The organism is Neptunomonas sp. ABH4_499, from assembly GCF_056160565.1.
Map to the genome: position 1 here is coordinate 1 of NZ_JBSWXK010000005.1, position 228,692 is coordinate 228,692.

Below are 228,692 nucleotides of genomic sequence, written 5' to 3' on the forward strand. Positions count from 1 at the left end.
CGACCGAGCCTGAACGACTCGGTCAGCGTGGCACAGCGGTAAAAGGCAATATAACGGATAACGACAGCGCCAAAATGAAAACGGCCAAAGGTGTAATCCAAGGCTACAATGGAGTCTTATGGTGTTAAATGTCTAATCCGACAGTCTCGTTAGTTTGCTAAAGGCTAGAGGTTAACTAGCCTAAACTTGCTCTCACATCTGCAATGGTGATGAAAAGTTTGTTTTCGGCATCTTGAAATGCTTGAAAACCGTAGCGTTCATAGAAATATTTTGCTCCACCTTTGGCATCAACGATAACAACTGGAAATGCAACGCTATCACTAGCGGCTAATAGCTTTCTGAGTGCGTCGATCAGTAGCCACTCACCAAAGCCTTTCCCTTTGTATCGGTCATCAACAGCAAGACGGGCAATCAGACCACCGGAGGTGGATGATTGGTGCTTTTTTTGTAACTTATCTGGCAATGCCTTTAAGTCAATTGGTGTCATTGTTAGTGTGTAAAAGCCGATGACATGTGAGTTGTCGCTATCATCTTCCAAAACAAACGTTCTGGTATTGTCTTTCTTTGCTTGCTGACTCGCCATTACTTTTAAGTAATTATTGAGAGCTTCGATGCTACAGTTGAATCGGCTTCTATCGTGTTTAGCTTTATCTAGAAGTACCGTATTCATCACTGAGTTTTGCTTTCGTATCGATCAGCAGCTGCTTTTAGTTTTGAGTTCTGTGTCGCAGGACGGTCTAAAGCTTCCATAAGCAACATCGCATCAGCTTGGCTCAGTTTTAAAGCCTGTTCACGTTCGATAACTTGTTTAGCTTTTTCGATTGCAGCGCTTAGAACAAACGAGTTGATGCTAGACATGCCGGCGATCGCGGCAGCCTTGGTAAGTAAGTCTTGTGTATCGACATCAACTCTAGCGGTGATGCGAGGCAAAGTGGTAGCCATAATGTTATCTCCTTTTGTGTCAAAGTGTCACACAGATATTATGGTCTTAAATTGTGCAATAAGCAATCTTTGTGTCACTTTGGCACGTAAGCTAACAATGTCTCGCAGAACCAGAATCTCAAACCGACTTCCACTGCATTGCCCGTTTTGTACTTTCCCGCTACGCTCGCACAACACAATCAACTTCGCTCCGGTAGCTTTGCTGGGCGCTAAAATCACAACATAAATGATATTGCTGAATACATCGCACTTGAAAATATTGTAGATGTAAGGTGACATTAAGCGGCTATGGCAGAAATCGAAGAGATCGAACATCGTTGGATTGAGAGCAATAGGTTAATCTCTCTTTTAGCTCTTCTCGAGTACGAATATCCTGAAGTAATGGATAGAATTCAACCGACTCATATTAGCAACGATAGTGTTGCCGAGATGCTTTCTTTTGCGCTTGATTTTGATTCAAGACATTGGGCTGAGAAGGCTGTGACATGGATTGAAGATGGTTTTCCGATTGATGCATCTGTCTGTGATAAGCTACTTAAAATCTCAGTATCTAAGACAGATAGCCAAAACTTAAGGCATAGATCACTGAAACAAGCGAATAGGTGGCAACGTGCAATCGCTACTTAGCATGGCGCTGAAATTCGTTATGGCTAAAAAGACTGGCTTTACAAGTATTAGCTTCGTTCGCCACCTATGTGCGTTATCAATTTCGAAGGATTGAAGATGAGTAATAAATACCAAAGATCACTTGTTTTACGGGTTCTAGGCTCGCTGTCTGCCTTTTGTCTGATGCTTGCTTTGTTGTACGTAGTTTTCGCTGGTATCAGCCTTTACTCATCACTGATTATTGTTGCGGCTATTGGCGTATTAGGCGGTCAAGCATTGGCTGTCGCTGAATCAGCTTTAGAATGTGGAGTAGCATTCTTTGAAATTTTGTTAGAAGGGGTTATGACACTATTTGAGATAATTGGCTCAATATTCAATTTGTAGATTCTTTATGACCAAAATAATTGATAAGGTAATACCCCAAAAAGCCCACCCCGCATAGTGCAACGGACGGCACGCTTCAGACACCAAGGTAATGAACGGGCCCGATGATCTCACTGTGGTTTGCGGACCACATCCGAAAATCTCATAAGATCAAAGAGGGATCGTTTCATGAGTCATCTACAGCGAAGGAACGAAGTAGACATCATCAGAATGGCTGCACTGATCGGTATCTGTGTGGTCAATGTGCCTTTCATGGCGTTGCCACCCGAATATGTGTTTATCCCGCCCGAGGGCGCTTATGATAAAGCGGCCGCGTTTTTCGTCGAATGCTTTCTGCAGCTAAAGTTCTTTATCTTATTCTCCTTCATATTTGGTTGGGGGATGGCCATACAGGCAAGGTCGACTGCGTCGCGTGGTCAGTCTTTTAAAAAACGCTATTTTCGAAGAATGGCTGGCTTGGCTATGCTTGGTGTTGCTCACGCAATACTGGTTTTCAGTGGCGATATTTTAGTCTTGTACGCGTTGCTTGGGATGCTTCTGTGGCTTATTAAAGATCGATCACCCAAGCTGCTAATGACGTTTGCGGCTTGGATGCTGCCATTAAGCATGGTTTTCCTTGGGGTTATTGCGGTTTTGCTGGATGCCATTCAATCCGATGAGTCGTTGTCTTTGGCGATGCTGGGTGGTGCAAATCTTGGCGGTAGCTTTATCGAGGCAACAAGCGTAAGGCTAACGGATTGGCCCGTCACGCTCGGTTTTTTGGTGCTCCTGCAAGGGCCTTTGGCTCTGGGGGCTTTTGCTTGTGGTTTAGCGGCCGCTAAAACGGACTTTTTTGCAGAACACAGTGCGGGATTAAGGCTGATTAAACAGCGCCTTCCGCTTCTTATTTTGATCAGTGTGCCAACCAACATCCTTTACGCAGCGGTGGTTGGTGGCATTGTGCCAGAGACGAACGAAATCTTATCGCTACTGGGATTAATGCTCATCGCTTTGGGTGCGCCAGCGTTGTCTGCGATCTATCTGTACGGTTTTATTACTCTATCTAGACGGGTTAACGTTCCTCATGTTTTGGTGTTGGCTGGTCAAAACTCCTTGTCATCCTATGTGACGCAAGGGGTATTGGCGGGCTGCGTGTTTGGTGCTTATGGCTTAGGGCTGTTTGATTCGCTCGGCCAAGCCGTGTTGATGCCAATTTCTCTAGGCATTGCCCTCACTGCTATGGTTTTAGTCGGGCTTTACTCTAAGCTCTTTGGGCGAGGGCCATTGGAGCCTATTTTGCGTAAAATTACAGGCAGTTAACGCTACGGGGGCAATGAATGCTTAACCATTCTTGGGGGCGCGCTTGGCAAGGTATCGAAGCCAAAGGTGACAATGATGTGCTAAGGGATGAGTTAATAGCAGCGTACAAGGAGCCTCAGCGACATTATCATTCCCTGCAGCATCTTGCCGAATGCCTTAAACACTTGGAAAAGTACAAAAATTTGGCAGAGCACCACGCAGAAGTTGAAATCGCGTTGTGGTTTCATGATGCCATTTATGATGTAAAAGCATCGAATAACGAGCAAGCCAGTGCGGATTGGGCAGTAACCGCTTTATCAATGGCATCAGTCCCTTCCACTCGGATTGAGCGTGTGAAAGGTCTTATTTTGGCGACATGCCACAATGCATTACCTATAGGGGCTGATCAGTCCTTATTAGTCGATATTGACCTTCTGATTTTGGCTTCTGACAGCCATAGGTTTCTGCAATATGAAGATCAGGTACGCCAAGAGTATTCATTTATCCCTAAGGATGTTTACCTCGTTAAACGGGCCGAGGTGCTTTCAACCTTTCTGCAAAGAGAAGCCATCTACAGTACGCCGGTAATCCGACAAGAATATGAAGCCAAGGCCCGCGCTAACCTAGAGCAATCGATAGAAGCGTTAAAGCATGCAAGTAAATTAAAGATGTAAGCAAAAGGGTTACCAAAGACGATTGAAGTTATCATTCGATCACTGTTTAATATGTTATATTATAACATCTGTGGCGAAAGGATAGATCAATGGAAGCGTTTTGCATACATAATCTGGTAGAAGGGCTTAGCTTTAACTTACCAACGAACAGTGCGTTCGGCGCTGATGCCAACACTCTCACTCGGATCTATGAGGAACAGATCAACATTGCAGTGTTTCAGCGAACACCCTCCGATGCCGTCTTAAGCTATGCCAAGCAGTTAATCCATGAGCGCCCAGCGTTTCGGTTCCGAACCATCATCGAACACCAAAGCGCTAAGGAGTCTATTGCTTCGCTGCTGCCAGATATTCCAGGAAAAGACGATTTTGTTGAGGATCTTTACCTTCTAACCGATATGTACGCATGCCTTTTCGACCTGAAGGAGGTCGGTATCCGGTTAGAAGCCGCCGATAAGGCATCCTGCCCTCGTTTTCATACCGATAAATTAGGCTGCCGCTTGATATCCACCTACTTAGGTGAAGGCACCGAGTGGCTGGCTAACGCCCATGTCGATCGCTCCAAACTTGGTCGTGGTAGTGGCGGCTTAAAGGATAGCGAGTCCGGTTTATTAAAACCCGAACATCAGATTCAGCAGGTGAATGCAGGTGATGTGGTATTACTAAAAGGCAAGGGTTGGATCAATAACGAGGAACATGGCATAGTGCATCGCTCGCCAACCGTTTCACAAGGACAAAGGCGGTTAGTGGTGACGATGGATTTTGCTTGATATCTTCAATCACTCAGCGGAGGAGTGATCATTGATGACAGTCTTATATCCCGATAAGAAGATCATTCTGTTCGATGGCGTGTGTAAACTGTGCTCGGCATGGGCGGCTTTTTTGATCAAATACGATAAGCATCGAGTTTTCACCTTAGCGACTGTTCAGTCGGAAGAGGGGCAAGCAATTCTAAAACATTATGGCTACCCGACCGATCATTTCGATACGATGATTTTGCTGGATCAAGGGCAGTTATATGATCAATCGACGGCTTTTTTAAAGGTGATGAAGCAACTGCCGTTCCCTTGGCCGCTTCTGTATGCCTTTCACTTTATTCCCAATCGGTTACGCAACTGGATGTACGATCGCGTAGCACTTAATCGTTATCGTTTATTTGGTCAGCACGAGAGCTGCGTTTTACCAGACCCTGAACATCAATCCAGGTTTTTGGGCGGGAAGCCCTAGAGTAAGTGGCTTTCCATCTTGTGGTATATTTGCCGGCTCTTTATTCATTTTTGCAGTACAAGGAACGTAACACATGTCGTTTTGGCACTCCCTGAAACAATGGTTGGGTTTAGCACCCAAAGTCGAAGATTTTGATTGGCCACCCCATTGGAGTGAATTGTTAGCTGAGCATGTGAGCTTTTATAAAGCGCTTAATGCGCAAGATCGTCTAACGTTTGAGCAATGCTGTACTGGCTTCTTGCTGACCACACCCGTTGAAGGCGGTGTGGAAGTGGAGGTGGATGATCTGGATCGGTTACTGGTAGCGTCAAGCGCGGTGATTCCGGTATGGGGCTTCCCCGATTGGCCGTTTTTGAATGTGAAAGCGGTTTTTCTATTGCCAGGCAGCTTTAATGATCGTTTTGAGTGTGGCCGTCCAGATTCGGCGATCAGTGGCATGGTAGGGCACGGCCCAATGTCTGGAAAAATGGCGCTAAGTAAGCCGCACTTACGCTTAGGTTTTGCAAACGATAAAGACAAAACCAATGTTGGAATTCACGAGTTTGTGCACATTCTCGATATGGCCGATGGCCAATGTGATGGCTTCCCCGAACGTATTCGTGAGTATCAATACTGCGCCCCCTGGTTTGAGTTTGTACGCCATAAAGTTGCCGAGGTCGAGAAGGGCAAGACCAACATTAACCGCTATGGTGCAACGAACCCGGCTGAGTTCTTTGCGGTCACATCGGAGTACTTTTTCGAGCGCCCAGCGATGCTGCAAAAAAAGCATCCTCATTTGTATCAGTATTTGAGCGACTTTTATCAGCAAAATTTGGCCGAAATCGCGCAACAAAACCAAAGCCACCGTAAAAGTGGAAAAGGACGTAATAAACGAGCGATCAAAATCGGTGATCCTTAAGCTAGGTTTTCGTTACATTGAGAACCGAGTTAATCTTCTGCAGGGAAAACCCCGGGAGGTGTGTGTTTATGAAAGGTTACTTTGAACATTTTGTAAGGTTTCCATCCCACAACCGACTAAAGAGGTAACATCGATAAAAAAGAGAAGCTCTATCATGAAAGAAAAAAGCCTTACTTGGATTTTAGCTCTTATCTTCCTAGCCTCTGGCGGCGCTAAACTAGCTAGCCTTGAGTTTGAACTGGTGGCGTTCGAGCGCTGGGGCTATCCGCTTTGGTTTATGTACCTTACTGGCGCACTCGAAGTGGCTGGCGCTATGGGTCTTATCGTGCGAAAAACTCAGGCGTTAGCCGCCCTGTGCTTAACCGGCCTGATGGGGGGCGCTGTGCTCACACACCTGATCCATAGTGAGTGGGCGATGCTGGTGTTGGCGGTGTTGATCATGCTCGCGTCCTTTGCGCGCGCTTGGTTGGGTTGCTCTAAAATCAGAGCATTTTTCGGCTGTTCTGAGTCGCTTTAACAAACTTTACTCGATTCTGATCATAAGACCTTATAAAATAGGCGGAAATTAATCGACCATAAGTTATTTGTTATGTCTTTACCTGCTTGTCCCAATTGTCAGTCCGAATACGTTTATCAAGATCAAGAGATGCTGATCTGCCCTGAGTGCGCGCACGAATGGAACCCAAACGACGTCGGTGAAGATGATTCTCTTAACATCAAAGATGCCAACGGCACTGTGTTGGAAGAGGGCGATAAAGTCACCGTCATCAAAGACTTAAAGGTGAAAGGCAGCTCGATTGTTATCAAGATTGGCACCAAAGCCTTGGTAAAACGCATTTTTGATAAAAAAGACCATGAGCTTGACTGTAAAGTTGATGGCGTAGGCGACATGATGGTTACTGCTAAGTTTGTGAAAAAAGCGTAAGGCGAGTTTTAAAGCCTTTCAAAAAAAGACCGTGTGTTGCAAGTTAATAACGCATGGTCTTTTTCAACTGATATCCCCATGATACGACATGCGTGTGTTCAAAATCGTCAACGTGTGACGATCATTCTTTATAACTCCCTGTGTACTGATTAACATTCGCTGTTTAATCTTCAGTTTAGGGACGTTCACAATGAGCCAAGCCACAGTCGAATTGCTGCAAGCCTATTATGCGGCGTTTAACGCGCAAGATATGAACACGTTTTTATCCCTTCTGACGGACGATGTGGTTCATGATATTAACCAAGGTGGTCGCGAAACGGGTAAAGAGGCGTTTACCGCGTTTATGGAGCGTATGAACGCGAACTACAAAGAGACCATTGTCGATATCGTCATTATGACCAATACGGCAGGTGATAGAGCAGCGGTGGAGTTCACGGTTCTTGGGGAATACCTTAAAACCGATGATGGCTTACCAGAAGCCAATGGCCAGACTTATCAATTGCCTGCAGGAGCCTTCTTTGAAATTCGTGATGCCAAAGTGGCTCGCATTACCAACTATTACAATTTGGAAGATTGGATAGCTCAGGTTGCAGGCTAATTGCGTATGCTGACCTTTAAAGCCTTATCTGGGCCTGATTTACATCAATACATACCCCAGCTTGCGCAATTGCGTATGCGTGTATTTCGCGAGTATCCCTATTTATACGAGGGGGATCTCGATTATGAAGCGCGTTATCTTAAAACCTACATCGACGCGCCTAACAGCGTTATTGTAGTGGCGTTTGATAAGGATCAAGTCGTAGGTGCCTCCACTGGGGTGCCACTGCGCTTCGAAACGGCCGAGGTTCAAGCGCCCTTCATTGAATCCGGTTTTGATCTGGGTGAGATCTTCTACTTTGGTGAATCGGTGTTACTACCCGATTACCGTGGCCAAGGGGCGGGCGTTGCGTTTTTTGATGAGCGCGAAGCTCATGCAAGATCGATAAAAGGGATTAAATCTCTCTGTTTTTGTGCGGTTCAGCGACCTGATAATCATCCTTTAAGGCCCTCGGATTATCAGCCATTAGATGCTTTTTGGACGCTCCGTGGTTTCGAAAAACAGCCTCAATTGGCCACCGAGTTCAGCTGGAAAGAGATCGGCGAAGCAAGTGAATCCCTCAAACCCATGATGTTTTGGATGAAACCCCTAGTATGAGTGCGTTTACCCTAGCTGCTGCCCAATACGATATTGGCTTTTTTGATCATTGGGATGCCTTTGCAAACAAGCTTGATCACTGGGTATCCCAAGCGCAACAGATGCATTCTGAGCTTTTGGTGTTTCCCGAATACGGCAGTATGGAGTTGGCCTCTCTGTTTGGTAAATCGGTTTACCGAGATTTGAATCGACAGCTGCACTCGCTACAGACATTGCTGCCACAATGGGATGCTTTGCACCAAGAATTAGCACGTCGCTACAACGTGATGATACTGGCGAGCACTTTTCCGGTTCAGTTAAGCGATGGCCGTTTTGTAAACCGTGCTCATCTTTATGGGCCGCAAGGGCTGATTGGCTATCAAGATAAGTTGATGATGACCCGCTTTGAAAACGAGCAGTGGCACATCCAGGCGGGTGATCAGATTCGTGTCATAGATACGGACCTAGGCCGGTTAGGTATTCACATCTGTTATGACTCTGAATTCCCCTTAATTGCACGTCAGCAGGTTGAGGCCGGGGCCGATCTTCTTTTAGTGCCCAGTTGCACCGACACCCAAGCTGGCTTTCACCGAGTGAGGATAGGCTGCCAAGCCAGAGCCTTGGAAAATCAATGCTATGTGGTTCAATCCCCGACGGTGGGTATCGCCCCTTGGTCGCCCGCGGTGGATGAAAACACCGGTGTGGCCAGCGTGTATACACCCGTCGACTATGGCTTTCCAGATAACGGTGTTTTAGTGGAAGGGAATAAAGGCGATGTAGGCTGGGTCTATGCGCATCTTGACCTATCCGACATTGCACGCATTCGCAAAGAGGGCCAAGTCTTTAATTACCGAGATTGGCCGTTACAGTATGAGCGAAAAGGGCCTCTAACGGATCACTAATAAGCGGTGTTGTCGCCCGTGAGCTCACTTTGGTCACAATTTTGCACTATAACTTTACTAGAGTGATTTCTTTCATGATAAGTGAGGTGCAGGATGGCAACACGTCGATCAACCGCAAAGCACTCAATCCCCAATCAAGCGTTCGACATTGCTTGGGCGACCCCTTTGGTCATGACACTTCGAATCTTTCAGATGGCGACCGCAGGTGCAGCGCCAAGTCCAAAAGATCGTAAAGAGTTTGATCGTATGTGGTCAGAAAAGTTGATGGCCTACAGTGAATCTTGGGCTGCAATGACCACCGAATGGATTCGATTGCAGCAAGAGTCTTTACCCATGTTGGCCTCATGCTGGCTTAATCCGTGGGCCGGATTTGCCTATGATTCATCCCACTGGAATATGCATCAGCCAGATCACTTAAGCCAAAGACTCTTATCAAAAGGATTAGCACCCATTCATAAACGCGTTACGGCAAACGCGAAACGATTGAGTAAAGGGAAGTGATTCTGGCGGCGAGAATCACTTTGCAAACGGCTCCAAATGAATCAAATAAGCGAACACTCTTCATCAGCAAGAACGCTGGTATGCCCATAAAACCCTAGAGAAGCTGCGAATAATTCATTTCCGTAAGCATTCGGCCAAAATATCTTATTGAAAGTAAAGGATTTAATTATTCGTGGTTGTTGAGTGGAGGATTTATTCGCAGCTTCCTTAATATTGAGGCAGAAATGCCTCTGTAACGGGTAAACACCTGAGTACTCGAAATGGATGCACGAAATTGAAAATATTCTTCCAATTCTTTGAGTGTGGTTTGGTGTATCGTCTGAAACATGTTCTTTTTGAGTCATTCACTCGGCGAGCCTACAAAAAGAGCCTCTCAAACACACAAGGAAAACAGTTATGAAAACCATAGGGTTAATCGGTGGGATGAGCTGGGAGTCGACCGCCAGTTACTATGCGGCGCTTAATCAAGGCGTAAAAGATGCGCTTGGCGGATTGCATTCAGCAAAGATCATCCTTAACAGTGTGGACTTTGCCGAGATAGAACAGCTGCAACACGAAGGTGACTGGAGTACATTGGGTAAAATGCTGGCCGATGCAGCACAGTCACTCAAGCGTGCCGGCGCTGAGTGCGTGATGATCTGCACGAATACCATGCACAAAGTCGTTCCGGCAATTGAAGCGGTGATTGCCATTCCCATTTTGCACATTGCAGATTCGACCGCCGAGCAGCTTAAGCGTCATGGTATCCAGAAAGCGGGGCTGTTAGGCACGCGTTTCACGATGGAGCAGGATTTTTACAAAGGGCGATTGAAGGAGCACTTTGGCATAGACCTGTTGATTCCTAACCAAGAGGATCGAGACACCGTCCACAACGTGATCTATCAGGAGCTCTGTAAAGGTATCATCAAGGATGAATCGAAACAGGCGTATCTTAGGGTAATCGAGCGACTTCAAAACGCAGGGGCTGAAGCCGTCATCCTCGGCTGTACGGAAATCGCTCTGTTGATTGGGCAAAAAGACACCCAAGTTAAACTGTTTGATACCACTCAAATTCACTCTGAAAAGGGTGTCGAATGGGCACTCAAAGGATAAACCAGCGCGCCCAAGCCATTGGCAAGGAGCGCTGGTACCGTTCATACAGTGTCGAAATTGTCGAAGTACTGCATCAATATCACAGTGACTGATCCGTTTTAGCGTGATTACCCACTTGTTGACCAAGCTTTTGATGGACAACGGCAATGGCCAATAAGCAAAGGCCTAAACCTAGGAACGAGGTAACGCGCAGTAAACCCGTCAGGCCCGACATATCAAATAGGAATATCTTCGCAACCACACCCATCAGGATGATCATACCGGCTCGGTAAATGGTGACTCGGTTGAGTTTAATCGCCGTCATTAATGTAACGATTGCCAATATCAGCCAGACGACGGAGTAGGTGTACAATTCGCCTTGCGATGCACCGTTAGATAACAGCATATGACTACCTTGCCAGATATGGCGGATTTCCATATTAACCCAGATGAAAAACGCCGCAGTGCTTGCGATCAGGGTTTGCTTTCGCAACTGGCTCGGCGCAAGGAGTGTTGCGATGCCGAGCAGTAACGCGGGTATGAGATAGATCAGCAATAATGGGTTTGCAATGGGTGTCTCGCCCAGCCAATCACCAGAATAATTAAGTGGGTTGAAGATAATTAAGGAGCCGCCCACATAGTTGATCCCCGCGCCGACCAACAGCGCACAAGCGGCTATTTGATATAACCAACCAATGGTGTTGGCAAAGCGCGTGCGGTACAGATAGACCAAGCCCAATGCCCCCCAAGTCAGCGTGTTAATGGCGGCTTCTTTTTGTGTGAAATCAAGAATAAATACATCACCATCGTACAACAGATAACGTGTTTCACTGATGACGGTTAACGCCAGCAAATGCAGGCTTGCTCCTTGCAGCCATAGACTTAAGCGTGCTTCGCGCTGAATCAGCATCCACCACGCAATCGCGCAACACACCAACGGGCCGCCAAAGACCCATAATGGCCAGTGTGGAGTCAGTGCGTATTTGGGTAAATAAGGGTTGAAGGTCAGTCTTGCAATGATGATGGCCACTAAGGCCTTCATGCACGGTGATAAGAGTGGCAAGTGGTAGTGCTTACTCAGGAATGCCAAGCTGATGGTTTGCGCGGCCAAGGCTAAGGTCAAGCGCGCTTCATCCAAGTAGATGACGGCCGCCAGCGAATACGCCAAATGAGCCGAGATAAACAAGGAGGCGATAGCACTGTCACTTAAGCGGATGCTTTGCATTTTCTTAGCGATTGCGCTGTATGCCAGTGCCAGAATGACTGCAATGATCGCCCACTGTTTGTCGCTGGCAAAATCCGAGACGGTTAAGTAAGCCTGTGCCAGAGTGACCACAGGTGCTAGCGAGCTAAATAAACCCCAGAAGCCGACATAGCGGGAGTGCTTCATATTCCAAAGACCACCTAAGGTAAAGATACTGCCAAGGCCAATGAGTATCTGCACCAAGGTGCTCTGCTCAAACCCTGGCATATCCCCCCAGTGTGCCAAGCTAATCAGCCCAATAAAGCCGATGGCCGAGACACTTGCGGCGATGGTCAATACCGGTCGGTTTACACAGAGCCATAAAAGAATAGCTGGGTAGGCCATTAAGGTGACTAAGCCTTGGAAACTCAACGTTTGGATCGTAAAACCGGTAAGCCACGCCAGTGTCAGTAAACCGATGACGCCCGCGCGATAGCGCTCATCCGCATCGAGAGAGCGAACCCGTTGCAGTAGGGCGGCCACAATGTGATCAGCCTCATCCAATGGGTAGCGCAGGTTCAGCATCCAATCCCCTTTATGGATGGCCAACACGGCGTACAGCATCATTATCAAGTAACCACTGAGCACGGCCCAATCGGCTTGGCCGATAAAGGCGATGGTCCACCAAGCGGTGGATGCGACAATGACACCGATCCATAACCATCGACGGAATATCCAGCGGAATAACACAAAGGCCGACAGGGTAATCAAAGCGGAGTAAATCAGCGCACCTTCAACGTTGTTGCTGCCAGTGTTCACGAGCAATGGCACGGCATACGCGCCCAAAATACCAATCGCGGCCAACAAGGGCCCATACTGGAACGCCGTTAACATGGTGAGTATCGATATCACCGCCAAAAGCGCAAAGACCACACCGGCTGGCAATAACTGGTACAGATGCCAGGCGGCCAAAAGCGCTGCGTACAAAGTAATGCTCGCACCGCCCGCTAATGCGGCGATCGCCTCGCTGTGTTCTTTAAAACGGGTACGAAGGTAAGCGGCCAATGCATGGAAACCCAAGCCCATCACAATGGCTAAAACAATACGTGCGGTTGGGCCCAGCAAGCCTTGATCAATCGAGTATTTCACCAAGAAGATGCCCGATAACCCAACGCAGGTGCCACCTAACCAGATCATCCATTTATCTTTGATGCTATTAACGAGGCGATCTGTCCAGCTTGGTTGTTTTGGTTCTGCAGTACGAGCTGGCTTTTTGGTGACGATCTCACGCGGAATCTCGGTGCGCTGATAGCGCTTCTCTGGCGGTGTCTCGCCCCACGCCTGATTGGCCGCGACATCCGGTACAGCTGGGTCAGTCGTGGTCGGCGACTCATCGATTGATGATTGAGATTGCGATGCCGTATCTGGCGCGGGTTCTAGTGGTGAAGCAGTAGATGTTTGAGCGGGGTCTTGCTTTTTCAATGTCGCTATTTGGCGTTGAGCATCCGAAAGCAAGGTTGTTAATTGCTCAACCTGAGCGGTTAAGCGGTAAATGGATTGCTCTAAGCGCTGTGACTTAAAAAAGCTGATCCAAGCAAATGCGATTGTCGCGATTAAAAACGCGATAAAGGCAAAGGCGACTAATCCCCAAACGTCCATGTAAAAGACCTAAATATGACTAAAAAGAAACATTGTAGAAGATTATGGCGTCACGGTCTTTAGGAATGATGGTTTTGCATTGGGCATAAAAAAGCCCCACACAGGGTGGGGCATGAAGCCATCTTGCCCACTAGAAGGGGTTAGTGGGCGTGTCCGTGGCTATCTACCGTTCCATGGCTGTGACCATGATCGCCCATCGGCTTAGCGATGTTATTGCCATTGGCATCGTAAACGGCCTCAGGTGCATGCTCGATGTAACCTAGGTTAATCATCTTCACCAAAAAAGGGTCCGCTTCGTTATCGCCAATGTCGGCAAAATCGGTGTTCATGTAGCTAAAGCGCTGATCAAACGCCGCTTGAATCTGCTGTGGCTCTGTCTGCAGCGAAGTCATCTTCCACGATTCTTGAAGTGTGTCAGAGTGCATCGACAAAGAAACCAGCAGTTCAATGTTTGGGTTCCACTTAACCGTATAGTCTCGACCGTGAACAGAACCTGTATAAGTAATGATCAGATCGCAACCTGTGCCTTCGGTTTTGGTTTGCGTCAGCTGTTGTAAGAACGAAGGTTCGATCATGTGATAGATCGAGCTCCAGCTTTTTTGTTTACCCACCAAGGTAAGGTCGGCTGATTCGTATTCGATCAGGCGCTTATCGTTATCAAAAAAGCGATCCAAACGCAGTTGCGTTGGGGTGACTTTGTGCCAAATATCGCCCAAACCGTTTGGGTAGCGGTGCATGACTAAGCCTTCTTGGCGCAGTAATTTCACTTCGGTTTGTTCCGTTTCGCCCGTGGCTACAAGTGTGCGCTGGGTTTGATAGTGCGCATCCAGTGCGGTTTGGGCTGGGCATTGCTCTTGCGCCATTACAGAGGTCGAGAGCAGTACAGTAAGGGTCGATAACAGTAACGGAGTCTTCATGGTGGTGTTCGTATCCTTGATCTTGGCAAAACAAAAAAGGCAGCCAGAGCTGCCTTTATAACGCATGGATGTTACAGATTGCCTTCAGCGCTCTCTAACAAGTTGCCAGCGTGGTTCATCACATGGAAAAGGTAGTTTTGCTCGTGTGTACCGGTGACCAGTTGTGCACCCGGGCCTCGAGCGAACACGCCTACGTCTTCACCAGCGTGTGTTTCGGACGACATAGGCACCAGCGCCTCTTGGTGGAAACCTGAAGAGGTCGTGTCTACGTTGGTCAGATCCGCACGACCAGACACCGGTGTCTCGTTGTAGATCGCATCGGCATCGGTGACGTCATCACCCAAGTCATGGAAGCCAGGACCGTTGGTGTAGGTCAAGGTGGTGTACGGCATATCGTCGGCCGCCAACGCCACCTCGGTTAAAGGTGCGCCGTTGCTGTCATTGGTGATGACCTTACCCAGAATCGGATTGCCGCGCGTAGGGTAGCCAGCAATGGTAAACACGTGGCTATGGTCGGCGGTGACGATGATCAGGGTGTCGTCAGCATCAGTGCTGTCAACGGCGGCTTGAACCGCATTTGCAAACTCAACCGCATCGGTCAGTGCGTTATACGCGCTGCCGGCGTGGTGACCGTGGTCGATACGGCCAGACTCTACCATCAGGAAGTAACCGTCATCGTTGTTATCCAACACATCGATCGCCTTAGCGGTCATCTCAGACAGAGATGGCTCGCCAGACACATCGTTAGCGCGGTCGGCTTCGTAACGCATGTGGGATTCGCTAAACAAACCTAGCACCTTAGTGGCCGATGACGGGATCGCATCAAACCCGGCTTGGTCGTACACATAAGTACCGTTGGTGTACTGGGTTTGCCATTCGGTGATCAGGTTACGGCTGTCAGTCCGATCCCCTTCAACGCTGCTGTCGGCATCCGGTGTATTGAATGCCGCATCTTTAGGCAGGAAGTGACGACGACCGCCACCCATCACCACGTCGATACCATCAATGACAGGGGAGTTCACACCGTTGTTGAAGCGTGTTTCCAAGCTGGATTCAAGACCGATCAACTGAGAGGCGATGTCCTCGCAACCGGCATCAATCGCTTCTTGAGTCATATCGGAGTTGTCTTCCCAGTTACGCTCTGGAGACTTAGCGTACGTCGCCGCAGGTGTTGCGTGCGTAATTCGAGCCGTCGAGACGATACCGGTGGATTTACCAGCCATCTCGGCCAATTCCAGCGCAGTGACTAAGCCTTGATCTTGCGATGATACGCAATCCGAACGGTTCGCCGCTTCGCTGACGCTGATGATGCCCGCTTTGGTTTTAACACCCGTCATCATAGCGGTCATCGTACCCGCCGAATCCGGTGTTTGCTGGTTGGTGTTGTAGGTCTTTGCCAAACCCGAGAACGGGAATTGATCATAGCTTAGCATATGATCTTCGCCGTCTTCGTTGTTCATCTGACCTTGCAAAATACGAGAAGCCGTCACGGTCGAGATGCCCATACCATCACCCACAAACAGGATGATGTTTTTAGCAGAGCCTTTGGCGTTATTGACCGCATCTGCGACGGACTTGGCTTCGGCGACTTCCGCTTGAGCGGCGGTGTACCACTCTTTAGAGGCGGTGTCTTTTGGCACGATGCTGACTTTATCATCGTCCTTGTCGCTTGAATTGCAACCGGCCAGCGCTGCGATCGCTGTGGCCAGCAGTGTCAGTTTAAACATCTTCATGGGAATATCCTTTTTATATCTGGCCTTAGATTTCGTCGTCGATCGACAGAGCATCTTTCATCACATGGAACAGTACGTTTTGTTCCACAACACCTTGCAGCAACTGAGCCGAAGGGCCACTGGCGTGTACCGCTACATCTTCACCCGCGTGGGTTTCGGAAGACATAGGCACCAGCGCTTCTTGGTGGAAACCAGAATCTTCTGTGTTAAAAGAGCTCAAGTCGGTGCGAACACCTGCAGCAATCGGGTAGCTGGTGGTGTCGTAACGTGCATCGGCATCGGTCTCGCCAGAGAGCAGGGCATAGCCCATGCCATTAGCGTAACCGACTGTGGTGTAAGGAAGGCCATCGGATGCCAGGGACTCGGTCGTCAGTGGCGCACCGCTGCCGTCATTGGTAATGACTTTGCCAAGAATAGGGTTACCGCGGGTTGGGTAGCCTGCAATGGTGAAAACGTGGCTGTGGTCGGCGGTGACGATGATCAAGGTTTCTTCATCGTTGGTCAGATCGATGGCGGCCTGAACGGCTTTGGATAATTCAACCGCATCCGTCAGTGCGTTGTAGGCGCTGCCTGCGTGGTGGCCGTGGTCGATACGACCGGATTCCACCATCAAAAAGTAACCATCGTTGTTGTTGCTAAGCACGTTGATCGCTTTCGATGTCATCTCCGATAGCGATGGCTCGCCACCGACATCGTTTGCGCGGTCGGCTTCGTAACGCATGTGGGATTCATTAAACAGCGCGAACACTTTTTCCGCAGTGTTAGGGATCGCATCAAACTCGGTTTGAGTATCGGCGTAGTAACCGTCTGGGTTGGCGGTTTTCCACTCTTCGACCAGATTGCGGCCATCGGTACGATCGCCTTCAACGCTGCTGGATGGCTCAACGGAGTTGGCCGCTGCATCGTTTGGCAAGAAGTGACGACGACCACCACCCATCGCAACGTCAACACCATCACCGTATGGGTAGTCGATCAGTTGGCTTGCGATGTCCGCGCAACCTGCATCAATCGCCTCTTGTGGCATATCGGAATTATCTTCCCAGTTACGCTCAGGTGATTTGGCATACGTTGCGGCAGGTGTCGCGTGTGTTAGGCGCGCCGTGGTCACGATGCCGGTGGCTTTGCCAACCATTTCGGCGGCATCCAGCAGTGAGACTAGCTTTTGATCGTCGCTAAAATCGCATGTTGCACGGGCGACCTCTGGTGATAGGCCAATTACACCGGCTTTGGTTTTAACACCGCTCATCATCGCGGTCATGGTGCCCGCCGAATCCGGTGTTTGTTGGTTGGTGTTGTAGGTTTTAGCCAGTGCTGAGTAGGGGAAGGTTTCAAACGAGAGTTGGTTTTCTTCGCCGGTATTGCCTGCTAATTGACCTTCTAGAATACGAGCCGCCGTCAGTGTAGAGATGCCCATGCCATCGCCAACAAATAAGATGACATTCTTAGCGGAAGTGTTTGAAGATAAAGCTGTTTTTGTTGTTATTTCTGACTCTGCATCCGTGAACCAATCGCTGGATGATTGGTAAGTCGGGAGAATATCAGCGCTCGCAGCATTTGCCATGGCAACCGCGATGGCCAAAGAAAGCGTGGTCGCTAAAGTTTTCATTCCGTGCTCCGTGGTGTGTTTATAGGTGTTTTAAACGCACCCAAACACTACGGCGGGAATGTTACTGATCGATGACCGCTCGGTGACAGAGGGATGTCAGCCCATCGTGTTAAGAGACGCGATGTGGCTCGTGAAAGACGCGTGTTATACGACGGCCCAGCATCTCGATCTCGCCATGGTAGCGCTCATCCCCCGTGGAGGAGAACTCAAACCCATAACGCCGGAACAGACGCATCTGGCCATCATCGTCGCGTTTGAAGCGCAGCTTTTGTAAGCCAACGCTCTGATCCAGCAGTTGCAGTCCCATTTTATCGCACGACTGGCGCGCGGTTTTTAACGCAAAATCACGGTGTTTCAGTGACGACCACCAAAAGGCGCAGCCAGCTAACACCAGTGATACTAACAGAAGGTCCGATAACTCGATGTACATGCGAATCCACATTCAAAAGGCATCCCCCAAAGATAAGGGCGATGCGGCCGAACTTCAATGCAGGTGCGGTGCTTAAACGCAACAAAGTGTACGGCTACTGAAAATACCTGATCAGTTTGCTAGGATATGCCTTTGTCATGTTGGATATTGGGGTTGTACCGTGCTTAAACCATTAGATCAGCTAACGTTTGATAACAGTTATGCCCGCTTCCCCGACCTTTTTTATCACCGTGTCGATCCCACGCCGTTAAAAGGCGCCCACCTGATCAGCTTCAACCCCGATGTTGCGCCCTTGATAGGGTTAGACCCATGCGCTGCCGACCCAGAGGCATTGGCCGGATTTTTTGGCGCAGGAGTGCTACTGCCGGGTGCTGAGCCGTTGGCGATGAAATACGCAGGTCACCAGTTTGGTTACTACAACCCCGATTTGGGCGATGGCCGTGGTGTGCTTTTAGGCGAGGTAATCAACCCCCAAGGCGAGCGCTGGGATCTGCATCTAAAAGGCGCAGGTAAAACCGCATTTTCCCGCATGGGCGATGGCAAAGCCGTATTGCGATCCAGCATTCGCGAATACCTGATCAGTGCTGCCATGACTGGCCTTAATATCCCAAGCACCCAAGCCTTGGCGCTGATTGGTAGCGATCAATACACCATGCGCGAAGGGATGGAGCCATGTGCGACCGTGCTTCGAGTAACTCAGTGCCATATCCGCTTTGGTCACTTTGAGCACTTTTACTACCGCAAAATGGAAACCGAGCTAAAGCAGTTAGCGGATTACTGCATTGATCGATTTTACCCAGAGTGTAAAGAGGCCAGTGACCCCTACCTTGCGTTTTTTATTGCCGTGCGGGATCGATCCCTTGCGCTGGTGGCAAAGTGGCAAGCGTATGGGTTTGTTCACGGTGTGTTGAACACCGATAACATGTCGATTTTAGGCGAGACGTTCGACTATGGCCCATACACCTTTATGGACCAATACGACCCAAATTTTGTAAGCAGTCATACCGACCATGAAGGTCGCTATGCCTTCAAAAATCAGCCCAACATTGTGGTGTGGAATCTGTCTTGCCTTGCGCAAGCGCTAGTACAACTGGCGGATCGAGATGGATTGATCAGTGCGCTGAACGAATCAGCAGCCTTGTTTACACAGGAGCTGGATACCTTGATGCGCCATCGCTTCGGCTGGATGACGGAACAGCCGGAGGATAGTGAATTAATCCAAGAATTCAATAAGTTAATGGCGACTCATAAAGTAGATCATAATCGCTTTTTGCGGGCCTTATCGGACCTTAATCCAGACGATGACGCGACGATTGGGCAGTGCTTAAGCTTCTTCTGTGATCCGACCGCGGCGTCCGATTGGTTAGCCAAATACAGCAACCGCACCGCGAAAGAAGCGGCCAGCGCACCGATTCGCCAGCAACAGATGCACTCGGTCAACCCTGTGTATCTGCTGCGCAACTACATGGCGGAGGAGGCGATCCGCGAAGCGCATCAAGGCAACTATCACTTGATCAATGAGTTACTTGCCGTTCTTCGCCACCCATATGAAGCGCAAGACAAATACCATCGCTATGCCGAACAACCGCCTGAGTGGGCCGGCGGTATCTGTTTAAGCTGCAGCTCTTAACCGGCGTAATCAAAAACAAAAGGGCGCTTTAAAGAAACCGTCACCTTGGCGAAACAGTTTGTTAACCGAATTGTCTGAATCCTCGCGTAGTTTTGGGTGTTTAGAACAGAACAACACCCAACCTCCCTATGTAAGGAAACACCCATGAAGGCTACACGGTTTCATCGTTCTCGCTTGACCCACTGCATCGCCGCCGCGCTGGCTATTTCGGCAACGGCCAGCAGTGCTTATGCTGACCCCTTTATCTCGGAATACATCGAGGGCAGCAGTAACAACAAAGCGATTGAACTGTATAATCCATCCGGCTCGGAGTTATCGTTAGACGGTTACGAGCTTGCGTTTTACTTTAATGGATCGTCTTCAGAGGGTGTGGTCATCGATCTTACCGGATACATCATCGCTGCCAGCCAGACCTTTGTCATCGCCCACGGTAGTGCGGTTTTTGCAAACCAGCCTTATGTAAACCTCACCAACAGCCAAGGCTGGTTTAACGGTGATGATGCGGTTGTACTTCGCAAAGGCGATCAAATCATCGACCGTATCGGTCAGATTGGCGTCGACCCAGGTTCTGAGTGGAACGACGGTGTTGCCTCGACCCAAAACAACACCTTGCGACGCGTAGTGGGTACGCAGCAAGGTGACAGCAACGCGTATGAGCCGTTTTACCCGTCCCAGCAGTGGGAAGAACACCCTCAAGACACCGACGATAACTTAGGCGTGTACGGTGATGGCTCTGTCGGTGATAACGCTGGGGACGATGGCAGCACGGGTGGTGATCTTTTAGCGTGTGGCACTGCGGCAACGGCGATCCACACCATTCAGGGGGCAGAAGCCGAGAGTGCAATGGCAGGCTCTGTTGTATCGATCGAAGCGATTGTGACCCAAATTACCCCAGACTTAGACGGCTTCTTTATCCAGATGGCTGATCATGAGGCCGACGATGATGATCGAACCTCCGAAGGTCTGTTCGTTTATACCGGTAATGCGAGTGACAGCGTCAATACCAGTGTCGCGGTGGGTGATCGAATCCGCTTACAAGGCACTGTATCTGAGTACTACAACAAAACTCAGGTTAATCAACTAACCGCACTTAGCACCTGCGCTGAAGGCCAAACGTTACCGACGCCTGCGCTGGTGGATCTACCGGTGGCTGACCTTGCCGATTGGGAGCAGTGGGAAGGGATGCAAGTCCAGTTTAACCACGACTTGGTGGTAAACGAGACCTACAATCTTGCGCGTTACGGCATGCTCACTTTAGGTAAAGAGCGTGCGTTTATCCCAACCCAAGTGGCGGAGCCAGGTACAAGTGCCAATGCCGTATCGGCAGCCAATGCGCTGGGTCGTATCTATTTGGATGATGCTTCCAACACGCAGAATCCGGCCACCGTGGTGTACCCAACACCGATGTTGAGTGCAAACAACACTGTGCGTGTCGGCGATACCATCACGAACTTAGTCGCGGTATTGGATTACACCTACAGCGATTGGAAACTGCTGCCATCGACCATTAACTTTGAGCCCACCAACGAGCGCGAAGCCTACCCAGCTCGTTTTTACCAAGGGGATGTGTCGGTCGCCTCGTTTAACGTCCTAAACTACTTTAATGGTGACGGACAAGGCGCGGGTTTCCCGACTTCGCGCGGTGCAGATTCCTTAGCCGAGTTTGAAAAGCAACAAGCGAAAATCGTAGCGGCCATCAGTCGTATGGACGCCGACGTGGTCGGTCTGATGGAGATCGAGAACGACGGCTACGCCGACACTTCTGCCATTGCTTCCTTGGTGAGCGCGCTTAATGCTGTAATGGGCGAGGGCACGTATGATTTTATCGTACCGAACGCGTCGATGTTGGGGGATGACGAGATCGCCGTTGGCCTGATCTACAAACCAGACCAGGTAACACCGGTTGGCAGTGCCAAAATCTTGGATGAGTCTAACTCCCCAGTGGATGACAGCGGTAACCCACTCTTTAACACCGGTAAAAACCGCCCCATGCTGACGCAACGTTTTGCTGACAGTGCCAACGGTGGCGAGTTTGTGGTGGCGGTGAACCACCTTAAATCCAAAGGCTCGGATTGCGAATCGCTGAATGACCCCGACACCGGCGATGGCCAAGGCAACTGCAACCTAACTCGCAACCAAGCTGCAGAAGCGATCGGTCAGTGGCTGAATACCCAATACGGTGAAGAGGTTCCAACTCTTGTCATGGGCGATCTTAACAGCTACGCGAAAGAAGACCCGATCCAAACCTTAGAAAGCTACGGTTATACCGACCTTGCGAAGACCTTACACCTGCCAGAGAGCGAATCTTACACCTATGTGTACGATGGCGAGTCGGGCCAGTTGGATCATGCGTTAGCCAATGCAGCTTTAAGCGAGTCGGCCGTCCAAATGTTGGTGTGGCACATCAACACGGACGAGCCTCGTGCGCTGGATTACAACGAAGAGTACAAAACCGATGATCAGATCATCGATTACTATTCAGCCGATCCGTATCGCTCATCCGATCACGACCCTGTGATCATCGAGTTTAATACGGCCCCTGCTAACCAAGCACCTACCGCCGAGATCGACTCAAAAATCCGCCCCAACGGTAAAGCTACGTTCGAGGCCATTGCCGAGGACATCGACGGCCAGATTACTGACTATCAATGGGACTTTGGCGATGGCACAACGGCCAACGGGCAGAAAGTCACGCACCGTTATACCCAAAACGGCACTTATTCAGTGACGTTAACCGTGGTGGACGACCAAGGCGCGAGCACTCAGGTTGTGAGCACCACCAAGATTAAGCTCAACAACGGCCATGCTCAATCGAGTAAAGGCTTCTTCCAAGTACTTGCGAAGCGCTGGACCAGCTGGTTAGACCGCGTATTCAGCGGCTGGAATGTGTAAGGGCCGTAAGGCGTTTGAGGAAAACCCCGCTTAGCGGGGTTTTTTTGTGAGGTTGTCACTTCAAAAGTAGAGTCAAGAGTCAGTTTATTTTCTGGCTTGGCTTTGGTTTTATTGAGGTCATTTTTGTATACTGGAAAGCCAGTATCATATTTCAACTAGCAATGTTCCTCATTTTTAATTACAGCTGTAAACTGCTTTGTAAGGCCCATTTTGATTTAAGTCGTAGAATTTTTTCACAAAGCATAAAGTTAAGTGATTTGTCTTTATAATATTTACGTACTCTTTTAGAATGCGTTTAACTACAGGTTTCATTGGGCCTCGATAAAGTCTACCGGCTGGACCTGTTACTAACCCAACAGTGAGGTCAGTCATAAGCTTGTTACAGAAAGTCGATTGTTGTAATGCTTGTAGAAAAATCTCCATTGTATAAGGAGACGGTTTTCTATTTTTAAATTCCGAAGTTTCAGGGTACATCAAGATTAAAATTTCTTGGAGTTCATCTCTATCTTCAATATCAAGTTCCATTTGTTTTTTCCTTGGCTTAGTCGATCAGTTTAAGTAGTTTTTCTTCGGAGATATTTCCAGTTATCTCAATTAAATTGCTATCTTCAAAGATTAAATAAGCGTTAACAAAGTCTGGTAACGTGTTGTTCTTATCGAGATAAAGTTGATGTTTTTCGTTTTTGAAGATTTGTTTGTAATTAAACATCCCTTCAAATAACTCACGTTCCGCTTTTGATGCGCTCTTGTTAGTTAGGAATTTGATAACAATTTGGTTGAATGGTTTTTCACTGCCATCAGGTAGGGTTAGCTTTTCGTCATCAGTGATGGGTTTAAGAGCCACATACCCTGTATTATTTCTGAGCACAATTCCAGAGCCTAATAGCTCTATCGTCTTCCACGTTTCAGCTAAGGGTAAACTAAAATTATTAATTTTAAGAGTATGGGGTGCAGAAAAAGCGAGTGAGCTTACAAAGATTGTAAGTATACCTAGCAGTTTTGAGAGCTTCATAGCAATCCTTTAGCATATGAAATTAAATAGTTTTAATCATAGTCTTTTTGGTCATCTATGTAAATAGGTATAATAATTTTCCATTGAACACGTGTTCGAAAATAACTGTGTTTTATGCGCTTTAAGTCTTAGGTCTCAACAAAAATTTTTAAAGTGTAACATTAACTATTCGTGCCAACTTCGACATGAAACCCTTGGTTGAGTTACTTTTTTGTTCTAAACGGCCCCTAAATATTCTCCGATAAAAACAGTTCAAAGGGTAGGCGGGTTGCCCCTTTATGAAACCGATCACCCTGTTCCAGGGCATCGATCATCAGATCCACTAACCGTTGCGCTAATAATTCCCTTGGGTGTGATATCACTAGGTCGATTACTCCTTCCATTAAGGCTGTACGGGTTTGATCTGTTAGCTCGTTGCATACGGTGATGATGTATCGGCTTTTATCACTTTCTTTTAACGCGTTGATTACCCCTTCGATACCGCCACCTGCAACATAGATTCCGATTAAATCGGGGGGTCGATTTAGCAAGTCTAACGTGGCTTCTTCTGCGACCTGCGGGTCTTCTAAACTCAGCATGTCATCGATCACTACAAAGTCTGGGTAATCCCCCCGAAAATAGGATCGGAAGCTCATTTCGCAGAGCTTTTGGCATTGGTAACGATGACCGCCCATCAAGAATACGACTTTTCCTGGACGGTTATTGAGTCTTGCGATGGTCCAAGCGGCGGTGCGACCGGCCATCCGGTTATCGATCCCAATAAAACCTGTTCTCTCCGATGCTGGCAAATCCGTTAACACGGTAAATACCGGAGTGCCATTAGCAACAACGGTGTTGATCGTCTCACGCACTAAAGGGTGATCGGCGGCGACTAAACCAATGGCGTCGGCTTTATGAGCCATGCGCTCTAAACATGACGATACGGCTTTGGGGGTGAGCTCGTCGATAAACTCCACAATAGGAGTACCCGATGTGCGGGTATTCGCTTTGGTGGATTCCGTTAATACCCGCGATAAGTGTCGATAAAAAGGGGCGTTACGCTTTTGGAGTATAAACCCCAATGTGTGATGTTTGCCGGTGTCCTCTACGTGTTGTCGAATGATGTGTGAAGCTCTAAAACCAATCGCCTCAGCCGCATCCAGCACCCGTTGTGCTGTTTTTGCACTCACCCGGGCGCGTTTATTCAGCACACGATCCACCGTCGCTATGCCTACGCCTGCTTGCAGGGCTACATCGCCCAGAGTTGGTCTTTTCATGGTTAACCCTTTGTTATTTTTATTTGAACTCAATTGACACGTAAGTAAATGTTTCGTGAGCTGATAAGCCAAATCGAGTGTAAATCTGGCCATAGTGAATGGCAGGAAAGCCAGTTTCAACAAAGTCTTTTTTTTGTAAACCGTTGCCACGAATAAATTTACCAATTTCTCCTAGTGGCAACCACTCCACCTCAACTCCATCTAGCAACCGCTCTAAGAAACTCACGTTACTCATACTCACCCCCTTGTAATTCCCGCTCCAACATTTCAATGCTCGGCAAATTTGTTTTCAGCTCTTCTGGTAGGGCATTTTGCAAACTGTACTCGGCAATACCCATGGGTTGGGTTTTATCGCCAAGGGCGTATTCGGCGACAACTTTGTCTTTGCTTTTGCACAGCAATAAGCCGATGGTGGTGCCGTCGTGCTCTGTCTTGACTTGCCTATCGACGCTCGTTATATAAAAACCAAGTTGGCCTAAGTGCTCTGGTTTGAATTTTCCGGTTTTAAGCTCAATAACCACGTAACAACGCAGCTTCAAGTGGTAAAACAAGAGGTCAATAAAAAACTCTTCTTCACCCACCTGTAACAACACTTGGCGCCCCACAAACGCAAAACCAGCGCCAAGCTCTAATAGAAACTGCGTGACATGCTGTACAAGTGCGCTTTCGATTTCCCGCTCTTGGGCTTGTTCGGTCAGGCCTAAAAAATCAAAGCAGTAAGGGTCTTTTATGGACTCTATGGCAAGGTCCGACTGCGGTTTCGGCAGGCTGGTTTCGAAGTTCGTCACAGCGTTACCTTGGCGCGCTAGCAGGTTGGATTCGATTTGCATCACCAGTACATTGCGTGACCAGTTATTTTCAAGTGTTTTGGTAGCGTACCACAGGCGCTCGTTGGTTGCTTTTAGCTTAGATAACAGCACAAGGTTATGCCCCCACGGCAATTGTCCAACAGCTTGTTGGACAATTTCAGCCTCTGGCCAAGCTTCGGCAAAAGCGCGCATGTACATGAGGTTAGCGCGCGAAAAGCCTTTCATATCGGGGAAGGCGGTGCGTAAATCCTGCGCGAGGCGCTCAATCACTTTAGCCCCCCAGCCTTGCGCGGCTTGGCGCGCTAAAATGTCGCGGCCAATCTGCCAATAGAGCTGTATTAATTCGCGGTTTACTGCAAGCGTGGCGCGTTGCTGGGCGCTGTGAATGCGGGTTTTTAGCTCTGCCAGCCAATCGGCGTAGCCTTCTGGCGCCTCGGTGAGTGAGGTGGGCTTCTTGCTCATGCTTGTATCTCATCTTCGCCGCTGTCACCCTCTATTTGCGCCACAATGGCGTCAATCTCTTTGCGCAGTTGATCAATCTTGATGACGGTAGTTTTTAATTCTGCATTGAGCTCTGCAATATTAATCACTTCGCGAGTGTCTTTGGCTTCGACATAGCTACTAACCGATAGGTTGTAATCATTAGCGACCACCTGCTCATAAGGTACCGATTTGGCGAAGTGATCAATATTTGCTTTGCTATCGAATACATCCATGATTTCTTTAACATGGTCGTCATTCAAAATATTGTTGTTGGTTTCCTTTTTAAACAAACCACTGGCATCAATAAATTGGGTGTCTGTATTGGTTTTGTTTTTTGCCAGCACCAAAATATTAACCGCGATAGTCGTACCAAAAAATAGGTTGGGTGCCAGCGAAATGACGGTTTCGACATAGTTGTTATCTATTAAATAGGTGCGGATTTTCTGCTCGGCGCCGCCGCGATAAAAAATACCGGGGAAGCACACAATAGCCGCACGGCCTTTGCTTGAAAGGTAGCTAAGGGCATGGAGTACAAACGCAAAATCCGCTTTGGATTTGGGTGCAAGTACGCCGGCCGGTGCAAAGCGGTCATCATTAATTAAGGTCGGGTCGTCGCTGCCAATCCACTTTACCGAATACGGTGGGTTGGAAACAATGGCATCAAAGGGCTTATCATCACCAAAGTGCGGGTCGGTTAACGTATTGCCTAGCTGAATATTGAATTTGTCGTAGTTTATGTTGTGCAAAAACATATTCATGCGGGCAAGGTTGTAAGTGGTGTGGTTAATCTCTTGCCCAAAAAAACCGTCTTCAATGATGTGCGCGTCAAAATGTTTCTTTGCTTGCAACAACAGTGATCCAGACCCTGCTGCAGGGTCATAAATTTTATTAACACTGGTTTGCTTATGCATGGCCAGTTGGGCAATAAGCTTGGATACATGCTGTGGGGTAAAAAATTCACCGCCCGATTTTCCGGCATTGGCCGCATAGTTCGAGATTAAAAATTCATAGGCATCGCCAAATAGGTCGATATGGGCTGCATCAAACTGGCCGAAATCCAATTCACTCACACGTTTAAGCACATGAGCGAGGCGCATGTTTTTGTCTTTAACGGTATTGCCTAATCGGTTGCTGGTGGTGTCAAAATCGGCAAACAGACCTTTGATGTCATGCTCCGATTGGAAGCCATTAGCGGAAGCTTCAATTTCGGCAAATATTTTGGCAAGGTCGGTATTTAGACTTTCATTCTTATTGGCGGTTTTAACGACGTTGCAGAATAACTGGCTGGGATATATAAAGTAGCCTTTGGTCTTGATCGCGTCCTCTTCAATTTCCGGCGTGATTACGCTATCAGGCAGTTCGGCGTAATTGACGCTATCATCACCGCCTTCAATATAAGCGGCAAAATTTTCGCTGATAAAGCGGTAAAACAGGGTGCCAAGTACATATTGTTTAAAATCCCAGCCGTCTACGGCGCCGCGCACATCGTTGGCAATGGCCCAAATCTGGCGTTGCAGGGCGGCACGTTGTTGTGAGCTTGTCATGGTTGTTCCTGTTTTATGTGTTCAAATCGTTAAAAGGGTGGCATTTGGCTGGCTAGCGGTTCTTCGTGCAGCTGTGCTGATTAAGCTTGCGTCAGCTCAAGCAGGTCGCCCACCTTGCAATCAAAGAGCAGGCACAGTTTTTCAACGGCTTCGAGATCCACTTTTTGAGCCGTTTCTTTGTAGAGCAATGTGACTGTCGCGCGGCTTAAACCTGTTTCTCTGGCAACGTCAGCAATACGCATCTTGTGTTCACCCATCATGCGGGCGAGATGGCAACGGATCATGGCTGTGCCTCTAAAAATTGGGTTCTCAAGTAACGCCGAAGCTTACCACATCTTTAATATTGGATTAGCATTTTGCGAGTTAAAATTAAATTATAGTTGCCTGTTTAGCAAGTTGGAGGCGGGAGCTTGGCATGTTACGCAAGAGAGATTGTATGTCATACCACAAAACATCTGTTAGAAAGCTTTTAGGCTCCCTAACGCACGGCATAAATGAATGATAACGAGGTCTTGATCAAACTAATAAGGCCCAACAGAAGGTTCCGCTCGTATAGGTGTTTACCTTAGCTTCCAATTATACACTGATTTTGGAAACATCTTCCCCTCAAGACAGAGATGGGTTAGAAGAACTAACTGTTTCTTGAACTCTTCTGCAGGTCCTAACTTGGAAAACTGAAGGACTATATTCAGGCCGGTTTTACTCGTTAGTGATAATTCAGGGTAAGCACAGATGGGATAGCTGAAGTCTTTAAATGTTCTGGGATTAAGAGCTTCAGGAGTATTATCAATTATGGTTGCATCTTTGGGGATAGGAGAATCTTCAATGAACATTCTATGGCCAAGGTGGGCTTGTAATGTTAGATAGCTTATTGTACCAATACCAGAACGATCATAGATCAAAATTTGATCTGGTAGGAAATAGAGCTTGGTAGACCCTAACTTCATAAAGAAGACTTTCTGATCAACTGAAATCCAAGGGGGTGTAAGGAAACCCGTAAAGATACTGTTTCGGAAAAGGATATTTTCAGCGCCTAAAAAAGATTGCTTATCTTCAATCTCAATACACGCATATACCTGCCAGATTTCCTTTGTTTTTTTTAGCTCATCTGCCGCCGCTAAAAAATTATCGTAGCACTGCTGGGCCTCGTCACTCAGTTGATACTCGATTTTTGTGTCTTTCTTACCTATGTCCCACATGTGGGCGATAAAAGAGAGAATGCAACCGACAATAGCCACGGATATTGCGATGATTGATTCATACTCTGAGCTAGCGGCCAGTATGGTTAGCCCTACACATAAGAAGAATACGAGTGGCGCTTTTTTGGTAATGGAATTTTTACTGTTAAGAAGGGCGTGAAGCTCTTTGATCGGGGGATCGAAAATCTTAACAGCGGGTTCACAAACGACGTATCCCTTTGCCATATGAGTCGTTTGCTCATTTAAGGTAGCGTAGTAGGATAGAGCGCTCCTGAAAATTCTTCCATCGCCAATGGATCTTTCGGGGTGGTGTTGTTTATCGATTTGTGTCAAATTCTGCCTCCTTGCAAAATTGTCTCTGTGTTGCTCAGTGATGTCTATGAGCTATCACCATTCTGCCACTACAAACATAGCCCTTAAATATTCTCCGATAAAAACAGTTCGAAGGGTAGGCGGGTTGCCCCTTTATGAAACCGATCACCCTGTTCCAGGGCATCGATCATCAGATCCACTAACCGTTGCGCTAATAATTCCCTTGGGTGTGATATCACTAGGTCGATTACTCCTTCCATTAAGGCTGTACGGGTTTGATCTGTTAGCTCGTTGCATACGGTGATGATGTCTCGGCTTTTATCACTTTCTTTTAACGCGTTGATTACCCCTTCGATACCGCCACCTGCAACATAGATTCCGATTAAATCGGGGTGTCGATTTAGCAAGTCTAACGTGGCTTCTTCAGCGACCTGCGGGTCTTCTAAACTCAGCATGTCATCGATCACTACAAAGTCTGGGTAATCCCCCCCGAAAATAGGATCGGAAGCTCATTTCGCAGAGCTTTTGGCATTGGTAACGATGACCGCCCATCAAGAATACGACTTTTCCGGGACGGCCATTGGTGCGATTCAAGCCCTTAAATCGTCCGGTCGTGATATGGATGCGGTTGTTGTTGCCGGCATTGATGCCACAGCCGATGCGTTATCTGCTATGCAAGCGGGTGATTTAGACGTAACCGTGTTTCAAAATGCCAAAGCACAAGGTAAGGGCGCAGTCGATGCTGCGATCAAACTGGCCAAAGGCGAAGAGGTTGATCAAAAAGCTTGGATTCCGTTCGGTAATCCCCCAGAAAATATGGATCAATATATCCAGCGAAATTAAGCTCTCTTATTTAAGTAACATTTAAGCCTCGTCTAGCGAGGTTTTTTCTTTTGTAAGTTTTGAATACGGCTCTCTAACTCACGCCTGCTTTATCATACGCGCCTCAACGAATCGTTGATTTAGGTCACTTATTTTCTGTCGTTCTAAGTGACGTAAAGTTCATGGCATAACGGCAACACGGAGTTTTAATGAGAGTTTCAAAGAAAATCATTGCGCTTGGGGCTATCGCGGTTATCGGGTTGTGGGCGGTAATCTCATCCGCTTTAAAACCAGACGGTAAAGACATTGCAGCCAGCAAAGAGGTGGATGTACTGCTGATTGGTGGCGGTATCATGAGCGCTACACTTGGCACCTATCTGCAAGAGCTGGAACCAGATTGGTCGATTACCATGGTCGAGCGTCTTGATGGCGTAGGTAAAGAAAGTTCTAACGGTTGGAACAACGCAGGTACCGGTCACTCTGCACTGATGGAGTTGAATTACACGCCGCAACTGGAAGACGGTTCGATCAATATCGACAAAGCGTTAAAGGTGAACGAAGCGTTCCAGATCAGCCGTCAGTTTTGGGCGTATCAAGTCAACGAGCAAAAGATGCATGACCCCGCTTCGTTTATCCGAAGTGTAGATCACATGAGTTTTGTGTGGGGTGATACCAACGTTAACTTCCTGCGTGCGCGTTACGCCGAGTTACAGAAAAACTCGCTGTTCCACAGTATGGATTACAGTGAAGATCACGACCAGATCAAAGCGTGGGCACCTTTGTTGATCGAAGGGCGTGACCCCAATCAAAAAGTTGCGGCAACGCGCTCTATCATTGGTACTGATGTTAACTACGGTGAGATTACCCGTCAGCTGACCGAAGGGTTAACACAACAGGATAACTTTACGCTGAGCACCCGCTCGGAAGTGCGTGCATTGACGCAAAATGACGATGGCAGCTGGCACGTACTGATTGCGGATTTAGTGAACAATGAAGCTCTATACACCGTCGATGCTAAATTTGTCTTTATTGGTGCAGGTGGTGCGTCACTGACCTTGTTGCAAGCATCCGGCATCCCGGAAGCGGAGCAATACGGTGGCTTCCCTGTGGGTGGCCAGTTCCTGTATACCGATAACCCAGAGATTGTGGCGAACCACAAGGTAAAAGCCTACGGCCAAGCCGAAGTAGGGGCGCCGCCTATGTCGGTTCCGCATTTGGATGCGCGTCGTATCGATGGTAAAGAGATTGTCCTATTTGGCCCGTTTGCGACCTTCTCGACCAAGTTTTTAAAACAAGGTTCGTTGTGGGATTTGCTGGGTGCGACAACCACTTCAAACGTGGTTCCGATGATGGAAGTTGGGTTGGATAACTTCAACTTGGTGACTTACTTGATCAGCCAAGTGCTGCTCAGCGATGAAGACCGCCTAGCAGAACTACGTAAGTACTATCCAAACGCGAAAGCGGAAGATTGGGAGCTGCTAACCGCCGGTCAACGTGTACAGATCATCAAGAAAGACCCTAAAACTGGTGGTCGTTTGCAGTTTGGTACCGAAGTTGTGGTGTCCGAAGACAAAACTCTGACGGCCTTGTTGGGCGCATCACCTGGTGCATCGACAGCTGCGCCGATCATGCTGAACCTGTTGGAAAAAACCTTTGCGGATAAAGTAAGCGGGGAGTGGAACGCGCAATTAAAAGCGATCATCCCATCTTACGGCACCAAGCTGAACGGCAACGTTGAAGCAACCATGAAAGAACTCAACGCTACCAGCGAAGCGCTTGGTTTACGTAAGCCCGTCGGTTACACAACAGAAGCACCCGAACCTGAAAGTGGTGTGCCTGTTGTGCCCAAGTCTGAACTGCCAGACATTGAGCTGTAACTTGAACTCATAAAACTCATAACAAAAGCCCCGCAACAGCGGGGCTTCTTCGTCTTAATTAAGACTTCTTCAGAAGTTTTTTCAGCTTCTTCAGTTTGCTTTCATGCTTAGCGATTTTAGCTTTACGCGCTTTGATCTCTTTCTTGACTGACTTAGCTTTTACTTTAGCCATGTTGCTCTCCTTATTGTGACATTCTGCTGGCATTGGCCAAGGTTATGTATCCTCTGGCCCGCCGCCATGCTGTTTAATGAAACGACGTATAAATTGTCGTATCTCTCTGGCTGCGCTGGTGTCTAACTCATCGCACAGCGAGACAAATTGATCCCGCTCCTCGTCATTAATTCGAATCACCAGTTGGCTATTCTTTTTGACTTTTTTCTTACCAGGCATATCGATTAATCCTCACATCCACTGGCAAGCGAGCTAACAACTTGCGCATATCTAAAAGATATACAATGTATATACATTTTTAGGTTATCACAGTTTCATTAGATGTCAAAGGTTTGTGCTTGGCGACAAGAGCTGCTCTAACCCCTCTACAATCTTGCTGCGCCATTGAAAGTAATCATGTCCAGAGGCGTACTCTTTGAATTGAACAGGGTAATGGGCGGCTTTAAGTACTTGGTAAAGGCGTTGATTGCTATCAATGATGCCAACATCGCCGCGTCCGGTTTCAAATGTGCCGGCGTTCAGATAGATGGCGATGTTGGGTTTTGGGTTCTGTTTGATCTCTTCCGTTAGCCATTGTGATTGCTCCCGATTTTTCGCCCACCAGAAAGACCCCGATTGGCTGAGCACCTTGCCAAATTGATCAGGGTATTGGTGCGCCACATACATCGAAGCTAAGCCGCCGTAGCTCGAACCTGAAAGCAGAGTGTGTTTCGCATCAAAGGTCAGATTAAGTTGCGCCTCAATCCACGGTTTCAGCTCGGTTGCCATCATCTTGGCAAAAGTTGGGTTAGGGGGGAGTTCAACACCACGACTTTGCCGGGATGCGTTATCAATGAATACGGCGATGGTCGGGGCAATGCGCTGTTCAACAATCAGCTTATCCAAAATGGCGGGTGTTGGGATTTTGTATTGGTACTCCAATCCATCAAAAAAGAGAGCAAGGTTCAGCGCTTGTGGGTCCTTCTGGAGGTTCACTCCTTTAGGGATGTAAATCCAAATGCGGCGCTGATTCTCCAATAGCGTGCTTCGAAAATCGAAACTTTTAAGTTCCCCTTGGGGTGATGCTTCTGACAATGACGGTCGGTCCAAGCCATCATGGGGGAGATCAATATAGGAGCTGTCCGTGTAGCGATCCGAAGGGGTCGTGTAGTTAAAGCGATTCGGGTTGTGCGGGTCGGCTTGCGCGGTGGCTAACAAGCTGATGCGGTGTTCTGGGTGATCTTTCGGTAAAAGTGGATAGTCAGGTACCAATTGATACGAGAGCTTGGTTGAGTTGGGCACACTGTAGCTTCGATACCAAATATCCGTATCCGCTAATCGATACATGGGGTCATGATCAGAAGAGGGCGCACCTAGAATTTTAACCCCAAAGCGAGCACCTCGATAAAGAAACGTTATGAGTGATTTATCACCTTCCAAGGGCTCCACCAGCGGCGTGCTTTGTTGGATTAACTGTGCCCACACCTCGTCACTGTTAACGCCATCTTGAAGAGTGTTAATGGCCTCTTTGATTACTACAGAGCTAACACCTTCCTTAGGTATGGCCGGTGTTGGTGGTGTTTGATACGCGTCTAGGATTGTCCACTCGATACTCGGTGCTTGATCGTTAGGGTACGGTGTATCGGATTCGTAGTTTAATGTATAGGTAGCATCTGTTTGGCTTACAAACCGAAACTCATCGCGGGAAGTTTGCGGTGTTAAAAAGATCTTAACCACATTTCCAGAGCCCACTTTAAGCGAGAGGGTGTAATCGTGTATCGATGAGCTTAACTTACCAAACAAGTAATCATCTTTTTTTAGTGTTACAGAATGGGTGAAGTGGCGGTCATCCACGCGGTTTAAATGAGCGGTATACGTGTGATCAGTTGCGAAGACGCTTAACGGCAAGGTGAGCAGTAAGTTTGGTAGAAAAGCACGAGCAAGTACGCGTGCAGTGTTCAGTCTGAGCATGAGCGCATCCATGGTTGTTTAAACTTCATCAATAAAGCGGGTAAAGGTTTACCCGCTTATCGTGAGAGCGATTAAAAGAAGTAATCCAAAGAAACCCCTACGGTTCTAGGTGCACCGACGTTGGCTTGTCCTTGAGAGGTAATCCGGTAGATGACTTGCTCATTCGTTAGGTTTTTAACGTATGCACCGAGTTTTAAGTCCGGTGTAATCCAATACTGAGAGTTGGCGCTCAGTGTGGTGTAGCCATCGAGCTTGGTCTCTTCGGAGTTGTTGGCATCGGAGTAATAATCGCTTACATGGTGGATATCCCCAGACACACTCCATTGATCACTGATTTGATACTCTGCGCCAAGGTGGGCTGTTACATCAGGGGCATAACCAAACTCGTTACCCTCAAGTTCCGTAAAGCCGGCTTCTGCATCACTGATTTTGGTTTTTAACAGTCCTAATGCGGCATTAACGCGCAGTTGCTCAGTGGCTTGGTAAATGGCTTCAAGCTCTACGCCGTAACTGTAAGCGGATGTTAAATTGGTGAAGCGTGGCATCACGTAGGCCAAGTAGCCATCGTAATCGTTATAAAATAGGCTGCCCGATAACATCAAACGCTCGTTCAGGAGCGTCGCGCGATGGTTTAACTCGTAGGTCGTTACGCGCTCTTCATCGTAGGTGTAAAACTCACTGGTGATCCAATCCAAAGCACCGCCGCCGGCGTTGTAGCCTTTGCGGATGGTAAAACTCGTGTTGGCGTTGTCAGAGTGGTAGTACGCAGCGCCTATCTTTGGAAGAAACAAGGTTTTTGCATGATCCAACTCAACAAGGCCTTCCCACGCTGTATCGGGCCAAGCAACGATGTCGCGTTTTTGATGCTCGCGTTCTAGACGCCCACCTGCGATTAACTCAAGATTAGGCGTGATGCGATACTGTGCTTCACCAAACACGGCCATGGTGCTGATCTCATCAGTGCCGTTAAACCCGCCGTCATAAATGAGGATATCCTCCTCTTTTTCATAACCATAAACCCCGAGCATCCCTGAAAAGTTTGAGTCCATCGGGCGGTAGTTAAGCCTTGCCTCTAAGGTTGTACTGTCTTCCTCGAGATCCATATAAAACGGAGTAGGGGATTGCACAAATTTGGATCGGTAGCGCTGATGACCCAGTAAGACGTGCGCGTTTAAAGCCTCGGAGAGTTGATAGCTGACGTTCAGGTTAACTGCGGTCTCGGAAGAGTCTTGCAAGCGGGTGTTGTTGTCATCCCCGGTGAACCGGAAATCTTTTGCGCCATCGTAATCGACGTAGTTAAGGTACTCACCATCGGCTTCTCGCTGGGAAACCGACAATTTTGCACTGAGCTCAGGCAGGTTGGCGGGCTCCCATAACAATTTGGCTCTTACCGATTGTTGTGTGGATTTGTCCGGGTCATCCGACCAAGCCCCCTCGTCTAGTTGGTAATCAATAAAACTGTGACCGCTGAGTCGCTCTGCAGCGATACGAAACGCCAGCTCATCTTCAAGAATAGGGCCAGACAGTACGGCGGCGGTCTGGTACTTTTCCTGCTCGTTTTCCCAACCAACGCGAATGCGGTTATCCCAATCAAACGTTGGGTCGTTCGTTGAGACTACAACGGCGCCGCCCATGGCGTTGCGTCCTTGGCTGGTGGATTGTGGGCCTCGGAGCACCTCTATTTGTTTCGCATCCCAAAGGCCTGTGTTGATGTAGCGCACGCCCGTCCAGGTTTCGGCAAGGCCATCTATAGTAGTACTAACGCGTGGGCGGCCACCAGAGATAAAACTGAACACACCTTGTGCGGCCCCAGCACCTTCTACACCACGAATATTAGGCGTGCCAAAAGGGTGTTCAATCACATTTGGGACGCTTTCTAAAGCTTTGCTAGCATCGGGATAGAGCACGCTGTTTAGCGTGTTTTGACCGATTACCGACACAGCCGAGTGGGTATCTTTTAGCGAACGCTCTAGTTTTTCACCGGTGACCAAAATGCTGTCCATGGACACCGTGCTGCTGTCCTGAAAACCGGGTAGCGGCTGATTTCGAATAATGGTGTAACTAAGATCATTGTTCTGGATCGCGCTTAATCCACTACCAGATAGGGCTTTATTAAGCGCATCAATGGATGAAAGATCACCCTTGATGGACGGTGCTGAGCGTCCCTTCAAAAGGGCGGCATCTACAGAGAGTAAGATCCCTGTGGTTTGGGTGATTGCACTGATTTGGTTTTCCAGCGATTGGGCGGGTAGGTTAAAGCTAAAGTGTGTGGTTTGCGCAGCATATACTTGGCTGCACAGCAATAAGCCTGCCGCTGTCCATTTGATCATTCGCATAAATAGAGATCCTTAACGATGGTTATAATGCATGTCATCTAACGTGTTCTCTCTATTAATCGAACTCATCCCTAAAAGGGGAACCCCAAGGTGATTTTAAACAGGCTGTATTGATACCCACCAAGGTGTAAGGGCATTTACTTTGATGGGTAAGCTTCTTTCGAGCATGGTTAAAGCCAGGTCGGTATTATCCGTTGGAAAGGCACCTGTGATACGCAGTGACTGAATATCCGGGTGGCAATGCACATGACCCTTTCGATAAAAGCTCAGGATATTGGCCCAGCGATGCAGCGGCATATTGGTGCTTTGCAGTCGGTTATCAAGCCAAGCAGTATCGGTTGGCGATGCTGCTTGGCGTTTTAATATCTTGCCGCGCTTATCCAAGGTCAGAGTTTCGTGAGGCTTAAGTGGCTGGTCGGCTAAGTGGGTCAGTTCAGCCGTCCCACTCAGAAGGGTGATACGTATATCTTGGTCTTCACTGCCGATGCTGTGTTCGGCACTGACGTGTGCATTTCCGATTAATCGTAAGCGGAGATCCTTTAAATGAAGCTCCGTAACTTGTGGGATTGACGACCCACCTTGCTGCAGAGAAATTTGTCCCTGAAGCAAGGTCAGTGAATGCCCAAGAGAGTTATCGCCCATCTTGATAGCGGCCTGGGTTCCCAACATAGCGTTCAGGTTGGATGACAGTTGAATCGGCTTTACGGCAGCGTGGCCGTTTTGAACATCCGCGTACAGTGCCAAAGGCCACCGTGTTTTCCAAGAAGCGCAAGCCATACCAGCACCACCGATCAGTAGGAGTGCGCTTTTAAGCAGGGTGCGCCTGTCGGTTGTGGCTTCCAGTTGGTAAGAGCGCTCTAGTACCTGTGCTGTGTTTTGCGGATTCTGATGATTCAGTCGCTGAAAGCGTTGCTCAACCTGTAATATCTTCTCCCAAGCGGCTTGGTTTAATGGGTCTTCCAGCCAGATGGAAAAGTCCAGTTGCATTGATGCAGATAAACCACCGTCTTTCGTTTCAGCGTACCAACGGGCGGCTGTGTCGAGGCGTTCAAATTCAATTTGGCTTTGACGTTTATTATCGATGGCATCGCGTGACTGATCCATCTTTTAAAATGCATCCATGTGAAGCGCACATCTGGCCATCGCACAGGCCATGTATTTTTTAATTGTCCGCTCTGAGATATCCAATTGCTCAGCAATCGCTTTATAAGTAAGACCATGAAGATGCGAAAGGAGCAAAGTCGTGCGCACAGGGGCGGGTAGGTCGTCCAACATGGCTTTAACCGCAACGAGCTCTTCGATGAATAAATGGGTGTCTTCGGGGGATGGGTGCAGCGCCTCTGGAGTGAGGGCTAATGTTTCTTCCCACGCTTGTTGAACGGCGGCTCGGCGCCAATGATCCACGCATAAACCATGTGCTACCTGTTTAAGGTAGGCTTTTGCTTTACCAAGCTGAGTAAACTCAACCGGAGTACTTAAGAGTCGTACAAAAGCGTCTTGAGCTAAGTCGGCTGCCGTTTCGGAGCAATGTAGCCGACGTGACAGCAAGGTCTTAAGCCAAGAATGTTCGCCCTGATAAAGAGCTTCAATGGTGATGGGGCGATGCTCAACAGCGGTCATCTAGAACCTAACTTACCGTTAATCTAAGTGATAATTATTATCATTATAAGATTGTTGATGGGCGTTTGTCAGTAGATGTTTTTATAAGCGTCAATGATGTGTTGAATGCTAGCGCTTTGTCCTTGTTGGATGCGTTGATAGTGATTGAGTAGTTTTTGCTGATACTCCCTAGAGTACTCATGCTCCCAGATTTTAGTGCCTACAGCTGAAATGGTGTTTTGATCAGTTTTATCCGTGGTCAGTAACAGAGCCTCATAAAACCGATGGTTTTCTTTAACTAACGCTTCATCGATAAGACCTAATCCAAGATGGATGGCCTTTTTCCTAAGCATAAACATGTGGTGCACGGGGCAAATCAGAAAGTCGATGTTTAATTCTGGATAGGCTGTGTAAAGGGTTTCGATAATCTCGGATGTTAAATCACCGCCAACGCCGGCAATGATGACTAAATGACGCTCGCCATAGGCTTTTAACGGAAGGTTGGATGCATCTAAGCAGTGCGTTTGCCAGTTGGTTGTCGAAAGAAACCGTTTTAGTTTGCTATCAAGCTCGCTCACTAACGCCGGTACGATATCAACAAAATGTATCGTGGACTCTGGGTGCGCCTCAGACAGGGATGCACCCAGCAGTCCATGATCACAACAGCAGTCCCATATATGAGGGTACTCTTTCGTAATCATGTTTTTTATGTACGCTAGCCGATGACTGAGTTTCACGTATGGCCTTGTAAGAAACTGATTGTTAAGGGTATGTTGTATTACGATAGGCGTATTTTGTACGCGGGAGTGTGTTCAGTCAATTTTCATGGTTTGGGGTGATAAGCGTTTTACCATTTCATACAACCGTCGAAATTAAGAAAAGGAATTCAAGATGTTAAGTGTTTTTCAGAAAGTGGCCATGCCTGCGCTGTTTCTCTTCACTGCGAATGCGGCCTTCGCGGAGTCGTTACCGGAAGCGCGCTCAAAATTTGAGACCAAAATCGTCCAGCAAGTAGAAGACGATGGTTTTCGTTTTCCTACGCCGCCAAGCAGCCTCTTTTCAATCGTCCAGTACGAATCTCAGGTCGGGGCTTTGTCGGCCATGCTCAGTAAGCCCGTTGATCCTAACAAAAAATACCCCGCAATCATCTGGCTTACCGGTGGTTTTCCGGTTGGGGGCATTGGTGAATCAGCGTGGACGCCAAAATCTAAAAGTAATGATCAATCCGCCAAGGCTTATCGAGAGGCGGGTATTATCATGATGTATCCTTCCTTGCGCGGCACGATGGGGAATCCGGGCCAGCAAGAAGGTTTTTATGGCGAGGTGGATGATGTAATCAGCGCATTACATTACCTGCAAAAGCAGCCGTATGTGGATGCAAGTCAGATCTATCTGGGCGGCCACAGTACTGGAGGCACTCTGGCTTTGCTGGTTGCAGAAAGCACGGATGAGTTTAAAGCGATCTTCTCATTTGGCCCTGTGGCTGGGAATCTGAATTATGGTACGGCTAATGCACTGCATGATCCTAACATTGAGCAGGAAAATATCTTGCGCTCACCTTACTATTTCCTCGATTCCATTCAGTCGCCAACGTACGTGATTGAAGGTGAGGAGGGGAATTACGATATGCTTCAGGTGTTGGATAACCACAACTCAAATACGAACGTGCATTTTCTACCTATAAAGGGCGCAAATCACTTCTCGACCTTGCAGCCGATCAACGAATTCTTGGCAGATCGCATTATCAGTAGCCACGACCAGCCGGTTGATGTCTCGGTCGAAGCTGTACAGTCCCATTACGGCGCAAGCCTTGCGCGTTAAGCTTGATCATCTTGGCGTATTGGATTTTATAAGCCTTAAGGCATCAAGTAGCATCACTTGGTGCTTTTTCTTAGACTCTTTTCGATGCGTTTCAGTGGTAAATGAAGCCCGTATTGGGATACATTTGTATAAATAGTGATCAGGGTGTTTCTTAAAGGAACACCAGTAAATCTTCTGTTAAGAATTAAATTATGCTGTTTATGCTGTCTAAAACAGAATAAATAGCTTGGTTTAAAGCTATCAAATTGGTGTAATCTACCAAATAGGTGTGGTTTTTAGTTAAATTCCACTTATTGGGTTTGGGAGCACAGATGTATTACCGTGATACTTGGGTTGAAATTGACCTCGATCGAATTGCTGCGAATGTCAGCGCCATAAAGCGTCATTCGGGCTACAACGATCTATTTGCCGTTGTTAAAGCAAATGCCTATGGTCACGGTGATGTACAGGTTGCTCAGACCGCACTAGATGCCGGTGCTACTTGTATTTCGGTTGCTTTGCTAGACGAGGCGATCAAACTACGTCGCTCCATTAAAGACGTCACTATCTTAGTCATGGGACCCGTTCGTGTAACGGATCTTCCCGTTGCGGCCGAACATAACATTGATGTAACGGCGTTTGATCTTGAGTGGATCGAACAGGCCGCATGCTACACCGGCAAGCCGGTGAACTGTCACCTTAAAATTGATTCGGGTATGCACCGAATCGGTATGAGTGACCCTCTGCAGTTTGCAAAAGCCTGCCAAATGGTGGATCAGGCCAAAGGCCTTAATCGCGTCGGCGTATTTACTCACTTTGCCACAGCCGATGGCGATACCACGTATTACAACCAGCAGGTCGAAAACGCGACAAAAATTCTGGAAGGTGTTGATTTAAGCAGCTTCCGCTATGTGCATGAATCAAACAGTGCGGCTTTGCTGCGTCACAGCCAGCAGCCAGGCACGAATGCGGGGCGTTTAGGCATTGCAATGTACGGCCTTGCACCAAGTGATGAGTTTGAGCTGCCGTTTGCCTTACAGCAAGCAATGTCCCTGCACAGCAAAATTACACAAATTAAGCGCATTAAAGCAGGCGAGTCGGTCGGCTATGGCGCCACCTTTACCGCTGAGGAAGATATGCTGGTGGGCACTATGTCCATTGGCTATGCCGATGGCTGGCTGCGTTACCACCAAAATCGCCCTGTAGAGATTAACGGAAAAGCATTTTCCATCGTTGGCCGTGTATGCATGGATCAATCCATGGTACGAGTAGACGAAACCGTTAACGTCGGTGATGTGGTACATCTTTTGAATGACCGTTTCACCATTGATATGGCGGCTAACGATTTAAAAACCATTAATTACGAAGTGGTGTGTTGCATATCCGACCGAGTGCCTCGCGTGTACAAAAAAGCGGGCAAGGTTGTTGATGAGCGCAACGACCGACTGAAATAAGGAGTTTGCGCGGTGAGTACAATTCAACAAATGACCCCATACGAGTTACGCCAAGCGATTCGCACAGGGGAGATTACGGGCAATACTTCTGGCATGGCGCAAGGTTTTGTGCAGTGCAATTTAGCCATGTTGCCAGCGGACTGGGCAAATGACTTCTTACAGTTTTGTCAGTTAAACCCTAAGCCTTGCCCACTGGTTGGCATGTCAGCCAAGCCTGGCGACATCGGCTTGGACATGCTGGGGCGTGATATTGATATCCGTACAGATGTGCCGAAATACCGTTTATTCAATAACGGTGAGTTTGTCGATGAAGTGACCGATATACGTGATCATTGGCGTGATGATATGGTCATCTTTGCGTTGGGTTGCTCCTTCTCGTTTGAGGAGGCCTTGATTGCCGATGGCCTTGATGTGCGTAACATCTCGGAAGGTGTGAACGTCCCAATGTATCGCACTAATATCGAGTGTGCTCCGGCAGGTCGTTACAGCGGTACGACCGTTGTCTCTATGCGTCCAATGAAGCCAGCAGATGCGATCCGCGCGATTCAAATTTGTAGCCGTTTTCCGTCGGTTCATGGCGCACCTATCCATTTTGGTGATCCTGCTCAAATCGGTATCAACGATATTAGCCGCCCAGATTACGGTGATGCAGTCACCATCAAAGAGGGTGAAGTGCCGGTTTTTTGGGCGTGCGGTGTCACACCGCAAGTGGCGCTAGAGCAGGCGAAGCCGCCGTTCTGCATCACGCACAGCCCAGGTCATATGTTGATCACTGATCTTCCGAACAGCCGTCTGGCGATTCTTTAAGTTATTCATCTGCCACATCAGGAGTAATCAATGTCTCTTAAGCTCAATTGCGATCTGGGTGAAAGCTACGGTTCCTGGTCCATGGGGATGGATGCGGCCGTAATGCCTTTTATTGATCAAGCTAACATTGCGTGTGGCTTCCATGCGGGCGATCCGTTAGTGATGTCTCGTACACTGGCCATGGCAAAAGAGCACAATGTAACGGTCGGTGCGCACCCAGCGTATCCAGATTTAGTTGGTTTTGGTCGTCGCTCGATGAACTGCCAGCCCGCGGAAATTGTGGCCTTTATGCAATACCAGATGGCGGCACTCGAAGGTATGGCGCGCTCACAAGGGCTTGAGCTTACCTATGTTAAACCACACGGTGCGCTCTATAACGACATGATGGCGAAAGAGTCTGTGCGTGCTGCGGTGATGCAGGCGATTTCTGAATACCATCGTCCCGTTGCTTTAATGCTACAAGCAACCCCTGAAAGCGCGACTCATCGCGCTGAAGCTGCGAAATTAGGGATTAATGTCCTGTTCGAAGCGTTTGCCGATCGTTGCTACGACGACGATGGCAAGTTGCTGGCCCGCACTAAGGCTGGTGCCGTACATACGCGCGAGAAAATGCTAGAGCAAGTAAAACAGCTTTGCACCGATGGCACGGTCACAACGGTTAGCGGCCATACTTTAAAAGTTGAAGCCGATACCTTGTGCGTGCATGGCGATAACGAAGAGGGCGTCAAAGCCATTGAAGAGATCCGCAAGGTGATTAGTCAATGAGGGTTGAAGTCGCCGGTGAAAACGCGCTGATTGTCTACGTTGGGGAGCACGGTGCTCCGGGCGTAGCCAGTCAGGTAGAGCAGCTTTCGCGATTGCTTCGTGAGGAGATGGGCGACCAATTGGTCGACCTGGTTCCATCGTACGCATCCGTTTTGATCATTTTTGATCTGTTCCGTTGCGATCATTTAGCGGTTCGAAACGCCATCCGTCGTGTCGCTCAGTCTTTATCGAGTGATGATTCTGCCGAAGGGCGTATTATCACCTTGCCTGTGTATTACGGTTTGGATGCCGGTGAAGACTTGGAAATGCTGGCGAAAAACGCAGGCCTCACCACGGATGAGGTGATCGAGATTCACCAAGCCGGTGAGTACCGCGTTTACGCCATTGGTTTTGCCCCAGGTTTTGCCTACTTAGGGGATGTGGATGAGCGCATCGCTGCACCAAGACTGTCTACCCCGCGTCAGAAAGTCCCGCGTGGTGCGGTGGCGATTGCGGATCGTCAAACGGCGATCTACCCAGCGGTATCACCAGGCGGGTGGAACTTGATTGGTCGTTGCCCAGAGCGGATGTTTAATCCAGAAGCCGATCCTACCATGCCAGTACAAGTGGGCGATCGCGTTAAGTTTAAAGCGATCACTAAAGAGGAGTTCTTCGCATTGGGGGGCACACTCGATGTCTGATCAACTGACACAAGGCCTGCTGGTTCGCCAGCCAGGCTTAATGACCCTGATTCAGGATGCGGGTCGATTTGGACAGCACGGTATCGGCTTAACAGTGGGTGGCCCGCTCGATGGTGATGCGTTTTATTGGGCTAACCGTTTATGCGGTAATTCAGGGTCCGAAGCCGCTTTAGAAGTCAGCTTTGGTGGTCTTGCTTTGGAAGCTCAGGTGTCGACGCTGATTGCGGTTACTGGCGCAGAGATGGTGTTAACCATCAACGGTGAAGAGCAGCCTCAGTGGCAAAGCCACGCGGTAAAACCCGGTGACGAGATTAAACTGGCGTATGCCACCTCAGGTTGTCGAGCGTATCTAGCCGTAAAAGGCGGTTTTGCGATTGCCCCAAGTTTTGGCAGTGCTGCCACAGTAGCGCGTGAAGGCATAGGCGGTCTTAATGGTGGAAAACTGGCCCAAGGGGATCTTCTGCCTTGTGCCGCTCATAAGGATGCCCCCGCTTATCAATTGCCTGAATCGCTGCGACCAACCTACGGGAAGTCCGTGACCTTGCGTGTAATGCTTGGCTATCAAAAAGAGACCTTCAGTCCCGTTGCGTTAGCGCGCTTTTTTACCAGCGAGTACACCACGACTGATCGCAGTGATCGCATGGGTTACCGATTGGAAGGCCCAGAGGTGATATCCTCCATCAATGGCATTTTATCCGAAGGCATCTGTCACGGCGCCATTCAGGTACCGGCTGATGGTCAACCGATTGTGCTATTGAATGATCGCCAAACCATCGGTGGCTATCCAAAGCTTGGCTCTGTGATCTCCTTAGATACAGCCAAGCTTGCGCAACTGACGCAGGGCGCCAAGGTGCACTTTGAAGAGATCACCATTGATGATGCTCACTCGTTGCACCTGCTGCATCGCCAAAAGCGTGAAAGCACAGAACTGATTTCTTGTTAATCGATTTGTTGAGACGTATATGACCCAAAATACAGCCCCAGAGCGCTCTTTGAGCGAAGCGGTTGCCGTAAGCCAAGCCATCGAGAATGCCTTGGTAGCGCGCAACTTGCGCGGTATGAAAACTGTGCAAGAGGTTTTGATGCCAGGCTACTGTTTGCGTGCCGCCATGGTGATGCAGCAGTGTACCGGTACGGTACTGATAGGTACGGGTTTTCCGGTGGCGGGTACGTTTGAGACCGACGGCCCGGTGGGTGCAATCTCGCTGTATCGCGCGTTTGAGGCGATGGGCGCGAAGCCTGTTATCGTCTGCGGCGATCCACTGGCAAGCGCTTTGGCCGATGATTACACGGTGCAAAAGTTGCCGGTAGGTGAGCTCACCAAAGCCGAGCGTACCGATGTAGCGAAGCGTATTTTGGATGATCTGACGCCGGAGCTTGTGATCTCGATCGAGCGTCCAGGTCAAGCCGAAGATGGCGGTTACTACAACATGCGTGGCGAGTCGATCACGATCAATTCTGCAAGCTTTGATGAAGTGATGCAGGAAGCGGGTTGCCCAACCATTGCGATTGGCGATGGCGGTAACGAGATCGGAATGGGCAATGTGCGTCCAGCGCTTCGCAGTTTAAACATTACCCCAGCTGTGACACGTTGTGGCGAACTGATCGTTGCCGATGTTTCTAACTGGGGTGGTCATGCTCTTGTGGCCATGATGGGCTGGTTGGTCGGTAAAGACCTACTGGCCGATTTTGATAACAACACTGTGCTGACGTACTTGTCAGAACACAACAGCGTTGACGGTGTAACCCGGGAAAACACCCTGACAGAAGACAGTCTTCCGTCGGCCGACGGTGAGGCTTTGATCAAAGAGCTGCGCCGTTTAACCGGTTTTGCATAACAGGGATCAAACCACGTTTGGTCTGACAGTAAAAGGAGAGGGCGGGTGTAGCATAGACCCTCTCCCACGTTTGGAGCGAGATATGAGTATTGTTTATTTGAACGGATCTTACATGCCAATGGCGGACGCGAAGATTTCGCCTATGGATCGCGGCTTTCTGTTCGGTGATGGTATTTATGAAGTGATCCCATCGTATGATGGCAAGCTGGTTGGTTTTGGCCCGCACATTGATCGAATGAACGAAGGCATGGGCCTGATCGAGATCAAACTGGGTCTTTCACACGACCAATGGCGTGAGATTTGCGAATCTCTGATCGAGAAAAACGGTGGCGGTAACCTAGGTATTTACCTGCACGTTTCCCGCGGTACTGACTCTAAGCGTTTCCACGCTTACCCAGACGATGTTGAGCCAACCGTATTCGCGTTTGTTTTCGAAATTCCTGCAGCACCTGTTGCGGACAAGGCTAAAGCGAAAGCTTACAAGGTATCCAGCACAGAAGACCTGCGTTGGAAGCGTTGCAACATCAAATCCACCGCGTTGCTGGGTAACGTCATGCACTTCCAGCAAGGTTACGCATCCGGTAACAACGAAATCATTCTGCACAACGCTAACGGCGAAATGACCGAAGGCAGTGCTTGTAATGCTTACATCGTTAAAGACGGTGTCGTGATTACCCCACCACTGGATCACCAAATTCTGCCGGGTATTACCCGTCTGATGTTGTTGGATATCCTGCGTAAAGATGGCTCCATCAAAGTGGAAGAGCGCATCGTTACTATGGACGAAGTGCGCAATGCAGACGAGATCTGGCTGACAAGTTCAAGTAAAGAGATCGCGCCAGTAATCGAGTTGGACGGCAAGCCAGTCGGCAACGGCGAAATCGGCGATGTATGGGAAAAAGCCCAAGCATTGTACAGCGCTGGTAAGTACAACTACTGAGCAATCGGTATTTAGAATGACATGACCAGTACATGGTCAGACAAAGACGGATTTTAGAGCACCTTCGGGTGCTCTTTTTTTGTCTCTTCCTCTTTGTTATCGCATAATGGCGCTACGTTAAAGAGGGAGTTTTGCAAGCATGGATCGCTTAAACAGTCCAAGGTCGCTGTACCTTTGGATGGCATTGTTCACGACCGCCTTTGTGGTCTATGGAAGCTTAGTCCCTTTTCAATTGCGTGGGCACTCATTGGCTGATGCGATCACTCTGTTCTCGGATATCCGTTATCTGCAGTTAGGTGCATCCTCCCGCGCCGACTTACTCGCAAACCTTTTAATCTACATCCCCGTTGGTTTTTTCTGGTCGGCGGTGATCTCCAAAGGTGGATCGCGACAAACCCCGCTCGCTAAATGGTTTTTTTTAGCTGCGCTATTAATGGGCTTGGCTTGGCTAGTTGAGTTTTTACAGCTGTTTGTTGCTCCTCGAACCGTTTCACGAAATGACCTTATTTCCGAGTCGTTAGGCATCGTTGCAGGGATTGTGCTTTGGCGCTGTATGGGCCATCGATGCGATCGCACTTTACGTGTTTTGCTGGAGCGCCAACGGGTCAAGGTGTCTACCTTGTGGTGGGGCTTTTTTTCCGCTTGGTTAGTCTACAGCTTGATGCCGTTCGACTTCTTTATTCGACTCAGCGAGCTTAAATGGGCCCTTGATATCAAAGGGTATCCTTTTGTGGGGCTGGGGTTGGAAGAGTGGCAAAGCTTTTCGATCCGCGAGGCGCTGGTCCTTATGTTAGAGGCGGGCGTGGCTTGGTTAGGTGGTGCTGTGTTTGCTGCCACGCCTTGGGGCGTACGCCGCGGTCGTCGAGGCAAGGGCGCTTGGGTCTTTTTGGCGGCGCTGATCTTCGCCGCTGTCGAGTTGCTTCAGTACTTTGAGTACTCTGGCAGCAGCTCGTTAACCTCGGTACTGGTTAAGACACTCGCTTTTGCCGTTGGGGTGCGCTCGTCATTTCTTACCAATAAGCACGCAATCGAGCGATGGATGATCCGTTGGAGTCGTTTGTTTAAGCTTGGGTGGCCACTCTTATTGGTGTTTGTGTTGTTCATAAAACACTGGACGCTATCCCCCTCGCAAGATCTGCAAGGGCGCGTCGACACCTTGTTGCAGTTATCTTGGGTGCCGTTTTACTACCACTATTTCACCACCGAAATGGCCGCACTGAAAAGTGTGATGCTGCAAATCGCCATCATCTCGCCAGTGGCGTTGTTTGTCTGGTGTCGTTATAAGCTCTCTAAAACAAAAGAGGCATACTCGTTATCATCGCACGCGATATGGGTAGCCGCTGGGGCTTTTATGCTCGAAACGGGGGGGCTGTTATGGAGTAACATTCGACCCGATTACACCAATGTATTGATCATGGCGGCGGTCTACCCGCTGATCTTCATCGCGTATGATGTGCTGTTTAACTCGCTTTTTCCTGATTCGGTAACCCCAACTTTACCTAATCGTCCTAAGCCTCTGGTGCCATCAACTGAGCCATCAACGAATCAGCGCGTTTACATCCCAAGGCCGGAAGAGGTCGGTACAAACACTCAAAGCTACGCAGAAGAAGTCCTACCCGAGACAGTCCTAGAGCAATGGGAGCAACACGCCCCGCAAGAGCCACTATGGCAGCCCATCTCTTTTATCTTTAGTGCATGTGCCGCACTGCTCATAGCGCTTGCAGCGATGTTTTACGTTGTCGATTACCCGAGTCATCCGGTTCTCTTTGCGGCCGTTGCACTGGTGGTGGTTTTTGCTCTGTATCGTTCCCCCATCCTTTTGCTTGTCTTGTTGCCTGCCTGCGTTCCTTGGGCAGACGGGTATGTTTTTACTGGCCGATTTATCCTAACGGAGCTGGATCTTTTGATCATGCTCGGTATTGTTGTTCATTATGTGAAGCAGCTCACGGTAAAGCCGACCCTCTTTTTACCCAAGCGGGCCTTTTTATTGATGTCGGGGCTGACGGGCCTGTATGTCGTCAGTGTGCTTTGGGCCTTGTACCGAATCGATGGTGGTGCAAACCCGCAGTCGTTTTTCTCGACTGATAACCTGTTCCGTGTAGCTAAACCTTGGCTCTGGCTGCTCTTATTATTGCCAGTGCTGGGTTATCACTTTTTAAATCAACCCAAACGAGCTACACAGTCGGTGGCCGTGGGTATGTGCCTTGGTTTGCTGGCCTTACTTGTTTCAGTTGTTTTAGAGCGATGGTTGTTTACCGGGCTTTGGGCCTCTGGTGAGGATGCGCTTCACCGGGTTCGAGGTAGCTTTGTTACGATGCACACAGGTGGTGGTCATATCGATGCGTACCTGGTTGCCGCAACCCCGTTTCTGTTATTGCCATGGTTGATGAAACTGAGCGTGTTTTGGCGTGTGTTGGCTACCTTGGGTGCGCTCGTGAGTTTTTACGCAATTTTTGTCACCTATTCACGTGGGCCTTATGCGGTTGCTGCGGTAAGTGTGGTGTTGTGTTATCTGTTTTGGCGGGTCGCACAGCGTGAAACGCAGGCGAAACGTACTTGGGTAGCGGTGTTAACCGGGGGCATCGCGCTGATCTGGTTAGCCTCTCCCTTTATGATCCCAAGCTTTTTAACCGAGCGTCTTTCCATAGTGGATCGGGATACCAATACCCGTATCCACCAATGGGAGCGGGTCACTGACTTGATGGGGCCATCTGCTTTTAGTTATCTGGTGGGTATGGGGCCGGGTATGCTGCCGCGCGCCATTATGATCGGGAATGCACAGTCCTCAGTGCCCAGTACCTATCATCGCTGGGTTGAAGACTCAGACGGCACGTACTTGAGCATCCAAAGTGGCCGCTCTTATTACACCAATCAATACGTTCACCCAGAACAAGGTGGAACCTATCATTATCGGGTTCAATATCGTGCTCCGGTCGGTGATGTGCGTCTCAATCTTTCGTTGTGTGAAAAGTGGATTGATGATTCGCATCGCTGCCAAACGGAACCGGTGACCTTGCCTAAAGCGGATGCTTGGCAAAACGTTGAGGGCGAGTTTACTGTCACGGCTTTTAATGAATCCGAGCATCGGTCCTTGGCGCGTGCGCTTCGACCGGTCACCTTGGCGTTTTTTACCCATCATAACCAGCCTGCTTTGGACTTAAACGCGCTGTCGATTCGTGATCAGAATAATGAGTCGCTGATCCAAAACGGAGACTTCTCGGATCAATTGGATCATTGGTACATCACATCGGATAACCACTTGGATTGGCACGCTAAAAATATTTGGGTGAATGTGTATTTTGACTTAGGGCTCTTAGGCGTTCTTTTTTACGGCGCACTGCTTTTGCTGATTTTAGCGGCTGGTTTTAAAGCCATTAAAGAGGGGGATCGATGGAGCATACCTTTTGTGGTGGGGCTGATCGCTTATTTCGGCGTCGGTATGGTTGCCAGTCTCTTTGATGTGCCGCAGCTGACCTTGATGATGTTACTGCTGAGCAGTGTGATCGGGCTTCGCCGCGTGGCTTCGTCGGTGGCCAGCGAAATAAATCATGTTCGTTAAGTGAGTTTTCATTGTGAATGGGTAAACATTCTCTACAATAGGTTTGTTTAATTTCACTTAAGTGGATGCCCGCCGGATATGTCATTAGTGGTTAGCTTTGTCGAAAACAACGTTATGAATTTATTAGCGTTGTTTTGGTTCTTTCTTTGTTTTCGGGGGTACTTGTACCTTGCGAAAAAGCTCAGTTACACAACCCCGTGTTTATCCAGTGTGCTGCACATGTACCGTCATGAGTGGATGGTCAAATTACACGAGCGCGAGAACCGCATAGCCGATACCTCGGCGGTGGCCAACCTTGAGCGCAGTGTCTCGTTTTTTGCTTCAACCACCATGCTGATTTTAGCGGGTTTGATGACGGTACTTGGCTCGACTGAAAAAGCGATCGATGTGATAGCCGATATCCCGTTTGCTGTACCGGCCACCCGTCAGGAGTGGGAGCTAAAAATCCTGATGATGATCGTCCTATTCGTATATGCCTTCTTTAAGTTTACGTGGAGTCTAAGGCAATACGGATTTGTGACCGTTATGATCGGTGGTGTACCACGCCCGGCCGATGGGGTCAGCGAGCAGGTGCGTCAGGCCAACGCCGCGCGCATCGCTAAAATGACCTCGCTGGCTGCCAACAACTTCAACAATGGCCTTCGTACCTACTATTTTAGCCAGGCGGTACTCGGGTGGTTTATCAACCCGATTCTGTTTATGGGGTTATCCACCTTGATTGTGTTCGTGTTGTACCGACGCGAGTTTAGATCCTCTACTTTGAAGACATTAATGATGTCGGTCGAACCCGATGTGAAAAACAGCTAAAAGCATAAAGCCTACAAAAATGTAGGCTTTTTTATTTTTAGGCCTTGAAAAATAAAGGGCCGACCCTATCTCTAGGTGACATCATTGTTTAGAACAATAGGGTACTGTATCTATGAGCACAGAAACGCAGAAAGAAACGCTTGGCTTCCAGACCGAGGTCAAACAGTTATTGAATCTGATGATCCACTCTTTGTATTCGAACAAAGAGATCTTTTTGCGAGAGCTGATCTCCAACGCATCGGATGCTTCCGAAAAACTCCGCTATGAAGCTTTATCAAACGCGGATCTTTACGAGAACGATGGTGATCTGAAAATTCGCGTAAGCTTCGATGAGGCCTCCAAAACGGTTACCATCGAAGACAACGGTATTGGTATGAGCCGTGACGATGTCATCGAGCACCTAGGTACCATTGCCAAGTCAGGCACGGCTAACTTCCTAAACCAGTTAACGGGTGATCAAGCCAAAGACAATCAGCTGATCGGTCAGTTTGGTGTTGGTTTTTACTCAGCGTTCATCGTTGCGAAAAAAGTAGACGTGTTCACGCGTCGTGCTGGTGTCGCGGCTGATCAAGGTGTGCACTGGTCATCAGAAGGTGAGGGTGAGTTCACCATCGCCACCATCGATAAAGCCACTCGTGGAACGCAAATCGTTCTGCACCTGAAAGAGGGTGAAGAAGAGTTTGCCGATGGTATGCGTCTGCGTAGTTTAGTGCGTAAATACTCTGACCACATCGCTTTGCCAGTTGTGATGCAAAAAGAAGCACCACTGGGTGAAGAGGGCGAGGAAGACACCAAAGACGTGACTCCAGAAGATGAGACCGTCAATAGCGCAACGGCGCTTTGGACACGCAGCAAAGGCGAAGTGTCCGACGAGGAGTACAACGAGTTTTACAAGCACATTTCCCACGATTTCAACACGCCGCTGACACACGCGCACAACCGTGTTGAAGGTAACTTGGAATACACCAGCTTGCTGTATGTACCTGAGCATGCGCCTTACGATCTTTGGAATCGTGAAGCGCCGCGTGGTCTGAAACTGTACGTGCAACGTGTGTTCATCATGGATCAGGCGGATCAGTTCTTGCCGCTTTACCTGCGTTTCATCAAAGGTGTGGTGGATACCAATAACCTGTCGCTGAACGTATCTCGTGAGATTCTACAAAAAGATCCGAACGTTGATAAGCTGCGTGCTGCGCTGACCAAGCGTGTGCTGGACATGCTGACCAAGCTTGCGAAGAACGATCCAGAAAAATACGCAACTTTCTGGGAACAGTTTGGTGGTGTACTGAAAGAAGGCCCAGCCGAGGACTACACTAACCGTGAGAAGATCCTTAAGCTACTGCGCTTTGCTTCCACTCATGTCGATGATGCGACGCCAAGCGTTGCTCTGGATGATTACATCAGTCGCATGAAAGAAGGCCAAGAGAAGATTTACTACGTTGTAGCGGATAACTACAATACGGCTAAAAACAGCCCGCACTTGGAGATCTTCCGTAAGAAAGGCATCGAAGTGCTGCTGCTGACGGAGCGCATCGATGAGTGGATGATGAGCCACCTGTTCGATTACGATGGGAAATCTTTCCAAGATGTCACCAAAGGTGAGCTGGATCTTGGCGAAGCTGAAAACGAAGAAGAGAAAAAGGCCCAAGAAGAAGCCGCTAAGCAGCACGAAGGCTTAGTCGAGCGTCTGAAAGAGCGTTTGAGTGATAAAGTCTCTGATGTTCGTGTCACACACCGTCTAACCGAATCACCAGCGTGTTTGGTTCTGAACGCCTATGATATGGGTGCGCAGATGCGTAAAATCATGGAAGCAGCGGGCCAAGCGGTTCCGGATACTAAGCCAGTATTTGAAGTGAACCCAGAACACCCACTGATTGATCGTTTGGATCACGAGTCCGATGAAGATCGCTTTGGTGAGTTGGCGAACATCATCTTTGACCAAGCAGACCTTGCGGCGGGCGGTCAATTAGATGACCCTGCAGCGTACGTTGCTCGTTTGAACAAGTTGTTGCTTGAGCTTACCGCGTAACGGACGACGGACGACAGACGACATTAACGAGAAAAGCGGCCAATGGCCGCTTTTTTTATGCTTATTTAATCCAAACCGCGTTGAGATCGCTTTAATGTAACCTTTAAACGAATGTAACAGGCTTGGTTTAACTTACGGTCTAACCATTGCCATCGGACCGGATCCTGAGTTGAGTGAAACTCAGGAATGGCCCACGATTCATAGGCTTCGATCTTCTTAAGGACATAGTTTGGTGACATGATTGCACCTCCTGTGCAGGAACACCTAAACTGCGTTTTCCAATAATATTTACTGCTTAGTTAACGTTATAACTCAATAGTTCAGAAAACGCGAAAATCTGGCCTTATCTTTCGTACTTATGCCTTTGACAGCACATCCACAACGGCACGAGCAACGTGAGCTACGTTTTGCTGGTTAAGGCCTGCGATGCTCATTCGGCTAGAGCCTACGACATACACAGAGTGCTCTGTTTGCAACAGCTCTACTTGAGCCGGGTTTAAACCTAAGAACGAGAACATCCCTTTTTGTTGCTCAATGAAGCTGAAATCAAGCTCGGGGTTAATCTCGGTGATGGATCGCGCCAGTTGGCCACGCATCGCGTTAATTCGATGGCGCACTTCGTCAAGCTCCGTTCTCCACGTTTGGGTTAACGCAGCGTCCGACAAAATGGTTTCAACAATGGCGGCACCGTGTGCAGGTGGCATAGAATAGTTGATACGCACCACGCTGTTTAAATTGCTTTGCGTTACGGCCGCTTCTTCGCTGTTGCGGGTGATCATCAAGGCAGCGCCTGTACGTTCACGGTACAAACCAAAGTTCTTGGAGCAGGAACTTGCAATGATCATCTCTGGCTGAGTATCGGCCAATAAGCGAAGACCGTATCCGTCTTCTTCAAGACCATCTCCTAGCCCTTGGTAAGCGATATCAATAAAAGGCACTAAGCCTTTACTCAGCAACACGCTGCTGATGGTATCCCATTGTTCGTTTGTAAGGTCCGCACCACTTGGGTTGTGGCAGCAGCCGTGCAACAGAACGATGTCACCTGCGCTGGCTTGGTTGAGCGTATCCAGCATGGCTTCAAAACGGATGCTCTTGCTGGCAAAGTCGTAGTACGGGTAGGTTTTAACGGTTAAACCTGCTGCCGTAAACGTTGGAATGTGATTCGCCCATGTTGGGTCGCTTACCCAAATGGTCGCATTAGGGTTTGCTTTGTACGCCAATTCAGCTGCAACACGCAGTGCACCTGTGCCGCCTGGGGTTTGAACCGACACCAGGCGCCCATCGCGAATGGCAGGGTGGTCTTTACCCAAAAGCAGGGCGCGAATCTCTTGGTTGAAGAGTTCGGAACCAGCTGGGCCAATGTAGGTTTTGGTCGTTTGTTGGTCGATCATGCGCTGCTCGGCTTCCCGAATAGCCTTCATAATTGGAGTGTGTCCCTGTTCATCTTTATAAACACCGACTCCTAAATCCACTTTATTCGGATTAGGGTCATTTTTGCACTTCACAATCAGATTCAGAATCGGATCGGCTGGAAGAGGCGAGAGTGCTTGGAACATTTAAGAAGATCTCCTGATCGTTACCATAAAACGGCTAAATAAATAAGTCGTTATTGTTACTGATGCTTGAAGGAATGAAAACCTTTTTCAGCATAGGATTGTTAAATTGAACTCAATAGGTCGCATGCTTTAATATTTGTGCCCGGTTGGCCGATAAAAGCTGTATGAATAGACCGATGGATTGTTATGTTTCAACACGCTAAAAAGACGTTCAAGACCCCAAGTGTTATGGCTGTGTTAGCCGTGATGGGCGTCTGTGTCTCTTTTCCGGTGGTGGCGCTTGAAGGTATCCGTAAAGTGGTAAAGCCTGACGGTACCATTGAGTACACCAATGTAGGACAAGGGAAGTCCTCTGCACCTGCAAAACGCTCGGCGAAAACCGATGCGATCTACAAATACCGTAAAGAAGACGGTGTGATCATGCTGACCAATGTCCGTCCTAAAAAGGGCATTGAGTATGAAACCTTCACGTACCGGTCCGAGTGCTATGCGTGTACACCGCGCTCCAAGGTAAATTGGTACAACACGCCGATCAATACAACCGCTTACCAAACGGCTGTGGCAAACGCGGCCATTGAATTTGGGGTGGACCCTGCTCTGATTCGAGCAGTCATCCATGCAGAGTCCGCGTTTAAAGTGAATGCAAAGTCGCATCAGGGAGCACAAGGGTTGATGCAATTGATGCCAGCGACTGCGCGATACTTAGGGGTGGCGGATGCGTATAATGCCGATCAAAACATCCGTGGTGGTGCGCAGTATTTAGCGGAGCTTTTAAGTCTGTATCAAGGCGATATTCGACGGGCAACCGCCGCTTACAATGCAGGCCCAGGCGCTGTGAATAAATACGGGGGTATCCCGCCCTATGCAGAAACACAAGCGTATGTGGAAAGGGTAGGTATTCTACACAAGCGGTATCTTAATGCGGCGCGTTAAGCGGCCAAGTCCATTAAGACAAGTGGCTTACTCGAACGGTAAGCCCAGCTGCTGCTCAGAGCTAAACAGCGTTTTAAAACCTTGATGACGCATCTCCTGATTGATGCTTTTTACACGCTCACGGGCGCGCTGGTAATCCTTTAACACGGTTTTTGTGTAGTTCTCTTTTTGCTGGCTGAGATACTTGCCTCGACACTCAGACACCACCCAATCTCCGACCAGATCCTGATACAGCCGGATGACGAGGTACTCCTGATGTTTACGCCAGTGAATTAACAAGGTATTACCGTTCAACGTTGGGACAGAGCAATTTATAATGGCGCGCCATTGAGCCTTAAAGCCACGCATTTGTAAAGACCGAAGAGCAAGAATTGAGTATGTCATTGAAAATAACCGCCGACGAGAATATGCCAGGGTTAGATGCCCTGTTTGGTGAGCATTCTTTAACGCGCGTGAACGGCCGAAAATTAAGCGCGGAACAGCTGATCGACACCGATGTATTGTTGGTGCGCTCCATCACACAGGTGAACGCATCCTTGCTCAAAAAGGCTAAGCATCTTAAGTGGGTTGGCACCGCAACTATAGGTACGGATCACCTTGATCAAGACTATCTAAAAGCGGCGGGGATTCCCTATTCCAATGCACCTGGCTGTAACGCCGAAGGGGTGGTTGATTACGTCCTTGCGGTGATCTTAGGTGTTATTCCAGAAACCGAATCGCTTAAGGACAAAACCGTTGGGGTGATTGGCGCCGGTAACGTGGGAGGACGTTTGGTAGGTCGTCTTACGGATCTGGGTTGCCAAGTGCTGGTGAACGATCCCCCAAGGGAAGCTGAAAGTGCGTCTCACGATCAATTCACACCCTTGGATGATCTTCTTAAGCGTGCTGATATCATCTGTTGTCACACGCCATTGACCAAAACCGGTGATCATCCAACCTATCACCTTTTGGATGAATCGCGCTTATTGCTGCTAAAAACAGGCGCTTTGCTGATCAACGCAGGTCGCGGCCCGGTGATTAAAGAGACTGCCTTGATGGCGGTAATGGATAGCCGACCGGATCTGTGTGTCTGTTTGGATGTCTGGGAGCATGAGCCACAGGTTAATAAGACACTGGCGGATAAAGTCTTATTTGCAACACCCCATATTGCAGGGTACAGCTTTGAGGGCAAGGTGCGCGGTTCTTATATGCTACGTGAGGCCTTAGGTGAGGTGTTTGATTTGCCGGAGCTTGCGCCTTTGCATCAATATTTGCCAAAACCTGCGCTCAGTGAAATTATCATTAGCGATCAGTGTTCTTTGGCAAGTGCGGTGCACCAAGCCTATAACCCTGCGGCCGATGATCGTCGTTTTCGTCTTAGCCTTAATAGCAAAGAACAACCGAAAGCGTTTGATCTATTGCGTAAGGAGTATCCTGTGCGGCGTGAGTTTTCGAGCCTTGTGGTGAACGTATCCCAGCTTTCTGATCCAGAGCCGATGGCAACAGCCCTGTCAGCACTGCGTTTTCAAGTCAAACAGGCCTAGAGTCCTAAGGTATTTAGATGAAGTCGTTGTTGCCTGTTCGTCAGTCGGAAAGATCCCTTATTGAATTGAACCCCACCATTGGTGAGTCGGTTCAAATTGTCTTTGAGTCGACACGGCGTAAATACAAAGTGAAGCTGGTGGGCGTGTTGGCTCAAGAGGGGGTGATTGTGACATCGCCTTCACTTAGGACACTACAAGGCGCCTCTCTTGAAGGGCAAAGCGCGGTGCTGAGTTTGATGTGTAATAACCGCTTATGCACCTTCAAAGCGCGCCTGATGAAAACCGCGTTACCCATTTCAGGGTGGTTATTCAGCTACCCAGAGCAAGTTCAATATCATCGCGTCCGCAGTCACACGCGGATTCCGGTGCAATGTGTCGCCAGTGTCGATCACTGTGACGAGGCGCGATCCATCGCATTGAACTTACCGAAAATCGTATACACCAAGGACATATCTCTGGAGGGGATGGGCGTCGAGGCGACCGCACCTTTGGGGTATGTGGACGAGCAGTTGCTTGTCACATTTCGTTTTCAGATGGCAGGGGCCGACCAAGTTGCGTTGATCCCTGTGGTACTGAAAAACATCACTGAAGAGGAACCAGGGGTGTTCGTGCATGGTTTGCTGTTTCACGACATGGAAGAGGAAACGCGCCACTTGCTGTCTGGTTTTGTCTATCAACAATATCTCATGGAACTAGGATATCTGGATGATGAATGATCAAACACGTGCCTTTCGATTAGGCTTAATCGTTAACCCGGTTGCCGGTTTAGGCGGCTCTGTCGCCTTGAAAGGCTCCGATGGTAAAGGCACCGCTAAAATCGCTACCCGCCTTGGTGCCGAGCCAAAAGCGCAGGAGCGCACATTAACGGCACTGAGTGAGCTAAAAGGCCTGCCCGTTAAAGTGATTACCTATGCTGGTGATATGGGTGAAAACGTGGCCCGCCTTGCTGGCTTTGAGCCCGAAGTGATTGGTGCGCAAAGTGATGAAGACAGCTCGCCAAACGACACGGAAGCCGCAGCAGAGGCTTTACTGAATGCGGGTGTGGATTTAATCGCCTTTGTCGGTGGCGATGGTACGGCGCGTAACGTGTGTCGTATTGTACCCGAAACAACACCAGTACTTGGCATTCCGGCGGGTGTAAAAATCCACTCAGGTGTGTATGCGGTTAACCCAACGGCGGCCGGTCGTGTGATTGCGATGCTGGTAAAAGGGGAGTTGGTCTCCTTTACGGAGCGGGAAGTACGCGACATCGATGAAGATCAATTCCGTGAAGGGCGTGTCAGTGCGCGATACTACGGCGTGCTCTCGGTCCCTGAAGAGCACCGCTATGTCCAAAGCGTAAAAAACGGCGGCAAAGAATCCGAAGAGTTGGTGCTGGATGACATCGTGGCCGATGTCGTTGAACGTATGGAGCCGGATGCCCGCTACATCATGGGGTCTGGTACGACGGTTAAAGCGATCATGGAGCACTTGGGGCTTGATAACACCTTGCTAGGCGTTGATCTTGTTGAGAATGAGTCTGTAGTCGCCTCCGACTGCAAAGCGAACCAGTTGCTGCAGCTATGCCAACAGGATGATGGTAAAGAGACCAAGCTGATCATTACCTTGATTGGTGGTCAGGGCCACATTTTTGGCCGCGGTAATCAGCAGATCTCACCCGAGCTGATTCGATATCTGGGGAAAGAAAACATCTGGATTGTGGCAACCAAATCCAAGCTCAATGCACTGGATGGCCGTCCACTGCGTGTTGATACGGGCGATGCTGAGTTAGACCTAGCGCTTGAAGGCGTGTGGCCTGTGATCACGGGCTACCGAGATCAGGTACTGTATCGCGTTGAAGCGTAACGCTGAGTGATAAAAAAACCGGGGCATCCCGGTTTTTTTATGTCTAGACCAGAGTGGGCTATACGGCCACGACGCAATTTCGTCCTTGGTCTTTGGCCATGTAGAGTGCTTGGTCCGTTCGATCAATAAAGCCTTGGCTGTCCTCGTCGGGCATTAAGCTGGTAATGCCGAAAGAGGCGGTAATCGAGCTGATAACCTTGCCGCTTTTCTTTTGCTTGATGCGAATCGCTTCAATCTTTTGACGAATGGATTCAGCAATGCCCATGCTTTGTTCAAGCGTCTGGCCGGTCATTAGCACTGCAAACTCCTCACCACCAAAGCGTACCGGTAGCATGGGCTCTTTGCACTCATCTTTTAGCAATTTGCCAACGTATTGCAGCACTTTGTCACCCATCAAATGACCGTACTCATCGTTAAATTTCTTGAAGTGGTCTACATCCACCATCATCAAGACAGTTTCGTTTTCTGGGTTGACTTTAATGCGCTGGGTAAGCTCGGTGTCGAAAATTCGACGGTTAAAGAGGCCGGTCAGTGGATCAACACTGGCATCTTGGCGGGATTTTTGAAGCTCCTCTTTAAGCTTTTCAATTTCCGCTTGTGAGGCCTGGAGTTCCTTTTGGAACTGTTCAGTCTGGCGGCTGATGTGGGTTGTATGCGTGGCCAGTTTTTGAATGACATCATCCAAAGAGGCTTGTTGGCTTGGGTCGTTGATGGCAACCAAGCTCTCCTCAAGCACATCACTAAAGTCGGCTGTCTCCTTTGCCGCAGACTGGGTTCGCACGACCATTCCAGATGCCAGCTTGACCATTTCGGCTTGCATCTTTTCAGAGTGTTCAACTTCTTCGTTGATCACATGCTGGCGGAACAGTTGTTCGCTCATGATGGTAGGGCAGGTGCCATACGTCACCAAGGTTTGGTCCAGCTGCTTGTTCAATGCAGGCAGCTTTTCCGAGACATAGGTGTACCAGAGCGCGTAGTTCAAAGGATTAGGCGGGATACTGTACTGCACCATTAAAGGAATGGCTTTACGCAGATACTCGGCCGACTGTGACGGGTCCTCAAGGTATTTCATAGAGCCTCAATACGTAACTCACTCGTCAGGGATAGGAATACAGATTCACTATAGTCCATATCTTCAGAATGTGTGGGTGTAAAGTTAAGTAGGGTATCGACCCAAATGAGGCTTTCTGAAGCTCAAAATTAAAAAAATATTAGGGAATTAACTGATTTCGTTCCATACACGGAGTTTGGAAAACCAAGGAAAATCAACCAGCTGAGCGTTAAGGTCGGTTTTTAAGCGGTCCAAGTTCAAACTGGTGTTTGTATGAGAGAATTTCAGCTCAATTTCGATCTGCTCGTTCACATAATGAAGCGTCAGCAGGGCATGTTTCAGTTCAACCCCGTGTGCGGATAGCAACGGGGCAATCAAAGACTCAATCTCGTGTCTGAGCGGCAGTATTCGGCACAGGTGTTCCTCCTCATCGTCGTAGGTGTCGATGTGGAAAATCACATGGCCGATGTCATCGTACTCTTTTAAAAGAGATTCTACGGCTTTATCACCCACCCAGTGCCCCTCAGAGGCGCTCATGTAAGGCGCCACTTGAATGTGCATCTCCAATTGAATCTGACTGCCCATCAAGCGCGTTTTAAAATGATGCACGTTGATGATTTCAGGAATCTCAAGGACGGTCTTCTTAAACGCGTCTACGCGCTCTGCAGGAAGGGCCGTGTCTACCAATTGCTTGATGTTGTCGTAGGTAAGGTCCCAACCGATCTTACCGACAAACACGGCGACAACAATGGCCGCTAAAGCATCAAGCCATGGGTAGCCTGCTAACGCGCCGATAAGGCCAACCAGAACAACAATGGAGGAGATCGCATCCGTTCGACTGTGCCAAGCATTGGCGATCATCAAATCGGATTTTAAACGTTTGCCCCATTTGAGTGTGTAGCGATAAATCCACTCTTTGGAACAAATGGATAAAATAGAGACAACTAAAGCGGCCCAGCCTGGGATCTGAGACGTATTCTCTTCAAATAGGAGTCGTAGGCTCTCGAAGGCCATCGCACCTGCGACAGCCATTAAGATGCCGCCTAAAAGAACCGTACCAATGGTTTCGAATCGTTGATGTCCCCAAGGGTGGGTTTCATCGGGTGCCTTGTGTGAGACTTGAAAGATAAGAACAACGACAATGTCCGTGACTAGGTCAGAAAAAGAGTGAATGCCATCGGCGACCAAAGCGGCGGAGTTTGCAAAAAGTCCAACTAGGATTTTTGCAAGGCCTAAAAACGTATCTAAAACAGCACCGATCAACGTTACTTTTTGTGCAATGCGAGCTTTGTCTTGTTCGTTGTTCACCTGCGTGTTTCCTTCACTGAAGATCAGTCAATTACCTAACCAGATTTTTTACGAAAAACAAGCCTCTTTTAAAAAGTTTTTAACCGGTCAAGTGGTTGACATTGAAAAAGAGTTTTAAATCGTTGTTTTAGCATTGCTTAACAAAAAACAGCTAAATTATCTTTTTAAGCTATTGATTTAAAACGATAAAAACAAATGGTTAAAAAATGATCAGTTTGTATCAGAGCCACATATGACGGGCAATGTAAGACGTTTTTCTGACACTATTCACAGAGTTATCCACAGATGATGTGGGCATATGGCGCAAGCCCACACAGGGTGGGTGTTTGCGCGATTTGCTAAAGGGCTAAACATGAACTATGACAGGCGTATGACCAGTGGATGAAACTTCAGTCAATGCCCACAATTTTGTGCGTCTGCAAACTCATCTTCCACTTGGGGTGGCGCATGCAGTAATCGATCACGGCTTTGGTATGGTTTTTACCGGCACCTTCATCCATGGGTTGGAGATAAAAATGCTCAAACTCCATATCTGCAAAGCGCTCAGGCATGGCCGAAAGCTGCGGATAGACCAATTTCAACTCATGGCCTTGGGTGATGATAATGTCGGAGTCGGCTTTGGGGCTTACGCAGATCCAATCAATGGCCTCGGGTAGACGCTTGGTGCCGTTTGTTTCGATGGCAATTTCGATACCGCGTTGATGGACCGCATCAATCAGCGCTTTATCCAGCTGAAGCGCAGGCTCGCCGCCGGTAAACACGACAAAGGGTGTTCCTTCTGGTGCCGGCCAAAAGGATTGGATACGCGCGGCCAGCTCGTCAGCGGTTTTGAATTTGCCGCCGTTCTGACCATCAGTTCCGATAAAGTCGGTGTCACAGAACTGACACACGGCTTTGTAGCGGTCTTGCTCGCGGCCCGTCCAAAGGTTGCATCCGGTAAATCGGCAGAAAATCGCAGGACGGCCTGCGTGAGCTCCTTCACCTTGTAAGGTGAAGAACATCTCTTTAACAGTGTACATTCATACTCCAAGTGCCATTACGAGCGGGGCACTTCTCCGCCAAACGCGTTCATCAACAAGGGGAACAGTCGCTGACACTCAAGGGACAAACGAGACGTATCCGAATCCAAGCGAACCAATGGGTCTTCGCTGCTTTCTTCGTTCAGTGTTTGGCTCAGCTCTTCACTGAGTTTGATCTTCTTCACGCGAAGGTCAGACTGCAATGTAAATTGTAGGGTATCTTCCCATTCAAGCGCTAACTGGACGACCTCTTTACCCGCATCAAGGTGGGCAATGACTTCGTCGCTGTGAAGATCTTCGCCTTTAATACGAATGGTGCCGCCTTCCTCGCTTGGATCTTTCATTTCGCACTCATCAAGTGGAGTGAGTTCGACCACGCGGTTATTTTGACGAAGCCATTCAGACATCATAACGGCCGGGGAGTGGTGCACATCAGGGAGAGCTATCGGCAGGGTTTCTAAGCTGTTACGCAAAAGGTTCAGTAACTCTTCGGCCCGCTTGAAGTTAGCGCTGTCTACCGCGATGAGTCCCGCCCTTGGCATGATCAAGGCTCGGGTTTGCTGAAACTTGCTAAAAGCTCTTGGTAAGAGATCGATGATGATCTCATCTTTGATCTGCAGTTTTTCTTTGCGGTAAACCTTACGGGCCTGCTCTTTTTCGATGATGTCAACGCGCTCGTTCAATGCTTTCTTGATCACGTTGGATGGCAGCATCTTTTCCTCTTTTTGCGCGCACACTAAAAACGCACCATTAGAGGCAAAGACTAAAGCATCCATGTTCTGATCTGGGGATACCCATCCATAGCGGCTTAGCTCTTGGCTTTTGCACGGTGTAAAGGCGTGCTCTAGCAAGGCTGTTTCAAGGCCATCGGCGGTGTAATCGCTTGGTTGAGTGAATCGATAAAAGATCAGATTTTTGAACCACATACTGTTTCCGTTTGTCTGGTTATAGCGCGGGCGTAAGCTTAGTGTTTCTGGCGTCATTTTGACAGGGCGAAAGGGTGAGTTTCTCCTTTTTCGTTTTCAAAACACGTTAGGCTGGAAAAGCCGATCACAATCGAGCACCATGCACCGCACTTTGAATCAGTCACTGCAAGCAGGCTTTCTAAGCCAGTAACAGGAACACAGAATGACGCGTCACAAGATCACGAAACGCACATTTTCTCGATGGGCCAGCCGTTTGGCTGTTACCGCCTTTGCGTTTTCAGGGACAAGCTTTGCGGATGGCCCATCCACGCGAGAACAACACCTTGCGCCGATTTTGAAGGGCATTTATGCCTCAAATCAAAATGCAGCCATTATTTCTGCAAACGCTCAGGACCCGCTTATTTCGATTCATGAAGATAAGTTATTGCTTCCTGCTTCAACGTTAAAAGTACTAACCGCTTATTTGTCGATTCAAAAATGGGGTTTGACACATCGCTTTAAAACCGATTTTTACTTAAAAGACGACGTGCTCTACATCAAGGGATACGGTGATCCGTTTCTTGTCTCCGAAGAGTTGGACGCCATTAAAGCGCACTTGTTGCCGCTTTTAGGCACACGTGCTTTAGCGGCGGTTGTGCTGGATACCACCGCCTTCCCAGAGGTGGATTTAGGCCGTGGTGATAGCGATAACCCATACGATGCGGGTAATGCCTCCCTTGCGATTAACTTTAACAGCGTGAATCTGACGCGCTCCGAAGCCGGAGTCATCTCATCCGCTGAAGAGCAAACTCCATTAACGCCGTTAGCGATCTCTTTGGGTGAACAGTATGTAAACCCAGGGGAAACAAAGCGGATCTCTCTCCCAGGTGGGCAGGAGATGTCGGCTCAGTATTTTGGTGAGATCTTTAAAGACCAAGTACTCAAGCAAGCCACTTTGCCAATGCGCCTTGCCAAAACGCCGGATGATGCCGTGCTGATCTACCAACATCAAAACAGCCGGACTCTGGATCAAGTCCTGATCGGTATGTTGAAGTACTCCAACAACTTTATCGCTAACCAGTTGTACTTGATGTTGGGCATGGAAACCTTTGCCAAGGGCACAGAACCTGCCGATGCCAATGCGTTAAAAGCCGCGTCCAAAACGTATGTGATGGATCAGGCCAAAGCCGCGTTTAACTGGCAAAACTTTAACGTAGAGGATGGTGCAGGTTTATCACGGGACAATCGTATTTCTGCCGCACAAATGATGGTACTGCTTGAGCACTTTAAACCGTGGCGTTCCTTGTTACCGAGTCAGTCTAAAAACGCGAAGGTGCAAGCTAAGACCGGCACTTTAAACGGGGTTCGTACCTACGCAGGTTATACGCAAACCGGAGATGAGTGGTACCCCTTTGTGTTGATGTTGAATCGACCTTTGGAGTGGCGTTTTCGCTATCGCTTTGCCAGCGCGTTGACCGAGTAAATGGAATTAATTCTTATTCTTGATACACTTGGCGCCACACAATCCGAAGTCTGAAAGGGCTTCCTATATTACTGTGCAATTAAAGGATGAATATGCAGCTTTCTAAATGGATTGCCCCTGCGGTGATTACCGCATCTCTGGCTCTTGGTGGTTGTGCAACCACCCAAACACAATCTCAATCCCAATGGGTGAAAATGATACCGGTCGGGAGCTACCAACCCAAAGAGTCCGCCTTAGATAACGTACCGGCCGATACATATCAAAGCGCCATGGCGGGTAATGTTGACGACCAACTGATCCTATCGGACATGTTTGCTTTGGGGTATGGCGACATTCCACAAAATGACGATGCGGCAAATTACTGGTTGGCTAAGGCGCTTGAGTCAGGTGACGCTAAAGCCTATATGACCCTAGGCGTTCGTTTATGGAGCGGCATGGGGCTGCCAGAAGATAAAGCCAAAGCGATTGAAGTATCGACACTTGCCGCGGATAAAGGCAACCCACAGGCGATGCAAAACTTAGGTGTGATCTACCTAGATAGCTCTGAGCAATGGTTTGATGAGCAAAAGGGGATGGATTACCTATTAAAAGCGGCTGAGCTAGGTGATGTTAATGCGGCCAATCGACTGGGTAACTACTATCGCTTTGGTCTCCATGTTGAACAAGATGCGCAAAAAGCCAAGGAGTGGTACCAAAAAGCCGCCGATAAAGGGCAGGCTGAATCCCTGTTTTACTTAGGTGTTTCGTATCTGTACAGCCAAGGTTCTGAGCAAAACGTGTCCTTAGCCCATGATTACCTGACGAAAGCAGCAGAACAAAATTACCCGTTGGCGTTTGGTGTTTTATCGCAAATGTATCTGCAAGGTTATGGTGTTGAGCCTAACCCTGAGTACGGCATACGCTTGCTGGCCCGTGGCGCAGAATTGGGTGATGCGAAGGCACAATTTGTACTGGCGGTTCATTATGACGCTGGTCAAATCCTGCAGAAAGACCCGGAGCAGTCAGTCTACTGGCTGACTCAGTCGGCTGAACGCGGCAACTTAGATGCCATGGCATTTCTGGGGCAGAAATATCGTTTTGGAGAGGATGTACCCAAAGATTTAGCCAAAGCTAAAGACTTGCTGGAAAAATCGACGCTATCAAGAACGGGTATAGCTGCTCAGAACCTTGGGTGGATGTACGCCAATGGCGAAGGTGTCGAGCAAGATTATGCCAAAGCGTATGGTTATCTTTACATTGCGACGGCGTTGAATTCTGAAATGGAAGAGGATCTCAACGAGATCGCGCCTAAGCTGTCCGAATCAGAGCGTGCGCAAGCGAAAAGCCAAGCCGAGCAGTTTTTGCAAAACAGCCAAGCACAATAAGTTTTTGAATAACCCCGATGGCTCTCTCGCTATTGGGGTTTAACCATGTGATCTTAAAGGATGAGATTATGAGAACGATAGGGAATTTGATTTGGTTTTTACTGGGTGGCGTCATTATGGGCCTAGTGTGGTGGTTGTACGGCCTGATTGCCTTCATCACCATCGTGGGGATTCCATGGGGACGCGCCTGTTTTGTGATGGGTAAATTCTCCTTCTTTCCGTTTGGCAAAGAAGCGATCAGTCGTAAAGAACTCACTCAACAGGATGATATTGGTACCAGCGCCTTAGGCACCATTGGTAACATCATCTGGTTTATCTTTGCAGGCTTATGGTTGGCGATCGGTCACGTGTTCTCTGCCATCGCCTGTTTTATTACCATCATCGGGATTCCATTTGGACTTCAACACTTAAAATTGGCCGGTATAGCGATCTCGCCGATAGGGAAAACCGTTGTATCCAAAGAGGTTGCTCGCGCTGCTCTGGCAGGTAATGCGAAGGCAAGTGTTGAGAGTCTGAGAGGGTAAGGAAACATCGATCAGTTGGCGGGTTTGCGCCAACTGATCTTAAATCAAACCAAGCAGTACTATTCTTTAAACACAAACGTTGCCGTCACCGGTACATTAGTGGCAATAGCGCTAAGTGCAGCGACGCTTTGTAACTCTCCAATCCCTTTATCCAACCCAAAGTCTGCTGCATTTAACAGAATCGGGCTTTCGGTGCTTACCATAACGGCCCCCTCCAAAGCGGTAATGCGAAGCGATGCATCATACGTTAGGTTTTTGCCATTTAAGGTTAGACTTATAGGCAGTTGGACGACTTTAGATACACCTTCGGTCACATCGGCCATCACCTCATTAGGGATGTCGGCGGTGATTTCGGCCGTTGGGTTTTCTGTCACCTTAAAAAGCATGTCGCGCATCCGCTCGTTGCGGATCGGGATAGCGGTTTCAACGCTGCTTAAGTCAATATCGACCTTGGCGGTTCCAGCATCCGTATAGGCACCAGAAAGGGCGGTAAAGTGGTGATTTTCAGCAATCGCGTTATTTTTGATTGAAGTGAAGTACAGGCTAGATTGTTCCGTATCCAGTTGCATATCGGCTATGGCAGCGCTTGCGGACATGGCTAGAAGAGCAGCACAGAAGCTCCGTTTCAACATAGTGAGATCCTTATTTTATTTGTGGTTTTGCCAAACCTCGACTGCATGGCAGAACCTGTTTGACGCGATCTCTGCTAAAAAGCTCCGTAAAAAACCATATTCACGCCCAAAGTCTAATTTTTATAGCCATTACGACTTTGTTGCTAGGCGTGCTTTTGTTAGGTGCTTGGCCTCTGCACTCATTGGGTCATCTGGCCATGGGTGTTTTGGGTAGCGGCCCTTCATCTCTTTTTTGACTTCCGGATACGCGTGCTGCCAAAAGTGTGCAAGGTCCTGAGTGATCTGCAAAGGCCGTCCTGCTGGTGATAACAGGTGTAATTTGATCATAACCCGTTCTGCAATGACGGGCGTTTTGGCCTGACCAAACAAGGCTTGTAATTTGACCGACAACACCGGGGTGTCGTCTTGGTAATCGAGGGTGATCGATTGCCCGCTTGGGACTGTGAGGCGCTCTGGGGTTAGTTGATCCATCGCTTGCATCTGCGGCCAAGTTAAGCGCGACTGCAGCGCACTTAACAGGTCCACTCGTTCAAGGTCCGCTTTGGTTTTAACATTCGCCAAAAAGGGACCGAGCCAGTCATCGAGTTCCGCAAGCAGAGTTTGCTCAGAAAAATCAGGCCATTCAAGGCCTGTTTGTTTTAAGGCATTTAAAGGCTGATCTTGATGGAGTGTGCTGATTAACTGCGCGCGTTTAAGCCAAGTTTGTACCTTATCTGTTGGGCGTAAGGCCGATAGACCCGCTTCTTGAAGGTAGGAAACAACCGCTTGGGTGATGGTCTCTTTAGGCAGGTTTTGGACCTTCTGAGTTCCAAGAAGGTGCGCGCCAAAACGTGTTTGTTCCTCGGCGATCAGTTTGTGAGTACGTGTACACCAATGAATGTGGGTTGTGGTCTTGATCTGATCTTTAAAGAGTGAAACCACATCGGACTCATCAATGGGGCTTGCCATCATTACTTGATCAACGGCTTGGCCTTCGCGTTGGCGGCTTTCGGCAATGGCGATCCACTCGCACTTCGCAAGCGAATCGCTTAATGATACTTCGGCTTGGCGACCATTGGTTAGGCGAAAGAGTCCAGGTTTAATCTGCTTGGCGACGCGATCTGGCCACGCCAACGCGACTAACGCCCCAATGGTGTCAGTGATATGTATCGTGGGGGCATCAGGGCTTTTGGGCGCTAAGCGAGTTAGCCGATCGATGGATTGCTTAATTCGTGCACGTAAGGCTCTAGGCTCTTGCTGGCCCGCGAGCCAATCAAGTCGGGATTCAATGTGAAGACCAAGCTCGGGAGTTGGGTCTTTCTCTTGTAAAAGGGCGGCGAGCTGGCAACCCAGCTTTGTTTGGTTCAACGCCACGGCACTAAGAACCAAGTGGGCCAATCTTGGGTGTAAGGGCTGCTCAGCAAGCTTCTCGCCATGTTCGGTTAGCACTAACTGGTTGGTTTGTGGGTTCTGTTTTAGGGCGCCCAGTTGTTGGAGTAAGTCACACGCTTGCTGGAAGCGGCCAGGGTTTGGGGTGTCTAGCCAATCAAGCTCATCGAATGTGCTGCACCCCCAACGAAACAGCTGTATGGCCAGCGGGGTTAAGTCGGCTTGGGTAATCTCAGGTGGGGTGAAGGCGCCGCGGCTTTGATGGAAGGATTCATCCCATAAACGGTAGCACACACCGGCCTCTAAGCGGCCCGCACGGCCCGCTCGTTGTTTACACGCTGCGCGCGAGGCCTGTATGGTCACTAAGCGATTCATGCCCGTTACCGGGTCGTACAAGGCTTGGCGTTGAAGGCCTGCATCAATAACAACGCGTATCCCTTGTATGGTTAAGCTGGTTTCGGCAATGTTGGTGGCCAAGACCACCTTTCGATGCCCAGTCAGGGCGGGTTGTATCGCTTTTTGCTGATCCTCAAAGGGGAGGTCGCCATACAGGGGCGTAACTTCTACCGTATCGCCTAAGGCGGCTTTTTGAAGCGCCTCTTCAACACGGCGAATTTCACCTTGCCCAGGTAAAAATACCAAGATCGAACCTGCCTCATCACTCAGTGCTTGCTGAACGGTATCGGTGACTGCTTTTGTCAGTTCCGAAAACGTTGGGCGACGTGACGAGAAATAGGGCTTGTACCTTACCTCGACAGGGTAAGTACGCCCTTCGCAGAAGAGTGCTTTAGCATTGGGTAAAAAGCGGATGAGTTGATCATTATCGAGCGTCGCCGACATGACTAACACATGAAGTGGGTCATCTTCCTCACGAAAAAAGTCACGACTTTGCTGAACCAATGCAAGGCCAAGGTCAGCATCTAAACTGCGCTCATGAAATTCATCGAAAATCACCATGCCGGTCGACTCTAATGAAGGGTCACTTTGCAGCATTCGAAGTAACACGCCTTCGGTAACGACCGTAATTCGGGTGTCTTGGCTGGTTTTTGACTCAAAGCGCATCCGGTAGCCCACTGTTTTACCCACCGGTTCACCCAGAAGTTCAGCCATGCGAAGCGCGGCGGACTTTGCGGCTAGGCGTCTAGGTTCGAGCATCAGTATCGATTTTTTCGAAAAGGCCGGGTGCGCTAATAAAGCCAAAGGTACTTTGGTGGTTTTACCAGCACCAGGTTCTGCGTTAAGGATCAGCGTGTGATGGGTGGATATGGCTTCAAGAAGCTCTGGAAGCACCGCATCGATGGGCAATGATTGCGTCATGATATGTCAAAGATGAGATATACAGCAGGCCAAATGCGACCTGCTGTTAACGAGCCTGGTATGGCTTAAAGCCCTTCGTAGGCCAGTAAGGTAAATACAGGAATGCCGGCATCTTGAATGCGCGCCGAGCCCTGCAAGTCGGGAAGGTCGATCATCGCGGCGCTTTCAATCACTTCGGCACCGAGTTTTTTGATCAGGGTGCAGGCCGCTAAGATGGTGCCGCCTGTAGCAATCAGATCATCAAAGACCAGAACTTTGTCGCCAGCAGAGACGGCGTCTTTTTGCATCTCTACAACCGATGTGCCGTACTCTAAGGTGTATTCTTCGTGAATGGTTTCACCCGGCAGCTTGCCTTTTTTGCGGACCAATACCAAAGGAAGCTGCATCTCGTACGCCATGATCGAAGCCAGCAAAAAGCCGCGTGCATCGATGCAGGCAATGTGAGTGATTTCTGTTTCCATGTAGCGTTGGATAAACGCATTAGCAACCATCCGAAGTGCTTTAGGATCTTTAAAGATAGGCGTAATATCACGAAACATCACACCTGGCTCTGGCCAGTCTGGTAATGTACGGATTACAGATTTGACGTAAAACTCGTCATAAGACATGGATGGTTGACTCCTGAAATTACGTGGCAAATAGGCCACTTACAAACACAACCGCTAAGTATATCGGGTTCTTGCGAGTGCGCAAAATACGGTATGCATCATCCGACTGTCATTTGGTTTCGGTAACGTCTCAGTGTGGATCGCTAAGTCTCGAATAATAAGGAGCACAAAGACGATGAGCGCGTTTGAACAAGCGTTTTTAAAACACTACCTCACCTTTGGTTTAGGCTCGATGCCCAAGTCCGATGTGGATGCATTGGTCATGCACTTATTGGATAAGCACGGTTTGGATGGCTCGCCGCCGTTAGCGGTATACAGTCATCAGGCGGTCAGCGAAATGTTAAAAACCCCTGTGTCTAAAGTGAAAAAACTGCGTTATGACGCGGCGCTCAAATTTGGGGGAGATATCGAAGAGGAGGCGAAAGCGCGCCTGTTAGCCTCGTTGGATCGCGCGGTGTTTGAGCTTGAACAAGACCGTATTCTTTTAATCATCGAAGATATGCTGGCCAAACATTGGTTGCAGGGGCAGCTAAAAGCGCAGCAGCAGGTGTTTGATTTTTCGCTCAACTCCGAAATGATCAAGGTCTCGGCCGAGGGCTTATTTACTGTACTTGATGTCGTGTTTGATTCAGCGGAAGTGGCTGAGTTTAAAGAGGGTTACGAAAGCGCCAAGGAGATTCAGGATAGGGCGGAACGCCAAGCCTACTTTAAAGGCGTGTTGCGTCGTTTTGTTGAGTCGGCGGCCAAAGCGGCTGGTGCCGGTGTATTGGCTACCTTGGTTACTCTGTTAGGATCTTGAAATTACAGGTAAGTACTTATGTTGACGCAGCTCAATGTTTTTAAACCTGAATAGAGGTTTAATGGACTCGTTGGGTTACACAGAGATGGCTACTCTTTGTGCAACATTAGGCGCCGGGCACAGGGAACTGCCCGGCGTTTTTTATTGTGCCTAACACACATGCGAACTTGTGAAGATTGTGTTTTCGTTGATCAATAAAAAAGCCCTGATAACAATGCGTTATCAGGGCTTTTTTATGTTGGGTCTCGATTTACAGCGTGAGTGTTTGTGCTTGTTCCTCTTCTTCACCTACGCACTCGCCAGAGGCAATCATGAGCTCGTCCATATCCAGTAGGCGAATCTCTTTGCCATCGACTTCAAGGAGTCCGTTTTTCTGGAAACGCGTAAAGATTCGGCTTACCGTTTCGACCGCCAAACCTAGATAGTTACCGATCTCGTTACGAGACATAGACAGACGGAAATTGCTTTCAGAGTAACCACGGGCTTTAAAGCGTTGGGACAGCTTCAGTAAGAAGGTGGCGATGCGCTCCTCGGCGTTCTTTTTCGAGAGCAGCAGCATCATTTGCTGATCTTCACGGATCTCTTTACTCATGGTGCGCATCACTTGGCGACGTAACTCAGGCAACTGCCCACACAGGTTGTCCAAGTTATCGAATGGGATCTCGCACACGGTCGTGGTTTCTAAAATCTTAACCGAGATAGGGTACTCTTGGTGATCAAAGCCGCTCAAGCCAACCAGCTCGCCAGGGAAGTAAAAGCCAGTTATTTGCTCTTCACCTTCATTGGTAAGGGTATAGCTTTTCACGCTGCCTGCCCGAATGGCATACACAGATGTAAAACCCTCACCTTGATGGAACAGGTGCTCTCCTTTTTTCAACGGACGACTTTTATCGATGATGTCATCCAGTCGATCCATTTCTGTCATGTTGAGTGACACGGGTAAACAGAGAGAGCTCAGGCTGCAGTTGCTGCAATGAGCTTGGTGAATGCTGCGAAGTTTCCCTTCTTTGGCGGTATCAGTCATGACCCAATCCTGTAAATAGTGGTAAAGGTTTTCGATGGATTCATCAAAAACCCTACAGATTATGTACCAAATAATCGTTTGTTTGAATGGTATATTAGATAATTCTTGAAAAACTCTGCACCTTTTGAGCTTTCGGTATGTAGGCATCAAATGCCATACAGATGCGCCTGATTAACAAGCGCCCTGCCGGGGTAACGAACAGTTTTTCAGGGCTACGTGTGATCAGCTTATCGGCTTCAAAACGCGCTAGCTCTTCTTCGGCATCAAAGAAGTAGTCTTTAAAACACATCCCAAATTGCTGCTCAACATGTTGAATATCCAGCTTAAAGTGGCAGATCAATTCGGTGATCACGTGACGACGGATGTGATCGTCTTGATGTAAGGTCACACCACGGCGTATGGCGTGCCCGCGTGTTTTGACCGCGTTTGCCCATGCATCTACTTCGTGTTCGTTTTGGTAGTACACATCGCCAATTTGGCTGATGGCCGAAACGCCCATCGCTACCAGATCACATTGTGCGTGTGTCGTATAGCCTTGAAAGTTACGATGCAGGTGGCCTTCGCGCTGCGCTTTAGCAAGCTCGTCATCCGGCTTGGCAAAGTGATCCATCCCGATGTACACATAACCGGCTGCCAGCAGTGTGTTTATGGTGGATTGCAGAATTCGCAGTTTTTCCGATGGAGAGGGCAGAGCTTCTGCATCAATCCGACGTTGTGGGCGAAAGCGCTCTGGCATATGGGCGTAGTTAAACACCGATAACCGATCTGGACTCATCTTAATCACCGTCGAGAGCGTTTTATTAAAGCGCTCAAGGTCTTGATGGGGTAGGCCGTAGATCAGATCCATATTGATGGATCGAAAACCCAGTCGGCGCGCTTCATCAAGAATGGCTTGTACCGATTCGATGCTTTGTTCGCGATTAACGGCTTTTTGCACCACAGGGTCTACATCTTGGATACCCAAGCTTATGCGGTTAAAGCCGATCTTTCGAAGGCGAGCTAAGGTGTCGAAGGTGACCTCGCGCGGGTCAATTTCGATGGAGTAGTCACCCTCGTCGTCATCGCGTAATCGAAACGCCTGACGAAGCTTGTTCATTAAGGCTTCCATTTGATCATCACTGATGAAGGTGGGGGTGCCGCCGCCCCAATGAAGCTGGTCAACCAAACGGTTTTCACCGTATAGGGCTGCCATCTGATCGATCTCTTTGAATAAGGTTTCTAGGTAGGGCTCAGCGCGATCTCGATTACGAGTAATCACCTTATTGCAGGCGCAGTAGTAACACACGTGCGCACAAAACGGGATATGCACGTAAAGCGAGAGAGGTGCGCTTTTGTCCGCCGTTGTTTGACCGGTTGTGATCAAGGATTGAGGGGTTAACTCTTGATCAAACTGTAACGCTGTGGGGTACGATGTATAACGAGGACCCGCTAGGTCGTATCGGTTAATAAGGTCTAGATTCCAAGCGATGGCGGAAGGTGATGACACGGGAAGCCCCCTTACTGCAGTAGAGTGGCTCTATTCTAGAGAAGCTCTGACACCAAAACCTTGATACGGATCAATGTTCGCTGGGCAGGGTGTTAATTTTCGATTAAGCTAAGCCAGCCTTGCCATGGGAAAGAAGCCAAGCCCATCAGTATCACCAAAAGCCCAGAAACACGTGGCATCCAGGATGTTTGCATCAACTGCTTGATGTTGTGCGCGATGAGGCCCGTGGTCAGCATGGCCGGCAAAGTACCTAAGCCAAAGCACAGCATCAACGTTGCGCTACTGACGGGGTCGCTAGCGCCAGCGCTCCAGACCAAAGTGCTGTAAATAAGACCGCAAGGCAGCCAGCCCCAAAAAAAGCCCAGTAACATGGCCTGTGGCAAGCTTTTTACCGGCAGCAAGCGGCTCGCAGCTGGTTGAATCAGAGACCAAAGCCCTTGGCCTGCTTTTTCGAGATAGGTGAGTGCTCTCCACCACTGGCCGATATAAAGTCCCATCAAAATCAGCATGAGCGCGGCCAGTGTACGAAGCACCAAGGCTGAAGTCATTGATTGACTGAATAACCCTAACGAGCCCACCAGTAAACCGGCGAGTGTGTAACTGAAAATGCGGCCAGCGTTATAGCCCAATAGAAAGCGAAAGTGGTTACCTGAGAGTGCCATTGAAGCAGCTATACCGCCACACATCCCCAAACAATGGGTGCTGCCAAGAAAACCTAACAGAAGTGCCGATACAACCGTAAGGTCAAAACTCATGAAGTCGCGTCCGGCCCCTGCGCGTTCGAACTCTCTTTAGGTGAGTTTGTGGCGGCTTTATCCTTAGGGATCAGGTGTTCATCGTTTTCAAACAAAATGCTGTGCGCAGGCGATTCCAGATCATCAAACTGCCCTGTATTTACGCTCCAAAAAAATGCCCAAACGGCGATGCCTGCCAGTACGATGGCTAATGGAATCAAAAAAAATAAAATCTCCATAGGGGCCTCTTTGGTGAGAATGCTTGTTAGCGCGTTTGCTCAATCAACGGCGCCACCGAGCGCGGTTGCGTATTATGTACAAGTTTGGTTTTCGATAATCGTAATGCGTTGCCCACTACCACTAGAGAGCTAGCAGACATCCCAATTGCAGCCATATAGGGGGCGATGAACCCGGTCGCGGCAAGCGGGAGTACCAACACATTATATCCCAGTGCCCACGCAATGTTTTGACGAATGATCGCGCGTGTTTTTCGGGCAAGCCGAATACCTTCGACCAGTCGGGTTAGATCGCTACTGATCAAAACTGCATCGGCATTGGTTTTGGCTAAATCGGTGGCACCGCCCATCGCAATCGATGTCTGCGCGCCGGCCAAAACCGGTATGTCGTTAATACCATCGCCCACCATGATGACATTCGCCCCCTCGGATTGGCGTTGTTGCACTATATCTAGCTTCTCTTTCGGGGAGACGTTTCGATGGATGTGTTGAATGCCAAGCGTTTGCGCGACTGATTCAACGGTAGGGGAGTGATCACCTGTGAGCAGTTCAACTGTTAATCCTAACGAGTGCAGGGTTTGGATGGTGCTTGCCGCTTCGCTACGAATCCGATCACTCAATCCAAACCAAGCCATAGGGCCTTCTTCGCTACAAAGGAGCAGCCACTGACTTGATCTGTCCGGCGCGCTATCAAGTTCAAGGGTGCCTCCGCACAGCTGCGATGCGAACACAGGCTTACCGATGCGGTAGCGCTTCCCTTGGATAACGCCCTCAACGCCTTCTCCGACGGTTGTCTCAATCTGTGTGGCGGACTCTTTTGCAAACGGCTTAAACGCTTTCGCGATGGGGTGCTCGGATTGCGCTTCGAGTGCCCCTGCGATGGACAGAGCAAACTCAGAGGTGATACTTTCGATTGGCTGTGTATGGGAAAGCGATAAATTGCCCTCAGTCAGTGTGCCTGTTTTATCAAAGATGATGTGAGTTGCTTGCGATAAACTTTCAAGCACGTGACCGCGAGTGATCAGTAAGCCTTGTTGGCGCAGTGTGCCAGTGGCGGTGGTTAAGGCGGTGGGTGTGGCCAGTGATAACGCGCAAGGGCAGGTGACAACCAAAACGGATAGGGTAATCCAAAACGCATTGGCTGGCTCAATTTGCCACCATATGGTGCTCACAAGTGCTGCAGTGATCAACACGGCTGCGACAAAGCGACTGGCAACGGCATCGGCAATCTGAGCAACTTTGGGTTTTTGTTGCTGTGCACGGTCCAGAAGGCGAACGATCGCGGAGAGGCGAGTATCCGCACCTACTTCGGTGATTCGCACTTTAATGGGGTTCTCGACATTAATCGTACCACCCACGACGGTATCGCCTGTTTGTTTGCGGGTGGGTAAGTATTCGCCGGTCAGCGCTGATTCATCAATGGAGGAGTGGCCTTCGGTTAAAACACCGTCGGCTGGGATGGTATGGCCTGGTTTAACCAGCACAAGATCCCCAGGTGTCAGCTCAGTCGAGGGGATCAGGGTTTCGCACTCGCCGTTCAGTCGGGTCGCACTGGTGGGTATGAGGTTCAGTAAGGCATTACCGGCGCGGCCTGTTCTGTGACGGGCTTGCATCTCCAGATAACGGCCAATCAACAAGAAGAAGGTAAACATGGTGACGGAGTCATAATAGACCTCGCCGGTTTGAAACACTGTTGCCCAAACACTGGCCACATAAGCGGCGCCAATCGCAAGGGACACCGGAATATCCATGCTCAGGTGGCGCGTTTTTAGGTCGCGAAGAGCGGCAATAAAGAACGGCCTTGCTGAATAGAGCACAACAGGGGTTGCAATGATTAAGCTGGTCCAGCGTAAGAAGGCTTCGTATACCGGCTCGATCCCCTCCAGGGCGCCCGCATACAGCGCCATCGCCATCATCATGGATTGCATCATGCCAAGGCCTGCAACGCCTAAACGACGGATGGCTTTCTTCTTCTCGGTTTCGAGGATCTGCTCCTCTTTGTCCGGATGATAAGGGTGTCCTTGATAGCCGATCTGATAGATGGCTTTCATCAGCTGACTGAGCGTTGTTTTATCATCATCCCATCGCACCCGCGCACGATGGTTGGTTAAGTTCACACTGGCCGATTCAACACCGGCTTGCGCTTTTAAATGATGCTCCAATAACCAGACACATGCCGCGCAGGTGATCCCTTCGATCACCAACATAGCTTCCTTGATAGAGGGCTGTTCTGGGTCGGGGTAGGTGACAAAGCCTGTTTGCACCGATGAACTGTCGTACAGGGCAAGTTCGTCCGTAAGCTCAGAAGGGAGCGCTTTGCCGCTGATTTCTGGGCGGATGTTCAGATTGGATTGGCGGTGTTTGTAAAAGCCGTCTAAACCGCTTTCAGCGATCATCTCGGCGACGGCTTGGCACCCCAGGCAGCACATTTCACGCGGCTGACCTTGGATTATCGCGGTAAAATCACTGCCTTTGGGGATGGCTTGTCCGCAGTGAAAACATGAATTACTCATTCAAACACCTAACCCTAAGCCTTTTGGAGTCATAGATACCTTAAGGCGACTACTGGACGGCCGTTGGGGTCATAAGTACTTCTTTGCCAGCGTAAGGTGGCTGAATCTCTTGTCGAAGGTGCCAGGCTTGATCTTCAGGGAAGAGGAACAGAAAGCGCTTACCCTTTAGCTCAGATGTCAAAAAACCGCTGTAAATGGGCTGGCCGGGTAGGGCTTTTAATGTGATCGCTTGGTCATATTGCTGGTGGGTTGGGTGAACAACATCCAGCGTTAAAGTTGCAGGCCACTGCTCAAAGTCACCGTTCATCACGACTTGAACATCACCTGTTACATCATCCATGCGCACTTCGGCCGTTAGGTTGTGCTCGATGGCGTTCTGGTTTTTTTCGGAGTTGACCTCGTAGCCTCGGGCGATGCGGTAGTAATCATCCTTTACCACGCCATCCATCGTCACAATCGATAAATACAAAAAGACAAAGCCGTAGATAAACACGGCGATGAGTGGGATCAATAAAAACCATAACCAAGGCTGTTTGTACCAAGGTTTTATGGCGTCTTGTGCGTCTGTCATACATCTAACCTTATCAAAGGCGGCTAATGCGCCACCTGCTAAAACACTATCGGCTTTGCAGCGGCCCGATAAACCGGTTTTCTTTGGTAATCTCAATGCCGCTGCCATCAATGGCTTGGGCGGAGATTTTTAAATCAAAACTGCCTTTGGCGAGTTGATCCTTATCAACGGAGCAGCGAATTAAAACTTCGGCCAGCTCCCCTGGTGCCACTTTAATCGTTTTGGGCGCGAAGAGCTCGATATCAACGCCCGCGGGGCCAACCGCCGAAAGGGCATACTCGTGAGCCGCTTGCTCTTTATTGGCCAGTTTTAGCGTGTAAATGTTTTCGATCCGATTATTAGTGGCCTCAACGTACAACTGGCCCCGGTCTCGGATCAGTTCCAGTTCGACCGGTACGCGTGTACCTAATGTATAGGCAAACGCACCACACATCACTATAAGGACCGCAAAATAACCAATCAGGCGCGGGCGGAAAATGTGGGTTTTCTTGCCTTCAAGCTCATGTTCGGTGGTGTAGCGCACTAAGCCGCGCTCGTAACCCATTCTGTCCATGATGTCGTTGCAGGCATCCACGCAAGCGCCGCAGGCGATGCACTCATATTGCAGGCCATCACGAATGTCGATACCTACAGGGCATACGTGAACGCAATTATCACAATCGATACAAGCGCCAAGCTCTAGCGTGCTTGGATCAGCACTTTTTTTGCGTTTGCCGCGTGGCTCACCGCGTTTCTCATCGTAAGAGATGACCAAGGTGTCTTCATCAAACATCACGCTTTGAAAACGGGCATAAGGGCACATGTAGATGCATACTTGCTCGCGTAGCCAGCCGGCATTGGCATAGGTGGCAACGGCGATAAAGCCGATCCACCACGTTTCCCAAGGGCCTAAGTTCCAAGAAAGCAGGTTAGGGACCAGTTCACGAATAGGGGAGAAGTAGCCTACAAATGCAACGGCCGATGCCAGTGCGATAATGAGCCATAAAACGTGTTTTAGGGTTTTCTTTTGCGCTTTGGAGAGTGAAAAAGGCGCTTTGTCCAACTTCATGCGGTGGTTGCGATCCCCTTCGGTGATGCGCTCCGCCCAGATGAATAACCAGGTCCACACAAACTGTGGGCAAGAGTAGCCGCACCACAAGCGCCCAGCAAAGACCGTCACGAAAAAGAGAACAAATGCGAGAATAATCAGCAGCCACGACAGCAGCATAAAATCTTGTGGCCAAAAGGTCAGGCCAAAAACATGAAATTGACGATTAGGGAGGTCGAACAGTACAGCCTGGCGGCCATCCCATTGAATCCAGGAGAAACCGAAGAACATCACCAGCATGAAGGCGCCAGAGATGATGCGAAGGTTTTTGAATAAACCCTTATAGAATTTGACGTAGATGTGTTCGCGCTTAGCGTACAGATCGTAGCTGTCGTCTTTGGGTTTCTTTGGGTCTGTTACATCTTTTACGGGTATCTGGTTCATGCCTGTGCTCGCAAGCTGAAACGTGGATCGTTTAAAAACGATATTTATTAGATATTTTTAATGTTAGCACGCTCCTAATTGAAAAAGGCGATAAGAGATATCTTATCGCCTTTTGTCTTGATGGTTGTCAATTACTGCTTAGACAAGCTGTAAACATACGCCGAGATCAGTTTGATCTTATCTTCACTCAGAAGGTCTTGGTGCGCTGGCATTACGCCGGCACGACCTGCACGAATCGAGTGGGAGATATCTTCAAAACTGCCGCCGTACAACCAAGTATCGTCCGTTAGGTTAGGCGCGCCTAGCATCTGCATACCGGTACCATCAGGTGCGTGGCAGGCGGTACAGAACATATCGAACTGTGTTTTACCGCGAGCGGCCATTTCGGCATCCGCTTCAAGACCGCTTAAGCTGCGAACATAGCTTGCCACATCACGTACGCCTTCTTCTTGTAGGACTTCGCCCCACGCAGGCATCGCACCTTGGCGACCGTGAGTGATGGTTTGCACAATCGTGGCTGGGTCGCCACCGTACAGCCAATCGCTGTCAGTCAGGTTAGGGAAGCCATACGCACCGGTAGCCGCTACGCCGTGGCACACAGAGCAGTTGTTCGCAAACATACGTGCACCCATGCGCAAGCCTTCGGCGTTGTTTGGATCTTGCAGTTCCTCAATGGACAGAGCCGCATAGCGGGCAAAGGTCGGGCGGTACACCTCTTCGGCGTGCGCCATCTCTTCTTCCCACTGGCCAGCCGAGGTCCAACCCAGTAAGCCTTTAAAGTTACCAAGGCCTGGGTAAAGCACTAAGTAGACCAAACCAAAGATCACAGTGCCCATAAAGAGCATAAACCACCAGCGCGGTAACGGGTTGTCGTATTCGGCAATGCCGTCAAACTCGTGACCTAAGGTCTCTTCGGTTTCCTCTTTATAGGTTTCGCTTTTACGCGTCTGAATGAGCAGCCAAGCGCATCCTAAAATGACTGCTAGGGTAATGACGCTTACCCACATGCTCCAAAAAAAGCTCATTTTTCGATTCTCCTGTCACTGGCGATCTCTCGTTCGGTGTCTTGCTCCTCTTTGTCATCTGCAAAGGGCAGTTGAGAGGCCTCATCAAAACGCTTCTTGTTACCGGGCAGTAGCACCCAGATAAACAATCCCACGAATGTGATGAGCATGATCACCGGAATGAAAGGGCCGTAAACATCGTAACTCACAAGTCTTTACCGCTTATTGTTGTAGACAGAATGGGTTTTACCCAACGCTTGCAGATACGCCACCAGAGCGTCGATCTCATATTTGCCTGAGACCTCCTCTTGTGCGGTTTCCATCTGCTCGGCGGTGTACGGTACGCCCAGCTTTTTCAAAGCGGCCATCTTTTTAGCGGTTTCCGCGCCCGTTAGCTGGTTATCAAACAGCCAAGGGTAAGAGGGCATTTTGGACTCAGGTACGACGTCACGCGGGTTATACAAGTGGGCACGATGCCAGTCGTCGGAGTAACGTCCACCAACACGCGCAAGGTCAGGACCGGTACGCTTAGAACCCCAAAGGAAAGGGTGCTCCCAAACGTGCTCGTTCGCGGTAGAGAAGTGACCGTAGCGTTCGGTCTCGGCGCGAAATGGACGAATCATCTGGGTGTGGCAAACGTGGCAGCCTTCTTTGATGTAGATATCGCGACCTTCCAGCTCAAGTGCAGAGTAGGTACGCAAACCATCAATCGGCTTAGTGGTTTGGGCTTGGAAAAACAGAGGGACAATCTCTGCCAAGCCGCCACCGCTGATCACTAAGATGATCAGAAGGATCATTAATCCAATGTTCTTTTCGATCGTTTCGTGTTTGATCATGATTTTAGCTCCTTACCACTTATGCCGCTTGCGCCGCTGCATCAGCAGTCGGTGCGTTGCTGTTCTTGCGAACGGTTTGCCAAGTGTTAAAGGCCATCAACAACATACCCGTTACCCAGAACATGCCGCCAATCCAGCGCACCAGGTAACCGTAGTGAGAGGCTTCTAGGGCTTCAACGAAGCTGAACATCAGTGTGCCGTCTTCGTTAACAGCACGCCACATCAGACCTTGCAGAATACCGTTAACCCACATCGCACAGATGTACAGAACCGTACCGACGGTCGCTAACCAGAAGTGCGTATGGATTAAGTTGACGCTCCACATCTGAGCCTTACCAAATAGGCGAGGGATCATATGGTAGGTCGCACCGATGGAGATCATCGCAACCCAACCAAGAGCGCCGGCGTGAACGTGGCCGATGGTCCAGTCCGTGTTGTGAGAAAGCGCGTTAACGGTTTTGATCGACATCATCGGACCTTCGAAGGTCGACATACCGTAGAAAGACAGGGATACAACCAAGAAGCGCAATACAGGATCCGTACGCAATTTATGCCATGCGCCAGATAAGGTCATCATACCGTTGATCATACCGCCCCAAGAAGGCGCCAGAAGGATCAAGGACATAACCATCGCAACGGACTGAGTCCAGTCAGGCAGAGCCGAGTAATGAAGGTGGTGACCACCGGCCCACATGTACGTGGCGATCAACGCCCAGAAGTGGACGATGGATAAACGGTAAGAGTAGATAGGACGTTCAGCTTGTTTTGGTACGAAGTAGTACATCATCCCGAGGAACCCAGCGGTCAGGAAGAAGCCTACAGCGTTGTGCCCATACCACCACTGAACCATGGCATCCACAGCGCCAGGGTAAACAGAGTAGGATTTCCACATGCTCACAGGCATTTCCATGCTGTTAACCACGTGAAGCACGGCAACCGTAATAATGAACGCCATGTAGAACCAGTTACCGACATAAATATGGGAGGTCTTTCGGTTCTTGACAGTGCCTAAGAACACAATGGCATAGCTGACCCACACCACTGTAATCAGAAGGTCGATTGGCCATTCCAGCTCGGCATATTCTTTAGCGGACGTAATGCCCATCGGCAGCGTAATGGCTGCGAGCACAATGACCGCTTGCCAGCCCCAGAAGGTAAACGATGCCAGCGCATCGGAGAACAACCGGGTTTGGCAGGTGCGCTGTACAACGTAGTAAGACGTTGCAAATAACGCAGAACCACCGAATGCGAAGATAACCGCATTGGTGTGAAGCGGACGGATCCGTCCGTAAGTTAGCCAAGGAGTGTCAAAGTTCAGTGCGGGCCATACCAGTTGGGCTGCTATCAGCACCCCCACGGACATGCCGACGATGCCCCATACCACCGTCATAATGGCAAACTGGCGCACAACTTTGTAATTATAAGTTGGGTGTTCAGTCACAGTGCTCATGTTAGGTTCTCATCAAAGCTCAGTTTTACAAATAGAGTTCCAAAATCATTATCTGGAAATAAATATGCTCGTTCAACGCAGCCAAAAACAGGTTTTATGAGTGATTAATTGGAACCCAAATAGCCATGCTTAGACTGTTTTATTGTCGTGTTTCGTTGAATTGACTATTTTTAACTTGCTGATATGTAAGGAATATTCTGTTTATTGGAATCCTTATTCAATTTTAACACAGAAGCTAAAAACATCATTTTGACCTTTAGTTCTGCGACTTTAGAACCAAGGAACTAGTCTATAATGCGTGGTTTGCTTGATCTGCATCAACGGGTTTTAAGGGGCGAGGAAAGTGTCAGTTAATGAAAACATGACGTATATCAAAAACGGTTTGCCAGTAAAAGCGAGGATTGTGCTGCTTCACGGTGCAGGGGCACCAATGGACAGCGACTTTATGGAGCAGGTTGCCTCGCTTTTAGCCAGTGAATCGATCGAAGTGGTACGTTTTGAGTTTGCTTATATGGCAAAAAGACGCATCGATGGTAAAAAGCGACCTCCGGCCAAAGCGACAACATTAATCCCTGAATTACAAGAACATCTTCAAGTACTTAACGACGATACACCTATGTACTTGGTGGGCAAGTCGATGGGCGGGCGCTTATCCACCTTAGTGTTGGATGAGAGTCCGGCAAGGTGTGCGTTTGTCTTAGGCTATCCATTTCATCCATTAGGTAAGCCCGATAATTTGCGCATCAATCACTTTGTGGGTGCTCAAAAGCTTGTGAAGATCTATCAAGGCACGGAAGACCCGATGGGCAAACAGATTAAGGTCAGTGGCTTAACGTTAGGGGAGGTTGTACACCTTGAGTGGTTTGAAGCAGCCAATCATGATCTTAAACCGCCAAAGCGTTCTGGTTTTACTCAGGAGGCTTACTTAAGTCGTATTTGTGCCGATATTCTTGATCATATTCAAAAGGATGCCGGATAATTTCGGTCGGATTGATAGCATCGTTGCGTCTAATTTGAGACAATGCTGCACGATTTTTGAGGAGACGTATGACAGATCTACACGCCGACCGAACTTTGGATGCTACCGGCTTATATTGTCCAGAACCTGTGATGATGTTGCACAACAGTGTCCGTGAGATAGAATCGGGTCAGATTTTGCTTGTGATCGCTACGGATCCTTCAACAGAACGAGATATTCCTAAGTTTTGTACCTTTTTAGGTCATGAGCTGGTCGCAACCGGCCATGAAAACGACATATTTCGATATTATATTCGCAAAGGCGAAGATTAAGATGGGTCACTGAGCCCACTTTAATGGAGCATTGATTTACTAAGGACACCCGCATCAGTGATCAACGATGATACCTTGGCGGTTACCGAAACCGTTTTGCAAAGTACCCAAGCGTTAATCGATGAGTGTGAGGCAAGGCTCACACGCTTGGAGAATCACCTGCAGACTCCCAGTGAATCTAAAGCACCATCGGCTAAGGCCGAAACAAAGAATTTGAACGTTAACACCAATGATCGCGCGATCGAGAGAAAAGTTGTGAACGACGAAGCAACCCGTACAAACAAAACAAAAACGAAAAACCGAGCTGCCAACCAAGCAGCACTCAAACTGCTGATGGATACGTATCCTCAAACGTTTAATAAGGATGAGGTTAAGCCTCTAAAAATCGGTATTCAGGATGATCTGTTGGCGGATGAAAAAGTCGCTAAAAACAAGATCAAGCGCGCACTGGCTTCTTACGTTCGCTCGCCTAACTACTTCCGCGCCATGGTTGAAGGTGCCGATCGTGTCGATCTGGCTGGCGAGGCGGCGGGTAAAGTCACGGCTGAAGAAGCCGAACACGCCAAGCAGCAGCTCAAAGCGTTCCATCAACGCCGTAAAGAGCAGCAAAAAGAGCAAGAAAAGCAGCGTAAAGTTCAAGAGCGCGAAGAGCGTATCAGCAACAAGCTGGAACAGCTTGTGTCTATGAACAAGCGCTAAGCGAAATTCAGATGTTAAGAAGGGGCTAATAAGCCCCTTTTTGTCGTGGTGCGTTTTGGGTCACTGTTAACCGTCGTTCTCGTGGATGATAAAGGACAGTAATTTAATCGGCACCTCGATCAACTTCTCTGGTCCGTGCGATACCGCAGGGTCAAACGACAGCGAATCCCCAGGCTCCATATCGTAGAGTGAGTTTCCATGGCGGTAGACAATCTTGCCCTCAAGTAGATGAATAAACTCATGTCCTGGGTGAGTAAAGGTAGGGAAGACCTCGCTGGCATCATCCATCGTAATCAAAAAGGGTTCAAACACCTGATTGTCACTTTGGCTTAATAGCTGATAGGTGTGGCCTTTTTCGGTTCCACGGCGTACGACCTCCATCCCTTTACCGGCTTTGGTCAGTTGGGCTTTACTGTTGGGCTGATCGTAGCTTGAAAACAGCTGCGATATGGGCAAACCAATCGCGTCGCACAAACGGCTTAACGTATCCAAGCTGGTGGACACTTGTGCATTCTCAATCTTACTGACCATACCCTGACTGATGTTGGCGATCCGAGCGACATCGGCAATTTTCAAATCTTGCTCAATCCGCTTTTTTCTGACTTGCAGGGCGATGTGATTCTCCAGCTTTAGTTTAGGCGAATCACTGCGCGTATGACTGATCGTGCCCTCATTTAGGGCTTGGGCGTGTCGTGATGGTGCGTTTTTAGGCATTCGTTTTCAAACCTGTTTGCGCTTTCTTCTTCTGATTCAAACTAGCCGATCTTTTAACCCCTTGTAAATCAATAAATTATCTTTTTGGGAAAGTTTATTTCCTAACTGTAATTTGTTGGCAAGGGTCTTGCTTTCCTTGAAGTAATAAAAAATTCTTAACAAGAAAATAAAGGTCGGATCGTTATTTCGGTTCTTTATCTGATATCCAGTGTACTCGGTATCGGCCCGAAGCTGAAATGACATGTGTAACGTTTTGATTACCAACGACCTAATCGCCCAAGGTCACGAGGAGGAAGGTATGAAACCCGAAAGTGTCGAGCGCTTTATCGAAGAGAACGGCATCAAATATGTGCTGGCCCAGTTTGTAGACATCCATGGTGTGGCTAAAACCAAGTCAGTGCCGATCAAAAACTTGGTTGATGTTGTAGAGAAGGGCGCAGGGTTTGCGGGATTTGCGGTCAGTGGTTTAGCGATGGCACCTCATGGGCCTGACTTTATGGCGCGTGGTGATCTATCAACGCTCAGCATCGTCCCTTGGCAACCAGGTTACGCACGTGTCGCGTGTGATGGCTATGTGAATGATGAGCCTCATCCGTACTGCTCGCGTGTGGTGCTCAAAAAGCAATTGTCGCGATTGAAAGAGCGCGGTTGGACGCTGAACACCGGTTTAGAGCCTGAGTTTTATCTCTTTAAGAAAGATGAGCTGGGTAAGCTTCAAACGGTGGACAACACTGACACCCTAGCTAAGCCTTGTTACGACTATAAAGGCTTATCGCGCTCTCGTGAGTTTTTAGAGCGCTTAGTGGATGCGCTTCAAGCAGTCGATTTCGATGTGTATCAGATCGACCATGAGGATGCCAATGGCCAGTTTGAGATTAACTACACCTTCGGCGAAGCGTTGGAATCGGCCGACCGTTTCACCTTTGTCCGTATGGCCGCAGGTGAAATCGCCAATGACATGGGGATCATCTGCTCCTTTATGCCAAAGCCTGCACCGGATAAAACCGGTAACGGTATGCACTTTCATTTATCGATTTGCGATCAAGCCGGTAAAAACCTGTTTAACGATGACAGCGACCGAAATGGCATGGGCTTATCGAAAATGGCGTACCACTTTACGGCTGGCATCTTAGCGCATGCAAAAGCGATCTGTGCATTTGCTGCCCCAACGGTTAACTCTTACAAACGCTTAGTCGTGGGTGGTAATAGCTCTGGGGCAACCTGGGCGCCAGCGTATGAGTGCTATGGCGATAACAACCGCTCGGCACTGGTGCGCGTACCTTATGGTCGCTTGGAGTTCCGTCTGCCGGACTCTGGCTGTAACCCTTACCTTGTACATGCGGCTTTGATCGCCGCGGGCTTGGATGGGATTGATCGAGAGCTCGACCCAGGTGAGCCGATGAACATCAACCTGTATGACCTCTCGCTTGAAGAGATCATCGCCAAAAACATCTCCATCTTACCGCAAAACTTAGGCGACGCGTTAGATGCGCTTGAGAAGGATCAGACCTTTGTTGAGCTGATGGGCAAGGAGATTGTATCCGAATTTTTAACCGTCAAACGTGCTGAATGGACTGAGTACTCGCGTCAGGTTTCCGATTGGGAAGTCGCCAAATACGCCGAGTTTTTCTAAGCACCAAACGTTAATTGCTAGAGGCTTCTACTATGTGTGGAATTGTAGGACTGTACCTAAAAAACGATAAATACGAACAACAACTAGGGCAGCTATTTGAACCGATGCTGATCGCCATGACGGACCGCGGTCCGGACAGTGCAGGGTTTGCCATTTACGGTGATGAGGTATCAGAGGGCTGGGTAAAACTCACATTACGTCACCCAGATGAGACGTTTAATTGGGCTGAGCTAACCGATAAATGCGCGACGGCTTTAGGGGCTGAAGCTCAGTTTATGAACAACGCCAATGTGGCGGTGTTGAAGATTCAAGCCCAAGAGGAAGCGGTCAGAACCTGGCTCGAAACCCGCTACCCAGAGGTGCTAGTACTGAGTGCCGGCGCTTCCATCGAAATCTTAAAAGAGGTCGGCTTACCGGAGAACATCGCCAGCAAGTTTAATCTGAGTGCGATGAAAGGCAGTCACATCATCGGGCACACCCGCATGGCCACAGAGTCGGCCGTTACTATGGCAGGTAGCCATCCATTCTCGACCGGTTCCGATCTTTGCTTGGTGCACAACGGCTCGTTATCGAACCACAACCGTCTTCGCATCAACTTGCAGCGCGAAGGTATTCACTTTGAAACGGAGAACGATTCTGAGGTGGCAGCCGGTTACTTAACGTGGCGCTTGCAACAAGGCGATACCTTAAAAGAAGCGCTGGAAAGCGCCCTGAAAGACTTGGATGGGTTCTTCACCTTTACCATTGGTACGAAAGACGGTTTTGCCGTGATGCGCGACCCCATTGCCTGTAAGCCAGCCGTGTTGGCGGAAACGGAAGATTACGTTGCGATGGCATCGGAGTATCAAGCTTTGGCCGAATTACCAGACATCGAGAACGCTAAGGTCTGGGAGCCAGAGCCTGCCACTTTCTACATTTGGGAACGCGCATAGGATTGGATACGCATTATGAAAACATTTGATTTAACAACCCAAACTGTCCGTGAGTTAAACCAAGCGCTGCACGCACAAGCCGCAACTTTAAGTGAAAAAGAGTGGGTGGTTACCCAGCCCAAAGGCACGCATAACATCGCTGTGGGTTTGGACGCTGATGTCATGGTCGATATCCAAGGGCACGCTGGTTATTTCTGTGCGGGAATGAACAAAACTGCACACGTGACTGTGCACGGCAATGTCGGCCAAGGTGTGGCCGAAAACATGATGTCCGGTGTAGTCCGTGTGAAAGGCGATGCGTCTCAGGCGGCCGGTGCAACGGCACAAGGCGGCTTGTTGGTGATCGAGGGCAATGCCGGCGCACGCTGCGGTATCTCGATGAAAGGCGTTGATATCGTCGTTAAAGGCGATGTAGGACACATGAGCTGCTTTATGGGGCAATCAGGTACCTTAGTGGTGTGCGGCGATGCAGGCGAAGCACTTGGTGATTCCTTATACGAGGTGCACATCTATGTAAAAGGCACCGTGAAATCACTGGGGGCGGATTGCATCAAGAAAGAGATGCGCCAAGAGCACATCGAAGAGCTTACTGCACTGCTGCAACAAGCCGACGTGGATGAAGACCCTGCAGCCTTTAGCCGATACGGCTCGGCTCGTGAGCTTTACACCTTCAAAGTCGATAACGCATCTGCCTATTAAGTGAGAGGTACGCATCATGAGTAACGAATCCAATAACGACAACATCAGCTTGCGTGAATCAGCGACCTTTGACCGTGCCACCATGGCCGAGATTCGCCGCGCGGCCAATACCGGCATCTACGATATTCGTGGCTTTGGCGCCAAACGCAAACTGCCGCATTTTGATGATCTGCTGTTCTTAGGGGCGAGCATGTCTCGATACCCGCTTGAGGGTTACCGAGAAACCTGTAACACCTCGGTCACACTGGGCGATCGTTTTGCGAAAAAACCGATTGTGCTGGATATCCCTGTCACGATTGCCGGTATGAGTTTTGGTGCACTGTCGGCCAATGCCAAAGAAGCCCTAGGGCGAGGTGCCTCCATTGCAGGTACATCGACCACCACCGGTGATGGCGGTATGACCCCTGAAGAGCGTGGCCAGTCGAAAAAACTGGTGTATCAATACCTGCCTTCACGCTACGGCATGAACCCCGATGATTTGCGCAAAGCTGATGCCATTGAAGTGGTACTTGGGCAAGGTGCAAAACCCGGCGGTGGCGGTATGTTGTTAGGGCAAAAGATCACCGATCGTGTCGCTAAAATGCGTAATCTTCCAAAAGGGATCGATCAGCGCTCGGCCTGTCGCCACCCAGATTGGACTGGCCCTGATGACTTGGCCATCAAAATCCAAGAACTTCGCGAAATTACGGATTGGCAAGTGCCTATCTACATCAAAGTTGGTGCAACCCGTACTTACTACGATGTGAAGTTGGCGGTAAAAGCCGGTGCCGATGTGATTGTCGTCGACGGTATGCAAGGCGGTACAGCCGCCACGCAAGATGTGTTCATCGAACATGTGGGTATCCCAACCTTGGCGGCCATTCCGCAAGCGGTTCAAGCACTGCAAGAGATGGGCATGCACCGTAAAGTGCAGCTGATTGTATCGGGTGGTATCCGAAATGGAGCCGACGTGGCCAAGTGCATGGCGTTAGGTGCGGATGCGGTAGCCATTGGTACAGCCGCCTTGGTTGCACTTGGGTGTAACGATCCTAAGTGGGATGAAGATTACAAAAAGATCGGTACTGCAGCGGGCTTCTACGATGACTATCAAGAGGGTAAAGACCCTGCGGGTATCTCCACTCAAGACCCAGAACTTATGAAGCGTCTTGATCCGGTTGCGGCCGGTAACCGTCTTGCGAACTACCTGCGCGTACTGACGCTCGAAGCTCAAACGCTGGCGCGTGCGTGTGGCAAAAATGATCTTCGCAACCTAGAACCCGAGGATTTGGTGGCGCTTACCGTTGAGTCCGCGGCGATGGCACGTGTGCCATTGGCCGGGACCAACTGGGTACCGGGTCAGTCGTTTTAAGCCGAGTTCGACCCTCCGTTTTAGCCACGCTTATGCGTGGCTTTTTTTGGGCGCTTAACGCGTGAATGAGTCGTTTTGGTGCTTGTTTTTATGTAGAAAAATTCAGATATGAAAGTGCAGTTCATCACTGAAATTAAAAGGTTTAAATTTATTTAAAACAATGAATTACGAATACTTGGTATGAGAATTGTTTAACTCTTTTTAAGGATTAAATCTTAACCTTGATGTTTAACTTTGCTTGGAGATCTTAGCTTATGAGTAATGGGGTTTTGGAGCTCAGCTATGCGCTGGATACCTTCTATTTTTTGATGTGTACCGCGTTGGTCATGTGGATGGCCGCTGGCTTTGCGATGTTGGAAGCGGGTTTGGTGCGGGGTAAAAACACCGTCGAAATCCTCAACAAAAATGCGCTGCTTTATGGCATCGCGTGCTTTGTGTATTTAGTGGTCGGTTACAACGTGATGTATCCGGCTAATCCGGTCAGTGCTTACATCCCCGGTATCGATTTTTTGCTGGGTGATGACCACAGTGTCGATGCGGTGCTGGCGGGTGGTGGTGATGCGCCTTATTACTCATCTATGGCCGACTTTATCTTCCAAGCGGTGTTTGCCGCTGCGACCATGTCGATTGTGTCTGGGGCGGTTGCCGAGCGGATGCGCCTGTGGCCATTTTTGGTCTTTGCGATTGTGATGGTCTCGGTTATTTATCCGGTTGAAGGCTACTGGAAGTGGGGCGGTGGTTTCCTAGACCAACTGGGCTTCCAAGATTTCGCTGGCTCCGTTGTGGTGCATATGGCTGGGGCGTCTGCAGCGTTAGCGGCCGTGATCATGGTTGGCCCACGAAAAGGACGCTATGGCAGCAAGGGTGAAGTCCGTGCCATCCCTGGGGCGAACCTGCCGTTGGCCACCTTAGGTATGTTTATTCTTTGGATGGGCTGGTTTGGTTTTAACGGTGGCTCCGAGCTTAAAATCGCTAATGTCGATGAAGCCAACGCGGTGGCGAAAATCTTCGTGAACACCAACGCCGCGGCCGCGACAGGTATGATTGCGGCGGCCTTAATTGCACGTGTTTTGTTTGGCAAAACGGACCTTACGATGACCATCAACGGTGCTTTGGCAGGTTTAGTGGCTATTACCGCAGAACCGCTTGCGCCAAGCGCTGGTATGGCGTCATTCATTGGTGCGATTGGTGGTGTCGTTGTGGTCTTCTCGGTGCTTTTGTTGGATAAGCTCAAGCTCGATGATCCCGTTGGAGCAATCTCGGTGCATGGCTCGGCCGGTATTTGGGGGATTTTTGCAGTCTTAATCACCAATGAGGACGCCACCTTCTATGGTCAATTCATGGGCACAGTGTGCACCTTTGCTTGGATGTTTGTAGCAAGCCTAGTCGTGCTATTCGTGATTGATAAGGTGATGGGCTTAAGAGTTTCTGAAGAAGAGGAGCTTGAAGGGATGGATATGCACGAGTGCGGTATGCACGCGTATCCTGAGTTTGGGTCTGAATCTAAATCCTGAGTTTAACGAAGGTTTGGTGATTTGAAGTCATAAAAAAGCTCTGCACATGCAGAGCTTTTTCGTGTTTAGCGTTTATAAATATCGCTTTCATTCCATTGGGTGTAAACCTGTGCATCCTCAACGGCCCAGCTCAATTCGACTTGGCTACCTGTCTCAAGTGGCGTAAAGCCTTGGGAAGATTGTTTCGCCATAACGTCCATCCCGCTTTTGGTGCGTACCAGTGAGGTATAGCTCTCGCCTAAAAACACAGTCTCTTCGAGGGAGCCTAGCAGTCGGTTTATACCTGATGCTTTCTGTGCGGCCTGATTCGATCCGCGGTTAAGCGTTATGCCTTCTGGGCGAATCATCAGTAAGACCTCTTGGCCTTGGGTTAATTGAGCATCGGTGTCTACGTTCAGGGTATGTCCATCGCATTCCACTTGGGAGGCGTTGATCACGCGCGCTTTCAGAAAGTTGGAATTACCTAAAAACGAGGCAACAAACGCATTGGGGGGGCGGTTATACAGATCGATACCGCTGCCTAGCCCGACGATTTTGCCCTCTTTAAAGATGGCAATTCGCTCAGATAGGCGCATCGCTTCATCTTGGTCGTGTGTGACATAAATGATCGTAATGCCAAGGCGACGATGGATATGACGAAGCTCATCCTGAAGGTCTTCACGCAGTTTTTTATCAAGTGCGCCAAGGGGCTCATCCATCAATAAGATATCAGGTTCGTAAACGAGGGCCCTTGCAATGGCAACACGCTGCTTTTGCCCGCCAGATAGCATACTTGGGCGGCGATCAGCAAAGGACTCAAGCTGAACCAGCTTTAAAATCTCGTCCACTTTTTTATCTCGCTCAGGTTTGGGCGTTTTGCGGATATCGAGCGGAAAGCCGATGTTGTCCCTAACGCTCATGTGGGGGAATAACGAGTAGTGTTGAAACACCATGCCAATGCCGCGTTTATGAGATGGCACGCTGATAAGGGAGGTATCGTTTAGTAGGATCTCCCCCGAGGTTGGGGTTTCAAACCCTGCAATCATGGATAACGTGGTGCTTTTACCAGAGCCACTTGAGCCTAAAAAAGTTAAAAATTCGCCTTTTTGAATCTCAAGGTCGATATGGTCAACGGCGGCAAAGTGCCCGTAGCGTTTATTCAGTTGCTTTAGGCGAACCAATGGGGCGTGTTGTGTGTATGCGTTCATAAAAGGTCCTTGACTAAGATGAGGCTTGGCTGCGCTTTCGCAAAAGATGCGCGATGATCATGATCACAATGGACAGGCCAATTAATAGGCTGGAGGCCACCGCAATCACGGGCGTAAGGTCCTGACGCAGGGTCGACCACATCTTGACCGGTAGTGTTTGAAGCTCTGGGCTTGCCATCATGATGCTGATGACCACCTCATCCCAAGAGACTAAAAAGGCAAAGAGTGCGCCTGCAAAAATCCCGGGTTTAATGGAGGGAAAGGTGACTTTAAGGATGGCTTGTAAGCGCGTTGCCCCGCAGATAACCGCTGCATCCTCGATGGATTGATCAAACAATCGGAGCGAGTTAATGATAGATATCATCGCAAACGGCAGAGCCACAATCACATGACTGATCACAAAAGCCGTCCGTGTGCCCGTCAGTCCAAGCGATAAAAACAAGCTGTAGCAAGCCACAGCGATGATCACCACAGGGACAATCATGGGCAGGGTAAATAGGCTGTAAAGGTAATCACGCCCCGGAAAGCGGCCGCGCACTAAAGCAAAAGAGGCGGGCAGCGCAATGAGGCTTGCAATCACGGCGGTCAGTGTTGCTACCTGCACACTGGTTAAAGCCGCTTCCAGCCATTGCGGGTTATTAAAAAACTGTTCGTACCATTTGGTAGTCCAAGAAGGGGGTGGAAACACCAGCCACTGTGACGATCCAAAGGATAACGCCACAATAAAGAAAATGGGCAGTATCAAGAACGCGGCGATCGCGCCGGTAATGCAATAGAGCGCAGACTTAAGAGGCCAGCGCATGGAGTGAGGTGAGAGTAGCATGATTATCTCCCGCTGCTGGATGAGGTAGGCGACTCGGATAGCACTTTTAAGTACACATAAAAGAGTGCCAAAGTGATCACGATCAGTAGGGTGGCTGATGCACTGGCCATGCCCCAGTTCAGAAAGTTTTGAACCTGCTGCACAATAAATTCGGGCAACATCATATTACTGACACCCCCTAATAGCGCCGGCGTCACGTAATACCCAAGAGACATGACAAAGACCATCAAACCGCCCGAGAAAATGCCGGGTTTGCACAGTGGTAAAAAGACTTTGAAGAACACGACGCGGCTGGGCGCACCGCAAATGGACGCCGCCTGTGGAATCATCGGGTCGATGGCACTCATGCACGCTTGCAAAGGGAGCACGACAAACGGGATCATAATGTAGGTCATGCCGATAACGACGCCGGTTAAGTTATGCACCATCTCAAGTGGTTGGTCGATCAAGCCGATGCCCATCAGTATTTTGTTGATAACACCAGAGCCTTGTAGCAGCACCAACCAAGAGTAGGTGCGGGCTAGTAGGCTAGTCCACATCGAAAGCAACACGATGTTCAATAGCCATCGTCCCCAGCCGTTGGGCATTAACGTAATGCACCACGCCAGCGGGAAGCCCAATAACACCGCAAACACGGTCACAAGGCTGGCTACCACAAAGGTGTTCATCAACACCTGCGCATAGGTCGAGGTGGCCAAGAGTTGCTCGAAGTTGGATAAACCCAAACTGGGTTCGGTCACGGCCTTGAGTAATAAACCGATCAGTGGGACTAAAAAGAATAAGCTTAAAAAAAGCACAATAGGGATCAGCAACGAACCATCCTGCCAATCACGTTTGTAAAGCGATACGTTCATAAAGAGGGCGCCTTTACCGCGCTTGGGCGAAAACTCGCCCAAGCGGTACGAAGTGATGGGGGGTTATTTCAGTTGCCAGTCGTTCCAGCGTTGGGCTATCTCCTGACCGTGCTCGGCCCAATATTGGAAATTAAGCGAGACTTGCTGATCGGCGTATTGGGTCGGTAAATACTCGTTCAGTGCCGCATCCATAAGGGCTGGGCTATCAGTATTAATCGGCGAGTAGGCGGTTTTAGACGCAAAATTCGCTTGGCCTTGGGCGCTGGTGGAGTAGGCTAAAAACTTCATGGCCGCCTCTTTATTGGGTGCACCTTTTGGAACGACCAAAAAATCCGCCATAACCAAGTTATCTTTCCAACTCACACCCACCGGTAAACCATCCTTTTGCAGGGCGTAGACTCGGCCATTCCAGAACATACCAAGGCTTGCTTCACCCGAGGCTAACAGTTGCTGCGATTGGGCACCGCCGCCCCACCAAATGATCTCATCTTTGATGGTGTCTAACTTGGCAAAGGCGCGGTCTAAGTCCAACGGATACAAGGCATCAGGGGCGACACCATCGGCGATCAGTGCCATCTCTAACACGCCCGGGCTTGGCCATTTATAGAGGGCACGCTTACCGGGGAAGGTTTTTAGGTCGAACAGCTCTGCCCAATCGGTTGGGCCGTTTGCAAGCTTGCTCTGGTTGTAGGCCAAAATGAATGAGAAGTAGAACGACCCTACACCGTAATCCGACACGAAACGTGGATCAATCTTGCTGCGATCGATGACCGAAAAATCGAGTGGTTCAAGTAACCCCTCTTGAGCAGCGCGAAAGGCAAAATCGGCCTCCACATCGACGATGTCCCACTGCACGTTACCACTGTCGACCATGGCTTTAAGCTTGCCGTAGTCGGTTGGTCCATCCTGTAGAACTTTTACGCCAGACGATTCGGTGAAGGGCGCGGCCCATTCCGATGTTTGAGCGTCCTGGGTAGAGCCACCCCAGCTCACAAAATTAAGTGACTCGGCCGCATGTGCGGTCAAGGCAGGCAACACAGATGACACACTTAGAGCAACAGCTAACGCCGAGCGCTTGATTCTCTGGTTGAACATCGTACTTTTCCTTTTCGTTTCATAGGTCTTTTGTGTCTGTAATGCACTGATATGAGGAGTTTTTTTAGCCTAGAAACATGTCTAAAAAACATACAATGGACTTCCATAATATGGTATTCCATTTATGCGTCAAGCCTTAATCGTGTGTTTTATTGAAGTGTGGGGAAAGTTTTGATGGGTGAAATAACGAGAGGATGGGCAAAAAAACGCTACCCAAAACGTAGGCAGCGAAGCGTGTAAGAAACACAGCGAAAGGGTGAGGCAAAGATCAAACGCTGGGTGTTACGCTTGACCTTGAAGAATCAAAATGTGTGCGTTAGCGGAGGCTAAGCGCTTTTCACGTGCAGCTTGGTACTCGGGTGAGTGATAGCAATCGAGCGCTTGCTGATAGCTTTCAAATTCAAAAACCACGGCTCGATGAGGTGGCGCATCATCAAAGCCTTCTAGTGGGGTAAAGTGCTCACCGCGTGAAAGGATCTTTGCCCCGTATTTGGCTAAAGCCGCAGGGGCGAGGGCTAGGTAATCTTGATAGGCCTGTGGGTCGGTGAGTGTGACATGGGCAATCCAATAACCTTTCATCTTACTCTACCTTATCCAGCAGCCCTTGCTCGGTCAGGACGCCACGGGCGATACGGAAGCACTCAACCCCTTGGGGGACACCGCAGTAGATCGCAATGGCATGCAGAATAGAGCGAATCTCGTCGACTGAAACGCCGTTGGTGATCGCGCCTTTCAGGTGTAGTTCCCACTCTTCCATCTTGCCAAGGGCCGCAATCATCGTGAGGTTCATCATGGAGCGGGTTTTGGCATCAATGGTGTCATCCCCCCAACCAAAGCCCCAACACCAACGGGTCATCGCTTCTTGAAAAGGCTGATTAAACTCATCGGCTTTTTCTAGGTTTTTCTCGACGTACTCTTTACCCAATGTCGCTTTGCGGCGGGAGAGGCCAAGCTCAAACAGATCATCGTTCATGAATCGTTTCCTTTTTCGAGGTGGGTTGCGATTTCGTAGGCTTCTTTCAAATGACGTTCACAGATGTCGCAGGCTTTTTCGGCATCGTGCTCTTCGAGCGCTTTGACCATTTCGTAAAGGTCTTTAGGGCCTGCGGTTTTACGACCGGTTGAGCTCAGTGTTAATGCACGTAAACGCGAAATGCGCGAGTTAAGCTGTTCGACCAAGACCCACGCCACATGCTTTTCAGCGGTGTGGAAGATCAACTCGTAAAAATCCTTCGTCAGGCTCAACGCCGTTTTGATGTCATCTTTTTCCAGAAGCGCTGCTATCTGATCGTGCAACCGGTACAGCTCTTGAATGCCTTCAGGTGTGATGACTTTGCTGCACTCCTTTACGGCCGCGCACTCAAGGAGGGTGCGGATCTCGTAAATCTCTTTGACTTCGGCATCACTGATGGAGGCGACCGCAAATCCAGAGTTGGGAATGCCCACCACTAAATGTTCACTTTCTAGATGACGAATGCACTCTCGCACCACCGTACGGCTCACGCCCATGGTTTCGCATAAGTTGCGTTCGATTAATCGTGTCCCAGGTTTCAGCGTGTTGTTGGTAATCGCATCTCGCAGGGATTCCAGTGCGTTCTCTTTTAGGGTTTTCGGTCGTTCAACCTTCTGCATGCTTGTCGCTTCCTTTAGATCAAAATCAATTTTTGCATCTTATCACATGGATGGGTTGATTTAGATCAGATAGTGTGTTTATGTTTATATCATATGGTATACCATATTACAAATTGTTCAATGTGACCCTAATTAGGATAAGAAGATGAGTTTAGAGATACGCAAAATCGTAAGTTTTGAAGAAGAAACCCTGATCGAGGGCTTCAAAAAAGCCGAAACACCCTTGCGCATGTTCGCTGTGGCAGCGGTCGTTAAAAACCCGTGGGCAGGCCAATATGTTGAGGATCTTAAGCCGATCGTCCGTGAATACGGCCCTCAACTGGGTGAATTGCTGACCAACCGTATCTGTGAGCTGGCAGGTGGTGCAGACAAGATCGAAGCGTTCGGTAAAGCGGCGGTGGTCGGTCTTAACGGTGAGGTTGAGCACGCATCAGCGCTGATCCACACCTTGCACTTTGGTAACTTCTATCGTGAAGCGGTTCAAGCGAAATCCTTTTTATCCTTTACCAACACACGTGGTCCTGCGAACGCACCCATCAGCGTGCCTATGATGGACAAAAACGACGGCGGTAAGCGCTCCCACTACTTAACCTTGCAATTCAACATCGGTGATGCTCCCGCTGCAGACGAAATCGTTGTGGTGCTCGGTGGTTCAACGGGTGGGCGACCACACCACCGTATTGGCGATCGTTATCAGGAGCTTCAGGAGTTAGGGCATGACCTTGATAACCCTGCCGCGGTCTAAATCTCAATCGGGTTTGGCGTACGTCAAATCAGGCCAAGGGCCATCTCTTGTGTTGATTCACGGGGTGGGGCTTCGGCTTGAGGCGTGGATGCATCAAATTGAGACGTTATCGGATTATTTCACGGTCTACGCCGTGGATATGCCAGGTCACGGTGAAAGCGCATTGATGCCGCAGTGCCGAGATATCCCATCCTACACCGATACCATCGCCGATTGGATTCAAGACGAGGTGAAAACGCCGGTCTTGATCGCTGGCCATTCCATGGGCTCGATGATCGCGCTGAATTTTGCCATCCGTTTTCCGGAATTGTGTGTGGGCGTTGTCGCGCTTAACTCGGTGTATCGACGCTCCGATGATGCTAAGCGCGCAGTCATCGACCGAGTCCAACAGATTAAAGAAAGCATCACTCCCGACAACGTGACCGCACCGGTTAAGCGCTGGTTTGATTTCCCGTTAGTGGGGGATGACGCGCAGCATGCGCTTTGGTGTCAGGAGTGGCTAAGCCAAGCGTCACTGGATGGGTATCGTCAAGCTTACGAGGTGTTCTGCTTTAACGATGGCCCGTGTGATTCAGATTTAAGTCAACTTAACCTGCCCGCGTTATTCCTAACCGGCGAGGGCGACCCCAATTCGACACCTGCAATGTCGATGGCTATGGCAGAGCGCTGCCCCAACGGGAAAAGCTACGTGGTTAAACAGGCCCGACACATGGCGCCTTTAACCCACGCAACAGAGATAAACCCAATAATAAAAGAGTTCGGCCTAAGCGCTTTTGGCCAGCAAGAAGGAGGTTTCTTGTGAGTACGTTAGATCCAAGAGAGTTACGTAACGCATTCGGTTCGTTTATGACCGGTGTCACGGTGGTTACCGCCGTTAGTAAAACAGGCGAGAAAGTCGGCTTTACGGCCAATTCGTTTACTTCGGTATCCATGGACCCGCCTTTATTGCTTGTCTGTCCGGCCAATAAGTTATCCAGCTTTGAAGTGTTTGAGCAGTGCGAACACTTTGGCGTTAGCATTCTTGCTGAAGATCAACAACACGCTTCCAACACCTTTGCAGGTTCCAAAGGAGATCGCTTTGCCGAAATCGCTTGGAGTGAAGATGCCTTCGGCACGCCCATGATCGATGGTGCGGTTACGCAGTTTTCATGTTCGGCTTTTCAGAAAGTCCCAGCAGGGGATCACTTAATGCTGGTGGGTAAGGTTGAAGCCTTTTCCAGCAATGAAAAGCTCGGTTTAGGTTATGCCAAAGGCGGCTACTTTAGCTTAGGGATGGAACACAAAGCGGAAGAAGTTGCTCTGCACTCAGCGGGGCAAGTCGGTGCATTGATTGAGTGCAACGATAAGCTATTGGTTCAAAAAACGGACAAAGGCTACACCTTACCGGTGATCGATATGGCCAAAGGCCAAAGCTCTCATGAAACGTTAAGTGCTTTTGTCAGCAAAATCGAACCAGAATGCGAAGTCGGGCAGGTGTTCTCGGTGTATGAAAAAGCCAGCACCGGTAACTTTGTCGCGTTTTACCGGGTTGAAAGTGCCAAAGAAACCCAGCACGAGCAGTACGAATACGTACCCTTCACCGCCTTATCTGGCATGCAATTTGTTTCCCAAGATCTGCATTCAATGGTAAGTCGCTTAGTAAGTGAAAAGCAAAATGGCGCTTTCCGTTTGTATTTCGGTGATGAAGCCAAAGGAGATGTGCGATGAAATTCTCTCTGTTTGCTCATATGGAGCGTGTAAACGAGCAGCAAAAGCAGCAAGATCTGTACGATGAGTTTATCTCTTTGTGCAAAATCGCCGATGAAGGTGGCATGTGCACAGTGTGGACCGGTGAACACCACGGTATGGATTTCACCATCGCACCCAACCCGTTTTTAAACTTGATCGACTTGGCGCATCAAACCCAACACGTTCGCTTGGGGACAGGCACCGTGGTTGCACCTTATTGGCACCCCATCAAATTGGCTGGTGAAGCGGCGATGACCGACATCATCACCCAAGGGCGTTTGGAACTCGGTATCGCTCGTGGTGCGTATTCCTTCGAGTACGAGCGTATGGTTCAAGGTGGTATGGACGCTTGGGGCGCGGGTGAGTGTCTGCGTGAGATGATCCCAGCCATTAAAGGCCTATGGAAGGGGGATCACACCCAAGAAAGTAAACATTACAGCTTCCCGAAAACGACCTCATCGCCTAAACCGTTAACCGAAGATGGCCCGCCAATTTGGGTCGCCGCACGTGACATTAACAGCCATGAGTTTGCGATCAGTAATGGTTGCAACGTTCAGGTAACCCCGTTGTGGCAAGGCTTGGAAGAGGTCGAGACTCTGATCTCTAAGTACAACGAAGCCTGCTCTAAATACGATAAACGCACCAAAATCATGATCTTGCAGCACGCTTTTGTCTCTAATGATCAAGCTGAATTGGATATGGCGGCGCGTAAGTTGCACGAGTTTTACTGCTACTTTGGCGCGTGGTTTAAAAATGAGCGTCCTATCAGCCAAGGCTTGATCGAAACGCTGTCTCAAGATGAGATCGACAACCATCCGTTCTATAAGCGAGATGCCATTCAGAAAGATTTGATGATTGGTACCTCGAAACAGATCATCGACCGCTTAAAGCATTACGAAGATTTAGGCTACGACGAGTTTTCTTACTGGAGCGATTCAGGCATGACGCGCCAAGAGAAAGAAACCTCCCTACGTCGTTTTATTGATGAAGTTATGCCGGCGTTTAATTAAGAAACGGAGTCGTTATGTCTGATTCACAGTTACCGCATTATTCACTGTTTATCGATGGTGAATGGGTAGAAGGTGCGGCTCAAAAACGTTTATCAACGATTAACCCAGCCACGGGTGATGCGTGGGCTACCTTTGCTTGCGCCGAACCTCAAGATGTTGATCGTGCGGTTAAAAGCGCTCGCAAAGCGCTAAGCAATCCAGAGTGGGCAGGGTTGACTGCCACAGCGCGAGGTGCGCTGTTAAATACGCTGGCGGATCTGTTAGCCGAGCACTCAGAAGCCTTAGGTGCGGTTGAAACCACCGACAGTGGCAAGCTGGCGGCAGAGACGCAATCCCAAGCGAAATACGTAGCGAATTATTACCGTTACTATGCTGGCCTTGCCGATAAGATCGAAGGGCATACACTACCGATCGATAAGCCCGACATGCATGTGTTCACCAAACCTGAACCCATTGGTGTGGTTGCGGCCGTTGTGCCTTGGAATGCCCAGATGTTTTTAACGGCCACCAAGTTGGCACCGGCGCTTGCGGCCGGTTGCACGGTGGTGATTAAAGCCTCTGAGGTGGCACCGGTTGCTATTTTGGAGTTTGCCAAGCTGATCGAAAAAGCAGGCTTCCCTAAAGGGGTGGTCTCCGTGATCACAGGGGATGCCGAAGGGTGTGCGATTCCGTTGACATCCCACCCCGATATTGACCGCTTAGCGTTCACCGGTGGGCCAGAAACGGCCAAGCATGTGGTGCGTAATACGGCGAATAACTTTGCGGTCACATCGTTGGAACTCGGCGGTAAATCACCCATTTTGGTGTTTGATGATGCGGATCTTCAAAGTGCAACTAACGGTATCATCGCGGGAAACTTTGGGGCATCGGGGCAATCTTGTGTGGCCGGTTCCCGCGTGTATGTTCAGCGCAGCATTTATCCCAAATTGATCGAGCGCTTATTGGAAGCGACCTCCCGCATAGTGGTGGGTAACCCACTTGAGAAAGACTCGCACATTGGCCCTTTGTGTACCTTGACGCAGATCGAGGGTATTAAATCTGCCCTTAACAAAGCTAAGGCACAGGGTGCCAAGATTCTCGCAGGCGGTGAGCCGATTCCTGATTTAGGATCTGATTACTACTTTGCACCCACCATTGTTGAGTGTCCAACTCATGATATCGAAACCCTGAAAACAGAGCTGTTTGGCCCTGTGATGTCGATTGCTGTCTTCGATACCGAAGAGGAAGCCATCGCGCTTGCGAATGATTCGGAGTTTGGGTTGGGTTCTGGTGTGTTCACCGAAAACTTAGCCAAAGCGCTTCGTGTATCGCAGCAGATCCGATCCGGTATCTGTTGGGTTAACACCTATCGTGCGGTATCCCCAATGGCACCCTTTGGCGGGGTGAACCAATCCGGTTATGGACGAGAAGCCGGAATCCAAGCCATTCAGGATTACATCCGCGTGCGAACCACGTGGATCAGTACATCCAGTGAGCCTATGAGTAACCCATTTGTGATGCGCTAATGGGTTGCTGAACAATAAAAATAACATCTTCAGCGATGGCTGATGCTTAGGAGTTTTTTATGAAACCCAGCACTACTTCTGTCTTGAATACACCGAATGTCAGGCCAAGCATCTTTATGCGTTATGGCTCAATATTGATGGTGACCGCGTTTGTTCTGTTCACGGTGTTTAACGTGGACTTCTCGAATAAAGTATTCAGTGGTATCAACAACTGGATATTGACTAACTTGAGTTGGTACTACGTTGTTATCGTCAGTACCGTTCTTGGTTTTTCTGTATGGGTGGCGTTCAGTCGCTATGGCGATATCCGCTTGGGCAAAGATGATGAAAAGCCCGAGTTTGGTTTTACCGCTTGGTTCTCGATGCTGTTCAGTTGCGCCATCGGTACAGGTCTTTTGTTTTGGAGTATTGGCGAGCCCTTGATGCATTTTCAGGGGAATCCATTTTTAGATATGAATGCCATTGCGCCCAAAACGGAAGAGGCGGCACTAATGGCGATTCGTATCACCATGTTCCACTGGGGGTTACACGGTTGGGCGGTCTATATTCTGGTCGGCTTGTGTTTAGCGTACTTCTGCTACCGCCGGGGATTGCCGCTAACCGTCCGGTCTGGTCTCTATCCTTTGTTGGGTGAGCGCGTGAATGGCCCAATAGGCCATGCAGTCGATTTACTGGCGATTTTCAGCACCTTATTTGGTACAGCAACCACCTTAGGCTTAGGTGTTTCCCAAATGAACGCTGGGCTGAATTACTTATTTGGTATATCGGTGTCGACCACTACGCAAGTGATCTTGATTGCGATTGTGTCGGTGATTGCAACGGTATCGGCCATCTCAGGTGTTGGGCGCGGGATTAAAATCCTAAGTATCTGGAACATCCGCTTAAGCATGTTGGTGATTCTGTTTTTCGTCTTTGCAGGCCCAACCGTGTTCCTACTGGACATGACGGTCACCAGCTTAGGCGATTATGCGGCGTCTTTTATCCCGATGGGTTTTTGGGTGGATCTTAATCCAGAGCGTCAGTGGCAAGGTTGGTGGACCATCTTCTACTGGGGTTGGTGGCTGTCTTGGGGCCCGCTGGTGGGTATGTTTATTGCGCGTATCTCGCGTGGCCGTACCATCCGTCAGTTCATGTTAAGTGCGTTGGTTATCCCACCGTTAGGTGGCTTCTTATGGATCATCATCTTTGGTGGTACTGCGCTTCATATCGATTTGTTCCAGGGTGGGCAACTTACTCAAGTCGTTAACGACAATATTACCCAAGCCTTGTACAGCACCATTGAAGCACTGGGTGTGGATTCAATGACCCACGCGGTAGCGGCACTTTCCACTTTGTTGATTGTGACCTGGTTTGTGACGTCGGCAGACTCTGGCACCTTGGTCATCTGTACGATTGTTTCCCACGGAGACACCCATCCACCCAAACACCTACGTGTAATTTGGGGCTTAGGCTTGGGTGCGGTTGCAGCGTCTTTGCTGTTGGCAGGCGGTCTTGATGCCTTGAAAACCGCTGCGATCATTGCTGCGTTGCCGTTTTCGGTGGTATTGGCCTTCATGTGTTGGGCATTGGTGAAAGGGTTAAGGGATGAGCGCAATGGCATCGTCTATAACGATGCGGATTTGGCAAAACCGACACCTGTAGACACCACCCAAGAGATCAACATCGATCGAACGGTTGCGGCTAAGTAAAGTCACAACCAATACGTTTGAACGATTAAGCCTTAACACAGGAGCAGACAATGTCATTCGATATGCTTAACGATCCGTCGCTCGTTAAATCAGGCGGTTTCATCAACGGTGAATGGGTTACACGGCCTGAAGGCAAGAAGTTTGATGTCGAAAACCCAGCTTCAACTCAAACTCTGACCCAAGTAGCCGACCTAGGCGCTGCCGAGACAACCCGCGCGGTGGAAGCCGCGCACTCTGCCCAGCAAGCTTGGCAAGGCGTAACGGCCAAAGAGAAATCCACCATGTTGCGTCGCTGGTTCAATTTGGTGATGGAGCATCAAGATGATCTCGCCACACTCATGACGCTGGAGCAAGGTAAGGTCTATCAAGAGGCCAAAGGGGAGGTTGTATACGGCGCCGCGTACATTGAGTGGTTCGCCGAAGAGGCCAAGCGCATCTATGGCGATGTACTGCCAGCCACAACCTCGGATCGCCGCTCGTTGGTGATCAAACAGCCTGTTGGTGTGGTCGGGGCGATCACGCCTTGGAATTTTCCCATTGCGATGATCACCCGTAAAGTGGCCCCGGCCTTAGCCGCTGGGTGTGCCATCGTGCTAAAACCTGCGGCGGAAACGCCCCTTTGTGCATTGGCGTTGGCCGAGTTAGCGCAAAGGGCTGGCATTCCGGATGGTTTGTTCAACGTGATTCCGGGTACGGATGCGGCCAGTATTGGGGAGGTCTTAACCAGCCATCCTTTGGTGAAGAAGATTACCTTCACAGGCTCCACACGAGTTGGCAAAATCCTGATGGAACAATCGGCTAAGGGCGTAAAGCGCACCTCGATGGAGTTGGGCGGTAATGCGCCCATCGTCGTGTTTGATGATGCGGATCTTGATAAAGCCATCGAAGGAGTGCTCGCAGCCAAATACCGCAATGCCGGTCAAACCTGCATCTGTGCCAACCGAGTGTTAGTCCAAGAAGGGATTCTCGATGCTTTCCTCGACAAATTGACCGCACGGGTGGGTGAGTATGTGACCGGTGATGGCTTTGATCAGCAAACCACCACCGGCCCATTGATTACAGGGCAAGCAGTTAAAAACGTCGATGCTTTGGTACAGGATGCGCTGTCAAAAGGCGCTAAGGTGTGTATCGGTGGCGAGGCGCTAAGCGCTGACGGTCATTTTTACCCACCCACCGTCCTGAGTGGCTTAACGCAAGAGATGCGCTTAGCAAAAGAGGAGGTCTTTGGGCCGGTAGCGCCGGTGTTTGCGTTTAAGGATGAAGCGCACGCTGTTTCGATGGCCAATGATACGGAGTTTGGCTTGGCGGCGTACTTGTACACCAAGGACGCTTCCCGAGTCTGGCGCGTCAGTGAGCGGTTGGAATACGGAATGGTCGGCGTGAACGAGACGGCGATCAGCTCCGAGATGATTCCGTTTGGTGGCGTCAAAGAGTCGGGCCAAGGACGAGAAGGCTCCAAATACGGGTTAGAGGACTACCTAGAGATGAAATACATCTGTATGGGTGATATTTAATCTGACCTGTCCCATCAAGTGGCCCTAACCTGGGGCCACTTTCGAAATGGCATTTGCCGCTTCCAGAAGTCGTGCTTTGGCATCCTCAAATTGCTCTGGATTATTCATGATCTGATCTGCCCCCGATATGTTGATCGCCGCAATAGTGCGTCCCATATAGTTCTTGATCGGGTAGGCGATTGCGGTGGCGTTGTCCGAGCGGTTACTCGAATACCCTTGTTGCCACTCCCGTTTTAACAGGGTTTTTAGCTCCGGAAAGCTTTGTGGGTGAGGGCCTGGGAACATGTCCAGTTGCAGAGTTTGATACATGGCATTGAGCTCTATTTCGCTTAATTGTTGCAGCAATACGCGGCCCATGGCATTCGTGTGGCAAGGCAATCGAGTCCCCAGAGGGATATTGACGGATAAGCGTTGGGACGCCTGAGCGCGGTACACGTAAATCGTCTCGAGACCATCCCTTATGCCCAAATGGCACGAAATCGATGTTTCATCACGCAGCGCATTGATGTGTGGGGCCGCAATATCGATTAAATCCTTACCGGCTAAAAAGGCAAAGCCCCGCGATACCACTTGTGGCCCAAGTTCATAGGCGTTACGAGCCACTTTTTTTAGGTAGCCCATATCCAGCAAGGTTTGCACGATTCGATAGGTCGACGAGGTGCTGACCCCAAGGCTGTCTGCAAAGTCCTGTGTGCTTAACACCCGCTCTTTGGAATCGAACAATTCAAGAATTTGTAAGCCTCGTGCTAAGGCCGGCACCATGTAGTCGGTGGTTTTACTCATTTTTATCACCCAGAGTAAGAAATTTTTCACTGATGTAACAAATTCGCATTTTTGAACTTTGTTTACGCTCAGTTATTGCCAAATAAGTTTCCTGTAAATATATTTAATTTATCTTCAATAAACAAATGGAATCCTTGATCTTACCTTCAGGGGTGTAAAAAAAGTTCGTGGAGTAAACATGGCCGATTCAAAAGAGTTCGTTTTAAAAGCTGCTTGTGATGCGACAAGTGGCATCGTTGCAGCCGTAACCTCCTACCTTGCGGGGTTGGGTTGCTACATATCCGAAATGCATCAGTACGATGACGAAGATAACCAGCGCTTTTTTATGCGGGCGGTGTGCCGGATTGAGTCGCCAACCACCACGATTGAACAGATCCGAGCCGGTTTAGACAATGAAGTGACCCAATTCAATATGGAGTGGGAGATCTTTGATGCTGCTAAACCGATGCGCGTGCTCTTGATGGTCAGTAAGTTTGATCACTGCTTGGATGATCTTTTGTATCGTCATCGCAAAGGGGAGTTGCCAATGGAGATCACGGCCATTGTCTCGAACCATAAAGATTTACGCGCTATGGCGGAGCGCGAGGGGATTCGGTTTGTGCACCTGCCGGTAAACAAGGACAACAAACCGTCTCAGGAAGCGGCGTTACTCGAGATTGTTAACGAGACGAAGACTGACCTTGTTGTGCTAGCCCGTTACATGCAGATTTTATCGGATACCTTGTGCGAGTCTTTACACGGCCGTGCGATTAACATCCACCACTCTTTCTTGCCAGGATTTAAAGGCGCCAAGCCTTACCATCAAGCGCATGAGCGTGGGGTAAAACTGATCGGTGCGACAGCGCATTACGTGACCTCCGATTTGGATGAAGGCCCGATCATCGAGCAAGCCGTGCAGCCTGTAGATCACACCTATTCACCCGAAAAACTGGTCGCCGTCGGCCGAGATACCGAAACGGTCGCACTGGCAAAAGCGGTACGCATGCACCTTGAGCATCGTGTGTTTATGTACGGTAACAAGACCGTCGTTTTCCGATAACAGGTGAAGCATGACTCAGATTATAGATGGTCGCGCGATGGCGAATGCGCTGATCGATGATATCGCCAAAGAGGTTCTAACCCTAAAGCACCAGAACATCCAACCCTGTTTGGCGGTTGTTTTGGTTGGGGAAGACCCAGCCAGCGCTGTGTACGTTCGTAATAAAGTGAAGCGCGCTAAGGAAGCCGGCATCGTCTCTGTTGAGCGTTACCTAGATGCCGCGTGCAGCCAAGACGAACTAGAAGCGGTGGTGGATGCACTGAACAACGACAGTAGTGTTCATGGCATTTTAGTTCAGCTGCCTTTACCTAAGCAGCTCAATGAGGAGCGCATCATTCAGATGATTTGCCCCGACAAAGATGTGGATGGGTTCCACCCTGAAAATGTGGGCCGTCTCTCGCTTGGACAAACGGCGCTGACCCCATGTACACCCCAAGGCTGCATGATGATGCTTCGCGATGTGCTGGGGGATCTAAGCGGTAAACACGCCGTGGTGATCGGTCGCTCCAACATTGTCGGTAAACCAATGGCCAATTTGCTTTTGGGTGCCAACTGCACGGTAACGACCGTGCACTCCAAATCCCAATCACCCGCTCACTTAACCAAGCAAGCTGACATCGTGGTGGCGGCCGTTGGTGTTGCGCATTTGGTGGATGAGTCTTGGATTGCACCGAGTGCGGTGGTGATAGATGTTGGGATAAATGCAGTGGGGGATGGCGAGACTCGCCGCTTGGTCGGGGATGTGAATTTTGCGGCGGTGAAAGATCGGTGCTTAGCCATCACTCCAGTACCTGGCGGAGTCGGGCCGATGACCATCGCCTGTTTGATGAAAAACACCGTGATAGCGGCAAAACAGCAGAGCGCCTTGTAGGTTATTGCAGGAGAGTACGATGCCTTTTTCACTACTGAAATACGGTTTAACCAACGACTACCCGTTTGAAAAACACGCCGACTTACCCGCGCCGAGTCAATTAAAGCCGCATTACGATGTCGTTATCATCGGTGGTGGTGGTCACGGTGTCGCAACGGCTTACTACTTAGCCAAATATCACGGCATTACCAATGTGGCCATTTTGGAAAAAGGCTACCTAGGTGGAGGCAATACGGCTCGGAATACGGCGGTGATTCGCTCCAACTATTTAACGCCCGATGGGGTTAAGTTTTACGCTGAATCCGTCAAGCTGTTTCAAGGGCTATCCAATGAGTTTGATTTCAACATTATGTACTCATCGCGTGGGCAACTCACGTTGGCACATACCGATGCGACGGTTCGATCCTTCCGACAGCGTACCGAGGTTAATAAGCACTTTGGCGGCAAAACAGAGCTAATAGATCCTAAACAAATCAGTGAGTTAGTTCCGACTCTTAATATGAATCCTGCAGATATGCCGGTGCTTGCGGGTTTGTGGCACATCGATGGCGCAACCGCACGACACGATGCGGTGGCGTGGGGATACGCGAAAGGCGCAACCCAGCGCGGTGTTGAATTGCACCAGTTAACCGAGGTGACAGGCATTGATGTTCAACAAGGTAAGGTGGTCGGTGTGAACACCAACCGTGGCCGCGTCGGCTGCGGGTGTGTTGTACAAGCGGTTGCGGGACACAGCTCCATCGTAGCGGCCATGGCTGGCATTAAAATGCCCATCGTCACTTATCCATTACAAGCGATGGTGACCCAGCCAGTTAAGCCATTTTTAGACCCTCTGGTGAGCTCTTCGGCTTTGCATTGTTATGTGCAGCAAACGGGCCGTGGCGAGATCGTCTTTGGCGGTGGGTCGGACCCATATCCGCTTTATAACACCCGATCCACGCTGGATCTTAAAGAAAGTCTGCTGGCCCACGCGATTGAGATGTTCCCGTTTATGGCGAACTTAAAACTGATGCGTCAATGGGCGGGCATTACTGATATGACCTCCGATTACAGCCCAATCATGGGGCTGAGTCCTGTCGAGAATTATTACCTTGATGCAGGCTGGGGCACGTGGGGCTTCAAAGCAACGCCAATCTGCGGAAAAACGATGGCGGAGCTTGTGGCCTCTGGTGGGCAAATTCCGGATCTGATCGCGCCCTTTGGGATGGATCGATTTGATGAGTTTCGCCAAGTTAACGAAATGGGTGCCACAGCGGCCAGTCACTAAGGAGAGCTTTGATGAAGATGATGCAGTGCCCACTCAACGGGCTAAGAAACATCAGCGAGTTTGTCTACGGTGGCGAAGTGAAGGCGATGCCCGACCACGCCCAATGCAGCGATAAAGAGTGGGCCGACTACGTCTTTTATCACGACAACACCGTTCGCATCGTTCAAGAGTGGTGGTTTCACTCGGCTTCGGGTTATTGGTTTATTGCCGAGCGCCACACGGCAACGGATGAAATCCTGCGTACATACGACCCAAGTGACGCGTTTGATACACGTGTCGACTTTGAATCAACGGATCAAAAAGAGGAGCAACCAGCATGAAGGGTTTAGAACGTTTACCTGCGCCTTTGGGCTCGTTGATCAATCGCAACAAAACGTGTCGCTTTACCTTTGAAGGCCAGTCCTTTGAAGGGTATGAGGGTGACACACTGGCCAGTGCTCTGGTCGCAAACGGTCAGTGGTTGATGTCTCGATCCTTTAAGTACCATCGACCTCGTGGGCCATTAACAATGGCCGGGCAAGATGCCAACACCCTCATCCAGTTGCCCAGCGAGCCAAACGTACTGGCAGATCGGCATTTACTGACCGAGGGCCTGAGTGCAAGCGGGCAAAACTACAACGGCACCTTGGCGAAAGACAAAGATGCGAAACTTGGGTTAGCGGGGCGCTTCATGCCGGTGGGCTTTTATTACCGTGCCTTCTATAAACCGCAAGGTGTTTGGGATAAGTGGGAGCCTTTCATCCGCAAAAAGGCGGGCCTTGGTGTTGCTGATCTGAGCTTCGAACCTGAGTATCACGACAAGGCGTATCTGTTTTGTGACCTTGCCATCATTGGTGCAGGGCCTGCAGGTTTATCGGCCGCGATCCATGCCGCTGATGCCGGTGCCAATGTGGTGGTGATCGATGAAAATGCAGAGGTCGGCGGTGCGCTGACCTATCACCGATTTGATCAAGATGGCCAGCTTGCCGAGCACACGTTAACAGAGCTTAAAACCAAAGCGGCGAATCACCCTAAAATCCGCTTTTTGATGAGCGCTACCTGTAATGGATGGTTTACCGATAACTATTTACCGGTGATTCAAGGCAACCGCATGTATAAGGTGCGCGCCAAAGAGTGCGTGGTGGCTTCGGGGGCTTTTGAGCAGCATTTGGTGTTCCGTAATAACGATGTGCCGGGTGTGATGATGTCGAGCGCCGCCATGCGTTTAATGAAGCAGTATGCCATTAAACCGGGTCAACAAGCGGTCGTTGCAACCGGTAACGACGACGGCTATCTGGTCGCACTGGAGCTGCTCAGTAATGGCGTTAAAGTGCCGACTCTGGTGGACCTCCGGAGGGAGGGGGCAAACCCTGCCTTAGTTGATGCGCTTAAGCAACAAAACGTCACAGTCCTTACTAACGCAACAGTGTACGAAGCGGTTATGGACTCCACAAAGCAGCATCTGGCCTCAGTTAAAGTTCATGCGATTGCCTCTAAAGGGGTGGTGGGTGTGCAGATGGCTGAAGTGGAGTGTGATCTTCTGTGTATGTCCGCAGGGTATATGCCGACTTACCAGTTGTTATGCCAAGGTGGGGCGACACTGTCCTACGATGATGCATCCGCTCGCTTTACCCTCAATAACTTAGCGAAAAATGTACACATTGCAGGCTCTGTTAATGGGGTGCATACGCTCTCGTTGGTTTTAGAGGATGGCAAGCGCGCTGCGCAAGATGCCTTGATCTCGCTATCACTTGCAAGCAGCCCATTAGAGAAGGTCAGCTGCAGCGCTAAAACCAATGTGGATTGGCCGATCTTTAAACACCCAAAAGGCAAAGAGTTTGTCGATTTTGATGAAGATTTGCAGGTCAAAGACATCATCAACGCAACGCGTTTAGGCTATCGCGATGTTCAGTTGGTGAAACGCTTTTCAACCGTGGGTATGGGGCCTTCACAAGGGCGTCATTCAGCCTTGCCTACTGCGCGTTTAATTGCCGAAGCAACAGGACGCACCGTCACTGAAACGGGCGTCACCACAGCTCGCCCGCCGTTTGTCCCTGAAAAACTGGCCAGTGTGGCAGGCCGTATTTTTAGCCCCCACAAATACACCGCGATTCACCAGCGCCATGAATCGCTTGGGGCGCACTTTATTCCCGCGGGTATCTGGCGTCGTCCGGCTTTTTATGGTCCAAAAGCCAATCGCAATGAGTGCATCAAGCAAGAGGCACTTCACGTTCGCAACAAGGTCGGCATCATCGATGTAAGTACCCTAGGGGGCATTGAGTTACGAGGCCCAGATGCGGCGGAGTTTATGAACCGAATGTACACCTTTGCCTTTGCGAAACAACCGGTTGGTAAAACCCGATACGCGGTATTAACCAACGAACAGGGCGTTGTCGTGGATGACGGTGTGGCGTGTCGCCTAGCGGAAGATCACTTTTACGTAACGGCAACCACCAGTGGTGTGGATTCGGTGTATCGTGAGATGACCAAGTGGAATGCACAGTGGCGACTCAAGGTGGATATTGCCAACGTGACCTCAGCGTATTCGGCGTTTAATGTGGCAGGCCCGCTAGCGCGTAAAGTGTTGGAGCGGGTATGTGACGATGTTGACCTCTCCAACGAGGCCTTCCCTTATCTTGCCTACCGAGAAGGACACATCAATGGCGTGCCAGTACGCTTGATGCGCGTCGGCTTTGTTGGGGAGCTCGGTTACGAGATCCATATGCCAACCCTGTACGCGTTAGGTATCTGGGATATCTTGATGGAGCAGGGTGAGCCTCTAGGGTTGAAACCTTTTGGTGTTGAAACGCAGCGACTGTTAAGGCTTGAAAAAGGCCATATCATCGTCGGCCAAGACACGGATGGCATGTCCCATCCTGGTGAGTTATCTCTGGCTTGGGCGGTGAACCGTAAAAAGCCTTTCTTTGTTGGCTCGCGCTCGGTCGATATTGTGATGGCCAGAAAGCAAACGCGTAAACTGGTGGGCTTTCGCTTAGGCGCTGAGCATGCCAAACCTGAAGAGGGGCACTTGGTGCTCAACAAAGCCGGGCAAGGCAGCGACATCACCGGCAATGTGACCTCGTGCGAATATTCACCCACGTTGGATGCGTACATCGGTATGGCGTTTGTCGGTGTGGATCAACAAAGCGTGGGTCAGCAGATACCGATTCGCGTAAACGGCCTAGAAGTGTGGGCGGATGTGGTTGAACTCCCTTTTTATGATCAAGATGGCGCAAGACAGGAGGTGGCCTAATGACTCAAGCACTGGAAAAACAACGTGTAAGCTTCGTACCCAGTAAAAATGGTCTGGCCGCATCCCATCTTGAAGGCTCCCTTAAACTAACTGACATTACGGTGCAAACCCGTATGGGCGTTAGAGGCCGAAAAGCCCCCTTGTTTTTGGAGCAAGAGGGTGTCGCACTGCCGATTAAACCCAATACCTTAACCGTATTACCGCAAGGGGTGCTGGTGCTAAGGCTCAGTCAAACAGAGCATTGGTTGGTAGACATCAGCGGTACTGCAAGTGATGGGTTAGAGGCGCTGAATGTGGCAGCCCAACACCAAGCGGAGCTCTATCCCCTGTACTGCCAACACAGCCACAACGCCTTTACGTTAAAAGGCGCTCCATTGGCTGACTGTTTGGCCAAGATCTGTGGGGTCGATTTAAGCGAGTGTGTGTTCCCCATGGGGTCTGTTGCGCAAACCTCCGTCGCCCGTGTTAATGCCATCATTGCTAAGTATGAATGGCAAGGCGAGGTTGCGTTTTTGATCCTATCGGATGTGGCTTCCTCCCATTACTTATGGGATGCCATCATCGATGCCAAAGCGGAATTTGTTGACTGATTAAACACACCCACCAAGAGGGTTAAAAGGAGTAAACCCTCTTGGTGGATTTCGTTATTTTCGGGTGTTGAGTCCAATCAGTTTATACAAAGGGCAAAAGCCCACGATGCCTGTGATCAAAGGCACTAACCCAATCCATCCCCATGCTGTTTGTGGCCCAACAAACACGAGACTCAAAATTCCTAAGCCAATTAAGATGCGAATCACACGATCCATCAAACCTTCATTCATCATGCTGAACTCCATTGGTTATTTAATATTAGTTTTAACTAATATTGTGTTGGTCGCTATGATGTAGATCAACTTACAAGCGCCATCGTTTTGTCAAAGAGCTGTCACTCAACCAGATTAGGCTTCTCGGTACTTTCCTAATTGATAAAAGGATGTACCACATGATACGTAAGGCTTTACTGGCAACATGGATATTGAGCAGCTCTGTTATCGCGGCAGACAATGAAGGTACCGAGTACTCGGCAAGCTTAACTCAGCATGCGCAATTGGCGGCACAATCCTATGTGTTACCCCCTAAATCGGCACCTGCGTATTTTAATCAATCTGGACGCTTTACGGATCAAGGTAGCCAACGCCAAGAAGCCCCTTATGCCATTTACGATGAGGCGACAGGGTTAGCACGCCCGTTTCCTGGGCAACCGTTACAAGGCTTTTCGGGCATACGCGCACTGGGTGATGATCGCTTCCTAGTGCTCACGGATAACGGTTTTGGCACCAAAGCGAACTCAGCGGATGCGCTATTGATGTTTCATGAAGTCAAAGTCGATTGGGAAACGGGCCGAGTCATGGTCGAGAAAACCACCTTCCTGACCGACCCCAATAACCAAGTCCCCTTTGTGATCACAGATGAAACGGGCGACGAGCGCTTTCTAACCGGCGCCGATTTTGATCTTGAATCGATTCAGCCTGTAAGCGATGGTTACTGGATCGGTGATGAATTTGGCCCTTGGTTGATCAAGGTGGATAAAAACGGCGTCGTTAAAAAGGTACTTGCAACCCAAGTAGGCGAAATACTTTATCAATCCCCAGACAATCCTTTCTTAACCCTTCAAGACCCAGACAAGGAAGCACCTGCGGTAACCACTAAGCGTTCTGGTGGGTATGAGGGCATGGCGATCTCTAAGGATTCTAAAACTCTGTATCCGTTATTGGAAAAGCCCATCTTTGATGCTGAACAAGGCGCCTCCGAGACAGTGAATGGCACGCCTGTGCTGCGCATTCTTGCATTTGATATTGAAAACGAGCAATGGAAAGACGACGTACTCTTTTACCCACTCGCGGATGCAGCCCATGCGATTGGAGACTTCAATATGATTGATGAGCATCGCGCTTTAATCATCGAGCGTGACAGCGGGCAGGGTGACCCAGCAGAAGGTTGGTCCGATAAACCGGCTCACTTTAAACGCATTTACCTAGTGGATCTGACCGATAAAGATGAGCACAACGTGCTTCGTAAAATCGCCTACATCGATTTGATGAATATCCAAGATACGGATGGTGTCGCACCAAGAGGATCAAAAGACGGTCGTTTTACCTTCCCATTTGTCACGATTGAAGATGTGGATCGCATCGATGAAAACCGCATCGTGGTTGCCAATGATAACAACTTCCCCTTCTCGGTTGGGCGTGAGCAGGGGCGGGCCGATGACAACGAATTTATCATCCTGAATGTGGCGGATTTTCTTAAGGCCAAATAAGTCTTATTAGCTTGCCAAGCTGAACCAATCTCTGATGACAAAGTCGATCCTTAAACCGATCGGCTTTTTTATTGGAGTAGGGATGATCTATCGCAGTGCGTGGCTTGGATGTTTTTGTGCAGTATCAAACTGAAAAAACGCATGCGGGAATAGGGTGTTGTGGGAGCACCCCGCCTTTTAAAAGGGAGGTGCCTGTAAGATCAATTAAAGACGAACTTACCTTTCATCAGTGCCGAATGGCCAGGGAAGCTGCAGAAAAAGGTGTAGTCACCTTCTTTATTCCAATCGCTAACATCAAATGTAACGCTGGTTTCTTCACCGCCGCCAATCAGTTTGGTGGCCGCTAAAACGCCTTCGTTGTCTTTTGGTAGGTAATTGCTTTCAAGGCCTGAACTCATACCCGTATTGATCACGCTCGACATCTGTGATGTTTCAGTCACGACCCAGTTATGACCCATGGCGTTTACGGGCAGTTGGCCAGTGTGTTTTAACGTGACCGTAACCTCGATACACTCTTTGGAAACGCTGACCTCGTTTTTATCAAAACGCATCTGATCCGACCCGCTGATCTCTACAGAACAATCCGCTGCAAACACAGAAGACGACATAACCGCTGCGGCAACCATACCGGTAGAGATAAACCACTTTTTCAACATATTGAAGATCCTTATTAACGGTGTTTCCTATAAAATGATGAGCAATAATTGGCCAGTTAGTTCCTTCCGCACCGAACTCTTCGCCGAAGCAGGAATCTATATTTCTCATCATTTAAAATAAATGATAATCATTCTGTTAGGAAGATAATCCGTCTAAACCCTACTGACACTGGTTAAGGAGAACGCTGATGCGCGTCAAATATGGGGTAGTTTTCATTTTATGTTGGATCTCACAAGTCGTCTTTGCTGATCAATATCAATCGAATCTCATATCGGTTAACACTGAAGGGCAAGGCTCAGATGTTGTTTTGATCCATGGCTTTGCGTCTGCGCCGAGCGTTTGGAATAACGTATTGCCCGCATTAAAAGGGCACACAGTACACACGGTTACGATTAAAGGCTTAGCTGGAGCGCCTTCGCCCAATCAAATCCCTGCCAATTACCTTCCAGCCTTACGTGACGAGCTTCTGGCTTACCTGTCAAAAGCTGAAGTGAAGCAGCCGGTGGTGATAGGGCACTCAATGGGTGGATTGCTGGGCTTGCTTATGGCTTCTAAAAACAGCGATGCCTTGGGCCAGCTGATCGTGGTCGATTCACTGCCGTTTTACAGTATCTTGATGGACCCGAACGCCACCAAAGAGAGCGTTAAGCCGATGGCGTTTATGACGCAGATGGGGCTCTTGAATATGAATCAGGAGTTGTTTACGAATCAAGCCACGCGTTCCGCCAGCTTGTTTACTACACATCCGGATTTAAAAGCGACCTTGGTCAAGTGGTCCCAAAGCTCGAATCGCCAAGTGTATGCTCAGTTAATCTCCGAGTTGATGCAATACGATGCACGTCCAGAGCTAAGCCGAATCAAAACGCCGACCACGGTGATCTACTCGCACCGCAACACCATGCCATGGTCTTTAGCGCAAATTAACGCGTTATATAAAAGCCAGTACCAAGGCCTTAATGGCGTGAGCTTGTCCGTGATAGAAGACTCGCTTCACTTCATCATGTGGGATCAGCCCGAAAAGCTAAACGCTAAAATTTCTGGGCTTATCAACTAGATAAAAAAAGCCCAGCGTACGCCGGGCAACTCGAGTAAAACGGTTTTCTATTCGAAAACCATCTCGGGGACGTGATCCGGAACGATCATTTTTCCGGCCGTCTTTGACACAATCTCCTCAACAGAAACGCCTGGGGCGCGCTCTTTAAGGACGAAAGCTCCGTTTTCAATCTCGACGTAGGCAAGGTCGGTGACAACCTTCTTGATGCATCCAGACCCAGTCAGGGGAAGAGAGCAGGACGGAAGCAGTTTCGATTCGCCATGTTTCGAGGCGTGTGTCATGGTCACAATGATGTTTTCAGCACCGGCGACTAAATCCATCGCACCGCCCATGCCTTTGATCAATTTACCTGGGATCATCCAAGAGGCGATGTTTCCGTTTACATCGACCTCAAACGCGCCCAATACCGTTAAATCGACATGACCACCACGGATCATGGCAAAGGATTCAGCGGATGAGAAAATCGATGCGCCATCAATCGCGGTGACGGTTTGCTTACCCGCGTTAATCATGTCGGCATCAACGTTCTCGTCGGTTGGGAAGGGGCCCATACCCAGCAACCCATTCTCGGATTGAAGCATCACTTCCATGCCGCTCGGCACGTAGTTAGCCACCAAGGTTGGAATGCCGATCCCTAAGTTCACGTAGTATCCATCGCGCAGCTCTTGGGCTACACGTTGAGCAATCTGTTCTCGTGTGAGTGCCATCTGTCTATCTCCTTAGCCCTTATTTGCGTGTGGTACGTTGTTCGATGCGTTTTTCAAAGTTGCCTTTAATTAGGCGATCAACGTAGATACCGGGCGTATGAATGTGCGCAGGATCAAGCTCACCGGGCTCAACGATCTCTTCAACTTCAACCACGGTAATCTTGCCAGCGGTGGCTGCCATCGGGTTAAAGTTCTGAGCGGTATGACGGTAAACCACATTGCCATATCGGTCGGCCTTCCAGCCTTTGACGATGGCAAAATCCCCCGTGATGGACTCTTCAAGGATGTAACTGCGCCCGTTAAATTCACGGACCTCTTTACCTTCACCGACGGGCGTACCAAAACCGGTGGCTGTGTAAAACGCTGGAATACCCGCACCGCCCGCACGCATCTTCTCAGCTAGGGTGCCTTGTGGGGTCAGTTCGACCTCGAGCTCGCCTGCCAATAGTTGCTGTTCAAACAGTGCGTTCTCACCTACATAAGAGGAGATCATCTTTTTAACTTGTTTATCTTCAAGCAATACACCAAGGCCAAACCCATCGACACCGCAATTATTCGAAACGATGGTTAACTCTTTGGTGCCTTTCTTTTTGATCTCGGCGATTAAGTTTTCAGGAATGCCGCATAGCCCGAAGCCGCCTGCAATGATGGTCATGCCATCTTCTAGACCTGCCATCGCTTCTTCGTACGAATCTACCACTTTATTGAACCCGGACATTGATATCCTCCATGTCTAAGTGAGCTTGTCGGTGGGTGCCATAACAACGCATTGGTTAACACTTGTTTTAAAGTGTGTTCCATGCTTTCTTATTTATCCAATGCAATTATTCGAATAAATAATAAATTTTATTTATGAATATCACGGTCAAACAACTCAGGGCCTTTGTCGCGGTGGCCCGAACACACAGCTTCACTGAGGCTTGTGTTCAAGTGCATTTGTCTCAACCGGCGCTCAGCGTCGCGATCAAAAACCTAGAGGAAGCCCTCGGCGGCCCGCTGCTTTCCCGTACTACCCGTACTTTAGCTCTGACCCCAGAAGGGGAGGCTTTTCTCCCGACTGCGCAACGTTTATTGGCCGAATTGGACGAAGCATTGGAAGAGATGCACAACCGTTTCGCACTGTTTCGAGGCAAGGTCGCCATTGCTGCGATGCCTTTTGTGGCCTCTAGTTATCTGCCTGATGTGCTCAAAGCGTTCCGTAATCTACACCCAAAAATTAACCTCACCGTGCATGATGTGATCGCCGAGGAGGTGGTGGATATGGTGCGAAGAGGGCGGGTAGAGGTTGGTATCGCCTTTGACCCAGGCGAGAGCGATGATCTTAATTTCGACCCCTTGTATGTGGATCAATTTGTTGGCGTCGTACCGGCCGATTGTGAGTTAGCCAGTTCAGATCAAGTCATTGCAACGGCGTTACTTGAGCATGACTTTATTGTGCTGCAGCGCCCATCGAGCGTTCGTTTATTGGTAGAGGAAACTCTCGAATCCATTGGCATTACCGCACTGCCGCAGCTTGAAACTCACCAATTAACAACGATCGGGCGCATGGTCTCGCGGGGGCTTGGGGTCAGCATCATGCCCTCTTTATGTACTGAACAGATGCAAGAGTTAGGAGCCGTATGTAAGCCTTTGGTGTCGCCTGTGATCTCACATGCGGTTGGAGTGGTAACTCGAAGCCGCTATCCGTTATCGACAGCGGCGCGAGAGATGGTCAACATCATCAAAAACAGTGATTGGGGGGACCGTTAGCCTTGCGGCTGTGCTGCATCTTGAGCGTTAAGCTCATCCCACACGGGATTACCCCAGAGTGGAACAGTCGATAATGAGTGTTTATGACTACCGTTAACCTCTTTTGTGGAGTAGCTCACATACATAATGGTTTTGCTGGTGGCGTCATAGATACGGCGAATCTTAAGGGTTTTAAATAGAATACTTTTGGAGGTTTTGAAGACCACTTCGCCGCTGGTGGTTTTATCAATCGCATCGACCATCGCTTTGGTGATCGGGCCAGTCTGTCGACAGGAGATCGACATATCGGATGGGTCCGCGAAGTCCAAGTCCGCTTTAACATGAGCGATATGGCAGGTGACGCCCGTTACAATGGGGTCTTGGAGCTTTTCCAGTTTGATATCTTTCGTCGTAAAGACGCCTAGGCTCACATCGCCCACTTCGTTATCGGAACAGCCCACCAAAAAGCCAGCCAGTGCCATAACCAACACAACAGTGCGTTTCATCCGTGTATCCTTACTGAGTTCTCTTAATTGCGCGTAGACTAGCGTATCTGACCATTAAACAACAGTTGCAATATCGATGCACTTTTGCACGCCATAGAGGCATCCTAATCTCGCTTTTTCCAAAGTATAAACTGGGTTAAAGTAGCGCTTGGAAAACAGGTTGTGTGACTTAAGGTTAATTGCAGGTCCCAGCCAATCACGACTTAATTAAGGCGAACTATGCAAATCACTAAAGACGTTGTTGTTTCATTCAGCTATGACCTTAAAGATGAAGAGGGTCTGGTATTAGAGTCTACCGATGAAGGCCAACCGATGGCGTACCTTCACGGTCACAACAACATGATGACCGCTTTGGAAAAAGCGTTTGAAGGCAAGCAGGCGGGCGATCAGTTCTCGGCGACCTTGTCTCCTAAAGACGGCTATGGCGAACGTAACGAAGATGCGATCCAACGTATCCCCGTTAAACACCTGCAGCCGGTATCACCTAACTTTAAGCGTTGGGTCCCTGGCATGATCGCTGTGGTTGAAACGGACCAAGGTCGTCGTCAGGTACGTGTGGTTAAAGTGGGTAAATTTATGGTGACGGTGGATGCAAACCACCCACTGGCTGGCAAAACCATTACCTTTGATGTGACCGTTAAAGAAGTACGTGAAGCCAGCGCAGAAGAGCTGTCCCACGGCCACGCGCATGGGGTGGGTGGCCATCAGCACTAAGGCTGAACAGGACACGATAAGCACGGTTCGCCGTGCTTTTTTTTGCCTCAAGAACCTGAAGAATAAAAAAACAAGGAGAGCGTATGAGCGTTTTACATCATGAGTGGATTAAGACCCAATCAGGGCATACGATTTTATCGCTCACTCTTAATGCCGAGCGCTCTCTCAATGCGCTCAATCTCGCCATGATTGAGCAGACCCGGCCGCTTCTTAAGCAGGCCGAAGCCACTCCAGAGTGCGTTGCTGTATTTATCGACAGCGCCGGTGAAAAAGCCTTCTGCGCCGGTGGCGATGTGGTGAGTTTGCACGATGCGATTCAAAAAGGTGACATCGCCTTTTGCGAAACTTATTTCGAGCAGGAATATCGTCTTGATTACCAGCTGCACACGTTTCCAAAGCCCGTTATAACCTGGGGTTCAGGGATTGTAATGGGTGGCGGTATGGGGCTATTAACCAGCTCCAGCCACCCCGTTGTTACCGAAACATCCATGTTGGCCATGCCCGAAATCACCATTGCCTTGTACCCGGATGTTGGTGCGAGCTGGTTCCTTAACCGCTTGCCTGAACAGATCGGCTTATTCTTAGCGTTAACGGGCGCACGCTTAAATGCGATGGATGCCATAGGGCTTTGCTTGTCTAACTATGCACTGAACGCGTCCCAGAAAGAGGCCCTTATACAAGGGCTATCGTTGGCGGACTGGACAACGGACGATGCAAGCACTGTCGTTAATTCGGTTCTTAAAAATCTCAGAAAAGCCTGCGATGCATCGCTTTTTAAAGCGAGCGAGATACACACGCATTGGACCGAGATTCAAACACTGCTGACGCAGAATACTCGACTCGAGCAATTCTTAGCGTTAGCGCAATACCAAGGTGAAAGTGAATTTTTACAAAGGGCCAGTCGTACTTTTAAAGTCGGTAGCCCTTTGTCAGCTCATGTTATTGCAGAGCAGCTAGCGCGGTGCCGCACACTGTCCCTAAAAGAGGTGTTTGAACTGGAGTTGGCCTTATCAGTCCAATGTTGTGCAATCGGCGAGTTTGCCGAAGGGGTTAGGGCATTGTTGGTGGACAAAGACGGTCAACCTCATTGGAGAGATGCAGATTGGCCCGAGGTTGACGCATCTGCTATCGAGCGAATGCTAGCCACGCCATTTGACGTTAACCCTTTAAATGATCTTTGATTAAGTATTATTATGTTTATTTAAGTGATTGATATATGAATGATTTCGAAACGCGTCGTGTAGATTCTGCAAACAGCAATCCTGAGTATCACACTTTGACCACCGCGATATACGCTTTACAGGGGGCGGGGTACTTCTTTCCGATCACCATCTTGATTGCCATCATAATCAACTATGTAAAGAGGGAGGATGTCAAAGGCACTTTTTATGAGAGCCACTTCCGTTGGCAGATTCGTAGTTTTTGGTTTTTCGTATTTTGGTTTGTCATCGGCGTAGTGACCACCCCATTTTTGATCGGCTATCTCATTCTCTTTGCCAATTGGATTTGGGCTATTTTTCGAGTTGTTAAAGGCTGGCTCTTCCTGAATGATCGAAAAGAGATTTAAAGCAGTTATTGAAGAGTGTGAGGCTTAGTAGAGTGAATCAAAGTGGCCAATGTGTGGCCTAGTATGTTTATAAAAGAGATGTCATACCCAGTTAAGGCAGTCTACACTAAGCTCTGCTTTTGATAATATTTGTAAATCGGTATGGAAGAGGGATGGTTATGCAGATCGGTTTTCTGCGAGGCAGTATCAGTGCTCTGGTGCTTGTGACTGGTTTAAGCTCACTCGCGCACGCTGAAATTTACCGTTGGGTCGATGAGAACGGTGTTGTTAATTACAGCGATAAAGCGCCCAAAGGTGTTAAAGCTCAAGAGAAAAGCTACCACAACGTAGCGACACAATTTCGTGAGCCACCTAAAGATCTGTACCGTAAAGAAACACCCGAAGAACCCGTTGCAGCTATAGAGGCCCCGCCTGTCGATTCTGCACCACAGCAAGAGGGCGAGACGGCCTCAACCGATGATAAAAGTAATGAAGGCTCGCTCAGTCGTAAAGATGCAGTTAAGTACAATGATTCGGATAAACAAAGTCTCAGCGAGCGAAAGTCGTCCATCAATGAGGGTAACTCGGCCTCATCCAACGCGTCTTCGTCGTTAAGTAATACGAAAAAAGCGATCACCAGCGAATACAAAAAAGCCAAAGAAGCGTACAGAAACAGGAATGAAAACCTGTAACTTGTGCAACGCATCAATGTTCAGGTACATTGGCATCAATGAATCAGTAGAGGAGGTTGTTCGTTAACGTGTTTTGCGGATGCGTATAATCCGCTTACTGTTTGTCTACGTGCACACACCGCACCTATTCAGGAGGGCATGACTATGTATCAAGATGAATCGGCACTGCATCCAAAATTTGTTGAAGCGATGCGTAAACTAACTGCAATGTCAGAAGAGGACCGTCTGTCCGATGATAACAAGGAGTTGTTTGAACAAGCCATGAACTACGCCCCCTTGGACATCCAACCTCAGTTGATCGCGATCAAAAAGAAGTACGACGATCTTCACTAAGCAACGAACATCACTTTTTACGAAAGCCACTGTTGAGTGGCTTTTTTATGTTTGAAACAAATAGCCCTATAAAAATTAGAGTTTTCTCAAGTTAAATCCAAAATGGTCGACTAGACTTATGCAAAGACGTTAATGCGCCAAAGGCTTATGCACTTTGGCTTTGTATAGGAAAGTGATCATGGGTTGGTTTTCTAAAAGAAACGATTCTGATAAGCCTAAGCGCGGAAACACACAAGAAGCCCCTGTAAAAGTTGCGGTCTTCACCAGCCAAGGTATTAACGAAGAATCCCTCAAACAACTCGCATTTGATAAGTCGGAGTGTCGCTGGGCGGTAGCCTTCGTGTCACCCAACGTCGACTTTGAGTCGACGATGCAAAAAATACGAAGTTCAATGCCATTTGCTCCGACGGTGATCGGTGTCATGACGGCAGGAGAGTTGAGTTCTTGCGGAAACAACTTATATCACGAAGCGGATGGCAATTGGGACAGCATCGTTATACAGACCTACAGTTCGGATATTTTTGAAGAGGTTTGTATCAAAACGATTCCATTGCATTGTGAGGATATTCAGTCTGGCAATGTCTCGATCTCTCGAAGCGAGCGCGTAACGAAGTTTGCCGAAGAGTTTAAACGCCTTACGGTTCCGTTTAAGGTTAATTATCAAGATACACTGGCCATTACCTTCTTTGATGGCCTTACAGCCAGTGAAAATTTCTTCATGCAAGGTTTGTATGAAAGTGGGCTGTTCCCGTGCTTCTTCGTTGGCGGCTCGGCCGGCGGTAAGCTCGATTTCCAAAAGGCTCAGGTGTTTGATGGTCAGCGAGTGGCAAAAAACTGCGCAGTCGTTACCTTTGTGAAACTCAAATCCGATGTGCGTTATGGCCTCTTAATAACACACAATTTTGAGGAGACACACACCTCGTTTGTGGTCGTTGAATCGGACATCAACACCCGCCAAATTCATTCGGTTGTGCGCGAAGGCTCGAACGAGCTGATGAGCTTAGTCGATGCTCTGTGCCAACATTTCCGTTGCTCCAAAGCGGAGCTGGACGGTCGTCTAGCAGGGCATTCGTTTGCCGTTAAAATTGGTGGGGAGCTTTTCATACGCTCGGTTGCTGGTATTGATTCTGTTTCTGGCTCTGTTGGGTTTTTCTGCGACATGGCCTTTGGTGAAGAGCTCTTCTTGGTCAAAGCTAAAGATTTTGCTGGCACTACACGCCAGCACTACCAAGAGTTTATGCGCGGCAAACCCAGCAACCCCATTGCGATGATCGCTAACGACTGCATTTTACGCAGGCTAAACAATGGCGGGGCGCTGAATGGCGTGACTGACTTTAATTCGATGCCTGTCGCGGGCTTCTCGACGTTTGGTGAGCTTTTAGGCGTGCACATGAACCAAACACTGACCGCGATCTTCTTCTTTAAGGTCAAGGAAGGCGAGGCTTTCAGTGATGATTATGCTGATCGCTTCCCGATTCATTATAGCGATTTCCGAGAGTTCTTCTTGATGTCGCGCATGAAATCCTTGGAGCACATCAACACACTTCAATCAAAACTGGTTGAGTACATGGATGAGTACCGTCCATTGATGCGCTCTATGTTAAGCAGCTTCAACGAAGTCTCGGAATACGCGCAAAGCACGGGTAAAGTGGTGGATGACATCCAGCACCGTTTCTCTAAGTTTGCACGCGACATCGAATCGCAAAGCAGTGAGCGACACGCTCTGCACGATAAAGTCGAAAACCTACAGCGCAACTCAGAAGAAGTGCTGTCTATCTTGAGCGTTATTTCGGGGATTGCCGATCAGACCAATCTGTTGGCCCTGAACGCGGCTATCGAGGCCGCGCGTGCGGGTGAGGCGGGCCGTGGGTTTGCTGTCGTAGCGGATGAAGTGCGTCAGTTATCGCACAATACCCAAAAGAGTTTGGATCAAACCGGCGATACCGTTCATGCGGTGACCGCATCGATCGATTCCATTCGAAATACAATCTCGAATACGGAAGCGGCGATGTCGCGCATTGCTGAAAGCTCTGATGCACTGAGCAGTGAAATGAGCGAGTTGGTCGCGACCTCAAGCGATGCCAGTCACAAGATGAGCGAAAACCTTGGCTACATCTCGTCGGTGACCGATCGAATGGATCGAATCGATGAAGAGGTCGAGGCGGTTGAGCGTTTGAAGCAGCTCGATCAAGATCGATAAAGCGCGTTAATTTATCGCCAAACAGTTGGGCCGCTTCGATGCATCTGGTATCGTTGCGGCCCTCTTCGTATTATAGATCCAAACCCACAATTTCAGGCGAGCAGCATGACCCAAGTAGAGATCGGCCAATACAATACGTTAACCGTTATCCGTAAAGCGGATTTTGGGGTTTATCTGGACGGTGGCGAGTTTGGCGGTGTGCTGTTACCGCAACATGAATACAAAGGGGATCTCGAGCTAGGCGAGACGGTTCGAGTCTTCATCTACTTGGATTCTAACGACTTTATCGTTGCCACCACACGCGAGCCATTGGTCACAGTGGGTGGTTTTGCGTACTTGAAAGTTTCAGAAGTGAATCCGGTAGGTGCCTTTGTTGATTGGGGTTTGCCTAAACAGCTATTGTTACCGTATGGGGAGCAACGTGGCACCGTTGAAGAAGGCCAAAAAGTCTTTGTCCGTGTGTACTTGGATAACAGTGAGCGTATTGCGGCCACAGCAAAAATTGAGAAGTTCTTGGAAAAGCCAGACGACTTGAAGCCGTCTCAGCCGGTGAAATTAGATGTGTGGCGCCGTTCAGATCTGGGGTATCTCGTGGTGATCGATCAGCGCTATATGGGCCTTTTGCACCATAAAGACCTTTTCCGTACGGTCCGTGTGGGCCAAACGCTGGATGGTTTTATCAAGCAAGTGCTACCCGATGGTAAAGTCGATGTCATGCTTGAAAAGCCAGGTTACGGCAAAGTGGACCCGCTTGCAGAAAAGATCCTGAACGATTTGAAAGATAAAGACGGATTCAGCCCTTTAGGCGATAAGTCCGAGCCAGAGGCGATCTACCAAGCGTTTGGCATCAGTAAAAAAAGTTACAAGATGGCCATCGGCGGGCTGAAAAAACAAGGCCTGATCTCAATTGAGCCAGATGGCATTCGCTTAATCTGATCCTATAAAAGGCACCGGACATGAGCGGGTAATGGCTCATGCCGGATGCGCTGTTCGATACGACCCAGTAACCCCTGCCCGGTTGGACTCAGCGTTCTTTGCTTTCGCGTAATGATGCACATCTCCCGCGCCATGATAGGCTTCTCCAGCGGTATAAAATGGTAGGGCACAAACGCCTCTGTTGTTGCTGCCAAAGCTGGCATCACGGTAATGCCTAATCCGGCCTTTATCAACGCCGCCAACGAGGTGGGGGTCGTGGCTTCTATGAGGGTGTTTTTCGTTTTATTGGACCTTTGTTGATCTGTTCCATCAGATTCCGTTCTCAAGAGGAAATCATCGACTTCCAATCTTATACCGTTATCTTTAGTCAGAAGAACTTTTTTCGAATCGTGCCAAACTGACCAAGGTAAACAATCGGCTGTGCAATGCTCCGAACCCGCCGGAACCAATAAGCCATACCGGTCGGATAACAGCGGGCGGTACTCAAGTTCGGGGTGCTTCGAGTGGTTGCTGCCAATCCCAAAGTCCACAGTATTCTCAAGGACTTGGCCCTCAACGGCGCTTGCGCCTTCCTCCATTACGAGCATGGATACATTTGGAAACGCTTGGTGATACTCGGCTAATACCTCGGGCAATAGTGTAGTAATGACCGATGCCGAAGCGGCAAAGCTTACATGCCCTTGTTGCTGTAATGCCAAGGCCTTAAGGTCGCCCAGTGCGACATCAAAATCAGCTAACAGCTTTATGGCAACGTCTAAAAAGGGCTCACCGGCCTTGGTTAAAGTGACGCTTCGCGTTGTGCGATCGAGCAAAGCGAAGCCGACCTCCTGCTCCAATTGCTTGACGGTACTGGTCAGCGTGGATTGGGTTAGGTGTAAGTGCTCGGCCGCTTTTGTGAAGCTTGCGTGTTGAGCAACGCTGATAAACGCATGAAGGTGACGATAATTGATGGTGTGCATAATTAGGTATTGACAATATCGATTAATCTATAAGTATTTATCGTTTGAGTGAATGATCATAGGGCGGCATCATCGGCGTATCAAGATATCAAAGACAAAAAGACCTTATGATCCAACGACTCTCACACGAAGCGACGCTTAGCCGCGTTTATCAAACCCTATTAAACCGCCTCGAAACAGATGGGTTCGAGGGGGAGATCAACGCCGATTACGCCAATCGCATAACGCTCTCAACCGATAACAGCATTTATCAGGTGTTGCCGCAGGCCGTGGTTTACCCGAAAGGGCTTAATGATCTCGTGCGGATTGCAAAGTGTGTAGCCGAGCCTGAGTTTAAGGAGGTCACTCTGACGCCTCGAGGTGGCGGTACGGGAACCAACGGACAATCGTTAACAGACGGCTTAGTGGTCGATCTCTCTAAGCACATGAACAGCATTTTGGAGATTAACCCAGATGAGCGCTGGGTCAGGGTTCAAACGGGCGTGGTGAAAGATCAATTGAATGCCGCGCTAAAGCCCTATGGTTTGTTTTTTGCCCCAGAGCTTTCGACCAGTAACCGCGCCACGATTGGCGGGATGATCAACACAGACGCCAGCGGCCAAGGAAGCTGTCTTTACGGTAAAACACGGGATCACGTACTAGAGCTGACCAGCGTGCTGCTGGATGGCACGCTCTGGAACTCCAAGCCGATCACAGCCGATGAGTTGACCAGGTTAAAAGCGCGTGATGATAAAGTTGGGGAGATTCACCGCACGCTTGATCGTATCGCCAACGAGAAACAGGCTTTAATTGAAGCGAAATTTCCCAAACTCAATCGATGTTTAACCGGTTACGACTTGGCGCACATCTACGATGAGTCTGGTCAGTTTAATCTAAACTCGGTTTTGTGCGGAGCGGAAGGTTCATTGGGTTTTATCGCCGAAGCCAAGCTCAATGTGTTACCCATTCCAACCTACTCGGCGCTGATTAACATTAAATACGACAGCTTTGAGGCGAGCCTTCGGGATGCGAAAGATTTGATGACCTGGGGGCCGACCTCCATTGAAACGGTCGACTCCAAAGTCCTTAATCTGGCGATGGAGGACATCATTTGGGATACCGTGCGTGAGTACTTCCCGAGTAATGTGGGGGAGCCTACCGTCCAAGGGATCAACCTCGTTGAATACACCTCGGATGATGAGGCAGACCTTTTACGTAAAGTCGGTCGCTTAAAGGACCATCTGGATAAGGTGGCGGGGCAGTCGGGTAAAAGCTTTGGTTACACTGTTGCGTTAGGCATGGAAGAGATCAATAAAATTTGGGCGATGCGCAAAAAGTCCGTGGGGTTATTAGGTAATGCGCAAGGTGAAAAACGCCCCATCCCTTTTGTTGAGGATACGGCCGTCCCGCCCGAACACTTAGCGGACTTTATCATGGAGTTTCGGGCGGTGTTGGATAAGCACGGTCTGTCTTACGGTATGTTTGGGCATGTGGATGCGGGTGTGCTCCATGTACGTCCTGCCATTGATATGAAAGATGAGCAGCAAGCCCACTTAATTCGCGCTGTGACTCACGAGGTTGTGGCGCTGACCCAAAAGTATCACGGTCTTTTGTGGGGGGAGCACGGCAAAGGCGTACGCTCTGAATACGCCCCAGCATTTTTTGGAGAGCTTTACCCTGAGTTACAGCGCATTAAAGGTGTCTTTGACCCATACAACCAACTGAACCCCGGGAAAATAGCGACGCCCTTAGTGGGTGATGCAGAGCTCTTAAAGATAGACGCTGTAACCACCCGCGGGGAGATGGATCGACAGATCTTAGATGCGAATCGACTGCACTTTTCATCGGCCATGTACTGCAATGGCAATGGGGCGTGTTACAACTATGATCCTAACGATGCGATGTGTCCCTCTTGGAAAGGCACACGCGAGCGTCAACATTCACCGAAAGGGCGATCGTCCCTCATTCGGGAGTGGACGCGCCTTATGTCCCAGCAGGGTGTTGATCTATCAAGCACAAAAACAACATCAATAAAATCAAATAAAATCAGTCATCTATTTAATAAAGTTAAGAATCAATATAGAAAACACAGAGGGGAGTATGATTACTCCCACGAGGTGCATGCCTCCATGATGGGATGCCTTGCGTGTAAATCCTGCGTGGGGCAGTGCCCTATCAAGGTTAATGTCCCTGACTTTAGAGCAAAGTTTTTATCGCTCTATTACGATCGGTATTTTCGACCTGCGAAGGATTACATGATCGCGGGTTTGGAGTTCATGATCCCTTGGTTGGCAAAGTGGCCAGCGCCTTACAATTATCTAATGGGCTCTCAACCCATTCGTGCTTTTCTTCGGAAAACGGTAGGTATGGTTGATAGCCCGTTAATCTGTACCCACACTCTCGAAAAGGGGTTGAAAGCTCGTGGGGTTGCTTTGGCAACAGAGCCGGCACTCAGTGCGCTAATGCCTGATCAAAAAGAAAAATCGGTCATTCTGGTTCAAGATGCTTTTACGAGCTTTTTTGAAACACAGGTTGTGTTGGATGCGATCGATTTTCTAACGGAGCTTGGGTTTAAAGTCTGGGTTGCGCCTTTTACACCCAATGGTAAGCCACTGCATGTACATGGTTTCTTGGGGGCGTTTGAAAATACCGCACAAAAGAGTGCTCGTAAGCTCTCTCGGTTGGCCGAACAGGGTATTCCATTGATCGGTTTAGAGCCCTCAATGACGCTGACTTATCGGCAAGAGTACGCAAAGCTTAGCGAGAGCGCTCCCAAGATTTTACTGATGCAAGAGTGGTTGGCTGAGCAAGCCTTCTCGTTAGATCACTTAAGCGGCACACTCGCCAATAACGAATATCGTCTTCTGGCCCACTGCACCGAAAAAACAACGGCGGCTGCTTCGATTAAACTCTGGCAGCGTATCTTTGAGCAGTGTGGTCAGTCGCTCAAGATTCAGCCGGTTGGATGTTGTGGTATGGCAGGTACCTATGGTCATGAAACACAAAACCTTGAAACCTCTAAGAAGCTTTACCAATTAAGCTGGAGCGAGGTAGTGAACGACCCAAGCCTTAAGGGACGTTTGGTGGCAACGGGGTATTCGTGTCGCAGTCAGGTAAAACGGTTAGATCAGCACACCTTGCCGCATCCAGCTCAGGTGCTGTTAGCCCTAATCCGGGCGGCTAAGTCGACAAGGCAAGATACGACTGGTTAGCGACAGGTGAGTGGAAACAGATAAAAAAATGGCCCTTAGAAAAGGGCCAGTGTGAGGCGAAAAACCTCAGAGTGTACAAACGACATCACAATTCTTCGTTAGCCATCGAGATTAAAGATTCTAGATTGGCATCAAAAATCGACTGTTCTTCGCTGTTGGCTTCACGGTATCTTGCATCCTGGGATACCAATGAAGAGAGCAGCTCTTCACTGAACTCACGGATCTCCTGCATGAAGTTCAATTTTGGGTCCTGACCGAGCGCCGCAAACTGATCTGACAGGTGGCCTAGTCGCTTTCCAGGGGCCTCGTGTACGGCGTTGGTCTGGGTTTCTGTGTAGTTGGCGATGGAGCTGTACTGTTTCGTTTGCGCCAACTGCAAGTTCATTGAGCTTAGCTCAGTTTTATCCATTTGGAATTCACTGGCCATATCAAACGCTTTTTGGACATCGCCATCAAAGAACTCACCTGCAATTTCGTTGACGTCTTTGATCAAGTTTTGCAAAGCGTCGATCTCGTCTTCGTCTAGATCGCCCTCAACCGAGAATCGGTAGTTGCTTTCTTCGCTGCGGCTCACGTTATAAACGCTGCTACTGTTGCTCCCATCGGTCTCGTAGCCCATACTTTGTTCGGTTCGGGACTGATTGCTAAAGTTGATCGTGACCGTATCGCCATCTTGAGTCTTAACCTCCAAGGACATTGACTCAGCTTGGTCGTACCGTTGAGCGGCGGTTAAGCGCTCGATGGTGCTGCTTTTTGAGGCATTTTCGGCCGCTAGCGATGGGTCAAGCTCGGTTAAGCGGTCAAAGGTTTTTTCAAACGTCGTATCAATGTTGCTTTCGATAGTGTCCGAGAGCAGATTTAAGTTATCAAGAATCTCTTTGGCTTCAGCAAAGCCCTTTTCGACGCCTTTTACGGCTGCATCGTACATTTTCTGGACATCTTCTTCGGAGCGTCCGCTGCGTCGTGCGGCTTCTAAGCCTTGAGCAACAAAATCACCGATACGATTGGCGACTTTCTCAGGCGTGAAGTCATCTTGGTTCAGTTCTTTTAGATCACCAGCGGACATGCCGGGAATGTTGCTCGCAAGTCGGCTGATCAGGGCATCCTGAGAAGTCGCTTCTGGAGTACGCTCTTCGCTTTGTGCTTTGTAACTGCTCAATGTGGCGCTCATCTGCGAGCTGAATTGAGACTGCAACGTGATAGCCATGATCAACAACCTGTTTGTGTGTGTACTCCGTTATATCGACTCAGATTAGTCCATCTGTAGTGCTTTATCGGCCTGAGTGAATAATTTTCAGGCAAAAAAACCTAAAGTGGCTGCGCTTAGTTGCGTTAAACGCCTGTTTTTACAACATTGGTGGGTTCTTGCTTGGTCTATGGTTGTAATGCATTTCGCGGGTGCAAAAACTAGAATGGATCTCATCTACACCTTGATGCTCACGATGGTGGGCCACTTTTAAAGGAGATTCCCATGGAAGATCTACTACCCGAATTGTGTGATCAGTTTCCCGACCTTGTCCGTGTTATGGACCCTATGATGGCTAACTTTGGTGGCCGTGAGACCTTTGGCGGGGAGATCGTAACGATCAAAGCATTTGAAGATAACTCGCTGGTACGTGAGCAAGTCGCGCAGCCAGGTAAAGGTAAAGTACTGGTGATTGATGGCGGTGCGTCGATGCGTCGGGCCATGCTGGGGGATCTACTTGCGGCAAAAGCGGTTACCAATGGCTGGGAAGGGGTGATCATCAATGGTTGCTTACGCGATTGCAACGCGATCAGTCAGTTGGATTTGGGGGTTCAAGCTCTGGGCACTCATCCGATGAAAACCGATAAGCGTGGACTCGGTGATTTAAACGTTGATGTGACCTTTGGCGGTATCACCTTTGTCCCTGGTGAATACGTCTATGCGGATAACAACGGCGTTTTGGTATCGGAAAAGCCATTGTCTCTGGATGATGTTGAGTAACCAAAACGACTAAGCCCGTGTAACGCGGGCTTTATCCATTGGCTGCTTGCGGTACCGGGGCTTCGTGGAACAGGTCCGTTGCGATCAGCGTTTGGCGCATTTCGGGATGGTCCAGTAAGTCTGCAAGGGTGTAGCGCTCAAGAACAGACATAAAAGCTTGTTTGGCTTCCCACAGGATCGGGTGTAAAGAGCATTGTCCATCGAGTCGACAGTGTTGACTGGAACAATCGATCAGATTGCCCTGTTTTTCCGATTGGGCAATGATTTTACCGATGTTGATCTCGTCGGCGGGCTTGCCTAATGTAAAGCCACCGTGTTTGCCTCGATAGGTTTTAAGGTCGCCAGATTTGGACATGGCATGCACGACTTTACGAAGATGCTCGAGTGAAACATCAAAAAAATCAGCGACTTCAGCAAGTGTCGTTAATCGATCACTGTGTACCGCTGTGTAGAGCAAAACGCGCAAAGAATAATCGGTAAATCGGCTCAGTTGCATCCTATCATCCTACTAATGAGTCCCTTTGACGACACTTAGTCATTTGGTGCCTTAAAAGGTTCCTGACTCATTCATCGTCATTTGAAAAGCGGATGACCTCTTTTTTAACGGGTTTGGAAACCTGTTGTCCACTGTCTTTTGCAAAATGCGGCCATAATCGCTTAACAACAGGGCCAGAGCGGCTCCAGCTGTGACACGTATCCATGATGCCAGGGACAGACTGACCTTCGCCCCAATCTTGCGTTTTTTTGCGCTCTTGGTGGGTGGTTTGAAACGCGGTGGTTGCAATGGGGCCTAATAACTCAACAAGGTGGGTACACCCCTGAGTGCCGCCCAAAAGCGCTTTTACCTGTTTGGTAAAGCCGCCTTTAATCTGTAAGCCAATCAGTTTTATGTAGGCATTGGCTATCTCTGGGCAGGTCGAGAAAGGCGTGTGGTCCATAACGGCGACCGCATCATGAATCACAAGGTCCATATCCACGGTAATGCGCAGCCACATATCATGCAGTGGCTCATCCGCTTGGATGATAGAGCCATCTTGCTCTGGAGATGGCATATCATGAGGCTTGATGTCTGTCATGTGCCCCTCGATATCCCACAGGCCATCTGTGCGGTTATAGCCTTTGCAAGTGACTGTACGGGTATGAAAAAGTGTGCGATCTTCAGAGGGGGGTAGGGGCATACAACACCTGTTATGGTTTAACACCTGTGATGGTTTAAAGAGCAGAATCCAACAATGCATTTATACCATCGTATCCGGTTTTGCCCGACTCAATGCTATGTTGTGCATCTGCAATAATCTCTTTGGCGACGGTAACAGACGGTACACGGTTACTTTGGATAACCCCTTTGGCACCGTGCGCGTACCAGCCTACGGCATACACCTTAGCGGGGTGATTAATAAACTCGCATTCGCTGGCTTCCCCAAAACCTGCTACCTCTTTAGGGATAAATCCAATCGCGGACAAGAGTGTATCGATGATAATGGGTGAGCGGTCCACGGATGATACGTCGGCTCGGTTTACACGCAGGTGCAAGCGGTGTGTACCGTTATCGGATGTGATCTGGTCAGGTAACTCATTAAAGCGAAAATGAATATGTACCTTGGCGTTGGATGAGGGTGTTTCAGGTAGAGAGCGAAACAGCTCCAGGTTGCGCGCACGGACTCGAAGCTCGGCTTCGGGCACAGAGCTTGGCAGAGTGTCGGATAAATCCGCACCGCTTTGGGTAACGGTGACATCGGGTAGCTCAAGCAGCTCGGTCAGCATATCGGTTGTGCACTTGGCATCGTGCGCTTGGCCACGCCCGATCAGGTAAATCGTGCGTTGATCTCGCTGTTCGGTAAGTGCCTTAACAACCGCATCGTTAAGGCTGGCTTCCAGCAGTGCCGACGTGTCTTTGCTGAGTAAGCGTGCCAAATCAATCGCAACATTACCTTGGCCAAATAGGGCAATTGTATTACCCAGTTTGGGTGCCAAGTTTGGGTTGGCGCCGTTGTACCAGTGCGCCAGTTGACCCGCTGCGTAATAGGGCAAGGAGGTTGGCGGCGTTATCGAGACTAGGCGGTCCTCACTGGCACCAGCCGCGAGTACAATCACATCGTAATGCTCGTGCAGTTGCTCGGCCGTCAGTGTTTTGCCAATAGTAACGTTAGGGATAAATCGCACGTTGCTGCGATCCAGCACCTTTTGCAGTGGGATGGCTAGGCGCTTGGTGATGTGATGATCGGGGGCGACGCCGTAGCGCAATAAGCCGAAAGGCTCTGGGGATTGATCATACAAGTCGATTTGGCAATCAGGGGCTTTCTTTGCTAAGTAATCCGCACAATAGAGCCCACTTGGACCTGCTCCGATGACTGCGATCTGCATAAAAAATACCCCTTCCAGATTCCTCGAAAAGGGGTAGTCTATCATGCAATGTAAAAGGTACGGTCAGTCACTTTCGTTCAAGGCTTGCATCGCCTCTAACGTCCAGTTGAGCGCGTCCTTATACGCACTGTCGTACAGGTCGGCATCAAAATCCATGGGCAGTAAGTCCCAATCGCCGTTTTCGAAATGCATCACGTTATTGAGCACAGCGCCAATCTCGCCAGAACCTGTGGAAATAGCCTCTTTAATATCATCCCCAAGTGGGACATCGGCCAGAATTTGCTGCTTTTCCAAATCCAGCAGAGCATCAAGTCCCGACATCATACCGGCCATAAAATAGCCCGCGGTCTGTGGGATGGAGGTGTTTTCAGCAATCAACTCGGCCATACGACCGCGAATCAAGAGTTGACGCGATAACTCCTGAGGCTTCCCGGGGTTGGAGGTGCACGCGATTAAGGTGACCCATTTTTTCACCTGTGGAATACCCAGCAGAACGATCGCTTGCTTGATGGAATCCACCTGGCGCACTAATGCATTGGCGGCTGAGTTTACAATCCTAAGCAGTTTATAGGTCAGAATCGGGTCTTGAACGATTAAACGCTCTAACTCATCGGGCTTTACATTGGGCTGCTGCAACGCTTGCATCAGTTGCATCAAAGCCAACTGGCTGGTGCTTAACTTGCGACCTTTAATGACCTGCGGCTTGGATAAAAAGTGACCCTGAAACAGCTTGAACCCTTGGCCTAAACACTCTTCAAGCTTTTCGTAGGTTTCGATTTTCTCGGCCAATAAAGTCACTTTAAACGGCGTCACTTTTTTGATGATGTCATCTACGGCGGCCTTATCGTGTTCCATAACATCGATCTTAACGATGTGCGCTATCTTCAAAAGCGGGTCGTATTTTGGGTCGTAGGTAAAATCATCCAACGCAATTCGATAGCCCTCAAGCGCGAGTTGCGTGACCGCTTCGATGAATTTGTTGTCGACAGGGGCATCTTCCAGCAACTCCAGCACAACTTGTTTGCGTGGAAGGTCCGGAATCGTGCCATCAACGACAATATCGTAGGTCAGATTGATAAATGCAGGTACGCGTTTAAGCTCACCTTCATCCGCGATGGATGTATAGGCGTTCAGTAGGACTTCTGAGGTCGCGTTATTTCCTCGAAAGACGGCTTGTGCTGCGTTGCCTTCGCTTCTGTACAGTAATTCGTAAGCGACGACGCGCTGTTTTGCGTCAAAAATGGGTTGTCGAGCCATCAATACCTGAGAGTCAATAGAGGCGTTTGCCATGTAACAGGTTCCCTTATCAATACGTCTGATCAGTATAGACCTTATCGGCCAAAGAAAAGAAAAACTGAGCATTTCTGATGCGGGCTCAACCTTTGGTATAATCGCGGCTCACAATAGGAGAGATCAATGTCGATTAACTGGTTCCCGGGGCACATGCACAAAGCGAGAAAAGAGATCGCTAAAGTCATGGACGAAATAGATGCTGTGATTGAAGTGCTGGATTCACGGTTGCCAATGTCCAGTGAAAACCCGCTGGTGCAAAAGCTGCGAAAAGGTAAGCCTGTTCTTAAAATTTTGAACAAGTCCGATTTGGCCGACCCTAAAAAGACCCAAGCTTGGTTGGATTTCTTTAATGCCCAAGAGGGGATTAAAGCGATCGCTCTAAGTCAGGATCAGAAAAAGCTGGTGCAAAAAATCCCGGACATGTGCAAGCAGATGGTGCCAACCCGCGCGAATCATGATCGCCCAGTGCGCGCGATGATTATGGGGATTCCCAATGTGGGCAAATCGACACTGATCAATGCGTTGCTGGGTAAACGCATCGCCAAGGTGGGTAATGAGCCTGCGGTTACCAAAAACCAAAAACGGTACACGCTCAAAAATGGCATGGCGTTATCCGATACGCCAGGCTTTTTGTGGCCTAAAATTGAAGATGAAGATTCCGGTTACCGTTTGGCGGCCAGTGGTGCGATTCGTGATACCGCCATCGAATACGAGTTGGTCGCACTGTACGCTGCGCAATTCATGTTGAGTCAGTACCCGGATTTATTGACCGAGCGCTATAAACTCAAAGCCATACCAGAGGGGCCAGATGCACTTTTGGATGAGATCGGTCGTAAACGCGGCGGTCTTCGCCCTGGCGGTGTGATCGATCGACATAAAGCCTCCGAAGTCCTTTTGCACGATATGCGCTCGGGCAAGCTTGGCTTGATCAGCTTTGAAACGGTTGAAGAGTGGGAAGCCAAATGGGAAGAGGCCGAGCGTCTTCGCTTATTAGAAGAAGCCGAAGAGCGTGCCGCTGAAGAGGAAAAAGCCGCCCAGCAAGCCAAACGTGATCAGCACAATGAAGAGGTGCCACAAGCACCCACCGAACCAAGTGCATAAGCTGCGCTTAAGATAACGAATAGAGTAAGAACATATGTCCCGTGTAAAGAAAAAACGCAGTTTCGTAAGCCAATACATCCTTGAGCAAAAGCCTTCAAAAGCCGAAAAACTGGCTGATGACGATAGTTATGAAAGTCGTCGTAAGAAGAACAATGAGAAAAAGAAAAAGCACAAATCGGTGTATCAGCGTACTGTAGAGGCAGAAAAAGCCAATCAAGAAGCGGATAACCAGCAAGCTCCCAAACAAGGTGGTCGTTTAGCCGAGAAGATCCGCAAGCTGAACGAGCAAAAAGAAAAGCAAAGCGACGCTGACAAAGACTGATTGAGATTTAATCTACGTGAATTCTACGAATAACCCCGATGTTGTCATCATTGGCGCTGGTGCATCGGGTTTGATGTGTGCAGCCACCGCAGGCTACCGTGGCCGTAATGTATGGGTACTTGAGCATACCCATAAGATTGGCCGTAAAATTTTAATGTCTGGTGGCGGCCGCTGTAATTTTACCAATGTGCACAACGGCCCCGATAACTTCATCTCTGGCAATGCCCATTTTTGTAAATCTGCACTCAGTCGTTATCGCGTTCAGGATTTTATCGAGCTGGTGGAGCGTCACGGTGTTGAATACCACGAAAAGACTTTAGGTCAGCTGTTCTGTAACGAGAAAAGCACCGAAATCCTCCGTGTGCTGTTAACCGAAGCCGAATGGGCGGGTGTATCGATCAAAACCGAAGTGAAGGTTGAATCGATCACGGCAAAAAGCGAGGGCGGTTTTACGTTAAAAACGACCCTTGGTGAGATTCACCCCGAAACGGTTGTGATTGCAACAGGCGGTTTATCGATCCCCAATGGTGGCGCAACGCCGTTTGCTTACGAGGTTGCTAAACAGTTTGGCCTCACAGTAACGCCGACGACCGCCGCCTTAGTGCCGGTTACCCTGCAAAAAGAGCTATTGGATAAGCTAAATCCGCTCTCCGGTGTGTCTCACCCTGTGGTGGTGAGTTGTAACGGCACCTCGTTTAAAGAAAGCATGCTCTTTACCCATCGCGGCTTGAGTGGCCCAGCTATTTTGCAGATCTCATCTTATTGGACACCGGGCGATGCGATTACCATCGACTTTTTCCCAGAAGAATCCTTGCTGGATTACCTTAAAGCCCAGCGAGAAGAACGCCCAAAAGCGGACATTGTTACGGTACTCAGCTCAAAAATGAGCAAACGCATGGCGCAGATCTTTGCCGAGTTATACGCTATCTCTGGCAACATGGCTGACCAAAGTAACGCTAAGCTGGAACAGGTCGCCAATACCTTCCATGCTTGGTCGGTTAAACCCTCCGGCACCGAAGGCTACCGCACGGCAGAGGTGACTTTAGGCGGCATTGATACCAACGGCATCTCGCAAAAAACGATGGAAGCAAAAAACCAACAAAGCCTCTATTTTATTGGGGAGTGCTTAGATGTGACTGGGCACCTAGGCGGCCACAACTTCCAATGGGCCTGGGCATCGGGCTTTGCGGCGGGGCAAGTGGTTTAGGCCATCATCAAGAAAACACTTTCACCTTACAAGGATGTGCATGAACACCTCAAACTATAACGTTTCATTAGAAGACTCAGTACAGCAGGACGAAGTCGTAGATTTATATACGGCGAATGGCTGGTCATCCGCCGAAAAACCGGAGTTGTTAATCCCTGCATTGAACAACTCGCACTCATTAGTAACCGCAAGAGGCGCTACTGGCGTTTTGATCGGTGTCGGCAATGCCATATCCGATGGCTACCTAGTGGTTTATTACCCACACATGTTGGTTGATCCTACTTGGCAAGGAAAGGGCGTAGGTAAAGCAATGATGGATGCAATGCAAACTCGTTATGCGGGCTTTCATCAACAAATGCTCACAGCCGATGGCGACGCCATTGGGTTTTATAAAGCGTTAGGGTTTGAGCGCGCGGGTCAAACTGAACCCATGTGGATTTATGTGGGTAATGAGCACTGAATTAGGTGCTCTTCGCCCTTTTTAGAGCGAGCTTCATCAGGGTTTGGAATCTTTCGCAATCAAGTTGATTTTCCTCTGGGCAGTTAACCGCGTGCGTAAGCATGTTATGAATCGCGGTAAGCTCTTCAATTTTTTGCGCCAGCTGATCAGTTTTTTGCTGCATCAGTGCTCGATCTAAAAAGTGTGGTTCACTGATCAATGCTTTGGTTTCTTCTAAGCTAAAGCCTGCGTGTTTTGCCAACAAAATTAAGGAAAGTCGCTCAATAATGGTAGGGGAGTACTGCCTACGCAGTCCATTACGACCAATAGACGTGATCAGGCCTTTTTCTTCGTAATAGCGCAGCGTCGATGCGTTCAGGCCGGTTTGTTGAGAAACCTCGCCGATGTCCATCCTTTCCTCCTTGACTTAAAGTATGCTTTAAGTTGTAACCTATATGTCGATTGATTTCGAGGGTTAGCGGATATGGAACACGATTTTTGGCACAACAAGTGGGCTTCTGGGCAGATTGGTTTTCATCAGGCCGACTATAACGCCTTTTTAGTACGGCATTTTGAGTCACTAAAGCTCACCACAGGCGATACCGTATTTGTGCCATTGTGCGGCAAAACGAAGGACATTCACTGGTTGTTAAACCAAGGCCTTAAGGTGATCGGTTGTGAGCTGAATGAAGATGCGGTTATAGCGCTTTTTAACGATCTTAATTTAGAACCCGAAGTAACACGCATTGATGGCTTACAGCGGTATTGTGCAGGACCTCTGACTGTATGGGTAGGGGACTTTTTTCGATTAGAGGCGCACCATCTTCACCGCGTTGATGCCGTCTATGACCGTGCAGCACTAGTGGCTCTGCCACCAGACATGCGAGTGCGCTATACCGAACATCTTCTTAAGATGACCTGCAACGCCCCGCAGTTGTTAATTACCTATTGTTATGATCAAACAATCGTTTCTGGCCCACCATTTTCCGTGCCAGATATAGAGGTTGAACAACACTATTCAGGGTTTTTTACACTTCAAATACTTGAAAGTGAGAGTGAGCCTTTGGGTATGAAGGGCAAAGCGGATTGCACAGAGAGTTGTTGGATTTTGAAAATTTAGGGCTGGGTAGCCCTAAAAGATGCCTGATATTAAAGTGCCTTCATTGACTATTAAATTTGTATAGCTATAGAAAGCAACAAGCGCAAGAGATAAAAATACAAAAAGCGTTAATGTATTAATAATTAATGTTCTCGCAATACTTTTAATGAATAATCTTTTTGCGAACAATAAGATTAATACAATGTAAGAGAAAACTTTAAAATAGGTGCTAGATAGAAGTGAGAGAGCACAGATGCTTTCTTGGCAATAGTTTTCAGGCGCTATCTGAGAGAATTCTGCATACAGATAGTTTAAATTAATCATAGCAGCAATCGCAAAGATCGCTGCTATGAATATAATCGCATTTATCGTTTTGGTTAATTTTGTATTCATTTCTTATTAGGTAGTAGATAGATATTGCCGCGGGTTTTAGTGCTGTCTACTTGAAATTGACACTTTTGCTTGCGCTGTTCCTTGCGACATTTTCCATTCCTTGAAAAAAAATTCAGGGGGCAGTTAAACATTCCAAACTGAAAATGTAAAGGCGTCTATTTACGACCATGCCCAATTTTGTACTGCCCCTTGGAATAGCCGCGAAGGACATCATCGCTGCGTAGGGCCTTGTGTTTTGTGAAGCGGCCGCTGACGCGTGCACGCCAGAGTTTGAAACTTCTTGGTGTGAGTTCGCGTTGCATCAGCTTGATGACTTCGGGTTCTGTTAGGCCAAAATTGTGGTGAATCGCTTCAAATGGAGTGCGGTCTTCCCAGGCCATTTCGATGATGCGCGAGCGCTCGGCAAAGTCTATAGTGTTGATGTTCATGCTTATCGTGTACAAATGAAACCTGTACGCTTAAGCAACCACTATGGATGTCACCTTGCAGGAGGTATCAGTGAAGATTATAAAAAGCCGCGAGTTTAAACCTGAAAAAGCGTGGGATGCGCTCGATGTTGCATGAACGGGATAACAACGCGTCTTCATTGGACGGATCAACCCTACAAGTGGCACATCAATGATGGCGAAGAAGTCTTCGCTGTGCTTGATGGCAAAGTGGATATGCATTATCGAAAAGAAGGCCTTACCTATGTAGAACGTCTGCACGTTGGGGACATCTTCTACGCATCGGTAGCTATCGAGCATGTTGCCCACCCTGTGGGTGCAGCGCGAATTTTAGTGATTGAAAAAGAAGGCAGTATCTAAAACCAAAAGAGGAAGGGAGTCATGCAAGGTCAATGTTTATGCGGAGCCATTAAAATAACCGTTGAGGATACCGACGAATTTGGTGTGTGCCATTGTGCTATGTGTCGTCAATGGGCGGGCCTTCAATGTGCATTCATACGGAAGGTAATGTGGAGATCGAAGGGGAAATTACTCTAGGTCGTTACTCTTCTTCTGAATGGGCAGAGCGTTGTTTTTGTAAGTCCTGCGGTTCCAATCTTTTCTACCACCTTAAAGGCACTAACCAATATTTTATATCGATTGGTCTTTTTGATGCCGATCACTCGTTTAAGATGGTTCATCAAGTCTTTATTGATAAGAAACCCGATTATTACGCGTTCACCAATGAAACGCCGACCATGACAGAACAGCAAGTTTTTGAGATGTTTGCTCCGCAATAAGACCTTTGCAATTCTGCAATACTCTGTCACCTAAGGCGGCTCTTTACGGGTCGCTTTAAACCTCTTATAACAGATAATTCTAATTTACCTACATGGATGAATAGAGATGAATTTCGTGGTTTGGGGTCTGGCGTTGGGCCAAGCCTTGTTGGTGACGGGTAACATTCTACTGGTGTCGGTTACTGCGCTGATTGGTCAAAAAATTGCTCCAAGCTTGGGTATGGCGACCTTACCAGTCGCGTTGCAGTTTTTAGGATTGATGATCAGCACCTTACCTGCGGCTTTATTTATGGGGCGGCTAGGGCGTAAGAAAGGATTTTTATTAGGCAATGTCATCGGTGTTATTGGGGCGTATTTAGCGTTTTATGCGGTTCAGCACGGCTTATTTGAACTTTTCTGCGTAGCCACCTTTTTGTTAGGTGTCGCAATTGGATTTGGTCAGCAGTACCGGTTTGCTGCAACCGAACACGCCCCTATTGAAAAAGCGGCGCAAGCGATCAGTTTGATTATGGGTGCGGGCGTCATTGCTGCGATTCTAGGGCCGAACATGGCGATCTGGTTTGAGCATCTCTTTGCTGATGTCCAGTATTTAGGGGCATTTTTTGTTCTAATTTTGTTGTACGTATTTACGACGGTCTTGATAGCTCTATTACCTTTAAGACCGCTGACTCAAGCGGAGAAAACCGGCACACCACGCCCTCATTATGAACTGATCTGCCAACCGAAATTGCTCAGTGCCATTGCGGCCGGGGCCATCGGCTATGGCGTGATGGTATTGATCATGACGGCAACACCTTTATCCATGCACGAACATGGTTTTGCTTTTGGTGATACAGCCATTGTGATCCAGTGGCATGTGTTGGGCATGTTTTTACCCTCCTTTTTTACGGGCAAGCTGATCGCCAAATACGGTACGTATCCCATCATTCAAATGGGTTGTGTATTGCTATTGGCCTGTGCAGGTTTAAACCAACTGGGGCATAGCTACGAAGTGTATATGGCCTCTCTGGTCTTATTAGGCATTGGTTGGAACTTTAATTTTATCGGCGCAACAACCTTGTTAACCCAATGCTATGCACCAGCAGATAAAGCGCGTGTTCAGGGGATGAACGACTTCTTGGTCTTTAGCTTTAGTGGGTTAGGCAGTGCGTTGGCCGGGTTCTGGCACAGCAGCATCGGATGGGAAATGATGAGTTTAATCGTGATCCCGTTAGTGGTGGTTGCGATGCTAGGGTTGTTCTTAGCTCGCAAAGCCGATGTAAAACAGTTAGCGATGAGCCGTTAAAGAATAGGGCGCGTATGAAGTACATTCTTACCACGCGAAAAATTGATTGTCATAATCACATTTTTGACCCGCACCAGTTTCCTTACACCCAAGGGACGCCATACAGCCCCGAAGGGCAAGAGATAACGACATACGATTATTTTGAGTCCGTCCTTAACAGTTATCAGGTGGATTACGTGCTGATTGTCGGCCCAAATTCAGCTTACGGTGAGGATCATAACGCAGCACTACTTGATGCCATTCGCCGCTCTAATGGGCGGTGCAAAGGGATGGCGGTTGTGTCGTCTGATATCACTGATCAAGCGCTGATTCAGCTTAAACAGCAGGGTATTGTTAGCATTGCGCATAACTTCGCTTATTACGGCCTAGGTCACTACCCGGACCTTGCGGATAAGCTTGAGCGACTGGCCGCGTTAGGCCTCATTGCTCAAGTGCAGTTTACCGGCGATCAAGTCGTGGCGTTAAAGCAGACCTTAATGACGACAAAGTGCACTGTCGTGATCGATCATTGCGGCCGCCCGGATGTGACGGCAGGGTTGGACTCAAAGGCCTTTAAAGCGCTTTTATCGCTTTCAGATAACGCGAATATAGCCATTAAACTATCGGGCTTTGCTAAGTTTTCGAAAGAAGCGTATCCGTTTAATGATGTGAAACCAATGGTGGATGCCATCGTATCGGCGTTTGGTGAAGACCGTATTTTGTGGGGCTCCGACTGGCCATTTCTGATGGCGCCGTACCGGATGGATTATGGCACTTTACTGAGTCTGGCTGAGGCCTGGTTTCCCGAGCCTGAAATTAGGGATAAGTATTTGTTTGTAAACGCGGCGAGGGTCTTTGGGTTTGAGCAATAGGGAATCTTACTTAGCTTAAAAAACCTAAGAATGATTCCAGTATGTGCGAAGCCCTAACGCCCGATCGGGTAACAACGGCCAGCTCATTTTCGTGAAACAGCGTATCTTCTAATAAGACTTTCATTTTGTGTTGCTGGACCCATGTCGCGGCAAAATGTGAAGGTAAAAAGCCGATGTAACTCCCCGTTAGGATCAAAAATGCGATCCCTTCCTGGTCGGATGCGCTGGCCGTGCAGTTGAGCAGTTGATGCTGCCCGATCGCTTTTGCGCTCATGCGATAACTGGGTATCACGGCATCGTAATGGAACAGATCCTCAGTTTTTAACGTGTCGTTGTTGTTAAACAATACATGCTCGTGGCTGCAATAGAGTTGAAAGCGCTCACCGTATAAATACTGGTAATTCAGGCCGGAGAGCGGGGCGTTCATCGGAATGACGCCCACATGCAAGCGACCATCCACCAAGCCGCGCTCAATCTCGGCAGGCGTACTCATGCTGATGTTAATGCGCACGCCACTGCCTAGGGCTTTTAGCTTTTTGAGGGCGGTGGTGATGCGCATCTCGGGCTGGGTGACCAAGTTGTTTACGATACCGATGTTGAGATCGCCCCTAAGCTCCTTGTTGATTTGGTTAACCTCGGTACGAAACTCCTCAACCGCTGCAAGCAGAACTTCGATGGCCCTGAGCACTTCGCTCCCTTCGTTGGTCAGTGAAAACCCGCCGCGTCCTCGGTGGCATAAACGCATACCTAAGCGTTTTTCGAGGTCGCTCATTTGTATGGAAATTGCGGATTTAGATATGCCCAATAAACCTTCGGCGGCCGTAAAACTGCCCGCATCGACCACGGTTTTAAAAAGACGAAGTAGTTTTAAATCGTAATCGGCGATTTGATTCAGTATGTGTTTTTTCATAGTTAAGTAAAACCAAAACTAATATTTAGTAATTTTGTATTTATTTAAACAAATACTCTTGTGCAGAATGAAATTCAACCTTATTTGAGGATGGAACTCATGAACTCACCTTTCACCACGGATTTTGATGTGCACTCGGACCTCAAATTGAGTGCCCACTGGATGCCGTATTCGGCTAATCGACAATTTAAAAAAGACCCAAGAATCATCGTGGGTGCAAAGGATGGATATCTGTTTGATCAACAGGGCCGAAAAATCTACGACAGTCTTTCAGGCCTTTGGACATGCGGTGCAGGTCACAGTAAAGAGGCCATTCAAAAAGCGGTCGCCGAACAATTAGGGCGTTTGGATTACGCACCGGCGTTCCAATTTGGGCATCCATATTCGTTCAAGCTTGCTGAAAAAATCACCGAACTGACCCCAGAAGGGTTGGATCATGTGTTCTTCACAGGTTCCGGTTCTGAAAGTGCGGATACCTCTTTAAAGATGGCGCGTGCCTACTGGCGTGCTAAAGGGCAGCCGACCAAAACGAAGATCATCGGCCGTGCCCGTGGTTATCACGGTGTGAACATGGGCGGCACCAGCATGGGCGGTATCGGCGCTAACCGCAAAATGTTTGGCCCACTGGTGGATGTTGATCATATCCCTCATACCCTGCAAACGGATTTGGCCTTTACCAAAGGGATGGCCGAAACCGGCGGCGAAGCGTTAGCGAACGAGCTCTTAAAAAGAATCGAATTGCACGATGCCTCTAATATTGCGGCCGTGATTGTTGAACCTATGTCGGGTTCGGCGGGTGTGATCGTCCCACCACAGGGCTACTTGAAGCGTCTTCGCGAGATTTGCGATCAACATAACATTCTGCTGATCTTTGATGAGGTGATCACCGCGTTTGGTCGGATGGGCAAATGGACGGGAGCTGAGTATTTCGGTGTTACGCCCGACATTATGAACGTGGCTAAGCAGGTTACCAACGGTGCGATCCCGCTTGGCGCAGTCATCGCATCCTCTGAAATCTACAACACCATGATGGATCAACCGTTGCCAGAGCATGGCATTGAATTCGGTCATGGTTATACCTATTCGGCCCACCCAGTTGCGTGTGCAGCAGGGCTTGCGGCACTGGAACTGCTGAAATCCGAACAGCTGGTTGAGCAATCAGCGGCACTAGCACCCATCTATGAAGAAAAGCTTCATGCACTCAAAGGCAGTGATCACATTTTGGATATCCGTAACTGTGGATTGGCCGGAGCCATTCAGATTCGTCCACGCGATGGGGACCCGACCCTTCGCCCGTTTGAAGCAAGTATGGAGTTGTACAAACAAGGTTTTTACGTGCGCTCAGGCGGCGACACCTTGCAATTTGGCCCGATGTTTAATGCACAACCACAAGAGTTAGATCGATTGTTTGACGCTGTCGGAAGCGTAATCAACCAACTGGATTAATCGTATTACTAAGGAGAATGCCCGATGGCTTTAATTACCCATTTGATCGATGGTCAACGTACCGCCGAATCATCACTGCGCACCGCTGATGTGTTTAACCCATCTACGGGGGATGCGATCCACAAAGTTGAGTTAGCGGACGATGCGTTTATGCAAAAAGCGATCGACTCAGCAACGGCCGCGTACCCAGCATGGCGTAAAACTCCACCGGCTAAACGTGCTCAGGTGATGTTCAACTTTAAAGTGTTGCTTGAAAAAAACAGTGACACCATTGCGCGAATGATCAGTGAGGAGCACGGTAAAACCATTGAAGATGCGTTAGGTGAATTAAAGCGGGGTATCGAAAACGTAGAGTACGCGTGTGGTGCGCCGGAGCTGTTAAAAGGTGAATATAACCGCTTTGCTGGCCCATCGATTAACTCATGGAGTGACTTTAAACCGATTGGCGTTGTGGCAGGGATCACTCCGTTTAACTTCCCGGCGATGGTTCCGCTTTGGATGTACCCTCTCGCGATTGTGTGCGGTAACTGCTTTATCTTAAAGCCGTCGGAGCGTGACCCAAGCTCGACCTTGTACATAGCTGACCTTTTACACGAAGCTGGGCTGCCAAAAGGCGTACTTAACGTGGTTAACGGCGGTAAAGAGTCCGTGGATGCACTGATTAAAGCACCGGAAGTTGGCGCGCTGAGCTTTGTAGGCTCGACCCCGATAGCCGAGTACATCTACTCAGAAGGTACCAAACACGGTAAGCGTGTTCAGGCATTAGGCGGTGCAAAGAACCACGCGATTTTGATGCCCGATGCGGATTTGGATAACGCAGTAAATGCTTTAATGGGTGCGGCCTATGGCTCTTGCGGTGAACGCTGCATGGCGATCTCGGTGGCGGTGTGTGTGGGTGATGAAGTCGCCGACGCATTGGTGGCGCAAATCAGCCCAGTGGTTAAAGCATTGAAAGTGGGCCCTGGTACCGAGTGTGGCTTGGATATGGGGCCACTGGTTACTAAAGCACATCAAGAGAAGGTAATCGGCTTTGTAAATGCTGGTGTCGAAAGTGGCGCATCCCTCGTGGTGGATGGACGCGGTTTGTCGGTATCGGGTAATGAGCAAGGGTATTTCTTAGGTGGCTGCTTGTTTGATCATGTAACGCCTGAGATGTCGATCTACCAAGAAGAGATCTTTGGTCCTGTGTTGTGCGTAGTGCGTGTGAACTCATTAGACGAGGGCATCGCACTGATCAACGAGCATGAATACGGCAACGGCACGTGCATCTTTACACGTGATGGCGAAGCCGCCGAGATCTTCTGTGATGAAGTTGAAGTCGGCATGGTAGGGGTGAATGTACCACTGCCAGTGCCTGTGGCCTATCACAGCTTTGGCGGTTGGAAGCGCTCATTGTTTGGCGATCTTCATGCTTACGGCCCAGACGGTGTGCGTTTCTATACGCGCCGCAAAACGATTACTCAACGCTGGCCTGCGGCGAAACAAAAAGAAACAGCTCAGTTTGCCTTCCCAAGCAATTGATCCACCCCTTACGTAACACGCGATCAGTCAAACCATTGATATCACCGGTGCCGATTACGTCCGATAGGTGGGATCAGCCATCAGACTTTTGCGCCCACGCTGGGCGCTTTTTTATTGGGCAATGCAAACGAGATCGACGCGGTAATCACAAGAAATAAGACCGAGACCCACAAGCAGGCGATTAAGCCATGTTCTTGATAGATCCAGCCGGATAATACCGTCCCAATCAAACGCCCCATGGCATTGGCCATGTAATAAAAGCCAACATCCAACGACACGCCGTCACGTCCTGCAAAGCTGACGATTAAGTAACTATGAAGGGACGAGTTGATCGCAAAAAGAGCGCCAAACACCATGAGCCCTGCAATGACGCTGATGGCCGGGTGCCAGTCAAACGTAAGCAGTAGAGCGATGGCTGCAGGTGACAACGCAAGTAAAGCTGCCCAACCCACCGCGTGACGACCATTCGGCACAGTGTCTTTACGCTTGCCAGTGATGGCAGGGGAAAAGCCTTGAACGATGCCATAAGCGATGACCCAGCACGCAAGAAAGCCGCCTACGTACCAGTGATCCCAATGTAGTGTGCTGGCCAGGTACACAGGTAAAGCCACCACAAACCACACATCACGAGCACCAAAGAGAAAGAGTCGCGCAGCCGAGAGCACATTGATCGATCGGCTTTTGGAAAAGAGATCCGTAAATTTAGGCTTCTGCTTTGCCTTGCCTAAATCCTGCTTGAGGCAAATAAGGCTAAACACCCAGATTACGGTGAGCATGATCGCCATACTGAGCACCGCCCCGAAAAAACCGAGTACGGTCAAAAGCGCACCGCCCAAAAAGAAGCCGACACCTTTGAGCGCATTTTTAGAGCCAGTGAGCAGGGCGACCCATTTATACAGCTGGCTTTCGGCCTCTTTAGGCACTAGCAGTTTAATCGAGCTTTTCGCGCTCATTTTATTGAGGTCTTTTGCCACCCCCGAGAGTGCTTGTGCGGCCATCACCCAAGGCACTGTGAGCGCGGCCACGGGGACCATCAACATCGATAGTGCGACAATTTGCAAAAACAGCCCAAGGTTCATGGTTTTGTTGAGCCCTAAACGCGCACCTAACCAACCGCCGACCAGATTAGTGATGACCCCAAACACCTCGTAAAAGATGAAGAGCATGGCGATCTCAAGTGGGCTAAACCCCAAACCATGAAAGTGCAGCACAACCAGCATCCGAAGCGCACCATCGGTTAAGGTAAACGCCCAATAATTACCCGTTACTAAGATGTATTGACGGATTTCAGGTGACAGCTGTGCTGCGCCTAACATGATTACGCGAGATCCTTTTGACCGACAAGTCGCATCAGTTCGGCGGTGCGATTCGCATAGCCCCATTCGTTGTCATACCACACGTACAGCTTCACTTGTGTACCGTTAACCACCATGGTCGACAAGGCATCGATGATGCTGGAGCGTGGGTCGGTTTTATAATCGATCGATACTAGCGGGCGCTCTTCAAAGCCTAAAATATCTTGAAGATACGTTTCAGAAGCGTCTTTAAGTAATTGATTTACTTCTGATTCGGTTGTTGGTCGGCTCACCTCAAAAACACAGTCAGTCAAGGATGCATTAGCCAAAGGCACACGAACGGCGTGCCCATTAAGTTTGCCTTTTAGCTCAGGGAATATGTGCGTGATGGCTGTTGCGGAGCCAGTGGTTGTTGGGATTAAACTCATACCGCAAGCACGCGCGCGACGCAAATCTTTGTGAGGCGCATCCAAAATCGTTTGGGTGTTGGTGATGTCGTGGATGGTGGTCATAGAGCCGTGCACGATACCCAAGTTTTCGTGAATCACTTTGACCACCGGCGCCAAACAGTTGGTGGTGCAAGAGGCGGCCGTAACGATGGGGTGATCGGCTGGGGAGTAAAGATCATCATTAACCCCCATCACCACATTCAGTACGCCATCCTCTTTGACCGGTGCCGTCACAACAACGCGCTTCACACCCTGATCCAGATACGCTTGTAAAAGGGCTTTTGTTTTCATAACGCCGCTGGCTTCTATGACGACATCACACCCTGACCAGTCCGTATCGCTAATCGCCTTGTTTTGCGAACAGCGAATGCGCTGCCCATTAATGGTGATCTCGTTCCCCTCAGCTTGTGCTTCGTGGTGCCAACGACCATGCACGGAATCAAAGGTTAGCAGGTGGGCAAGGGTAGCCGCGTCACCGGCAGGGTCGTTAATCTGAACAAACTCAACGTCAGCCCAATCGAAGGCTGCACGAAACGACAAACGGCCCATGCGGCCAAAACCATTAATACCTACTTTGATTGTCATATCGACCTCGTATGTAATTCTGTTAAACGCAGCACGATTGTGAGCGCTCTGGTCGCTCGCCCATGGCGTTAAGTTGTTGAGTATTGATCGCCAGAAAATCAGCACTGTGTGCCAGTGTTTCTTTCAGTACCGATTGGCACCAAGCGGGTAGCTCTGCACTTAGGCTGTAAAACACCCATTGCCCCTGGCGGCGATCCTTTAACAGCCCGCATTTTCTAAGTTGCGCTAAATGACGGGAGATTTTCGGCTGGCTTTCACCAACGGCTTCCATCAGCTCGCAGACACACAGTTCCTGCTCTTGAGTGATCAGCAAGAGGCATCGCAAACGGGTTTCGTCTGCAAGGCATTTGTAAAACTGTACCGGTGACATGGGTGAAGCAGCCTCCTAGATCGTCAGTCGACCCGCTTTTCAAAGCTAACCTTTAGCAATGACAAATCCGTGTCAAATATATGAAAAAAAGAATATACGAATAATCGTATATTTATTTAAGGCTTGTCAACTCAGCTTTCTGAGGAGAGGTGTTCGGCTAAAAAGTCGAGAAACACGCGAATTTTGGGGGCTAAATGCTCTTTATGGGTAAACAGTGCGTACACCGGTGTTTCTCGGGAGGTAAACGGCAATGCCTCCAATGCGCCGGATGTAAGCTCAGATTGGACAAACCATTTAGGCACGAATATCACGCCAAGCCCAGAGAGCGCAGCCTCTTTCAAGAAGGCCAAGCTGTTGGCTCGTAGGTTGCCGCTAACCGGCACTCGCGTTTCAACCCCACCAATACTTAGATGCCACTCCAGTTGATGAGAGTGCGGCCTAAAGGATAAGCAGTTGTGTTGGCTAAGTTGGTCTGGCGCGGTTGGTTTGGAGTGTTTTGCAAAGTAGTTGGGGCTTGCGCATACAACCGATGGGCTACTCATCAGTTTGCGGGCAATAATATTGGAGTCGGTTAGGCTGCCAACGCGTATGGCGATATCGATGGCGTGTTCGATAAGGTCAACATTGTGGCTGTCCATACTCAGGTGCAGCTTTATCTTAGGGTAGAGATTAAAAAAAGCAGGCAACAAGGGTTGGATAAAGGTCTGGGCAAAGTCTTTCTCCAGTGCCACATGCAATATGCCGCTTGGCTCATCACTTAACTGCTTTACCGCGACTAAGGCCGCTTCGGATTCGGCCTGAATTCTTTGACTGTATTGATAATAGATCGTCCCAGCTTCGGTCAGGCTTTGCTTTCGAGTGGTGCGATGAAAGAGGCGTACATCCAACTCTGACTCTAATTGGGATATCTGTTTCGATACAGCGGAAGGGGATAGGTCAAAAAAGCGGGCGGCGTTTGAAAAACTACCCGTCTCAACCACTTTGTTAAATAAGGTCAGGTTTGGAATGGATTTCATTTGTGATGTTTTGGCATAAGTGCTGTGAAAGTAGTCCTATTTTTTACTTTAAATCATGAGTGGATACTAGCCCCATCACTCATACAGAGATTTAAAGGAGAACATCATGTCTAAAGTGATTTTGATTACAGGCTCATCTTCCGGGTTCGGTTTACTGACGGTTAACGCCTTGCTTGCCAAGGGGCATAAGGTTTATGCAACGATGCGAAACACCCAATCCAAAAACAAAGCCATTGCAGAGCAACTCACTCACCAGGGCGCGCATGTGTTGGATCTCGATGTAACAGATGATGAGTCGGTAAGCTTCGCGATTAACCAGCTACTGACACGCGAATCGCGAATTGATGTGCTGATCAACAATGCAGGGCTTGCAGCGGCGGGCATCAGTGAAAGCTTTTCGATAGAGCAGGTACAAAGAATGTTTGACGTTAACGTGCATGGTGTTCTTCGAATGATCAATGCAACACTGCCTACGTTTCGTGCCCAAAAGGAAGGGTTGATCATCAACATCGGCTCGATTTTAGGCCGAGTGACGTTTCCTTTCTTTGGTTTATACGGCGCCTCTAAGCAAGCGATCGAAGCGATCTCAGATAGCTTTTACTATGAGCTCTCCCAGTTAGGGGTGGAGATTGCCTTGGTACAGCCAAGTGCTTTCCCAACGAATATGTACTCGAATGCTCTGGTTGGGGAGCACTCGGAACTAAACGCATCTTACGGACATGTGTCGGCCATTCCGGTTGCCATTAACGAAACCATTGTGGGGCTGTTTAACAGCGAATCGGCACCTAACCCGCAATCCGTTGCCGATACAATCACAGCCTTAATCGATCAACCTCAAGGACAGCGCCCGCGTCGTACCGTAGTGGGTCTTGGGTTTGGCGCGGATGATGCGAACGAGCAAATTAAACCGATCCAAGATGGGTTGATCCACTCGCTGGAACTGGATCAGCTAAACACCGTTAAAACGGTTTAACTGATCAGGTATCGGTTTGATACTTAAATAACTTTTCATCGGGTTCGTGCCGGAACGCTGTTAGGATGATCTTTTATATTCACCAGGATCATCTTCGGTGCACGAACTCAAAACCCTCTTGCTGTTTTCCCTCACCGCATTAGCGGAAATTATAGGTTGTTATTTACCGTATCTTTGGCTACGAGAAGGGAAGTCCATCTAGCTTTTGGTACCGGTCGCGTTCAGTTTGGCGCTTTTTGCTTGGTTGCTCACGTTTCATCCCACAGCATCCGATCGTGTTTACGCCGCTTATGGTGGTGTTTACATCGGTATGGCCGTTATTTGGCTTTGGAGTGTCGAAGGTATCCAGCCCACTCGTTGGGACCTAATCGGCTCTGGTGTCGCGCTTTTGGGAATGATGATCATCATGTTTGGGTCCAGAGGTGGGTAGTCTTAAGTCTGTTTCAGTTTATGGAACAAAATGTCCCTGAAACAACAGCAGGCGTTGGACGTCTGATGTGTGATAATGAGAATGATTCGTGATAAAGGATCGCCATTGTTCACGATATAGAGGAAACAGATATGACCCTTAAGAAAGCCATCGCCGCAGGTGTGATGCTTGTTGCCAGCCAAATGGCAGGCGCTGCTGAATATTCCAAAGTGGTTAGTTACGACTTCGGCAGTTTAGGAAAGCTGCGAATAAGTCCTCCACTCGACAACCACGAATAATTAAATCCTTTACTTTCAATAAGATATTTTGGCCGAATGCTTAAGGAAATGACTTATTCGCAGCTTCCCTAGGTGTGAAGGTCAGTTTAGAGGATAAGCTCTGAAGCCCTTTGTCTTCGTAACCGTTTAAGATCTTATCTTCGTTACGGTTGTATTGACGGCCATAAAGCTGAAGGCCGAGCTTATCTTTGATCAAGGGACCTGCTAGGTTGAAGGAGGTTTGGTTTGAGTCGCCTGAGTCATCGTTTTCTTGGAAAGTCACTTCCTGCTGTAAGCTGCCGTGCCATTCTGGCTGATTTTTTTGGTGATTACGTTAATCACACCACCAATGGCATCTGAGTCATATAATGTTGTCGTTAGCATAAAATTTCAACCAGTGGCTTTTTCACTCAGCGAAAGAAGCACTGTTTTACCCATTCGATATATGTAATAGCCCGACTCAAATACAGCTGTCACTATGTCTTGTCTATAGCGTTTATACTTCTTATACTTGTACGACATGGTTTTAACTGGTAAGGCAGTTGTGATGTTTCGGTCGATTTTTCCCCCATATAGAACTCTCGAAATTGCGACTTTTGTGGTTTTTTCAAGTTTTGCGTGTCAAAGCGATGCGGCGAACCCATTAAGCGTCAAGAACTCCTTGCAGTCGACAGAGCGCATGTCGCAAGAGAGCGCTTATTCAGCGACTTCCGGGAATGGTTGTCTGTTTCGTTTGCCTAGCGCAGACGGTCACGATATGAATGCGGTCTTAGCGCAAGCGGTCGAGCTAGCGAACGCAAAAACTGTTCCTTCGACCAAGGCCTTCATGGTTGATGTGTCACGCGAGTTAATCAGGCTAGGCGCGGCTGGGGCCGATTGCGCTACCGTGTCGCTTCGTTGGGATCAGCAAGATCCAGTTCTGCGGGCGATTGAAGGGTCCGGTGTGATTCTGACGCAGCGCGACATTGATGCATACGAAACGCTCGTCAGAATGGGGCGACCCTATTGGACCGATGTCCCTGCGGACACCCCCAAGCTGCAACTCCTAAACGCCTGGGACGCCAATGCGCAAGTTGGGTATGAACTCGATAATGTTTTTCTCAGCCGGATGAACGCTTGGACGGCTGGTGTCCGTTCCGCATGGGACGAGCTGTCGGACGAGGAGCGTCGCGAGGTGTCGAGAGTGGTTTTGGATGATGCGCTTCCCTCGGACACAGTGTTAAACAAGGTGCTGGGCCATCCGTACCTCGTGGACTGGGTGGGGGGAAATGCGTTGGACTTCGGTGAGGAAAAACTGAAGGACTATCCGGATTTGTTGGCAGCGGGTGTCGCTGGCCTTCTCGGCGGCCAGGCCTACCGGGAGCGCGCCGAAGCAATTGGAGCAGCGATTAGCACTGGCGGCTACATCGCGACTTCGCCCGCCATGATGGAATCACTTTTTATGCTTATGGACATGAATGCGGATTAGTGGGCCGTAGCGATCGATCAAACGTATCTAACAACGACAGAAGGTCGACATTGGGCCACGAACCACTTCGATACGTTCAATTGCATCTAACGGTGGGAACCAATCGGTCTCGTAGCCAGCGTTCCCGTTCGGGCGGCTTTCACGTGAGCCTACACGCTTATCATCAATCATCAAAAGAGTGTAGTTGGCTGGCATGCCACGCAAGCTGATGTCCACACCGTTATCGCCGGCGCCTCCGCCTGTGATGATCAAACCTGGGACATCACGCAGAGCATCCGTTAAATCGGTGTAGGAACCTTTTTCCAGCTGCTCGCTGTCAATAACACTGATCGACGCGGGGGCGCTTACGGCTTCTTGCTCATAACCAGACGCAGTGACCACAACAGGTGAAAGATTAATGTTGTCTTCCTCTGCTGCGTTCGCGATTGCTGAGTAACCAGTGATATGGCTTAATTCCGACCGAGGCCGGGTACCTGTTTTATAGGTACGCTTTAGACATTGTCAAAATGATGGATAACGGTAAGGCCGAACTGGATGAATTACACGATGAGGTCTCCGGCGAGTTATCGCTTTCGTGTCACGATGCGTTGATCCGATCCTGGTTTGCACCTTTGGTAAGTCGGTTTATTGAGGCGCATCCAGAGCTTCGTGTGAATCTGCGCTCTCAGCTGATTAATACGGATCAGATCGAGCTAGATGGCTTAAGCATTTGGGTAGGCCAAGAGCCTCAAACTATGATGCGCTCTGAATGTATCGGGACTCTGGAGCAAAAGTTGTATGCGCATCCGGATTACCTAGACCGCTATGGCAGACCGTCTAAACCCACAGATTTAGCCAGTCATAAATGGATTGATGTAACACAAACGGGCATCGACTCATTGACCTTTAGCCATCCGCTACACGGTGAGTAATCGGTAACCTTACCTAGCTCTCGTTTGATGGTAGATCGACTTGTGTTGCAAGGTGATGCGATCAGCCGAGGGGCTGGATTGGGCCTATTACCAACTTGGATTGCCGGTGCGCGGTTACGTCATCACCCCGATATTTATGAGATCTGTCTGCCGGAGTGGAAGGGGCCTGAGCTGGGTGTGTATATGGTTTATCCGCATGGCCAACAGTCGAGAAAGATGCGCCGCTTTATTCGCTACATTCGTGAGCCCATCCCGATGGAGTGGGTAGAGGCGTATGCGCCGTCACAACATGTGGCTTAGCAATTTTAGGATGTACTGTTCAGTTTTCCTGCACAAAAATGCGGTTTTTTCTCCCGCAACCTGTGTAAAGTATGTAAAAAAGTGTAAATAAACTTCCATCGTCCTCTGTAATCAAAAAGACTATTCATAGATTATATTTTATAGCGGAGAGCGGCTGTATGAAGGAGTTATTTTGCCTGTGAACGACTACACATTTTGTGTTGGGCACCGTCTTTACCCAAAAAAACGATGGGATAAACGGTTTCTATCCCTCGCTGTTACCTCGCTTATTTTAGCGGGGTGTGCGGCACCTTCTAAAATGACCATGCAAGCAGATGATTTCGCACCCAAACAATGGGTTTCACAACCGGAATCACTGCCTGAACAACAAGCCACTCCGCTTGAAAACTGGCTGGATCAATTAGAATCACCCGCCTTAAAGACGCTGATCGAGGAAGGGGTTAAGCACAGCCCCATGTTAAAAGCGGCTAAAGCGGAACTGGATCAATCCTACTACTCGTTAATTGGCGCACGGGCCGACCGCTTTCCGCTTGTGTCTTTATCGCTCAGTGGAGACCGTCCTGAATCATCGGATTCATCCGTGAGTTTAAGCACCAGCATTAGTTGGAATCCTGATATTTGGGGTGCTTTGAGTGCTGCCCAAAAGAAGGCTCAACTGGATTACGCCTCTGCAGAGGCGACTTATCGTTATGAGCGTTTAACACTGATCCAATCCATCGCAAATGCTTGGTTTGATCTTTCTGAAGCTCAAATGCTGCTGGACCTTTATCAAAAACAAGCATCCAATCTAGAGAGTGATCTTAAAACCATCGAAGAGGGTTATCGCTTAGGCTTGTACGAAGCGCTGGATCTGTATCTGGCCAAAAACGATGTGAATGCTCAGTTAGCGCAGGTTAAACAGTCCGAGCAATCTGTCTTAGAAGCCAAGCGTGAGCTTGAGCAACTCGTCGGCCGATACCCTGAAGGAGCGCTAGCGGGTGGAAGTGATCTGCCAGTCTTGCCTGCGCTTTCTATCAATACTCTGCCTGCTCAAGTGATCAGTGAGCGTCCAGACTTGAACGCCGCTTGGCTAAATGTATTAGCGGCCGACCAATCGTTGGCAGTGGCTTATCGAAACCGTTTTCCCAGCTTTCAATTAACCGGCCGATACGGCGGCAGTAGTGATTCGTTATCCAACGTTGTCGATTCGGGCGTGATGGCCTGGACGTTAGGCGCAAGCCTTGCCTATACGGTATTTGATGCGGGTAGCTTAAAAGCCCAGCAACAAAGCACTGAGTCCAACCTTGTCGCGCTTGAAAATATCTATCTCAACGATGTGTTTGGTGCCTTTAAAGAGGTCGAAAATGCATTGTCAGCCCAAGAGACTCTGAATCATCAATACGCTTTGTACGAGGCGGCCAAAGAGAACGCTCTTCAAGCGGAAGATCTCTCTTTTGAACAGTATCAGCGTGGCTTGGAAGAGTACACGACGGTACTAGAAGCACAGCGTCGCTCGATCAGCTCGCAAACAAATCTGATCAGCGTGAAAAAATCGCTTTTACAAAATCGGATCAACTTAGCCGTTGCCCTTGGTGCTACGCCAGAGCTGTTCGAAGAAGCGTATCCCGATATGAATTCATCCACCGTTGAAACCTCTCTACAAGAAGGAACCGAGCAACCATGATCAAACGCTTTTTGCCTTGGATTATTTTGATTGCGTTTGCCTTGGGCGCTTGGCTAATCCTGAAAAACCCACCGAGTGTTCAGCGCGGCGCACCGAGTGTCGATAATTCGATCTCAGTTGAAACGCAGGTACTTAATCCACAATCCTATCAAGTGATGATTGATAGTTACGGTAAAGTCAGCCCACGCATCGAAAGTGATTTAATCTCTCAGGTTTCCGGCACGGTGACCAAAGTAAGCCCCGATTTTCGAGCGGGTGGCTTTTTCGAAAAAGGGGATGAACTGCTGCGTCTGGATGACCGCGACTACCAAGCTGAATTGGCCGCGGCGCAATCTGAGTTGATGGCCGCACGACAAACCCTGAGCGAGGAGCAATCACGCTCGGATCAAGCCAAAGCAGACTGGAAGCGCTTGGGCAATGGCAATAAGGTGCCAGAACTCGTTGCTCGTTTACCCCAGTTAAATGCGGCCAAAGCCGCTGAATCGGCAGCGAAAGCGAATGTTGAGCAGGCCAAGCTGAATGTCGAGCGCACTCGAATCCGTGCGCCGTTTGCTGGACGCGTTCTGAGTAAATCAGTCGATATCGGTCAAGTTGTTTCCAGTGGTAATACGATGGCGACTGTTTTTGCGATCGACTATTTAGAGGTGCGCTTGCCGATCCAATCGAGAGATCTGCCCTTTATCGATCTACCTGAATACTATCGCCATGACGAGAACACCCTCAAAGACACACCCAAGGTGATGTTTGTATCTGACTTGATTGGCCGCGAAGAGTGGCAGGGCGAATTGCTCCAAACCGAAGGGGCCATCGATGACGAAAGCCGTCAGCTGTATGTCTTATCGAAGATCAATGACCCTTACGGTGATGCGGCCAAGGGTAAAGCGCCCTTAAAAATCGGCCAGTACGTGACCGCTAAAATAGAGGGTAAAACGCTCGAGAATGTGATCGTTATCCCCAACAGCGTGATCTACCAGAGTAGCTACGTTTACGCTTTGGAAGATGGCGCGCTATCGCGTAAAGAGATCAGCATCGCTTGGCAAAATGATGACGAGGCGGTGATCAGTGAGGGGCTAGCCGAAGGCGATGAGCTGGTTACCACCGTTCTAGGCCAAGTCACCTCCGGAACGCCGGCTAAACGAAAAGGCGATGAGCCAGCTCAACAAGAGGCCACGATGAAACTCGGCGAGCGTCAAACACAAGGAGCGGCGCAATGATCGCTTGGTTTGCGCGCAACCATGTGGCGGCCAACTTGTTGATGGCCACCATTGTCTTTCTGGGCTACATATCCCTAACCACCAAAATCCCATTGGAGATCTTCCCAAGTTTTGAAACGGATACGATCTCTGTACAAGTCAGTTTAAGTGGCGCAACCCCAGAGGATGCGGAGCTGAGCCTTGCCACACGGGTTGAGGATGCCATTTCCGACCTTGAAGGGATTAACGAGATCGTAAGTCGCTCAGTAGAGGGCGGTACCACGGTCAGCATTGAAGTGGATCAAGATTACGACCCTCGAGAGATCCTGGCGGACATTAAATCCCGAGTAGATGCGATCAACAGCTTCCCCGATGAGGCAGATCGTCCGGTCGTCTCCTTAGCCACTCGTACTCGCGATGTGATCAGCGTGGCTATTTCCGGTGATGTTACCGAACAGGATCTTAGAAACTACGCCGAAAAAGTGCGAAATGACTTGCTGCGTATACCGGGTGTGACCCAAATTGAGCTCGATGGGATTCGAGATTACGAAATTTCCATAGAGATTGCGCAAGATAAATTGCGTGAGTACGGCTTAACACTTAACGATATCGCAGAGCGTATCGGGAATAGCTCGTTGGATCTTTCGGCCGGTACCATCGACAGCGAAGGGGGCGACATTCTGATCCGCTCCAAAGGGCAGGCGTACAATCGCGAAGAGTTTGAGCAGATTGTGATCAAGGCCAATACCGATGGTAGCATCGTTCGACTTCGCGATATCGCAAGCGTTAATGATGGCTTTGAAGAGAGCGATCGTCGAACCCGATTTAACGGTGAATTGGCTGCAATGGTTGAGGTCTATCGTGTCGGGCGTCAGAGTGCGATCGAGGTGGCCGACAAGGTTAAAAACTACGTTCAAGAGCAGCAGGTCAGCTTACCGCGTGGTGTTCACCTTGCGTATTGGGACGATGATTCCGAGGTCGTAAAAAGCCGTTTAGAGACGCTGATCTCCAATGCCGTACAAGGCGGTATCTTAGTCCTATTAATGCTGACGCTGTTTTTGCGACCGTCCATCGCGTTTTGGGTGTTTTTGGGCATCCCGGTCAGCTTCATGGGCGCGTTTTGGGTCATGCCATTTTTCGATGTGACGTTAAATGTTATTTCTCTGTTTGGCTTTATTTTGGTTCTGGGTTTGGTTGTGGATGACGCCATCGTAACGGGCGAGAACGTCTACACCCATCTTCGAACCTCCGACTCGGGGCTTCAGGCGGCGATTAAGGGCACACAAGAGGTTTCGGTACCGGTGACTTTCGGTATCTTAACGACGATTGCGGCCTTCTTACCGATCGCTTTTATTGAAGGCGCGCGTGGTCCGCTGTTTTCACAATTGCCTTTTATTGTGATCCCCGTGCTGCTGTTTTCTTTAATCGAGTCTAAGTTCGTTTTACCTGCGCACTTAAAGCACATTCGTTTGCGCCGTGCGACCGAACAAAGCGGTTGGTTTACCCGATTCCAAGAGCGTTTTGCCGATGGTTTCGAGCAATCCATCATTCGTTATTACCGCCCGTTACTGAGCTTGGCATTAAAGCATCGATTGACCACCTTGTTCCTCTTTGTCGGTATTTTTGCGATCACCGTGGCGTTGATTTACAGCGGTTGGACACGCTTTGTGTTCTTCCCTCGTATTCAGAGTGACACGGCCCGTGCAACACTGACCATGCCCGCCGGTACCCCTTTTGAGGTAACGGACACACTGGTGCTTAACATGGTGAAAGAAGCCCGCATCATTCAGGAAAAGTATCGTGATGAAGATGGCGATAGCGTTATCATGAATATCTTCTCGACCAGTGATGCAGAAGAGGGGCAGGTACGTTTTGAGCTGGTGCCAGCCGAGCGCCGTGATATCTCATTAAGTACGTCTAGAATTGTCAATGAATGGCGCGATGCAATTGGGGATGTCGCGGGTTCTGAATCGTTAGTGTACCGCGCGGAAATCGGTCGAGGTGGCGACCCTGTGGATATTCGGATCAGCTCTGATACCACGGCCGACCTTGAAGCTATGGCCGAGAAGGTAAAAACTTACTTGGCTGGGTTCCCGACGCTGTTTGATATCGCTGATAACCTATCCGATGGTAAGGAAGAGCTACGTGTCGAGTTAAAGCCCCAAGCGTATGCGCTTGGCTTAACCCGCAGTGATGTGATCCGTCAGGTGCGTCAAAACTTCTTTGGTATCGAAGTGCAGCGTGTGCAACGTGGGCGTAACGAAGTCAGTGTTATGGTGCGTCTGCCAGAAGATGAGCGTATCTCCATTGATAACCTGCGCAGTATTTTGATCACAACCGATACTGGCCAAGTACCGCTGGATGAAGTCGCCAGCTTAACGCCTGCACAAGGGGCATCTGCGATCTACCGTATTGATCAGATGCGTACCGTCAGTGTCACGTCTGACATGGATAAGGTAAACACCAATTCGACGGTGCTCAACCGAAACCTACAGGAGTTTTTGGACCAATTGATGCTCCAATACCCAGGGGCGAATTACACCCTAGAAGGTGAAGCGCGCGAGCAACAAGAATCTTTCGATTCGTTAAAGCTCGGCTTGGCGTTTACCTTCTTTGCCATTTACGGTCTGTTGGCCATTCCGTTTCGATCTTACTCTCAGCCATTGATTGTGATGTCGGTCATTCCGTTTGGCGCGGTTGGGGCCTTGGCTGGGCACTGGTTGATGGGGATGGACCTCACCATCATGAGCTTATTAGGTTTATTGGCTTTAATTGGGGTCATCGTGAACGACTCGCTGGTATTGGTTGAGTACTGCAACCGAAAACAGCAAGCGATCACGATTGATCAAGACCGGCACGCCATGGTGATGGAAGCGGTGGAACAAGCAGGTGTAGCCCGTTTTAGGCCGGTACTGCTTACATCAATGACGACTTTCTTAGGCTTGATGCCATTGCTGTTCGAAAAAGCCGTCCAAGCGCAGTTTTTGATCCCCATGGCGGTATCACTGGGTTTTGGTATCTTGTTTGGTACGGTGATTACACTCCTGATGGTGCCTGTAAACATCATGCTGCTAGAAGATATTAAACGCTTCTTTAAGCGAATAGCCTAATCAATAGTCATTCCGAAGGCGGCCTCTGACCGCCTTTTAAACAAAGAGTACGGTTTATCCATTGAACTCATAAACCGTATCTTGTTCATAATCGTAATGGCTGTGATATCTCAACTCACTGAAGAGGAACTGCGCAATGGATAAGTCTTCGGCTACGCCACCTAATGATCAAGCATCAAAGGGTATTTACATCCCGCAAGTCGCGTTCGATTGGTACGATGAATACGCACATGGCGATATCGATCGTCGTACTTTTTTAAAGCGTTTAGGCTCTTTGGGTGTTGCAGGTTTGACCTTTGCGACCATGACAGCAGCGCTTACACCGGATTACGCCAAGGCTGAGCAAGTCTCGTTTAACGACCCCGATATCAAAGCGCAGTTTGTTGAGTTTGATTCGCCCAATGGTTATGGAAAAGGGCGGGGCTACTTGGTGGTTCCAACGGGAGTGACCGAGGACAACCCAGCACCTACAGTACTGGTTGCACACGAAAACCGTGGATTAAACCCTTACATTCAAGATGTAGCGCGCCGTTTAGCAAAAGCCGGTTTCGTCGCCTTTGCGCCTGACGCACTCTACCCTTTAGGTGGCTATCCCGGGAATGACGATGAAGGCCGCGCGTTACAAAAAAGTTTGGATCGCGCCAAGATAGAACAAGACTTTCTTGCCGCCGCGTTAATGCTCAAAGAACACCCGCTCTCTACAGGCAAGCTCGGCATGGTCGGGTTCTGTTTTGGTGGCTACCTAACCAATCAGATGGCGGCATTACTGCCAGGGTTACTGGATGCGGGCGTGCCTTTTTATGGAACCCCACCAACGGCCGAAATTTCAGCCATTACAACCCCCTTGATGATTCAATTCGCAAGTTTGGATGATCGAGTTAACGCCACATGGCCAGAATACGAAGCGGCTCTAAAAAAAGCAGAAGTGCCTTACACCGCTTATATGTATGAAGGGGTAAACCACGGTTTTCATAACGATTCGACCGCACGTTACGATCAAGCCAGTGCCGAACTGGCTTGGGAGCGCACGATCGCGTTTTTCAAAGAGCACCTAATGAGCTGAGGGTGTTTTGTATGCCCTTAGGAAGGTTTCAATGGCGATACTGATCCATTGATCTTTCTGAATTTCAGAGGGGCGCATGTCGGGGTGGGTTAAACACTCCATCTGCGCCTCGCTGCGGATCAAGCTTAAAAATACCTGCGCGGCGCGCTCGGCACCGATCTTCACAATGTCTATTTCACCGCGATGGGCGGCATTTTCCATAATGCGAGTAACGACTTGTCGCACAATCATTGGCCCTGATTGGAAAAAGTGATGTGCGATATCCGGAAAGCGGGGTGCATCGGCGATCACTACGCGATACAGGCCCATGGTTTCTGGAGTTAGGGAAGCTGCGAATAAATCCTCCAATCGACAACCACGAATAATTAAATCCTTTACTTTTAATAAGATATTTTGGCCGAATGCTTACGGAAATGACTTATTCGCAGCTTCCCTAGTACACAGATGGTTTTGTGCATTGGGGTGGCGAAACTCACCTAGCTGTAAAAACTGGACCACTTGATCCAGCACGTCCTCGTTCCTCATCATAAAGGTATGCGTGGTTGGCAGTGTTAAAAATGAGCACATCCCGGGCAACTTTGCGCTTTCGACCGAGACTTTTCCATCATCAGGGTTGGGTAAATAGGTCGAGAGAATAGGGTTAAAAGTGCTTGTTCCAGCAATGATGCCCGTCTCAGGGAGTGGAATGGTTTTATGCGACAGGTAGGTGGGGATGCTCGACTCATCCGTTCCTAGCTGCATACCGGCGGGACCATTCAATAACTCAAAACCGGGCGTATTTTTAAGATGATCCACCACCTCGCTTCCGTGATTAGGTGGCCCAAGCATAACAACGCGTTTTAAGGGGGATGCCTCTTGCTCGCTCAGGTAATAGCGGATCAAAATGCCGCCCAGCGAATGAGTCACGGCAAATATCTGATCGGCCCCTTTGGCTTGGCACTCTTCAAGTCCTTTGCTGACGGCACGCTCAGCTAACACATCAATGGTGTGTTCTCGTGAAGGGTAATCGACATTAGCCACTTGATAACCCGCGGATGCTAGATGCTCGGCCATGGGCTCCATCGCGTCGGCCGTCCTTGCAAGGCCGTGCAGTAAAACAACGCAATCGGTGGCGTTAGCCCAGCTAGAGATGAGACTTAAAGGAAGACTTAACAGTAGGGCAGAAGACACGCTCATTAGGCGTTTGATGCTAAAACGTTTGATAGGCTGATCCATTGCGCTGATTCAAAGTGAGACAATAAAGTATTGTCATCAAATACGGGCCTAAAATCAAAAAAACGAAGAAGAAATAAAGAGAGAAAAAAACTCAAGAGTCGCTAACATCAATGGCTGGCTACAAATACAAAGTTACAGTTGAAAAAGTTGAAGATCGTCACGGCAACGAAGTCGAGGGCGAGCAAATCTCCTTTCATTGTGAAAATCACGACGACATCCTCGCCATTGTCGAGCGTTTAAATGGGCATCCCTCACTCAGTTTTGAAGGGGATGAGCGGGTGGTGTTTGCCGTTGGTTTAAAACTGTTTGGCGAAACCTTGCTAAAACACCGTTCGGCCCCGGTATTTGAACCACTTAAAGATCATTTCAAGCCGTTTATGATGGGCCTAAAAGGCGGGCTCAAGATCAGTCGTTACGAGCCCTAACCCAAACGTTAAGCGCAGTTTGCCTTGGCTTGAAAAGGATTTGTGTCATCGTCTATGTCGCAATGGGCCCAATCCATGATGGATTCTAAAAACTCTTCCATCTGCTCAAGCTCATGTTCATTGAACACAGGGATGCCGTTGCGTTGCAGCTCGGCAGCGGCAACGCCGCTTTCTGGGACAAGCTTGCCTGTGAAGCTGCCATCATAAGACTCACGGTTACCGCAGGAGGGGCTTCGGCTTTTTAAAAGGGCGCAGCAAGCCCCAATGGATTTGGCCTTTTCCAAAGCCAGTTCGGCACCGTGAAGAAACTCGGGTGTTACATCGTCTCCACGGTCGGTGTGAATAAGAATAGGGTGACGAGACACGATTTCAGCAGGTGGGCGAGGTGTTGATAAACCACCAGCCACTTCAGGACAAAAAGGAATCAGTCGCTCTTCGTTTTTTAATTGTTGAATCAGTGGATGTTCCACTAGGCTGTTGCGTCCGTCATAACGAACGTTGAAGCCCAGAAGGCAGGAACTGACAAGTACTTTTGGCATGAAATGACACTCTGTTACGCGATTACCGGCCGCAGTTTATACAGTTGGATTATGATGATTCTATGACACTGCAACAGAAACTTGATCAGAATCAGGTTAAATCCGATTTTGTGTTGGGTCAGTAAACGTTTGTTATTTTTATTGTACGTCGTAACGCTGATTCAAGATCAGCGAAGAGGAAAGCATACCATGAACCACAATTTTTCAGACAAATTGTGGCACATTTGAGACTAATGGATAAGTTAGCTGGCGAGTTGAATGCTGTCGTCGCCTTCCAGCATCCAAGAGTAACGGACAAGGTCCGGCAAGCTGTTGGCTTTCATTTTGCTCATCACGCGCGAGCGATGCACTTCAACGGTTTTTGGGCTGATGCCCAGTTGTTCTGCAATTTCGCGGTTAGCAAAACCTTCGACGACCAAGGTCATGACTTGACGCTCGCGTCGGCTCAAGGCTTTGTAGTTATCGCGAACGTGAATCCCTTTTTGATATTGGGCAAAGCGTTCGGTACCCACTTGCAAACCGTATTTAGCGGCTGTTAGTAGTGCGTGTTCATCAGAGGGTTTTACCAAGTAATCAACCGCACCTTGGCGCATCGACAAAACCACATCGTTGATCTCGGCTGTTGTGCTCAGCATGATAACCGGAAGAGGGAGGCCCTGATTCGAGAAGTGCTCCAAGCAGGATGTCCCACTGACGCTGACTTGTTGGCTATCCAGCATTAAGCAGCCCATCTCTCCATCATAGTTTTGGAGAAAGGTGTGATAGTCCGAAAAGTATTCCGCAGGAAACTGGTGCTTCTCTAACAGCCACTGTACCGATAAACCGAAGTCAGGATCACTGTCAACGATGTAAACCCGGCCTGTTGCGTTGTAACTCATTAATTACCTCTAACGACATCAATGCTACTGCACAATTGCTAAACCGTTGGCTGTCCGTTTTGCCGATGTGTAAGTGTGCTGCGATCACATCCATAAACACACGCGATAAGTAATAGAGAACGCTCTGTTTTAACCCAAGAGTCAGGTTTATACCAAGCAGTTGTTCATCTAGGCCGTATAAGTTACCAGTTTAGCTAACATGTTGTCATCTAAAAGAGACACTTCGGTTAAGGAACGATTCACCTTGTTACCGTTTAAATACAATAAAGATGCATATTCTTGACCCTAATCTCACCCAAGGTCACCGATGTGTCTATCTAATGACAAAAACGTACATTTATTAAACCGCTAATAGTAGTGATTCTTATCCCTATTGGTAATCAGGGCATCTGCTTATCTTGTAACATTTTCTGACACAACTCGTTGAATTCAGTCACAGTTAAGGCTAGTGTGAAACGGGTAAATTGTTTAAAATACGATCCGGTTTAATTAATCCACTACACAGCAACTTGGACGCGTCTCGTAGGTAAGCAGTCATGGATGATGCCTCTAACGACTTTAACAACCAAATACTGACCTCACTTTGGGATGCCAAAGGGTCTTTGGTTAGCGCCAATTCTGTTTTTAAACGCTTTTATCACTCTCACGACCTTACCTTCGCCGACCTCTTTAAGCCAGGTGTCTCTCAATCCTTATTGAAAAAAGCGATTACCGAACGCGAATTCGAGATGGATCTTACCTGCCCGTCACCCATCGGCGATCAGCGCATGTATTGCCAATTTAGGATGAATCAATCCTCGGACGGTTTACGCATCTCGGTCAGGCAAAATGTATTGGAAGTTTCCGATACCGATACCGATAGCACAACACCGTCGTTTGATAACGTCAGCGATTGGCAGGCTCGGCAAAGCTTGATGCGTCAAGAGATACGAAACGCCCTTGGGAAAGGTCAGTTCGACCTTCGTCATCGCTATATTCGCGGTTTATCCGAGAACTGGCCCAAAGGGATCGAGATGAGCATGGTTTGGCATCACCCAAGCTTGGGTGAAGTCACGATGGATGAGTACATGGGCCTTGCTGAGGAGCTCGGTATATCAGAGCTGTTGGCCGTATTCGCGTTGGAGCAAGCGTGTTCTACGCTGACGATGTTTGATCGATCCAACCCTATTGATTCGGCCATCGTGCATCTAACGGCACACCAGTTATTATCATCCAGCTTCCTGCCTTCGCTGGAGTCGGTACTTAAGCGTAAAAAGATCAATCCTAACCGCTTGATCATCTTCATATCCGAACGTGAACTGCTTATGCAGCGCCTTACCTTGGACCATACTTTGATGGAGTTGCGCTTCATGGGCGTAAGGTTGTGTACTCAGTGCTCGCTCAAATCTTTATACCGCTTTGCTGATGACCCGGCGTTACCGATTTCGCACATTAAACTGCTGATAGGCTCCTTGATTGATCAAGAAGGGGCGGAGCTCAAACTCATGAAGATGATTAGCCGCTCTGTCACGGCGATGAATAAAAGTGGGGTGCAGTTGATCGTTGCCGATGTGCAGGACCCAGATTACCTCGCGCTCTTTTCAGAGCTGGGTGTGGGGTTGTACCAAACCAAATTTCTGTACTGATTCATCGTTTCTACTCACACGGTTTTAACCCGTATGGCGGGATGGTCAGGCAAGCAGATGACTGCTTACCTGTAGCGGTATTTACTCGCTTGCGGTGTCTTCTGTCGGTTTGCGGTCAACCATCAAGGTCGCATAGCCAGTCGCAACCACTTTCTCGCCCACCGTTACATCGGTTTTTAGCTTCACACGGCGGCGGCGCTCGTCAATTTCAGAGACGGTCAGTGTGGCTTTTGCGGTATCGCCAATGTAAACCGGTGCTTTAAATTTGATCTCTTGATCCACGTAGATCGCACCAGGGCCTGGTAGGCGAGTACCCGCCACAGTCGAAATCAGCGCAGCGCTGAACATCCCATGGACAATCCGGTCTTTAAACATGGTGGTAGCAGCGTATTCGGCGTTTACGTGGATGGGGTTGTTATCGCCCGAAATTCCGGCAAAGGTATAAACATCGGATTCAGAAATCGTTTTGGCATAGGATGCGCTCATCCCGATTTCGAGATCTTCCAGATAGTATCCGTGAAGTTCCTGCATGGTTAGCCTCATGTGTTCAGTAAGTATTGGCGTAGTGTATCGAAACCTGCGTTTGATTTCCTGTTTAATCAGCAAGGTTTACGCCGTTCATGGCCGCACAAAACTGTTAAAAAACCGTTAAATCAGGTAATGTACGCGCTGATTTTAGAAAGGAACTGGATGAGACATGATCATTACTCCAAAAATTCGTGGTTTTATCTGTACAACAACCCACCCAGTGGGCTGTGAGAACAATGTAAAAGAGCAGATTGAATACGTAAAAAGCAAAGGCAAAGTAGAAAATGGGCCTAAGCGTGTATTGGTGGTTGGTTCGTCCAGCGGCTACGGTTTGTCATCCCGTATTGCTGCGGCATTCGGTTCCGATGCGGCAACCATCGGCGTGTTTTTCGAAAAACCAGGTACCGAGAAAAAAACCGGTACGGCGGGTTGGTACAACGCTGCGGCATTCGACAAGTTAGCAAAAGAGGCTGGCTTGTATGCAAAAAGCATCAACGGCGATGCCTTCTCTCACGAAGCGAAGCAAAAAGCGATTGAGCTGATCAAAGAAGACCTCGGCCAGATCGATCTGGTGGTCTACTCCTTGGCCTCTCCTATTCGTAAAATGCCAGATACGGGCGAAGTCGTGCGTTCTGCGCTTAAGCCTATTGGTGAGCCATACCGTTCAACGGCGATCGATACCAATAAAGATGTGATCATCGAAGCTGAAGTTGAACCGGCTACCCAAGAAGAGATCGACAACACTGTTACCGTTATGGGCGGCGAAGATTGGGAACTGTGGCTAAATGCTTTGAATGAGTCGGGTGTCTTGGCAGAAGGCTGTAAGACCGTTGCCTACAGCTACATCGGTACAGAAATCACATGGCCGATCTACTGGCACGGTGCACTGGGTAAAGCCAAGCAGGATTTAGACCGCGCCGCTACAGAGCTTAACAACACCTTGTTCCAAAAGGGCGGTCAAGCCAACGTGGCTGTGCTTAAATCCGTTGTGACGCAAGCAAGCTCGGCTATCCCTGTCATGCCTTTGTACTTGTCCATGGTCTTCAAAGTCATGAAAGAGCAAGGTTTGCATGAGGGCTGCATGGAACAGGTGGATCGCTTATTCCGCACAGGTCTTTACGGCACAACCGGTCAAATCGACGAAGGTAACCGCTTCCGTATGGATGATTGGGAACTGCGCGATGATATCCAAGATGCGTGTAAGGCGATGTGGCCAGAGATCACAACAGAAAATCTGTTCGAAAAAACCGACTACGCTTACTACAAGACTGAGTTCTTGAAATTGTTCGGTTTTGGTGTTGATGGCGTCGATTACGATGCGGATGTTAGTCCTCTGGTTGAGTTCGATGTTGTCGAACTGAACTAAGCAGGCATGCCGAACAAGAGCCCGGCTAGATGTCGGGCTTTTTTGTAACTGAAGGTATTTCTGACTTTTTTACTCGGAATACCTGTTCCCAAAGACGGCTTTTTGGGAAAATAGATCAAATAGTAACCAATCTGGTGTATCACCCAACATGATCAAAACGGCTCCCGATCTTTTTTCATATAAACGCTATTGGGCGGAATGCTATGGAAATGCTCCGTTCTTACCCACATCGCGCGAAGAGATGGATGCTCTTGGTTGGGATTCTTGCGACATCATCATCGTTACGGGTGATGCGTATGTAGACCACCCAAGTTTTGGCATGGCTGTGATTGGTCGTGTGCTGGAAGCGCAGGGCTTCCGCGTTGGCATCATCGACCAACCCGATTGGCGTTCAACCGAACCGTTCAAAGAGCTGGGTCGTCCTAATCTGTTTTTCGGCGTCACCGCCGGTAACATGGATTCGATGATCAACCGCTACACGGCGGATCTTCGTGTACGTCACGATGATGCTTATACGCCCGATGGCGCGGAAGGTAAACGCCCAGACCGTGCGGTCATTGTTTACTCCCAGCGTATCCGTGAAGCGTTTAAAGATGTGCCTTTGGTGGTGGGCGGTATTGAAGCTAGCTTACGACGCATTGCGCAGTACGATTACTGGAGCAACAAAGTACGCCGCTCTGTTTTGATCGACTCTGGCGCTGACATTTTGCTCTACGGTAATGCGGAACGTGCCATTGTTGAAGTGGCCCATCGTTTAGCCGACGGCCAAAGCATCGAACAGATGATGGATATCCGCGGTACGGCGGTTATTCGCGAATACTTGCCTGAAAACTACACCGAGATTGACTCCACGCGCGTTGATTGGCCGGGTAATATCGACAAGTTTCAAAACCCGTACGAATACATCAAAGAGCCGAGCAAGTGCGCTTCCGAGAAAGGCAAGGACAAAGACGAAGTACAACCGCTTCGTATCATCCCTGAGCCATTGAAAGGTAAGCAGCGTCTGGATAAAGAAAACACCTACATTCGCTTACCTGCGTTTGAAAAGGTGGCTAAAGACCCTGTGTTGTATGCACACGCATCCCGAGTGTTGCACTTGGAATCGAATCCACACAACGCCAAAGCCTTATTACAAAAGGACGGTAACAAGCAGATCTGGATTAACCCACCGCCGATTCCTTTGGAAACCCCAGAAATGGATGCGGTGTTTGGTTTAACCTATCAGCGTATTCCGCACCCTAAATACGGTGAGCGTAAAATTCCGGCCTACGACATGATCCGTTTCTCGGTCAACATCATGCGTGGCTGTTTTGGTGGCTGTACCTTCTGTTCGATCACTGAACACGAAGGGCGTATTATTCAAAGCCGCTCGCAGGATTCGGTGATCAAAGAGATCGAAGAGATCCGCGATAAAGTCCCTGGCTTTACCGGTACCATCTCGGATTTGGGCGGGCCGACCTCTAACATGTACCACCTCAACTGTAACGACCCGGACATCCAAGCGTCGTGCCGTAAGTTGTCGTGCGTGTACCCTGTGATCTGTAAAAACCTGAAAACCGACCACAGTGAAACCACCCAGCTTTACCGTAAAGCCCGTAAGCTCGAAGGCGTTAAAACCGTTGCGATCGCATCCGGGCTTCGTTATGACTTAGCGGTAGAAGACCCAGAGTACGTTAAAGAGCTGGTGACCCACCACGTAGGTGGTTACCTGAAGATTGCCCCAGAGCACAGCGAAGAGGGCACGCTTAATAAGATGATGAAGCCTGGTATGGGCACATACGATAACTTTAAGCGCATGTTCGATAAGTTCTCTAAGGAAGCAGGTAAGAAGCAATACCTGATTCCGTATTTCATTGCCGCACACCCAGGCTGTGAAGATGAGGATATGCTGAACCTTGGTTTGTGGTTAAAAGAGCACAAATTCCGTGTGGATCAGGTTCAAACTTTCTACCCATCACCGATGGCACTGGCAACGGCGATGTATCACTCGGGTCGTAACCCGCTCAAGAAAGTGAACTACAAGAGTGAAAAGCTCTACATCCCGCGTGAGTTGGAGCAACGTCGTACCCAGAAAGCGTTTTTGCGTTACCACGATGAAAGCAACTGGCCGCGTTTGCGTCAACAGCTTAAAGACATGGGGCGTGAAGATCTGATCGGGGATGGCACTGGTTGCCTTGTACCGGCGGAAGAGGTCGAGACGCGTAAGTCTGGCGCTCGCCCGCAAGCTAAATCCAGCACGCAAAAGCCAAGTAATACAGCAGCCGCGTCGAAAGGTGGCAAAAAGCCAGTCGCCGCGACCGCTAAGGTGGACCTTTCTAAGCGTCCTACCGCGCTGGCCCGCCAAAAGGCGGCATCCAAAGCGGCTAAGAAGAAGGGTAAAACCTCCAGCGTTAAAAAAGCGCAACGCTAAAACGAACATAGCCCCAGTGATGGGGCTTTTTGTTGTCCATACATGACTGACTAAAAACTAGCCAATTTGTAGCAATCTGCTACAATGCGGTTAAGCAAACACAGTTGGAGTCGATCATGGCTAAAGCGCATTCTCCGTTACGACTTGAAAAACAGTTGGTAGAACAAGCCACCTTATCCGGTAAGTTGCTGCACCGTTCGGCTGCAGAGCAGATCGAGTATTGGGCTGATATAGGCCGTACGGTTTCCAGTAAAATGTCGCCCGATGCCTTACTGCAAGTAATTTCGGGGCTGGCTCAAGTAAAAGTTGAACCAGTAGTAACGCCTGTTGTGGATGCCGATCTTTTATTTGGTGAACTTGAAGAAGATCGCCAAAGCGGGGCATTAGCCCAAGGGATCACTCAGAGTGCGGTCAAATACCAAGCATCCGCTGCCTATCCGGGGTTATTAGAGCAGATCGACCACGAAGGTAAAGTAGTGATCGGTTCGTTTCAAAACGGTGCTTTCAAGCCCCATAGCGAGATCAGCAACTAAGCGGTTAGAACAACGACTCTATGAAACAGTTATGGATGCTGGTTGGCGGCAATGGTGCAGGGAAGAGCACCTTCTATCATAAATATCTAGAACCCAAAGGGTTGCCGTTTGTAAACGCCGATATCTTGGCGAAACAGCTCTACTCGGACAACCCAGAGCTGCACAGTTACGAAGCGGCACGCTACGCCGAAATGATGCGTGAAAAGCTCATTGTGGATGGAGCTAACTTCTGCTTCGAAACCGTTTTTTCCCATCCTTCTAAAGTCGACTTTTTGGGTAAAGCCAAAGCCTTTGGTTATCAAATCATCATGGTAGTGATCCATGTTGATGATGTATCCCTTAATCAAGCGCGTGTATCCCAACGGGTTTCAATCGGCGGTCATCATGTGCCGGATGATAAAGTCGCCTCACGAATCCCAAGAACCTTAGATAATGTTCGCTCAGCATTACCCCTGTGTGATCATGTGACCTTTCTTGATAACTCAAGCGCTGAAAACCCCTATGTGCGCCTAGCCACCATCAAGAATCAAGTGGTTACCTTGCATCAAGACCCAATGCCGAATTGGTTAGCGGCTATTTTAAACGACCAATAAAAAAGCCAAGTGGATCAGACTTGGCTTTGGTAATAAGGGTTGTGGTCGTTAGCTTTGATCCGGCTCAAACAAACCTCGCTTCATTACACACTTCACCCAGAACGCCGTGATCAGTCCCAGCACCAGAAGGATCCCGCCAGTGATGCTGTACACGGTGGTTGTCATCTCGGGTGATGGGGAGTTATTCAGCGCGACATAGATCATGGCCGCAATCCCAAGTAGCTGAGGCAATGGGTAGAACGGGGTTCGGTAGGGGCGATCAAAGTGTGGCAGTCGTTTACGCAACACTAAGACATTCACATGCGCGACCATGTATGCCAGCAAATAGCTTGTTGTTGCAGCGATCACTAAGGTGATCAGCGAATCAATATCGACTAACAGGTAAGGAATCGTGGTTAAGACCGCGATCAATAACGTCGCACGCCAAGGCACACCAAATCGGTTTGTCGCTATTAATTGCGGGAAGGCTTGGCCTTGTTCGGCCATGCCATGCAGCATACGCGGGATGGATGCCAGCAGGGTATTCACCGTACTGCAGGTCGCCGCGAGAGCCATGACCGTTGCGATAAACAAGCCACTTTGACCAAAGACGGCGTTTGCGTAATCCAGATACGGGATGGGGGACTCTAATAAGTTCTCAGTCGAAAGGTACATGGAAGCGCCTACGACAAACACCAAAAAGATACTGAAGATCGCAAACAATGACAGCTTCATCGCGCGTGGGATGTTCTGGCTGGGGTTTTTGACCTCCTTGATCATCGGGCAGATAAACTCCACACCGACCATCAGCCACATCGCAAGTGCGACTAAACCAATAAAGCTACCATCGATTACGCCTTCAAACCCCCAGTTCACCGGTGTACCTGTCAGCGTTGGGTGTGGCTCGACAACACCGGTGATCGCAACAAGCCCCATCAAGACCATGGCGCTGATGAGCACCGTGGCCAGCAAGTTCTGGATGCGAGCAAACACATCTGCTCCGATCAGATTGGTTAACACCAACACCGATAAGATCAGTAATGGGACGACTTTTTCGGGTAGAACGCCCGGAAGTAAGGCTTGCAGCATCACATCCACCAAGAACATCTCGGTGGGCATCGCCAATACGGCTACCACAACGTAGCCTGCAAAAACCGCCAGTATCGCCGGGAAATGGCCGATTGCTCGTTGTGTGTACATGGCAAGAGAGCCTTCCTCCGGAAACATCAGGGAGAGTTCCGAAAAGCTCATGGCGTTAAACAACGCAATCACCAACGCCATCACCATTGCAGCAATGAAAGCCATACCGCCAAGCCCTAAGCCTTGTGTGGCGGAGATCATAGCACCCTGAACGATCACCATTCCGACACAAATGGCCATCATGGTGGGCAGTCCAAGCTTCTTTTTAACCTTGTGTCGTGCAGTACCTGTTGCGTTTGTTCGTGTTCCTGCGTGGGTTAACTCACTCATAAACGTACCTCCGATAGATTCGTTTGTTGGTTATAGTCGAGCAAAGGAATAGGGAGATGGATCCACTATTGGGGTGTTCTGTGTCACTAAGTCTGCGGCCAACGTACCTGCAGCGGGGCCTGTACCAAAGCCGTGACCGGAAAACCCCGTGGCAATGGTCAACCCCGGGACAGAGTCAATCCGGTCAATAACGGGGTTTGAATCGGGTGTTACGTCAATTAAGCCTGCCCAGGCTTCCTCAATCTGAGCCGATGCAAAACTTGGCCAAGCACGGCTTAGGTTGTCCAATGCATCTTTATTGAGCGATGCATTGGCGCTTGGGTTATTAATACGGACTTTCTCGTAGGGGGCTTTTTGATCTTCACTCCAGCGCCTTGGTAGGGTGAGGTCTTTAAAAAAGGGTTTGCCAAAGCCGATCTTTAAAAAGTCTCGCTGGGTTTTGAGTTGATCCAGATAGCGATGACCAATCAGTAGGTGATCTAGTAGAAAGGGCGCATCGAGCTTGCCACGTTGGGTGATGATAAAGCCGCCATCTTTATGCTTTCTAAAGGAAAAATCGGGACCGCCAACGGATACATCGGTAGGGCCTTCCATCGGCGTTGTCCGAAGTACCGAGCAGATCAGCGGTAGGGTTGGCAGGTTAATGCCCAAATTACCTAAAAAGCGGCGAGACCAAGCGCCCCCAGCAAGCAGAACCTCTTTGCAGCGGATTTCGCCTTGCTCGGTCACCACCCCCGAGACTCGCCCTGCGGAGAGCGATAACGTCCTAACGGCACAATGCTGGATAAGCGTTGCACCTAGTCCCATCGCTTTTTTTGCCATGGCCGCTGTTGCATGAGTGGGTTCGGCACGACCATCGGAAGGGGTATACACGCCACCAAGCCAATCGCCTTTACCGCCGGGTACTAAGTGGTCGATGTCGGATGGGGTCAGTAGACGGGAGTCCAGATCCATACCATCCACGGAGGCGATCCATTGACGATGTGCCTCAAGCTGGGTCTCCGTATTAGCCAAAAACATAATGCCCGAGGCTTTGTAACCCACCGACTGACTTACGCGCTCTGGCATCGCATGCCATAGTCGATCGGCTGCTTGGGCCAATGGAATATCGGCTTTGTGACGGCTGGTTTTGCGAATCCAACCAAGGTTTCGGGAGGATTGCTCGCATGCGATGTGACCCTTTTCGATTAACACGACCGGAATACCGCGCTCAGCCAAGGTCAGTGCCGCACTGACCCCGACAATCCCGCCGCCAATGATCACGACATCCGTCTCTTTGGGAAGAGTGTCATTCGTGCTTAAACGCTCTAGTAGTTGACTCATACAACGGCCTCAATCAAACCAGTGAGATGATTTGAGCGTTGGCTTTTCCAGCGCCCCGAAAGGCGGTTACTTCAAGCTCGACCTTATATTCAAGCGAGCCTAAAGGCGGGTTGGTGACCGTGGTTGCAGGGTCGATCCCCTTAAACTTGGTACCGATGTGCTCCATGACTTTCCCGGTATCGCTTGGGTTTTGAATAAATACGCGGGATATCACGACATCCGCTAAGGTGGCGTCCACGGCAGCCAGTGCGCGTTCAATGTTGCTAAAGACTTGATCGGTCTGTTCAAGAACGTCATCTGGGATTTGAAGCGTATCGGGGTTGCGGCCAGCCGTGTTGGAAACGAAGATCCAATCGCCTACGGCTACAAGACGTGAGTAGCTCGCGATCTCTTCCAATTTGGAACCTGTTTTTACTTTAACGATGTGAGTCATGGGGTTGTCCTTAAAAATGAAATGATTAAACAAGATGGGTACTAGCGAAGCTCGGGTGTATTCCAAAGGTTTAGGGAGACGCCTATGCCTTTATCAAGGGCATTGCGATACACCACCGTGGCCCAAGCCACGTCCTCAACCGGCATACCGCCAACCGACATGATGATGATTTCGTCATCGTTGTTACGGCCTGGTATCTCACCGGTAACGATTTCGCCGATGTCTTCAAGGTCGTTTGGATCAAGCAGGCCTTCTTCGACCATATCCATAAAACGAACCCCAACCAGAGGAATGATGCAGTGGGCAGGTTTGGGAACCTCCTCGAACCAGGCTTCGTACAGGCCTTTGCTGTCCAGCACTTTGCGCACATCGGCTGCTTCCATCCCCGCATCGAGTTGACAGCTGGCAGGCATAGCGAGAAACGCCCCAGGTTTGACCCATTCCCGCTTCACAATCGGGTAGGTAGATGGGTCGCCAACCTCGCCTGAGTTGCAATAGGTGATGATGTCCGAGCCTTCGGCGACCTCCTGAAGGGTATCGACTACTTGGATGCTGGTAATCTGCGGATAGGTGCTTTTAACCCATTCGATAAAGGCTTCTAAGCTACGAGCGCCGCGGCCTTTTACCTTGATGGTGTCGATGGATGGACGTGCGGCAATAAAGGCCGCAACGGATGTGCGCCCCATCACACCTGGGCCTAGCAAACCGATCACTTTTGCATCTTTCTTGGCTAGGTGTCGTGCGCCCACACCCGGAATAGCGCCGGTACGATAAGCCGACAGTAAGTTGGCCGACATATACGCGAGAGGGGCACCGGTATCGATATCACTTAAAGTGAACATCAAGATAGAGCGCGGTAAGCCTTTCTCGCGGTTAGCGATGTTAGATCCGTACCACTTAACACCGCAGGTTTGAAAATCGCCGCCTAAATAGGCTGGCATCGCCATTAACCGGCGGTCGGCTGTCGGCTTAGGCATGGTGGGAAACGGGGATTCATCGGGAAAGGTGATCATCGCACCGTGTGAATCGCTGTTAGGCCCAGCCATCCGGTAATCACCTTTGTGCAGCAGGGCAAACATCTGCTCCATCGTATCTACGCACAAGGGCATATCTGTAACGCCAGCCTTAATCATGTCTTGCTCAGACAGGTACAGAAAATCGATTTGGGTGTTGGTTGTCATAGCTCACCTTCAACATAGGGCTTGAGAACGAATAACCCGATGTTAAAAGTGAGAAAGCGGGGGCGTATTGAATATTTACGACACGATATCGCCCATCTAAAAAAATGCGCTTGTCGATAAAAGTGGCATAACGGTTGCTATCTGATGTTAAAAACAATGCCAGTAAGCGACTATGACCCACTCGACCGTATTAAGCTCTATCGCCAACATACACTCAAAACAGCCTTGGTTTGTGTTAAGTGCAGATCAGCACTTTGATTTGATGGGGTCGAACCATCACTGCATATCGCACTTTTATAGCTTTAAATCGGCTACTGGGCGCGGGCAAACCTTTGCGGTGCCCGATGGCTGTGTGGACATCGTATTTGATTGCGACCAAGACAACCCGACAGCACGGGTATGCGGTACTACCATTGAGGCTCGGGATGCCCATCTACTGGGGGATCGACGCTACTTTGGTGTTCGTTTTGAACTGGGTGTGATACCGGAGTTTTTAGGCGTAACCGGGCAGGATATTGTTGATCAAGAGATACCGCTTCTCGACCTTGTCCCCGATGCCGAAGCCATGTTTGAAAGCCTGATTAAAGAACCCGAGTTTTTAAGCCGGGTATCGGTGTTTGAGCGTTTCTACCGTGGCCAAATGGCGCGCGCCGCTTCACCACTGACCCAGCAGGTGATCCAAGCCATTTGCCTTAACAAAGGTAATATTCGGATGAGCGATCTAGAGCTTCTTTCAGGCTATTCTATTCGCAGTATTCAACGCCAGTTTCGGGATGATATGGGTATGACGCCCAAAGTCTTTAGTCGAATAATTCGTTGTCAATCAGCGATTTATGGAATAAATCATACAGATCGCATTAACTTTGTAGATTTAGCGTGTGACCTTGGGTTTAGCGATCAACCGCATTTTTTACGCGAGTTTAAAAAGTTAGTAAGCACAACACCGCTGGATTACGTAAACCATATTAAACAAGACACTTACCTCGAACGCATCCGGTATGTGTGATCAAAAATGGTTCATTCGAACCCTCGATTGCAATCTTTTCGAGCAGTTTTACGTTGTTATCTTTGATAACCGGGATTCGGGCCTGTCATCGAAAATGGAGCCAAACGCCGAATACTCCTTGTATGATCTGGCCGCCGATACCCTAGGTTTGGCGGATGCACTTGATTTGGAAACGTTTCACCTAGCCGGGTTTTCAATGGGTGGGAAGTTTTGCGCGTTTTATAATGGTGGAAGGCGGTTGAGTGTTGTGATGATCTTTAAATCGCACCTTCCCTAATGTACGAGATTAAAAAAGCTAAACGCTAATGATTTTCTCACTTCTTTTTAGGACGTGCACTGCTCCGCTACCGTCAGCTACGACTTATCTAAACGCGATAGCCAATCGATAAAGAGCGCGGCTTCAGGCGAGACTTCTTGACCGCTGTAGCGGACTAAATAAAAAGATTCGCTTGCAGGCACCCGGTGGCTAAACGGGGCTACGAGCTGGCCATTAGCGAGTAAATCTTCCACCATGGAGGAGCGAGCTAAGGCGACACCGACACCCAACTCGGCCAGCCGCAATGAGGCAAGTAATGTGTCCAATTGCATGCCACGGGATGGGTCGACTGTTTCTTCGTTCATCATAGAAAGCCAATATCCCCAGCCTTCTTCATAACCCATTACATGGAGTAGGGTGTGGTTGGCTAAATCAGCGGTGGTGTGGATAGGTTGTTGTGCGAGCAACTCAGCAGAGCAGACTGGGAACAGAGTATCCCAGCTTAGGCGTTGTGAGGTATGCCCTGGCCATTTGCCGTTTCCCCAACGGATTTCCATATCATCATCGGCGTCGCTGTCTTTGACCCACAAAGTACTGATATAGCGGATGTCGATGTGTGGGTAGAGCGCTTGGAATGCCGGGAGCCTTGGCGCTAACCAATGTACGAAGAAGGATAAACTTCCTCTAATTTTAACAGGCGTGCGCTGATCTTGGCTAAATAGCTCGCTGGTTCCTGCGGCTAGCCGGGAGATGGAGTCTTGCACGACGGGTAAATACGACAAGCCTTCGTCGGTCAGCTTTAGGCCGCGAGGTAAGCGCTTGAACAAAGCAACGCCGAGGTGCCGCTCCAGTAAGCGGATCTGCTGGCTAACAGCGCCTTGCGTTAAGTGAAGCTCTTGGGCTGCTTTGGTAAAATTTAAGCAGCGCGCCGAGACTTCGAAGGTGCGTAGCCAATTGAGAGGAGGTAACGCTTTTTGGTTCATGGACATGTGTTAAGGGCGCTGCAAAGTACGTTAGGTGGCTTTCTGCCCTTAGAGTACCTGACCCAAAAAGCGTTGCAAGCGTGGATGTCGCGAACTGAAAAAACGTTCGGGAGTTTCTTCTAGTATCAGTTCGCCTTCTTCCATAAAAACGACTCTATCGGCGACTTCCTTCGCAAAGTTCATCTCGTGAGTGACCACAACCATGGTCATTCCGTCGTTGGCCAAGCCTTTCATAACATCTAGTACTTCACCCACCATTTCAGGGTCTAATGCGCTGGTAGGCTCATCAAAGAGCATGATTTTAGGGCGCATCGCCAAAGCGCGTGCAATGGCGACGCGCTGTTGTTGTCCGCCAGATAAGCGTGACGGATAGTTGTCCATTCGGTCGGCCAGACCCACACGGGTAAGCAGTTCGCGGGCATGTTGCTCGGCTTCATCTTGGCGCTCTTTAAGGACTTTGATTGGCGACATCATAACGTTGCCTAACGCCGTTTTATGCGGAAATAAATTAAACTGCTGAAAGACCATGCCAACATCTTTACGTACGTGGTTAATGTTGGTCTTTTTATCCGTTAAGTTGACTCCATCCATCACAATCGAGCCAGAAGAAATAGTCTCTAACTGATTAAGTGTCCGTAAAAAGGTGGATTTTCCCGATCCGCTAGGGCCTATGATGACCACCACTTCACCGGGTATGACATCCAGTGATACCTGCTTTAAGGCATGGCAGCCGTTCGGGTAGGATTTATCAACCTGGCGTGCTTTGATGATGGGTTTTGGATTAGTCACTGGCGGCTAACCTCTTCTCTAAACGCTGAATAGCCCAGGATAAGCCACCGGTCACTACCAAATATAAGGCAGCAATGGTGAACCAAACTTCGAATGGCGCAAAGCTGCCACTTACTACTTCTCGCCCAGCCTTTGTGAGGTCGGTAATTGAAATAACTGAGACCAGCGAGGAGTCTTTAATGAGGTTAATAAACTGCCCGGCCAATGGGGGTAAGGTGCGCTTAATGGCTTGCGGCATAATTACGTTAACCATGGCTTGCAGGTAGTTCATCCCCAAGGAACGCGCGGCTTCCATCTGTCCTACGGGCACAGCTTGTATGCCAGCACGTACGATTTCCGCTACATAAGCCCCAGTAAAGATAGATAGCGCAGCCACACCTGCCGTAAAGCGATCTAAATCAAATACGGTACCGATAAAGAAGTACACAATAAATATCTGAACCAGTAAGGGGGTACCCCGAATCACTTCTACGTATGTAACGGCTAGATTGCGCAGTACTTGTAAATGCGAGACACGCATTAAGCCAAAGACCACACCTAATAGAATTGAAAAAATTAAGGAGATAAAAGATATTTTAATCGTAACCCAAAGCCCCTCAGCAATAGGGCCAAATCGCCAGCCTTCTATTCGGGCTAGGGTGTCGCCTTGGAAGATGAGGTCCCCATCCATTACGACTAAGCGATCGAAGTGCGTTACGATTTGAGGATCTGTGCCTACGTCAGGTTGAATGATGAGCTTGGATTGCCCTTCAATGACGGCCGTTCCATCGGTAGCGGCTATGATGTCTTGTGGCTCGGTATTAATAATATAAGGCCACAAACGATCCCAGTGCCAGTTGTAGTTGATACGCTGGCCGGAAAAATACACACCAAAGATAAGTACAGCCATGATGAGTGCATAGAGGCCATGGCCTAGCCAGCGGTTTGTTGAAGATTGCATACTGTCTCTTAAATAACAAAAAGAGCCTAGGGTCAGTAGGCTCTTATTTAGGTGGCGAAAGTGTAGCGTTTACTGGATGCTATCTACCCAGCTATCAGACTCAAACCACTTTTTATACATACGATCATAAGTGCCATCTTTCTTGATCTGAACTAGGTAGTTGTTCAAAAAGTTAAGGAAGTTAGGGTCATCTTTACGAATTGCCATACCAATTGGCTCGTACGTGAAGGATTCAGCTAAATGCGCAACACGATCTTTGTTTTGTGAAGCGTACAATGCATTGTAAGGTAAGTCATAAACAAAGGCATCTGCTTTGCCGTTGGCTACTTGTAATACGGCATCGGCAGAGGTCTCAAACAAGTCTAATGTCGCTTTTGGTAGGTGTTTTTTAGCGGCTTCAGCACCTGTTGTGCCAATCTGCGATGAGATGCGGTATTTAGCATCGTTTAAATCACGATAGCTGGTAATTTCACCTTTTAGCGCGGGATTGATAATAACGGTTTGTCCGATTTCGATATACGGATCAGTAAACATTACTTTTAAGTTGCGCTGAGCCGTGACCGTCATGCCACCAATAATGATGTCGCATTTGCCTGTTTGCAGGGCAGGGATGATGCCATCCCATGCTGTATTTACAGGCACAAACTTGACGTCCATTGAGCGCGCCATGTGTTTAGCGATATCAATATCAAAACCTATGAAGCGGCCGTCTTTTGTTTTCATTTCGAACGGGATGTAACCCGCTTCAAAACAAACCTTAAGTTCATTGCTTGAAAGGATGTTGTCTATGGCTGAGTTTGCAGCGTTGGCAGCAGAAGTGGCAATAAGAGTGCTTGCAAGCGCTAAACCGGTAAATACTTTTTTAAAACTAGGTTTCATGTGTTTCCTTATCCAATCGCTAGGCATATCGATGTTTAGATCAGTGTAGGTCGCAGAGCTGGCTATCTGGCCAAACAGAATAGGGCATACAATATAAACAAGAGCGCCGGTTAGGAGTAACTATGATATCTACCTCTAAGACCCTGTTTTTTTAATGGATAGGCGTCAGTATGATGATGAATTCACTATTATATGCGTATTTGTCGGGTAATTTTTTATTATCTCCTTTAATTTTTTATGGCTTCGTCGTTAAAATGGGCAAAATTTTTAAGCTGATGGATAAACAATATGCATACGGTAACAATCCTTGATGGTGGTATGGGTCGTGAACTCGCACGTTTGGGGGCGCCTTTTAAGCAACCCGAATGGTCTGCGCTGGCGATGATGGAAGCACCAGAGATTGTAAAAGAGGTACATAAATCGTTTATCGCGGCGGGCTCACGTGTCATTACGACTAACAGTTATTCGTTGGTGCCGTTCCATATCGGCGAAGAGGTGTTTAAGGCTCGTGCGGCTCAGTTAGCTCGGGATTCTGCCCGAGTGGCAAATGAAGCGGTTGCTGAAAGTGGCCAAGCGGTGCGTGTGGCTGGCTCTTTGGCTCCTTTATTTGGCTCTTACCGGGCCGATCTTTATCAACCAGAGCAGGTAGATGATATTGCGCGTCCGTTGATTAATGCTCTGAATGATCATGTCGATCTTTGGCTTAATGAGACACAGAGCTTGATATCTGAGTCATTAGCAATGAAGGCGCTAGTTAATGAGATTGATACCCAGAAAAAGCCGTATTGGGTGTCGTTTACACTAGAAGATGCTTTCGAAACAGCGGAGCCTTGCTTGCGCTCTGGTGAAACGGTAGCCGATGCAGTGTTGGCAATGGCAAACGCGGGTGTTGATGCCATTTTGTTTAACTGCAGCCAGCCTGAGATTATCGCCGATGCTATTGATGTAGCCAACCTTGTGTTAACAGGTTTGCAGCGGAAGATTCAGATAGGCGCTTATGCGAATGCGTTCCCTCCTCAACCAAAAGACGCGACGGCCAACGAAGGGTTAGATGAATTACGTGCGGATTTAACTCCCGATAGCTATCTCGTGTGGGCAAAAAAATGGCAGCAGCAGGGCGCTTCATTAATAGGGGGGTGTTGTGGTATTGGGCCAGATCATATCAAAGCCCTAGCGCAAAACCTGTAACGCTGGTAGGTGGCTTGTGTGCCCCATAAATAGTTTGTTGTGGGGCTGTATTACAGGCGCTTCGTTGACCGTGCGCCGCATAATATTTCGACGCTTTAGGTAAGGTGCGATTTAAAGGTCGTCACGACTTTCAACCACCTTCTATCGATATAAAACGCGTAAACTTCCCTGTTTTCGGTACTAAAAAGTGACACGATTAATCGTGCCACCGTATGCATATTCGTGTATTACTTGATCAATATTATACCCCCACCAAACGCTTGATAGATGCCTACCAGCCGATCAAAGGTTTGCTGTTCAAGTACAGCCAGTTGATCTCGACTTCTTAGCAGTTCGCGTTCGGCATCTAAAAGATCCAAAAACTCACCACTCCCGGCCTCGTAGCGTTGTCGTGCAATCGACACGGCTTTTTCGCTCGCCATACGCTGCTTTTGAGTGATTAACTCCTGCTGGCGGCTTAGGTTGTAGCTTTTAAGGCTTAACGTCATTTCGTTAAGCCCATCAAACACACTTTGCTGAAACTCCGCTAAGGCCATTCGCGCGCTGGCTTTGGATGACTGAATACGCGCTTGTACTGAGCCTAAGTCCGCTAACTGCCAGCTTAAGGTAGGTGCGATTGACCAGCTCTCGGTTGTGCTGTTAACCGTAAAACCTGGACTTGATAAAAAGCCTAGAAAACCGCGTACCGATACGTTTGGGTAAAGGTCAGCCGTGGCAACACCAATGTTGGCGGTGGCGGCCGCTAAAGCGCGCTCGCTACTTGCGATGTCAGCTCGAAAGCGCAGGTAGTTTTTGCTTTGCACTAATGCAGCAGGACTGCCCAATGTAGGAAGGGCGGATTCATCCGTTAAACTGAGTTCTTCTGATGTGGTTGCGAGCAAGGAGGCCAAGGTAGACTTGGCCGATGCCAGTTGGCTTTCAAAGCCTGGGATACTGGCTTCGACCTCATGCAGTTGGGCGTTCACTCTGGCCAACTCTAGCTCTGAGGCCATCCCCGCATCTAAACGCGCCAACACGATGTCGCGGCTTTGATGAAGGTTATCGACATTTTGACGCGCAACCTTCAATCTAAGCTCGGCTCCACGGTATGCGCCATAGCTTGTGGCCACTTGGCTGATGATCGAGAGTTGCGCATCTTGCCAAAGAATATCCGCTTGTTCGGCATTGGCAAGAGCGGCTTCTTTGGCACGTCTTAGTTTGCCAAACAGATCGATATCCCAGCTTAGGTTTGCGCCGGTTTGATACCCACGGTTTATCAGATCATCGTCCGCAGGGTCCAAAGTGCTGTTCTCATACGCTTGGTAGCCGGTATCAAGAGTGCCTGAAGGGCGGGTGTCATTGGCTTGATCCTTAAACAGCGCATAAGCCCGATCCACATTGGCGCTGGCTTGCGCCAAGCTTCTGTTTTCAGATAAAGCGATTTCGATTAAATGATTCAAGGTTGGGTCGTTAAACGCTCTCCACCAATTAAGCGCTGTTTCTGCTTGCTGATACGGCTGCTCGATGGCGATCGATTTAACTTGATCTGGCGCGATGTAATCCGGCCCTACCGCACACGCGGTTAGGGTCGAGATCAGCACACTCAGCGTACTTACTTTGATGAGCACAGGTAAACGCGTTTTCATGATGGTACTCCGTCCGTGTGGGCCGGTTTTTGGGTGCCTGTATCGGTGTCCCGCTTAGCCAGCACGTAATAGAAGAGTGGGGTTAGGATCAAACCAAATATCGTGACGCCAATCATGCCCGAGAACACGGCAACGCCCATGGCTTGTCGCATCTCGGAACCTGCACCGCTTGAGTACACCATGGGCACGACACCCATAATGAATGCGATGGAGGTCATCAGAATAGGGCGTAGACGCAGTCGTCCGGCTTCTAGAATCGCTTCTAATCTGGATCGGCCGTGGTCTTGAAGCTCCTTGGCAAACTCCACAATTAAGATGGCGTTTTTGGTCGCAAGCCCCACCAGTACGACTAATCCGATTTGAGTAAAGATGTTGTTATCGCCCCCATAGATGAGCACACCCACCAATGCGGATAACAAGGTCATAGGAATGATCAGGATGATCGCGAGGGGCAAGCTTAGGCTTTCATACTGGGCGGCTAGCACCATGAACACCAAGATGATGACCAATGGATAGATAAACATACCGGCATTACCCGCTAGGATTTGCTGATAGGTCAGTTCCGTCCACTCGTAGGTCATACCATTCGGGAGCGTTTCAGCCAGTATCTTTTCGATCGCCGCTTGCGCTTCACCTGTACTGAACCCGGGTGCCGGGCCACCGTTGATCTCGGCCGTAGTAAAGCCGTTGTAATGCATAACCCGGTCGGGGCCTGCAGCGTTGGATACGTTGATAAACGAACCAAGTGGAATCATCTCACCGGCTTGGTTACGTACTTTAAGTTGGTTGATCTGCTCCGGTGTTTGGCGAAACGCTTCATCGGCCTGAACATTAACCTGATAAGTACGCCCAAACTGGTTAAAGTCATTCACATAAACAGAGCCCATGTAGGCTTGCAGGGTGGCGAACAGCTCATCCAAAGAGACGTTTTGTTGTTTGGCTTTGGTGCGATCTATATCAAGGTCCAGTTGCGGAACATTGACCTGATAGCTGGAAAACACCCCCGCTAATTCTGGGGTCGCCCACGCTTTTTGCATCACCTGCATAGAGACGTTGTACAACTCCTCATAGCCGTAGTTTGCCCGGTCCTGTATTTGTAGGCGAAAGCCGCCAATGGTGCCCAAACCCATGACCGGGGGCGGCGGGAAAATCGCAATAAAGGCATCTTCGATACCAGCAAACTTTTGGTTCAGTTCGGCGGCGATCGCTTGGGCCGATAATGTTGGGTCGGTGCGATCGGCAAAGTCGGTTAATGATGTAAAGACAATCCCGCTGTTGGGGCTGTTCGTAAAACCGTTGATGCTGAGGCCCGGAAACGCAATGGAGTGCGATACCCCAGGGTGCTCCAACGCGATGTGGGACATCTCTCGGATGACGGCATCGGTACGCTCCAGTGAGGCGGCATCTGGTAACTGTGCAAAGGCGATCAAGTACTGTTTATCTTGACCGGGCACGTACCCCGTTGGGGTGTTATTGAATTGATAGCCTGTCAGTGCGACCAAACCAATATACAAAAGCCCCATCAGCGCGCCAAAACGGATCACCTTTTTAACCAAGAACCCATAGCCGTGTGATAGTGCACTGAAAAAACGGTTAAACGGGCCAAACAACCAGCGGCCAAATAACGCATCCATCAAGCGGGTGAGCCAGTCTTTTTTCGCATCGTGACCTTTTAACAACAGTGCCGATAAAGCCGGGCTCAGCGTTAACGAGTTAATGGCCGAAATAAAGGTCGAAATCGTGATGGTCAGAGCAAACTGTTTATAGAACTGACCTGTTAAGCCCGACATAAAGGCCGTAGGGACAAACACCGCCGCTAACACCAAGGTGGTGGCAACGATTGGCCCCGTTACTTCGGTCATCGCTTTTTGCGTGGCCGCAATCGGGGAGAGCCCCTCTTCGATGTTACGTTCCACGTTTTCAACCACGACGATGGCATCATCGACCACAATCCCGATCGCAAGGACTAAACCAAACAAGGATAGGGCGTTTAGCGAGAACCCCATCAAATGCATGAACGCAAAGGTACCGACAAGGGATACTGGGACGGCCACCAATGGAATGATGGAGGCACGCCAAGTTTGCAAAAACAGGACAACAACGATGACCACCAAGAGGATGGCTTCAAACAGTGTTTTTACGACCGCCTCGATCGAGCCACGGACAAACACGGTTGGGTCATAGACGATATCGTAACTGATCCCTTCGGGGAAGGATTCCGAAAGCTCCGCCATTTTGGCGCGCACATCGTCCGAGATCTGAATGGCGTTGGAGCCCGATGCTTGGAAAATCGGAATGGCTACCGCTTCTTTGTTATCCAAAAGCGAGCGTAACGCGTAGGTGGATGAGCCAAGCTCTACACGAGCAATCTCTTTAAGGCGCGTGACTTCACCATTTTGACCCACATTGACGATGATGTTTTCAAACTCATCCACTTGGGCTAAACGGCCTTTAACATTGATCAAAAGTTGAAAATCAGATTCACCACTTGGTTGTGCGCCTAAGCTGCCTGCTGCCGCTTGCTGATTCTGTTCACGAATTGCGGCAATGACATCGGTGGGGGATAAACCCAGCGCCGCAACCTTGTTGGGGTCTAGCCAGACACGCATACTGTATTCGCCTGCACCGAACAAGCGAACCGCTCCAACACCTTCAATGCGTGCTAATTCATCTTTAACATTCAGCGCCGCATAGTTAGAGAGGTAGAGCATATCGTAACGATCATCAGGAGACGTTAAATGCACCACCATGGTTAAATCCGGCGAGGATTTTTCCGTTGTAACGCCCAAACGCTGGACCTCTTCGGGTAACCGAGGGCGGGCGCGGTCGACGCGGCTTTGAACCTGCGTCTGAGCCAAATCAACATCGGTACCAATCGCAAAGGTGATGGTTAACGTCATGCGCCCATCGGAGGTAGCCTGTGAAGACATATACAGCATGTCTTCTACGCCGTTGATCTCTTGCTCAAGCGGGGAAGCCACGGTTTCAGCAATGACTTTTGGGTTAGCGCCTGGGTAGTTTGCTGTTACAACAACGGTTGGCGGCACCACTTCTGGGTATTCGGTGATGGGCAACTGCCACACCGCTATCGCACCGCCGATAAAGAACAGCAGCGACAGCACGGCCGCAAAAATGGGCCTTTTGATGAAAAATTGGGAAAGCATAGTGTGTCCTTGTCGGTAAGATTAGCCGCGTGTGTCGGTTAAAGCGGTGGCACTGCTCAGTTCTTCACTGACGCGTTCAAGGCTTTGTTGCTCGGCTTTGATCGAGGAGATCGTCTCTTCGGTGGTCATGTTCGACATCTTGGGCTGGATCTGCATGGCTGGGCGCACGCGTTGAAGGCCATTGATGACGATTACATCGTTAGGAGATAGGCCTTGGGTAACAACCCGAAGCCCATGCAGTGTTTCACCTAACGTGATAGGGCGGTATTGCAGCGTATTTTGATCATCAACCACCAATACATACTTGTTATTGAGGTCCGTACCGATCGCTTTGTTATCGATTAAAATGCCATCGTAACTGTTGCTACTGGCCAGCTTAACGCGTGCAAATAAGCCGGGGATCAACTGCTGAGTGCTGTTATCGAACCGCGCACGAACCCGGATCGTCCCCGTTTGCTGATCAATCTGATTATCAACAAAGTCGATATGACCGATAAAAGGGTAATCAACGCCGTTAGCAAGGCCCATATACACGGGGTTGGAGCCATCGCGTGTATCACTGCGCTGACCGGTACTCGCCAGTTGGTTGTATTTCAGGTAAGTCTGCTCATCGAGATCAAAGTAAGCGTACATCGAATCGGTTGAAACAACGCGGGTCAGCTCGGTGACACCTGCGGTTACATAGTTACCCTCGGTCGATAGTGCGTAGGAAACGCGTCCATCGATCGGGGCAACGACCTGTGTGTATTCCACCTCCAACTGCGCTCTTGATAGCGCGGCTTGTACCGATGTTAATTGCGCCGCCGTTTGTTGCTTTTGCGCAAGGCGGTTGTCGAGTGATTCGCTTGAAATCGCACGGGATTTACTCAGTTTTTCAGCACGTTCATAGTCGTGTCGGGCCAATTGAGCCGCCGCTTTGGCATTAAGAAGGTCGCCTTTTAAGCGCTTTACTTCGGTATCAAACGGCTGCGAATCAATCACGAACAGCACATCGCCTTTTTTGACTAAAGCCCCTTCTTTGAACATCACTTTGTCGATGTAACCGGATACACGGGGCACAAGGCTCACCGTTTGCGGCGCTTGTAGACGGCCCGTGAACTCATCCCATTCGGTGATGCGCTCGTGTACCACAGGCGCGACCGTGACTTCTGGAGGTGGCGGGGCGACGGAGGCTTGCTGATCGGCTGAGTTAGGGGTGCACGCTGAGAGCATCACCGTAGATAAACTGATCAGCGTAAGATGTTTTAAAGCTGTTGGGGTACGCATGATGATGGTCTCCTTGTACATGCTGTGGTTAATCATTGAACAAATCATGGACAGTGGATGATTTGTTTTGTACCGTTCGGTAAGAATATGGGCGCGTAGATTGAGATACAATTCAATTCTGTACCGATTGGTAATAAAATTAATGAACACTGTATGTCACTCATGCAACGAAGCGTGTAAGTGACTGATTTATTGGGTTTTAGTTAAGGATGTTTGAGGGCGATCTTCCGTTTTGAAAAAGTAAGCTTAAGGCATGTGCTGAACTTGGTCCGTTAGAGGAAGACTAAAGGCACACTGTGTCAGAAGCTGTCAGTAGAAAGATCGTTATGTTGCACAGTGTAAGAAATGAGACGCTAGCCGTTAATGCCAAAACCTAACCGATGATTGCCTAATCCTCTAAAGCGCTATCCATCCAAGTGTCTGCTCTTTAAGATGCGATTGCGCTAGAATAAGAAAGTATCGAACTTGGAGAGAAAATCTATGCCTCAATCCATATGCTCACACGTAGGAAGACCCCGTGGCTTTGATAAGGACGTTGCCTTAGAAAAAGCGCTCGAAGTTTTCTGGCGTAAAGGCTATGACGGGGCATCCTTGGCCGATCTTACCGAAGCGATGGGCATCAACAAGCCAAGTCTGTATTCCGCCTTTGGTAATAAAGACCAGCTCTTTTTGAAAGCCATAGAAGCGTACGAGAATCGTCCCTGCGCGTTTTTTGATCCATCTCTTCAGGAAGCCACCGCCTATAAAGTCGTTGAGTCGATGCTGTTTGGTGCGGCAGCCAATTTTACTGAACAAGAACACCCCAAAGGTTGCTTGATTGTGCAAGGCGCACTGTCCTGCAGTGAAACCGCGCAATCGGTGCGTGAAGCGCTGGTGGCCAAACGGCAGGAAGGGGAGACCCGTTTAAGAGTTCGCCTTGAAGAGGCTCAGCAACGTGGCGAAATTGAAGCCGATGTCGATGTGTGCACTTTAGCCCGTTACATCGGCACGGTACTGCAAGGGATGGCGATTCAGGCGAATAACGGCGCCAGCACGGATGATTTGATGGACGTAGCTAAAATGACGCTCGCCACTTTACCCGGGTTACCAAAACCGGCCTAAAGAGCCTTACCTGCCTTAAACTCCGTTGTAATTGCCTAATCCTCCACGATTATGCTACCGCTGATAAAGCGCGAGATTTTGTATCGTTTATTGATGAGCGAGGTGGGTGGTCAACTACGTGATTTCACCTTATTTGATAGCCAAGCACACCGTATTGTGAAGGTGATTGATCAGCTTCGACAACGATTCAATGAACCACTCAGGATTAAAGACTTAGCCGACTCGGTGCACATGAGCGAATCGTCTTTGTACCAGAGCTTTAAGTCGGTCACATCCATGACGCCACTGCAGTTTCAAAAACAAATTCGCCTCAATGAGGCCCGTAGAATCATGCTGTTTGATGGGGTAGAGGCGTCTACCGCAAGCTACCGCGTGGGATACGAAAGTCCATCGCAATTCAGTCGCGAGTACTCGCGTTTATTCGGTGCGCCCCCTAAAACGGATATCTCCCGTTTTAAGAAAACCCAACAGACCGCTGCGCAACAGAAAGTGAGTGGCTAAGCCAAGGATAAGGGTGTTTCAATCAACAGTCTTTTTGAAATTTGCTGTTTTTCGCGAAGGCGTATGATAGTTATGATGATTTTTTTTACCGATCAGTACAGAGGCCTGTTGTGACACATCCAATCATTGCCGATTTATCAAAACGCTACACCACCAAACATTACGACGCGAGCCGCAAGGTCCCACAAGAAACCTTAGATGTCCTTTATGAAGCGATGCGTCTTTCACCATCGTCCATCAACTCGCAACCTTGGAAATTTGTCATCATAGAAAGCGATGCCGCCAAACAGCGTTTCGCTGACACCTTTGCCAACAAGTTTCAGTTTAACCAAAAGCACGCAAAATCCGCTTCACACATCATCTTGTTTGCCGAAAAAACACATTACAACCGCGAAGACTACGCCAAAGTCGTTGATAAGGGCATACAAGATGGACGCACAAAACCGGAAGACCGTGATTCCGCCTTTGGCGGTTTTGCGTTTGCCGAGCTAAACACCGATGAACACGGTTCGACCCTAGAATGGACAAAGTCCCAAACCTATATTGCACTGGGCAATACGATGCATACACTGGCCCGTCTTGGTGTTGATTCCACACCGATGGAAGGTGTGGATGCCGATTTGATTGGCGAGTTGTTCTGCGATCAGCTAGAAGGGTATCGTTGTGATGTGGCGCTTGCGATTGGCTATCATGACGAACATGAAGATTACAACGCACCATTACCTAAATCGCGTCTGGCATTAGAAGATGTGTTAGTAGTTCTGTAACGCTAACGGTTTATATCAGAAAAGGCGCATCAAGCGCCTTTTTTATTCCTTGATAAATATAAGAGGTAACATTATTCAATCCGCTGTACATCAACAGATACTGATAGCTGCTGGGTACCGCCGCCATCGAATATCACGCCTTGCAGTGGCGATACGTCTGTATAGTCACGGCCCCATGCGGCGGTGATGTGTTGTTCACCAGGCATATTGTCGTTGGTTGGGTCAAACTCAAACCAGCCTTCGCCCGGTGAATACACTGCGAACCAAGCATGTGATGCGTCGGCGCCAATCAGTTTTTCCTGCCCTGGTGGGGGGAGTGTTTCCAAGTAGCCGCTGACATAGCGCGCTGCGTAACCAAGGGATCGCAAACAACCGATGGCAAGATGAGCAAAGTCTTGGCAGACGCCATGTTTGTGCTCAAGTACCTCGTTTAATGGCGTCGCAATGGTGGTGGATTGCGGATCGTATTTAAACTCAGTAAAGATGCGACTGGTCAGCTCCATCACCGCCGATAGGAAGGGGACTTCATCTTTAAAAAGGTCTTTCGCATAAGCGGCCAATGCATCGGAGCGTTTGATCATTGGCGAGTCCATGATGAACTCGCGGGCTTCCAATATGTCTGGGTCCGGGTCGCTGGCAAGTAAGGTTTTGGCTTCTAAGCAGGTTTTACCCAGTTCCAAATTTAGGCTGGAGAACATAGGCTCTGTGCTGATTTCGCTGACGACATCGATGGAAAGCGCTTTATGAGGCTCTTCCAAGACAAAGTAGTAGGTGTTGTTACCGAAATAATCGACACGTTTGTGCGAATAACTCGGCTTAGGTTTGATGTGTATAAGCGAGTTTTGACACGTTTGATGATGGGTACTGCGTGGCAAAAGGTGTGCTAAGTTGTAGCACAGGCTTACAGGGCTGTTGTACACATACTCAGTAATGTGACGAATGCGGTAGATCATATTCCGTCATCCCATAACGTATTGGAGATCTGTTGTGGGCCTGCTGTGTGATCGAAGTACTTAGTACCGATCAAAGCGGTCAGTTGTTCCACATCATCTTTAATATCGAGCATCAAATTAAGCAAACCATCGCGTTGCTCTGTAACGCTGTTCACCTTGGCAAGATCATTAAGATCGGCCAATTGGATGGAATTCATCGCCTTCACAATTAAGCGTTTCTCTAGGCTTAACCCTGGCTGCAGCGATGATTGGCTTTGCGGAAGGTCATCTATGTATCGGCGCAGCTGATCAATCTGATAAAACAGAGAGCGTGGGTTGGTATCATCGATCATCAGAAGATCAAGGCCATGTGCGACATTTCCCCGCTTGCGATAACGACGTCGGAATGAGATCAAGGCTTCAACGCTAAGTAGAACACTTTCAAGCACTTGCTGCTGTTGCAGTTCATCCATACCTTGCGAGAGGGAAGTCGAAATCAAGGTAGCGGTTTGCAGCGCACGCTCTGAGCGGCGGCCAATCTCTTGGAATTTCCAACCCATACCGCGCAACATGCTTTCGTGGTTTAAACCCGACAAGGCCAGTAGGGAGGTTACCAGTGGGTCTAACGTTTCATCAGGTGCCGATGGCATACCGTTGATGTAAGCTCGATCCAATGCATTAAGATGATCGCGTAAGTCGTTGATAATGCGGCGTGTATCAGCGGATAGCATCTCCTTCACCTCTTCGGTGCAGGTTAATAGGGATACTAAATTAGATTTAATCGAGCCTGGGCGCGTGCCATCAATGATGAGGTTGATCAGCTCTTCATCGGGGTTGTTCAGAAGTTTGGTGTCAGCTTCTGTGAAGCCCGGTAAGCAGCCGGTTTGCTCGGATAAGGACGCTAATAATAAGGCGCGGGAGCTTTCGGGCAATGGGTCGATGCTATTGAGCTGGACTAAGATCGTCCGCATCAATCGCATGGCCGATTCCGCGCGCTCGGCGTAGCGGCCCATCCAAAACATATTTTCGATGACGCGGCTTGGCAGGTTGGTTTGCTGCGCGCTTTCAAAGTCGATTTGGTTTTGCGAGCCAATCAGTGTGGTGTGCTTCTCAGGCTCCGATGCCAAAATCCAAGTATCTTTACTGAAAGACCCGCGCTGATTGGTCACCACACGCTCATGGTCCGAGACCCCAACGCGAGTAAGGCCACCGGCCATCACACTGAAAGCCGTTTGGTTAGACACCGAGAAAGTTCGTATGATGGCAGGGCGGTTCACCAATTCTGCTTCTTGCCAAGCCGGTACTGTTGAAGGCGGAATATACGCCTGCGCAGCATACTGGGTTGGGCGCTGGGCAATCATCTCCAACACCTCTTTTCGCTGAGCCTTGGTTAGGCTGTGCCCATAGACGCTGTGTTTACCGTTTTGGCGTGTGGCCGATTTGATGATCAACTCATCAAGATTATCTTTGATGTAGGCCATATCTTGGTGGTCACCGCACCACCACGTATCGACCGACGGTAATAACAGATCACGCCCCAGCATCGCTTTACTGATCTCAGGTAGGTATTTGAGTAATACGGGAGTCTCCAAAATACCTGAACCCAGCGGGTTGGTGATCACGACATTGCCTGCGCGTGCCGCCTCTAAAAGCCCAGGTACTCCTAAGTAGGAATCGGCTTTAAGTTCTACCTGGTCACAAAAGTAATCATCGACTCTTCGAAGGATGACATCCACTTGGTTTAAACCATTTAAGGACTTCATCCAGACTTTACCACCACGAACTGTCAAGTCACTGCCTTGGACCAGTGGGAAGCCTAAGTAATTCGAGAGGTATGTGTGTTCGAAGTAGGTTTCGCTGTAAGCACCCGGGGTTAGGATAACAATGCGCGGCGGCTCCTCTCGAACGGGTGCGAACGAGGTGAGGGTTTGTCGCAAGGTTTGGAAAAAGAGGCTTAACCGATGAACCTGACTGTCCCGAAACAGGCTTGGCATGATGCGCGACAGTACAGTCCGGTTCTCGAGGGCATAACCAGAACCACTTGGGGATTGAGTCCTGTCGCCAATGACACAAAACTGACCATCTGGCTGGCGTACCATATCAACTGCATGGAAGATCAACTGATGCTCGCCCAGCATTTTCAAACCATGGCATTGACGTAAAAAGCCAGGATGCCCATACAAGATTTCCGGCGGAATTACCCCTTTTCGGATCAACTCTCGCGGGCCGTAAAGATCTTTTAAGATAAGATCCATTAACTCAGAGCGTTCGATTAAGGCCTCTTCGGTGCGGGACCACTCAGCACTGCTGATCACCATCGGGATCGCATCAAGCGCCCACACATTCGAAGCTAATGGCTCTGACGTTAAATTGTAAGTGGCACCATCATCTCGAAGGATACGCTGGGCTTTTTGTTGTCGGTCGGCTAAACCGTCGCTACCCAGCGCAAGGATGCTATCTAGGATGTACGCCCAGTGATCACGCGGCTTGCCATCGTGGGTGCAGGCTTCATCAAAAGGTGCTTCATGCGGTAATTCAGCGATGCCTTCACGTCCACTGTTTGGCTTACTCGGTGTGTCAAGTTGCACATCCATAGATTAAATACACTCAGTCATTAATACAAATCAAAGCGCATTATACTGCTTACGCAAGTCAAGTGTATGCGGATACTCATCTGCAGACTCCTCAACAGGCGGTGCCATCGGCCTTGGTACATCCTTATGCGGGAAAAACTCACGTAAAGCATCAAACTCAGGCCGCGGCACAAAAGGCCCTTGGGTAAAGCCATGATCCCAGAAACGGTTACCGCGACGAGATTCGGCCTCGTTCGCATTGACCGGCAGGGTATCGTAACTACGACCACCAGGGTGGGAGACATGATACGTACAGCCACCGACCGACAAGCCATTCCAAGTGTCCACCAAGTCAAAGACCAACGGGGTGTTCACGCCCAGCGTTGGGTGCAGTGCCGAAGGCGGTGCCCACGCACGATAGCGTACCGCACCCACATACTCGCCCTTACGTCCGGTTGACTTTAAGGGGACTCGGCGGCCATTACAGGCCAGCACATAGCGACCATCGGTAAGGTCTGACAGCTTGACTTGAAGGCGCTCGACCGATGAGTCCACATACCGGGATGTACCCATCGCGGTGGCTTCTTCACCCAGTACATGCCAAGGTTCGATGGCCCAACGCAGCTCAAGCTCGATGTCATCAATATCGACACGGCCATAATGCGGGAATCGGAACTCTTCAAATGGCGCCAACCACTCCAACTGGAAGGGCAGCCCATGGCGTTGTAGATCTTCAACCACCTCGCGGATATCTTGCCAAACATAGTGTGGCATCATGAATCGGTCGTGAAGATCTGTACCCCAGCGTACCAATGGCTTTTTATACGGCTGCTTCCAGAAACGCGCTACTAAGCAGCGTAGCAGAAGAATCTGAACCAGCGACATTTTAGGGTGCGGTGGCATTTCAAAACCGCGAAACTCCAGTAGGCCTTGGCGGCCACTGGCGCTGCCAGCGGCATAGAGCTTATCGATACAAAATTCGGATCGATGAGTGTTACCGGTAATGTCGATCAGTAAATTACGCATTAACCTATCAACCAGCCAAGGTTGCTCTGTAAAGCCATCGGGCATCTGTTGGAAGGCGATCTCCATTTCGTACATCGCTTCGTCACGGCCTTCATCTGGGCGTGGCGCCTGACTGGTAGGGCCAATGAACATCCCTGAGAACAGATACGACAGGCCGGGGTGGTGCTGCCAATAAGTGACTAAACTGCGAAGCAGGTCAGGCTTTCTAAGGATAGGGCTGTCCATGGGGGATGCGCCACCTAAGGTGACGTGGTTACCGCCGCCCGTACCGGTATGGCGTCCATCCATCATGAACTTCTCGGTGCCTAAACGCGACTGTCTAGCTTCTTCGTACAGTGTTTCGGTGTTATCGACCAGCTCATCCCAATGCGAAGCTGGGTGGATATTCACCTCAATGACGCCTGGGTCCGGAGTTATTTGGAAACGCTGTAAACGATGATCTTTGGGTGGCTCGTAGCCTTCCATCACGATCGGCATTTCGAGTTGGTCGGCGGTCTGCTCCAATGCATTTAACAAAGAAACGTAATGCTCTAGGTATTGAAGCGGTGGTAAGAAGACATACAGCTTACCGTCGCGTGGCTCGATACAGATCGCGGTACGCACCACGTTGGTGGTCACTACATGTTCTTGTTGGTCGGCCACATCCATGCTGGTGCGTGGGTCTTGCGCGGCAGGCGTGGTGCCCACTAAAGGTTGACGCGGTTCGAAAGGGTCTCGTTCTGGCTCACGTTCCTCTTTTGCATCATACGGCAAAGAGGAGAGGGGCAAACGGTAGCCCATTGGTGAATCACCCGGAATCAAGGTGATGACATCCCCGCGCATCGGCCACAAAGAGCTGTTCCAGCTGTGGGTCACGTAGTTCCAGGTTAACGGGATCACATACCCTGTGGGGGTATTTAATCCACGAGAGAGTAATTTTGCGATGCGCCGGCGCTCTAGATCGTCACTGAGATCCGCTTTTTTAGGGTTTACGTTATCCGGTAGAGATTGCTCTTTCCAAAGATAGTAGAGCGTATCCTCGAAAGTGGGTTGGTTATAGCGCTGGCTGACCCCAAGGGCTTTACACAGGTGTAAACCAAATTGTTCGGCGCTTTCATGGTTAAATTGGTAATCTTTATCAACACGAGCCAACAGCGTCTCGTCACTCCACAGAGGCTCGCCATCCAAACGCCAAAAACAACCGAGCGCCCAACGAGGCACCTCTTCGCCGGGGTACCACTTGCCTTGACCGTAATGCACTACGCCGTTGTTGCTAAAGCGCTTTTTGAGTCGCAGTAACAGATCTTTGGAGAGTTTAAGCTTGTCGGCACCTAAAGCGTCGGTGTTCCATTGATCCGAATCCATATCATCGATCGATACAAAAGTCGGCTCACCGCCCATGGTTAACCGAACATCGCCGGCCTTTAACTCTTCATCAACCGCTTTACCCAAGGCATTAATGTTTTCCCACTGCTCGTCGGTGTAGGGTTTCGTGACGCGTGGGTCCTCATGGATGCGGAACACTTTATTGGTGTATTGAAACTCGCATTCACACTCATCGGTAAAGCCGGTAATAGGTGCGGCCGAAACCGGGTCCGGTGTACATGCCAGCGGTATGTGACCTTCGCTGGCAAAGAGACCAGAGGTTGGGTCTAAACCGATCCAACCCGCCCCGGGTACGTAGACTTCGCACCATGCGTGCAGGTCGGTGAAGTCCTCTTCTGGGCCAGATGGGCCATCCAGCGCTTTTACATCGGAGGTTAACTGGATGCAAAACGGGCAGCCAGCCCCAAATAACGTAGAGCCTGCACCATCAACCACGCGGTATCACGGCACGAGCCTTTCTTTAGCGTGAGTGTTTCTTCGCACGTTTGGATGCCAGGCTCTAAACGGATGCCATAGCCGATGTCGGCACATAACCGAGAGTTGATCGCCACCAAAAAGTCGATGATCGAAATCGGTTTTCGACTGATGGAGTCAACAAACTCAGAGAGCAGGGGGCCAGACTCTTTTAGCTCAAGGTACGGCTCAAGCTCTTTGCCGATCTGTTTATCGTATTTGAACGGAAATTCACGCGCGTACTCTTCGACAAAGAAGTCGAATGGGTTGATCACCGTCATATCGGCGATCACTTCAACGCAAAACGAGAGTTTCTTGGTCTTTTCTGGGAAGACCAAGCGTGCTTGGTAGTTGCCCCATGGGTCTTGTTGCCAGTTGATGAAATGATCCTCTGGCTCTACTTTCAGTGAGTAGCTGTGGATCTTGGTTCGCGAATGCGGAGCAGGGCGAAGCCTTAATACATGCGGCGATAAGCCAACTAAACGGTCAAACTCGTAGTGCGTTTCATGCTGGATCGCAACGCGGATGGTCATGCTGCCGCTCCTTGGTTAAAGGTAAACCATGTGTCGTAGATTCGTCCGTTTAAGCTGTTAAGCTCTATCTGAAGATCATTAAGGTAGTCGCGGAAGGACTCGTTCAGGCTTTCGGAGCCATCAATCTCATAGCCTTTCTCTTCAAGCGCCTTAATCGCTGTCAGCAGTTTGTTGGACCTTGGTAGTTTAGAGGCGGCTTGTTTAAGTTCGTTGACACAAAACGCCACAGAACGTGGGAAATGCTCATCTTCCAATAAGTAATGGGCCACTTTAGAGCCACTCACGGTGGTTCTTACCGTGCGACGGTAGCTTAAGTAGGCGCTGGAGGATCGCAAGACATTCCCCCACACCACTTGGCCTAGGTTAGGGCTTGCCGTTTCATCCGGTTGCAGCATGATGGACACACCCGCATCCAATATACGCGTGGCCATATCGGCACGTTCCAAGTTACGTCCTAGCATCACAAATTGCCATGTGGCATCGCGGCTCATCGCACCGGCCAGCAGGCCATTAATCTCTTGGCAGCCTTTGATGATGGTGTTCAAAAACACGTGGCGTTGGGAGCGGTTGATCCCTTGCTTGATGTTGTAGCGCGCGTACATATCAAGCTCGTTGATCAACTCCCAGGTTTCCTGTGGGACAACATCGCGAGTGGTTCGAAGGTTCTCGCGTACCATGCGCAGCGAAACCAACATTGAGCTTGGGTTGGTATCATCGGCTAACAAAAATTTGACGACGTTTCGCTCATCACGGTTTTTATAGCGCTCTTCAAACAGGTCATCGCTGCTGTTGATGGTAATGAGATTGTACCAACCTATGTTGATGCTTTTGGGGAGATCAAACAGCAAGTTATCGTAGACACTGACCAATCGGGCTGTGTTTTCAGCTCGCTCAAGGTAGCGGGCACACCAGTAAATGCGTTCTGCGACACGTGACAACATCTTATTTACCCTCCATATCTACAATCCAAGTATCCTTACTGCCGCCACCTTGGGAGGAGTTCACCACCAAGGAGCCTTTCTTCATCGCAACACGGGTTAAGCCACCGGTTGTTACGTAAGTGTCTTTGCCTTGCAGGATAAAGGGGCGAAGGTCTAAGTGACGCGGCTCTAACACACCTTTTTCGGTTAAGGTTGGTGCGGTTGATAACGCCAAGGTTGGCTGAGCAATGTAGTTTCGCGGGTTTTTCTGAATCAGCTCCGCAAACATGGCTTGGTCTTTCTTGGTTGAGTGCGGCCCAACCAACATCCCGTAACCACCCGACTCATTGGCGGGTTTTACAACCAGCTTATCGAGGTTTTCTAGCACGTACTTTCTATCTTCCTCTACATCGCACAGGAAGGTCTTTACATTCGGCAGGATCGGTTCTTCGTCTAGGTAATAGCGGATAATGTCCGGCACATAGGCGTACACGACTTTATCGTCTGCAACGCCTGCGCCAGGCGCATTGGCTAATGCAACGTTGCCTTTTTTCCACGCTCGCATGATACCCGGGACACCGAGTACCGAGTCTTCGTTAAAGCACTCGGGGTCAATGAACAGGTCATCAATGCGGCGATAGATAACATCGACGCGCTCAGGACCATTGATGGTTTTCATATAGACGCAATCATCGTCATCGACGAACAGATCGTTCCCCTCGACTAATTCAGCGCCCATCTGCTGAGCTAAGAACGCGTGTTCAAAATAAGCTGAGTTAAAAATGCCAGGCGTTAACACGACAATTTCTGGGTGCTCTTTACTGCGTGGGGATAGGGCGGCTAAGGTTTCAAACAGGGCAGAGGCATAGCTATCGAGTGGCAGGATATTGTCTTTCTCGAACAGCTCCGGCAGGACACGTTTTGTGATGGCCCGGTTTTCCAGCATGTAGGAAACGCCCGATGGCACCCGTAAGTTATCTTCAAGGACATAGAACTGACCATCCGCGTCACGAACCAAATCCGTTCCGCAAATGTGCGCCCAAACACCAAAAGGAGGCGAGACGCCAACGCATTCAGGACGAAAGTTCTTGGATTCTTTAATTACATGCTCTGGAATGATGCCATCTTTGATCACTTTTTGGTCGTGATACAGGTCATCGATAAACATATTCAGGGCTTTAAGGCGCTGCTTTAAGCCCGCTTCGGCAACTTTCCAGTCTTTAGAGGAGATCGTTCGGGGGATGATATCAAAGGGCCATGCTCGGTCGATGTTGCCCTCTTCGGTATAGACGGTGAAGCTTACGCCCATCTCCTGGATGGTGGCTTCCGCCATGGAACGACGCTCTTCAAGCTCTTCATCGTCCAGTGAGTCCAGATAATCGATCAGCTGTTTGGCCGGTGGCCTTGATTTGCCTTTCTCATCAACCAGCTCATCGAAAAATCCATTCGCTTCGTATTCATCCCATGTCACTGACATACTATCAACCTCAAAAACGTACCGTGCTTATCGTTGGTGCACTCAATATCTCTAAATTGGTGCACTGCTTCTTTATGTGGCACATCTGCTCGCGAATACGAGCCGCCGACGTGTTAAGAGAATCAGCAATTTTTAGACCAAGTGATTGCTATATGCGTCACAAAAGTCGTTATTTAACAGTAAATTGCCCCTCTTCTTTGACTCGGATGGTCGGTAAAAAGGTACCGACGTCTAATTTGGCGTCCAATGTATAGGTCACTCTCTCGGCTTGACGCGTGATTAACTTGTTTACCAATCGAAGGCTAGAAACGACATTGGTATTGGCTTCAAGCTCAATATCACGTGCGCTGTAGGCGGGAATGGTTGGAAGTTGATTGGTTACGCCAGACACCACTTTAAAACCGCTGACCGAAACCTTGTAGCTGATGCCTTTGAGTGGCAAAGAGCGGCTGTTGGGGTTTTGGACATTTAAATGAATTCGAAAGCGAGGGGAGAGGGAATCGGACGGGATAAGATCAATGCCGGTGACATTCACCTCGGGCTTATCGTACGAGAACGATGGGGCATAAGCGCATGCGGTGACGCCCAAACTGATCCCTGTAATTAAAGCCACTCTTATCATCATAAAGGACTCCTTTTTCTCTAATGTATTGATATTTTTAGCGCTTGCATAGGATTTGTTGATTTTAAACAGGGTTTGTTCACTTAAAAGCTGATCTGGATTCGGTATACTTCTCGTGGTTAATCTCTCGGGGAAGGAAAGTTGTGACAATAGACGTACTGATCATTGGCGGGGGCATGGTAGGCGCGACATTAGCCTGTGCTCTAGCCGACAGCCCTTTAAACGTTGTGGTTGTGGAATCCTCCGTGTTGCTCCCGTTTGATTCATCCAAACCCAGCGACCTTCGCGTATCTGCGCTTAGCCAAGCGTCTGAAGCGATCCTTAAAAACGTTGGGGCTTGGCAAGGCATAACGTCACGTCGTGCATGCCCCTACGCGCGGATGCAAGTCTGGGAGTCTGATTCGGTGTCTTCCTCAACATTGTTTAATGCGCAGGATTTAGGCTTTGATGCACTAGGTCACATTGTCGAAAACCCAGTGATTCAAGCAGCCCTCACCGAGCGCTTAAAACAAGCGTCTAATATTCGCTTCATCGCACCCACGAAAGTGGTTCGGGTCGATTACTCGCCAGGGGCATCGGTGGTTGAGCTTGATAGTGGTGAGTCCTTGGTTGCTGAACTCTTGATTGCGGCCGATGGTGGGGATTCTAACATTCGTACCGAGTGTGGGATCGGGGTTCATCGTTGGGATTACGAGCAGCATGCGTTTGTTATTGGTGTTGAGACGGATTATCCGCAGCAGGACATCACTTGGCAGCAATTTACACCCAATGGCCCGAAAGCATTTTTACCACTGTGTGGTCCATTTGGCTCCCTTGTCTGGTATGACCACCCCAATACCATCGCCGCCCTTGAAACCTTAGATAATGATGCGTTGTTGCAAACGATCCAATCGGCTTTCCCATCGGAGCTTGGTCGCATAAAACGTGTCATTAATCACGGAAGCTTCCCGCTAAGACGCCAACATGCCCAGCAGTATTGCAAGGACGGGGTGGTACTGATCGGTGATTCGGCGCACATGATTAATCCGTTAGCGGGCCAAGGGGTCAATATTGGTCTTCTAGATGCCGCGGTGCTCGCCGAGGAGTTGATAAAAGCGCGCCAATTAGGTGAAACCCTGTGGGACACTAACGTACTTGGCCGTTACGAAAAACGTCGTCGGCCGCACAATCTGGTGATGATGCAAACGATGGACTTCTTCTATCGGATGTTCAGCAATGACCATACGCCACTTAAATGGGTACGAAATGCAGGCTTAAAGCTTGCGGGTAAATCAGGGCCTATCAAAAACCGAGTGATGGCTTTTGCGATGGGGATCCCGGGGGCAGAGATACCGTTTGCTAATAAAGTAGGCCTAGCGCCCGATTTACCTGAATTAGCCAAGCCCAAACAGGCGTAAAAAAGGGGGCAAAATGCCCCCAGGAAAATGGGTTTAACGGCTTCATAAACCACAGAAATAGCAGGTTGGGAGACCTGCTATCAGAGCGCTCATTAAGCTGCTGCTGCCTTAGTTGAGCGAGTCGTTTTCTTTGGTGGCTCAGGAGTAAAGGCTTTAGCAGCTTCTTCCATCTTTTCCTGTGCGGTTTTCATGAACTTGGTCATCTCAGTCATCATCGGCGCTTCGCTCATGTCGAACATGCTTTTCTCGATGATGTCCGTCAGTTTCTCTTTAGCAGAGCTGATTGCGGCCAGTTCTTTTTCGGCGGTGTCCGTCATTTTCGCTTCGATTTCTTTGAAATACTTAACTTGCATCTCCAGAGCCGTCTTAGGTTCTTTGACTTCACCCAGCGCTTTCATTTGCGCAATGCCTGTATTGAAAAGGTCTGTCATGTATTCAGATTGTAGGGAGATCAGCTTCTCAGCGGTATCCTTATTAATCTCAGCCATTTCCGTTACAGGTTTCATTTTTTCCTGCATGTCTTTCAAAATATCTTCGTACATTTTTGAGTCCTCGGTCAGCAGCATTTTATAGTTTGTTGCACTGCAACATTTGTTCAAATACTAGACAGCCAGAACTAGCCTGTCAATGTCATTTTTGTGCATTGCACAATAAAAAGTCAATCCATGTCACGACTAAAGTTGGCCAAAATTCATACAGGCTTTCCATCAATGGATCTAGGTCAATATCAGCACTTAGAAGGCTTTAACACAAGTATCTTGGAAGGGTAAATAAAGGGCTGTTCGATAAATTTGCGCTATGTGACTGATTTGAAATCCTTATAGGACAGAACTCAGTGTGATAAATGATGATCAATATGCGGCGTTACTCGCGAAGAATGGTTGGGATTTAATAGCCGAATCGTTACAATCGAGTAAAGTTGAAATTTTAGTGACACGGTGTCGAGCGGTAGTTTTTTTCGTTTTGCTCCATCGAATCTAAGGATGTTTTATGTCAGGTCATTGCGCGTTTGAATTTGTAAGAAGTACCCCGATTGAATCTTTGAACATTGATGTGAGCGAATATCGCCACACAGCAACCGGTGCTATGCACTACCATATTGCTGCCGAACAAGATGAAAACGTCTTTTTGGTGGCGTTTCGAACTGTACCGATGGATTCAACCGGTGTTGCGCATATTTTGGAACATACGGCCTTGTGCGGCAGTGAGAAGTATCCGGTACGTGACCCATTCTTCATGATGACGCGCCGTTCTTTAAATACCTTCATGAACGCCTTTACCAGTTCCGATTGGACGGCTTACCCATTTGCCAGCCAAAACAAAAAAGATTTCTTTAATCTATTGGATGTCTATCTGGATGCGACCTTCTTCTCTCGTTTGGACCCGTTAGACTTTGCCCAAGAAGGTCACCGAGTAGAGTTTGAAGAGGCCAATAACCCAGAGTCTGATCTGGTGTTTAAAGGGGTGGTCTTTAACGAAATGAAAGGGGCGATGAGCTCGCCAACCTCTACCTTGTGGCAAACCGTCACCAAGTACTTGTTCCCGACGGTGACGTATCATTTTAACAGCGGCGGTGATCCTGAAGCGATAACCGATCTGTCCTACGAAGATCTGCTCGAGTTTTATAAATCTCATTATCACCCGACCAATGCGGTGTTCATGACTTTTGGTAACATCCCTGTTGAAGAGCTACAAACTCGCTTCGAAGAGCAAGCCTTGTCGCGTTTCGAAAAACTGGATGAGTACATCGAAGTACCTGATGAAAAACGCTACTTTGCGCCGGTGCGAGTCGAAGAGTCTTACGCGCTGGATGAAGAGGATACCAGGGAGAAAACCCACCACGTACTGGCGTGGTTAATGGGTCAATCCATTGACTTGAAAGCTCAGTTAAAAGCGCATTTACTGTCGCGTGTGTTGCTGGATAACAGCGCAAGCCCATTGCGTTATGCCTTGGAGTCAAGCGAGCTTGGCAGTGCGCCGTCACCTCTGTGTGGACTTGAGGATTCTAATCGTCAAATGTCCTTTATGTGTGGTTTGCAAGGCAGTGACCCAGAACACGCTGCGGCGTTTGAAACTCTGGTGCTTGAAACCCTACAGAAAGTTGCTGATGAAGGCGTGGATCAATCCATGGTTGAAGCTCAGCTTCACCAGTTGGAGCTGACCCAACGTGAAATCAGTGGTGATGGCTACCCGTATGGTTTGAACTTGATTATGGCGTCGATTTCGCCTGCGATTCATCGCGGTGATGCGATTGCCTTGTTGAATATGGACCCAGCCATTGAAGAGCTTCGCGAAGAGATCAAAGACCCTGATTTCATCCCTGCCATGGTACGAGAGCTTTTACTGAATAACACCCACCGTGTTCGTGTGACTCTAAGCCCAGATAATCAAATGTCGGCCCGTAAAGACGCTGATGAAAAAGCGCGTCTGGCTGCCATCAAGACTGGTCTATCTGACAGTGAAGTGCAGGCGGTCATCGACCAAGCCGCGGCGCTTGAAGCGCGTCAGATGCAAGAAGACGATGAGTCCATTTTGCCGAAAGTGACGTTGGATGACGTACCTACCGAGATGCATATCCCACAAAGCGAATGGTCAAACCTGAACGGCCAAACACTGGATTGGTATGGCCAAGGCACGAACGGCCTTGTATACCAGCAGGTGATTGTGGATCTGCCTGATTTAACCGATGAAGAGCAGCAACTGTTGCCGCTCTTTAGTATCTGTATGAGCGAGCTTGGCTGTGCTGATCGTAGCTACCAAGAGAATCAACAGTATCATGCGGCCGTAACGGGCGGTATCAGCGCTTACAGCACGATGCGCGGCGCTACCGATGATGAGCAAAATGTAAAAGCGTATTTTGTGGTATCGGGTAAAGCATTGGCGAAGAACCAAGGTGAACTGACGAAAGCGTTATCAGAGACCTTGAACGAAGCACGTTTTGATGAAACGTCTCGCATCCGTGAACTGGTATCTCAGCAGCGTAGCCGCAAAGAGCAGGGCATTACTGGCCAAGGCCACAGCATGGCGATTATGGCCGCGACGGCAGGTTACAGCCCTGTCGCGCAACTGACCCATAAAACGCGCGGTCTTGAAAGCATTCGCTTTATCAAGAAACTGGATAAGCAACTGGAAGATGATCAAGCGTTAGCGGCCTTATCCGGTACCCTAAAAACCATCCACCAAAAAATCAAAGACGCACCACGTCGCTTCTTGTTGGTGGGTGAGCCAGAAATCAAGGATCAGTTAATCGAGCCTTTGACCGCTACTTGGCATCACGATGCTGCTGAAACTGCGCCGTTGGCCTTACCGAACACACGTAAGGCAGTAAAACAGCTTTGGACAACCAGTACGCAAGTCAGCTTCTGTGCAAAAGCGATCCCAACCGTACCGGTTGATCATGAGGATGCGGCGGCATTAACTGTCTTAGGCGATTTCTTACGCAATGGTTATCTGCACCGTGCCATCCGTGAAAAAGGCGGGGCCTATGGCTCTGGCGCAGGGCAAGACAGTGGTGATGCGGTCTTCCGTTTCTTCTCGTACCGTGACCCACGTCTGGCCGAAACCTTTGTCGAGTTTGACCGCTCCATCGAGTGGCTGCTCAATACAGAACACGATGACTCACGTCTAGAAGAGGCGATTTTGGGGGTTGTTAGTTCGATTGATAAGCCTGCATCTCCTGCGGGTGAGGCGAAAGGCGCGTATCACAGCGCCTTGTTTGGCCGCACGGCCGAGCAGCGTCGCGCCTTCCGTCAACGTATTCTTAGCGTATCCATCGATGACCTGAAGCGTGTTGCTAAAACCTACCTTCTGGATAAGGAAGCCAGCTTAACGGCGGTGACCAGCGTCGAAAAAGCCAAAGCCTTGGCCGACGAATTCGAAATACAGGCGCTGTAATCGCGCCTTTTCGCCTATACAGGGAGCACGGGCGTGTCCCAATCGATGTTCATTCGGGGCGCAGGATTGATTCTGGCATCAGAACTCTTCCTTGTGCTCTCTGGCGTTATCATCAAACAGATCAGCACAGACCTTTCAACGGAGGTCATCGTGCTGTTTCGCAACTTGTTTGCGTTGGTGGTTTTACTCCCTTGGTTGATCCGTAAAGGGCTTAAAGTCACCCGAACTCAACTACTGCATTTTCATTTCTTACGTGCGCTTGTGGGTGTGTCTGCCATGAGTTGCCTTTATTACGCATGGGCAAATCTGCCGCTTGCTCAAGCCGCCTTATTGAAACAAACCGCGCCTTTTTTTGTGCCGCTGTTTGCCTTTTGGTGGCTCGGGGAGCGGGTGCATTGGTCGGCAAAACTGGCCATTGTGATTGGGTTTGCCGGTGTGTATGCGGTGCTTAACCCCCACGAGGGCTCCATCAACCATGCAGTTTTGATTGCCTTATTCGGTGCCATGCTTGGGGCTTTTGCAAAAGTGGTGATTCGTCGGATGACGGTATCCGAAAGCTCTCAAGTCATTGTGTTTTACTTTGCACTTTTCAGTACATTGCTTGCAGCTATCCCGGCATTATTGGTCTGGACAACCCCTAGCTGGGTTCAGTGGGCGTGGTTGTTCTCACTTGCCGGTACATCAACCATTGCTCAATTACTTCTAAGTCACGGTTATCGCTTTGCACCTGCAGGCCAATTAGGGCCGTTCACCTATGGCTCGATTGTGTTTGCTACGCTGTTAGGTTGGTGGCTATGGGGCGAGACTCTTGAGCTGCACACTTGGGTCGGTATTGCTCTGATCTTGGCGGCAGGGTTGCTGACGGCTTATCTCTCGCCAAGTCGCAAGCCCGTTCAACACCAATAAGTTCGTACAATCTTTTCCTTCCAACGATATCCATTTCGCTTTTACTGAAAATCGCTTCACAAAAGCGAAATCGGTTTCGTCTTCCTGCCTTGTCTTTTGGTCAATCTTAGATCGAATCATCAGTAGCCTGTTGATCTTATTGAATTAAATCTGATTGGCATAGCTTTCGCTATTACTCCTTTGTTTTTAACTCATAACAAAGGATTTGACCCATGAATAACCCATACGATCGCGAATTTTCCTCTTCTGATTACGAAATCGGCTTTATGGAGGATGAATTGGATTTTGAGTTCGATGACGAGCTCGATTACGAAAGTGGCTACTCAGATGATTCTGTCGAGGCACTTGCGCAAGAACTATTGGAGTTGAGCACTGATGAAGAGCTTGATTACTTCTTTTCAAAGCTGATCAAAGGTGCATCTAAGTTTGTTCGCTCTAAAACCGGTAAGGCGTTATTAGGCACATTGAAAGGTGTCGCAAAAGCGGCTCTTCCGACTGTTGGTGGCGTGGTCGGCAACTTGGTGGCCCCAGGTATTGGCGGTGCGATCGGTGGTCAGTTAGCCAGCGCTGTTGCGAAAAATCTTGAGATGGAATTCGATGATGAGCTGGATTATGAAACCGCTAAAACCGTGGTTCGCTTAGCCCAAGCCTCTGCACAAAAGCTCCCACAACTTGAACGCCGTATGCCACCACAAAAAGCGGTCGTTATGGCCGTTAAGCAAGCGGCTCTTCCGATTGTTAAAGGTCGCTCCTCACGCAAAAAAGGTGTTTGGTATCGAAAAGGTGATGATTTAGTGGTCGTTGGTCTTTAACTGGAATGGAGGGCTCGCCATGCACGATGTTGATTTAGGAGGGGAGCCACCCAAAACACCCCCTCCACGCCAAGAGCAAAATTTACCAAAGGACTCCATGCCTAATGAAAATTCTAAAACGAATGGCAAGGAGGGGCGCTGGGTTAAGCAGGAAGATCGCCTGGTTATTAAAGGGGTCTTTAGCTCAATAAACGAACCATAGGAAGATAATCATGCATGCTTTAAATCGAATCTCATCGGATGACCATTACTATTTAAATCCGAATGAGCAAAAAAAAGCGACTGAGATGTTAATGCGCGCATCCGTGCAAGGGGAGTTAGATTATGCACTTGGTCGTCTGGTTCAGTGGGGCGCTAGACAGATAGGCCGCACCGTTTCAGAAGATCAAAAACGTAGAATTGATGAGGTCACCAAAGGTGTTCTGCCAACGATTGGTAAAGCGGTAGCCACGGCGACCGGTCAACCCATATTTGGGACATTGGGCTCTTCGTTGGCAGAAGCCTATGACTACATAGAGCCATCGTATGACTATGCAAAAGGAAAATATACCGAATTTCGGAATAGAAACCGAAAGCAGTTACCACCAGGCTCAAACGGTGAACTGGATTACGAAACCGCGGAAAAAATCGTAAAAGCGGTAGATCAAACGCTCAACACCATCAAACGCAACAACAGCATTCGGTCTTCAAAGCAGGCACAAGCCTTATTGGGTCAGTCGCTTGCGCACCATTTAAAGTCGACGCCAAAGGGGCGTTGGTACCGTTTAAAAAATGGCGATGTTGTTCTTAAAGGGGCAGCACAGTGAGCAGTCACGCCTTGTCGGAACGGCTTCTTAGGGATGAATTAGACGCCTTAGGCGCACGCCTTGATCGACTTCGTCCCTTTAAGCTGTTGATACCGATGACGGTTGCTGCGCAGCCAAGCAAAGCGGTGTTGGAACGAATCGATCGCTACATGTTAGAGCAAAAACGCTCTTTAGCCTCAAAGCTTGACGCAATAAAGACCGAATTTGCTCTTAGCCCTATGTCCCTTGATCAGCAGCAACGAGAGTGTGTGCGCCTAAAGCTCTTGTTCAATCAAGTGTTAGAGCAGTTCGACATCTTCGCAGATGGCCTAACCCAGCGAACCGAACAAACGCATGATCTTTGGTTAAGTGGTTTGGATGTCGCGGCGAACGATGCACTTTGGTATCCGGACAAACGGCCAAGAGCGGAACTGATGACCTATCTTGATAGAGGTTTAGGCGCTGCAATCCGAAGGACTCGTACTCGTTTACCCGGGGGCGGTGAAAACCCAGTGGCGATGGTGCGCATTCCTAGGGAGCGGATGGTGGGCATAGGTATTGCGGGCTCTTTATTTCATGAAGTGGGGCATCAAGCCTCACATGATTTGGGGCTTTTAAGCCGATCTGAGCAACTGCTCAAGACCCGAATGGCGCACTCAACCAACCTTAATACCTGGTTGCAGTGGCGATCTGAAATTCTGTCGGATATCTGGGCGCTGTCAAGGCTTGGCGTAGCCGCAACACTTGGGTTGATGTCTGTCTTGAGCTTGCCCAACAGCATGGTGTATCGACCGCACGGAAATCAGCCGCATCCTATCCCGTGGATTCGAATGATGCTGAGTTTTGAGGTGGGTGAGCAGCTTTTCCCTGATCCTCAGTGGCAAGCACTAAGAAGCAGCTGGTTGCTTAGGTACCCGCTTCGACAAAGCAATGACCAAGCCTTCTATCGTGCTTTACTGGCCGACATGCCTCAGTTTGTTCAGACCATTTTGATGCTGTCGACTGATAGGCGTGAACCGCCTCTCATTGAGCATTCAAGTTACCGTGCACGGACTCCACATCAACTCAGGGGGTGGATTAAGCGTCAATCGGACCTGGTTGATGCGCTTTTCAAACTCAGCCCAACGAAGGCGCTGTCGGTTATCGGCCAAGCCCGATCCGATGGAGTCATCAACAGTGAAACTGAAACCCTTTGGGTGCACAGGCTTTTGCAGCACTGGGCACTTAACGGAAATCCGGCGCAGGTTGTTCGCAACACACGTCGAACGCAACAAGGAGAATTGCTATGACTCAGCGTAAAACCAATCCTAAAGCGATGATGGCTCAAGCACTGGATCACACCGACAAGCCGATCAGCAATGGGATTATTCAACTCCAATTTAAGGGCGTTGCAGGACCGATACTCGAACCGATCGAGGTTGAGACGGATCAAAACGGTTGGTTTGAAATACCCAATCAAAATAGCGGTAAGCTTGATTTGGCGTTAATACGGGAAGGTCGTGTGTACCCCATGGCTCAGCAGATGTATATGGATGACGGGTTACTGAAGGTTGAAGCTAAGGCTCAAGTGACCGAAGTCTCTGCAATTGAGAAAGAGGACTCAGCCATATCGAAAGAGGCTTTTCAAAAAGTAGCTTTGGTGTCCAACGTCGAATTAAGTGATGAAGAGAATAAAATCTGGGATCAGGTGCGTTCACGATGTACTGGCATCTCATTTACGGCGTATACCGATTTCTTAGACGAGAATCTAAGCAACGATCAATGTCGATCAACCCAATCCCAATTTGACCAGCACGGTGTAAATGCGTACGGGCTTTTAGAGCGCATGACGGATCAGTTCATGTATGAGCGTCTAAGTGACAGCGCACCTTCCGGTTTTAACATGATGGAAGAGGTCGCGAAAGAGAAACTTCCTGACTGGACAATAGAGAGCCAAGAGGACGAAACGTGTCACTTCCAATCGAGACTCCATACCGGTGCCCAACGATTAAAGCCGATTCTATTTTGCCCAATTGAACTGATCTGGTCTTATTGGATGGAAGAGAGCCTGTTAATGCAGGCGTTTAATCGGATTGCACTTCGCTTTCAAAACCGCAAAAGCACGGTGAATGGTCCAGATCCTTTAACGCATCTCACCATTGATCCTCTTCGCCCGTTAAACAACTTAATTTGGGGGTTTATCCAAAGTGAAGGGAAACGCTTAAGCCTAGTTCGCCGCGCGTATGAATATGATCATCATTACGGTATTCAACTCAATGGAACAGCAGTTCCAGACTTGCACACCGCAGACAGTCGAAGTCAGTTTTTAGAAGAGTTTCATAAGCTTTTGAAAACAGCCGCGGACTACCACCGTCAAAGTGATGACTTTAACGTAAGTGCAGACCCTTTCCCGCTTAAGAATGCCATCTATGATGTGCACATTCGATTGGCAGAAGGCGCGCATAACCAATTTGGGGATTTGCCCACGGTAGCTCGTAAGGAGATGCTGATGACCCAATGGGTGATGGCGCGTCCAGAGATGCGTGAATTCTTAAACGGCAGGCTCATGGTGCCGCAGTCCCAAGGCTGGATGGACCGCGTCGATCATATGAAGCGCATCCAAGGCTGGCCGGTGATTGCGATGCAGCACTTTTTAACCTTGGCTACAGCAGGTGAGCAACTTTTGGTCAGTATTCGTTACATGAACTGGACTAATGTGAACAGCAGCCAGTTTGCGGGGCAATGGGCTACCTATTGGCGCGAAGAGATCCAAGGTTATTTGCATGCTTATCGTGCCGTAACCGGCGTTGATATCTTAAGCGATAAAGACGCTAAATTGTCCGCGAACCCTTCGGATTTGATCTACCCGCAACGTGCAGGCGCTTAGTGTCAAACTCAAAGTCAGTTTAAGGGGCTAACGAGATACCGTTGCCCCTTTATGTTGTTTGGCTTGATGCATTTGAAGCGTTCGCTCATGAATGCCCAGTAACTTTGCAGCTTCTTGAAGATTGCCTTTGCTGTGATCGATCGCAACCGATTTGGCACAATCATTCAGCTTTTGCTGCAGTTGTTTAAGATCGATCCCCGAGTGAATGGCTAGACTCACAACATCGTTTAATGATTGATCCATCCCGTGAAAAGGGGGCGTCAAATCCATGTCCTGTAGGGGGAGATCCATTAAACTGATTTCACCTGCGCCACTGTAACGGTTAGCAATCCGCGTGCACAGATGTTTTAGCTCACGGATGTTACCAGGATAACAGCGGTTTAATAGATAGCTTTTGACCCAATCATCCAGTGTGACTAAACGGCCTAACTGCTCCCTTAGAAAACCCGTAGCTAATGGAATGATGTCTGATACGCGCTCACTTAAAGAGGGTAAATGGCAGTGCCATCCGTTGATACGGTAAAAGAGGTCCGAGCGGAATCTATGCTCGGTTTGTTCTTGATCTAAATCTCGGTTCGTAGCACTGATTAAACGAAACTGAGCGCGTTTCCATTCATTGGCACCAACGGGTTTGTAAGTGCCTTCTTGTAATACACGAAGTAGGGCCGGTTGAAGCTCAAGAGGGATTTCGCCAATTTCATCTAAGAATAAAGCGCCATTATGGGCTTTGTGAATGGCCCCTTCTCGTTGATGAATCGCACCTGTAAATGCCCCTTTCACATGCCCAAAGAGTTCTGACCCCATCAGCTCACGATTGAACTGAGTGCAATCCACGGTGGTCAGTTCTTTTGCGTTCACATTCTGCAAATGGGATATCGACTGTATCCACTGTGCTGCCAGCTCTTTACCGGTGCCGTTTTCGCCAGTGATCAGAATCGGCGCATCAGAAAAAAGAGCGGCTTCCGATAAATCATAGAGCGCCTTTTGCCATATTGGGCTGCAGCCTGTTAGCAGTTGCCTTAAGGGACATCGCTCAACGGCATGCTGAATGGTGTTGATCCTTTTAAAGCGGCTGGCGATTTTCTCAGCCACCAAGTCGGGTGACTTCCAAATTAAGATATCACTGAAATAGGACAACCACTCTGGGTTGGGAATCAACGCTTCTTTGCAGTCCAGAATCAGTATGTTCGGTACAAACGGGTTGTTGAATTTGGGTAAGTCCTCAATGTTTAGGGTGTCAGCAAACCATATTGTCGGTACATCGTTCTGAGCGTCCATGGAAGATTCAATACCGTATTTGGCTACGGCGTCGTTCAGTTCGGCTACTCGTTTCGCTAAATGCGTATGAGAGCCTTTGCACCACATCCTGTTATGCATGTTTAAGACTTTTGTTTGAAAAAGAGAGTAGCCACCATAGGCCGATTTTTACTTTGGGGTAATCCCTATTATTCGGGATACCATCGTATTGTCGGTAAGAAAATGAATCGTCGCTATGCTATTTTTGAATTGATCCTACGATACGCTGTCTCTAGAATGATGTTCTATACAACCGGACAGAAGTCCTTGCTTTTTATAGGAAAATTATGGCCATCAATGATATCCAACAACAGACTGTTGATTGGGTTGCGCTTCGTCATGGGGAAACAACGGCCGGCCAATGCTATCTTGGTCGTACCGATGCCACACTGACAGAGAAGGGCTGGCGTCAGATGTCGAATGCCTTTGGTTGTGAGGATGTTCGTTCGACGCAACAGGTGGATTCCGTGTTTGGTGATCTGATCATTACCTCGCCGCTGGCACGCTGCCATCAGTTTGCTAAAGTATTGGCTCAGTCACTCAAGATCAATTGTTATGTCGAACCACGCCTTCAGGAGTTTGATTTTGGCGAGTGGGATGGCCGCACAGCGGCGGCCATCTTAGAAACCGATAAGATACGTCTAGAGGCCTTTTGGGCAGACCCGGTTAAATACCCGCCACCTAATGGCGAAACACTTGCACTGTTTTCTGAACGACTGAAAAAAGGATTAGATGAGATAGCACACCACATTCATCATGGGCATAAACCCATTGTAATCACGCACGGTGGAGTGATTAAAGCGCTTAGGTGCCTCCAGCATGGTTGGTCATTTGATAAAATGTGGCAAATCCCCGTTGAACACGGGTCACTCCACCCCTTTACCTTGGATTGATACTGGTGAAACACGTTTTTCAGGCCTTTTGGGTCGCACTTCAATTCCTAACGCTACTGCCAATTCCGCTATTAAAGGCCATAGTGTGGGATGAGCGTTCGCCTGTACGTGCGGTATACGCCTACCCATTCGTAGGTGTGTTTCTAGGAATCATTTTGTACGGCGTTCAAGCAGTGTTACCCCAAAGTTACCTGTGGGTGAATGGGCTTATCATTACACTGATCTGGGTTTGGCTGACAGGCGGCTTGCACTTAGATGGTGTAGCCGATGCCGCTGATGGCTGGATGGGTGGCCTTGGCAGTAAGACGCGTACTTTTGACATTATGAAAGACCCCCACATTGGTGTGACGGGTGTGATCACTCTTATGAGCCTAGTCAGCTTAAAGATCGCTTTAGTGGGTGTGCTTTTGGTAGAGGGCGCGGCACTTTGGCTCATAGTGATACCGGTGCTGGCTCGCAGTTGTGCGGTCGTTTTAATGGCGAATACACCTTATGTCAGCGAAAAAGGGATTGCCACAGTCTGGGCCAACCAAGTGGGTTTATCGCATGTCGTTTGGGCACTGGTTGTGGCTGTTTTGATCACTCTGTTGGTCGTTGGCTCGTGGGGGGTATTTTTAACGCTTGCGATAACCGTCTTGGGGCTTCGATACATGATGATGCGTCGTTTAAACGGCTGCACCGGCGATACCATCGGTGCAACCATCGAGTTTACTGAGCTTGCCGCTTTATTCTATGTTTATGCCAGTATCGGCTAACAGTTTTTCCAAAATCGGCTCTGCAGAAAATTCAAGCGCTCGCTTAAGGGCGGCAAGTTTCATCGGGTAATGAGCGTCAGGCTGGTTCATATACTCGATGGCCCTTTCAGCCATTTGGGCAGGATCATCAACCAGATAGCCGCATTCTTGATCAAGAATGATCTCCTTAGGCCCTTTCTCATCAAAGGCGATGACGGGCAAGCCGTGATTTAGCGCCTCAAGTACGACGCAGCCGAACGTATCAAACCGAGAGGGCAGTAAGAGCAGATCAGCCGATTGATACTGCTCATTTAAGGCATCCTGATCCAACCAGCCGGTAAATTTGGCTTTAGGCATTAAGATGCTCAGGCTCTCGCGTGCAGGGCCGCTCCCTGCCACAGTAAGCTCGGCATCGGGGTACTGATCCCAAATCCGTTCCATGATTTCGGGTAGATCGAAAACGCCTTTCTCTTCGCTGATTCGCCCGGCATAAAGTAATTTCAGCACGCGTCTCTCGCGATGTTGGGATAGATGAATCTCAGCATCGGAAGGTTCAACCCAATGCGATGTCATATACACGCTTTGTGGGTCGAGTCCCATATCTTGACTGATCAACCAATCCCGATGATCGTTGTTTAACGTAAACACCCCTTCAAATTGCTGGTAGTACGCGCGCAACAGTCTTCGAATGCGATCCGTCTCATGCTGGTTGAGATGGGTGGTTTTATCGATAAACTCCATCCAATCGGTGTGCATATAGAAGTAAGCGGGGACCGTGAAGGCTTTGCTCAAAAACAGCGCATACGCCCCCATAAAGAATTCCGTTGAGCAGATGATTCGATCATACCCGCCTTGTTCGAAAACGCGCTGGAGCGTCAAAATGTCCGGTATATGGAATGTCTGATCTTCAAATCGCTTAACCTTACATTCGCTGACAGGGCGTAACACCACCAGATGATCTTCTGGTGCTAACGATGGATGGCAGGTCAGTATATCGATGGGGTAATCGTTTTTTTGAATCGCTTTAAGCGCGGTTTTCAAAAACGAAGACACACCATTACGATCACAAAAGGAATCTGTGAGCCACAAGATCCGCTCCGGGTGCTGGGCCGTCTCCAGTTGGTTGGCAAGATCATTCAAAAAAGCGCGATTGGAGTAGATCACTTGGCTGGCCGCAAACGAAGCTCCTACCAAAACAGAGCAAGCCAACGCCGGGAAGGTCAGCTCGTCCAAGAGCTTGCCCACATTGAGCTTGGTCATCTGTTTTTTATCGTTGTAACTTACGTTGTGTTGAGCAAGCGGTGCCACCATGGATCTAAAATGCGTAGGCACCTCAAAGTGTTTAATCCAATCATCGACGCTGTTTAAGCTGACATCGGCCATCGAGCCTTGGAGGTGATCGTTCAACCGGTCAAAAAACAGCTGTGTGACGGTTGTAAAGATGTCCGGGACAGATTGGCGGATCACATTTAAAAACTGCTCGGGCTCTTTACGCTGGGTTTTCGCAATCGCTTTTACCGACTTTAAAACGGGTTTAAACGGCTTAGAGACACCCAGTTCAGTCAGCAAAGCGGGCTTCTCGCCTGACAGTGCTTCATGAAAGGTCTTTAAGAAGGTGAGTGTGTATTTATGCCGGCGAAGCTCTTGCATGGCGTTACTGATGCCAAGGCACCAAAGCTTATCCTTAAGATCCCCTTTGTGAAGCATCAAGCGCACAAGCCCAGGGTCTTCCATGTTGATGGCGACCTGAGCAAAGTAATCTAAAAAGGTGACGGTTAGCTTTTCCTCTTCACCGACCTCTCCATAGGGGTGTGTTGCTTGATTGTGCAGTGCTTCGAGAGCAAGGTCGGCTAAACGCTCCGTTTTACGACGCTCAGCAAGATTCGGAATATCCAAATACGTCCCAGTACGACCAGCAAAAATGCCGTTGTGATCATCGGAGCCGCCTGTCATGGATTTACGAAACGGCTGATCATTAAAATCATACGGGTTTAAATCATGTTTTTTGGCGTACTCAAGAAGGGTTTCTTGATCCAGGCTTTCTACCCACTTTCGAGTAAGCTGATTTTGCCAGTAACCCCGTTGACCGTTTAGGACTTCAAAGCGATTAAACAGAACAGCAAACAGCTCAAGCACTTCGGTGGTTGGCTGTGTCTTATGGCTGTAGAAGTAAAGCGGGTGGGGCAGAACCGTCGGTAACTTGTATTCATGGCAGTAACGTGCAAATGCAAATATATCGTACCGTAAGCGATTTAAAATGGGCTCTTGTTTAGGCGTAAACCCATAGGTGAGTACATGAATGCTGAGCGGGTTATTGGGGAAGTGACACGTAAACTCAGCACCGGCGAGTACATCATGGCCTTTATCCATTAAATCCCAGCAGGAACGGGCGTTGTTATGGTTTGTGATGGTGATCAGATCGACATTTGATCGATGTAAGGCTTTAACAAGGTCTTTGGTTTTTAACCAAGTTTCAGGCAGTCGTAATAAGCGGCCCCATAATTCATCAGGCACATCGCTGTTATGATCGTGACAGTGAAGATCAATCTTAATGCGATCTTTCACGGGGGATTTCAGCTGCTCGGTTTCTAAAAAACGCTCATAATCTTGGCGAATGGAACGATAGAAATCAGACGGTAGGAAAGTGCTCATAACAACGTGCTCTTAATGTAACAATGAGGCTACGATAAAAGCTGCATTTGTCGTTTATGTGACAGCGATGAAATTAAACCGTCATAACGCAAAAAGGGAGCCTAAACTCCCTTTTTAAAGCACTATTTGTTAAGTGGTTAAGCAATCTCGATTTGGCGAGGCTTCATCGCTTCCGGGATTTCTCGTACTAAATCCACGTGAAGCAGGCCGTTTTCAAGGTTCGCTTTCACCACTTTAACATGGTCTGCTAGTTGGAAACGTCGCTCGAAGTTTCGACCAGCAATGCCTTGATACAGATAGGTACGCTCGGTGTCTTCTTGGGCTTTGGAGCCTTTAATGGTTAGGCTGCCTGACTCTGACTGAATGTCGAGCTCGTCTTTAGAGAAGCCAGCAATCGCCATCGTGAGACGGTACTCATTCTCACCCAAAAGTTCGATGTTGTAAGGTGGGTAAGAAGGCTGTTGTTCGGCACGGCTTGCGGTATCAATCATGTTGGCAAGGCGGTCAAAACCAATGGCGGAACGGTAAAGTGGGGTAAGGTCAAAATTACGCATAGTTCATATCCTCAATTGTAAGCAATATGGTTAAGACTTACAGCATGTAAGTCAGTAGCCAGTCTCCATTGAGCCCCGGCTACACATACTTTTATGAGGTGCGAAAAATAAAATTCAAGGGGCCGTTAACGATTAATCGTCTGCTGAGTGTTCGTAATTAAAGCGGTCGATATCATTGGTGATTTCGACATCAACACTTGGCGCCGGGATTTTAAAGTCGTAAACACGCTCCCAACCATCGCTTTCTGGGGTGCGTTCCCAGACAGTGCCGGCGTTGAAGGTGACCAGTTCTTTTATCGATGGATCAATACGAACCATTTTCTCGACGGGGACGGGCACCATATTAGCTAATTCGTTTTCCAGATACTCTTCTGACTCATAACCTGTATACATGCGCCAACCGGTATCGTTGAGGTGTTCAGGTACTGTCTTAAACATGAAACGAACCGGCAGCTTCTCATCAAATGCCATTTTAGACACCAAAGCTAAAAAACCATTTTTGGTTTGATTTTGCTCGTTGGCGGGTGATTTTGGCGTATCCATTTCAGGTGAGCTCATACGAATCTCTCTTGGGTAACTCTATTCAACAAAGGTCTTTAAAACGGGGGGTATTATAAACGAAAAAACCCGTCCGAAGACGGGTTTTTCATACGGTTAAAACTTACGCTTCAACCGTTGGGATCACTGTAGCTGCCTTAGCCGTGTAGTTTTCCATTTGATCGAAGTTCAGGTAGCGGTAGATTTCACCCGCCATGCTGTCGATCTTAGACGCGTATTCCATGTACTCATCAACGGTAGGCAGTTTACCGGTTACCGCTGCAACAGAAGCCAGTTCTGCAGAAGCCAAGTAAACGTTAGCGCCGTTACCCAGACGGTTAGGGAAGTTACGAGTCGACGTCGATACAACCGTAGACTTATCAGCAACACGTGCTTGGTTACCCATACACAGAGAGCAACCCGGCATCTCCATACGAGCACCGGCCTTACCGAAGATGTTGTAGTAACCTTCGTCCGACAGTTGCGCTGCGTCCATCTTAGTTGGTGGCGCAACCCACATGCGTGTAGGGATCGCTTGGCCTGCTGCATCCAGCAATTTACCCGCTGCACGGAAGTGACCAATGTTGGTCATACAAGAACCGATGAAGACTTCGTCGATCTTCTCACCTTGTACAGTAGACAGCAGACGAGCGTCGTCTGGATCGTTCGGTGCACACAGGATTGGCTCTTTGATCTCAGCAAGGTCGATCTCGATAACCGCTGCGTATTCAGCATCGGCATCAGCACGCATCAAGCTTGGGTTTGCCAGCCATTCTTCCATGCCTTTGATACGACGCTCGATGGTACGTACATCGCCGTAACCTTCAGCGATCATCCACTTAAGCATGACGATGTTAGAGCGCAGGTATTCAGCAACAGAGTCTTCACCCAGAGTGATAGTACAACCCGCTGCAGAACGCTCTGCTGATGCATCCGACAATTCGAACGCTTGCTCAACCGTTAGGTCATCAAGGCCTTCGATTTCCAATACGCGACCAGAGAAGATGTTCTTCTTACCGGCTTTCTCAACCGTCAGAAGACCTTCTTGGATGGCTGCGTAAGGAATCGCGTGTACCAGGTCACGAAGAGTGATACCAGGGTTACGCTTACCTTTAAAGCGAACCAGAACCGATTCAGGCATATCCAGAGGCATTACCCCTGTAGCGGCTGCGAACGCCACCAAACCAGAACCTGCCGGGAAGGAGATACCGATAGGGAAACGTGTATGGGAGTCACCACCTGTACCTACGGTGTCAGGCAACAACATACGGTTCAACCACGAGTGGATTACACCGTCACCAGGACGCAGAGAAACACCGCCACGGTTCATGATGAAATCAGGTAGTGTGTGGTGAGTTTGAACGTCTACAGGCTTAGGATAAGCAGAGGTGTGACAGAATGACTGCATGGTCAGATCAGCAGAGAAGCCTAGGCACGCCAAGTCTTTCAACTCGTCACGTGTCATAGGACCAGTCGTATCCTGAGAACCCACTGTGGTCATCTTAGGCTCGCAGTAAGTGCCAGGGCGGATACCCTCAACACCACACGCTTTACCAACCATTTTCTGAGCCAGTGTGAAGCCTTTACCAGTATCAACTGGCTGCTCAGGTTTTTTGAACAGATCAGTTTCAGGCAGACCCAGCGCTTCACGCGCTTTAGACGTCAAACCACGACCGATGATCAGAGGGATACGGCCGCCTGCACGTACTTCGTCAAGCAGGACAGGGGTTTTTAGACCAAATTCACAAAGGACTTCGCCGGTTTCATGATTAACGGCTTTACCTTCGTACGGGTATACGTCGACTACGTCACCCATGTTCATTTTGTCTACGTCCATTTCGATAGGCAGTGCGCCCGCATCTTCCATTGTGTTGTAGAAGATAGGAGCAATTTTACCGCCGAAGCAGTAACCGCCAGCACGCTTGTTAGGTACGTAAGGGATGTCATCACCGAAGAACCACAACACAGAGTTGGTTGCAGATTTACGAGAAGAACCCGTACCTACAACGTCACCAACGTAAGCAACCGGGAAACCTTTGGCTTTGACTTCTTCGATTTGAGTCAAAGGACCAACTGAACCCGGTTTGATTGGCTCGATGCCTTCACGTTCCATTTTAAGCATTGCGTTTGCGTGCAATGGAATATCAGGACGGGTAAATGCATCAGGAGCAGGGGACAGATCGTCCGTGTTGGTTTCACCAGGTACTTTAAAGACAGTAACGGTGATTTTCTCAGCGACTTGTGGCTTAGACGTGAACCATTCAGCGTCAGCCCAAGATTGCATAACTTGCTTAGCAGACTCGTTACCTGCATCGGCTTTGTCTTTAACGTCATAGAACGCATCAAACATCAGCAATGTGTGCGACAATGCTTTAACAGCAATCGGCGCAAGCTCTGCATTGTCCAGAGCGCTGATCAATGGTTCGATGTTATAACCACCTAACATGGTGCCTAAAAGCTCAACCGCTTTCTTGGCATCAATCAGTGGGGAGCTCGCTTCGCCTTTAGCGATAGCGGCTAAGAAACCTGCTTTAACGTATGCCGCTTGGTCAACGCCGGCTGGTACACGATGGGTAATGAGGTCTAATAAAAACTCTTCTTCACCAGCTGGAGGATTTTTTAATAATTCTACCAGCGCTGCCGTTTGGTCAGCATCAAGTGGTTTTGGTGGCACGCCTTCTTCAGCGCGTTCTTCTACATGTTTACGATAAGCTTCAAGCACGATATAGCCCTCATCAGTTAATCCCGCCGGTCTTCGCTCAACACCCTGCCGGCGATGTTTGAGATTGACTCTCATTTGTTGATATGGCGCACAAATTATATATAAGAGTCGATATAAAGTTAAGTATTGTCGACAATCTTGAGTCTTAGACTTTGTGCCTAACACTTCTGATGATTTAGGTCTATTATTTTGAAATATATAGAAATTGAGGTTTTCCCTTGAGCAATAAGCAGTATATGATGGACTTTAAGCTAAACTCACTGCTCTCATATGAGAAACCTGTAATAAACTGCTGATCGTATCAACAGGAAATGTAGTAATGACAGAGCACACCACAATCCCACAATCGCACGTCCAAGATACGTATATTTGGAAAGCGCTTTCAGATTGGGATCTTAATGAAGAACTCGATAGCCACGTTGCAGAGCGGATCCAGTCGGCTTTTGCAGCAGAGGATCTTCACGCTCTTATCTATAAAGGTGAGCATCCAGATACCGTTCTTAAACATCTAAAGCGTAAAGTGGCGAAGGCACCTGAGGTACTCCAGAACCACGTAAAGCGCTTCTATCTGGCTTTGCGACTCAAAAAAGAGACAGAAGTTCATGGTGCACTCATTGATTTAATGATCGTTCTGCGTTTTCATGGTAAATCTTTGGCGGAAAGGCTAATAAAAGAAGCACAAGTGCTGATAACAGAACCTAAAGCCGACGAATATATCGAAATACTCAACGAGAAAACCGCGCAGCGATTACTGAGCTTGGACGTTGAGCACTCTTTGTTAATTGATGGGACGACACTCCCAGCCGTATTCAAGAAACGAGATAGGACATCATGAAAGGCAGATTTGGCAAGCAAGCGCCTAGAGTAGCTTTAATTGGTTTCGAAGGGGCATCGTTACACACGCTGCAATACTACTTTGAACACAAGCGCGCTAATGCATTTCAAATGGTTACGGATATCCGGTATGCAGACTGTGTTGTATTTAATGCCGACCAGCCACGTACAAAAGACTCTCTTCAGGAAGAGCTTGAAAAGAAAATAGCCAAACCGTCCATCGTCGTTTCTATTAAGCCTATTCAATGGCACCGCTCGGTCACACTGTTAAAGCCTTTTAGCTCAATTACTTTAGACGATGCTATTAAATCCTTAGGGGAATTAATGGCTGCAGAAGAGCAAGATAAAGAGCAAAGCTCTTATCAATCCGCCTTAGAAGAGTTAGCTAAAGCCAATTCGGAGCCTAAGGAAACGAGCGCACCGGAAGAGGTCGGTTCAGCCGATAATTTTACCAATGGTAAGATTACTTCCTTTATGGAAGCCGCCAAGAAACGCCAGTCAAAACAGCAAGATACTGGCGAATACTCTGAAATCACTCCAGATTCTGATGGTGCTCCCTCGGCGGACAGCAATGCAGCCGGAGTAAAATCATCACTCCCCGATGCCCGAGTCGGCAGCGTAAGAGCTCAAGTTGTTGCTCGATTGAATACTCAAGCCCCACAGCCGGGTGCGCAAGAGATAACAGCCCTAGCACCGAATGCTGCGCCGCAAAGCGATGTTTCTGTTGAGGTGTCGCCTGATACTGCTAAAGAGGAAAAGCCAGCAGAAGCGCCTAAGGCAGATAAAAACAAAGCGGATCTAGATAAGCGCAAGCAACAGCAAGAAGAGCTAAAGCTGAAAGCTCAAAAGCTTGCGAAACTCAAAAAGCTTAAGAAAGCTCAAGAAGAGCAGAAGGCCGCAGCTCCGACCCAAACGGCAGCGCCTGTAGAAGAAGTATCACAGGCTGATGCTACAAAAGGTAACGAGAAGGTCGAGCTGATCTCCTTGTCTTTAAAGACCTTATTTGGCCATCTGCCTGACCTTGATTGGTTAAACCCTGGCGATCGTCGTCGAATGATGTTCTCACTTGATGGCATGTTACTGCCTTGGGTTACTGAAGCGATGAATCTTGGCCGTAAATACCAAAAGGCTTATCGCGTACAAGGCTTGAATATCCACCTTGAATACCTCCCTTGGACAGATTGCTTCGTTGTTAATGCGGACCACGAACTGTTAAATGCAATGATGTCGAGTCGTTTCTCGTTAGGTGAATTATCCGTTGCGGACGGTGTAACCACAGAAGCGGACTTGATTGATGGGTTAGGTACTGAATTTAAAATCATTTCTGCCGATGACTTTATGTGGTTGGCAGGACTTTGGACATCTCATGGCCGCTTAATGCCTGAAGATGACCCAACACGAACTCGCTTACTGTCGCGCATCCCTGAATGTGCGCGCGAACTGCAAGTTCCAGAGCTGCATGCCATTTTAAAAATGTGGCGCACACGCCCGATGTCGGCTTTCCAGGTTGCTCGGGAGTTACAAGTGCCGCAACGTTATGTATTTGGTGTGATGACCGCCTGCACATCGGCCGGTCTTTTTAATTATTAGTCGCTGAATTGAGTCTGTGATGGTTATAGAGCAAGGATCAGAGCGCTACCTACAAGTTACGCCGAGTGGTGCATATTACGCTACCGTAAACTCACACCCCGATGAAGCACGTGCAATTCTTTTGCAACTGCTGAGTATCGATGAGCCAATCCCTTTTAGTATTGAGCTTTTTGCTGAAATAGCGGATTTGGAAAATGAACATGCTGAGCAGCTGTTTAACCGATTACTCGCAAAACGATTTCTCGCACTGTCTGACACATCGCCAACGTTCCGAAAAGGGAGCCTTGAGAGTATTCTTTCTGATATACTCCCGCACCTTTCTACGGATGGAAAAGTAGTTCTTGGTGATGATCAAGGCTTCTGCCTTGCTCAGTCAGGTTATCCGCAAGAAAAAGCGGACGCGATGGCGGCTATGGCGGCGGATGTTATTTCGCTCCATAACCGACATCACCAATTGATCAACAATGCTTTAGGTGTTGTAGGTCAAAGTTGGGGAATTCTCGATGCGGTTGGTAACAGCCAATTGGGGAGTTGGGTCTTTTATGTTGGATCACAAGCATTTGTGCTTGTAATTCAAGAGCAACCGCTTTTTAATCAACAACAGTTTGTTGAATTATTGTCAGCGCTTGCTAGTCGATACTTAGATAATTAAGCCGGGAACGGGCTCTTTACTGAAATGGAGTATAGTCAATATGCGTTCTGAAATGATGGGGGCTATCCTTTCTGATCTGAATGGAACCTCAGCAGAGATTGAAGCCTCAGCAGTCATCTCGACGGATGGGTTGATGATCGAAGCGCTGCTTCCTTCGGATATGGATGAAGACCGAGTTGGTGCTATGAGTGCTGCAATGCTTTCTCTGGGGGAGCGTACAGCTCAGGAGCTTGCGCGCGGTGAATTAGAACAAGTTCTTGTTAAGGGTGCTCATGGATACATTCTAATGACACACGCTAACAAAGATTCTGTTTTAACCGTCGTAGCAAAACCTAACGCTCGTTTAGGTTTGATCTTCTTGGATGTAAAACGCGCTGCCGAAGCGATCGGTAAGTTGCTGTAGATCAAAGAAAAAACGTCTTCTTCTGGATACAGTATCTGAATGAAAATCAGATACTTTTCCGGACACACTCGGGAATTTAACGTCGTAGACGAAGAGATTCCTTACCCAGAAGGCCGCTTGATCGTGTCCCGCACTACCACGCGGGGCATCATCACACATGCCAATTCTGCATTCGTTGAAATGTCGGGCTATGAGGCCCACGAGCTCATCGGTGCTGATCATTCACTCCTTCGACATCCCGATATGCCTAAAGAGGCGTTTCGTGATCTCTGGTCAACGGTTTTGGCCGGACGAAAGTGGCAAGGTTTTGTTAAGAATCTTAGAAAAGACGGTCGTTTTTACTGGGTTCTGGCCACTGTTATTCCCAATATTCGTAAAGGCCAAATACAAGGCTTCACCTCGGTTCGTCGCAAACCATCACGTCGTAAAATTGACGAAATAATTCCGGTGTACGAACAAATGCGTTTTGATGAAGAGCGTTCGATATGAGTTGCTACACGTTCTCGATCAGCCCCGATTATCTCCCATCCGACTTAACGGGGTGGTTTATCTTTAATACTTGGCTACAGAAAATAACCGACACGCGTTTCCATTTAGAGCTACACGATTCCTTCGAACAGCAGCGGTGTGATCTTGATGACGATAAAATCGATCTTATCTATGCCAACCCGTTTGATGCTGCAAAATTGGTCCGCGAAAAGGGCTTCAAACCTCTCGTAAAGCCGCAAAATCGACAGGACGAAGTTGTCGTATTGGTCAGGGCCGACTCCTTGTACCAATGCGTAGAAGATCTCTCGACAAAACCCATTATCATCTCTGCTGATGACCCAGATGTATTGATGATGGGCTTTATGTTGTTGGAGCCTGCTGATGTGGTGAAAGACGATGAGATCACCATGATTCGCAAAAGTCATGTTCAAGTGGCCAAAGACTTGCTCAACAAAGAGGGTGATATCGCCTTTATGCTCAAGTCTTCCTTTGATGAGCTGAGCGATCTTATTAAGTGGCAAATGCGCGTCTTAGTGGAAAGTCGAATCGATCTGATTACTCATGTTTTGATGGCGTCACCCCGCTTAGAGCCATTGCACGATTCCATTCGTAACTCTGTCTTAGCCTTAGCCAGTAGCCCGAAAGGGCCATCGGTCATGGAGTTTATGCCTATGAAGCAGTGGCAAAATGTCGAGGAGGAAGAGGCCGAGTTTATGATTGATCTTATGGATGCAATCCTGAGCTAGCCTTGGATGACGCGCTTTGCATCGTTATAATGTGCGCGCACTTTTTAAGGTAGACATAGATGGACGTTTTAGACGAAATTTACAGCTTTTTGCCCTGCGAAACCCCCGATGCTTGGATTCAAGCGGCACTGAAAAACCAAGACATCATGCTGATTGACCATGCGCATTGCGAAAAGAAAGCGGCTTCGACTGCCATGACACTGATGTTTCGTTATGTAGACCGTCCTGATTTGCTGAATAAAATGTCGCGCTTAGCGCGTGAAGAGCTGATCCACTTCGAGCAGGTGCTTGAAATCATGGAAGAGCGGGGTATTACTTACGATCACATGTCGCCTGCGCGTTATGCTGGCGGTATGCGCGCGTCCGTTCGTACATCGGAACCCGGTCGATTAATTGATACCCTAATCGTAGGTGCCTTTATTGAAGCACGCTCCTGCGAGCGTTTCGCTAAATTGGCGCCTTATCTAGATGATACGCTGGCAAAATTTTATCGCTCGCTATTGAAGTCAGAAGGGCGTCACTATCAAGACTACCTAGGCTTGGCAGAAGATTACGCAGGCGAACCGATTGATGAGCGTGTTGAGCACTTTCGTCAAATTGAAAAAGAGCTGATTGAATCAGAAGATAGCGAATTCCGCTTCCACAGCGGCGTACCTTCCGAAGCGGCTTAATGCCGCTTTCGTGTTAATGGCTGATCCATCAGGATGCGTTAAAGTCGATAGGCTCGTGAATGAGAGTAAGCTCTTGCTCATCTTGGTATAAATACCAAAGAGACGTATCCCAGTCACCTAATACAATCCTTTGGCGCGCATCTGAAAGCTCGTGTACGGCGGGGCGATGGGTATGCCCATGGATCAACAGCTGGGCATTGTGATCATCCAGTGTTGAGATCACGCTTTGGCTGTTTACATCCATGATCTCGCTGGATTTTTGCTGCCCCATCGATTTACTTTTTTCCCGTAAAGCCTTGGCGATCGCAACTCGCTCTTCGATCGGCTTGCTGATGAAAGCTGCTTGCCATTCAGGGTTGCGCACCATGGTTCGAAACGCCTGATAGTCATGATCATCAATGCACAACTGATCACCGTGTAATAAAATGGCTGGGCCTTGGGGAAGTGTAATGGGGAAAACTTCTGGCAGTATTTGTGCTCCGGTACGCTTAGCAAAGTCAGAGCCTACAAGAAAATCACGGTTACCGTGTTGGAAAAAAAGAGCGCGACCCGAATCACTGAATTGCTTTAGGGCTTTTTCGACCTCGACTAAGGGGCCGAGTGGGGCATCATCCCCAATCCAAGCTTCGAAGATATCGCCCAATAGGTAGAGCTCGTCAGCTTGATAAGCCGTATGCTCCATAAAGTGCAAAAACGCCCGGAGAATGTCCGGGCGCTCTGGCGTAAGGTGCAGATCTGCTATGAATAACCTTGGCATCCGCCGGGTAAACCTCGTATCAGACCAGTTCCGCTTTTTCGATAACAACATCATCAGAAGGGACGTCTTGGTGACCCGCACGCATTGTGGTGCTTACCCCTTTGATTTTGTTGACGACATCCATGCCATCGATAACTTTACCAAACACCGCATAACCCCATCCTTCCATGGTTTTGGAAGAGTGATCTAGAAATGTGTTGTCAGCAACGTTGATGAAAAACTGAGCCGAAGCTGAGTGTGGGTCCATCGTGCGAGCCATCGCTAACGTGCCAGCAGCATTTGATAAACCGTTGTCCGCTTCGTTTTCGATTTGCTCACGGGTTTCTTTTTGTTGCATACCAGGCTCGAAACCACCGCCTTGAATCATGAAACCATCGATGACTCGGTGGAAGATAACACCATCATAGAAACCATCTTTGACGTATTGTTCAAAGTTAGCCGCTGTCTTTGGGGCTTTCTCGTGGTCCAACTTGATGGAGATATCTCCATGATTTGTATGAAGAATAATCATTGTTATAATTCCTTCCTAAACTCTGTCACAGGTGTATTATACGCAAGTCTAAACGTGATGCACTGAATATGCATCTCTAAATGCTTCAACATGTGAAAACCATGCGGTAAGTGTTTATAATCACAGCCTTACTTCGCACATATGTGCCTACCAATTCGTATCGGATAGATTTTATTGCCATGTCAAAGAGCGACGCACCGGTTAAGCCAACCAACTTTATTCATCAGATCATCGAAGAAGGCCTGAAAAACAATGTTCACGGCGGTCAGGTTGTGACGCGTTTCCCGCCAGAACCTAATGGATACCTGCACATCGGTCATGCCAAGTCGATCTGTCTGAACTTTGGCACAGCCGTCAAATACAACGGCCAGTGCAATCTTCGCTTTGATGACACCAACCCGGAAAAAGAGAGCCAAGAATATATCGATTCCATCATTCGTGATGTGAACTGGTTGGGCTATCAGTGGGCTGGTGATATCCGTTACACGTCGTCATACTTTGATCAGCTTTACCAATGGGCTATCCACCTGATCAAAGAGGGCAAGGCTTACGTTTGCCATCTGTCACCAGAGCAAGCTAAAGAGTACCGTGGTAATTTCAGCGAGCCAGGCAAGAACTCCCCGTATCGCGATCGCAGCGTTGAAGAGAACCTGGATCTGTTCGAGCGCATGAAAAACGGTGAGTTCAAAGAGGGTGAGTGCGCGCTGCGTGCCAAAATCGATATGGCATCGCCTAACATGAACCTGCGTGACCCAATGATCTACCGTATTTTGCACACTTCCCACCATCAAACTGGCGATAAGTGGTGCATCTACCCAATTTATGACTTTGCGCACGGTCAATCCGATGCCATCGAAGGCGTAACGCATTCGATCTGTACTCTGGAGTTTGAAGATCATCGTCCACTGTATGAGTGGTTCATTGAGCACTTGCCAGTGCCGGCAACACCTCGTCAGTACGAGTTCTCACGTTTAGAGCTCAACTACACAGTGACCAGTAAGCGTAAGCTTAAGCAGTTGGTGGATGAGAATCACGTATCGGGTTGGGATGACCCACGTA

218 protein-coding genes and 4 pseudogenes (1 of these 222 running past the window's edge) are annotated in these 228,692 nt (G+C 49.1%); 120 read left to right on the forward strand and 102 right to left on the reverse strand.

Annotated features, from left to right (window positions below):
* Window positions 1-175: 175 nt before the first annotated feature.
* Together ACXAF9_RS06235 and ACXAF9_RS06240 are read right to left on the reverse strand one after the other, a co-directional pair.
* Entirely contained in the window at window positions 176-670 is a 495-nt protein-coding gene (locus tag ACXAF9_RS06235) for a GNAT family N-acetyltransferase (RefSeq protein WP_475071775.1), read from the reverse strand.
* Window positions 670-942: a type II toxin-antitoxin system TacA family antitoxin gene (locus tag ACXAF9_RS06240; RefSeq protein ID WP_017420534.1), complete on the reverse strand. Its 273-nt coding sequence runs from the start codon at window positions 940-942 to the stop codon at window positions 670-672. The genes ACXAF9_RS06235 and ACXAF9_RS06240 overlap by 1 nt, the downstream gene beginning before the upstream one ends.
* 288 nt (window positions 943-1,230) lie before the next feature.
* Between ACXAF9_RS06240 and ACXAF9_RS06245 the strand changes: the two genes are divergently transcribed.
* The 14 genes from ACXAF9_RS06245 to ACXAF9_RS06310 all read left to right on the forward strand — a co-directional run bounded on the left by ACXAF9_RS06245 (window position 1,231) and on the right by ACXAF9_RS06310 (window position 10,600).
* Window positions 1,231-1,569, forward strand: coding sequence for a hypothetical protein (locus tag ACXAF9_RS06245; protein ID WP_475071778.1), 339 nt, complete (start codon window positions 1,231-1,233; stop codon window positions 1,567-1,569).
* 96 nt (window positions 1,570-1,665) lie between these two features.
* On the forward strand, window positions 1,666-1,932 hold the full coding sequence (locus tag ACXAF9_RS06250) for a hypothetical protein (protein ID WP_475071781.1): 267 nt from the start codon (window positions 1,666-1,668) through the stop codon (window positions 1,930-1,932).
* Window positions 1,933-2,100: 168 nt separating this feature from the next.
* Window positions 2,101-3,231, forward strand: a complete 1,131-nt coding sequence (locus ACXAF9_RS06255) for a DUF418 domain-containing protein (protein WP_475071783.1) — start codon at window positions 2,101-2,103, stop codon at window positions 3,229-3,231.
* Window positions 3,232-3,248: 17 nt separating this feature from the next.
* A complete protein-coding gene (locus ACXAF9_RS06260) occupies window positions 3,249-3,884 on the forward strand; it encodes an HD domain-containing protein (protein WP_475071785.1) in 636 nt (211 codons plus the stop codon).
* 89 nt (window positions 3,885-3,973) lie between these two features.
* Window positions 3,974-4,651, forward strand: coding sequence for a DUF1826 domain-containing protein (locus ACXAF9_RS06265; RefSeq protein WP_475071786.1), 678 nt, complete (start codon window positions 3,974-3,976; stop codon window positions 4,649-4,651).
* A 34-nt stretch (window positions 4,652-4,685) separates the two neighbouring features.
* Window positions 4,686-5,108, forward strand: coding sequence for a thiol-disulfide oxidoreductase DCC family protein (locus tag ACXAF9_RS06270; RefSeq protein WP_475071790.1), 423 nt, complete (start codon window positions 4,686-4,688; stop codon window positions 5,106-5,108).
* 73 nt (window positions 5,109-5,181) lie between these two features.
* Complete coding sequence (locus tag ACXAF9_RS06275) at window positions 5,182-6,006, forward strand: M90 family metallopeptidase (RefSeq protein WP_475071792.1); 825 nt, start codon at window positions 5,182-5,184, stop codon at window positions 6,004-6,006.
* Between the two features lie 154 nt (window positions 6,007-6,160).
* Window positions 6,161-6,523, forward strand: a complete 363-nt coding sequence (locus ACXAF9_RS06280; protein WP_475071794.1) for a DoxX family protein — start codon at window positions 6,161-6,163, stop codon at window positions 6,521-6,523.
* Window positions 6,524-6,595: 72 nt separating this feature from the next.
* Window positions 6,596-6,931 carry a zinc ribbon domain-containing protein YjdM gene (locus ACXAF9_RS06285; RefSeq protein WP_475071796.1) on the forward strand — a complete coding sequence of 112 codons (336 nt, stop codon included), beginning with the start codon at window positions 6,596-6,598 and terminating at the stop codon, window positions 6,929-6,931.
* A 190-nt stretch (window positions 6,932-7,121) separates the two neighbouring features.
* Complete coding sequence (locus tag ACXAF9_RS06290; RefSeq protein WP_475071798.1) at window positions 7,122-7,529, forward strand: ketosteroid isomerase-related protein; 408 nt, start codon at window positions 7,122-7,124, stop codon at window positions 7,527-7,529.
* A gap of 6 nt (window positions 7,530-7,535) precedes the next feature.
* Window positions 7,536-8,126 (forward strand): GNAT family N-acetyltransferase, encoded by a 591-nt coding sequence (locus ACXAF9_RS06295; protein ID WP_475071800.1) that lies wholly within the window; start codon window positions 7,536-7,538, stop codon window positions 8,124-8,126.
* Window positions 8,123-9,007 (forward strand): carbon-nitrogen hydrolase family protein, encoded by an 885-nt coding sequence (locus tag ACXAF9_RS06300; protein WP_475071803.1) that lies wholly within the window; start codon window positions 8,123-8,125, stop codon window positions 9,005-9,007. Before ACXAF9_RS06295 ends, ACXAF9_RS06300 begins: the two co-directional genes overlap by 4 nt.
* 93 nt (window positions 9,008-9,100) lie before the next feature.
* Complete coding sequence (locus ACXAF9_RS06305; protein ID WP_475071806.1) at window positions 9,101-9,508, forward strand: polyhydroxyalkanoate granule-associated phasin; 408 nt, start codon at window positions 9,101-9,103, stop codon at window positions 9,506-9,508.
* Between the two features lie 396 nt (window positions 9,509-9,904).
* A complete protein-coding gene (locus tag ACXAF9_RS06310) occupies window positions 9,905-10,600 on the forward strand; it encodes an aspartate/glutamate racemase family protein (RefSeq protein WP_475071808.1) in 696 nt (231 codons plus the stop codon).
* 79 nt (window positions 10,601-10,679) lie between these two features.
* Here ACXAF9_RS06310 and ACXAF9_RS06315 read toward each other — a convergent pair whose 3' ends face one another.
* The 5 genes from ACXAF9_RS06315 to ACXAF9_RS06335 form a co-directional block, all read right to left on the reverse strand.
* Window positions 10,680-13,421 carry a DUF2339 domain-containing protein gene (locus ACXAF9_RS06315; protein ID WP_475071810.1) on the reverse strand — a complete coding sequence of 914 codons (2,742 nt, stop codon included), beginning with the start codon at window positions 13,419-13,421 and terminating at the stop codon, window positions 10,680-10,682.
* 140 nt (window positions 13,422-13,561) lie between these two features.
* Window positions 13,562-14,338, reverse strand: a complete 777-nt coding sequence (locus ACXAF9_RS06320) for a hypothetical protein (RefSeq protein ID WP_475071811.1) — start codon at window positions 14,336-14,338, stop codon at window positions 13,562-13,564.
* Between the two features lie 71 nt (window positions 14,339-14,409).
* Window positions 14,410-16,071: an alkaline phosphatase gene (locus tag ACXAF9_RS06325; protein ID WP_475071816.1), complete on the reverse strand. Its 1,662-nt coding sequence runs from the start codon at window positions 16,069-16,071 to the stop codon at window positions 14,410-14,412.
* A 25-nt stretch (window positions 16,072-16,096) separates the two neighbouring features.
* On the reverse strand, window positions 16,097-17,677 hold the full coding sequence (locus ACXAF9_RS06330) for an alkaline phosphatase (protein WP_475071820.1): 1,581 nt from the start codon (window positions 17,675-17,677) through the stop codon (window positions 16,097-16,099).
* Between the two features lie 109 nt (window positions 17,678-17,786).
* Window positions 17,787-18,119 carry a DUF3301 domain-containing protein gene (locus ACXAF9_RS06335; RefSeq protein ID WP_475071824.1) on the reverse strand — a complete coding sequence of 111 codons (333 nt, stop codon included), beginning with the start codon at window positions 18,117-18,119 and terminating at the stop codon, window positions 17,787-17,789.
* 148 nt (window positions 18,120-18,267) lie between these two features.
* Between ACXAF9_RS06335 and ACXAF9_RS06340 the strand changes: the two genes are divergently transcribed.
* Window positions 18,268-19,737 carry a protein adenylyltransferase SelO gene (locus ACXAF9_RS06340; RefSeq protein WP_475071827.1) on the forward strand — a complete coding sequence of 490 codons (1,470 nt, stop codon included), beginning with the start codon at window positions 18,268-18,270 and terminating at the stop codon, window positions 19,735-19,737.
* Between the two features lie 144 nt (window positions 19,738-19,881).
* Entirely contained in the window at window positions 19,882-22,629 is a 2,748-nt protein-coding gene (locus ACXAF9_RS06345; RefSeq protein WP_475071832.1) for an ExeM/NucH family extracellular endonuclease, read from the forward strand.
* A 174-nt stretch (window positions 22,630-22,803) separates the two neighbouring features.
* Here the strand turns inward: ACXAF9_RS06345 and ACXAF9_RS06350 are convergent, their stop codons facing one another.
* From ACXAF9_RS06350 to ACXAF9_RS06390, 9 genes are all read right to left on the reverse strand, one after another.
* The gene (locus tag ACXAF9_RS06350; protein WP_475071837.1) at window positions 22,804-23,154 is read right to left on the reverse strand and encodes a hypothetical protein; all 351 of its coding nucleotides are present in this window, start codon (window positions 23,152-23,154) and stop codon (window positions 22,804-22,806) included.
* Window positions 23,155-23,170: 16 nt separating this feature from the next.
* Window positions 23,171-23,641: a hypothetical protein gene (locus ACXAF9_RS06355; protein WP_475071842.1), complete on the reverse strand. Its 471-nt coding sequence runs from the start codon at window positions 23,639-23,641 to the stop codon at window positions 23,171-23,173.
* Between the two features lie 227 nt (window positions 23,642-23,868).
* Window positions 23,869-24,897 carry a LacI family DNA-binding transcriptional regulator gene (locus ACXAF9_RS06360; protein ID WP_475071845.1) on the reverse strand — a complete coding sequence of 343 codons (1,029 nt, stop codon included), beginning with the start codon at window positions 24,895-24,897 and terminating at the stop codon, window positions 23,869-23,871.
* 19 nt (window positions 24,898-24,916) lie between these two features.
* Entirely contained in the window at window positions 24,917-25,132 is a 216-nt protein-coding gene (locus ACXAF9_RS06365; RefSeq protein WP_475071850.1) for a hypothetical protein, read from the reverse strand.
* A complete protein-coding gene (locus ACXAF9_RS06370) occupies window positions 25,125-26,168 on the reverse strand; it encodes a PDDEXK nuclease domain-containing protein (protein ID WP_475071853.1) in 1,044 nt (347 codons plus the stop codon). The genes ACXAF9_RS06365 and ACXAF9_RS06370 overlap by 8 nt, the downstream gene beginning before the upstream one ends.
* On the reverse strand, window positions 26,165-27,733 hold the full coding sequence (locus ACXAF9_RS06375) for a type I restriction-modification system subunit M (RefSeq protein ID WP_475071855.1): 1,569 nt from the start codon (window positions 27,731-27,733) through the stop codon (window positions 26,165-26,167). Before ACXAF9_RS06375 ends, ACXAF9_RS06370 begins: the two co-directional genes overlap by 4 nt.
* Before the next feature lie 80 nt (window positions 27,734-27,813).
* Window positions 27,814-28,017 (reverse strand): helix-turn-helix domain-containing protein, encoded by a 204-nt coding sequence (locus ACXAF9_RS06380; protein WP_475071857.1) that lies wholly within the window; start codon window positions 28,015-28,017, stop codon window positions 27,814-27,816.
* A gap of 276 nt (window positions 28,018-28,293) precedes the next feature.
* Entirely contained in the window at window positions 28,294-29,265 is a 972-nt protein-coding gene (locus ACXAF9_RS06385) for a hypothetical protein (RefSeq protein WP_475071859.1), read from the reverse strand.
* An 83-nt stretch (window positions 29,266-29,348) separates the two neighbouring features.
* Window positions 29,349-29,741: a substrate-binding domain-containing protein gene (locus ACXAF9_RS06390; protein ID WP_475072400.1), complete on the reverse strand. Its 393-nt coding sequence runs from the start codon at window positions 29,739-29,741 to the stop codon at window positions 29,349-29,351.
* 43 nt (window positions 29,742-29,784) lie between these two features.
* Here ACXAF9_RS06390 and ACXAF9_RS06395 point away from each other — a divergent pair, with 43 nt between their 5' ends.
* Together ACXAF9_RS06395 and mqo are read left to right on the forward strand one after the other, a co-directional pair.
* Window positions 29,785-30,087: a substrate-binding domain-containing protein gene (locus tag ACXAF9_RS06395; RefSeq protein ID WP_475071861.1), complete on the forward strand. Its 303-nt coding sequence runs from the start codon at window positions 29,785-29,787 to the stop codon at window positions 30,085-30,087.
* A 188-nt stretch (window positions 30,088-30,275) separates the two neighbouring features.
* Window positions 30,276-31,943, forward strand: coding sequence for a malate dehydrogenase (quinone) (gene mqo / locus ACXAF9_RS06400; RefSeq protein WP_475071863.1), 1,668 nt, complete (start codon window positions 30,276-30,278; stop codon window positions 31,941-31,943).
* 214 nt (window positions 31,944-32,157) lie between these two features.
* Here mqo and ACXAF9_RS06405 read toward each other — a convergent pair whose 3' ends face one another.
* From ACXAF9_RS06405 to ACXAF9_RS06430, 6 genes are all read right to left on the reverse strand, one after another.
* Window positions 32,158-32,334 (reverse strand): hypothetical protein, encoded by a 177-nt coding sequence (locus ACXAF9_RS06405; protein WP_475071864.1) that lies wholly within the window; start codon window positions 32,332-32,334, stop codon window positions 32,158-32,160.
* A 105-nt stretch (window positions 32,335-32,439) separates the two neighbouring features.
* Window positions 32,440-34,065, reverse strand: a complete 1,626-nt coding sequence (gene fes / locus ACXAF9_RS06410; protein WP_475071868.1) for an enterochelin esterase — start codon at window positions 34,063-34,065, stop codon at window positions 32,440-32,442.
* A gap of 71 nt (window positions 34,066-34,136) precedes the next feature.
* Window positions 34,137-36,401, reverse strand: a complete 2,265-nt coding sequence (locus ACXAF9_RS06415) for a TonB-dependent receptor (RefSeq protein ID WP_475071871.1) — start codon at window positions 36,399-36,401, stop codon at window positions 34,137-34,139.
* A 96-nt stretch (window positions 36,402-36,497) separates the two neighbouring features.
* Window positions 36,498-37,505, reverse strand: a complete 1,008-nt coding sequence (locus ACXAF9_RS06420; RefSeq protein ID WP_475071875.1) for a DUF4880 domain-containing protein — start codon at window positions 37,503-37,505, stop codon at window positions 36,498-36,500.
* Window positions 37,506-37,508: 3 nt separating this feature from the next.
* Window positions 37,509-38,021 carry a sigma-70 family RNA polymerase sigma factor gene (locus ACXAF9_RS06425; RefSeq protein ID WP_475071877.1) on the reverse strand — a complete coding sequence of 171 codons (513 nt, stop codon included), beginning with the start codon at window positions 38,019-38,021 and terminating at the stop codon, window positions 37,509-37,511.
* 68 nt (window positions 38,022-38,089) lie between these two features.
* Window positions 38,090-38,737 carry a tRNA (adenine(22)-N(1))-methyltransferase gene (locus ACXAF9_RS06430; RefSeq protein ID WP_475071879.1) on the reverse strand — a complete coding sequence of 216 codons (648 nt, stop codon included), beginning with the start codon at window positions 38,735-38,737 and terminating at the stop codon, window positions 38,090-38,092.
* A gap of 154 nt (window positions 38,738-38,891) precedes the next feature.
* Here ACXAF9_RS06430 and ACXAF9_RS06435 point away from each other — a divergent pair, with 154 nt between their 5' ends.
* The 11 genes from ACXAF9_RS06435 (at window position 38,892) to htpG (ending at window position 52,679) form a co-directional block, all read left to right on the forward strand.
* Window positions 38,892-39,821: an alpha/beta hydrolase family protein gene (locus tag ACXAF9_RS06435; protein WP_475071881.1), complete on the forward strand. Its 930-nt coding sequence runs from the start codon at window positions 38,892-38,894 to the stop codon at window positions 39,819-39,821.
* Window positions 39,822-40,132: 311 nt separating this feature from the next.
* Window positions 40,133-41,254 (forward strand): alanine racemase, encoded by a 1,122-nt coding sequence (alr, locus tag ACXAF9_RS06440; RefSeq protein WP_475071883.1) that lies wholly within the window; start codon window positions 40,133-40,135, stop codon window positions 41,252-41,254.
* A gap of 30 nt (window positions 41,255-41,284) precedes the next feature.
* Window positions 41,285-42,061, forward strand: coding sequence for a putative hydro-lyase (locus tag ACXAF9_RS06445; RefSeq protein WP_475072404.1), 777 nt, complete (start codon window positions 41,285-41,287; stop codon window positions 42,059-42,061).
* Window positions 42,062-42,091: 30 nt separating this feature from the next.
* Window positions 42,092-42,826, forward strand: coding sequence for a 5-oxoprolinase subunit PxpA (locus tag ACXAF9_RS06450; RefSeq protein WP_475071885.1), 735 nt, complete (start codon window positions 42,092-42,094; stop codon window positions 42,824-42,826).
* On the forward strand, window positions 42,823-43,506 hold the full coding sequence (gene pxpB / locus ACXAF9_RS06455) for a 5-oxoprolinase subunit PxpB (RefSeq protein ID WP_475071887.1): 684 nt from the start codon (window positions 42,823-42,825) through the stop codon (window positions 43,504-43,506). Before ACXAF9_RS06450 ends, pxpB begins: the two co-directional genes overlap by 4 nt.
* The gene (locus tag ACXAF9_RS06460) at window positions 43,499-44,449 is read left to right on the forward strand and encodes a 5-oxoprolinase subunit C family protein (protein ID WP_475071889.1); all 951 of its coding nucleotides are present in this window, start codon (window positions 43,499-43,501) and stop codon (window positions 44,447-44,449) included. Before pxpB ends, ACXAF9_RS06460 begins: the two co-directional genes overlap by 8 nt.
* Window positions 44,450-44,468: 19 nt before the next feature.
* Window positions 44,469-45,344: a DUF4392 domain-containing protein gene (locus ACXAF9_RS06465; protein WP_475071890.1), complete on the forward strand. Its 876-nt coding sequence runs from the start codon at window positions 44,469-44,471 to the stop codon at window positions 45,342-45,344.
* 82 nt (window positions 45,345-45,426) lie between these two features.
* Window positions 45,427-46,284: a D-amino acid aminotransferase gene (locus tag ACXAF9_RS06470; RefSeq protein ID WP_475071892.1), complete on the forward strand. Its 858-nt coding sequence runs from the start codon at window positions 45,427-45,429 to the stop codon at window positions 46,282-46,284.
* Window positions 46,285-46,423: 139 nt separating this feature from the next.
* Window positions 46,424-49,843, forward strand: a complete 3,420-nt coding sequence (locus ACXAF9_RS06475; RefSeq protein WP_475071894.1) for a VanZ family protein — start codon at window positions 46,424-46,426, stop codon at window positions 49,841-49,843.
* 78 nt (window positions 49,844-49,921) lie between these two features.
* Window positions 49,922-50,650 carry a DUF599 domain-containing protein gene (locus ACXAF9_RS06480; protein ID WP_475071898.1) on the forward strand — a complete coding sequence of 243 codons (729 nt, stop codon included), beginning with the start codon at window positions 49,922-49,924 and terminating at the stop codon, window positions 50,648-50,650.
* 112 nt (window positions 50,651-50,762) lie between these two features.
* Window positions 50,763-52,679 carry a molecular chaperone HtpG gene (gene htpG / locus ACXAF9_RS06485; protein WP_475071900.1) on the forward strand — a complete coding sequence of 639 codons (1,917 nt, stop codon included), beginning with the start codon at window positions 50,763-50,765 and terminating at the stop codon, window positions 52,677-52,679.
* A gap of 65 nt (window positions 52,680-52,744) precedes the next feature.
* Here htpG and ACXAF9_RS06490 read toward each other — a convergent pair whose 3' ends face one another.
* Both ACXAF9_RS06490 and ACXAF9_RS06495 read right to left on the reverse strand, forming a co-directional pair.
* The gene (locus ACXAF9_RS06490; protein ID WP_475071901.1) at window positions 52,745-52,918 is read right to left on the reverse strand and encodes a hypothetical protein; all 174 of its coding nucleotides are present in this window, start codon (window positions 52,916-52,918) and stop codon (window positions 52,745-52,747) included.
* A gap of 117 nt (window positions 52,919-53,035) precedes the next feature.
* Window positions 53,036-54,235: an amino acid aminotransferase gene (locus ACXAF9_RS06495; RefSeq protein ID WP_475071905.1), complete on the reverse strand. Its 1,200-nt coding sequence runs from the start codon at window positions 54,233-54,235 to the stop codon at window positions 53,036-53,038.
* 186 nt (window positions 54,236-54,421) lie between these two features.
* Between ACXAF9_RS06495 and ACXAF9_RS06500 the strand changes: the two genes are divergently transcribed.
* Window positions 54,422-55,168: a lytic transglycosylase domain-containing protein gene (locus ACXAF9_RS06500; RefSeq protein ID WP_475071907.1), complete on the forward strand. Its 747-nt coding sequence runs from the start codon at window positions 54,422-54,424 to the stop codon at window positions 55,166-55,168.
* Window positions 55,169-55,195: 27 nt separating this feature from the next.
* Here ACXAF9_RS06500 and ACXAF9_RS06505 read toward each other — a convergent pair whose 3' ends face one another.
* Window positions 55,196-55,552, reverse strand: a complete 357-nt coding sequence (locus tag ACXAF9_RS06505) for a hypothetical protein (protein ID WP_475071910.1) — start codon at window positions 55,550-55,552, stop codon at window positions 55,196-55,198.
* On the opposite strand from ACXAF9_RS06505, the gene ACXAF9_RS06510 reads away from it, so the two are divergent.
* Genes ACXAF9_RS06510 through ACXAF9_RS06520 form a run of 3 tightly spaced genes read left to right on the forward strand, consistent with a single transcriptional unit; the run spans window position 55,546 to window position 58,536 of the window.
* Complete coding sequence (locus ACXAF9_RS06510; RefSeq protein WP_475071911.1) at window positions 55,546-56,691, forward strand: 4-phosphoerythronate dehydrogenase; 1,146 nt, start codon at window positions 55,546-55,548, stop codon at window positions 56,689-56,691. The genes ACXAF9_RS06505 and ACXAF9_RS06510 overlap by 7 nt on opposite strands.
* 17 nt (window positions 56,692-56,708) lie before the next feature.
* Window positions 56,709-57,407: a PilZ domain-containing protein gene (locus tag ACXAF9_RS06515; protein WP_475071914.1), complete on the forward strand. Its 699-nt coding sequence runs from the start codon at window positions 56,709-56,711 to the stop codon at window positions 57,405-57,407.
* Window positions 57,400-58,536, forward strand: coding sequence for an ATP-NAD kinase family protein (locus ACXAF9_RS06520; RefSeq protein ID WP_475072407.1), 1,137 nt, complete (start codon window positions 57,400-57,402; stop codon window positions 58,534-58,536). Before ACXAF9_RS06515 ends, ACXAF9_RS06520 begins: the two co-directional genes overlap by 8 nt.
* Before the next feature lie 58 nt (window positions 58,537-58,594).
* Here the strand turns inward: ACXAF9_RS06520 and ACXAF9_RS06525 are convergent, their stop codons facing one another.
* The 4 genes from ACXAF9_RS06525 to rdgC form a co-directional block, all read right to left on the reverse strand.
* Complete coding sequence (locus ACXAF9_RS06525; protein WP_475071917.1) at window positions 58,595-59,608, reverse strand: GGDEF domain-containing protein; 1,014 nt, start codon at window positions 59,606-59,608, stop codon at window positions 58,595-58,597.
* Between the two features lie 147 nt (window positions 59,609-59,755).
* Window positions 59,756-60,895: a cation diffusion facilitator family transporter gene (locus ACXAF9_RS06530; protein ID WP_475071921.1), complete on the reverse strand. Its 1,140-nt coding sequence runs from the start codon at window positions 60,893-60,895 to the stop codon at window positions 59,756-59,758.
* Between the two features lie 389 nt (window positions 60,896-61,284).
* Window positions 61,285-61,914 carry a 7-carboxy-7-deazaguanine synthase gene (queE, locus tag ACXAF9_RS06535; protein ID WP_475071923.1) on the reverse strand — a complete coding sequence of 210 codons (630 nt, stop codon included), beginning with the start codon at window positions 61,912-61,914 and terminating at the stop codon, window positions 61,285-61,287.
* Between the two features lie 17 nt (window positions 61,915-61,931).
* Complete coding sequence (rdgC, locus tag ACXAF9_RS06540; RefSeq protein WP_475071927.1) at window positions 61,932-62,840, reverse strand: recombination-associated protein RdgC; 909 nt, start codon at window positions 62,838-62,840, stop codon at window positions 61,932-61,934.
* A 202-nt stretch (window positions 62,841-63,042) separates the two neighbouring features.
* On the opposite strand from rdgC, the gene ACXAF9_RS06545 reads away from it, so the two are divergent.
* The 3 genes from ACXAF9_RS06545 to ACXAF9_RS06555 all read left to right on the forward strand — a co-directional run bounded on the left by ACXAF9_RS06545 (window position 63,043) and on the right by ACXAF9_RS06555 (window position 66,190).
* Window positions 63,043-64,302 carry a D-alanyl-D-alanine carboxypeptidase/D-alanyl-D-alanine-endopeptidase gene (locus ACXAF9_RS06545; RefSeq protein ID WP_475071932.1) on the forward strand — a complete coding sequence of 420 codons (1,260 nt, stop codon included), beginning with the start codon at window positions 63,043-63,045 and terminating at the stop codon, window positions 64,300-64,302.
* A 92-nt stretch (window positions 64,303-64,394) separates the two neighbouring features.
* Window positions 64,395-65,666, forward strand: a complete 1,272-nt coding sequence (locus ACXAF9_RS06550) for an SEL1-like repeat protein (RefSeq protein ID WP_475071936.1) — start codon at window positions 64,395-64,397, stop codon at window positions 65,664-65,666.
* A 68-nt stretch (window positions 65,667-65,734) separates the two neighbouring features.
* Window positions 65,735-66,190: a YccF domain-containing protein gene (locus tag ACXAF9_RS06555; protein ID WP_475071939.1), complete on the forward strand. Its 456-nt coding sequence runs from the start codon at window positions 65,735-65,737 to the stop codon at window positions 66,188-66,190.
* 59 nt (window positions 66,191-66,249) lie between these two features.
* Here ACXAF9_RS06555 and ACXAF9_RS06560 read toward each other — a convergent pair whose 3' ends face one another.
* From ACXAF9_RS06560 to ACXAF9_RS06570, 3 genes are all read right to left on the reverse strand, one after another.
* Window positions 66,250-66,822 (reverse strand): YceI family protein, encoded by a 573-nt coding sequence (locus ACXAF9_RS06560; protein ID WP_475071943.1) that lies wholly within the window; start codon window positions 66,820-66,822, stop codon window positions 66,250-66,252.
* Window positions 66,823-66,951: 129 nt separating this feature from the next.
* Window positions 66,952-69,507, reverse strand: a complete 2,556-nt coding sequence (hrpB, locus tag ACXAF9_RS06565; RefSeq protein WP_475071947.1) for an ATP-dependent helicase HrpB — start codon at window positions 69,505-69,507, stop codon at window positions 66,952-66,954.
* A gap of 65 nt (window positions 69,508-69,572) precedes the next feature.
* Complete coding sequence (locus ACXAF9_RS06570; protein ID WP_475071948.1) at window positions 69,573-70,115, reverse strand: adenine phosphoribosyltransferase; 543 nt, start codon at window positions 70,113-70,115, stop codon at window positions 69,573-69,575.
* 175 nt (window positions 70,116-70,290) lie between these two features.
* Between ACXAF9_RS06570 and ACXAF9_RS06575 the strand changes: the two genes are divergently transcribed.
* The gene (locus ACXAF9_RS06575; protein WP_475071949.1) at window positions 70,291-70,914 is read left to right on the forward strand and encodes a hypothetical protein; all 624 of its coding nucleotides are present in this window, start codon (window positions 70,291-70,293) and stop codon (window positions 70,912-70,914) included.
* 250 nt (window positions 70,915-71,164) lie between these two features.
* Here the strand turns inward: ACXAF9_RS06575 and fnr are convergent, their stop codons facing one another.
* From fnr to ccoN, 11 genes are all read right to left on the reverse strand, one after another.
* Window positions 71,165-71,938 (reverse strand): fumarate/nitrate reduction transcriptional regulator Fnr, encoded by a 774-nt coding sequence (gene fnr, locus ACXAF9_RS06580; RefSeq protein WP_475071953.1) that lies wholly within the window; start codon window positions 71,936-71,938, stop codon window positions 71,165-71,167.
* A 94-nt stretch (window positions 71,939-72,032) separates the two neighbouring features.
* Window positions 72,033-73,424 (reverse strand): oxygen-independent coproporphyrinogen III oxidase, encoded by a 1,392-nt coding sequence (gene hemN / locus ACXAF9_RS06585; protein ID WP_475071957.1) that lies wholly within the window; start codon window positions 73,422-73,424, stop codon window positions 72,033-72,035.
* Window positions 73,425-73,516: 92 nt separating this feature from the next.
* Complete coding sequence (locus tag ACXAF9_RS06590) at window positions 73,517-74,179, reverse strand: sulfite exporter TauE/SafE family protein (protein WP_475071962.1); 663 nt, start codon at window positions 74,177-74,179, stop codon at window positions 73,517-73,519.
* Window positions 74,176-74,397 (reverse strand): cbb3-type cytochrome oxidase assembly protein CcoS, encoded by a 222-nt coding sequence (gene ccoS, locus ACXAF9_RS06595; protein ID WP_475071964.1) that lies wholly within the window; start codon window positions 74,395-74,397, stop codon window positions 74,176-74,178. Before ccoS ends, ACXAF9_RS06590 begins: the two co-directional genes overlap by 4 nt.
* 26 nt (window positions 74,398-74,423) lie before the next feature.
* Entirely contained in the window at window positions 74,424-76,907 is a 2,484-nt protein-coding gene (locus tag ACXAF9_RS06600) for a heavy metal translocating P-type ATPase (protein WP_475071966.1), read from the reverse strand.
* Between the two features lie 49 nt (window positions 76,908-76,956).
* On the reverse strand, window positions 76,957-77,478 hold the full coding sequence (locus ACXAF9_RS06605) for a FixH family protein (RefSeq protein WP_475071968.1): 522 nt from the start codon (window positions 77,476-77,478) through the stop codon (window positions 76,957-76,959).
* 46 nt (window positions 77,479-77,524) lie between these two features.
* Window positions 77,525-78,949: a cytochrome c oxidase accessory protein CcoG gene (gene ccoG, locus ACXAF9_RS06610; protein ID WP_475071970.1), complete on the reverse strand. Its 1,425-nt coding sequence runs from the start codon at window positions 78,947-78,949 to the stop codon at window positions 77,525-77,527.
* Window positions 78,950-79,080: 131 nt separating this feature from the next.
* The gene (ccoP, locus tag ACXAF9_RS06615) at window positions 79,081-79,974 is read right to left on the reverse strand and encodes a cytochrome-c oxidase, cbb3-type subunit III (RefSeq protein ID WP_475071971.1); all 894 of its coding nucleotides are present in this window, start codon (window positions 79,972-79,974) and stop codon (window positions 79,081-79,083) included.
* Window positions 79,971-80,162: a cbb3-type cytochrome oxidase subunit 3 gene (locus tag ACXAF9_RS06620; RefSeq protein WP_475071973.1), complete on the reverse strand. Its 192-nt coding sequence runs from the start codon at window positions 80,160-80,162 to the stop codon at window positions 79,971-79,973. The genes ccoP and ACXAF9_RS06620 overlap by 4 nt, the downstream gene beginning before the upstream one ends.
* 6 nt (window positions 80,163-80,168) lie before the next feature.
* Complete coding sequence (gene ccoO / locus ACXAF9_RS06625; RefSeq protein ID WP_475071977.1) at window positions 80,169-80,789, reverse strand: cytochrome-c oxidase, cbb3-type subunit II; 621 nt, start codon at window positions 80,787-80,789, stop codon at window positions 80,169-80,171.
* Between the two features lie 19 nt (window positions 80,790-80,808).
* On the reverse strand, window positions 80,809-82,239 hold the full coding sequence (gene ccoN / locus ACXAF9_RS06630; protein ID WP_475071981.1) for a cytochrome-c oxidase, cbb3-type subunit I: 1,431 nt from the start codon (window positions 82,237-82,239) through the stop codon (window positions 80,809-80,811).
* 343 nt (window positions 82,240-82,582) lie between these two features.
* Between ccoN and ACXAF9_RS06635 the strand changes: the two genes are divergently transcribed.
* The 3 genes from ACXAF9_RS06635 (at window position 82,583) to ACXAF9_RS06645 (ending at window position 84,228) form a co-directional block, all read left to right on the forward strand.
* The gene (locus tag ACXAF9_RS06635; RefSeq protein WP_475071983.1) at window positions 82,583-83,218 is read left to right on the forward strand and encodes an alpha/beta family hydrolase; all 636 of its coding nucleotides are present in this window, start codon (window positions 82,583-82,585) and stop codon (window positions 83,216-83,218) included.
* Between the two features lie 68 nt (window positions 83,219-83,286).
* Window positions 83,287-83,529 carry a sulfurtransferase TusA gene (gene tusA / locus ACXAF9_RS06640; protein WP_475071986.1) on the forward strand — a complete coding sequence of 81 codons (243 nt, stop codon included), beginning with the start codon at window positions 83,287-83,289 and terminating at the stop codon, window positions 83,527-83,529.
* Between the two features lie 57 nt (window positions 83,530-83,586).
* On the forward strand, window positions 83,587-84,228 hold the full coding sequence (locus ACXAF9_RS06645; RefSeq protein WP_475071988.1) for a ProQ/FINO family protein: 642 nt from the start codon (window positions 83,587-83,589) through the stop codon (window positions 84,226-84,228).
* Between the two features lie 66 nt (window positions 84,229-84,294).
* On the opposite strand, the gene ACXAF9_RS06650 is transcribed toward ACXAF9_RS06645, so the two are convergent.
* Window positions 84,295-84,942: a helix-turn-helix domain-containing protein gene (locus ACXAF9_RS06650; protein ID WP_475071991.1), complete on the reverse strand. Its 648-nt coding sequence runs from the start codon at window positions 84,940-84,942 to the stop codon at window positions 84,295-84,297.
* 298 nt (window positions 84,943-85,240) lie between these two features.
* On the opposite strand from ACXAF9_RS06650, the gene glnT reads away from it, so the two are divergent.
* The 5 genes from glnT (at window position 85,241) to amt (ending at window position 91,068) form a co-directional block, all read left to right on the forward strand.
* Window positions 85,241-86,575, forward strand: a complete 1,335-nt coding sequence (gene glnT / locus ACXAF9_RS06655) for a type III glutamate--ammonia ligase (RefSeq protein ID WP_475071995.1) — start codon at window positions 85,241-85,243, stop codon at window positions 86,573-86,575.
* 32 nt (window positions 86,576-86,607) lie between these two features.
* Window positions 86,608-87,507 carry a class II glutamine amidotransferase gene (locus tag ACXAF9_RS06660; protein WP_475071998.1) on the forward strand — a complete coding sequence of 300 codons (900 nt, stop codon included), beginning with the start codon at window positions 86,608-86,610 and terminating at the stop codon, window positions 87,505-87,507.
* 15 nt (window positions 87,508-87,522) lie between these two features.
* Entirely contained in the window at window positions 87,523-88,206 is a 684-nt protein-coding gene (locus tag ACXAF9_RS06665) for a protein glxC (protein ID WP_475072002.1), read from the forward strand.
* Window positions 88,207-88,222: 16 nt separating this feature from the next.
* Window positions 88,223-89,554 carry an FMN-binding glutamate synthase family protein gene (locus ACXAF9_RS06670; RefSeq protein WP_475072004.1) on the forward strand — a complete coding sequence of 444 codons (1,332 nt, stop codon included), beginning with the start codon at window positions 88,223-88,225 and terminating at the stop codon, window positions 89,552-89,554.
* A gap of 254 nt (window positions 89,555-89,808) precedes the next feature.
* Window positions 89,809-91,068: an ammonium transporter gene (gene amt / locus ACXAF9_RS06675; RefSeq protein WP_475072007.1), complete on the forward strand. Its 1,260-nt coding sequence runs from the start codon at window positions 89,809-89,811 to the stop codon at window positions 91,066-91,068.
* A 65-nt stretch (window positions 91,069-91,133) separates the two neighbouring features.
* Here amt and ACXAF9_RS06680 read toward each other — a convergent pair whose 3' ends face one another.
* From ACXAF9_RS06680 to ACXAF9_RS06710, 7 genes are all read right to left on the reverse strand, one after another.
* Entirely contained in the window at window positions 91,134-92,255 is a 1,122-nt protein-coding gene (locus tag ACXAF9_RS06680) for an ABC transporter ATP-binding protein (RefSeq protein ID WP_475072009.1), read from the reverse strand.
* A gap of 13 nt (window positions 92,256-92,268) precedes the next feature.
* Window positions 92,269-93,078 (reverse strand): ABC transporter permease, encoded by an 810-nt coding sequence (locus ACXAF9_RS06685; RefSeq protein ID WP_475072012.1) that lies wholly within the window; start codon window positions 93,076-93,078, stop codon window positions 92,269-92,271.
* A gap of 2 nt (window positions 93,079-93,080) precedes the next feature.
* A complete protein-coding gene (locus ACXAF9_RS06690) occupies window positions 93,081-93,932 on the reverse strand; it encodes an ABC transporter permease (protein WP_475072014.1) in 852 nt (283 codons plus the stop codon).
* Window positions 93,933-93,995: 63 nt separating this feature from the next.
* On the reverse strand, window positions 93,996-95,027 hold the full coding sequence (locus ACXAF9_RS06695) for an ABC transporter substrate-binding protein (protein ID WP_475072018.1): 1,032 nt from the start codon (window positions 95,025-95,027) through the stop codon (window positions 93,996-93,998).
* Window positions 95,028-95,309: 282 nt separating this feature from the next.
* A complete protein-coding gene (locus ACXAF9_RS06700) occupies window positions 95,310-95,606 on the reverse strand; it encodes a DUF1330 domain-containing protein (protein WP_475072020.1) in 297 nt (98 codons plus the stop codon).
* A gap of 1 nt (window position 95,607) precedes the next feature.
* The gene (locus ACXAF9_RS06705; RefSeq protein ID WP_475072022.1) at window positions 95,608-96,000 is read right to left on the reverse strand and encodes a carboxymuconolactone decarboxylase family protein; all 393 of its coding nucleotides are present in this window, start codon (window positions 95,998-96,000) and stop codon (window positions 95,608-95,610) included.
* Window positions 95,997-96,659 (reverse strand): GntR family transcriptional regulator, encoded by a 663-nt coding sequence (locus tag ACXAF9_RS06710; RefSeq protein ID WP_475072024.1) that lies wholly within the window; start codon window positions 96,657-96,659, stop codon window positions 95,997-95,999. The genes ACXAF9_RS06705 and ACXAF9_RS06710 overlap by 4 nt, the downstream gene beginning before the upstream one ends.
* A 145-nt stretch (window positions 96,660-96,804) precedes the next feature.
* On the opposite strand from ACXAF9_RS06710, the gene ACXAF9_RS06715 reads away from it, so the two are divergent.
* From ACXAF9_RS06715 to ACXAF9_RS06745, 7 genes are read left to right on the forward strand one after another with little or no spacing between them, the layout of a single operon-like run.
* The gene (locus ACXAF9_RS06715) at window positions 96,805-97,404 is read left to right on the forward strand and encodes an amino acid synthesis family protein (protein ID WP_475072026.1); all 600 of its coding nucleotides are present in this window, start codon (window positions 96,805-96,807) and stop codon (window positions 97,402-97,404) included.
* Complete coding sequence (locus ACXAF9_RS06720; protein WP_475072028.1) at window positions 97,376-98,206, forward strand: alpha/beta fold hydrolase; 831 nt, start codon at window positions 97,376-97,378, stop codon at window positions 98,204-98,206. The genes ACXAF9_RS06715 and ACXAF9_RS06720 overlap by 29 nt, the downstream gene beginning before the upstream one ends.
* Entirely contained in the window at window positions 98,203-99,111 is a 909-nt protein-coding gene (locus ACXAF9_RS06725; RefSeq protein ID WP_475072030.1) for a flavin reductase family protein, read from the forward strand. The genes ACXAF9_RS06720 and ACXAF9_RS06725 overlap by 4 nt, the downstream gene beginning before the upstream one ends.
* Window positions 99,108-100,142 carry an LLM class flavin-dependent oxidoreductase gene (locus tag ACXAF9_RS06730; protein ID WP_475072032.1) on the forward strand — a complete coding sequence of 345 codons (1,035 nt, stop codon included), beginning with the start codon at window positions 99,108-99,110 and terminating at the stop codon, window positions 100,140-100,142. Before ACXAF9_RS06725 ends, ACXAF9_RS06730 begins: the two co-directional genes overlap by 4 nt.
* Window positions 100,143-100,156: 14 nt before the next feature.
* The gene (locus ACXAF9_RS06735) at window positions 100,157-101,647 is read left to right on the forward strand and encodes an aldehyde dehydrogenase (RefSeq protein WP_475072033.1); all 1,491 of its coding nucleotides are present in this window, start codon (window positions 100,157-100,159) and stop codon (window positions 101,645-101,647) included.
* A gap of 59 nt (window positions 101,648-101,706) precedes the next feature.
* Window positions 101,707-103,335: a BCCT family transporter gene (locus tag ACXAF9_RS06740; protein WP_475072035.1), complete on the forward strand. Its 1,629-nt coding sequence runs from the start codon at window positions 101,707-101,709 to the stop codon at window positions 103,333-103,335.
* Between the two features lie 50 nt (window positions 103,336-103,385).
* Window positions 103,386-104,849, forward strand: coding sequence for an NAD-dependent succinate-semialdehyde dehydrogenase (locus ACXAF9_RS06745; RefSeq protein ID WP_475072037.1), 1,464 nt, complete (start codon window positions 103,386-103,388; stop codon window positions 104,847-104,849).
* 24 nt (window positions 104,850-104,873) lie between these two features.
* Here ACXAF9_RS06745 and ACXAF9_RS06750 read toward each other — a convergent pair whose 3' ends face one another.
* Entirely contained in the window at window positions 104,874-105,632 is a 759-nt protein-coding gene (locus ACXAF9_RS06750; protein WP_475072039.1) for an IclR family transcriptional regulator, read from the reverse strand.
* 178 nt (window positions 105,633-105,810) lie between these two features.
* Between ACXAF9_RS06750 and purU the strand changes: the two genes are divergently transcribed.
* Genes purU through ACXAF9_RS06780 form a run of 6 tightly spaced genes read left to right on the forward strand, consistent with a single transcriptional unit; the run spans window position 105,811 to window position 112,631 of the window.
* On the forward strand, window positions 105,811-106,671 hold the full coding sequence (purU, locus tag ACXAF9_RS06755) for a formyltetrahydrofolate deformylase (protein WP_475072043.1): 861 nt from the start codon (window positions 105,811-105,813) through the stop codon (window positions 106,669-106,671).
* 10 nt (window positions 106,672-106,681) lie between these two features.
* On the forward strand, window positions 106,682-107,542 hold the full coding sequence (locus ACXAF9_RS06760; protein WP_475072046.1) for a bifunctional 5,10-methylenetetrahydrofolate dehydrogenase/5,10-methenyltetrahydrofolate cyclohydrolase: 861 nt from the start codon (window positions 106,682-106,684) through the stop codon (window positions 107,540-107,542).
* A 19-nt stretch (window positions 107,543-107,561) separates the two neighbouring features.
* Entirely contained in the window at window positions 107,562-108,809 is a 1,248-nt protein-coding gene (locus tag ACXAF9_RS06765; RefSeq protein WP_475072051.1) for an FAD-dependent oxidoreductase, read from the forward strand.
* An 11-nt stretch (window positions 108,810-108,820) separates the two neighbouring features.
* Entirely contained in the window at window positions 108,821-109,129 is a 309-nt protein-coding gene (locus tag ACXAF9_RS06770) for a sarcosine oxidase subunit delta (protein WP_475072054.1), read from the forward strand.
* Window positions 109,126-112,041 (forward strand): 2Fe-2S iron-sulfur cluster-binding protein, encoded by a 2,916-nt coding sequence (locus ACXAF9_RS06775; RefSeq protein WP_475072059.1) that lies wholly within the window; start codon window positions 109,126-109,128, stop codon window positions 112,039-112,041. Before ACXAF9_RS06770 ends, ACXAF9_RS06775 begins: the two co-directional genes overlap by 4 nt.
* Window positions 112,041-112,631 carry a sarcosine oxidase subunit gamma gene (locus tag ACXAF9_RS06780; protein ID WP_475072062.1) on the forward strand — a complete coding sequence of 197 codons (591 nt, stop codon included), beginning with the start codon at window positions 112,041-112,043 and terminating at the stop codon, window positions 112,629-112,631. The genes ACXAF9_RS06775 and ACXAF9_RS06780 overlap by 1 nt, the downstream gene beginning before the upstream one ends.
* Window positions 112,632-112,685: 54 nt before the next feature.
* Here the strand turns inward: ACXAF9_RS06780 and ACXAF9_RS06785 are convergent, their stop codons facing one another.
* Window positions 112,686-112,865, reverse strand: a complete 180-nt coding sequence (locus ACXAF9_RS06785; protein ID WP_475072067.1) for a YgaP family membrane protein — start codon at window positions 112,863-112,865, stop codon at window positions 112,686-112,688.
* Window positions 112,866-113,023: 158 nt separating this feature from the next.
* On the opposite strand from ACXAF9_RS06785, the gene ACXAF9_RS06790 reads away from it, so the two are divergent.
* Window positions 113,024-114,340, forward strand: coding sequence for an esterase-like activity of phytase family protein (locus tag ACXAF9_RS06790; RefSeq protein WP_475072071.1), 1,317 nt, complete (start codon window positions 113,024-113,026; stop codon window positions 114,338-114,340).
* Between the two features lie 200 nt (window positions 114,341-114,540).
* On the opposite strand, the gene azu is transcribed toward ACXAF9_RS06790, so the two are convergent.
* A complete protein-coding gene (gene azu / locus ACXAF9_RS06795; protein ID WP_475072073.1) occupies window positions 114,541-114,996 on the reverse strand; it encodes an azurin in 456 nt (151 codons plus the stop codon).
* Window positions 114,997-115,184: 188 nt separating this feature from the next.
* On the opposite strand from azu, the gene ACXAF9_RS06800 reads away from it, so the two are divergent.
* Window positions 115,185-116,051, forward strand: a complete 867-nt coding sequence (locus ACXAF9_RS06800; RefSeq protein WP_475072075.1) for an alpha/beta fold hydrolase — start codon at window positions 115,185-115,187, stop codon at window positions 116,049-116,051.
* Between the two features lie 47 nt (window positions 116,052-116,098).
* Here ACXAF9_RS06800 and ACXAF9_RS06805 read toward each other — a convergent pair whose 3' ends face one another.
* Together ACXAF9_RS06805 and ACXAF9_RS06810 are read right to left on the reverse strand one after the other, a co-directional pair.
* The gene (locus ACXAF9_RS06805) at window positions 116,099-116,758 is read right to left on the reverse strand and encodes a CoA transferase subunit B (protein ID WP_475072077.1); all 660 of its coding nucleotides are present in this window, start codon (window positions 116,756-116,758) and stop codon (window positions 116,099-116,101) included.
* 19 nt (window positions 116,759-116,777) lie between these two features.
* The gene (locus ACXAF9_RS06810) at window positions 116,778-117,476 is read right to left on the reverse strand and encodes a CoA transferase subunit A (RefSeq protein ID WP_475072080.1); all 699 of its coding nucleotides are present in this window, start codon (window positions 117,474-117,476) and stop codon (window positions 116,778-116,780) included.
* A 134-nt stretch (window positions 117,477-117,610) separates the two neighbouring features.
* On the opposite strand from ACXAF9_RS06810, the gene ACXAF9_RS06815 reads away from it, so the two are divergent.
* Window positions 117,611-118,507 carry a LysR family transcriptional regulator gene (locus ACXAF9_RS06815; RefSeq protein ID WP_475072082.1) on the forward strand — a complete coding sequence of 299 codons (897 nt, stop codon included), beginning with the start codon at window positions 117,611-117,613 and terminating at the stop codon, window positions 118,505-118,507.
* Here ACXAF9_RS06815 and ACXAF9_RS06820 read toward each other — a convergent pair.
* The gene (locus tag ACXAF9_RS06820; protein WP_475072084.1) at window positions 118,504-118,992 is read right to left on the reverse strand and encodes a CreA family protein; all 489 of its coding nucleotides are present in this window, start codon (window positions 118,990-118,992) and stop codon (window positions 118,504-118,506) included. The two genes, ACXAF9_RS06815 and ACXAF9_RS06820, sit on opposite strands and share 4 nt — an antisense overlap.
* Window positions 118,993-119,211: 219 nt before the next feature.
* Between ACXAF9_RS06820 and ACXAF9_RS06825 the strand changes: the two genes are divergently transcribed.
* The 7 genes from ACXAF9_RS06825 (at window position 119,212) to ACXAF9_RS06855 (ending at window position 125,413) form a co-directional block, all read left to right on the forward strand.
* Window positions 119,212-119,706 carry an FKBP-type peptidyl-prolyl cis-trans isomerase gene (locus ACXAF9_RS06825; RefSeq protein WP_475072086.1) on the forward strand — a complete coding sequence of 165 codons (495 nt, stop codon included), beginning with the start codon at window positions 119,212-119,214 and terminating at the stop codon, window positions 119,704-119,706.
* An 83-nt stretch (window positions 119,707-119,789) separates the two neighbouring features.
* Entirely contained in the window at window positions 119,790-120,887 is a 1,098-nt protein-coding gene (locus ACXAF9_RS06830) for an enoyl-CoA hydratase/isomerase family protein (protein ID WP_475072088.1), read from the forward strand.
* A 35-nt stretch (window positions 120,888-120,922) separates the two neighbouring features.
* Window positions 120,923-121,273 (forward strand): DUF4870 family protein, encoded by a 351-nt coding sequence (locus ACXAF9_RS06835; protein ID WP_475072090.1) that lies wholly within the window; start codon window positions 120,923-120,925, stop codon window positions 121,271-121,273.
* Window positions 121,274-121,431: 158 nt separating this feature from the next.
* Window positions 121,432-121,944: a DUF4124 domain-containing protein gene (locus ACXAF9_RS06840; RefSeq protein WP_475072093.1), complete on the forward strand. Its 513-nt coding sequence runs from the start codon at window positions 121,432-121,434 to the stop codon at window positions 121,942-121,944.
* 144 nt (window positions 121,945-122,088) lie between these two features.
* Window positions 122,089-122,277 (forward strand): hypothetical protein, encoded by a 189-nt coding sequence (locus tag ACXAF9_RS06845; protein ID WP_475072097.1) that lies wholly within the window; start codon window positions 122,089-122,091, stop codon window positions 122,275-122,277.
* Between the two features lie 178 nt (window positions 122,278-122,455).
* Window positions 122,456-124,477, forward strand: a complete 2,022-nt coding sequence (locus ACXAF9_RS06850) for a methyl-accepting chemotaxis protein (protein WP_475072102.1) — start codon at window positions 122,456-122,458, stop codon at window positions 124,475-124,477.
* A gap of 105 nt (window positions 124,478-124,582) precedes the next feature.
* Window positions 124,583-125,413, forward strand: coding sequence for a CvfB family protein (locus tag ACXAF9_RS06855; protein ID WP_475072105.1), 831 nt, complete (start codon window positions 124,583-124,585; stop codon window positions 125,411-125,413).
* A 2-nt stretch (window positions 125,414-125,415) separates the two neighbouring features.
* On the opposite strand, the gene ACXAF9_RS06860 is transcribed toward ACXAF9_RS06855, so the two are convergent.
* Window positions 125,416-126,372, reverse strand: coding sequence for a LysR family transcriptional regulator (locus ACXAF9_RS06860; protein WP_475072107.1), 957 nt, complete (start codon window positions 126,370-126,372; stop codon window positions 125,416-125,418).
* 107 nt (window positions 126,373-126,479) lie between these two features.
* Here ACXAF9_RS06860 and ydiJ point away from each other — a divergent pair, with 107 nt between their 5' ends.
* Window positions 126,480-129,563: a D-2-hydroxyglutarate dehydrogenase YdiJ gene (ydiJ, locus tag ACXAF9_RS06865; RefSeq protein ID WP_475072110.1), complete on the forward strand. Its 3,084-nt coding sequence runs from the start codon at window positions 126,480-126,482 to the stop codon at window positions 129,561-129,563.
* A gap of 85 nt (window positions 129,564-129,648) precedes the next feature.
* On the opposite strand, the gene ACXAF9_RS06870 is transcribed toward ydiJ, so the two are convergent.
* A complete protein-coding gene (locus ACXAF9_RS06870) occupies window positions 129,649-130,770 on the reverse strand; it encodes a DUF5610 domain-containing protein (protein ID WP_475072112.1) in 1,122 nt (373 codons plus the stop codon).
* Between the two features lie 264 nt (window positions 130,771-131,034).
* Here ACXAF9_RS06870 and rraA point away from each other — a divergent pair, with 264 nt between their 5' ends.
* Window positions 131,035-131,529, forward strand: coding sequence for a ribonuclease E activity regulator RraA (gene rraA, locus ACXAF9_RS06875; RefSeq protein WP_475072114.1), 495 nt, complete (start codon window positions 131,035-131,037; stop codon window positions 131,527-131,529).
* Between the two features lie 31 nt (window positions 131,530-131,560).
* Here rraA and ACXAF9_RS06880 read toward each other — a convergent pair whose 3' ends face one another.
* The 4 genes from ACXAF9_RS06880 to ACXAF9_RS06895 form a co-directional block, all read right to left on the reverse strand.
* Window positions 131,561-132,025: an RrF2 family transcriptional regulator gene (locus ACXAF9_RS06880; protein WP_475072116.1), complete on the reverse strand. Its 465-nt coding sequence runs from the start codon at window positions 132,023-132,025 to the stop codon at window positions 131,561-131,563.
* 67 nt (window positions 132,026-132,092) lie between these two features.
* Window positions 132,093-132,707 carry a DUF2889 domain-containing protein gene (locus tag ACXAF9_RS06885; RefSeq protein ID WP_475072118.1) on the reverse strand — a complete coding sequence of 205 codons (615 nt, stop codon included), beginning with the start codon at window positions 132,705-132,707 and terminating at the stop codon, window positions 132,093-132,095.
* 34 nt (window positions 132,708-132,741) lie between these two features.
* A complete protein-coding gene (locus tag ACXAF9_RS06890; protein WP_475072120.1) occupies window positions 132,742-133,893 on the reverse strand; it encodes an NAD(P)-binding protein in 1,152 nt (383 codons plus the stop codon).
* 63 nt (window positions 133,894-133,956) lie between these two features.
* Window positions 133,957-135,183: an EAL and HDOD domain-containing protein gene (locus ACXAF9_RS06895; RefSeq protein ID WP_475072121.1), complete on the reverse strand. Its 1,227-nt coding sequence runs from the start codon at window positions 135,181-135,183 to the stop codon at window positions 133,957-133,959.
* Window positions 135,184-135,309: 126 nt separating this feature from the next.
* Between ACXAF9_RS06895 and ylqF the strand changes: the two genes are divergently transcribed.
* The 4 genes from ylqF to ACXAF9_RS06915 are packed head-to-tail and all read left to right on the forward strand — an operon-like array spanning window position 135,310 to window position 138,276.
* The gene (gene ylqF, locus ACXAF9_RS06900; RefSeq protein WP_475072123.1) at window positions 135,310-136,287 is read left to right on the forward strand and encodes a ribosome biogenesis GTPase YlqF; all 978 of its coding nucleotides are present in this window, start codon (window positions 135,310-135,312) and stop codon (window positions 136,285-136,287) included.
* Between the two features lie 34 nt (window positions 136,288-136,321).
* Window positions 136,322-136,609: a hypothetical protein gene (locus ACXAF9_RS06905; RefSeq protein ID WP_475072125.1), complete on the forward strand. Its 288-nt coding sequence runs from the start codon at window positions 136,322-136,324 to the stop codon at window positions 136,607-136,609.
* A 16-nt stretch (window positions 136,610-136,625) separates the two neighbouring features.
* Entirely contained in the window at window positions 136,626-137,816 is a 1,191-nt protein-coding gene (locus ACXAF9_RS06910; RefSeq protein WP_475072127.1) for a BaiN/RdsA family NAD(P)/FAD-dependent oxidoreductase, read from the forward strand.
* A gap of 40 nt (window positions 137,817-137,856) precedes the next feature.
* Window positions 137,857-138,276, forward strand: coding sequence for a GNAT family N-acetyltransferase (locus ACXAF9_RS06915; RefSeq protein WP_475072129.1), 420 nt, complete (start codon window positions 137,857-137,859; stop codon window positions 138,274-138,276).
* Window position 138,277: 1 nt separating this feature from the next.
* Here the strand turns inward: ACXAF9_RS06915 and ACXAF9_RS06920 are convergent, their stop codons facing one another.
* On the reverse strand, window positions 138,278-138,667 hold the full coding sequence (locus ACXAF9_RS06920) for a helix-turn-helix domain-containing protein (protein ID WP_475072131.1): 390 nt from the start codon (window positions 138,665-138,667) through the stop codon (window positions 138,278-138,280).
* A 72-nt stretch (window positions 138,668-138,739) separates the two neighbouring features.
* On the opposite strand from ACXAF9_RS06920, the gene tmpT reads away from it, so the two are divergent.
* A complete protein-coding gene (gene tmpT, locus ACXAF9_RS06925) occupies window positions 138,740-139,375 on the forward strand; it encodes a thiopurine S-methyltransferase (protein WP_475072134.1) in 636 nt (211 codons plus the stop codon).
* Window positions 139,376-139,902: 527 nt separating this feature from the next.
* On the opposite strand, the gene ACXAF9_RS06930 is transcribed toward tmpT, so the two are convergent.
* Complete coding sequence (locus ACXAF9_RS06930; RefSeq protein WP_475072136.1) at window positions 139,903-140,175, reverse strand: TIGR03643 family protein; 273 nt, start codon at window positions 140,173-140,175, stop codon at window positions 139,903-139,905.
* Window positions 140,176-140,307: 132 nt separating this feature from the next.
* Between ACXAF9_RS06930 and ACXAF9_RS06935 the strand changes: the two genes are divergently transcribed.
* The 5 genes from ACXAF9_RS06935 (at window position 140,308) to ACXAF9_RS06955 (ending at window position 143,108) form a co-directional block, all read left to right on the forward strand.
* A complete protein-coding gene (locus ACXAF9_RS06935; RefSeq protein WP_475072138.1) occupies window positions 140,308-140,553 on the forward strand; it encodes a cupin domain-containing protein in 246 nt (81 codons plus the stop codon).
* A 21-nt stretch (window positions 140,554-140,574) separates the two neighbouring features.
* Window positions 140,575-140,730 (forward strand): GFA family protein, encoded by a 156-nt coding sequence (locus tag ACXAF9_RS06940; RefSeq protein WP_475072140.1) that lies wholly within the window; start codon window positions 140,575-140,577, stop codon window positions 140,728-140,730.
* A complete protein-coding gene (locus ACXAF9_RS06945; protein ID WP_475072142.1) occupies window positions 140,679-140,972 on the forward strand; it encodes a GFA family protein in 294 nt (97 codons plus the stop codon). The genes ACXAF9_RS06940 and ACXAF9_RS06945 overlap by 52 nt, the downstream gene beginning before the upstream one ends.
* A 106-nt stretch (window positions 140,973-141,078) precedes the next feature.
* A complete protein-coding gene (locus ACXAF9_RS06950; RefSeq protein WP_475072144.1) occupies window positions 141,079-142,257 on the forward strand; it encodes an MFS transporter in 1,179 nt (392 codons plus the stop codon).
* Window positions 142,258-142,271: 14 nt separating this feature from the next.
* Entirely contained in the window at window positions 142,272-143,108 is an 837-nt protein-coding gene (locus tag ACXAF9_RS06955; protein ID WP_475072147.1) for an amidohydrolase family protein, read from the forward strand.
* Window positions 143,109-143,118: 10 nt separating this feature from the next.
* Here ACXAF9_RS06955 and ACXAF9_RS06960 read toward each other — a convergent pair whose 3' ends face one another.
* On the reverse strand, window positions 143,119-144,018 hold the full coding sequence (locus ACXAF9_RS06960) for a LysR family transcriptional regulator (RefSeq protein WP_475072151.1): 900 nt from the start codon (window positions 144,016-144,018) through the stop codon (window positions 143,119-143,121).
* A 99-nt stretch (window positions 144,019-144,117) separates the two neighbouring features.
* Here ACXAF9_RS06960 and aptA point away from each other — a divergent pair, with 99 nt between their 5' ends.
* Complete coding sequence (gene aptA, locus ACXAF9_RS06965; protein ID WP_475072153.1) at window positions 144,118-145,464, forward strand: omega-aminotransferase AptA; 1,347 nt, start codon at window positions 144,118-144,120, stop codon at window positions 145,462-145,464.
* 24 nt (window positions 145,465-145,488) lie between these two features.
* Window positions 145,489-146,985 carry a CoA-acylating methylmalonate-semialdehyde dehydrogenase gene (locus ACXAF9_RS06970; protein WP_475072156.1) on the forward strand — a complete coding sequence of 499 codons (1,497 nt, stop codon included), beginning with the start codon at window positions 145,489-145,491 and terminating at the stop codon, window positions 146,983-146,985.
* Between the two features lie 80 nt (window positions 146,986-147,065).
* On the opposite strand, the gene arsJ is transcribed toward ACXAF9_RS06970, so the two are convergent.
* The 4 genes from arsJ to ACXAF9_RS06990 all read right to left on the reverse strand — a co-directional run bounded on the left by arsJ (window position 147,066) and on the right by ACXAF9_RS06990 (window position 150,700).
* Window positions 147,066-148,301 (reverse strand): organoarsenical effux MFS transporter ArsJ, encoded by a 1,236-nt coding sequence (gene arsJ / locus ACXAF9_RS06975; protein WP_475072160.1) that lies wholly within the window; start codon window positions 148,299-148,301, stop codon window positions 147,066-147,068.
* Between the two features lie 2 nt (window positions 148,302-148,303).
* Window positions 148,304-149,314: an ArsJ-associated glyceraldehyde-3-phosphate dehydrogenase gene (locus tag ACXAF9_RS06980; protein ID WP_475072164.1), complete on the reverse strand. Its 1,011-nt coding sequence runs from the start codon at window positions 149,312-149,314 to the stop codon at window positions 148,304-148,306.
* A gap of 22 nt (window positions 149,315-149,336) precedes the next feature.
* On the reverse strand, window positions 149,337-149,684 hold the full coding sequence (locus ACXAF9_RS06985) for a metalloregulator ArsR/SmtB family transcription factor (protein WP_475072166.1): 348 nt from the start codon (window positions 149,682-149,684) through the stop codon (window positions 149,337-149,339).
* A 131-nt stretch (window positions 149,685-149,815) separates the two neighbouring features.
* Complete coding sequence (locus tag ACXAF9_RS06990; protein ID WP_475072169.1) at window positions 149,816-150,700, reverse strand: LysR family transcriptional regulator; 885 nt, start codon at window positions 150,698-150,700, stop codon at window positions 149,816-149,818.
* Between the two features lie 106 nt (window positions 150,701-150,806).
* Between ACXAF9_RS06990 and ACXAF9_RS06995 the strand changes: the two genes are divergently transcribed.
* The 3 genes and pseudogenes from ACXAF9_RS06995 to ACXAF9_RS07005 all read left to right on the forward strand — a co-directional run bounded on the left by ACXAF9_RS06995 (window position 150,807) and on the right by ACXAF9_RS07005 (window position 152,381).
* A complete protein-coding gene (locus ACXAF9_RS06995) occupies window positions 150,807-151,673 on the forward strand; it encodes an SDR family oxidoreductase (protein WP_475072172.1) in 867 nt (288 codons plus the stop codon).
* Window positions 151,674-151,770: 97 nt separating this feature from the next.
* Window positions 151,771-152,103, forward strand: a pseudogene (locus tag ACXAF9_RS07000) (YnfA family protein).
* Window positions 152,104-152,234: 131 nt separating this feature from the next.
* On the forward strand, window positions 152,235-152,381 hold the full coding sequence (locus ACXAF9_RS07005; protein WP_475072174.1) for a hypothetical protein: 147 nt from the start codon (window positions 152,235-152,237) through the stop codon (window positions 152,379-152,381).
* Between the two features lie 40 nt (window positions 152,382-152,421).
* On the opposite strand, the gene ACXAF9_RS07010 is transcribed toward ACXAF9_RS07005, so the two are convergent.
* Window positions 152,422-152,643, reverse strand: coding sequence for a hypothetical protein (locus ACXAF9_RS07010; RefSeq protein WP_475072176.1), 222 nt, complete (start codon window positions 152,641-152,643; stop codon window positions 152,422-152,424).
* Window positions 152,644-153,117: 474 nt separating this feature from the next.
* Here ACXAF9_RS07010 and ACXAF9_RS07015 point away from each other — a divergent pair, with 474 nt between their 5' ends.
* A complete protein-coding gene (locus tag ACXAF9_RS07015; protein ID WP_475072178.1) occupies window positions 153,118-153,828 on the forward strand; it encodes a hypothetical protein in 711 nt (236 codons plus the stop codon).
* Between the two features lie 42 nt (window positions 153,829-153,870).
* On the opposite strand, the pseudogene ACXAF9_RS07020 reads toward ACXAF9_RS07015, so the two are convergent.
* A pseudogene (locus ACXAF9_RS07020) lies at window positions 153,871-154,272 on the reverse strand (TonB-dependent receptor plug domain-containing protein); the annotation flags it as partial.
* 65 nt (window positions 154,273-154,337) lie between these two features.
* Here ACXAF9_RS07020 and ACXAF9_RS07025 point away from each other — a divergent pair.
* The 5 genes and pseudogenes from ACXAF9_RS07025 (at window position 154,338) to ACXAF9_RS07045 (ending at window position 162,068) form a co-directional block, all read left to right on the forward strand.
* Window positions 154,338-155,039: pseudogene (locus tag ACXAF9_RS07025) on the forward strand (LysR substrate-binding domain-containing protein).
* Window positions 155,040-155,217: 178 nt separating this feature from the next.
* Window positions 155,218-156,702 carry a TolC family protein gene (locus ACXAF9_RS07030; protein ID WP_475072181.1) on the forward strand — a complete coding sequence of 495 codons (1,485 nt, stop codon included), beginning with the start codon at window positions 155,218-155,220 and terminating at the stop codon, window positions 156,700-156,702.
* Window positions 156,699-157,916, forward strand: coding sequence for an efflux RND transporter periplasmic adaptor subunit (locus ACXAF9_RS07035; RefSeq protein WP_475072183.1), 1,218 nt, complete (start codon window positions 156,699-156,701; stop codon window positions 157,914-157,916). Before ACXAF9_RS07030 ends, ACXAF9_RS07035 begins: the two co-directional genes overlap by 4 nt.
* Complete coding sequence (locus ACXAF9_RS07040) at window positions 157,913-161,005, forward strand: efflux RND transporter permease subunit (RefSeq protein WP_475072186.1); 3,093 nt, start codon at window positions 157,913-157,915, stop codon at window positions 161,003-161,005. Before ACXAF9_RS07035 ends, ACXAF9_RS07040 begins: the two co-directional genes overlap by 4 nt.
* A 136-nt stretch (window positions 161,006-161,141) precedes the next feature.
* On the forward strand, window positions 161,142-162,068 hold the full coding sequence (locus ACXAF9_RS07045) for a dienelactone hydrolase family protein (protein WP_475072189.1): 927 nt from the start codon (window positions 161,142-161,144) through the stop codon (window positions 162,066-162,068).
* Here the strand turns inward: ACXAF9_RS07045 and ACXAF9_RS07050 are convergent.
* Window positions 162,057-162,416: a TetR/AcrR family transcriptional regulator C-terminal domain-containing protein gene (locus ACXAF9_RS07050; protein WP_475072193.1), complete on the reverse strand. Its 360-nt coding sequence runs from the start codon at window positions 162,414-162,416 to the stop codon at window positions 162,057-162,059. The two genes, ACXAF9_RS07045 and ACXAF9_RS07050, sit on opposite strands and share 12 nt — an antisense overlap.
* 57 nt (window positions 162,417-162,473) lie before the next feature.
* Window positions 162,474-163,283: an alpha/beta fold hydrolase gene (locus ACXAF9_RS07055; RefSeq protein WP_475072195.1), complete on the reverse strand. Its 810-nt coding sequence runs from the start codon at window positions 163,281-163,283 to the stop codon at window positions 162,474-162,476.
* 110 nt (window positions 163,284-163,393) lie between these two features.
* Between ACXAF9_RS07055 and ACXAF9_RS07060 the strand changes: the two genes are divergently transcribed.
* On the forward strand, window positions 163,394-163,708 hold the full coding sequence (locus ACXAF9_RS07060) for a DUF3861 domain-containing protein (RefSeq protein ID WP_475072197.1): 315 nt from the start codon (window positions 163,394-163,396) through the stop codon (window positions 163,706-163,708).
* An 8-nt stretch (window positions 163,709-163,716) separates the two neighbouring features.
* Here the strand turns inward: ACXAF9_RS07060 and ACXAF9_RS07065 are convergent, their stop codons facing one another.
* The gene (locus tag ACXAF9_RS07065) at window positions 163,717-164,247 is read right to left on the reverse strand and encodes a 2-thiouracil desulfurase family protein (protein ID WP_475072199.1); all 531 of its coding nucleotides are present in this window, start codon (window positions 164,245-164,247) and stop codon (window positions 163,717-163,719) included.
* A gap of 242 nt (window positions 164,248-164,489) precedes the next feature.
* Complete coding sequence (locus tag ACXAF9_RS07070; RefSeq protein WP_475072202.1) at window positions 164,490-165,125, reverse strand: response regulator transcription factor; 636 nt, start codon at window positions 165,123-165,125, stop codon at window positions 164,490-164,492.
* A 536-nt stretch (window positions 165,126-165,661) separates the two neighbouring features.
* Between ACXAF9_RS07070 and ACXAF9_RS07075 the strand changes: the two genes are divergently transcribed.
* Window positions 165,662-166,750: an EAL domain-containing protein gene (locus ACXAF9_RS07075; RefSeq protein ID WP_475072205.1), complete on the forward strand. Its 1,089-nt coding sequence runs from the start codon at window positions 165,662-165,664 to the stop codon at window positions 166,748-166,750.
* An 81-nt stretch (window positions 166,751-166,831) separates the two neighbouring features.
* Here the strand turns inward: ACXAF9_RS07075 and ACXAF9_RS07080 are convergent, their stop codons facing one another.
* Window positions 166,832-167,281: a MaoC family dehydratase gene (locus ACXAF9_RS07080; RefSeq protein ID WP_475072207.1), complete on the reverse strand. Its 450-nt coding sequence runs from the start codon at window positions 167,279-167,281 to the stop codon at window positions 166,832-166,834.
* A 166-nt stretch (window positions 167,282-167,447) separates the two neighbouring features.
* Here ACXAF9_RS07080 and fabV point away from each other — a divergent pair, with 166 nt between their 5' ends.
* From fabV to ACXAF9_RS07100, 4 genes are all read left to right on the forward strand, one after another.
* Complete coding sequence (gene fabV / locus ACXAF9_RS07085) at window positions 167,448-168,644, forward strand: enoyl-ACP reductase FabV (protein WP_475072210.1); 1,197 nt, start codon at window positions 167,448-167,450, stop codon at window positions 168,642-168,644.
* Between the two features lie 148 nt (window positions 168,645-168,792).
* Window positions 168,793-171,054 (forward strand): YgiQ family radical SAM protein, encoded by a 2,262-nt coding sequence (locus ACXAF9_RS07090; protein ID WP_475072212.1) that lies wholly within the window; start codon window positions 168,793-168,795, stop codon window positions 171,052-171,054.
* A gap of 116 nt (window positions 171,055-171,170) precedes the next feature.
* Complete coding sequence (locus ACXAF9_RS07095; RefSeq protein WP_475072214.1) at window positions 171,171-171,587, forward strand: TA system antitoxin ParD family protein; 417 nt, start codon at window positions 171,171-171,173, stop codon at window positions 171,585-171,587.
* A 20-nt stretch (window positions 171,588-171,607) separates the two neighbouring features.
* The gene (locus tag ACXAF9_RS07100) at window positions 171,608-172,180 is read left to right on the forward strand and encodes an ATPase (protein ID WP_475072216.1); all 573 of its coding nucleotides are present in this window, start codon (window positions 171,608-171,610) and stop codon (window positions 172,178-172,180) included.
* Between the two features lie 48 nt (window positions 172,181-172,228).
* On the opposite strand, the gene ACXAF9_RS07105 is transcribed toward ACXAF9_RS07100, so the two are convergent.
* From ACXAF9_RS07105 to ACXAF9_RS07120, 4 genes are read right to left on the reverse strand one after another with little or no spacing between them, the layout of a single operon-like run.
* Complete coding sequence (locus tag ACXAF9_RS07105; RefSeq protein ID WP_475072220.1) at window positions 172,229-173,629, reverse strand: APC family permease; 1,401 nt, start codon at window positions 173,627-173,629, stop codon at window positions 172,229-172,231.
* Window positions 173,630-173,659: 30 nt separating this feature from the next.
* Window positions 173,660-174,952 carry an NAD(P)/FAD-dependent oxidoreductase gene (locus ACXAF9_RS07110; RefSeq protein WP_475072223.1) on the reverse strand — a complete coding sequence of 431 codons (1,293 nt, stop codon included), beginning with the start codon at window positions 174,950-174,952 and terminating at the stop codon, window positions 173,660-173,662.
* 13 nt (window positions 174,953-174,965) lie between these two features.
* Complete coding sequence (locus tag ACXAF9_RS07115) at window positions 174,966-175,385, reverse strand: RidA family protein (protein WP_475072225.1); 420 nt, start codon at window positions 175,383-175,385, stop codon at window positions 174,966-174,968.
* A gap of 41 nt (window positions 175,386-175,426) precedes the next feature.
* The gene (locus tag ACXAF9_RS07120; RefSeq protein ID WP_475072227.1) at window positions 175,427-176,566 is read right to left on the reverse strand and encodes a tyramine oxidase subunit B; all 1,140 of its coding nucleotides are present in this window, start codon (window positions 176,564-176,566) and stop codon (window positions 175,427-175,429) included.
* 172 nt (window positions 176,567-176,738) lie between these two features.
* On the opposite strand from ACXAF9_RS07120, the gene ACXAF9_RS07125 reads away from it, so the two are divergent.
* Both ACXAF9_RS07125 and ACXAF9_RS07130 read left to right on the forward strand, forming a co-directional pair.
* Window positions 176,739-177,572, forward strand: coding sequence for an AraC family transcriptional regulator (locus tag ACXAF9_RS07125; RefSeq protein ID WP_475072230.1), 834 nt, complete (start codon window positions 176,739-176,741; stop codon window positions 177,570-177,572).
* Window positions 177,565-177,849, forward strand: coding sequence for an alpha/beta fold hydrolase (locus ACXAF9_RS07130; RefSeq protein ID WP_475072233.1), 285 nt, complete (start codon window positions 177,565-177,567; stop codon window positions 177,847-177,849). The genes ACXAF9_RS07125 and ACXAF9_RS07130 overlap by 8 nt, the downstream gene beginning before the upstream one ends.
* A 77-nt stretch (window positions 177,850-177,926) precedes the next feature.
* Here the strand turns inward: ACXAF9_RS07130 and ACXAF9_RS07135 are convergent, their stop codons facing one another.
* The 4 genes from ACXAF9_RS07135 to ACXAF9_RS07150 all read right to left on the reverse strand — a co-directional run bounded on the left by ACXAF9_RS07135 (window position 177,927) and on the right by ACXAF9_RS07150 (window position 181,419).
* Window positions 177,927-178,817 carry a LysR substrate-binding domain-containing protein gene (locus ACXAF9_RS07135; protein WP_475072235.1) on the reverse strand — a complete coding sequence of 297 codons (891 nt, stop codon included), beginning with the start codon at window positions 178,815-178,817 and terminating at the stop codon, window positions 177,927-177,929.
* 42 nt (window positions 178,818-178,859) lie between these two features.
* Window positions 178,860-179,600, reverse strand: a complete 741-nt coding sequence (locus ACXAF9_RS07140; protein ID WP_475072237.1) for an amino acid ABC transporter ATP-binding protein — start codon at window positions 179,598-179,600, stop codon at window positions 178,860-178,862.
* Window positions 179,593-180,540, reverse strand: coding sequence for an amino acid ABC transporter permease (locus tag ACXAF9_RS07145; protein ID WP_475072239.1), 948 nt, complete (start codon window positions 180,538-180,540; stop codon window positions 179,593-179,595). The genes ACXAF9_RS07140 and ACXAF9_RS07145 overlap by 8 nt, the downstream gene beginning before the upstream one ends.
* A 69-nt stretch (window positions 180,541-180,609) precedes the next feature.
* Complete coding sequence (locus tag ACXAF9_RS07150; RefSeq protein ID WP_475072240.1) at window positions 180,610-181,419, reverse strand: transporter substrate-binding domain-containing protein; 810 nt, start codon at window positions 181,417-181,419, stop codon at window positions 180,610-180,612.
* Window positions 181,420-181,707: 288 nt separating this feature from the next.
* On the opposite strand from ACXAF9_RS07150, the gene ACXAF9_RS07155 reads away from it, so the two are divergent.
* A complete protein-coding gene (locus ACXAF9_RS07155) occupies window positions 181,708-182,607 on the forward strand; it encodes a homocysteine S-methyltransferase family protein (protein ID WP_475072242.1) in 900 nt (299 codons plus the stop codon).
* Window positions 182,608-182,834: 227 nt separating this feature from the next.
* Here the strand turns inward: ACXAF9_RS07155 and ACXAF9_RS07160 are convergent, their stop codons facing one another.
* From ACXAF9_RS07160 to ACXAF9_RS07170, 3 genes are read right to left on the reverse strand one after another with little or no spacing between them, the layout of a single operon-like run.
* Entirely contained in the window at window positions 182,835-184,232 is a 1,398-nt protein-coding gene (locus ACXAF9_RS07160) for an efflux transporter outer membrane subunit (RefSeq protein WP_475072245.1), read from the reverse strand.
* Window positions 184,229-187,396 (reverse strand): efflux RND transporter permease subunit, encoded by a 3,168-nt coding sequence (locus ACXAF9_RS07165; protein ID WP_475072247.1) that lies wholly within the window; start codon window positions 187,394-187,396, stop codon window positions 184,229-184,231. Before ACXAF9_RS07165 ends, ACXAF9_RS07160 begins: the two co-directional genes overlap by 4 nt.
* A 21-nt stretch (window positions 187,397-187,417) precedes the next feature.
* Window positions 187,418-188,662, reverse strand: coding sequence for an efflux RND transporter periplasmic adaptor subunit (locus ACXAF9_RS07170; protein WP_475072249.1), 1,245 nt, complete (start codon window positions 188,660-188,662; stop codon window positions 187,418-187,420).
* A gap of 480 nt (window positions 188,663-189,142) precedes the next feature.
* On the opposite strand from ACXAF9_RS07170, the gene ACXAF9_RS07175 reads away from it, so the two are divergent.
* The 3 genes from ACXAF9_RS07175 (at window position 189,143) to ACXAF9_RS07185 (ending at window position 191,031) form a co-directional block, all read left to right on the forward strand.
* Complete coding sequence (locus tag ACXAF9_RS07175) at window positions 189,143-189,763, forward strand: TetR/AcrR family transcriptional regulator (protein WP_475072252.1); 621 nt, start codon at window positions 189,143-189,145, stop codon at window positions 189,761-189,763.
* A 51-nt stretch (window positions 189,764-189,814) separates the two neighbouring features.
* Complete coding sequence (locus ACXAF9_RS07180) at window positions 189,815-190,264, forward strand: helix-turn-helix domain-containing protein (RefSeq protein ID WP_475072255.1); 450 nt, start codon at window positions 189,815-189,817, stop codon at window positions 190,262-190,264.
* A gap of 110 nt (window positions 190,265-190,374) precedes the next feature.
* On the forward strand, window positions 190,375-191,031 hold the full coding sequence (locus ACXAF9_RS07185) for a nitroreductase family protein (RefSeq protein ID WP_475072257.1): 657 nt from the start codon (window positions 190,375-190,377) through the stop codon (window positions 191,029-191,031).
* Between the two features lie 71 nt (window positions 191,032-191,102).
* On the opposite strand, the gene ACXAF9_RS07190 is transcribed toward ACXAF9_RS07185, so the two are convergent.
* The 6 genes and pseudogenes from ACXAF9_RS07190 to ACXAF9_RS07215 form a co-directional block, all read right to left on the reverse strand.
* Complete coding sequence (locus ACXAF9_RS07190) at window positions 191,103-191,984, reverse strand: transglutaminase family protein (protein WP_475072259.1); 882 nt, start codon at window positions 191,982-191,984, stop codon at window positions 191,103-191,105.
* A complete protein-coding gene (locus ACXAF9_RS07195) occupies window positions 191,981-194,557 on the reverse strand; it encodes a circularly permuted type 2 ATP-grasp protein (RefSeq protein ID WP_475072261.1) in 2,577 nt (858 codons plus the stop codon). Before ACXAF9_RS07195 ends, ACXAF9_RS07190 begins: the two co-directional genes overlap by 4 nt.
* 30 nt (window positions 194,558-194,587) lie before the next feature.
* A pseudogene (locus ACXAF9_RS07200) lies at window positions 194,588-197,913 on the reverse strand (transglutaminase family protein).
* Window positions 197,910-198,854 carry an alpha-E domain-containing protein gene (locus ACXAF9_RS07205; protein WP_475072263.1) on the reverse strand — a complete coding sequence of 315 codons (945 nt, stop codon included), beginning with the start codon at window positions 198,852-198,854 and terminating at the stop codon, window positions 197,910-197,912. Before ACXAF9_RS07205 ends, ACXAF9_RS07200 begins: the two are co-directional and overlap by 4 nt.
* A 1-nt stretch (window position 198,855) precedes the next feature.
* Complete coding sequence (locus tag ACXAF9_RS07210; protein ID WP_475072266.1) at window positions 198,856-200,310, reverse strand: circularly permuted type 2 ATP-grasp protein; 1,455 nt, start codon at window positions 200,308-200,310, stop codon at window positions 198,856-198,858.
* A gap of 169 nt (window positions 200,311-200,479) precedes the next feature.
* On the reverse strand, window positions 200,480-200,935 hold the full coding sequence (locus ACXAF9_RS07215) for an LEA/WHy family protein (RefSeq protein WP_475072269.1): 456 nt from the start codon (window positions 200,933-200,935) through the stop codon (window positions 200,480-200,482).
* A 140-nt stretch (window positions 200,936-201,075) separates the two neighbouring features.
* On the opposite strand from ACXAF9_RS07215, the gene ACXAF9_RS07220 reads away from it, so the two are divergent.
* Window positions 201,076-202,329, forward strand: coding sequence for an FAD-dependent monooxygenase (locus ACXAF9_RS07220; RefSeq protein WP_475072271.1), 1,254 nt, complete (start codon window positions 201,076-201,078; stop codon window positions 202,327-202,329).
* Window positions 202,330-202,421: 92 nt separating this feature from the next.
* Here ACXAF9_RS07220 and ACXAF9_RS07225 read toward each other — a convergent pair whose 3' ends face one another.
* Window positions 202,422-202,871: a phasin family protein gene (locus ACXAF9_RS07225; RefSeq protein WP_475072273.1), complete on the reverse strand. Its 450-nt coding sequence runs from the start codon at window positions 202,869-202,871 to the stop codon at window positions 202,422-202,424.
* Between the two features lie 448 nt (window positions 202,872-203,319).
* Here ACXAF9_RS07225 and ACXAF9_RS07230 point away from each other — a divergent pair, with 448 nt between their 5' ends.
* From ACXAF9_RS07230 to ACXAF9_RS07255, 6 genes are all read left to right on the forward strand, one after another.
* Complete coding sequence (locus ACXAF9_RS07230) at window positions 203,320-206,223, forward strand: insulinase family protein (protein WP_475072276.1); 2,904 nt, start codon at window positions 203,320-203,322, stop codon at window positions 206,221-206,223.
* A gap of 33 nt (window positions 206,224-206,256) precedes the next feature.
* A complete protein-coding gene (locus ACXAF9_RS07235) occupies window positions 206,257-207,129 on the forward strand; it encodes a DMT family transporter (protein ID WP_475072278.1) in 873 nt (290 codons plus the stop codon).
* A gap of 212 nt (window positions 207,130-207,341) precedes the next feature.
* Entirely contained in the window at window positions 207,342-207,941 is a 600-nt protein-coding gene (locus tag ACXAF9_RS07240; protein ID WP_475072281.1) for a hypothetical protein, read from the forward strand.
* 212 nt (window positions 207,942-208,153) lie between these two features.
* On the forward strand, window positions 208,154-208,747 hold the full coding sequence (locus tag ACXAF9_RS07245; protein ID WP_475072284.1) for a hypothetical protein: 594 nt from the start codon (window positions 208,154-208,156) through the stop codon (window positions 208,745-208,747).
* Window positions 208,744-210,015, forward strand: a complete 1,272-nt coding sequence (locus ACXAF9_RS07250) for a hypothetical protein (protein ID WP_475072286.1) — start codon at window positions 208,744-208,746, stop codon at window positions 210,013-210,015. Before ACXAF9_RS07245 ends, ACXAF9_RS07250 begins: the two co-directional genes overlap by 4 nt.
* Window positions 210,012-211,592, forward strand: coding sequence for a hypothetical protein (locus tag ACXAF9_RS07255; RefSeq protein ID WP_475072288.1), 1,581 nt, complete (start codon window positions 210,012-210,014; stop codon window positions 211,590-211,592). The genes ACXAF9_RS07250 and ACXAF9_RS07255 overlap by 4 nt, the downstream gene beginning before the upstream one ends.
* 27 nt (window positions 211,593-211,619) lie before the next feature.
* Here ACXAF9_RS07255 and ACXAF9_RS07260 read toward each other — a convergent pair whose 3' ends face one another.
* On the reverse strand, window positions 211,620-212,969 hold the full coding sequence (locus ACXAF9_RS07260) for a sigma-54-dependent transcriptional regulator (protein WP_475072290.1): 1,350 nt from the start codon (window positions 212,967-212,969) through the stop codon (window positions 211,620-211,622).
* A gap of 206 nt (window positions 212,970-213,175) precedes the next feature.
* Here ACXAF9_RS07260 and ACXAF9_RS07265 point away from each other — a divergent pair, with 206 nt between their 5' ends.
* Both ACXAF9_RS07265 and cobS read left to right on the forward strand, forming a co-directional pair.
* Window positions 213,176-213,781 (forward strand): histidine phosphatase family protein, encoded by a 606-nt coding sequence (locus ACXAF9_RS07265; RefSeq protein ID WP_475072292.1) that lies wholly within the window; start codon window positions 213,176-213,178, stop codon window positions 213,779-213,781.
* Between the two features lie 5 nt (window positions 213,782-213,786).
* Window positions 213,787-214,536, forward strand: coding sequence for an adenosylcobinamide-GDP ribazoletransferase (gene cobS / locus ACXAF9_RS07270; protein ID WP_475072294.1), 750 nt, complete (start codon window positions 213,787-213,789; stop codon window positions 214,534-214,536).
* Here the strand turns inward: cobS and ACXAF9_RS07275 are convergent.
* The 4 genes from ACXAF9_RS07275 to acnB form a co-directional block, all read right to left on the reverse strand.
* Window positions 214,507-217,167: a glycosyltransferase gene (locus ACXAF9_RS07275; RefSeq protein ID WP_475072297.1), complete on the reverse strand. Its 2,661-nt coding sequence runs from the start codon at window positions 217,165-217,167 to the stop codon at window positions 214,507-214,509. The genes cobS and ACXAF9_RS07275 overlap by 30 nt on opposite strands.
* Window positions 217,168-217,304: 137 nt before the next feature.
* Window positions 217,305-217,721, reverse strand: coding sequence for an Hsp20 family protein (locus tag ACXAF9_RS07280; RefSeq protein ID WP_475072300.1), 417 nt, complete (start codon window positions 217,719-217,721; stop codon window positions 217,305-217,307).
* A gap of 132 nt (window positions 217,722-217,853) precedes the next feature.
* Window positions 217,854-218,279: an immunity protein Imm33 domain-containing protein gene (locus ACXAF9_RS07285; protein WP_475072304.1), complete on the reverse strand. Its 426-nt coding sequence runs from the start codon at window positions 218,277-218,279 to the stop codon at window positions 217,854-217,856.
* A 103-nt stretch (window positions 218,280-218,382) separates the two neighbouring features.
* Window positions 218,383-220,980: a bifunctional aconitate hydratase 2/2-methylisocitrate dehydratase gene (acnB, locus tag ACXAF9_RS07290; RefSeq protein WP_475072307.1), complete on the reverse strand. Its 2,598-nt coding sequence runs from the start codon at window positions 220,978-220,980 to the stop codon at window positions 218,383-218,385.
* A gap of 319 nt (window positions 220,981-221,299) precedes the next feature.
* Between acnB and ACXAF9_RS07295 the strand changes: the two genes are divergently transcribed.
* From ACXAF9_RS07295 to ACXAF9_RS07325, 7 genes are read left to right on the forward strand one after another with little or no spacing between them, the layout of a single operon-like run.
* On the forward strand, window positions 221,300-221,815 hold the full coding sequence (locus tag ACXAF9_RS07295) for a hypothetical protein (RefSeq protein WP_475072310.1): 516 nt from the start codon (window positions 221,300-221,302) through the stop codon (window positions 221,813-221,815).
* A complete protein-coding gene (locus ACXAF9_RS07300) occupies window positions 221,812-223,404 on the forward strand; it encodes a hypothetical protein (protein ID WP_475072313.1) in 1,593 nt (530 codons plus the stop codon). The genes ACXAF9_RS07295 and ACXAF9_RS07300 overlap by 4 nt, the downstream gene beginning before the upstream one ends.
* A 19-nt stretch (window positions 223,405-223,423) precedes the next feature.
* Window positions 223,424-224,056, forward strand: a complete 633-nt coding sequence (locus ACXAF9_RS07305) for a hypothetical protein (RefSeq protein ID WP_475072316.1) — start codon at window positions 223,424-223,426, stop codon at window positions 224,054-224,056.
* Between the two features lie 40 nt (window positions 224,057-224,096).
* On the forward strand, window positions 224,097-224,459 hold the full coding sequence (locus ACXAF9_RS07310) for a roadblock/LC7 domain-containing protein (protein WP_475072319.1): 363 nt from the start codon (window positions 224,097-224,099) through the stop codon (window positions 224,457-224,459).
* A 39-nt stretch (window positions 224,460-224,498) separates the two neighbouring features.
* On the forward strand, window positions 224,499-224,948 hold the full coding sequence (locus tag ACXAF9_RS07315; RefSeq protein ID WP_475072322.1) for a PAS domain-containing protein: 450 nt from the start codon (window positions 224,499-224,501) through the stop codon (window positions 224,946-224,948).
* Window positions 224,945-225,694, forward strand: a complete 750-nt coding sequence (locus ACXAF9_RS07320) for a PhnD/SsuA/transferrin family substrate-binding protein (RefSeq protein WP_475072324.1) — start codon at window positions 224,945-224,947, stop codon at window positions 225,692-225,694. Before ACXAF9_RS07315 ends, ACXAF9_RS07320 begins: the two co-directional genes overlap by 4 nt.
* 59 nt (window positions 225,695-225,753) lie before the next feature.
* A complete protein-coding gene (locus ACXAF9_RS07325) occupies window positions 225,754-226,365 on the forward strand; it encodes a MiaE family protein (protein ID WP_475072326.1) in 612 nt (203 codons plus the stop codon).
* 28 nt (window positions 226,366-226,393) lie between these two features.
* On the opposite strand, the gene ACXAF9_RS07330 is transcribed toward ACXAF9_RS07325, so the two are convergent.
* Together ACXAF9_RS07330 and ACXAF9_RS07335 are read right to left on the reverse strand one after the other, a co-directional pair.
* Entirely contained in the window at window positions 226,394-227,122 is a 729-nt protein-coding gene (locus ACXAF9_RS07330; protein WP_475072329.1) for a UDP-2,3-diacylglucosamine diphosphatase, read from the reverse strand.
* A gap of 19 nt (window positions 227,123-227,141) precedes the next feature.
* Window positions 227,142-227,633, reverse strand: a complete 492-nt coding sequence (locus tag ACXAF9_RS07335; protein ID WP_475072331.1) for a peptidylprolyl isomerase — start codon at window positions 227,631-227,633, stop codon at window positions 227,142-227,144.
* 179 nt (window positions 227,634-227,812) lie between these two features.
* Between ACXAF9_RS07335 and ACXAF9_RS07340 the strand changes: the two genes are divergently transcribed.
* Window positions 227,813-228,692: the 5' portion of a glutamine--tRNA ligase/YqeY domain fusion protein gene (locus tag ACXAF9_RS07340; RefSeq protein WP_475072333.1), read on the forward strand. 800 nt of this gene lie beyond the right edge of the window; the window shows 880 of its 1,680 coding nt (coding positions 1-880); the start codon lies at window positions 227,813-227,815; its stop codon lies off the right edge, out of view.

What these genes read in the sequence shown, in the direction of transcription:
- ACXAF9_RS06235 (WP_475071775.1), bottom strand. Translation starts at nt 670, where the DNA reads ATGAATACGGTACTTCTAGATAAAGCTAAACACGATAGAAGCCGATTC.
- ACXAF9_RS06240 (WP_017420534.1), bottom strand. Translation starts at nt 942, where the DNA reads ATGGCTACCACTTTGCCTCGCATCACCGCTAGAGTTGATGTCGATACA.
- ACXAF9_RS06245 (WP_475071778.1), top strand. Translation starts at nt 1,231, where the DNA reads ATGGCAGAAATCGAAGAGATCGAACATCGTTGGATTGAGAGCAATAGG.
- ACXAF9_RS06250 (WP_475071781.1), top strand. Translation starts at nt 1,666, where the DNA reads ATGAGTAATAAATACCAAAGATCACTTGTTTTACGGGTTCTAGGCTCG.
- ACXAF9_RS06255 (WP_475071783.1), top strand. Translation starts at nt 2,101, where the DNA reads ATGAGTCATCTACAGCGAAGGAACGAAGTAGACATCATCAGAATGGCT.
- ACXAF9_RS06260 (WP_475071785.1), top strand. Translation starts at nt 3,249, where the DNA reads ATGCTTAACCATTCTTGGGGGCGCGCTTGGCAAGGTATCGAAGCCAAA.
- ACXAF9_RS06265 (WP_475071786.1), top strand. Translation starts at nt 3,974, where the DNA reads ATGGAAGCGTTTTGCATACATAATCTGGTAGAAGGGCTTAGCTTTAAC.
- ACXAF9_RS06270 (WP_475071790.1), top strand. Translation starts at nt 4,686, where the DNA reads ATGACAGTCTTATATCCCGATAAGAAGATCATTCTGTTCGATGGCGTG.
- ACXAF9_RS06275 (WP_475071792.1), top strand. Translation starts at nt 5,182, where the DNA reads ATGTCGTTTTGGCACTCCCTGAAACAATGGTTGGGTTTAGCACCCAAA.
- ACXAF9_RS06280 (WP_475071794.1), top strand. Translation starts at nt 6,161, where the DNA reads ATGAAAGAAAAAAGCCTTACTTGGATTTTAGCTCTTATCTTCCTAGCC.
- ACXAF9_RS06285 (WP_475071796.1), top strand. Translation starts at nt 6,596, where the DNA reads ATGTCTTTACCTGCTTGTCCCAATTGTCAGTCCGAATACGTTTATCAA.
- ACXAF9_RS06290 (WP_475071798.1), top strand. Translation starts at nt 7,122, where the DNA reads ATGAGCCAAGCCACAGTCGAATTGCTGCAAGCCTATTATGCGGCGTTT.
- ACXAF9_RS06295 (WP_475071800.1), top strand. Translation starts at nt 7,536, where the DNA reads ATGCTGACCTTTAAAGCCTTATCTGGGCCTGATTTACATCAATACATA.
- ACXAF9_RS06300 (WP_475071803.1), top strand. Translation starts at nt 8,123, where the DNA reads ATGAGTGCGTTTACCCTAGCTGCTGCCCAATACGATATTGGCTTTTTT.
- ACXAF9_RS06305 (WP_475071806.1), top strand. Translation starts at nt 9,101, where the DNA reads ATGGCAACACGTCGATCAACCGCAAAGCACTCAATCCCCAATCAAGCG.
- ACXAF9_RS06310 (WP_475071808.1), top strand. Translation starts at nt 9,905, where the DNA reads ATGAAAACCATAGGGTTAATCGGTGGGATGAGCTGGGAGTCGACCGCC.
- ACXAF9_RS06315 (WP_475071810.1), bottom strand. Translation starts at nt 13,421, where the DNA reads ATGGACGTTTGGGGATTAGTCGCCTTTGCCTTTATCGCGTTTTTAATC.
- ACXAF9_RS06320 (WP_475071811.1), bottom strand. Translation starts at nt 14,338, where the DNA reads ATGAAGACTCCGTTACTGTTATCGACCCTTACTGTACTGCTCTCGACC.
- ACXAF9_RS06325 (WP_475071816.1), bottom strand. Translation starts at nt 16,071, where the DNA reads ATGAAGATGTTTAAACTGACACTGCTGGCCACAGCGATCGCAGCGCTG.
- ACXAF9_RS06330 (WP_475071820.1), bottom strand. Translation starts at nt 17,677, where the DNA reads ATGAAAACTTTAGCGACCACGCTTTCTTTGGCCATCGCGGTTGCCATG.
- ACXAF9_RS06335 (WP_475071824.1), bottom strand. Translation starts at nt 18,119, where the DNA reads ATGTGGATTCGCATGTACATCGAGTTATCGGACCTTCTGTTAGTATCA.
- ACXAF9_RS06345 (WP_475071832.1), top strand. Translation starts at nt 19,882, where the DNA reads ATGAAGGCTACACGGTTTCATCGTTCTCGCTTGACCCACTGCATCGCC.
- ACXAF9_RS06350 (WP_475071837.1), bottom strand. Translation starts at nt 23,154, where the DNA reads ATGGAACTTGATATTGAAGATAGAGATGAACTCCAAGAAATTTTAATC.
- ACXAF9_RS06355 (WP_475071842.1), bottom strand. Translation starts at nt 23,641, where the DNA reads ATGAAGCTCTCAAAACTGCTAGGTATACTTACAATCTTTGTAAGCTCA.
- ACXAF9_RS06360 (WP_475071845.1), bottom strand. Translation starts at nt 24,897, where the DNA reads ATGAAAAGACCAACTCTGGGCGATGTAGCCCTGCAAGCAGGCGTAGGC.
- ACXAF9_RS06365 (WP_475071850.1), bottom strand. Translation starts at nt 25,132, where the DNA reads ATGAGTAACGTGAGTTTCTTAGAGCGGTTGCTAGATGGAGTTGAGGTG.
- ACXAF9_RS06370 (WP_475071853.1), bottom strand. Translation starts at nt 26,168, where the DNA reads ATGAGCAAGAAGCCCACCTCACTCACCGAGGCGCCAGAAGGCTACGCC.
- ACXAF9_RS06375 (WP_475071855.1), bottom strand. Translation starts at nt 27,733, where the DNA reads ATGACAAGCTCACAACAACGTGCCGCCCTGCAACGCCAGATTTGGGCC.
- ACXAF9_RS06380 (WP_475071857.1), bottom strand. Translation starts at nt 28,017, where the DNA reads ATGATCCGTTGCCATCTCGCCCGCATGATGGGTGAACACAAGATGCGT.
- ACXAF9_RS06395 (WP_475071861.1), top strand. Translation starts at nt 29,785, where the DNA reads ATGACCGCCCATCAAGAATACGACTTTTCCGGGACGGCCATTGGTGCG.
- mqo (WP_475071863.1), top strand. Translation starts at nt 30,276, where the DNA reads ATGAGAGTTTCAAAGAAAATCATTGCGCTTGGGGCTATCGCGGTTATC.
- ACXAF9_RS06405 (WP_475071864.1), bottom strand. Translation starts at nt 32,334, where the DNA reads ATGCCTGGTAAGAAAAAAGTCAAAAAGAATAGCCAACTGGTGATTCGA.
- fes (WP_475071868.1), bottom strand. Translation starts at nt 34,065, where the DNA reads ATGCTCAGACTGAACACTGCACGCGTACTTGCTCGTGCTTTTCTACCA.
- ACXAF9_RS06415 (WP_475071871.1), bottom strand. Translation starts at nt 36,401, where the DNA reads ATGCGAATGATCAAATGGACAGCGGCAGGCTTATTGCTGTGCAGCCAA.
- ACXAF9_RS06420 (WP_475071875.1), bottom strand. Translation starts at nt 37,505, where the DNA reads ATGGATCAGTCACGCGATGCCATCGATAATAAACGTCAAAGCCAAATT.
- ACXAF9_RS06425 (WP_475071877.1), bottom strand. Translation starts at nt 38,021, where the DNA reads ATGACCGCTGTTGAGCATCGCCCCATCACCATTGAAGCTCTTTATCAG.
- ACXAF9_RS06435 (WP_475071881.1), top strand. Translation starts at nt 38,892, where the DNA reads ATGTTAAGTGTTTTTCAGAAAGTGGCCATGCCTGCGCTGTTTCTCTTC.
- alr (WP_475071883.1), top strand. Translation starts at nt 40,133, where the DNA reads ATGTATTACCGTGATACTTGGGTTGAAATTGACCTCGATCGAATTGCT.
- ACXAF9_RS06445 (WP_475072404.1), top strand. Translation starts at nt 41,285, where the DNA reads ATGACCCCATACGAGTTACGCCAAGCGATTCGCACAGGGGAGATTACG.
- ACXAF9_RS06450 (WP_475071885.1), top strand. Translation starts at nt 42,092, where the DNA reads ATGTCTCTTAAGCTCAATTGCGATCTGGGTGAAAGCTACGGTTCCTGG.
- pxpB (WP_475071887.1), top strand. Translation starts at nt 42,823, where the DNA reads ATGAGGGTTGAAGTCGCCGGTGAAAACGCGCTGATTGTCTACGTTGGG.
- ACXAF9_RS06460 (WP_475071889.1), top strand. Translation starts at nt 43,499, where the DNA reads ATGTCTGATCAACTGACACAAGGCCTGCTGGTTCGCCAGCCAGGCTTA.
- ACXAF9_RS06465 (WP_475071890.1), top strand. Translation starts at nt 44,469, where the DNA reads ATGACCCAAAATACAGCCCCAGAGCGCTCTTTGAGCGAAGCGGTTGCC.
- ACXAF9_RS06470 (WP_475071892.1), top strand. Translation starts at nt 45,427, where the DNA reads ATGAGTATTGTTTATTTGAACGGATCTTACATGCCAATGGCGGACGCG.
- ACXAF9_RS06475 (WP_475071894.1), top strand. Translation starts at nt 46,424, where the DNA reads ATGGATCGCTTAAACAGTCCAAGGTCGCTGTACCTTTGGATGGCATTG.
- ACXAF9_RS06480 (WP_475071898.1), top strand. Translation starts at nt 49,922, where the DNA reads ATGTCATTAGTGGTTAGCTTTGTCGAAAACAACGTTATGAATTTATTA.
- htpG (WP_475071900.1), top strand. Translation starts at nt 50,763, where the DNA reads ATGAGCACAGAAACGCAGAAAGAAACGCTTGGCTTCCAGACCGAGGTC.
- ACXAF9_RS06490 (WP_475071901.1), bottom strand. Translation starts at nt 52,918, where the DNA reads ATGTCACCAAACTATGTCCTTAAGAAGATCGAAGCCTATGAATCGTGG.
- ACXAF9_RS06495 (WP_475071905.1), bottom strand. Translation starts at nt 54,235, where the DNA reads ATGTTCCAAGCACTCTCGCCTCTTCCAGCCGATCCGATTCTGAATCTG.
- ACXAF9_RS06500 (WP_475071907.1), top strand. Translation starts at nt 54,422, where the DNA reads ATGTTTCAACACGCTAAAAAGACGTTCAAGACCCCAAGTGTTATGGCT.
- ACXAF9_RS06510 (WP_475071911.1), top strand. Translation starts at nt 55,546, where the DNA reads ATGTCATTGAAAATAACCGCCGACGAGAATATGCCAGGGTTAGATGCC.
- ACXAF9_RS06505 (WP_475071910.1), bottom strand. Translation starts at nt 55,552, where the DNA reads ATGACATACTCAATTCTTGCTCTTCGGTCTTTACAAATGCGTGGCTTT.
- ACXAF9_RS06515 (WP_475071914.1), top strand. Translation starts at nt 56,709, where the DNA reads ATGAAGTCGTTGTTGCCTGTTCGTCAGTCGGAAAGATCCCTTATTGAA.
- ACXAF9_RS06520 (WP_475072407.1), top strand. Translation starts at nt 57,400, where the DNA reads ATGAATGATCAAACACGTGCCTTTCGATTAGGCTTAATCGTTAACCCG.
- ACXAF9_RS06525 (WP_475071917.1), bottom strand. Translation starts at nt 59,608, where the DNA reads ATGAAATACCTTGAGGACCCGTCACAGTCGGCCGAGTATCTGCGTAAA.
- queE (WP_475071923.1), bottom strand. Translation starts at nt 61,914, where the DNA reads ATGTACACTGTTAAAGAGATGTTCTTCACCTTACAAGGTGAAGGAGCT.
- rdgC (WP_475071927.1), bottom strand. Translation starts at nt 62,840, where the DNA reads ATGTGGTTCAAAAATCTGATCTTTTATCGATTCACTCAACCAAGCGAT.
- ACXAF9_RS06545 (WP_475071932.1), top strand. Translation starts at nt 63,043, where the DNA reads ATGACGCGTCACAAGATCACGAAACGCACATTTTCTCGATGGGCCAGC.
- ACXAF9_RS06550 (WP_475071936.1), top strand. Translation starts at nt 64,395, where the DNA reads ATGCAGCTTTCTAAATGGATTGCCCCTGCGGTGATTACCGCATCTCTG.
- ACXAF9_RS06555 (WP_475071939.1), top strand. Translation starts at nt 65,735, where the DNA reads ATGAGAACGATAGGGAATTTGATTTGGTTTTTACTGGGTGGCGTCATT.
- ACXAF9_RS06560 (WP_475071943.1), bottom strand. Translation starts at nt 66,822, where the DNA reads ATGTTGAAACGGAGCTTCTGTGCTGCTCTTCTAGCCATGTCCGCAAGC.
- hrpB (WP_475071947.1), bottom strand. Translation starts at nt 69,507, where the DNA reads ATGACGCAATCATTGCCCATCGATGCGGTGCTTCCAGAGCTTCTTGAA.
- ACXAF9_RS06570 (WP_475071948.1), bottom strand. Translation starts at nt 70,115, where the DNA reads ATGTCTTATGACGAGTTTTACGTCAAATCTGTAATCCGTACATTACCA.
- ACXAF9_RS06575 (WP_475071949.1), top strand. Translation starts at nt 70,291, where the DNA reads ATGAGCGCGTTTGAACAAGCGTTTTTAAAACACTACCTCACCTTTGGT.
- fnr (WP_475071953.1), bottom strand. Translation starts at nt 71,938, where the DNA reads ATGACTGATACCGCCAAAGAAGGGAAACTTCGCAGCATTCACCAAGCT.
- ACXAF9_RS06590 (WP_475071962.1), bottom strand. Translation starts at nt 74,179, where the DNA reads ATGAGTTTTGACCTTACGGTTGTATCGGCACTTCTGTTAGGTTTTCTT.
- ccoS (WP_475071964.1), bottom strand. Translation starts at nt 74,397, where the DNA reads ATGGAGATTTTATTTTTTTTGATTCCATTAGCCATCGTACTGGCAGGC.
- ACXAF9_RS06600 (WP_475071966.1), bottom strand. Translation starts at nt 76,907, where the DNA reads ATGAGTAATTCATGTTTTCACTGCGGACAAGCCATCCCCAAAGGCAGT.
- ACXAF9_RS06605 (WP_475071968.1), bottom strand. Translation starts at nt 77,478, where the DNA reads ATGACAGACGCACAAGACGCCATAAAACCTTGGTACAAACAGCCTTGG.
- ccoG (WP_475071970.1), bottom strand. Translation starts at nt 78,949, where the DNA reads ATGAACCAGATACCCGTAAAAGATGTAACAGACCCAAAGAAACCCAAA.
- ccoP (WP_475071971.1), bottom strand. Translation starts at nt 79,974, where the DNA reads ATGAGCTTTTTTTGGAGCATGTGGGTAAGCGTCATTACCCTAGCAGTC.
- ccoO (WP_475071977.1), bottom strand. Translation starts at nt 80,789, where the DNA reads ATGATCAAACACGAAACGATCGAAAAGAACATTGGATTAATGATCCTT.
- ccoN (WP_475071981.1), bottom strand. Translation starts at nt 82,239, where the DNA reads ATGAGCACTGTGACTGAACACCCAACTTATAATTACAAAGTTGTGCGC.
- tusA (WP_475071986.1), top strand. Translation starts at nt 83,287, where the DNA reads ATGACAGATCTACACGCCGACCGAACTTTGGATGCTACCGGCTTATAT.
- ACXAF9_RS06650 (WP_475071991.1), bottom strand. Translation starts at nt 84,942, where the DNA reads ATGCCTAAAAACGCACCATCACGACACGCCCAAGCCCTAAATGAGGGC.
- glnT (WP_475071995.1), top strand. Translation starts at nt 85,241, where the DNA reads ATGAAACCCGAAAGTGTCGAGCGCTTTATCGAAGAGAACGGCATCAAA.
- ACXAF9_RS06660 (WP_475071998.1), top strand. Translation starts at nt 86,608, where the DNA reads ATGTGTGGAATTGTAGGACTGTACCTAAAAAACGATAAATACGAACAA.
- ACXAF9_RS06665 (WP_475072002.1), top strand. Translation starts at nt 87,523, where the DNA reads ATGAAAACATTTGATTTAACAACCCAAACTGTCCGTGAGTTAAACCAA.
- ACXAF9_RS06670 (WP_475072004.1), top strand. Translation starts at nt 88,223, where the DNA reads ATGAGTAACGAATCCAATAACGACAACATCAGCTTGCGTGAATCAGCG.
- amt (WP_475072007.1), top strand. Translation starts at nt 89,809, where the DNA reads ATGAGTAATGGGGTTTTGGAGCTCAGCTATGCGCTGGATACCTTCTAT.
- ACXAF9_RS06680 (WP_475072009.1), bottom strand. Translation starts at nt 92,255, where the DNA reads ATGAACGCATACACACAACACGCCCCATTGGTTCGCCTAAAGCAACTG.
- ACXAF9_RS06685 (WP_475072012.1), bottom strand. Translation starts at nt 93,078, where the DNA reads ATGCTACTCTCACCTCACTCCATGCGCTGGCCTCTTAAGTCTGCGCTC.
- ACXAF9_RS06690 (WP_475072014.1), bottom strand. Translation starts at nt 93,932, where the DNA reads ATGAACGTATCGCTTTACAAACGTGATTGGCAGGATGGTTCGTTGCTG.
- ACXAF9_RS06695 (WP_475072018.1), bottom strand. Translation starts at nt 95,027, where the DNA reads ATGTTCAACCAGAGAATCAAGCGCTCGGCGTTAGCTGTTGCTCTAAGT.
- ACXAF9_RS06700 (WP_475072020.1), bottom strand. Translation starts at nt 95,606, where the DNA reads ATGAAAGGTTATTGGATTGCCCATGTCACACTCACCGACCCACAGGCC.
- ACXAF9_RS06705 (WP_475072022.1), bottom strand. Translation starts at nt 96,000, where the DNA reads ATGAACGATGATCTGTTTGAGCTTGGCCTCTCCCGCCGCAAAGCGACA.
- ACXAF9_RS06710 (WP_475072024.1), bottom strand. Translation starts at nt 96,659, where the DNA reads ATGCAGAAGGTTGAACGACCGAAAACCCTAAAAGAGAACGCACTGGAA.
- ACXAF9_RS06715 (WP_475072026.1), top strand. Translation starts at nt 96,805, where the DNA reads ATGAGTTTAGAGATACGCAAAATCGTAAGTTTTGAAGAAGAAACCCTG.
- ACXAF9_RS06720 (WP_475072028.1), top strand. Translation starts at nt 97,376, where the DNA reads ATGACCTTGATAACCCTGCCGCGGTCTAAATCTCAATCGGGTTTGGCG.
- ACXAF9_RS06730 (WP_475072032.1), top strand. Translation starts at nt 99,108, where the DNA reads ATGAAATTCTCTCTGTTTGCTCATATGGAGCGTGTAAACGAGCAGCAA.
- ACXAF9_RS06735 (WP_475072033.1), top strand. Translation starts at nt 100,157, where the DNA reads ATGTCTGATTCACAGTTACCGCATTATTCACTGTTTATCGATGGTGAA.
- ACXAF9_RS06740 (WP_475072035.1), top strand. Translation starts at nt 101,707, where the DNA reads ATGAAACCCAGCACTACTTCTGTCTTGAATACACCGAATGTCAGGCCA.
- ACXAF9_RS06745 (WP_475072037.1), top strand. Translation starts at nt 103,386, where the DNA reads ATGTCATTCGATATGCTTAACGATCCGTCGCTCGTTAAATCAGGCGGT.
- ACXAF9_RS06750 (WP_475072039.1), bottom strand. Translation starts at nt 105,632, where the DNA reads ATGAGTAAAACCACCGACTACATGGTGCCGGCCTTAGCACGAGGCTTA.
- purU (WP_475072043.1), top strand. Translation starts at nt 105,811, where the DNA reads ATGGCCGATTCAAAAGAGTTCGTTTTAAAAGCTGCTTGTGATGCGACA.
- ACXAF9_RS06760 (WP_475072046.1), top strand. Translation starts at nt 106,682, where the DNA reads ATGACTCAGATTATAGATGGTCGCGCGATGGCGAATGCGCTGATCGAT.
- ACXAF9_RS06765 (WP_475072051.1), top strand. Translation starts at nt 107,562, where the DNA reads ATGCCTTTTTCACTACTGAAATACGGTTTAACCAACGACTACCCGTTT.
- ACXAF9_RS06770 (WP_475072054.1), top strand. Translation starts at nt 108,821, where the DNA reads ATGAAGATGATGCAGTGCCCACTCAACGGGCTAAGAAACATCAGCGAG.
- ACXAF9_RS06775 (WP_475072059.1), top strand. Translation starts at nt 109,126, where the DNA reads ATGAAGGGTTTAGAACGTTTACCTGCGCCTTTGGGCTCGTTGATCAAT.
- ACXAF9_RS06780 (WP_475072062.1), top strand. Translation starts at nt 112,041, where the DNA reads ATGACTCAAGCACTGGAAAAACAACGTGTAAGCTTCGTACCCAGTAAA.
- ACXAF9_RS06785 (WP_475072067.1), bottom strand. Translation starts at nt 112,865, where the DNA reads ATGATGAATGAAGGTTTGATGGATCGTGTGATTCGCATCTTAATTGGC.
- ACXAF9_RS06790 (WP_475072071.1), top strand. Translation starts at nt 113,024, where the DNA reads ATGATACGTAAGGCTTTACTGGCAACATGGATATTGAGCAGCTCTGTT.
- azu (WP_475072073.1), bottom strand. Translation starts at nt 114,996, where the DNA reads ATGTTGAAAAAGTGGTTTATCTCTACCGGTATGGTTGCCGCAGCGGTT.
- ACXAF9_RS06800 (WP_475072075.1), top strand. Translation starts at nt 115,185, where the DNA reads ATGCGCGTCAAATATGGGGTAGTTTTCATTTTATGTTGGATCTCACAA.
- ACXAF9_RS06805 (WP_475072077.1), bottom strand. Translation starts at nt 116,758, where the DNA reads ATGGCACTCACACGAGAACAGATTGCTCAACGTGTAGCCCAAGAGCTG.
- ACXAF9_RS06810 (WP_475072080.1), bottom strand. Translation starts at nt 117,476, where the DNA reads ATGTCCGGGTTCAATAAAGTGGTAGATTCGTACGAAGAAGCGATGGCA.
- ACXAF9_RS06815 (WP_475072082.1), top strand. Translation starts at nt 117,611, where the DNA reads ATGAATATCACGGTCAAACAACTCAGGGCCTTTGTCGCGGTGGCCCGA.
- ACXAF9_RS06820 (WP_475072084.1), bottom strand. Translation starts at nt 118,992, where the DNA reads ATGAAACGCACTGTTGTGTTGGTTATGGCACTGGCTGGCTTTTTGGTG.
- ACXAF9_RS06825 (WP_475072086.1), top strand. Translation starts at nt 119,212, where the DNA reads ATGCAAATCACTAAAGACGTTGTTGTTTCATTCAGCTATGACCTTAAA.
- ACXAF9_RS06830 (WP_475072088.1), top strand. Translation starts at nt 119,790, where the DNA reads ATGAGCGTTTTACATCATGAGTGGATTAAGACCCAATCAGGGCATACG.
- ACXAF9_RS06835 (WP_475072090.1), top strand. Translation starts at nt 120,923, where the DNA reads ATGAATGATTTCGAAACGCGTCGTGTAGATTCTGCAAACAGCAATCCT.
- ACXAF9_RS06840 (WP_475072093.1), top strand. Translation starts at nt 121,432, where the DNA reads ATGCAGATCGGTTTTCTGCGAGGCAGTATCAGTGCTCTGGTGCTTGTG.
- ACXAF9_RS06845 (WP_475072097.1), top strand. Translation starts at nt 122,089, where the DNA reads ATGTATCAAGATGAATCGGCACTGCATCCAAAATTTGTTGAAGCGATG.
- ACXAF9_RS06850 (WP_475072102.1), top strand. Translation starts at nt 122,456, where the DNA reads ATGGGTTGGTTTTCTAAAAGAAACGATTCTGATAAGCCTAAGCGCGGA.
- ACXAF9_RS06855 (WP_475072105.1), top strand. Translation starts at nt 124,583, where the DNA reads ATGACCCAAGTAGAGATCGGCCAATACAATACGTTAACCGTTATCCGT.
- ACXAF9_RS06860 (WP_475072107.1), bottom strand. Translation starts at nt 126,372, where the DNA reads ATGCACACCATCAATTATCGTCACCTTCATGCGTTTATCAGCGTTGCT.
- ydiJ (WP_475072110.1), top strand. Translation starts at nt 126,480, where the DNA reads ATGATCCAACGACTCTCACACGAAGCGACGCTTAGCCGCGTTTATCAA.
- ACXAF9_RS06870 (WP_475072112.1), bottom strand. Translation starts at nt 130,770, where the DNA reads ATGGCTATCACGTTGCAGTCTCAATTCAGCTCGCAGATGAGCGCCACA.
- rraA (WP_475072114.1), top strand. Translation starts at nt 131,035, where the DNA reads ATGGAAGATCTACTACCCGAATTGTGTGATCAGTTTCCCGACCTTGTC.
- ACXAF9_RS06880 (WP_475072116.1), bottom strand. Translation starts at nt 132,025, where the DNA reads ATGCAACTGAGCCGATTTACCGATTATTCTTTGCGCGTTTTGCTCTAC.
- ACXAF9_RS06885 (WP_475072118.1), bottom strand. Translation starts at nt 132,707, where the DNA reads ATGCCCCTACCCCCCTCTGAAGATCGCACACTTTTTCATACCCGTACA.
- ACXAF9_RS06890 (WP_475072120.1), bottom strand. Translation starts at nt 133,893, where the DNA reads ATGCAGATCGCAGTCATCGGAGCAGGTCCAAGTGGGCTCTATTGTGCG.
- ACXAF9_RS06895 (WP_475072121.1), bottom strand. Translation starts at nt 135,183, where the DNA reads ATGGCAAACGCCTCTATTGACTCTCAGGTATTGATGGCTCGACAACCC.
- ylqF (WP_475072123.1), top strand. Translation starts at nt 135,310, where the DNA reads ATGTCGATTAACTGGTTCCCGGGGCACATGCACAAAGCGAGAAAAGAG.
- ACXAF9_RS06905 (WP_475072125.1), top strand. Translation starts at nt 136,322, where the DNA reads ATGTCCCGTGTAAAGAAAAAACGCAGTTTCGTAAGCCAATACATCCTT.
- ACXAF9_RS06915 (WP_475072129.1), top strand. Translation starts at nt 137,857, where the DNA reads ATGAACACCTCAAACTATAACGTTTCATTAGAAGACTCAGTACAGCAG.
- ACXAF9_RS06920 (WP_475072131.1), bottom strand. Translation starts at nt 138,667, where the DNA reads ATGGACATCGGCGAGGTTTCTCAACAAACCGGCCTGAACGCATCGACG.
- tmpT (WP_475072134.1), top strand. Translation starts at nt 138,740, where the DNA reads ATGGAACACGATTTTTGGCACAACAAGTGGGCTTCTGGGCAGATTGGT.
- ACXAF9_RS06930 (WP_475072136.1), bottom strand. Translation starts at nt 140,175, where the DNA reads ATGAACATCAACACTATAGACTTTGCCGAGCGCTCGCGCATCATCGAA.
- ACXAF9_RS06935 (WP_475072138.1), top strand. Translation starts at nt 140,308, where the DNA reads ATGAACGGGATAACAACGCGTCTTCATTGGACGGATCAACCCTACAAG.
- ACXAF9_RS06940 (WP_475072140.1), top strand. Translation starts at nt 140,575, where the DNA reads ATGCAAGGTCAATGTTTATGCGGAGCCATTAAAATAACCGTTGAGGAT.
- ACXAF9_RS06945 (WP_475072142.1), top strand. Translation starts at nt 140,679, where the DNA reads ATGTGCATTCATACGGAAGGTAATGTGGAGATCGAAGGGGAAATTACT.
- ACXAF9_RS06950 (WP_475072144.1), top strand. Translation starts at nt 141,079, where the DNA reads ATGAATTTCGTGGTTTGGGGTCTGGCGTTGGGCCAAGCCTTGTTGGTG.
- ACXAF9_RS06955 (WP_475072147.1), top strand. Translation starts at nt 142,272, where the DNA reads ATGAAGTACATTCTTACCACGCGAAAAATTGATTGTCATAATCACATT.
- ACXAF9_RS06960 (WP_475072151.1), bottom strand. Translation starts at nt 144,018, where the DNA reads ATGAAAAAACACATACTGAATCAAATCGCCGATTACGATTTAAAACTA.
- aptA (WP_475072153.1), top strand. Translation starts at nt 144,118, where the DNA reads ATGAACTCACCTTTCACCACGGATTTTGATGTGCACTCGGACCTCAAA.
- ACXAF9_RS06970 (WP_475072156.1), top strand. Translation starts at nt 145,489, where the DNA reads ATGGCTTTAATTACCCATTTGATCGATGGTCAACGTACCGCCGAATCA.
- arsJ (WP_475072160.1), bottom strand. Translation starts at nt 148,301, where the DNA reads ATGTTAGGCGCAGCACAGCTGTCACCTGAAATCCGTCAATACATCTTA.
- ACXAF9_RS06980 (WP_475072164.1), bottom strand. Translation starts at nt 149,314, where the DNA reads ATGACAATCAAAGTAGGTATTAATGGTTTTGGCCGCATGGGCCGTTTG.
- ACXAF9_RS06985 (WP_475072166.1), bottom strand. Translation starts at nt 149,684, where the DNA reads ATGTCACCGGTACAGTTTTACAAATGCCTTGCAGACGAAACCCGTTTG.
- ACXAF9_RS06990 (WP_475072169.1), bottom strand. Translation starts at nt 150,700, where the DNA reads ATGAAATCCATTCCAAACCTGACCTTATTTAACAAAGTGGTTGAGACG.
- ACXAF9_RS06995 (WP_475072172.1), top strand. Translation starts at nt 150,807, where the DNA reads ATGTCTAAAGTGATTTTGATTACAGGCTCATCTTCCGGGTTCGGTTTA.
- ACXAF9_RS07005 (WP_475072174.1), top strand. Translation starts at nt 152,235, where the DNA reads ATGACCCTTAAGAAAGCCATCGCCGCAGGTGTGATGCTTGTTGCCAGC.
- ACXAF9_RS07015 (WP_475072178.1), top strand. Translation starts at nt 153,118, where the DNA reads ATGAATGCGGTCTTAGCGCAAGCGGTCGAGCTAGCGAACGCAAAAACT.
- ACXAF9_RS07035 (WP_475072183.1), top strand. Translation starts at nt 156,699, where the DNA reads ATGATCAAACGCTTTTTGCCTTGGATTATTTTGATTGCGTTTGCCTTG.
- ACXAF9_RS07040 (WP_475072186.1), top strand. Translation starts at nt 157,913, where the DNA reads ATGATCGCTTGGTTTGCGCGCAACCATGTGGCGGCCAACTTGTTGATG.
- ACXAF9_RS07045 (WP_475072189.1), top strand. Translation starts at nt 161,142, where the DNA reads ATGGATAAGTCTTCGGCTACGCCACCTAATGATCAAGCATCAAAGGGT.
- ACXAF9_RS07055 (WP_475072195.1), bottom strand. Translation starts at nt 163,283, where the DNA reads ATGGATCAGCCTATCAAACGTTTTAGCATCAAACGCCTAATGAGCGTG.
- ACXAF9_RS07060 (WP_475072197.1), top strand. Translation starts at nt 163,394, where the DNA reads ATGGCTGGCTACAAATACAAAGTTACAGTTGAAAAAGTTGAAGATCGT.
- ACXAF9_RS07065 (WP_475072199.1), bottom strand. Translation starts at nt 164,247, where the DNA reads ATGCCAAAAGTACTTGTCAGTTCCTGCCTTCTGGGCTTCAACGTTCGT.
- ACXAF9_RS07070 (WP_475072202.1), bottom strand. Translation starts at nt 165,125, where the DNA reads ATGAGTTACAACGCAACAGGCCGGGTTTACATCGTTGACAGTGATCCT.
- ACXAF9_RS07075 (WP_475072205.1), top strand. Translation starts at nt 165,662, where the DNA reads ATGGATGATGCCTCTAACGACTTTAACAACCAAATACTGACCTCACTT.
- ACXAF9_RS07080 (WP_475072207.1), bottom strand. Translation starts at nt 167,281, where the DNA reads ATGCAGGAACTTCACGGATACTATCTGGAAGATCTCGAAATCGGGATG.
- fabV (WP_475072210.1), top strand. Translation starts at nt 167,448, where the DNA reads ATGATCATTACTCCAAAAATTCGTGGTTTTATCTGTACAACAACCCAC.
- ACXAF9_RS07090 (WP_475072212.1), top strand. Translation starts at nt 168,793, where the DNA reads ATGATCAAAACGGCTCCCGATCTTTTTTCATATAAACGCTATTGGGCG.
- ACXAF9_RS07095 (WP_475072214.1), top strand. Translation starts at nt 171,171, where the DNA reads ATGGCTAAAGCGCATTCTCCGTTACGACTTGAAAAACAGTTGGTAGAA.
- ACXAF9_RS07100 (WP_475072216.1), top strand. Translation starts at nt 171,608, where the DNA reads ATGAAACAGTTATGGATGCTGGTTGGCGGCAATGGTGCAGGGAAGAGC.
- ACXAF9_RS07105 (WP_475072220.1), bottom strand. Translation starts at nt 173,629, where the DNA reads ATGAGTGAGTTAACCCACGCAGGAACACGAACAAACGCAACAGGTACT.
- ACXAF9_RS07110 (WP_475072223.1), bottom strand. Translation starts at nt 174,952, where the DNA reads ATGAGTCAACTACTAGAGCGTTTAAGCACGAATGACACTCTTCCCAAA.
- ACXAF9_RS07115 (WP_475072225.1), bottom strand. Translation starts at nt 175,385, where the DNA reads ATGACTCACATCGTTAAAGTAAAAACAGGTTCCAAATTGGAAGAGATC.
- ACXAF9_RS07120 (WP_475072227.1), bottom strand. Translation starts at nt 176,566, where the DNA reads ATGACAACCAACACCCAAATCGATTTTCTGTACCTGTCTGAGCAAGAC.
- ACXAF9_RS07125 (WP_475072230.1), top strand. Translation starts at nt 176,739, where the DNA reads ATGACCCACTCGACCGTATTAAGCTCTATCGCCAACATACACTCAAAA.
- ACXAF9_RS07130 (WP_475072233.1), top strand. Translation starts at nt 177,565, where the DNA reads ATGTGTGATCAAAAATGGTTCATTCGAACCCTCGATTGCAATCTTTTC.
- ACXAF9_RS07135 (WP_475072235.1), bottom strand. Translation starts at nt 178,817, where the DNA reads ATGTCCATGAACCAAAAAGCGTTACCTCCTCTCAATTGGCTACGCACC.
- ACXAF9_RS07145 (WP_475072239.1), bottom strand. Translation starts at nt 180,540, where the DNA reads ATGCAATCTTCAACAAACCGCTGGCTAGGCCATGGCCTCTATGCACTC.
- ACXAF9_RS07150 (WP_475072240.1), bottom strand. Translation starts at nt 181,419, where the DNA reads ATGAAACCTAGTTTTAAAAAAGTATTTACCGGTTTAGCGCTTGCAAGC.
- ACXAF9_RS07155 (WP_475072242.1), top strand. Translation starts at nt 181,708, where the DNA reads ATGCATACGGTAACAATCCTTGATGGTGGTATGGGTCGTGAACTCGCA.
- ACXAF9_RS07160 (WP_475072245.1), bottom strand. Translation starts at nt 184,232, where the DNA reads ATGAAAACGCGTTTACCTGTGCTCATCAAAGTAAGTACGCTGAGTGTG.
- ACXAF9_RS07165 (WP_475072247.1), bottom strand. Translation starts at nt 187,396, where the DNA reads ATGCTTTCCCAATTTTTCATCAAAAGGCCCATTTTTGCGGCCGTGCTG.
- ACXAF9_RS07170 (WP_475072249.1), bottom strand. Translation starts at nt 188,662, where the DNA reads ATGCGTACCCCAACAGCTTTAAAACATCTTACGCTGATCAGTTTATCT.
- ACXAF9_RS07175 (WP_475072252.1), top strand. Translation starts at nt 189,143, where the DNA reads ATGCCTCAATCCATATGCTCACACGTAGGAAGACCCCGTGGCTTTGAT.
- ACXAF9_RS07180 (WP_475072255.1), top strand. Translation starts at nt 189,815, where the DNA reads ATGCTACCGCTGATAAAGCGCGAGATTTTGTATCGTTTATTGATGAGC.
- ACXAF9_RS07190 (WP_475072259.1), bottom strand. Translation starts at nt 191,984, where the DNA reads ATGATCTACCGCATTCGTCACATTACTGAGTATGTGTACAACAGCCCT.
- ACXAF9_RS07195 (WP_475072261.1), bottom strand. Translation starts at nt 194,557, where the DNA reads ATGGATGTGCAACTTGACACACCGAGTAAGCCAAACAGTGGACGTGAA.
- ACXAF9_RS07205 (WP_475072263.1), bottom strand. Translation starts at nt 198,854, where the DNA reads ATGTTGTCACGTGTCGCAGAACGCATTTACTGGTGTGCCCGCTACCTT.
- ACXAF9_RS07210 (WP_475072266.1), bottom strand. Translation starts at nt 200,310, where the DNA reads ATGTCAGTGACATGGGATGAATACGAAGCGAATGGATTTTTCGATGAG.
- ACXAF9_RS07215 (WP_475072269.1), bottom strand. Translation starts at nt 200,935, where the DNA reads ATGATGATAAGAGTGGCTTTAATTACAGGGATCAGTTTGGGCGTCACC.
- ACXAF9_RS07225 (WP_475072273.1), bottom strand. Translation starts at nt 202,871, where the DNA reads ATGTACGAAGATATTTTGAAAGACATGCAGGAAAAAATGAAACCTGTA.
- ACXAF9_RS07230 (WP_475072276.1), top strand. Translation starts at nt 203,320, where the DNA reads ATGTCAGGTCATTGCGCGTTTGAATTTGTAAGAAGTACCCCGATTGAA.
- ACXAF9_RS07240 (WP_475072281.1), top strand. Translation starts at nt 207,342, where the DNA reads ATGAATAACCCATACGATCGCGAATTTTCCTCTTCTGATTACGAAATC.
- ACXAF9_RS07245 (WP_475072284.1), top strand. Translation starts at nt 208,154, where the DNA reads ATGCATGCTTTAAATCGAATCTCATCGGATGACCATTACTATTTAAAT.
- ACXAF9_RS07255 (WP_475072288.1), top strand. Translation starts at nt 210,012, where the DNA reads ATGACTCAGCGTAAAACCAATCCTAAAGCGATGATGGCTCAAGCACTG.
- ACXAF9_RS07260 (WP_475072290.1), bottom strand. Translation starts at nt 212,969, where the DNA reads ATGCATAACAGGATGTGGTGCAAAGGCTCTCATACGCATTTAGCGAAA.
- ACXAF9_RS07265 (WP_475072292.1), top strand. Translation starts at nt 213,176, where the DNA reads ATGGCCATCAATGATATCCAACAACAGACTGTTGATTGGGTTGCGCTT.
- ACXAF9_RS07275 (WP_475072297.1), bottom strand. Translation starts at nt 217,167, where the DNA reads ATGAGCACTTTCCTACCGTCTGATTTCTATCGTTCCATTCGCCAAGAT.
- ACXAF9_RS07280 (WP_475072300.1), bottom strand. Translation starts at nt 217,721, where the DNA reads ATGCGTAATTTTGACCTTACCCCACTTTACCGTTCCGCCATTGGTTTT.
- ACXAF9_RS07285 (WP_475072304.1), bottom strand. Translation starts at nt 218,279, where the DNA reads ATGAGCTCACCTGAAATGGATACGCCAAAATCACCCGCCAACGAGCAA.
- ACXAF9_RS07295 (WP_475072310.1), top strand. Translation starts at nt 221,300, where the DNA reads ATGACAGAGCACACCACAATCCCACAATCGCACGTCCAAGATACGTAT.
- ACXAF9_RS07300 (WP_475072313.1), top strand. Translation starts at nt 221,812, where the DNA reads ATGAAAGGCAGATTTGGCAAGCAAGCGCCTAGAGTAGCTTTAATTGGT.
- ACXAF9_RS07305 (WP_475072316.1), top strand. Translation starts at nt 223,424, where the DNA reads ATGGTTATAGAGCAAGGATCAGAGCGCTACCTACAAGTTACGCCGAGT.
- ACXAF9_RS07310 (WP_475072319.1), top strand. Translation starts at nt 224,097, where the DNA reads ATGCGTTCTGAAATGATGGGGGCTATCCTTTCTGATCTGAATGGAACC.
- ACXAF9_RS07315 (WP_475072322.1), top strand. Translation starts at nt 224,499, where the DNA reads ATGAAAATCAGATACTTTTCCGGACACACTCGGGAATTTAACGTCGTA.
- ACXAF9_RS07320 (WP_475072324.1), top strand. Translation starts at nt 224,945, where the DNA reads ATGAGTTGCTACACGTTCTCGATCAGCCCCGATTATCTCCCATCCGAC.
- ACXAF9_RS07325 (WP_475072326.1), top strand. Translation starts at nt 225,754, where the DNA reads ATGGACGTTTTAGACGAAATTTACAGCTTTTTGCCCTGCGAAACCCCC.
- ACXAF9_RS07330 (WP_475072329.1), bottom strand. Translation starts at nt 227,122, where the DNA reads ATGCCAAGGTTATTCATAGCAGATCTGCACCTTACGCCAGAGCGCCCG.
- ACXAF9_RS07335 (WP_475072331.1), bottom strand. Translation starts at nt 227,633, where the DNA reads ATGATTATTCTTCATACAAATCATGGAGATATCTCCATCAAGTTGGAC.